177 protein-coding genes and 2 pseudogenes are annotated in these 175,968 nt (G+C 56.3%); 58 read left to right on the top strand and 121 right to left on the bottom strand.

Translation table 11 applies throughout. The features are described from left to right. The 16 genes from QSK07_RS11975 to QSK07_RS11900 all read right to left on the bottom strand — a co-directional run. Window positions 1-1,096, bottom strand: a 1,096-nt coding sequence (locus QSK07_RS11975) for a type VI secretion system Vgr family protein (protein ID WP_285720607.1), incomplete at its 3' end; no start/stop codon positions are given. A gap of 16 nt (window positions 1,097-1,112) precedes the next feature. Then, entirely contained in the window at window positions 1,113-2,615 is a 1,503-nt protein-coding gene (locus QSK07_RS11970; RefSeq protein WP_285720608.1) for a serine/threonine protein kinase, read from the bottom strand. 27 nt (window positions 2,616-2,642) lie between these two features. After that, on the bottom strand, window positions 2,643-5,252 hold the full coding sequence (gene tssH, locus QSK07_RS11965; RefSeq protein WP_285720609.1) for a type VI secretion system ATPase TssH: 2,610 nt from the start codon (window positions 5,250-5,252) through the stop codon (window positions 2,643-2,645). A 54-nt stretch (window positions 5,253-5,306) separates the two neighbouring features. Continuing rightward, a complete protein-coding gene (tssG, locus tag QSK07_RS11960; RefSeq protein ID WP_285720610.1) occupies window positions 5,307-6,353 on the bottom strand; it encodes a type VI secretion system baseplate subunit TssG in 1,047 nt (348 codons plus the stop codon). Next, entirely contained in the window at window positions 6,350-8,221 is a 1,872-nt protein-coding gene (gene tssF, locus QSK07_RS11955; protein ID WP_285720611.1) for a type VI secretion system baseplate subunit TssF, read from the bottom strand. The genes tssG and tssF overlap by 4 nt, the downstream gene beginning before the upstream one ends. Window positions 8,222-8,223: 2 nt before the next feature. Then, window positions 8,224-8,799 carry a type VI secretion system baseplate subunit TssE gene (gene tssE / locus QSK07_RS11950; protein ID WP_285720612.1) on the bottom strand — a complete coding sequence of 192 codons (576 nt, stop codon included), beginning with the start codon at window positions 8,797-8,799 and terminating at the stop codon, window positions 8,224-8,226. Further along, window positions 8,789-9,616, bottom strand: a complete 828-nt coding sequence (locus QSK07_RS11945) for a type VI secretion system accessory protein TagJ (RefSeq protein ID WP_285720613.1) — start codon at window positions 9,614-9,616, stop codon at window positions 8,789-8,791. Before QSK07_RS11945 ends, tssE begins: the two co-directional genes overlap by 11 nt. Window positions 9,617-9,632: 16 nt before the next feature. Further along, window positions 9,633-10,610: a hypothetical protein gene (locus QSK07_RS11940; protein WP_285720614.1), complete on the bottom strand. Its 978-nt coding sequence runs from the start codon at window positions 10,608-10,610 to the stop codon at window positions 9,633-9,635. Between the two features lie 10 nt (window positions 10,611-10,620). After that, a complete protein-coding gene (locus QSK07_RS11935) occupies window positions 10,621-11,412 on the bottom strand; it encodes a PP2C family protein-serine/threonine phosphatase (protein WP_013357582.1) in 792 nt (263 codons plus the stop codon). Next, window positions 11,409-13,268 (bottom strand): type VI secretion system-associated FHA domain protein TagH, encoded by a 1,860-nt coding sequence (gene tagH, locus QSK07_RS11930; protein ID WP_285720615.1) that lies wholly within the window; start codon window positions 13,266-13,268, stop codon window positions 11,409-11,411. The genes QSK07_RS11935 and tagH overlap by 4 nt, the downstream gene beginning before the upstream one ends. A 390-nt stretch (window positions 13,269-13,658) precedes the next feature. Then, complete coding sequence (locus tag QSK07_RS11925) at window positions 13,659-14,057, bottom strand: lysozyme inhibitor LprI family protein (RefSeq protein ID WP_285720616.1); 399 nt, start codon at window positions 14,055-14,057, stop codon at window positions 13,659-13,661. A 23-nt stretch (window positions 14,058-14,080) separates the two neighbouring features. Then, window positions 14,081-14,467 (bottom strand): lysozyme inhibitor LprI family protein, encoded by a 387-nt coding sequence (locus QSK07_RS11920; RefSeq protein WP_285720617.1) that lies wholly within the window; start codon window positions 14,465-14,467, stop codon window positions 14,081-14,083. Between the two features lie 115 nt (window positions 14,468-14,582). After that, window positions 14,583-14,954 (bottom strand): hypothetical protein, encoded by a 372-nt coding sequence (locus QSK07_RS11915; protein WP_285720618.1) that lies wholly within the window; start codon window positions 14,952-14,954, stop codon window positions 14,583-14,585. A gap of 146 nt (window positions 14,955-15,100) precedes the next feature. After that, window positions 15,101-15,460: a T6SS amidase immunity protein Tai4 family protein gene (locus tag QSK07_RS11910; RefSeq protein ID WP_285720619.1), complete on the bottom strand. Its 360-nt coding sequence runs from the start codon at window positions 15,458-15,460 to the stop codon at window positions 15,101-15,103. After that, entirely contained in the window at window positions 15,457-15,948 is a 492-nt protein-coding gene (locus QSK07_RS11905; protein WP_107319558.1) for a type VI secretion system amidase effector protein Tae4, read from the bottom strand. The genes QSK07_RS11910 and QSK07_RS11905 overlap by 4 nt, the downstream gene beginning before the upstream one ends. A 49-nt stretch (window positions 15,949-15,997) precedes the next feature. Continuing rightward, window positions 15,998-16,480: an Hcp family type VI secretion system effector gene (locus QSK07_RS11900; RefSeq protein WP_013357577.1), complete on the bottom strand. Its 483-nt coding sequence runs from the start codon at window positions 16,478-16,480 to the stop codon at window positions 15,998-16,000. A gap of 328 nt (window positions 16,481-16,808) precedes the next feature. On the opposite strand from QSK07_RS11900, the gene QSK07_RS11895 reads away from it, so the two are divergent. After that, window positions 16,809-17,042, top strand: a complete 234-nt coding sequence (locus QSK07_RS11895; protein WP_285720620.1) for a hypothetical protein — start codon at window positions 16,809-16,811, stop codon at window positions 17,040-17,042. 114 nt (window positions 17,043-17,156) lie between these two features. On the opposite strand, the gene tssC is transcribed toward QSK07_RS11895, so the two are convergent. From tssC to exaC, 10 genes are all read right to left on the bottom strand, one after another. Beyond that, entirely contained in the window at window positions 17,157-18,656 is a 1,500-nt protein-coding gene (tssC, locus tag QSK07_RS11890; protein ID WP_095707337.1) for a type VI secretion system contractile sheath large subunit, read from the bottom strand. Next, window positions 18,653-19,186, bottom strand: a complete 534-nt coding sequence (gene tssB / locus QSK07_RS11885) for a type VI secretion system contractile sheath small subunit (RefSeq protein ID WP_285720621.1) — start codon at window positions 19,184-19,186, stop codon at window positions 18,653-18,655. The genes tssC and tssB overlap by 4 nt, the downstream gene beginning before the upstream one ends. Window positions 19,187-19,265: 79 nt before the next feature. Further along, window positions 19,266-20,282 (bottom strand): type VI secretion system protein TssA, encoded by a 1,017-nt coding sequence (gene tssA, locus QSK07_RS11880; RefSeq protein WP_275220068.1) that lies wholly within the window; start codon window positions 20,280-20,282, stop codon window positions 19,266-19,268. A gap of 16 nt (window positions 20,283-20,298) precedes the next feature. Beyond that, on the bottom strand, window positions 20,299-21,015 hold the full coding sequence (tagF, locus tag QSK07_RS11875; RefSeq protein ID WP_013357572.1) for a type VI secretion system-associated protein TagF: 717 nt from the start codon (window positions 21,013-21,015) through the stop codon (window positions 20,299-20,301). A 14-nt stretch (window positions 21,016-21,029) separates the two neighbouring features. Beyond that, entirely contained in the window at window positions 21,030-24,659 is a 3,630-nt protein-coding gene (gene tssM / locus QSK07_RS11870) for a type VI secretion system membrane subunit TssM (RefSeq protein ID WP_285720622.1), read from the bottom strand. Between the two features lie 3 nt (window positions 24,660-24,662). Beyond that, on the bottom strand, window positions 24,663-25,901 hold the full coding sequence (locus QSK07_RS11865) for a DotU family type VI secretion system protein (RefSeq protein WP_502921710.1): 1,239 nt from the start codon (window positions 25,899-25,901) through the stop codon (window positions 24,663-24,665). 17 nt (window positions 25,902-25,918) lie between these two features. Next, complete coding sequence (gene tssK / locus QSK07_RS11860) at window positions 25,919-27,259, bottom strand: type VI secretion system baseplate subunit TssK (protein WP_285720990.1); 1,341 nt, start codon at window positions 27,257-27,259, stop codon at window positions 25,919-25,921. 5 nt (window positions 27,260-27,264) lie between these two features. Beyond that, entirely contained in the window at window positions 27,265-27,759 is a 495-nt protein-coding gene (gene tssJ, locus QSK07_RS11855; RefSeq protein WP_098050885.1) for a type VI secretion system lipoprotein TssJ, read from the bottom strand. 23 nt (window positions 27,760-27,782) lie between these two features. Then, window positions 27,783-28,382, bottom strand: coding sequence for an SH3 domain-containing protein (locus QSK07_RS11850; RefSeq protein WP_285720623.1), 600 nt, complete (start codon window positions 28,380-28,382; stop codon window positions 27,783-27,785). Between the two features lie 1,044 nt (window positions 28,383-29,426). Then, window positions 29,427-30,947 carry an acetaldehyde dehydrogenase ExaC gene (gene exaC / locus QSK07_RS11845; protein WP_285720624.1) on the bottom strand — a complete coding sequence of 507 codons (1,521 nt, stop codon included), beginning with the start codon at window positions 30,945-30,947 and terminating at the stop codon, window positions 29,427-29,429. Between the two features lie 233 nt (window positions 30,948-31,180). On the opposite strand from exaC, the gene QSK07_RS11840 reads away from it, so the two are divergent. Next, the gene (locus QSK07_RS11840) at window positions 31,181-31,744 is read left to right on the top strand and encodes a class I SAM-dependent methyltransferase (protein WP_098050888.1); all 564 of its coding nucleotides are present in this window, start codon (window positions 31,181-31,183) and stop codon (window positions 31,742-31,744) included. On the opposite strand, the gene QSK07_RS11835 is transcribed toward QSK07_RS11840, so the two are convergent. Beyond that, a complete protein-coding gene (locus QSK07_RS11835) occupies window positions 31,732-32,457 on the bottom strand; it encodes a glutamine amidotransferase (RefSeq protein ID WP_285720625.1) in 726 nt (241 codons plus the stop codon). The genes QSK07_RS11840 and QSK07_RS11835 overlap by 13 nt on opposite strands. Window positions 32,458-32,629: 172 nt before the next feature. Between QSK07_RS11835 and QSK07_RS11830 the strand changes: the two genes are divergently transcribed. Next, window positions 32,630-33,514 (top strand): DMT family transporter, encoded by an 885-nt coding sequence (locus tag QSK07_RS11830; protein WP_098050890.1) that lies wholly within the window; start codon window positions 32,630-32,632, stop codon window positions 33,512-33,514. Between the two features lie 46 nt (window positions 33,515-33,560). After that, window positions 33,561-34,940 carry a CoA transferase gene (locus tag QSK07_RS11825; protein ID WP_285720626.1) on the top strand — a complete coding sequence of 460 codons (1,380 nt, stop codon included), beginning with the start codon at window positions 33,561-33,563 and terminating at the stop codon, window positions 34,938-34,940. A gap of 1 nt (window position 34,941) precedes the next feature. Here QSK07_RS11825 and QSK07_RS11820 read toward each other — a convergent pair whose 3' ends face one another. The 3 genes and pseudogenes from QSK07_RS11820 to QSK07_RS11810 form a co-directional block, all read right to left on the bottom strand. Continuing rightward, on the bottom strand, window positions 34,942-35,508 hold the full coding sequence (locus tag QSK07_RS11820) for a TorD/DmsD family molecular chaperone (protein WP_285720627.1): 567 nt from the start codon (window positions 35,506-35,508) through the stop codon (window positions 34,942-34,944). A gap of 28 nt (window positions 35,509-35,536) precedes the next feature. After that, a pseudogene (locus QSK07_RS11815) lies at window positions 35,537-35,692 on the bottom strand (phosphatase); the annotation flags it as partial. A gap of 612 nt (window positions 35,693-36,304) precedes the next feature. Further along, a complete protein-coding gene (locus QSK07_RS11810) occupies window positions 36,305-36,877 on the bottom strand; it encodes a hypothetical protein (RefSeq protein WP_285762111.1) in 573 nt (190 codons plus the stop codon). 437 nt (window positions 36,878-37,314) lie between these two features. On the opposite strand from QSK07_RS11810, the gene QSK07_RS11805 reads away from it, so the two are divergent. After that, window positions 37,315-37,470 carry a hypothetical protein gene (locus tag QSK07_RS11805; protein WP_285720629.1) on the top strand — a complete coding sequence of 52 codons (156 nt, stop codon included), beginning with the start codon at window positions 37,315-37,317 and terminating at the stop codon, window positions 37,468-37,470. A gap of 4 nt (window positions 37,471-37,474) precedes the next feature. Here QSK07_RS11805 and QSK07_RS11800 read toward each other — a convergent pair whose 3' ends face one another. Together QSK07_RS11800 and ghrA are read right to left on the bottom strand one after the other, a co-directional pair. After that, complete coding sequence (locus QSK07_RS11800) at window positions 37,475-38,212, bottom strand: phosphatase (protein WP_285720630.1); 738 nt, start codon at window positions 38,210-38,212, stop codon at window positions 37,475-37,477. A 39-nt stretch (window positions 38,213-38,251) separates the two neighbouring features. Further along, the gene (gene ghrA / locus QSK07_RS11795; protein WP_285720631.1) at window positions 38,252-39,193 is read right to left on the bottom strand and encodes a glyoxylate/hydroxypyruvate reductase GhrA; all 942 of its coding nucleotides are present in this window, start codon (window positions 39,191-39,193) and stop codon (window positions 38,252-38,254) included. Window positions 39,194-39,403: 210 nt separating this feature from the next. On the opposite strand from ghrA, the gene treA reads away from it, so the two are divergent. After that, window positions 39,404-41,089, top strand: a complete 1,686-nt coding sequence (gene treA / locus QSK07_RS11790) for an alpha,alpha-trehalase TreA (RefSeq protein ID WP_285720632.1) — start codon at window positions 39,404-39,406, stop codon at window positions 41,087-41,089. 191 nt (window positions 41,090-41,280) lie between these two features. Next, on the top strand, window positions 41,281-43,380 hold the full coding sequence (locus QSK07_RS11785; protein ID WP_285720633.1) for a TonB-dependent siderophore receptor: 2,100 nt from the start codon (window positions 41,281-41,283) through the stop codon (window positions 43,378-43,380). Between the two features lie 66 nt (window positions 43,381-43,446). Here QSK07_RS11785 and QSK07_RS11780 read toward each other — a convergent pair whose 3' ends face one another. Continuing rightward, a complete protein-coding gene (locus tag QSK07_RS11780; RefSeq protein WP_013357556.1) occupies window positions 43,447-43,695 on the bottom strand; it encodes a GlsB/YeaQ/YmgE family stress response membrane protein in 249 nt (82 codons plus the stop codon). 208 nt (window positions 43,696-43,903) lie between these two features. Here QSK07_RS11780 and QSK07_RS11775 point away from each other — a divergent pair, with 208 nt between their 5' ends. Both QSK07_RS11775 and QSK07_RS11770 read left to right on the top strand, forming a co-directional pair. Further along, window positions 43,904-44,638 carry a flagellar brake protein gene (locus QSK07_RS11775; protein WP_285720634.1) on the top strand — a complete coding sequence of 245 codons (735 nt, stop codon included), beginning with the start codon at window positions 43,904-43,906 and terminating at the stop codon, window positions 44,636-44,638. Between the two features lie 96 nt (window positions 44,639-44,734). After that, window positions 44,735-45,865, top strand: a complete 1,131-nt coding sequence (locus QSK07_RS11770; protein ID WP_285720635.1) for a mechanosensitive ion channel family protein — start codon at window positions 44,735-44,737, stop codon at window positions 45,863-45,865. 119 nt (window positions 45,866-45,984) lie between these two features. Here QSK07_RS11770 and QSK07_RS11765 read toward each other — a convergent pair whose 3' ends face one another. From QSK07_RS11765 to QSK07_RS11730, 8 genes are all read right to left on the bottom strand, one after another. Next, complete coding sequence (locus tag QSK07_RS11765; protein ID WP_285720636.1) at window positions 45,985-47,403, bottom strand: L-fucose/L-arabinose isomerase family protein; 1,419 nt, start codon at window positions 47,401-47,403, stop codon at window positions 45,985-45,987. 20 nt (window positions 47,404-47,423) lie between these two features. Continuing rightward, the gene (locus QSK07_RS11760) at window positions 47,424-48,911 is read right to left on the bottom strand and encodes an FGGY family carbohydrate kinase (protein WP_285720637.1); all 1,488 of its coding nucleotides are present in this window, start codon (window positions 48,909-48,911) and stop codon (window positions 47,424-47,426) included. A gap of 2 nt (window positions 48,912-48,913) precedes the next feature. Further along, window positions 48,914-49,858: a transketolase family protein gene (locus tag QSK07_RS11755; RefSeq protein ID WP_098050901.1), complete on the bottom strand. Its 945-nt coding sequence runs from the start codon at window positions 49,856-49,858 to the stop codon at window positions 48,914-48,916. Then, window positions 49,851-50,681, bottom strand: coding sequence for a transketolase (locus QSK07_RS11750; RefSeq protein WP_098050902.1), 831 nt, complete (start codon window positions 50,679-50,681; stop codon window positions 49,851-49,853). The genes QSK07_RS11755 and QSK07_RS11750 overlap by 8 nt, the downstream gene beginning before the upstream one ends. A 183-nt stretch (window positions 50,682-50,864) precedes the next feature. Then, entirely contained in the window at window positions 50,865-51,971 is a 1,107-nt protein-coding gene (locus QSK07_RS11745; RefSeq protein ID WP_098050903.1) for an ABC transporter permease, read from the bottom strand. Window positions 51,972-51,973: 2 nt separating this feature from the next. After that, the gene (locus tag QSK07_RS11740; RefSeq protein ID WP_285720638.1) at window positions 51,974-53,488 is read right to left on the bottom strand and encodes a sugar ABC transporter ATP-binding protein; all 1,515 of its coding nucleotides are present in this window, start codon (window positions 53,486-53,488) and stop codon (window positions 51,974-51,976) included. Continuing rightward, window positions 53,488-54,087 (bottom strand): DUF2291 family protein, encoded by a 600-nt coding sequence (locus QSK07_RS11735; protein ID WP_285720639.1) that lies wholly within the window; start codon window positions 54,085-54,087, stop codon window positions 53,488-53,490. The genes QSK07_RS11740 and QSK07_RS11735 overlap by 1 nt, the downstream gene beginning before the upstream one ends. A gap of 2 nt (window positions 54,088-54,089) precedes the next feature. Further along, window positions 54,090-55,031, bottom strand: a complete 942-nt coding sequence (locus QSK07_RS11730) for a D-ribose ABC transporter substrate-binding protein (RefSeq protein WP_275219657.1) — start codon at window positions 55,029-55,031, stop codon at window positions 54,090-54,092. Window positions 55,032-55,214: 183 nt separating this feature from the next. On the opposite strand from QSK07_RS11730, the gene QSK07_RS11725 reads away from it, so the two are divergent. Further along, on the top strand, window positions 55,215-56,171 hold the full coding sequence (locus tag QSK07_RS11725; RefSeq protein WP_285720640.1) for a sugar-binding transcriptional regulator: 957 nt from the start codon (window positions 55,215-55,217) through the stop codon (window positions 56,169-56,171). Window positions 56,172-56,181: 10 nt separating this feature from the next. Here QSK07_RS11725 and emtA read toward each other — a convergent pair whose 3' ends face one another. After that, window positions 56,182-56,811 carry a membrane-bound lytic murein transglycosylase EmtA gene (gene emtA, locus QSK07_RS11720; RefSeq protein WP_285720641.1) on the bottom strand — a complete coding sequence of 210 codons (630 nt, stop codon included), beginning with the start codon at window positions 56,809-56,811 and terminating at the stop codon, window positions 56,182-56,184. A gap of 166 nt (window positions 56,812-56,977) precedes the next feature. On the opposite strand from emtA, the gene ldcA reads away from it, so the two are divergent. Together ldcA and QSK07_RS11710 are read left to right on the top strand one after the other, a co-directional pair. Beyond that, entirely contained in the window at window positions 56,978-57,901 is a 924-nt protein-coding gene (gene ldcA, locus QSK07_RS11715) for a muramoyltetrapeptide carboxypeptidase (protein WP_285720642.1), read from the top strand. A 22-nt stretch (window positions 57,902-57,923) separates the two neighbouring features. Next, a complete protein-coding gene (locus QSK07_RS11710) occupies window positions 57,924-58,586 on the top strand; it encodes an MBL fold metallo-hydrolase (protein WP_285720643.1) in 663 nt (220 codons plus the stop codon). On the opposite strand, the gene QSK07_RS11705 is transcribed toward QSK07_RS11710, so the two are convergent. The 3 genes from QSK07_RS11705 to QSK07_RS11695 form a co-directional block, all read right to left on the bottom strand. Next, complete coding sequence (locus QSK07_RS11705; RefSeq protein ID WP_285720644.1) at window positions 58,587-59,000, bottom strand: GNAT family N-acetyltransferase; 414 nt, start codon at window positions 58,998-59,000, stop codon at window positions 58,587-58,589. A 15-nt stretch (window positions 59,001-59,015) separates the two neighbouring features. After that, the gene (locus QSK07_RS11700; RefSeq protein WP_285720645.1) at window positions 59,016-59,399 is read right to left on the bottom strand and encodes a hypothetical protein; all 384 of its coding nucleotides are present in this window, start codon (window positions 59,397-59,399) and stop codon (window positions 59,016-59,018) included. Between the two features lie 186 nt (window positions 59,400-59,585). After that, the gene (locus QSK07_RS11695; protein WP_098050913.1) at window positions 59,586-59,765 is read right to left on the bottom strand and encodes a hypothetical protein; all 180 of its coding nucleotides are present in this window, start codon (window positions 59,763-59,765) and stop codon (window positions 59,586-59,588) included. Window positions 59,766-59,979: 214 nt separating this feature from the next. On the opposite strand from QSK07_RS11695, the gene QSK07_RS11690 reads away from it, so the two are divergent. The 3 genes from QSK07_RS11690 (at window position 59,980) to QSK07_RS11680 (ending at window position 61,962) form a co-directional block, all read left to right on the top strand. Further along, the gene (locus tag QSK07_RS11690) at window positions 59,980-60,309 is read left to right on the top strand and encodes a hypothetical protein (protein WP_098050914.1); all 330 of its coding nucleotides are present in this window, start codon (window positions 59,980-59,982) and stop codon (window positions 60,307-60,309) included. Between the two features lie 61 nt (window positions 60,310-60,370). Next, the gene (locus QSK07_RS11685) at window positions 60,371-60,928 is read left to right on the top strand and encodes a hypothetical protein (RefSeq protein WP_275219658.1); all 558 of its coding nucleotides are present in this window, start codon (window positions 60,371-60,373) and stop codon (window positions 60,926-60,928) included. Between the two features lie 23 nt (window positions 60,929-60,951). Further along, the gene (locus tag QSK07_RS11680) at window positions 60,952-61,962 is read left to right on the top strand and encodes a Ppx/GppA phosphatase family protein (protein ID WP_285720646.1); all 1,011 of its coding nucleotides are present in this window, start codon (window positions 60,952-60,954) and stop codon (window positions 61,960-61,962) included. A 22-nt stretch (window positions 61,963-61,984) separates the two neighbouring features. Here the strand turns inward: QSK07_RS11680 and QSK07_RS11675 are convergent, their stop codons facing one another. Further along, window positions 61,985-62,197: a DUF2767 family protein gene (locus QSK07_RS11675; protein ID WP_013357535.1), complete on the bottom strand. Its 213-nt coding sequence runs from the start codon at window positions 62,195-62,197 to the stop codon at window positions 61,985-61,987. Window positions 62,198-62,377: 180 nt separating this feature from the next. On the opposite strand from QSK07_RS11675, the gene QSK07_RS11670 reads away from it, so the two are divergent. The 4 genes from QSK07_RS11670 (at window position 62,378) to QSK07_RS11655 (ending at window position 64,703) form a co-directional block, all read left to right on the top strand. After that, window positions 62,378-62,626 (top strand): ElaB/YgaM/YqjD family protein, encoded by a 249-nt coding sequence (locus QSK07_RS11670; protein WP_061062227.1) that lies wholly within the window; start codon window positions 62,378-62,380, stop codon window positions 62,624-62,626. Between the two features lie 163 nt (window positions 62,627-62,789). After that, a complete protein-coding gene (locus tag QSK07_RS11665; protein WP_285720647.1) occupies window positions 62,790-62,960 on the top strand; it encodes a hypothetical protein in 171 nt (56 codons plus the stop codon). Window positions 62,961-63,312: 352 nt separating this feature from the next. Then, a complete protein-coding gene (locus QSK07_RS11660) occupies window positions 63,313-64,374 on the top strand; it encodes a glycosyltransferase family 9 protein (RefSeq protein ID WP_285720648.1) in 1,062 nt (353 codons plus the stop codon). Then, the gene (locus QSK07_RS11655; protein ID WP_098050918.1) at window positions 64,374-64,703 is read left to right on the top strand and encodes a DUF1493 family protein; all 330 of its coding nucleotides are present in this window, start codon (window positions 64,374-64,376) and stop codon (window positions 64,701-64,703) included. The genes QSK07_RS11660 and QSK07_RS11655 overlap by 1 nt, the downstream gene beginning before the upstream one ends. On the opposite strand, the gene QSK07_RS11650 is transcribed toward QSK07_RS11655, so the two are convergent. The 3 genes from QSK07_RS11650 to icd form a co-directional block, all read right to left on the bottom strand. Continuing rightward, window positions 64,697-65,707, bottom strand: a complete 1,011-nt coding sequence (locus QSK07_RS11650) for a glycosyltransferase family 9 protein (RefSeq protein ID WP_285720649.1) — start codon at window positions 65,705-65,707, stop codon at window positions 64,697-64,699. The genes QSK07_RS11655 and QSK07_RS11650 overlap by 7 nt on opposite strands. A 299-nt stretch (window positions 65,708-66,006) precedes the next feature. Further along, the gene (locus QSK07_RS11645) at window positions 66,007-66,204 is read right to left on the bottom strand and encodes a hypothetical protein (protein ID WP_275219663.1); all 198 of its coding nucleotides are present in this window, start codon (window positions 66,202-66,204) and stop codon (window positions 66,007-66,009) included. 694 nt (window positions 66,205-66,898) lie between these two features. After that, a complete protein-coding gene (icd, locus tag QSK07_RS11640; protein ID WP_013357495.1) occupies window positions 66,899-68,149 on the bottom strand; it encodes an NADP-dependent isocitrate dehydrogenase in 1,251 nt (416 codons plus the stop codon). 104 nt (window positions 68,150-68,253) lie between these two features. Between icd and rluE the strand changes: the two genes are divergently transcribed. The 8 genes from rluE to QSK07_RS11600 all read left to right on the top strand — a co-directional run bounded on the left by rluE (window position 68,254) and on the right by QSK07_RS11600 (window position 76,106). Beyond that, on the top strand, window positions 68,254-68,916 hold the full coding sequence (gene rluE / locus QSK07_RS11635) for a 23S rRNA pseudouridine(2457) synthase RluE (protein WP_098050922.1): 663 nt from the start codon (window positions 68,254-68,256) through the stop codon (window positions 68,914-68,916). Between the two features lie 44 nt (window positions 68,917-68,960). Beyond that, window positions 68,961-69,434, top strand: coding sequence for an NUDIX domain-containing protein (locus QSK07_RS11630; RefSeq protein ID WP_098050923.1), 474 nt, complete (start codon window positions 68,961-68,963; stop codon window positions 69,432-69,434). 42 nt (window positions 69,435-69,476) lie between these two features. After that, the gene (mnmA, locus tag QSK07_RS11625) at window positions 69,477-70,589 is read left to right on the top strand and encodes a tRNA 2-thiouridine(34) synthase MnmA (protein WP_285720650.1); all 1,113 of its coding nucleotides are present in this window, start codon (window positions 69,477-69,479) and stop codon (window positions 70,587-70,589) included. Between the two features lie 42 nt (window positions 70,590-70,631). Further along, window positions 70,632-71,273 carry a high frequency lysogenization protein HflD gene (gene hflD / locus QSK07_RS11620; RefSeq protein WP_098050925.1) on the top strand — a complete coding sequence of 214 codons (642 nt, stop codon included), beginning with the start codon at window positions 70,632-70,634 and terminating at the stop codon, window positions 71,271-71,273. A gap of 44 nt (window positions 71,274-71,317) precedes the next feature. Further along, window positions 71,318-72,688, top strand: a complete 1,371-nt coding sequence (gene purB, locus QSK07_RS11615) for an adenylosuccinate lyase (RefSeq protein WP_098050926.1) — start codon at window positions 71,318-71,320, stop codon at window positions 72,686-72,688. Between the two features lie 104 nt (window positions 72,689-72,792). Next, window positions 72,793-73,461, top strand: coding sequence for a two-component system response regulator PhoP (phoP, locus tag QSK07_RS11610; RefSeq protein WP_003849836.1), 669 nt, complete (start codon window positions 72,793-72,795; stop codon window positions 73,459-73,461). A gap of 2 nt (window positions 73,462-73,463) precedes the next feature. Then, complete coding sequence (gene phoQ, locus QSK07_RS11605; protein WP_098050927.1) at window positions 73,464-74,924, top strand: two-component system sensor histidine kinase PhoQ; 1,461 nt, start codon at window positions 73,464-73,466, stop codon at window positions 74,922-74,924. A 57-nt stretch (window positions 74,925-74,981) separates the two neighbouring features. Continuing rightward, a complete protein-coding gene (locus tag QSK07_RS11600; protein ID WP_275219668.1) occupies window positions 74,982-76,106 on the top strand; it encodes a ribosomal protein uL16 3-hydroxylase in 1,125 nt (374 codons plus the stop codon). Between the two features lie 73 nt (window positions 76,107-76,179). Here the strand turns inward: QSK07_RS11600 and pepT are convergent, their stop codons facing one another. Then, window positions 76,180-77,409 (bottom strand): peptidase T, encoded by a 1,230-nt coding sequence (gene pepT / locus QSK07_RS11595; protein ID WP_285720651.1) that lies wholly within the window; start codon window positions 77,407-77,409, stop codon window positions 76,180-76,182. A gap of 313 nt (window positions 77,410-77,722) precedes the next feature. On the opposite strand from pepT, the gene potA reads away from it, so the two are divergent. Genes potA through potD form a run of 4 tightly spaced genes read left to right on the top strand, consistent with a single transcriptional unit; the run spans window position 77,723 to window position 81,507 of the window. Then, entirely contained in the window at window positions 77,723-78,838 is a 1,116-nt protein-coding gene (gene potA, locus QSK07_RS11590; RefSeq protein ID WP_285720652.1) for a spermidine/putrescine ABC transporter ATP-binding protein PotA, read from the top strand. Further along, window positions 78,831-79,682 carry a spermidine/putrescine ABC transporter permease PotB gene (potB, locus tag QSK07_RS11585; RefSeq protein ID WP_275220076.1) on the top strand — a complete coding sequence of 284 codons (852 nt, stop codon included), beginning with the start codon at window positions 78,831-78,833 and terminating at the stop codon, window positions 79,680-79,682. Before potA ends, potB begins: the two co-directional genes overlap by 8 nt. Next, the gene (potC, locus tag QSK07_RS11580) at window positions 79,679-80,452 is read left to right on the top strand and encodes a spermidine/putrescine ABC transporter permease PotC (protein ID WP_285720653.1); all 774 of its coding nucleotides are present in this window, start codon (window positions 79,679-79,681) and stop codon (window positions 80,450-80,452) included. Before potB ends, potC begins: the two co-directional genes overlap by 4 nt. An 11-nt stretch (window positions 80,453-80,463) precedes the next feature. Then, the gene (gene potD, locus QSK07_RS11575) at window positions 80,464-81,507 is read left to right on the top strand and encodes a spermidine/putrescine ABC transporter substrate-binding protein PotD (protein ID WP_098050933.1); all 1,044 of its coding nucleotides are present in this window, start codon (window positions 80,464-80,466) and stop codon (window positions 81,505-81,507) included. A 33-nt stretch (window positions 81,508-81,540) separates the two neighbouring features. Here potD and cobB read toward each other — a convergent pair whose 3' ends face one another. The 4 genes from cobB to lolC form a co-directional block, all read right to left on the bottom strand. Further along, complete coding sequence (gene cobB, locus QSK07_RS11570) at window positions 81,541-82,374, bottom strand: Sir2 family NAD+-dependent deacetylase (protein ID WP_098050934.1); 834 nt, start codon at window positions 82,372-82,374, stop codon at window positions 81,541-81,543. 146 nt (window positions 82,375-82,520) lie between these two features. Next, entirely contained in the window at window positions 82,521-83,765 is a 1,245-nt protein-coding gene (gene lolE, locus QSK07_RS11565) for a lipoprotein-releasing ABC transporter permease subunit LolE (protein WP_285720654.1), read from the bottom strand. Further along, a complete protein-coding gene (gene lolD / locus QSK07_RS11560; RefSeq protein WP_285720655.1) occupies window positions 83,765-84,469 on the bottom strand; it encodes a lipoprotein-releasing ABC transporter ATP-binding protein LolD in 705 nt (234 codons plus the stop codon). The genes lolE and lolD overlap by 1 nt, the downstream gene beginning before the upstream one ends. Next, window positions 84,462-85,661, bottom strand: coding sequence for a lipoprotein-releasing ABC transporter permease subunit LolC (gene lolC, locus QSK07_RS11555; RefSeq protein ID WP_275219675.1), 1,200 nt, complete (start codon window positions 85,659-85,661; stop codon window positions 84,462-84,464). Before lolC ends, lolD begins: the two co-directional genes overlap by 8 nt. A 247-nt stretch (window positions 85,662-85,908) precedes the next feature. Between lolC and QSK07_RS11550 the strand changes: the two genes are divergently transcribed. Together QSK07_RS11550 and mfd are read left to right on the top strand one after the other, a co-directional pair. Continuing rightward, window positions 85,909-86,118, top strand: a complete 210-nt coding sequence (locus QSK07_RS11550; RefSeq protein WP_285720656.1) for a hypothetical protein — start codon at window positions 85,909-85,911, stop codon at window positions 86,116-86,118. Window positions 86,119-86,345: 227 nt separating this feature from the next. Continuing rightward, on the top strand, window positions 86,346-89,789 hold the full coding sequence (mfd, locus tag QSK07_RS11545; RefSeq protein ID WP_285720657.1) for a transcription-repair coupling factor: 3,444 nt from the start codon (window positions 86,346-86,348) through the stop codon (window positions 89,787-89,789). A gap of 130 nt (window positions 89,790-89,919) precedes the next feature. On the opposite strand, the gene QSK07_RS11540 is transcribed toward mfd, so the two are convergent. From QSK07_RS11540 to hinT, 8 genes are all read right to left on the bottom strand, one after another. Continuing rightward, window positions 89,920-90,462, bottom strand: coding sequence for a glycine zipper 2TM domain-containing protein (locus QSK07_RS11540; RefSeq protein ID WP_285720658.1), 543 nt, complete (start codon window positions 90,460-90,462; stop codon window positions 89,920-89,922). A gap of 535 nt (window positions 90,463-90,997) precedes the next feature. Further along, complete coding sequence (locus QSK07_RS11535) at window positions 90,998-92,302, bottom strand: NAD(P)/FAD-dependent oxidoreductase (protein WP_013357471.1); 1,305 nt, start codon at window positions 92,300-92,302, stop codon at window positions 90,998-91,000. A 212-nt stretch (window positions 92,303-92,514) separates the two neighbouring features. After that, on the bottom strand, window positions 92,515-93,057 hold the full coding sequence (gene ycfP / locus QSK07_RS11530) for an alpha/beta hydrolase YcfP (protein ID WP_275219679.1): 543 nt from the start codon (window positions 93,055-93,057) through the stop codon (window positions 92,515-92,517). 40 nt (window positions 93,058-93,097) lie between these two features. Then, a complete protein-coding gene (nagZ, locus tag QSK07_RS11525) occupies window positions 93,098-94,138 on the bottom strand; it encodes a beta-N-acetylhexosaminidase (protein ID WP_285720659.1) in 1,041 nt (346 codons plus the stop codon). Window positions 94,139-94,177: 39 nt separating this feature from the next. Next, window positions 94,178-94,960, bottom strand: a complete 783-nt coding sequence (thiK, locus tag QSK07_RS11520; RefSeq protein ID WP_285720991.1) for a thiamine kinase — start codon at window positions 94,958-94,960, stop codon at window positions 94,178-94,180. A 16-nt stretch (window positions 94,961-94,976) separates the two neighbouring features. After that, window positions 94,977-95,576: a penicillin-binding protein activator LpoB gene (gene lpoB, locus QSK07_RS11515; RefSeq protein ID WP_098050943.1), complete on the bottom strand. Its 600-nt coding sequence runs from the start codon at window positions 95,574-95,576 to the stop codon at window positions 94,977-94,979. Between the two features lie 11 nt (window positions 95,577-95,587). Continuing rightward, complete coding sequence (locus QSK07_RS11510) at window positions 95,588-95,956, bottom strand: YcfL family putative periplasmic lipoprotein (protein ID WP_033732268.1); 369 nt, start codon at window positions 95,954-95,956, stop codon at window positions 95,588-95,590. A 20-nt stretch (window positions 95,957-95,976) separates the two neighbouring features. Next, entirely contained in the window at window positions 95,977-96,327 is a 351-nt protein-coding gene (hinT, locus tag QSK07_RS11505; protein WP_013357465.1) for a purine nucleoside phosphoramidase, read from the bottom strand. Between the two features lie 359 nt (window positions 96,328-96,686). Between hinT and QSK07_RS11500 the strand changes: the two genes are divergently transcribed. Together QSK07_RS11500 and bglB are read left to right on the top strand one after the other, a co-directional pair. Next, entirely contained in the window at window positions 96,687-98,285 is a 1,599-nt protein-coding gene (locus QSK07_RS11500; RefSeq protein ID WP_285720660.1) for an MFS transporter, read from the top strand. Between the two features lie 3 nt (window positions 98,286-98,288). Then, window positions 98,289-99,428: a beta-galactosidase BglB gene (bglB, locus tag QSK07_RS11495; protein WP_285720661.1), complete on the top strand. Its 1,140-nt coding sequence runs from the start codon at window positions 98,289-98,291 to the stop codon at window positions 99,426-99,428. A 51-nt stretch (window positions 99,429-99,479) separates the two neighbouring features. On the opposite strand, the gene ptsG is transcribed toward bglB, so the two are convergent. The 14 genes from ptsG to yceD all read right to left on the bottom strand — a co-directional run bounded on the left by ptsG (window position 99,480) and on the right by yceD (window position 111,688). Further along, the gene (gene ptsG / locus QSK07_RS11490; protein WP_285720662.1) at window positions 99,480-100,916 is read right to left on the bottom strand and encodes a PTS glucose transporter subunit IIBC; all 1,437 of its coding nucleotides are present in this window, start codon (window positions 100,914-100,916) and stop codon (window positions 99,480-99,482) included. Between the two features lie 289 nt (window positions 100,917-101,205). After that, window positions 101,206-101,997, bottom strand: a complete 792-nt coding sequence (locus QSK07_RS11485; protein WP_285720663.1) for a metal-dependent hydrolase — start codon at window positions 101,995-101,997, stop codon at window positions 101,206-101,208. A gap of 18 nt (window positions 101,998-102,015) precedes the next feature. Continuing rightward, complete coding sequence (holB, locus tag QSK07_RS11480; protein WP_285720992.1) at window positions 102,016-103,005, bottom strand: DNA polymerase III subunit delta'; 990 nt, start codon at window positions 103,003-103,005, stop codon at window positions 102,016-102,018. After that, window positions 103,005-103,637 (bottom strand): dTMP kinase, encoded by a 633-nt coding sequence (gene tmk, locus QSK07_RS11475; RefSeq protein WP_285720664.1) that lies wholly within the window; start codon window positions 103,635-103,637, stop codon window positions 103,005-103,007. The genes holB and tmk overlap by 1 nt, the downstream gene beginning before the upstream one ends. Continuing rightward, window positions 103,627-104,646 (bottom strand): endolytic transglycosylase MltG, encoded by a 1,020-nt coding sequence (gene mltG / locus QSK07_RS11470; RefSeq protein ID WP_285720665.1) that lies wholly within the window; start codon window positions 104,644-104,646, stop codon window positions 103,627-103,629. The genes tmk and mltG overlap by 11 nt, the downstream gene beginning before the upstream one ends. After that, the gene (pabC, locus tag QSK07_RS11465) at window positions 104,643-105,458 is read right to left on the bottom strand and encodes an aminodeoxychorismate lyase (RefSeq protein WP_285720666.1); all 816 of its coding nucleotides are present in this window, start codon (window positions 105,456-105,458) and stop codon (window positions 104,643-104,645) included. The genes mltG and pabC overlap by 4 nt, the downstream gene beginning before the upstream one ends. A gap of 91 nt (window positions 105,459-105,549) precedes the next feature. Further along, window positions 105,550-106,791 carry a beta-ketoacyl-ACP synthase II gene (gene fabF / locus QSK07_RS11460; RefSeq protein WP_285720667.1) on the bottom strand — a complete coding sequence of 414 codons (1,242 nt, stop codon included), beginning with the start codon at window positions 106,789-106,791 and terminating at the stop codon, window positions 105,550-105,552. 85 nt (window positions 106,792-106,876) lie between these two features. After that, a complete protein-coding gene (gene acpP / locus QSK07_RS11455) occupies window positions 106,877-107,113 on the bottom strand; it encodes an acyl carrier protein (RefSeq protein WP_003849865.1) in 237 nt (78 codons plus the stop codon). Between the two features lie 154 nt (window positions 107,114-107,267). After that, on the bottom strand, window positions 107,268-108,002 hold the full coding sequence (fabG, locus tag QSK07_RS11450; RefSeq protein ID WP_013357455.1) for a 3-oxoacyl-ACP reductase FabG: 735 nt from the start codon (window positions 108,000-108,002) through the stop codon (window positions 107,268-107,270). A gap of 10 nt (window positions 108,003-108,012) precedes the next feature. Continuing rightward, window positions 108,013-108,945: an ACP S-malonyltransferase gene (gene fabD, locus QSK07_RS11445; protein ID WP_285720668.1), complete on the bottom strand. Its 933-nt coding sequence runs from the start codon at window positions 108,943-108,945 to the stop codon at window positions 108,013-108,015. Between the two features lie 16 nt (window positions 108,946-108,961). Then, the gene (locus QSK07_RS11440; RefSeq protein WP_098050954.1) at window positions 108,962-109,915 is read right to left on the bottom strand and encodes a beta-ketoacyl-ACP synthase III; all 954 of its coding nucleotides are present in this window, start codon (window positions 109,913-109,915) and stop codon (window positions 108,962-108,964) included. Then, window positions 109,916-110,956, bottom strand: coding sequence for a phosphate acyltransferase PlsX (gene plsX / locus QSK07_RS11435; protein ID WP_285720669.1), 1,041 nt, complete (start codon window positions 110,954-110,956; stop codon window positions 109,916-109,918). It abuts the gene before it with no gap. 25 nt (window positions 110,957-110,981) lie between these two features. After that, entirely contained in the window at window positions 110,982-111,152 is a 171-nt protein-coding gene (gene rpmF, locus QSK07_RS11430; protein WP_003849870.1) for a 50S ribosomal protein L32, read from the bottom strand. Window positions 111,153-111,166: 14 nt separating this feature from the next. Continuing rightward, entirely contained in the window at window positions 111,167-111,688 is a 522-nt protein-coding gene (gene yceD, locus QSK07_RS11425) for a 23S rRNA accumulation protein YceD (RefSeq protein ID WP_008925931.1), read from the bottom strand. Window positions 111,689-111,828: 140 nt separating this feature from the next. On the opposite strand from yceD, the gene QSK07_RS11420 reads away from it, so the two are divergent. Next, the gene (locus QSK07_RS11420; protein ID WP_098050956.1) at window positions 111,829-112,416 is read left to right on the top strand and encodes a Maf family protein; all 588 of its coding nucleotides are present in this window, start codon (window positions 111,829-111,831) and stop codon (window positions 112,414-112,416) included. 13 nt (window positions 112,417-112,429) lie between these two features. Here the strand turns inward: QSK07_RS11420 and rluC are convergent, their stop codons facing one another. Further along, window positions 112,430-113,386, bottom strand: a complete 957-nt coding sequence (gene rluC / locus QSK07_RS11415; RefSeq protein WP_285720670.1) for a 23S rRNA pseudouridine(955/2504/2580) synthase RluC — start codon at window positions 113,384-113,386, stop codon at window positions 112,430-112,432. A gap of 573 nt (window positions 113,387-113,959) precedes the next feature. On the opposite strand from rluC, the gene rne reads away from it, so the two are divergent. After that, window positions 113,960-117,388 (top strand): ribonuclease E, encoded by a 3,429-nt coding sequence (gene rne, locus QSK07_RS11410; protein WP_285720671.1) that lies wholly within the window; start codon window positions 113,960-113,962, stop codon window positions 117,386-117,388. 366 nt (window positions 117,389-117,754) lie between these two features. On the opposite strand, the gene flgL is transcribed toward rne, so the two are convergent. From flgL to flgB, 11 genes are all read right to left on the bottom strand, one after another. Next, entirely contained in the window at window positions 117,755-118,720 is a 966-nt protein-coding gene (gene flgL, locus QSK07_RS11405) for a flagellar hook-associated protein FlgL (RefSeq protein ID WP_098050958.1), read from the bottom strand. Window positions 118,721-118,734: 14 nt separating this feature from the next. Further along, window positions 118,735-120,384 (bottom strand): flagellar hook-associated protein FlgK, encoded by a 1,650-nt coding sequence (gene flgK / locus QSK07_RS11400; RefSeq protein WP_275219695.1) that lies wholly within the window; start codon window positions 120,382-120,384, stop codon window positions 118,735-118,737. Between the two features lie 123 nt (window positions 120,385-120,507). After that, window positions 120,508-121,470: a flagellar assembly peptidoglycan hydrolase FlgJ gene (flgJ, locus tag QSK07_RS11395; RefSeq protein ID WP_275219696.1), complete on the bottom strand. Its 963-nt coding sequence runs from the start codon at window positions 121,468-121,470 to the stop codon at window positions 120,508-120,510. Then, window positions 121,470-122,579, bottom strand: coding sequence for a flagellar basal body P-ring protein FlgI (locus QSK07_RS11390; RefSeq protein ID WP_033782629.1), 1,110 nt, complete (start codon window positions 122,577-122,579; stop codon window positions 121,470-121,472). The genes flgJ and QSK07_RS11390 overlap by 1 nt, the downstream gene beginning before the upstream one ends. A gap of 9 nt (window positions 122,580-122,588) precedes the next feature. Continuing rightward, window positions 122,589-123,299 (bottom strand): flagellar basal body L-ring protein FlgH, encoded by a 711-nt coding sequence (locus QSK07_RS11385; RefSeq protein WP_033732242.1) that lies wholly within the window; start codon window positions 123,297-123,299, stop codon window positions 122,589-122,591. Window positions 123,300-123,359: 60 nt separating this feature from the next. Beyond that, complete coding sequence (gene flgG, locus QSK07_RS11380; RefSeq protein ID WP_003849881.1) at window positions 123,360-124,142, bottom strand: flagellar basal-body rod protein FlgG; 783 nt, start codon at window positions 124,140-124,142, stop codon at window positions 123,360-123,362. Between the two features lie 17 nt (window positions 124,143-124,159). Beyond that, window positions 124,160-124,915: a flagellar basal body rod protein FlgF gene (locus QSK07_RS11375; protein ID WP_098050961.1), complete on the bottom strand. Its 756-nt coding sequence runs from the start codon at window positions 124,913-124,915 to the stop codon at window positions 124,160-124,162. 20 nt (window positions 124,916-124,935) lie between these two features. Beyond that, window positions 124,936-126,192 carry a flagellar hook protein FlgE gene (gene flgE / locus QSK07_RS11370; protein ID WP_098050962.1) on the bottom strand — a complete coding sequence of 419 codons (1,257 nt, stop codon included), beginning with the start codon at window positions 126,190-126,192 and terminating at the stop codon, window positions 124,936-124,938. A 26-nt stretch (window positions 126,193-126,218) separates the two neighbouring features. After that, window positions 126,219-126,893, bottom strand: coding sequence for a flagellar hook assembly protein FlgD (gene flgD, locus QSK07_RS11365; protein WP_098050963.1), 675 nt, complete (start codon window positions 126,891-126,893; stop codon window positions 126,219-126,221). Window positions 126,894-126,905: 12 nt separating this feature from the next. Beyond that, on the bottom strand, window positions 126,906-127,310 hold the full coding sequence (gene flgC, locus QSK07_RS11360) for a flagellar basal body rod protein FlgC (RefSeq protein WP_010246371.1): 405 nt from the start codon (window positions 127,308-127,310) through the stop codon (window positions 126,906-126,908). Between the two features lie 2 nt (window positions 127,311-127,312). Next, on the bottom strand, window positions 127,313-127,726 hold the full coding sequence (flgB, locus tag QSK07_RS11355) for a flagellar basal body rod protein FlgB (RefSeq protein WP_003849889.1): 414 nt from the start codon (window positions 127,724-127,726) through the stop codon (window positions 127,313-127,315). Window positions 127,727-127,880: 154 nt separating this feature from the next. Here flgB and flgA point away from each other — a divergent pair, with 154 nt between their 5' ends. From flgA to flgN, 3 genes are all read left to right on the top strand, one after another. Further along, a complete protein-coding gene (gene flgA, locus QSK07_RS11350; RefSeq protein ID WP_061062159.1) occupies window positions 127,881-128,540 on the top strand; it encodes a flagellar basal body P-ring formation chaperone FlgA in 660 nt (219 codons plus the stop codon). Between the two features lie 104 nt (window positions 128,541-128,644). Then, window positions 128,645-128,950, top strand: coding sequence for a flagellar biosynthesis anti-sigma factor FlgM (flgM, locus tag QSK07_RS11345; RefSeq protein WP_098050965.1), 306 nt, complete (start codon window positions 128,645-128,647; stop codon window positions 128,948-128,950). Between the two features lie 5 nt (window positions 128,951-128,955). Beyond that, a complete protein-coding gene (gene flgN, locus QSK07_RS11340; RefSeq protein WP_033732237.1) occupies window positions 128,956-129,387 on the top strand; it encodes a flagellar export chaperone FlgN in 432 nt (143 codons plus the stop codon). 68 nt (window positions 129,388-129,455) lie between these two features. Here flgN and murJ read toward each other — a convergent pair whose 3' ends face one another. The 4 genes from murJ to rimJ all read right to left on the bottom strand — a co-directional run bounded on the left by murJ (window position 129,456) and on the right by rimJ (window position 133,283). Next, window positions 129,456-130,994, bottom strand: a complete 1,539-nt coding sequence (gene murJ / locus QSK07_RS11335; RefSeq protein WP_285720672.1) for a murein biosynthesis integral membrane protein MurJ — start codon at window positions 130,992-130,994, stop codon at window positions 129,456-129,458. 121 nt (window positions 130,995-131,115) lie between these two features. After that, complete coding sequence (locus tag QSK07_RS11330) at window positions 131,116-132,036, bottom strand: Gfo/Idh/MocA family protein (protein ID WP_098050967.1); 921 nt, start codon at window positions 132,034-132,036, stop codon at window positions 131,116-131,118. 1 nt (window position 132,037) lies between these two features. Beyond that, complete coding sequence (locus QSK07_RS11325; RefSeq protein WP_285720673.1) at window positions 132,038-132,676, bottom strand: DUF480 domain-containing protein; 639 nt, start codon at window positions 132,674-132,676, stop codon at window positions 132,038-132,040. 13 nt (window positions 132,677-132,689) lie between these two features. Next, window positions 132,690-133,283, bottom strand: coding sequence for a ribosomal protein S5-alanine N-acetyltransferase (rimJ, locus tag QSK07_RS11320; RefSeq protein WP_098050969.1), 594 nt, complete (start codon window positions 133,281-133,283; stop codon window positions 132,690-132,692). Between the two features lie 313 nt (window positions 133,284-133,596). On the opposite strand from rimJ, the gene grxB reads away from it, so the two are divergent. From grxB to QSK07_RS11275, 9 genes and pseudogenes are all read left to right on the top strand, one after another. After that, window positions 133,597-134,244, top strand: a complete 648-nt coding sequence (grxB, locus tag QSK07_RS11315; protein WP_098050970.1) for a glutaredoxin 2 — start codon at window positions 133,597-133,599, stop codon at window positions 134,242-134,244. A 116-nt stretch (window positions 134,245-134,360) separates the two neighbouring features. Continuing rightward, window positions 134,361-134,924 (top strand): lipoprotein, encoded by a 564-nt coding sequence (locus QSK07_RS11310; RefSeq protein ID WP_098050971.1) that lies wholly within the window; start codon window positions 134,361-134,363, stop codon window positions 134,922-134,924. A gap of 133 nt (window positions 134,925-135,057) precedes the next feature. Next, window positions 135,058-136,101, top strand: a complete 1,044-nt coding sequence (gene pyrC / locus QSK07_RS11305) for a dihydroorotase (protein ID WP_013357429.1) — start codon at window positions 135,058-135,060, stop codon at window positions 136,099-136,101. A 62-nt stretch (window positions 136,102-136,163) separates the two neighbouring features. Beyond that, window positions 136,164-136,409, top strand: a complete 246-nt coding sequence (dinI, locus tag QSK07_RS11300; RefSeq protein WP_003849907.1) for a DNA damage-inducible protein I — start codon at window positions 136,164-136,166, stop codon at window positions 136,407-136,409. Window positions 136,410-136,554: 145 nt separating this feature from the next. Then, window positions 136,555-136,827 (top strand): hypothetical protein, encoded by a 273-nt coding sequence (locus tag QSK07_RS11295; RefSeq protein WP_098050972.1) that lies wholly within the window; start codon window positions 136,555-136,557, stop codon window positions 136,825-136,827. Between the two features lie 246 nt (window positions 136,828-137,073). After that, complete coding sequence (gene bssS / locus QSK07_RS11290; RefSeq protein ID WP_013357427.1) at window positions 137,074-137,328, top strand: biofilm formation regulator BssS; 255 nt, start codon at window positions 137,074-137,076, stop codon at window positions 137,326-137,328. Window positions 137,329-137,422: 94 nt separating this feature from the next. After that, a complete protein-coding gene (gene solA / locus QSK07_RS11285; protein WP_285720674.1) occupies window positions 137,423-138,535 on the top strand; it encodes an N-methyl-L-tryptophan oxidase in 1,113 nt (370 codons plus the stop codon). Window positions 138,536-138,830: 295 nt separating this feature from the next. Beyond that, a pseudogene (locus QSK07_RS11280) lies at window positions 138,831-139,406 on the top strand (cytochrome b). 1 nt (window position 139,407) lies between these two features. Beyond that, complete coding sequence (locus QSK07_RS11275; RefSeq protein ID WP_098050975.1) at window positions 139,408-139,983, top strand: YceI family protein; 576 nt, start codon at window positions 139,408-139,410, stop codon at window positions 139,981-139,983. 40 nt (window positions 139,984-140,023) lie between these two features. Here the strand turns inward: QSK07_RS11275 and trhO are convergent, their stop codons facing one another. After that, window positions 140,024-141,073 carry an oxygen-dependent tRNA uridine(34) hydroxylase TrhO gene (gene trhO, locus QSK07_RS11270; RefSeq protein WP_285720675.1) on the bottom strand — a complete coding sequence of 350 codons (1,050 nt, stop codon included), beginning with the start codon at window positions 141,071-141,073 and terminating at the stop codon, window positions 140,024-140,026. Window positions 141,074-141,326: 253 nt separating this feature from the next. Here trhO and QSK07_RS11265 point away from each other — a divergent pair, with 253 nt between their 5' ends. The 3 genes from QSK07_RS11265 (at window position 141,327) to QSK07_RS11255 (ending at window position 143,589) form a co-directional block, all read left to right on the top strand. After that, a complete protein-coding gene (locus QSK07_RS11265) occupies window positions 141,327-142,250 on the top strand; it encodes a Kdo(2)-lipid IV(A) acyltransferase (RefSeq protein WP_033732225.1) in 924 nt (307 codons plus the stop codon). Window positions 142,251-142,790: 540 nt separating this feature from the next. Further along, window positions 142,791-143,057: a hypothetical protein gene (locus QSK07_RS11260; RefSeq protein ID WP_098050977.1), complete on the top strand. Its 267-nt coding sequence runs from the start codon at window positions 142,791-142,793 to the stop codon at window positions 143,055-143,057. A 130-nt stretch (window positions 143,058-143,187) separates the two neighbouring features. Next, on the top strand, window positions 143,188-143,589 hold the full coding sequence (locus QSK07_RS11255; protein ID WP_013357421.1) for a MysB family protein: 402 nt from the start codon (window positions 143,188-143,190) through the stop codon (window positions 143,587-143,589). Here the strand turns inward: QSK07_RS11255 and QSK07_RS11250 are convergent. From QSK07_RS11250 to QSK07_RS11240, 3 genes are all read right to left on the bottom strand, one after another. Then, window positions 143,580-143,792: a YceK/YidQ family lipoprotein gene (locus QSK07_RS11250; protein ID WP_161733850.1), complete on the bottom strand. Its 213-nt coding sequence runs from the start codon at window positions 143,790-143,792 to the stop codon at window positions 143,580-143,582. The two genes, QSK07_RS11255 and QSK07_RS11250, sit on opposite strands and share 10 nt — an antisense overlap. Window positions 143,793-143,949: 157 nt before the next feature. Then, entirely contained in the window at window positions 143,950-146,502 is a 2,553-nt protein-coding gene (gene mdoH / locus QSK07_RS11245) for a glucans biosynthesis glucosyltransferase MdoH (RefSeq protein ID WP_098050978.1), read from the bottom strand. Then, complete coding sequence (locus QSK07_RS11240) at window positions 146,495-148,030, bottom strand: glucan biosynthesis protein G (RefSeq protein ID WP_192951283.1); 1,536 nt, start codon at window positions 148,028-148,030, stop codon at window positions 146,495-146,497. The genes mdoH and QSK07_RS11240 overlap by 8 nt, the downstream gene beginning before the upstream one ends. A 268-nt stretch (window positions 148,031-148,298) precedes the next feature. On the opposite strand from QSK07_RS11240, the gene mdoC reads away from it, so the two are divergent. Then, complete coding sequence (mdoC, locus tag QSK07_RS11235) at window positions 148,299-149,441, top strand: glucans biosynthesis protein MdoC (RefSeq protein WP_285720676.1); 1,143 nt, start codon at window positions 148,299-148,301, stop codon at window positions 149,439-149,441. A gap of 333 nt (window positions 149,442-149,774) precedes the next feature. Here the strand turns inward: mdoC and QSK07_RS11230 are convergent, their stop codons facing one another. Further along, entirely contained in the window at window positions 149,775-151,235 is a 1,461-nt protein-coding gene (locus tag QSK07_RS11230; protein WP_285720677.1) for a phospholipase D family protein, read from the bottom strand. A gap of 154 nt (window positions 151,236-151,389) precedes the next feature. Here QSK07_RS11230 and QSK07_RS11225 point away from each other — a divergent pair, with 154 nt between their 5' ends. Then, entirely contained in the window at window positions 151,390-152,553 is a 1,164-nt protein-coding gene (locus QSK07_RS11225) for a beta-glucosidase (protein WP_285720678.1), read from the top strand. Here the strand turns inward: QSK07_RS11225 and QSK07_RS11220 are convergent. From QSK07_RS11220 to QSK07_RS11110, 23 genes are all read right to left on the bottom strand, one after another. Further along, complete coding sequence (locus tag QSK07_RS11220) at window positions 152,541-152,714, bottom strand: hypothetical protein (protein WP_275219717.1); 174 nt, start codon at window positions 152,712-152,714, stop codon at window positions 152,541-152,543. The genes QSK07_RS11225 and QSK07_RS11220 overlap by 13 nt on opposite strands. Window positions 152,715-152,754: 40 nt before the next feature. Further along, on the bottom strand, window positions 152,755-152,898 hold the full coding sequence (locus QSK07_RS11215) for a hypothetical protein (RefSeq protein ID WP_275219718.1): 144 nt from the start codon (window positions 152,896-152,898) through the stop codon (window positions 152,755-152,757). A 132-nt stretch (window positions 152,899-153,030) separates the two neighbouring features. Then, window positions 153,031-154,266, bottom strand: coding sequence for a beta-ketoacyl-ACP synthase (locus QSK07_RS11210; protein ID WP_285720679.1), 1,236 nt, complete (start codon window positions 154,264-154,266; stop codon window positions 153,031-153,033). Continuing rightward, window positions 154,263-154,994, bottom strand: coding sequence for a 3-ketoacyl-ACP reductase FabG2 (locus tag QSK07_RS11205; RefSeq protein WP_285720680.1), 732 nt, complete (start codon window positions 154,992-154,994; stop codon window positions 154,263-154,265). The genes QSK07_RS11210 and QSK07_RS11205 overlap by 4 nt, the downstream gene beginning before the upstream one ends. Next, a complete protein-coding gene (locus QSK07_RS11200; protein ID WP_098050983.1) occupies window positions 154,991-155,467 on the bottom strand; it encodes a hotdog family protein in 477 nt (158 codons plus the stop codon). The genes QSK07_RS11205 and QSK07_RS11200 overlap by 4 nt, the downstream gene beginning before the upstream one ends. Further along, entirely contained in the window at window positions 155,457-156,617 is a 1,161-nt protein-coding gene (locus tag QSK07_RS11195; RefSeq protein ID WP_285720681.1) for a beta-ketoacyl-[acyl-carrier-protein] synthase family protein, read from the bottom strand. The genes QSK07_RS11200 and QSK07_RS11195 overlap by 11 nt, the downstream gene beginning before the upstream one ends. Next, window positions 156,614-157,186 carry a DUF3261 domain-containing protein gene (locus QSK07_RS11190; RefSeq protein ID WP_098050985.1) on the bottom strand — a complete coding sequence of 191 codons (573 nt, stop codon included), beginning with the start codon at window positions 157,184-157,186 and terminating at the stop codon, window positions 156,614-156,616. The genes QSK07_RS11195 and QSK07_RS11190 overlap by 4 nt, the downstream gene beginning before the upstream one ends. Next, entirely contained in the window at window positions 157,183-159,489 is a 2,307-nt protein-coding gene (locus QSK07_RS11185) for an MMPL family transporter (protein ID WP_285720682.1), read from the bottom strand. The genes QSK07_RS11190 and QSK07_RS11185 overlap by 4 nt, the downstream gene beginning before the upstream one ends. Next, window positions 159,473-160,084 (bottom strand): outer membrane lipoprotein carrier protein LolA, encoded by a 612-nt coding sequence (locus QSK07_RS11180; RefSeq protein ID WP_098050987.1) that lies wholly within the window; start codon window positions 160,082-160,084, stop codon window positions 159,473-159,475. Before QSK07_RS11180 ends, QSK07_RS11185 begins: the two co-directional genes overlap by 17 nt. Further along, window positions 160,078-160,491 (bottom strand): acyl-CoA thioesterase, encoded by a 414-nt coding sequence (locus QSK07_RS11175; RefSeq protein WP_098050988.1) that lies wholly within the window; start codon window positions 160,489-160,491, stop codon window positions 160,078-160,080. The genes QSK07_RS11180 and QSK07_RS11175 overlap by 7 nt, the downstream gene beginning before the upstream one ends. Further along, a complete protein-coding gene (locus QSK07_RS11170) occupies window positions 160,484-162,193 on the bottom strand; it encodes a glycosyltransferase family 2 protein (protein ID WP_285720683.1) in 1,710 nt (569 codons plus the stop codon). Before QSK07_RS11170 ends, QSK07_RS11175 begins: the two co-directional genes overlap by 8 nt. Continuing rightward, a complete protein-coding gene (locus QSK07_RS11165; RefSeq protein ID WP_285720684.1) occupies window positions 162,187-162,534 on the bottom strand; it encodes a 3-hydroxyacyl-ACP dehydratase FabZ family protein in 348 nt (115 codons plus the stop codon). The genes QSK07_RS11170 and QSK07_RS11165 overlap by 7 nt, the downstream gene beginning before the upstream one ends. Next, complete coding sequence (locus tag QSK07_RS11160) at window positions 162,521-163,834, bottom strand: AMP-binding protein (protein ID WP_285720993.1); 1,314 nt, start codon at window positions 163,832-163,834, stop codon at window positions 162,521-162,523. The genes QSK07_RS11165 and QSK07_RS11160 overlap by 14 nt, the downstream gene beginning before the upstream one ends. Then, window positions 163,831-164,394 (bottom strand): COG4648 family protein, encoded by a 564-nt coding sequence (locus tag QSK07_RS11155; RefSeq protein WP_285720685.1) that lies wholly within the window; start codon window positions 164,392-164,394, stop codon window positions 163,831-163,833. The genes QSK07_RS11160 and QSK07_RS11155 overlap by 4 nt, the downstream gene beginning before the upstream one ends. A gap of 6 nt (window positions 164,395-164,400) precedes the next feature. Continuing rightward, the gene (locus QSK07_RS11150) at window positions 164,401-164,655 is read right to left on the bottom strand and encodes an acyl carrier protein (RefSeq protein ID WP_098050993.1); all 255 of its coding nucleotides are present in this window, start codon (window positions 164,653-164,655) and stop codon (window positions 164,401-164,403) included. A 16-nt stretch (window positions 164,656-164,671) separates the two neighbouring features. Next, window positions 164,672-164,929, bottom strand: a complete 258-nt coding sequence (locus tag QSK07_RS11145) for a phosphopantetheine-binding protein (RefSeq protein WP_098050994.1) — start codon at window positions 164,927-164,929, stop codon at window positions 164,672-164,674. 13 nt (window positions 164,930-164,942) lie between these two features. Then, window positions 164,943-165,743 carry a lysophospholipid acyltransferase family protein gene (locus tag QSK07_RS11140; protein WP_285720686.1) on the bottom strand — a complete coding sequence of 267 codons (801 nt, stop codon included), beginning with the start codon at window positions 165,741-165,743 and terminating at the stop codon, window positions 164,943-164,945. Continuing rightward, window positions 165,736-166,467: a beta-ketoacyl synthase chain length factor gene (locus QSK07_RS11135; protein ID WP_285720687.1), complete on the bottom strand. Its 732-nt coding sequence runs from the start codon at window positions 166,465-166,467 to the stop codon at window positions 165,736-165,738. The genes QSK07_RS11140 and QSK07_RS11135 overlap by 8 nt, the downstream gene beginning before the upstream one ends. Before the next feature lie 225 nt (window positions 166,468-166,692). Further along, a complete protein-coding gene (locus QSK07_RS11130; protein ID WP_285720688.1) occupies window positions 166,693-167,079 on the bottom strand; it encodes a hypothetical protein in 387 nt (128 codons plus the stop codon). A gap of 269 nt (window positions 167,080-167,348) precedes the next feature. After that, window positions 167,349-168,731 carry an efflux transporter outer membrane subunit gene (locus tag QSK07_RS11125; RefSeq protein WP_285720689.1) on the bottom strand — a complete coding sequence of 461 codons (1,383 nt, stop codon included), beginning with the start codon at window positions 168,729-168,731 and terminating at the stop codon, window positions 167,349-167,351. Next, the gene (locus QSK07_RS11120; protein ID WP_285720690.1) at window positions 168,728-169,822 is read right to left on the bottom strand and encodes an HlyD family secretion protein; all 1,095 of its coding nucleotides are present in this window, start codon (window positions 169,820-169,822) and stop codon (window positions 168,728-168,730) included. Before QSK07_RS11120 ends, QSK07_RS11125 begins: the two co-directional genes overlap by 4 nt. After that, window positions 169,819-171,504, bottom strand: a complete 1,686-nt coding sequence (locus tag QSK07_RS11115) for an MFS transporter (protein WP_285720691.1) — start codon at window positions 171,502-171,504, stop codon at window positions 169,819-169,821. Before QSK07_RS11115 ends, QSK07_RS11120 begins: the two co-directional genes overlap by 4 nt. A gap of 2 nt (window positions 171,505-171,506) precedes the next feature. Then, the gene (locus QSK07_RS11110) at window positions 171,507-171,938 is read right to left on the bottom strand and encodes a MarR family winged helix-turn-helix transcriptional regulator (RefSeq protein WP_013357394.1); all 432 of its coding nucleotides are present in this window, start codon (window positions 171,936-171,938) and stop codon (window positions 171,507-171,509) included. Window positions 171,939-172,083: 145 nt separating this feature from the next. On the opposite strand from QSK07_RS11110, the gene QSK07_RS11105 reads away from it, so the two are divergent. The 4 genes from QSK07_RS11105 to QSK07_RS11090 all read left to right on the top strand — a co-directional run bounded on the left by QSK07_RS11105 (window position 172,084) and on the right by QSK07_RS11090 (window position 175,680). Continuing rightward, complete coding sequence (locus QSK07_RS11105) at window positions 172,084-172,932, top strand: AraC family transcriptional regulator (RefSeq protein ID WP_098051001.1); 849 nt, start codon at window positions 172,084-172,086, stop codon at window positions 172,930-172,932. A 41-nt stretch (window positions 172,933-172,973) separates the two neighbouring features. Beyond that, window positions 172,974-173,381 (top strand): DUF2000 domain-containing protein, encoded by a 408-nt coding sequence (locus tag QSK07_RS11100; RefSeq protein WP_098051002.1) that lies wholly within the window; start codon window positions 172,974-172,976, stop codon window positions 173,379-173,381. A gap of 394 nt (window positions 173,382-173,775) precedes the next feature. Beyond that, on the top strand, window positions 173,776-174,036 hold the full coding sequence (locus QSK07_RS11095; RefSeq protein ID WP_285720692.1) for a biofilm/acid-resistance regulator YmgB/AriR: 261 nt from the start codon (window positions 173,776-173,778) through the stop codon (window positions 174,034-174,036). 138 nt (window positions 174,037-174,174) lie between these two features. Continuing rightward, entirely contained in the window at window positions 174,175-175,680 is a 1,506-nt protein-coding gene (locus QSK07_RS11090) for a SulP family inorganic anion transporter (protein ID WP_285720693.1), read from the top strand. Between the two features lie 35 nt (window positions 175,681-175,715). Here the strand turns inward: QSK07_RS11090 and QSK07_RS11085 are convergent, their stop codons facing one another. After that, window positions 175,716-175,916 carry a DUF6404 family protein gene (locus QSK07_RS11085; RefSeq protein ID WP_098051004.1) on the bottom strand — a complete coding sequence of 67 codons (201 nt, stop codon included), beginning with the start codon at window positions 175,914-175,916 and terminating at the stop codon, window positions 175,716-175,718. Window positions 175,917-175,968: the final 52 nt, after the last annotated feature.

The raw sequence follows: 175,968 nt of genomic DNA, 5'->3' as shown, positions 1-175,968 counted from the left end.
TTTTCGGCCACGGCGTTTCCGGCGGCGTGCGGTACGTCACCGACGACGGCAGCACCGTGAAGTGGATGTTGTGGCGGCTCTCGCCGGTGTCGCCGCTGGCGTAGGAGTTCTCGGCGAAGTCATAGGTGGCCGAGGTCACCAGGTACTCGCCGTTGTCGCTGAAGTGCGGCGCGTTGATGATGGAGAAGGTAAAGCCCGGTGCGATGCCGGTGGCCGTGCCCGACCCGCTGACGCTGTGGTGCTCGGCCTGCCACACCTCCTGACGGATGCGCGCATAGGCCTCGCCGTGGCTGTGGTCAACAAAGTGCCCCGGCCAGTCGTAGACGTCCACCGAGCCCGGCACCGGCGACGCCGGATTCTGCCGCGCCTGCAGCATCCACGCGTTCGGCTTGCGGAAGTCGTAGTCGTCGGTGCTGTAGATTCCCGGCGTCACGCTCTCCGCCAGCGACCACTGGCTGATGCCCTCTTCCGTGACCACGCCGCCCGACGGGGTGACGTGATAGGCGATGGTCTCATAGCCCGGAAACGCCTGATGCTGGTCCGGCGCGTCGCACAGCACCAGCGTATGTTTGTCCGCCTCGTGGCGGAAGAAGTAGTAAATCCCCTCCAGCTCCATCAGGCGGCTGATAAAGTCCAGGCTGCTCTCCTGATACTGCACGCAGTACTCCCACACCCGGTAGTTACCCGCCAGGCGCGTCTCAACGCTGACCGCGTACTCCTTCAGCAGCGTCTGCACAATCTGCGGCACCGTCTGGCTCTGGAAGATGCGCAGGTTGCGGTCGCGCCGCATCGGCCACAGGTCCGGCTCCACCGTCAGCTGGTAGACCGCGTAGCGCGTGCCGCTCAGCTCCTGGCTGCGCAACGCTACCCGGGTGATTTTGCCGTTAAGGTAGCGCGGACTCAGCGCGCTCATCAGGCCATCGGTCGGCAGCGAAAAGGTTACCGGCTTGCCCAGCAGGGCGTGACGGTCGATGCGCGCGTCGGTGGCCAGCAGTTCGGCGGTGAGCACAAACGGACGGGACAGCGTCTCGCTGCCCGTGAGCGTGTGGAACAGCAGGCCGTCCGCCGGCAGCTGTGCAGTAATGCGTGAGAACATAAGTAATCCCTGACTATTAACTGTGTGGATCGAGCAACCAGACGCCTTCTTCGCTGATGTTCAGCGTCTGCTGACGGGTGCCGCTCTGGCCGCTGATGGCAAAGGTGTAGTTACCCGGTGCCAGCTGCAGCGTGGCAAAGCCGTTCACCGCCGGGACCAGCGCCTGAGGCTGACCGTTCACCTGAACGCGTTCACCCTGTTGCAGACGGATATAGACCTGAGCGACCGGCGCGGGCGGCGGTGCCGGTTGAGGATCGGGTTCACGTGCGGCGGTCTGCGCAGGCTCAGCAGTCTGAGCCGGCGCGCTGGTAACGGTATCCGGCGGGGTCTCTGGCTGCGTCGGTGGCGCAGCCACCGGCTGATTAACCGGTGCGACGCTGGCGGCAGGCGCACTGTTTTGCGCGGTCTCAGCCGGCGCCGTCTGGTCATCACCACGGGACATCAGCAGACCGGTGCACAGGCCGACCAGCACACCCGCGGCCACCAGGCCCGGCAGCGCAAAGCGATGTCCCAGCAGCGTTTTCAGCGGCGAGGCGGGCGGGATGACCGCCTCTTCTTCGATCGGCACCAGCATGGTGCCCGGCCCGCTCATTTTTGCACTGAGCAGCGGTTCCGGTTCGCGCTCCGGCAGCGCCATCAGCACAGCAAAATCATCAATGCTCTGCGGACGATCTTCCGGTTTCAGCGCCAGCGCGCGATCCACGGCGCTGAGCAGCGCGGTGGAGTAGCCCGCCAGACGACGCTGCACCAGCGGCTGATAGTTATCTTCGATGCTGCGCACCACGCTCACCGGCGGTGGCGCACCGGTAATCAGCGTATGCAGCACCGCGCCCAGCGCGTAAATATCGGTCCACGCGCCCTGCTCGCTCTCATCGTTGTCGCTGTACTGCTCAATCGGCGCATAGCCGGGACGCAGCATGGTCTCGCTCTCATCCGACAGGTTGCCGATGGTTTTACGCGCCGACCCGAAGTCCAGCAGGATCGGCTCGCCGCTGCTCTGGATCTGGATGTTATCCAGCGAAATATCGCGGTGCAGATATCCCGCTTCATGGATAGTTTTAATCGCGCCCAGCAGAGGCGGCAGCATGCGGCGAATCCAGGCCTCATTCACCGACTGCGGATGACGTTCGCTGAAGTTCGAGAGCGTAGTGCCGCTGTAGAACACCGTGCCCATATAGGCGGTGTCGTTCTGCACCCAGAAACGCAGCACGTGCAGCAGGTTCGGATGATTAAAGCGCGCCAGCAGCCGCGCCTCCTGAATAAAGCTGTTCAGTCCGGCGTGAAACGTTTTGCTGAACCGCTCGCTGCGCAGCACCAGATTCAGGTCATCGCTGCGCACCGCCAGCGAGGCGGGCATAAATTCTTTAATGGCGATATCGCGCTCAAGCTGGTGATCCCAGGCGCGATAGACGATGCCAAAGCCGCCACCGCCGATGACCTCTTTGATTTCAAACTCATTGAAGCGGTAACCCAGCGGCAGGGCGTTGGGGACATTCAGGGGTTGATCATGTTCCGACATATTCGAAAACTCTCTGATGACTAGGCTTTAAACAGCGAACTGGCAGACAAATTCGCCCTGCTCACAACGCACCTCAACGCGGCGATAGCGTTCATCGCGGGCGTGGGCGCTCAGCAGTATCTGGCTCATCTGCGGCAGCAGTGTGTTGGTGAGGATGGCATCGACCATGCGACCGCCCGACTCTACTTCAGTGCAGCGCTGCACGATCTGGCTGACCACCGACTCGTCGATCTGCGCTTCAATGCCATGGTTCTCGGCCAGACGACGCACAATACGCGCCAGCTGCAGCCGCACAATCTCCGCCAGCATGTCATCGCTGAGCGGGTAATAAGGCACCACCAGCAGACGACCCAGCAGCGCAGGCGGGAAAACCTCCAGCAGCGGCTTACGCAGCGCGGTACTCAGGGCATCGGAATCGGGCATCAGTTCAGGATCGGCGCACATGGCGCTGATCAACTGCGTGCCGACGTTCGAGGTCAGAATGATGATGGTGTTGCGGAAATCGATGTGGCGACCTTCGCCATCCTCCATCCAGCCTTTGTCGAACACCTGGAAGAACAGCTCATGCACATCCGGATGCGCTTTCTCAATCTCATCCAGCAGCACCACGCTATAGGGACGACGGCGAACGGCTTCGGTCAGCACGCCGCCCTCGCCATAACCGACGTAACCCGGCGGGGCACCTTTCAGCGTTGAGACGGTGTGCGCCTCCTGAAACTCGCTCATGTTAATGGTGATAATGTTCTGCTCGCCGCCATACAGCGACTCGGCCAGCGCCAGCGCCGTCTCGGTTTTACCGACACCGGATGGGCCGCACAGCATAAAGACGCCTGCGGGCTTGTTGGGGTTGTCGAGGCGCGCGCGCGTGGTGCGAACCCGCTTCGCGATCAGCTCCAGACCGTGACGCTGGCCGATGACGCGCTGGTTCAGGGTATCAGCCAGATTCAGGACGGCGTCGATCTCATTCTTCACCATCCGGCCCAGCGGAATGCCGGTCCAGTCCGACACCACGGCAGCCACTACACCCGCATCGACGGCGGCAAACAGCAACGGCGTGTCGCCCTGCAGCGCAGTGAGTTGCTGCTGTGTTGCATCACGCTGTTCACGCAGCTCCGCATCCTCTTCGGTCACACAGCGGGCGCGCAGCGCAATCAGGGTCTCGACCCGTTCGCGCTCCTGCAGCCAGCGCTGTTGCAGCGCATCGCGTTCGGCTTCCATCGCTGCACGCTCGCCGGCAATCGCCTGCTGGCGGGTGACGTCACCGAGGCCGACCTTAATTTCACGTTCAATGATCTCTGCTTCAATCTCCAGCGAGGCCAGACGGTGCAGGCAATCTTCCAGCGCCGCAGGCTGCGCGCCCTGACTGACCGCCACGCGGGCGCAGGCGGTATCCAGCAGCGCCACGGCTTTATCCGGCAACTGGCGCGCCGGAATGTAACGATGGGACAGTTTCACCGCTGCACTGACCGCATCATCCAGCAGCAGCACCCGATGGTGTTTTTCCAGCGCGCTGACGGTGCTGCGCAGCATCAGAATCGCTTTAGCTTCATCCGGCTCCTGCACCTGCACGGTCTGGAAGCGACGGGTCAGCGCCGGATCTTTCTCGATGTACTTTTTGTATTCGGCCCAGGTGGTCGCGCCGATGGTGCGCAGCTGGCCGCGCGCCAGCGCCGGTTTCAGCAGGTTGGCGGCATCGCCGGTTCCCTGCTGACCGCCCGCGCCGACCAGGGTGTGGATCTCATCCACAAACAGCACAATCGGCGTCGGACTGGACTGTACCTCATTGATCAGCGCCTGCAGTCGCGCTTCAAATTCCCCTTTCATCCCGGCACCGGCCTGCAGCAGGCCGATATCCAGCAGCCAGAGCTGCACATCGCGCAGCGGCGCAGGCACATCGCCCGCCGCGATACGCAGGGCGAGGCCTTCGACCACCGCGGTTTTGCCGACACCCGCTTCACCGGTCAGCAGCGGGTTGTTCTGACGACGACGCATCAGGATATCGACCATCTGGCGGATCTCATCGTCACGGCCGGTCACCGGATCGATGCGGCCTTCACAGGCACGTGCAGTGAGATCCTGCCCGTACTGTTCCAGCGTGCTGCCGCTGGCCGCTGGCAATGCGCCAGCGGCATCCGCCGGTGCGCTCAGCGCCTGCTGCGCTTCTTTGCTGCTGCTCAGCAGCGTGTCGAACTGCTCCAGCAGCGCATCGGCGTTGACGCGGCTGAACTGGCCGGAGATGCCTTTCAGCACGCTGGCCAGGTTGAAGGTTTTCAGCATGCCAATCAGCAGATGGCCGCCGCGAATGCGGGTCGCGCCATATTTCAGCGAGGCGTAAACCCACGCCCGCTCGACGGCGCTGTCGATATGCTCGGAGAGGTCGGAGACCGCACTGGCACCGCGCGGCAGACGATCCAGCGCAGCAACGATGTCCTGAGTCAGGGCCTTTTCATCCAGTGAAAAATGTGTGATGACCTGCTGTAAGTCGCCATCCTGCTGCTGCATCAGCTGATGCAGCCAGTGCACCAGTTCAACATAGGGATTGCCGCGCAGTTTGCAAAAGGCGGTGGCGCTTTCCAGCGAGGTAAATAACAGCGTATCCAGTTTGCCGAATAGCACGGCACGGCTGATTTCTGACATAGGGGGCTCTCTTCAATGAAAGACGCAGGCTGTGTAACAGGGAAAGCGGCTGGGCTAGCGCGAAGCTGCCTCAACCTCAAACATAAAATCTTCTCGATCCTGCAGCTGTGGCATCTGCCCCAGCCAGCTGGTGTAACCAAGCCGGGCAGCGCCACCCAGCGCCACACCCTGCACCGCGTCTGCGGCCAGGATCAGACTGAGATCCCACTGCATTTCGATGCCAAGGTAGTGACGTACCCAGTCGCGCACTTCCTGCGCGCCGGGGGCATCCGGCAGAAAACGGGCATACTGCGCGGCGCTGAGCGGGCCCAGGTGCAGGCGAAAACGGTGCTGCACGTCGCGCACCGCCACGCCGAGAAAAGCAGAGGCACCCAGCCGGGGCATGTGGCGTCCTGCGCCAAGCCGCGCCTGATCGCGGCTGTCCAGCGTCAGCCAGTGCGGCAGGTTATGCGTCAGCCGGACCGGCACGCCAAAGTAGTGGCGGAGAATGCGCACCAGCCCTTCGGCATCGTGACCGTGACGGCTGAGATGGCCCACCAGCATCAGCCGCGCATGAAGGCTCAGTGAGCTGGCCTGCTGCTGCGCCGGTAAACCGATGCCCGCCAGGCAGGCGAGATAGTTCAGGAAGCGGCTGTCGTCGGGGCGATCCAGCGACACGGTCGGCTGCGCATCCGCCCAGGCGCGATAAAACAGCAGCGTGGCGCGATGATGGAACAGGTCAGCAAACGCCGACAGGCTGTGATCCTGATGATGCACAATGCGTTCGTGCACATATTCGGTCAGATGGGTCGGCAGCGGCCCGTTGGGGCCAAACAAACCAAAGCTGTAAATCGACAGCTCATGGCGTCCCACCTCTTCACGTGGTGTGGCGCTGGCGACTGTGGCAGGCGCAAACGCCAGTGACGGCGTCTGACCGATGCGCACCGATTCGAACTTCGGCAGCGGCGCACGGCCCAGCGGATAACGCTGACCGCCCTGCGCATCCAGCCGCCGCAGCAGCTGGAACAGATCGTAGCGCCACGGCGCGGCCATCACTTTTTGCCAGAAATCATCCGGCAGTCGCGTCAGCCGCGGCAGCGTAATGACTTTTTCGCCACTCATATCAGCGCTTTCCGGCCCATGCGCGGTGGCCAGTAGCCCACTTCACCGCGCTGCTGGCTGTTCAGGGTGAACTCCGTGAAGCTGTTCAGTGCCACGAGGCGGCCACAGACCCGCTCCAGCACGCTGCCAAACAGCCACGGGCTGGCACCCGAAAACGCCTGCTCATCCACTTCCAGCGTGATGCTGACGCCGCGCGCAAACACCACCGGACCCGGCTCCGGCACGCGGCGGTTAACCGCGCTGAGCGTACAGTGACGGATGCCGTCAATCTGGCGGGAAACCGGCGCTTCCGCCAGGTTAGCGTAGAGGCTCAGCAGCTGGCGCAGCGCCGCCGCGCCTTCTCCGTCGCTGCTGTCCATCAGGCTGAGGTAGTTCATCTGCAGATGGCTGATCAGCCGCCATGCAGAAAGGCCTTCGGCCAGCGCCGGACGCGGCGGGGTCGGCCCTTTGCACAGTTTCAGCTCCGACACCGGAATCGAGTCCGGCATCACGAAGTTGCCCTGGTCCTGCTGCAGCATCAGCGGCAGATCGCGGCTGGTACACATCACCTCGGCGGAGAGATAACGCACGTCATCGCGCCACGGCGCGTGATGCTCATCCACCAGCGACAGAAAGACTTCAGAACCGATGTAACCGGTGCGCGTGCCATAGCGCTGCGCCTGCTCTGACAGGGTGCGCTGTTCGCGTCGCAGCGAGAAGTAAGCACCGTAATTACCCTGGTCACCGCTGAAGGTGCTCCAGAACGGGCGGAAAACCTGCTCTTCCCGCTGACCTTCCACGGTAGCGAACAGCCGCTGTACCGAATGCACTTCGTAATCCAGCGGCCGGATGTTATCCACCACCAGATGATATTCATGCTGGCTGTCGCTGACCTTCAGGCGCTCGGCGGTTTTCGGGAACAGATTGATAACCGGCGTGCAGTGCATCGCCAGATGGCTGTGATCGACCACGCTTTCCAGCGCGCTGTCCGCTTTGTCGAGCAGGATGATGATGTCGAACGCCGTGGCGTTGTCGCAGCGGCGCAGGAACGGGCCGAGCTGACTCAGGCTGATAAACTGGAAACGCGCCGGAAACGCAAAATACTCCTGCAACAGGCGATAACCGTCGAAGTTGCGCAGATCGTCCGGCAGCAGCGCCTGCTCTGGCGCAAATCCCTCCTGCTGCAGGGCTTCATCCGTCAGCACCTGACGCTGCGGCCGCTGCTCTGCGGACTGCAGCACGATGCCGACCCGGTGCTGCATCAGCAGCTCCAGCAGCTTCAGCGCCTGGATATCGGGGCCGCTCAGGAACAGCATCAGGTCATCCATACTGAGCTGACTCAATGAGGAGATCCCTTCGCAGCTGATGCGGATGCGCAGCGCACTGGCCGCGCCAAGGCCACCCAGTTTCAGCTCACCAGAGGGCAGATCGCCCGGCACGCCGCCGAGAGTGACTTCGCTGATCCGCAGGGGATGCAACACCACATCGTGTGCGGTGGTGTAGCTGCAGGTCACCCCGGTTTTTTTCAGGTTCTGGCTCTCCATCATGGTGCCGCGCGGCACGCGAAAGCCCTGGGTGATGTCACCCTTACGGCTGTCCGGCGTGAGCTGCGCGATTGCCATTGACGGCGTTGGCGAGAGATAGGAGGGCGCAATCATCTCCAGCAGGCGCTGCGAGAAGCGCGGAAACTCCGCATCCATCTTCAGCTGCACACGCGATGTCAGGAAGGCGAATCCCTCCATCAGCCGCTCGACATAAGGGTCCGCCACGTCGATGCCATGCATGCCAAGACGACCTGCCACTTTCGGGTAACGCGTCGCGAACTCCGCCCCCATCTCGCGCAGGTAAGCCAGTTCACGGTTGTAATAGTCGAGCAGATTGCTGTCCATGATTACCCTGCATCCTGAAGTTCGAAATGGCCGCTCTCCAGATCAACCTGAGTGCGGAACAGAAACGCCAGCGGATAAGGCACGCACCAGAGCCGCCCTTTGATCTCAATCGACAGTACGTTGTGCAGACTAAGCGAGCCGAGATCGCTGACGCAGCGCACCTGCAAACCCTGCGGCAGAATGCGCGGCTCGAAGTGCAGAATGGCGTTGGTCATTTTGCGCTGCATATCCTGCCATTCGATATCGGAGACGTTCTGCCCGGCCAGCGGCGCTACGCCGAAGTTCCAGACAGAGCGCTGCACCTGATCAAAACCGCCCAGATCCTGCTGCGCTTCGTTGTTGATGGTGTTAAACAGCCACTGCAGATCGCGCAGCACGTGGCGGCGCAGCGTACTGTGGCTGATCAGCATGCTGTTCTCCGCCTCCTGCTGCCTGTCCGGCGCGTTGTCGGTCAGGCGGTCCAGCAGGGAGGATTGCAGCTTGTCGCGGGCGGTTAGCACATCGCGCTTTTTGCGCGCACCAAAGCCGCCATGCAACTGGGCATAGCCGTCGTTATGCGCGTCTGAATCATGGCTCATTGGCGGACTCAACGTTGTCGAACGAGACCTGCTGCAGGGTCAGCAGCGAGAATTCCACGCTGTCGCTGAGCCACATTTTTTGTCCCTGGCCGATAAACTGGTCCGGATCGTTGCCCAGCGGCTGCCAGTCGGTGACGCTGGCGCGCAGAAAACGCTCTTCCGCACCCGCCAGCAGCGAATAGCGCGCCGGGATCTGACACACCTGCTCACTGCCATCTACCAGCTGCACCCGGGTATGACGCCACACCAGATCGGTGACGCTGGCGGGTGCCTGGAACTGCATCTCACGAATGGCGGCAAACGGGATCCAGTAATAACGGCCCTGATTGATCACTTCACACACCGGCCCGAAACGACTGTCGCCATCCATCAGCCAGCTGAAGGCAATGGGCTGCTCCTGCCCGGACGCGGTGCCGGGATTGGCCGCCGCGAGGTCGAGTGCTTCAGCACGCAGTGCGCTGCCGTGTGCGACATCACCCGCGGTTTCGGCCTGTAACGCGGCCAGCAGCGTGTCGCACCAGTGCCAGGCGCTGCCCGGCAGTACCGGCTGTGCCTCGCCACGCAGCACGGCGTCACGCTGCAGCTCACCGGCGATCGCCTGCTGCAACAGATTAACCGTTGGTTGCGCCTGCGGGCTTAACGCCAGCCAGGATTGCAGCTGCGTCTGCGCGCGCGTCCAGTTGCCCGCCAGACAGAGTAACTGTACAAAGGCGGCGCGCAGATCGGCGTTCGCCGGATTCGCCTGAATCTGGCGGGTAACGTCAGCCAGCGTCTCGCTGAGCGTGGCGTTCGCAAGATGATGTTGTAAGGATTCCATGCAAACTCCTTTTGCGTCAGTTAAGGGTGCGGTAGACCGCAGCGGCGGGATCTTTCAGTTCGGGGTGCAGTTTTTCCACCAGCTGTACGCTCAGCGTGGTATTGCCGCTGACCCACGGTGACCAGACTTTGCGGACTTCCTGCAGACGTGCCTGCAAAGCACTCTCATCAGCGGCTTCACTGGCGGGCATTATCACCACCACCTGACGGGCCGCCTGCCAGCCGTTAAAACGGTTGCTGAAGGGCAGAACCAGCCAGCTATCCGGGGATTTTTCGTTACTCAGCACCATGCGCTCGCTGTTAACCGTGGTGATGTGCAGTTCGGCGGTAGACGACTGACTGTTCAGCCCCATCACCGGGAAGCCCTGCAGGAAGGTCACACCGACGGCTGCCGGTGCGCCGTTACCCTGCTGCGTCAGGCGGCTGTGTCCGCTGAGCCAGCCATCGGAACCGCAGACCAGCCCCTGCTTAGCCGGCACAAAAAGCGCGCCGCCCTGCGCCGGATGCTGCCACCAGGTGCGGAAATGGCAGCCGTCGAGCAGGCTGAACTGCAGCCATGGCGAGGTGTCCGCCTGGGCGGCATTGACCAATGGGTCCGCAGGCACGGCAGCCGTGGCTGGCTGTTGTTGTGCAGGCGGTGCGGGCGGCGTCACCACAGTTTTCCACTGCTGCGCCCGGGCGGCACTGCCGGTGGCGATTTCACTGCCCTCTGTATCGGTCAGCTGCCAGTGCAGCTGCTGCAGCGGTTTACACTGCGACGCCATCAGGCCGGCCACCCGCGGCAGAAACGCTTTCAGCACCGACGCGTTTTTCTCACCCAGGGTGACGATGCGCAGGTTAATGGTGCTGTTGCACCAGCTCGACAGCTGATTGTTTTTGACGTCATCAATCCAGACATCCAGTTTCTGTGCCGGGGACTGAACGATGCGATAGTTTTCAGCATAAGCGTGCGTGCTGAGCAGCAGCGCAGCCAGACCCAGTAATCCATATTTCATGTTGGCGTTCTCAATCTCGCAGAGGGAAGAACTGCGCCGCTTCAGAGAGCGAGTGCAGCAAGGTGGTGTCCTGGGGCGATCCGATCCAGACGGCCAGTGCGCTAAAATTATCCTGCTGCCCCTGATCTGACTGATCGTTTTTGATGATTTGCTGCATCAGCGTCAGCCACTCTTCCGGCGTATTCACCATGTGCAGTGACTGCTGCATCTGCTCCAGCGTCACGCCGTGCCAGAAACCATCGGTGCAGAGCAGAAAGGCATCGCCATCCTCAATCCCGACCACGTCGCTGTAGCTGGCGTCGCGCTGCTCATCACCCATCCCCAGCGCAAAATAGAGCAGATTGCTGTTGATGCCTTCGGTGCGATGTCCGGCATCTTTCATCTGCTGCACCAGACTGTGGTCGGTGGTGACCAGATAGAGATAGCCGCGGCGAAACAGATAAAGGCGGCTGTCACCGGCATGCGCCCAGCAGGCAAGGTGGTAGTCGCGATCGATGAACAGGCTGACCAGCGTGGTGCCCATCCGGCTGTGCTCGCTGCTGGCTTTCTGCTGCTGCCGTATGGCGTGATTCGCGTGATTAACGTAGTTGCGAATCGACTGCGCATTGAGGTGCGCATCGCCATCGAACGCTTCCAGCAGGCTGCTGCGGGCGATGGCAGCCGCTCTGTCACCGCCGGGAAACCCTGCCACACCGTCGCACACCACAAAACAGGCGGAACGCTTACCGATGACATCACCGATCTGATCCTGATTACTGGCGCGATCGCCCTGGTTCGACGTCGAGGCAATAGTGATATTCATGCGTCATCCGTGTGGGTTTGTGAGTCTTTGTACTGATTAACTTCCAGGTCATAGGCGTGCAGAAACGCTTCGCCAAACAGGGTGTGGAAATCGTCTTCGATCTCGCCCGCTGTCTCGCCGTAGCGCTCAACAAAATGTTCCCACAGCGCCGCTTTACGGCTGCCCGGCAGGCCGATACGTGAAACCGACCCCGCCTGACGCGCCTCCTCTTCCAGCTGCTCAGGGTTAAAGGATTGCAGCATTGAGGCGATGATGGCGCGGATACCGGCGATCATGCCCAGCTGGTGCGCCTGCAAATCAATCAGCGCATCCCGCACCGCCTGACGCGGTGGCATAAAGCCCGGCATCCGGCTGCCGAACATCTGCATCAGGACGGTTTTGCCGGATGGCAGCAGCTTGAACGGGTTGTTGGCGTCGTCGAGGATCACCGTCATGTCGGCCTTGACGCCGCGCTTGAGGATCGAGCGCGATGACAGCAGCGCGACCGTGCCCTGCGAGAACATGCTGAGCATCTGACCAAACTGCAGCATCTGCTCGCGGTCAAACTGCGGCGTCGGCTGCAGATCGCGCAGGCCCATGCCTTCCAGCAGCGCGTCCAGCAGTTCGCCTTTCAGGGCATCACCGCTGCTCTGGCTGGATGTGGAGGGTTGCACGGCGGCGGCATGCCGGTGACCCGAGGCAACCGGATCAATGCGCAGCCGCCCTTTCGGCGTCGGTGAGGGAGCACGCTGCACCGCCTGCGGCGTCGGCAGCGTAATGCCGCCGTAGTCGTTTTGCGGATTAACGGCGTCTGTCTGACCGGATTCCGCCTCATCCGCCAGCAGCGTCTGGCGCGGGACTTCACTATGAGGCTGGTCATCAACGGGTAAGTCGACGCCGCTGAACAGCGGAGAGTGATCCATTTCGTCCAGGCTGACGGAAGCCTGCTCAGGTGAGCGTGCGGCAACCGGCTCAGGCTTTGTCTCTTGCTGAGGCGGCACCTGCAGCGTCGCCGGTTTCGCTGGCTCCGGCTGCGCCAGCGGCACCGCGTTCCCCATCATCAGTCCTAATGGATCATCATGGTTGCGCACATCCGCACTGCTCACGCCGTCGAACAGGCTCAGTGGATCCAGTTCAGCAGTGGGCGTTTCAGCCTGCTTCGGCGCACTGTTCTGCTGAGCCGCCAGCGTGCTCGGCGTGCGGTCGTCAAAAATGCTCTGCTGCGCGAACAGCGCATCACCGTCATCAAACAGGCTGCTGTTTTTAGGCTGCTGACCATAATCCAGCGGCGCATCGTTGATCAGCTGTGCCAGTGGATCTTCCGGATTCCGGTCTGGCATGGCAGGCGCGGTCAGCGGATGGGCATCCGGCATCTCCGGCGCGGCTTTGCGTTTAGAGAGATCGTCGGAGATCGAAAACTCTTTCGCCAGGCTGTCCCAGATTTCGCTGGGGATGGCAGCGGTAGTGCTCGCTTTTTCGGCTGCCGTTTCACGAGGAGCCGCTGCGGGCTGGACCGGCTCCGGACGCGGAACCGCCCTTTCAGCCTGCGGCTGCTGTGCACTGTTGAGATCGCTGACCAGCAGCTGATAATCATCGATGCCCAGAATGTCCCCATCCTGCAGCTCAACCTGACGACCGCGTTCCAGCGGAATATCGTTGAGCAACACGCGCGTCACATTGCCACGATTAGTCAGGCGACATTCGCCGTTAGCCGTGATGTGCACAATGGCCTGCAGCCGGGAGAGCGTTCGGTCGTCATCCGGCAGCACCAGATTGTTATCCACGCCGCGACCAATGGTGCCGCCGGGCGGGAAGAAATCACAATGAGTTTGCGGCGGCTGTTGGCCGGGTTTAGTCGTTATTATCGTAAAGCGCATAACGGATTCCTGCGGTTAGCGGTTCGGCATCTATACCGCGCACCTCTCGGGGAAAGGCGCGGGGTATAGGGAGCGGGAAAGTTTAATTTTGGGGTTGGGGTTTATTATTTTTTGCTGAGTTTATTTATCTATTTAAATAGAAGTGCTGCCTTATTTCCTTTAATGACGACACTTCGTCAAAACATTAATTCGCCATGAACCGAAGATGCAAATGATTCAAACAGACCCGAGGTTGATTATTATAAAAATCAATTGTGAATAACCAGCTTAGATTTAATCGACACGGAATTACTTACTGAAAATGAATTAATTTGATAACAACGTAATGCAGAGGGTTATCTTATAGAGAATATCGTGCCCAGCCTGTAAAGCCTGAGCACGACGATATAATCAGTAAGGCAGTTGCTTAAGAATAGCAGTACGCTCTTTGTCAATGCGAATAACGCAGAGGTTGGTCGCCACCGCATTCGCATTGCTACCTTCTTCGGCGGCAAAGGCTTCCAGCTTGCACTGACCGTCACGATATTTCAGCCAGCTGCGCTGCGTATCCACCAGCGTAGCGACATAGTCATCAGCCAGTTTTTTCTGCGTGCCGTACATCTGCACAATACGTTTTTTTGCCGTCTGGTACTCTTTGTTCAGGTCATCTTCCGCCAGCTTTTTCTGCTGAACAGTACACTGGAACAGCGCACCGTCTGAAGGCTGTTTTGCACAGGGACTTTCAGCGAGCGCTGAAGCACTCATGGAAAAAGCAAAAGCGATCAAAGCCACTTCATAGATTTTCTTCATTCTTTGCTCAGCAATTTTTGCTATCAATGATAGGAAATCAACTTCAATTTTTTGATTCTTTGCTCGTTAAGCTCAGAAGTGCACATACTAATATTAGCGTTACTTAAATCACTTCCTTTATCTGCAGCATACGAAGCCAGTTTACAGTCATTATCCCGGTACTTCAGCCAGGCTCGTTGAGCATCAGTCAACGTATCCATATATTGTCTTAACTCTTTACCATCACCCTTAAAGAGCGTTTCAACTCTGGTCTTAGCGAGTTTATATTCTTCATTTAAATCAAGCTCAATTTCGTTTTTGTTTTTTTGGGCACAGGAATAAACTTCCTGATCGTTGTTACCGATTGAACAATCACTCATTGCGTGGACGGGAAAAACATAAACAACTGTAATACACGAAAATAAAGACAAACAAGATCTCATTAAAATTCTCACCTGTGCTATCTTCTATCCCTGAGTACAAGCCCTGAGTACAAGCCCTGAGTACAAGCGCACGCTCAATAACATCGGATTTATATATGCTTCTCTATTTCATTACCCCAACATCCTGAGCAATAACCTTACCCTTGAATGTCACGATATAATCCCAAAGACTCTCGCCCTTCTGGTCTGGATAAAATGAATAATCATATTGACCGTTAGCGAAGCGATAGCCCCTGAAGTCGCAGACGTCAGGGCAATTGGTATTGATCGTTTCACCTTTAAGAACTATCAATGAATTATCTTTTACTCTTGTTGACTTAAGCGAAACGTTATCACAACTGACGTTACCTTCCTCACAGTCATAGGTAATATCCGCTCTGAATTTTTTTCCTTCGAAGTGTGAAACCGACTTAGCCAAAGACAATAAAGGCAGACTCATTAGCACTATGATAATAAAACCAATGAGTTTTTTCATTATGTGGAAATTTCCTTGCAGGGGTCACTGTCCTGCTTAACGTCAGGTGTAATGAGCGATTCCATTTAACTAAACATATCTCCTTTGATAATTCACTGCTAATGTTTAACGCTGTAATATCCTTCGACCTCTACCAAAAAAGAAAATTACTTTTTGTATTTATTATAGAGAACCTCAGCATCCTGGCTTTGCGAAAGTAATGTGCATTTCATCATATTGAAGCTTCCTTTGACTGAGCCGGTCAAATCCATCTTCAAATACGCATTGATTAATTTATCGCCATCACTGAAGGCTTCAACAGGGAGATGGCTTACCTCTAACCAGGCTGACGCACTTTTGAAGGCATCATCGCTGAAAGCCTTGTCAGTGGCAGCTTTACCTGCACAGCGGTTCAGAAGCCAGTTGCTGAAAATCTGCGGTTGCTTAAAGGAGTCTGGCGCCGGAGGCGTTATCGCCAGCACTGCAGGAGATAGCGTCAGAGCCAGTAACATCAGTAATTTTTTCATTTCAGTATCCACAGGGAGGCAACATCAGGAACAAAACTACCATTTTCTGCGCCACCCAGGAAGTGACAGGTATCAGAGCAGATATTGCCGTTCCAGAGTGTCACGTGCCCACGGGCATTGCTCCAGCCACTCCCCTGAAAAACAATAATCCCCTGTTTACCGTTAAATGAACCGGGTTTTGGTGACTTCACTGTCAGGTCTGGCTGACCAAACGCGCCGACTAAAAAGTCCATCATATCGTTGACGCGAAACATATAACGCTTTTTGTCTTTACCCGTTACGGTCGCATAACGACTGTTTGCGGGAACAGGAACGCCAGTGTAATTAAGAACATAGCTCATTCTGATTGGACAGGCATTCTCGAAAATTCCGGCGGCGATATTTGCTTCTACTTTTCCACCCAATATTTCTCCAACCTTCTCGACGGAAACATTAACTTCTGAGAAGCGGTTCCAGGCAGCTGAAAATTGAGGTCTTAAATGTGCCATAGCAAAACTCCTTTTAAAGCCTCCCCCAAGGGGAGGCTGCCGAACAATATTACGCTTCTTTATTGCCTTTGATGTCCCAGCCGGCGCTGCTTTCTGCGCCTTTGCCGCCGGAAGAACTCTGCTCCCAGTACTGCTGCTTCACTTTGGATGCCTGGAAGGAGTAGGTCATTCCCAGGGTATCGCCGTTGTCGGAGCCATTGTAATTCACAGCGGTCACCAGAACGTCTTCCAGGGTGATGCGCGCATACTCAACCTGTGAACCGCCCGCTTTACAGATAGAGAGTTCAACTTTAGTGAGATGCTTACCGCTTGCGCAGTTCTTCAGCAGCGCAGTGGTGGATTTGTCGATCAGTGCATTCACGTGCAGGTCGTTGAAGTTAACTTTACCCGCACCGCCGCCGCCGCCCACAGACATGTTGCCTGGCTGAGAGGCACCCCATGAGAAAGAGGTAATATCGGTCCAGCCAGTGTGATTTGAGTCTTTCGACTCGCCAGTAACACCGTCAACCTTCATAAACATATCAATAGCCATTATCTTTCACTCTTTATTGGTTGAGATTATTGCTTTCAAAAAAAGCAAGGATATGGCAAAAAGAAAAGCATGGGGCTGAATAAAACAGTCCATATTTTACCTTTGCCTTGCTTCTGAAATATCGTGCTTAACGATATTTCAGACTTCTTGCTGCCCGTTTTTAAATCGGACAAATACTTTTACTTAACGCTTATTCATAGCGGAACTTAGTATGCAAAACCGATGACCTTCGATTTGTCTGAGATTGCAGGTCATCATTCCATAGACAGCAACCTGACGAAAAGTTTATATTAGCGGAGAGTTTCAATAGCTCAAAAAAGGAATGAGCATGAAAAAAACCATCTCAATTTTTCTGGCCGTAATATTTTCACTACTTTCACTTTATGCGATCGTCGATATTATCGAGTCTATATACCTTATCTCTCGCTATGAAAATTTCACTCTCTCTTCACTCGGCTTTATTGCCGGTAAAACGCTTTTTACCTCAGTTTGCTTAGTTGTGATTTTTATTCTTGTGAAAAGAATACGCAAACACACTCAGTCTGATAAAGACCGGGTATAGCATTGCAAACCACTCTGCTCAGACACGTTCAGGTAAATAATCGGGTTAAAGCCGTTACAACAGGGAGAGGCGCGATGCAGTTTCAGACTCCGGCACCACGCCCATTTTCAGCCCTTAAGCATTATCATTCTTCAGTGACGGCAGCTTAGAGACCAGTCGCAGCGAAACGGTTAAACCTTCCAGCTGGTAGTGCGGACGCAGGAAGAATTTCGCGGCGTAATAGCCTGGGTTATCTTCCTGCTCTTCCACATTCACCTCGGCAGCGGCCAGCGGCTTACGAGACTTGGTCTCCTGCGAGGAGTTAGCCGGATCTCCATCGACGTAGTTCATCACCCAGTCGTTCAGCCAGCGTTCCATCTCATCGCGCTCGCGGAAGGAGCCGATCTTGTCACGCACGATGCACTTCAGGTAATGCGCAAAGCGGCAGCAGGCGAACAGATAAGGCAGACGCGCGGCCAGACGGGCATTGGCAGTGGCATCGGCATCGTGATATTCCGTCGGCTTCTGTAGTGACTGCGCGCCAATAAAGGCGGCGAAATCAGAGTTTTTGCGATGCACTAGCGGCATAAAGCCGTTTTTCGCCAGCTCGGCTTCACGGCGATCGCTGATGGCGATTTCGGTCGGACACTTCATGTCCACGCCGCCGTCGTCGCTCGGGAAGGTATGGCACGGCAGGTTCTCAACCGCCCCGCCCGACTCCACGCCGCGGATTGCGGTACACCAGCCATACTCCTTAAAGGAGCGGTTGATATTGGCAGCCATCGCGTACGCCGCATTGCTCCAGGTGTAGTTGCCGTGATCGGAACCGTCGGTCTGCTCTTCGAAATCAAAGCTGTCGACCGGGTTGGTACGAATGCCATATGGCAGACGCGCCAGGAAACGCGGCATCACCAGGCCCAGATAGCGTGCATCTTCCGACTCACGCAGGCTGCGCCAGGCGGCATATTCGGTGTTCTGGAAGATTTTGGTTAGGTCGCGTGGATTCGCCAGCTCCTGCCAGGACTCCATCTGCATCACTTCCGGCGCGGTGCCGGTGATAAACGGACAGTGTGCCGCCGAACCGATGCGTGCCATCTCACCCAGCAACTCAACATCCTGCGGGCTGTGGTCAAAGTAGTAGTCGCCGACGAGGCAGCCAAACGGCTCGCCGCCGAACTGACCATACTCCTGCTCATAGATCTTCTTAAACAGCGGGCTTTGATCCCAGCCGGCACCTTTATAGCGCTTCAGGGTACGACCCAGCTCCTGCTTGGAGATGCTCATAAAACGGATTTTCAGCATCTCGTCCGTTTCAGTGTTGTTCACCAGATAGCTCAGGCCGCGCCAGGCGCTTTCCAGCGACTGGAACTCCGGATGGTGAATAATCTGGTTCACCTGCTGTGACAGCTTTTCGTCGATCTCCGCGATTAATGCCTGAATGGTGCGATAGGCGTCGCTGGAAACGGTAACGGTGTTCTCCAGCGCCTGCTGAGCCAGGGTTTTTACCGCGCTTTCGACCGCGGCGCGTGCCTGGTCGCTTTTCGGCCGGAACTCTTTGTTCAGCAGCGCGCTGAACTCATCCTGGCTGAAACTGGCCGCGCCCTGCGCCTGGGGTTGTTGTGAAGTCTGCGTCATGCCTGCGGCTCCTTACCTTCAGTGGCGTCATCCTGCTTAGGCAGATGGGTCAGAGCCTGCAGCAGCGTTGGGTCCTGCAGCACTTTACCAATCAGCTCTTCCGCACCGTTTTTGCCGTCCATATAGGTCAGCAGGTTTGCCAGCTGGGTACGGGCTTCAAGCAGCTTGCTCAGCGGCTCGACGTTGCGGGCCACGGCATCCGGCGAAAAGTCATCCATGCTGTCGAAGGTGAGATCGATGTTCAGCTTGCCTTCGCCATTCAGCGTGTTGTCTACCTGGAACGCGGCGCGTGGCTTCAGCGCTTTCATGCGCTCATCGAAGTTGTCGATGTCGATCTCAAGGAATTTGCGTTCGTCGATGCCCGGCTGCGGCTCCAGCGGTTTACCCACCAGATCCGCCAGCACGCCCATCACAAACGGCAGCTGGATTTTGCGTTCAGCGCCATAAATTTCCACGTCATATTCAATCTGAACGCGAGGCGCGCGATTGCGGGCAATGAACTTCTGCCCACTGGATTTGCTTGTTGCCATGGTTTTCTCCATCAATGATGCGCGGATAATGTGTCACAGCAGGCGCGCAGGTCCCGCTATGTGAGTGAGTCACGCCTGCTTAGTCGCGACGTCCGAAAATGTTTTCCAGCTGATGTACGCCATCGGGTGCCAGCTCGCGGATGATCTCCAGGAAGTCGCGCTCGATTATGCGCTGTACCCGGTCGATCATCAGCGGAGCCGGATGGCTCGGCTCATGCTGGGTAAAGTAGAGCTTCACTTTCTCCAGCATCAGCTGGGCATCGGCGCGGGAACTGATCTGTACGGTGCGCCAGTCCGCGGCCGCGCGCGGCGCCGTTACGACAGCCGCCGGGGCCGCCGCGCCTGCAGGTTGTTCCGCCGCTACGGAGGGAATTAACTGGCTGATATCGGTTGCCTGGCAGCGTTCGGCGATTAGCGCAATCTGTCTGCGCAGCTGTGCCAGTTCCGGCACCGCCGCGTCGCCCAGCCGTTCGGCCACGGTTTCGCAGATGGTCTGCAGCCGCTCATGAATCTGCAGCACTGCCTCAATACCTGGCTGGTCGCCGCGTGCCAGTTCGTCGTTCAGACGCGGCAGGCCGCCAGGGTAGTCCGCCACCTCGATTTTGCTGCCGTCGCATAGGGCGGCAGCATCGCGCAGTGAGATACCGTCGGACGGATAGCGCAGCAGCCAGCACTGACGCACCGCGCCACTAAGTTCAGTCTTGTCACCCAGCAGCGCCAGGGCATTGATGCGGTAGAACGGGTCTTGCTCGCCATACTCTTCCAGCCGGGGCCACAGCGGCTCCCAGTAGAGCAGCAGCGCCTGTTCAATCAGCTTCAGGCCCTGCGCATAGCCCGGCAGCCCTTTCAGTTCCGTCCAGGCGTGGGTCAGCGCCAGCATCACCCGTAAATCTTTACTACGGGCCAGCAGCGCTATCGCCAGCTTCTCAACTTTGTTCCAGTCGGCGGGTTCTGCCGGAATGATGGTGTTACCGAACTGCTGTTCCGCTTTACCGGCACTGGCCTGCTCCATGGCCTGAAAATCGGCGTCGTACTCCAGGTTATCGCCACCGGGATTGTCATCACTGACCGGAGCCAGCAAAGCCTCTGTATTCATCATCATTCGTGTCGCCTCAGGATTCAAACATCGGGGGATAAAGTCCGTTTCGTCCCGGCTTTGCCCCACCGGCCGGATCAAACAGCAATGAAAAAAGCTGCGCGGTGAAGTTACCGCTATGGACCTGGGTATAAAGCGGGAACCCGTCGCTCTGATTGGTCCACCAGAAACTGGTGTAAAACTGCGGGTCGAAGTTTTCGCCCGGCAGCGTCCAGTTCAGTGTTGAAGGCGTGTCGCCGTGACCAATAACGTTGAGGATATCTGACGGCTCACCCGTCTCCTGCGGCGGTTGCGGCTGCGGAATGCTGATTAGCGCCTGATCCAGCTGCTCCGGCGATCCGCCGCCCTGCACCACCCGCAGCAGTGTATTGCCCACCTGCTGATACCACTCGCCGGAGCGTGCCAGCAGGGCCGGCGACCACTCGGCGGGAGTGAAGTGACGCAGCGCGCAGAGCGGGTAGTTACGTCCCACGCTGTCCCGAGCCGCGATCAGGCAGCCCATCTGGATTAGCTGACTGCCCAGCATCGGCGGCACCACAAAATTCCAGACCGGCGCGTTGAGAAACGGGCGTGACGGCGCGTTGTCCCCCTCCTGACTGCTCTGCCAGTGATGCAGGCCCACCTGAAACCAGCTGGACCATTGGCGATAGAGGACGTCAGGAAAGCGTCGCTTCACAAAATCACCCGCGCTGGGCAATTTGCCGTACCAGCAGGGTGCAGCGTAATGAGTCATTGTCGGGTCCTGTTTCAGGGGCAGCTAAAGCCGGGAAGCTGGAACGGATTACGAATGCTGCCAGGGGTGAACGACAGCGTGACCTGATGCCCCTCCACGCTGAACGTGGCTTCGCGGGTCAGGCCGCCAGCCGCGGTAACACGGGCGCGATCAAAGAACCGATTGAGTGCCCAGGGCCCACTGGTGACCAGTGTTGAGGTGGTGCCGTTGGTCAGGCCCAGCTGCATCCGCACCTGGCTGGTGCCGCCCGGACCGGGCCAGCTGACCATCTGTACCGCCTGCGGCCCGTGGCTGTAACGCAATTGCTGTCCATCCACATCCAGCGTCAGGTTAAGAATGTCGTTGTCCATTTTTACGGTGCGCAGCGTGACGCGGAAACCTGGCGTGGTCGCACCGTTGGCAAAGAACGCATCACGAATTGACTGCGCCTGCTGGAAAGGACGCAGCAGCGCTTCACCGCCCGGCAGCGTTTTGCCGTCGATACCCGGCGTAAAGCGCCATGAGGCGTTGGTGGTGTCGACTTTGCTGGCCAGGTTGTCGCGGAAGAAGCTATCCATCATGCCGCTGCCGGGGGCGAACATCCGCGCCAGATCGTCGGGTGTCACCTCACTGCGTGCGGAGCGCACCAGCGGATAACGACCGGCGATCGCCTGACGACAGAAACTGCCGACTTCCATAGTGATGCGTTTGCGGACGTTATCCATGTCGCGGCGCTGTGCATCGCTGCTGGCCCCGACCGCCATACTGGAGACCATATTCTGCAGAGAGCCGGGCAGACGTCCGGCGCTGGCCTGCAAACGACTGATCGCATCGCTGGCCGGTGGCGGCATCCCGCTGTTGGCGGCATCCTGCACCGCCGTGAGGTAGCGGTAGAGATCGTCAATCTGGTGCAGGAAATCATCCACCGCCAGCACCTTGCTGCCCTGCTGTAATGGCTGAGCCAGCTCAAGCACTGGCGCAAAATGCACGGCAACCGCCTGTTCCGGTGATGCCTGCACTGCCGCCTGTCCACGCGCCGCAGCCGCTTCAGGCGAGGTAAAAAGCGCTTCAAGGGTGCGGGTGGCGCTGTTATCCGACGGCTTTGCCACCTGCGCAGTTTTCTCATCAGGCTGCACCCGGTTCAGCGTCAGCAGGTTACTGAGGTTGATGACCAGCTGGCGCAGCGGCGAGTGGTTGCCCGACAGCAAGCGCGCGGTGTTGATACGCTGCGAGAGATCGGCGTTGCTGTTGAGCTGGATATCGCTCAGAAACTGCTCCCACTGCCGGATATAGTCCTGCACATAGAGCTGGCGCACCGCGAGATCGGTCTGCTCACTTTTCTGCTGTGGCGCAGCGCCGTCCAGCACCCAGAGATCGTCCTGATAAAGCGCCTGCGTCACGGGACCAATCTGCTTGTCCACATGCTGCCAGTAGCCGTCCGGCGTATAGAGACCTGCCACACCGTCATTAACCGATTTACCGCTTTTGCGGGAAAACACCAGCTCGCTCTGGGGACCGCCCAGCGCCGCCAGTGTCACCGGCTGCAGGCTGTCATCACGTTGCAGCAGGCGCTTCAGCCGTCCGTAGACACGCTGTGACAGCGGCATCTGATTAATCAGCGCCTGCTCGCGCTTTACCAGCGCGTCATCCTTCGCATACGGCGACGAGTGAATCTGCGTCTCCAGCAGCTGTTGCAGATGCCACGCCAGCTGTTTTACCTGCTGCTGTGTCACGTTCTGCGGCAGCTCGCGAGACAGATTCAGCATCAGCCATGCCTGCAGGAACTTGCCATCGTAGTGCTTTGGCTGATAGAGCATTTGATACGCCTTCAGCGCTTCATAGCTGTAGTCAGCGTCGCTGCCATTGTCATTGCGCAGCCAGCGGGTGATGTTCTGCGCCACCTGCGGCAACAGCAGCTGCTTTAGTGCTTTGTCGTAGAGCGCACGCGTCGCATCGCTGACCTCGGTGCCACGATAAAGGCCCATACGGCGCGTCAGCGGTGGCGATTCCAGCGAAAAGTCGGCACTTTCCGGCAGGTGCAACAGGGTGTTGAGATAAGGCACCAGCGCAAAGAGATCGCCGTTGACCTGCTTCTGAAGCTGGTCGCCCAGTTGCTCCACCTGTGGCGCTTTAGCGGCCATCTCCTGCAGATAGGCTTTGTTCTTGCTGTAGCTGGTGAGCCACAGACCGCCCGCGACCAGTAACAGCAACAGCAGCGCCAGATAGCCTGACCAGAGTCCGGCGCGGTTGCGCAGCTCCCACCAGCGGTTGCTGCCCGCCAGACCCGACTCCTGGAAAATCACATTTTCCAGCACCCCTTTCAGGAAGAAGCTCTGTCCTTTGTTCTGCGGAATCGGGGCGTCTTTATCGACCTGATCCCAGCTGCCCGATTCGCCCGCCTGCTGGCCCGGCAGATTCAGGGCACGGTTCAGCTCGCCCATTACCCGATCAAACGGCAGACCTTCCTGGGTGCCGCTGGCAAAGTAGATGCCGCGTGGCGCGAACTGGGTTTCAAAATCGGAGCGGGCGAACAGCGTGTCGAGCGCGTCGGCCAGCAACGGACGCAGCGCAGCGAACTCCTGCGGGAATAGATAGCTTTCGGCACGCGCCTGCGCGTCGCTCTCCATCAGCAGCCGATCGGCCAGCCCGGCATCGAGCCGCTGTTGCAGCAGGGAATACTCCTGCCGGAACTGGCTGTTCAGCTCGAAATCGGCGGCGGATGCCTTCGCCCACGGAAAGGTGAGTCCCCAGATTTGTTCGCGCTGCGCTTTATCCAGCGAGGCGAAGTAGCTGCGGAAGCCTTTGAGCAGGTCCGCTTTGGTGACCAGCACGTAGACCGGGAAACGGATGCCGAGACGATCGTGCAACTCCATCAGACGCTGACGCAGCGCCAGCGCCTGGTTGCGCAGTGCCTCAGGCGACTGACTCAGCAGATCGGAGACGCTCAGGGTGACAATGACACCATTGATCGGCTGACGTCCGCGATATTTACGCAGCAGGTCGAGGAAATGGTGCCATTCGCTGGCATCCCGCTCCTGCTGACTCTCCTGGGTGCTGTAGCGCCCGGCGGTATCGAGCAGTACGGCGTCATTAGTAAACCACCAGTCGCAGTTGCGGGTGCCGCCAATGCCGCGCAGGGCTGACTTGCCAAACTTATCCGCCAGCGGGAACTGCAGGCCCGAGTTGACCAGCGCCGTCGTTTTACCGGCACCGGGTGCGCCGATGATCATGTACCACGGCAGCTGATAGAGATACTGCCGGCCAAAACGCTGCGCCCAGAACGGCGTGCCTTTGCTGCTGTGGCGCTGGAAGTGCGCCTTTCTCAGCATCTCAGTGGCTTCGGAGAAACGCCCCGCCAGCACCTGCTCTTCACTGGTCAGGCGTTGACGATCGGCTTCCGGCGCATCGCTTTTACCTGTTTCCAGGCTCGACATCAGCTTGCGGTTAAGCCAGTAATTGTAGAGTCGCGGGATCGCCTGACCCAGGCCCCAGACCAGATAGAGCAGCGCAATACTGATCATGCGGTTCTGCTCTGGCTCAAGCGGCCGCGAATCAACGATAGAGAAGACCGGGCCAATCACCCAGATGATAAAGGAGAGCGCGGTGATGCCGACAAAGCCCCACGCAAGGCGGCTGGTCAGCACCGCAAACAGAATATTCAGCATGGATCAGTTCCCTCTCGCCAGGCCGTTGAGTTCGGCATGCGTCGCATCCGGCGCCACCAGCAGTGTGATTTCAACACGACGGTTACGCGCGCGATTTTCTGCGCTGGTGTTCGGCACCAGCGGATTGCTTTCGCCGCGCCCTTCCGCTTTCACCCGCGACGGCTGCGCCAGCTGCTGTTGCAGCAGAGTCTGCACCGAACGGGCGCGCGCCAGCGACAGCTCAAAGTTGGAGGCGAAGCGCGCGCTGCGGATCGGCACGTTATCGCTGTAGCCAATCACCTGAATCTGGCCGCTGACGTTGTTCATGGCCGCCGCGATGCGCCGGATCACGTCAATGTAGCCGCCACGCACTTCGGTCGCCGCCGAAGCAAACAGCCCATCCCCTTTCAGCGTCACCACGCTGCGGTCCGCTTCATCACGCACCGCCACCAGCCCGGCATCAATTTCCGGCTTCAGGAAAGCGCGCAGGTTGAGCGTGGCAGGCGGAGGCGGCGCCGGGTTGCCGATCTTCACTTCCGGCAGCGCCGTCTGGTAGATGCGGGCCAGCACCGGCGAGGTGTAGTCGCCCAGACGCCAGTTGAGCACGATGTAGAACAGACAGGCGGCCAGCCCGGCCACGGCCGCACAGGCCCACAGCGGGATCATCGGCCGCCACAGCTTGCGCAGCACCGGCTGATCGGTGGGATGCGGTGACAGCGCCGCGGCGTAACTACCGCGCACGCTTTTGATCATCTGCAGCAGGCGCTGTTTGATGGTCTCCAGCTGTGAGCGGCCATTGTCCAGCACCCGGTAGCGTCCTTCAAAACCCAGCAGCAGGCAGAAGTAAATCAGCTCCAGCATCAGAATATGACGTCTGGGGTTCTGCGACAGCTTCGCCAGTAGCTGGAAAAACTTCTCGCCGCCCCAGGTTTCATTGTGAAAGGTGACCAGCAGACCGTTGCTGGTCCAGACGCCGCGACTGCCCCACGGCGTCAGCGCCGCCGCCTCATCCAGTGCGGTACAGAGACAGTAGCGCGCGCCGATGATCACTTCATAGCCGAGGCCCGACTGCTGACAGCTCAGCTCAAAACGGCGGATCTGGTCGATTAGCTGCTGACGCAGTTGCGCCGGTTCTTCATGCGACACCGAATGGCGGATCTGTGGAATCGCGTTAATCAGGGGGTTGGCCGCCGCAACCAGCACATTCTGGTGGCTGGTATCCGGCGCAAGATCGCTGTGTGAATGTTGTTGTTCCTGCATCATGCTGCGTGCTCAGTTTATTATTCTGACTGACTGCGGATGGCCCAGAACTCCATGTTCAGGCCCGGAAACTCACCGGCAAGATGCAGCGCAAAAGCGCCCGAGCGCTCCATCTCTTTCCATAGCTCGCTGTTCTTATCCAGTTCGAAATAGCTGTATCCGGCATGCCACGGGATCTGCGGCGGTGCACTAGGCATCGCCCGAAGTGCCAGACCCGGAAGCTGCAGCTGCACCAGATCGCGAATTTTGCTGACCGGCGCGACTTTCATCTGGGCCGGGAAATGGGTTTTCAGGGTGTCGGCCGGCACGCTGGCTTTCACCGCCAGCACAAAGCCGAACTCATGCACCATGCTGCTCTCCGGCACGGTGGCGACGTTAAGGCCGTGCGAACGCTGAGTCAGCGGTAGCTGAATGGCGCTCTCCTCCATCACCTGCGACAGTCCCTGACGCAGCAGCAGCGACAGACGGCTGAAGCAATTATGCAGGTCATCATGATCGTAGAGCGGCAGCAAATCCGGTGCGCGCGCCGGCGTCCAGGTACTCAGCTCTGCGGCCAGTTGCAGCCAGTGGCTGTAGAGGGTTTCAGGATGCAGCAGCGGCAGATGTTGCAGATGACTGTGCAGGCCAAGCTGACGATTGAGCAGCGCCAGCAGCATAAAATCGACCATATCGGCGCTGTTGAAGCGGCCGGTGCCGGGTGCACGCTGACTCAGCTGCTGGCTGCGCTGCTGGATCAGCCCGTGCAGATCGTTAAACATGTTTTGCAGCGGACGGCTGCTGTTCAGGGTCAGCATCGGCGGGATGTAGTCACTGTCGAGCCGGATATGATTGTCGCTGCGCTTTTCTATTACCTGCGCAACGCCCATCGCGGTCCACTCGGCGGTCAGATCCTGCTCCAGCATCAGCCGCAGGCGCAGCTTGCCGAACTGTACCGTCGCGCTGCTCACGGCCTGGGCGTTGTCATCTTCCACTTCCGCTTCCCAGGCCAGATAGCGCGCCAGAGAATCCTGCGACTCCTGGAAGGCGACGGCTTCGCGGCCATTGCGCCGGGTCGGTATCGCCAGCACCACTTTGCTTCGGTCAACAGAGGCCGGCAGATCAAGCGGTGCCGGGCCATGTTGCGGCTGGCTGAAGGCGAAAAACGTGCCGTCTGGCAGACAGCCGCTGGCCGCGCTCAGCGCCAGTTTGCCCTGACGCAACAGCGCTTCATCAAACTCCAGATCGTAAAAGCCCCAGGTGTAGACGCGCTGTGACTGACCCCATTCACGCAGGGTGCTGAGAAGATAATTTTCTGACTGCTGGAAATGGTGAGGACGCAGAAACATCCCCTCGGTCCAGACGACCTTTTCGGCTCTGTTCATCGGCATCACTGTTTTTCCACGCGAAGGCCATTAGTTCCCGCCACGATGCGCGCATTCAGCTCGCTATCGTCACGTTTCCAGAATGCCCAGAATGAGGGCGACTCCCCTTCGGGAACTGGCAGCGACAGTCGCCACACCTTGCCATCCAGCGCCTGATATTCCGCCATGATGCCGATGAAGCGCGCTTCAGGCAGGCTCTTAATCCGCAGCGTTTTGCTGCGCTGCTCTGGCGTCAGGAAGAATTGCTGGGTGTTAAGCTGCGCACTGCCCAGCACCGTTGCGGACTGGTTTTGCAGGGAGAAGAAGTCTGCTGACATGAACTCCGCATCGGAGCTCAGTAACACTACACGGACTTTAAGCGGCGCACCGCCGTTAAGCTGATTCTGCCCCTGAACGTCCAGGTTGTAGTAAGCCACCGGCGGCGTACTGCTGCTGCAGGCCGTCAGCAGCCACATCAGTAGCACGATCAGCCCACCGCGCAGTTGTGTTGTTCTCATCATCAAGCCCTCCCTGCTTAGTACGATTAGTTAATGATCCAGGTTCCGTTAGTGCTGTTCTGACAGGCAGTGCTGTCACCGTTAACTGCGACGCAGGTTTTCTTCTTGCTGTTACTGCTGCGCACGCGGCGTTTCGGCTGATCGGCTTTGACGGTCTGATCGTAGAGTGCGCTTTTCACCACGGCGCGGAATGGCACATAGCCTGTCAGCTGGGCGGTTGACTGTGGCGCGGCAGACTGAGGCGCATCTTTGACACTGGCAGTAGCGTTGTCTGGTTGAGGCTCTGCTGCCTGAGCCGGTTCACCCAGCGCCAGCCAGTTGTTCTCGACCTGACCAATGACGGTGTAGCTTTCGCCGGTTTTCAGCGTTTCCACCACCTTGCCACCGTAGCCTGGCTGGCTCATTACCGAGCCGGGATAGAGCGCGCGATAGGTTTCATTGACCGGACTGAATTGCGCTGGCGGTTTGACGGCATAACGGTGACTGATCGCCACACCGTCCACCGTGCTGGTGACCAGGGTGTCATCGGTCATTTTTGGCGGGGTTTTACAACCGGCGACTGAAAAAACAAACATCAGGCCTAACGCAACGCGGAGCTTCACCATTTTTTTCATGTTGTGTTCCATTCATACCTTGGAGAGTGGCCAGAGGCCGGGTGTCAGTAATGAAAATCGGAGATGTCATCTTCACAGGAAGCCACTTAGTGCCAGCTTAAAAAATAATCCTTAAACAAAAAGCGCTTAAGCGTCTTGCTGCGAGACGTTAACCGATCAGCAAAAGTTAAGTATAAAAAAGCAACATCGGGGACGTAAACGGGAAAAGGGAGGAATCTGACCTGGCAAACAACGATCAGAAACATGATCAATTTTTTCCCGGCAAATTTAAGAAGGTAGGGTAAACCCAAGCTTTCCTTATGCCATCCCTGGTCGAAAAACCGTCAGATTGAATTAAGCCGATAACAGTGAGTTAATTATCCGGCAGTAAAAAATGACGCATTGCGCCGGGATAATTTTCATTATATTGATTTATTTTCAATACGTTATAAGTTTACCGAAATTTCATAGCTACCGCACGAGTCAGGTAGATCCTGCCCGTGGGTCTGAAATTACAATCCATGTGTAAATATTAGCTGCGAGTTTACAGAAGACTGACAAAATTTCAACGGCCCACTTTCAGAAGAATTTTCTTAAGTAAAGTTTAACTAATTAAGCTAATACAAATAGGTGTTACTTTTAAGCGCGCAGTTAGGACTAATCTTAACAACATACGAAAATATGAAGTTTTTTTGCACATAAATAAGTTTTTTCTGAGACTGGCATTAAAATCACTCATGTTTTGAATGGTTCTGATTTAAGCCAAATCAAAAGAAGTTCATGTCGTGCAGGCAGCCAGACTCAGCGCTTCACATCAGTCAGCAGCGCGATAAACCCCTGATTATCAGATGGTTAAGCAGCTATGCGCTGGCGTGGGGCAGACAGAGAAGGGATAGCGATTAAGACGCAATAAGCGAAGCGTGAACCCTGTCAGCTCCGCCTTAAGAACAGACTGATTAATTGTGCTTTACCGGCTCGCTTACTCAGCAACTCACAGCCGATACAGCATAAAAAAACCACGCCGTAGCGTGGTTTAGCGAGAGAGTGTGCCGAACTGAGCCGGCAGGGTTGAGACCATCAGAAGAAGCCCAGCGGCTCAATACTGTAGCTGACCAGCAGGTTTTTCGTCTGCTGATAGTGATCGAGCATCATTTTATGGGTTTCACGCCCGATGCCCGACTTCTTATAGCCGCCAAAGGCAGCGTGCGCCGGATAGAGGTGATAACAGTTTGTCCAGACGCGCCCCGCTTTGATCGCCCTGCCCACCCGATAGGCACGGTTGATATCACGGGTCCAGACACCGGCACCCAGCCCATAAATGGAGTCGTTGGCGATGCTGATCGCTTCCGCCTCATCTTTAAAAGTAGTGATGCCGATCACCGGGCCAAAGATCTCCTCCTGGAAAACCCGCATGCTGTTATTACCTTTCAGCAGGGTTGGCTGGATGTAGTAGCCGCTGTTGAGTGAGTCATCCAGCTTCTCTACGCCGCCGCCCACCAGCACCTCGGCCCCCTCCTGACGAGCCACCTCAAGATAAGAGAGGATTTTATCGAACTGCTGCTGCGACGCCTGCGCGCCTACCATGGTATCGGTGTCCAGCGGGTCACCGCGTTTGATGGTTTTCACCCGCTTCATCACCGCCGCCATAAACGGCTCGTAGATCGACTCCTGCACCAGCGCACGCGATGGACAGGTGCAGACTTCACCCTGATTCAGGAAGCCCAGTACCACGCCTTCGGCCGCTTTCTCAATAAAACTCTCCTCCGCCTGCATTATATCTTCAAAGAAGATGTTCGGTGACTTGCCACCCAGCTCGACCGTCGAGGGGATCAGACTTTTGGCGGCCAGCTCCAGTATATGCCCGCCGGTAGCGGTGGAGCCGGTGAAGGCGACCTTGGCGATGCCGGGATGGGACGCCAGCGCTTCACCTGCCTCTTTACCAAAGCCGTGCACCACATTCAGCACACCCGGCGGCAGCAAATCTTTAATCAGATCGACAAAGATTGTGATCGACAGCGGCGTCTGTTCAGCCGGTTTCAGCACCACGCAGTTCCCTGCGCCCAGCGCCGGAGCCAGTTTCCAGGCCGCCATCAACAGCGGGAAGTTCCACGGGATAATCTGCGCCACCACGCCCAGCGGCTCATGGAAGTGGTAGGCAGCGGTGAACTCATCAATCTCTGCCGCGCTACCCTCCTGCGCCCGGACACAACCGGCAAAGTAGCGGAAGTGATCGACCGCCAGCGGCATATCGGCCGCCAGCGTTTCGCGCACCGGTTTACCGTTATCCCAGGTTTCATAGACCGCCATGGTCTCCAGATGCTGTTCCAGCCGATCGGCAATTTTCAGTAACAGCAGCGCGCGCTGTTGCGGTGAGGTTTTGCCCCAGGCATCCGCTGCCGCTGCCGCGGCGGCCACCGCGTTATCCACATCGGCAGCGTCTGAGCGCGGGAACTCACCGGCCGCAGAGCCGTTTACTGGCGAAGTGTTAGTAAAGTAGTTACCCTTCACCGGCGCGACGAATTCACCATTAATGAAGTTGCCATAATTCTTCTGTAGCGTAATCAGAGAACCCTGTTCTCCGGGGGCAGCGTAACGCATGATCATTCTCCTGACAGGTGACTGACGTAACAATGATGAAACTTATTATTAACATGAAGGATCATTGTGAGCCTGTCAGGTCTGTTAACCGGAAACTGTGACCGCCCCGAAGGAATAGGTGTTTACGCTGCGCTTAGAGAAAATTCCGACTTTTCTCCGAAAGCGTAGTCAGCTAGAAACTTGTACGGCACAAAGGAGGTCAACCTGAGGATGAATTCATTCTGGAGATAAGCATGCTGGCTTCAGCTTTTACCCAGATGCGCGCTAAAGCCAATTTCGTGCATCAGTTTATCCGTAATCCTCGCAAGATGGGCAGTATTACCCCCTCGTCAGAGGCGTTGTGCCGGACGATGATTACGTCGGTGAAATGGCCTGAAGCGTTGCGCATAGCGGAACTTGGCGCAGGTGATGGCGTTCTGACCCGGCAGATACTGGCACAGATGACACCCGACGCAAAACTGGATGCCTTTGAAATCTGCACGACGCTGGCAGACAAGCTAACCGCACTGGAGGATCCGCGTATGACCGTGCGCACCTGTTCTGCGGAGTATCTGAACGGCAACTATGACGTGATCTTCTCCGGCCTGCCGCTGCTCTCATTACCGCCCGAACTGCGTGAAGCCATTCTGCGAGCGGTCTATAACGCCCTAGGCCCGGACGGCGTTTTTGTGCAGTTCCAGTACACCTCACTGACCCAGCCCGATCTGTCGCGTTACTTCACCTGGGAGCGTCAGCGGGTGCTGAAAAACGTGCCACCCGCCTGGGTCTATCGCTGCACGCGTCACTACGCGCCCTGAACACGCTCCACTGCCGGGCGCGTCTGTTGCCAGAACGTCACCAGCAACTCGCGCGCCCAGTCTTTGCCCTCAATCTCGTTGGCCCCATCCTCTGTGCAGCCTGGCGGCGTACAGACACTCATAATGTGCCGTGAAAACTCGGGATGAAACTGTACCGAGAGCGCCTGCGGTGTATAACGCACAATCTGACAGCCATCGCGCGCAGAAGCGGCCAGCACCTGCGCCCCGGACGGCGCGCTGACGACCGACTGACGATGCGACAACCAGACGCTGAAGTCGGCGGGCAGCTTCTGCAGCAGCGGATCGCGCTGTGTCTGATCGGAGCAGCGAATGGGTAACAGACCGCGTTCCCAGCCGTTGGGATTGTCTGCCACTTCACCGCCCAGCGCATACGCCATCAGCTGATGGCCGTAACAGACACCGAGCAGCGGCAGATCCTGATCAATCGCCGCTCTGACCCAGGCGGCGCTGCGCTCACTCCAGTCGGCGTGGTCGGTGACCATCGCCCAGGAACCGCTGAGGATCGCGCCGGAAATCTGATCAAAATCGGGTAACGCTTCGCCCAGATGAGGCCGCACAATCAGGTACTCATCGGGTTGCAGATTCAGTGCATCAATAAACCAGCGCGGCTGTTCACCAATCTCTGAAACGACGTTTGCGGGTGGGACTTCAAGCTGAATCAACGCAAGGGGTAAGGCGGACGTGTAGGTCATACCGAATCAGTTCCTTTAAGAAGTCGTTTTAAATCAGTCTGCCAGCATCATGCCCGAAAGTCTCATCGGGCTGCACCGCAATTGCAGAAAATTTCTCACTGCGATTGGCTGGAGTGCCACAGTTCGTGCCATCATTAGCGGGCTAAGCAAAAATCATCGAAAGGATATTATCGTGGCTGTGCGGCATTTTTTTCTGATTCTGATGGTGGTTTCTATCTGGGCTTTCAACAACGTGGCGGTGAAATGGGGGCTGCTGGAGCTGCCGCCGCTGTTTCTGACGTTTATGCGCTTTGTGGTCGTCGCCATCGTGCTGATGCCGTTCTGCCGTATTAACCGTCAGCAGTTGCCCTGGCTGCTATTGCTGGCTTTTACCTTCGGTTTTATGCACTTCTCGCTGCTGTTTGTCGGCCTGCGCTATACCGATGCCGGTACCGGCGCGATTGTGGTGCAGCTGGGCACGCCGATTGCGATGTTGCTGGCGATGGTGGTACTGAAAGAGAAGCTGAAGCTGGTGCAGCTTCTGGGCATTATGATTTCACTGAGCGGCGTGGTGGTGCTCTCTGGCAGTCCGACCATTCCCTCGTGGTGGGTGCTCTGTCTGCTGTTGTGCAGCGCCACCGGCTGGGCCGTCAGTAACCTGATAGTGAAAAAGTCACCGCCGATTAAACCGCTGACCATGACCGGCTGGATTGCGTTTCTGGCGATTCCCATCGTGGGCGGCTCCAGTCTGGTGATGGAATCCCATCAGCTTTATGCGCTGCAGCATGCGGGCTGGCGCGGCTGGTTTGCCATTCTTTACAGCGCCATCGCCTCGTCGATTGTGGCCTATACGCTGTGGTATATGCTGCTGAAGAAATATAACGTCAATCTGATCATGCCCTACTCGCTGCTGACGCCGGTTTTATCGGTGGTGATGGGGATTATCGTGCTGGGTGACAGCCTCAACGGCTTCAAGATTATCGGCGCCTCGCTGGTGATCCTGGGCACGGCTATCGCTGTGCTCAACCTGCGTAACCTGCGGATGCATGCGCGCTTCCCGCGCCTGCGGCGGCGTTAATCCTGCGTGCTATGCTTGAGAAATCTCCCTTCTCAGGAAGCACAATATGGACTCACAGCTTGCCGCCGCTCTCTGGCAGCAGATGCAGCAGGGATTGCGGGGTCACGACGACGCCTTGCCTCTTCCTGCCTTCCTTGATCGCGCCACCTTCGCTTCTGCTTGTGCCGTCAGTGAACTGGCGGCTACCAGCATCGGTCTGGCAACCCAGGCCACAGCCGCACTGATTGCCGCCTCACGCCCTGAATATCCCTCTCCGCCCGTCACCGTCAATGTGCGCCTGGCGTCGCGCTGGTTTCAGCAGAGCTTTATTCCGCTGAACCGTGCGGCGCCCGCAATGTGGGATGCGTTTGCCGGTGACTATCGCAGCCGTGATGGCTGGATTCGCCTGCACACCAACGCCGCGCATCACCGGCTGGCGATGGAACAGGTGCTGGGCGCGCACGCCGATCGCGCGGCGCTGGCACAGCAGGTGCAACAGTGGCAGGCCAGCGGACTGGAGCAGGCGATTATTGATGCCGGTGGCTGTGCTGCTGAAATGCGCAGTGCCGCCGCCTGGCAGCTGCATCCCCAGGGCCAGGCCGTGCAGCATGAATCACTGTTTGGCTGGAAAACGACACTCGCGGCACCCGCTCCGGCGTGGCCGCTGGCCGAAGCGCGTCCGTTGCTGGGTATTAAAGTTCTGGATCTGACGCGGATTATTGCCGGGCCGGTCGCCACCCGTTTTCTGGCCAGCCTGGGTGCCAGTGTGCTGCGCATCGATCCGCCAGGCTGGAAGGAGCCGACGCTGGATGAGGAGATGAGCTGCGGTAAGCGTCGGGCGGTGCTCGACCTGACACAACCCGCCGATCGCGAGCAGTTTATCCGCCTGCTGCGTGAAGCGGACGTGCTGGTACATGGCTATCGGGCAGATGCGCTGGAACGGCTCGGGTTTGATGCGGAAATGCTTCAGTCACTTTCGCCCGGCCTGGTTGATGCGGGTCTGAATGCCTGGGGCTGGCAGGGGCCGTGGCGCAACCGCCGCGGTTTTGACAGTCTGGTGCAGATGGGATGCGGCATTGCTGAACGCGGCATGAAGTGGCAGCAGAGCGACAAACCGGTTCCGCTGCCGGTACAGGCGCTGGACCATGCCACCGGCTATCTGCTGGCAGCGGCGGTGCTGGAGGGATTGCGGCGACGCGTGACGGAAGGACATGGCAGCCAGGTGCGGCTGTCGCTGGCACGCACCGCGTGGCTGTTGCAGCAACATCCTGCCGGGGCGTGCGCGGGTTCCGGTATTACGCCACAGGTGAAAGACAATCTGCCCTGTTATGAATTAACGCCGTGGGGTTTTGGGGTCAGGCTGCGGGCGGCCGCCTGGCTGCCCGGCACCCCGCAGATCTGCGCAACACCGGGCTGTGCGCCGGGTACGCACCCGGCGATATGGTAAATCAGGCGTCGGGATTCTGCTCGCTGCTCTCAAGCAGTTCGTTGTACATCGCCTGAATCGCTTCACGGCTCAGCATCGCCAGCGTGCGATAAAACGCGGTAGTCGCATGCGCTTCCACTTTACCCAGGAACGTCCCGCACCACGGCAGCAGGTACTCTTCAAACAGCGCCAGCTGCGCCGCGCTTTCATCTTCCGCTGACTGATCTTCCAGCCATGATGCGGCCAGCAGCAGCACGCCAAAATGGTCAGCCGGCGCATCGCTCAGCGGCATGCCGCGTGAGGTTAAGAACGCGCGTACTTCCGGCTCCGTTTTGCCTTCCGGCCACTGTGAGGCGTAAGGCGGCACATTACAGTCGCTGCCCACAAACAGCGCGTTGTAATCGGCAGCCAGCGCCTGCGGATCGCTGTTCTGTTGCAGACGGGTCAGCAGCTCATCCTGCTCCAGCGGCCACTGCGACTGCAGTTTACCTTCACGCAGCAGCGTGAACAGTGGCACCAGCAGCGGGTCCTGCGGCTGACGATTAAACAGTGAGCCAATCACACGGCACAGAATGGAAAACTCATTCATGAGTCAGATTTCCTTGAGGCAAAATAAATTAAAAGTCAGCCAGTTCAGCAATAGGTTTGCCGCTACGCATTTCCAGAAAGTCGAGCAGGCGACGCGGCGTCACATTTAACACCCGATCCTCGGGAAAATCCACCTCGCGGGCAATCCGCAGGCAGTGATCGAAATGGCCCAGCGTGAAAACCCTGCGGTAATCTAAGCCTTATACCAGCCGTCACTAGCCTCAGCGGTCTGAAGAACGACGATGACCGGGGTTCTGAGTAATCGCCCCTTACACCTGGCTATCTCTGCCAGAAAGTGAGTTGATACTTCAGAAAAAACCTTAAAGCAAATCGTTAACTTTGCCTGGAAAATTCAGAAGACATGATCCAGCAACTTCTGATTGTGTTGAGCTATTGGTCAGAGGGAATGAAACAATGCAATAACAGGCTCATCATAAATTTTCATTAAAAAAAACATCAAATAAAATAATACCTTTCACACGGAGGCTTACTTCATCTAGTAATACCGAAAATACTTTCCACAAAAATAAATGATTAAAATGATCCACAAAAAAGCGAACAGCAGACCATATGTAGGAAAGACGCTTACAAAAAAAACGGCCCCTACCAGACCGAAAATTGGTGGTATAAGTCCAAAAAAGGATTGACTTAACCAGGCATATAGCCAGCGAAGAAGCGTCTTCATTTTATTAAAATCTCGTTTAGCAGATTTGAAATCTGGTCTTCGCTGGTGGAAGCTGCATTTTTCAAATAGATTATTTCAGACATTTCAGGTTCAATCAAATAATAGAACATTTCTAAATTAGCATTATATAAGTCGAAGTATACTCCGCATCATCGAACCGTAATTTTCTTGCTGCTTTTGTGGCAACTTCAAACTTACCATAAAATTTAAAAGCGGTTACGGCATACGAACTTGTAGCATTAATTACATTAATGTTCGACTGTTTGAAATCTCGGGATTGAGTAATAACGAGAGCGATTAACTGTGCTATTGCAAGTTTAGAGAATTTACCAGAAGCATAGTCAGACGCCTTTTCAGCTAACAGTCTCTGTATATTCCGGATGCCTGTATCACCAATCCGGCTAAGTTTTTCTCTGAAGTATATTTCTACCATCTCTAAAACCACATCCTGCCGGGTAAACAGCATTCTGAGTTGCTTCAGGTATCGCAAATCTTCCTGTTTAAGTTGATTACAAACATCCTTGTAGTCATCAAAAAAGCATGAACCATAGCCGCTTGCGCGTTGAGCGCCAGACACAACACCTCTTCCTGTATCAAGCATTGTTTGATGTAACTCAGCAAGCGCCTTCTCAAAGTTAAGCGCAATGGTTCTCTCTGCCTGAAGTTTAAGCTTCAGATAAGACATGCTCATACTCATCCCTTTGTGTAGAATTCCTTATGCAACGATTGTATACTGAAGTTAAAGGTATGCAAGGAGAATGGCTTATGAAAAGGATCAAGTGGCTGGTTTTATACACCGTACTCACTCTGTTTTACCTTATAGCGATCCCGGAAATTATCTTCAGAACCCTTTCGGAAGATGCTTACATGAAGCTCGGTGAAATCGTAAATCCATTTCAGATTTTCCCTTCAACAGTGAATGCATTATTCATAGCAATAATAGTTTCCTCTTTGCTATTATCATGGTTAACCATTAAATTAATACAACGCGTTACTAAGCGCGGTAATTCTACGTTTTGATCTTACGCGATTAATAAAAAGCAGAGTAGAATGACCAGCTCCCCGTTGATTAATACACCGCGATGTTAGTAATGTCTTCACAAGCCACATGAGTACATCCTCATGAAGAAGCGATTTTCTGCTGTACAGATCACTATTATCTTCCGCAAAGCTAAAACAGGCGGTTCAACTCGGGAACTCAGCCGCAAAACAGATATATCAGACCCACCGCTTAAACCTGGTGCAGGAAGTCTGCCGGCATGGAAGCACCCGAAGTAATAAATTATAAGTCAGCCAGTTCAGCAATAGGTTTGCCGCTACGCATTTCCAGAAAGTCGAGCAGGCGACGCGGCGTGACATTTAACACCCGATCCTCAGGAAAATCCACTTCGCGGGCAATTCGCAGGCAGTGATCGAAATGGCCCAGCGTAAACGCGGTGTGGGAATCGGAGCCAAATGCCAGCCGTCCACCCGCATCGCGCACGGCGGCTGCGATAGCGCGGCAGTTGGGTTCGCTGCCCGGACGCGAATGGGTAAAGGAGGAGTTGTTCAGCTCCAGTGCCACGTCGTAGTGCGCTGCGGCCTCGGCAATCGCCGGGATATCAACCGGGAATTTCGGGTTGCCCGGATGGCTGATGATATGGACCAGCCCGCCCGCCATGGCGGCGATCATTGCGTCAGTGTGATGCTTTCTGTCGCGCGGCGCATAGACCGGCTCGTGAAAACCGGCGACGATTAAATCCAGTGCATCGAGCATCGAGCCGGAACAGTCGATCTCACCTTGCTGGTTTTTAATGTTGGCTTCGATACCGCGCAGAATCCCCACGCCATCGATCACGCGCGGCCAGACGCGCATGTTAATGAAGTGCCAGTAGTGCGGCGCGTCCGCCATGTCGGGGCCGTGGTCGGTAATGGCAAATAGCTTCATGCCGGTTTGTTTCGCCTGGGTCACGTAGTCGTGCAGCGTGCTGTAAGCATGCGTGCTGGTGATGGTGTGCATATGCAGATCTACCGTATACATCCTCTTCTCCTGCTGAGTGCCCCTGCCGGAGCCGGTTCATTAATAGCCGCGCTGACGATCTACCCTGCCCTGCGGCGGCTCGCCTGCCTGATCCTGGGTGATGGCGCGGGCGATGTAATCAATAGCTTCGTCGATCAAGGTTACCGCCGCATTATGAGGCGTAATCGTCACGCGCGGATGTGACCAGAGCGGATGTGCTTCGGGCAACGGTTCAACCTGAAACACATCCAGCGCCGCCGCTTTCAGCTGTCCGCTATTGAGCGCGGCGAGCAGATCCGCTTCCACAACCTGTGCGCCACGCGCGATGTTGAGCAAGAACGCGCCGTGCGGCAGCTGCTCTAAAAAGTGCTGGTCAATAAGATTGATAGTCTCGGGTGTGCTTGGCAGCAGGTTGATCACCACTCGCGTCTCCTGCAAAAACGCAGGTAGCGCATCGCGTCCGGCAAAGCAGGTCACGCCGTCGATGGCTTTTGGTGAACGGCTCCAGACACGTAACGGGAATCCCCAGGGTTTCAGGCTCTCCGCCACGCGCTGTCCCAGCACACCCGCACCCAGAATCCCGACGGTGAAGCTTTCACGCGGGTAAGCAGGCAGCGGCTGCCAGCACTGTTGCTGCTGCTGAAGACGGTAGTCGTCAAAACGACGGAACCAGTTCAGTACGCTATGGACGGCATATTCCTGCATCTGGCGCGCCATCCCGGTATCTTCCAGCCTGTAGAGCGGCACGCTGTCGGGCAGCATCTCAGGGTGCTGCTGCAGCTGTTTCAGAATCTCGTCAACGCCTGCACCCAGCGCAAAAACGCCGCGCAGTGTGGCACGTCCCTGCAGCATCTCTGCGGGCGGTGAACGGACCAGCGCATAATCTGCCGGTCCGTTGTCGCCGGGTTGCCAGGCACGCACACGCGCGTGTGGCAGACGCTGTTGTAAACCGTTAATCCAGGCCGCTGCAGACTGCGACGGGTGATACCAGATGATCTCCATCCTGCTCTCCTTTTTTTCTTTCAGCGTCGGGGAAAAGTGAAATGAGAGCAAGAAAAAACCCGCGTGAAAAAGCGGTTTTTTCCATAAAAATAATTCCCGTGGCTTCACATTTCCGGCTCGCTTCAGGGTGAAGCAGGCAGATAAGGTCTAAAGTTGGTCCTGTGGTCAATGCGTTAGGCGCGGCCGCATTTCGGACAAGGAGAAAAACCGATGACAAAAATTGAGGTAAACGCCGACTCACGGCGTCAGCGTTATGCGCCCTTTCTGCTCACGTTGCTGCTGAGCGTACCCGCTTTCACCACCTATGCCGACGACAACAGCCGCATGCTGAATAATCAGCCGCAGCCGCCGGATGTTCGTTTAGGGCCGCTGTTTAATACCGTGCAGCAGGCAAAGTTTTATCCCGATCAGAAGACCTTTGCCGATGCGGTGCCGAAATTCGATCCCGCTTCGATTCTTGCCGACTGGCAGATGCAGAAGAAACAGCGCAATTTCGATCTCAAACGTTTTGTTGACGCTAACTTTACGCTGCCCGCTGCGGGCGACAAATATGTGCCGCCCGCCGGACAAAACCTGCGTGAGCACATTGATGGCCTGTGGCCGGTGCTGACGCGCACCACCAGCAGCGCCGGTCAGTATGACTCGCTGCTACCGTTGCCTAAGCCCTATGTGGTGCCGGGCGGGCGTTTCCGCGAAGTCTATTACTGGGACAGCTACTTCACCATGCTGGGGCTGGCCGAGAGCGGACACTGGGATAAAGTCCAGGATATGACGGATAACTTCGCCTCGCTGCTTGACCGTTATGGCCACATCCCCAACGGCAACCGCAGCTACTACCTGAGCCGTTCACAGCCGCCGTTCTTCAGCCTGATGGTCGATCTGCTGGCGACGCACGATGACGGCAAAGCTTATACCCACTACCTGCCGCAGCTGCAGAAAGAGTATGACTACTGGATGGCCGACAGCGATAACGTCGCGGCGGGCGCAGCCAGCAAGCGGGTGATTAAGCTGGCAGATGGCACCCTGCTCAGCCGCTACTGGGATGCGCGCGATGTACCACGCACCGAATCCTGGATGGATGACATTGCTACTGCGCAGAAAGCGCCGCAGCGCAATAAAGCTGAACTTTATCGTGAGCTGCGTTCCGGTGCGGCGTCGGGCTGGGATTTCAGCTCACGCTGGTTTACCGACGCGCACAACCTGTCGACAATCCGTACCACCCAGCTGGCGCCGGTTGACCTGAACAGTCTGCTGTTCCATCTGGAGCAGACCCTGTCGAAAGGCTACCAGATGAACAAGCAGAGCGATCTGGCGAAGCAGTACGCCGATCGCGCAGAGAAGCGTCAGGCGGCGATTAACCGCTATCTGTGGGACAGTAAACAGAACTGGTATGCCGACTATGACTGGCAGAAAAAGCAGGTTCATCCGCAGCTGACGGCTGCCGCGCTGTTCCCACTCTATCTGCAGGTCGCCAGTGATAAGCAGGCTGAAAGCACCGCCAGCGCAGTTGAAAAGCAGCTGCTGAAGCCCGGCGGTCTGGTGACCACCACCGTGAACAACGGCCAGCAGTGGGATGCACCGAATGGCTGGGCACCGCTGCAGTGGGTTGCCGTGGAAGGTCTGGAACATTACAACCAGCCAAAACTGGCGAAAGAAGTAGGCTTACGCTTCCTGCAAAACGTCCAGATGACCTATGACCGTGAGCATAAGCTGGTGGAGAAATATGTCGTCGACGGCAAAAATCTCGGCGGCGGTGGCGGTGGTGAGTATCCGCTGCAGGACGGCTTTGGCTGGACCAACGGCGTCACGCTGAAACTGCTCGATAAGTATTGCCCGAAAGAGAAGACCTGTAACAGCGCCCACGATATTCCGCACGTGTCAGCCTCACAACCTTAACCCTCTCTGGATACCTCTGGCCTCACCGGAGGTATCCGCACGCCTTTTCAGCGAATTTTACTTGACCTTCTTACGTCAACAGGCAAAATTGCAGCCAATTTACAAAAGGTAATAATTCTCATTATGATAATGAGATTACCTATTAACAACTTTACTCACCTGCCTTAATCTTTGCTATGAAAGGAACTCCGATGAAACTGTCACTGTCGCTGAGAGGTTATATTCGCCTCTGCACCCTGGCGCTGACCGCGCCTGCTCTGAGTTTCGCTGCCGATATGGTGGTGACCGCACAACCGCAGGAAGACTCGACTTCACCGACCCAGGGCTATCTGGCAACGACCAGCCAGGGCGCAACCAAAAGCGACCGTCCGCTAATCACCACGCCGCAGTCGATATCCGTGGTCACCCGCCAGCAGATGCAGGATCAGGGCGCCCTGACCCTGAACCAGGCACTGGGCTACAGCTCCGGCGTCTTCACCAACTTTGGCGGTGCCGCGACCCGTTACGACACCATTGCGCTGCGCGGTTTCCACGGCGGCGATGTCGATAACACCTTCCTCGATGGCATGCGGCTGATGAGCGACGGCGGCAGTTTCAACGTATTGCAGGTGGATAACGCCTTCCTTGAGCGCATCGACGTGATCAAAGGCCCCTCTTCTGCCCTTTATGGTCAGACGGTGCCAGGCGGCCTGGTCAATATGGTGACCAAACGTCCGCAGTTCAACGAAGAGGGTCACATCCAGCTGCAGGCAGGCAGTAATGCCACCACCGGCACGATGTTTGACTATACCAATGCGATCAACGACCAGTGGGCATTTCGCCTGACCGGCGTGACCCGCAACAGCGATACGCAGTACGATCACACCCGCGAAGAGAAATATGCGCTGATGCCGCAACTGATGTGGCAGCCGGATGAAGATACCCATCTGATTCTGAGAGCCTATTTGCAGAAAGATCCTTCAGGTGGTTACCACGGTTCCGTACCGGGCGACGGCAGCCTCACCGAACACAACGGCTATAAGCTGAGCAATGGCTTTTATGAGGGCAACAGTGACCTCGATCAGTTCAAGCGTCGTGAGCAGATCTACAGCTTCGACTTCGCTCATCGCTTTAACGACGTCTGGTCATTCTCCTCAACCGGCAGCTACAGCCACTCAAATGTCGATCTCGATCAGGTCTATCAGATTGGCTGGGATAGTGTGAATCCCGATCTGCTGAACCGCTACTACTCTGGCGAGCGCTCGTCGCTCTCCGCCTGGTCCACTGATAACCGTTTACAGGCGGAGTTTGCCACGGGTGAGCTGGAGCACCGCGTCACGCTGGGTGCAGAGTATCATCGCTATAAGAATGAGATCAGTGCGGCGGGCGGTTCGGCTAGCCAGCTCAATGCTCTGACCGGCGAACAGGTAGGCGACATGCCGGATTACACCTGGGCGGATAAAACCCGTCGTTACTACCAGACCGGCCTCTATCTGCAGGATGAGATGAAGCTGGATCGCTGGCATCTGGATCTCTCCGGCCGTTACGATCGCATCGTCGCCAATAACAGCGGCAGCGATCGCCGTCAGGATGATCACATCAGCGGACGCGCGGCACTGCTCTATGCCTTCGACAACGGTATCTCGCCTTACGTGAGCTGGAGCCAGGCGATTACCCCGACCGCACTCACCGATCCTGACAATAATCTGCTGAAGCCGACCACCGCTGAGCAGTATGAAGCCGGGGTGAAATATCAGCCAAATGGCACCCGCGATCTCTATAGCGTGGCGGTCTATGACCTGACGCAGAAAGATGTGGCGAACCGCAACGTGCTGACGGCGACTTATTCGCCATCGGGCAAGGTCCATTCACAGGGTATTGAGCTGGAAGCGCGTAATCAGCTCACCCCGCGTCTGAGCACCGTGGCGAGCTATACGCTGAATCATCTGCGCTATAAAGATTCGGTGGATGGCAACAGCGGACATACGCCATACGTTACTCCCAACAGCATGGCGGCACTCTGGGGTCACTATCAATTTGATTACGGTCTGAGTGCGGGTGCAGGCGTGCGTTACATCGGCAAACAGTGGGCTGACAATGCAAACACCACACGTGTGCCGTCGGTGACGCTGTTTGATGCGTCAGTACGGGCCGATCTTGGCGTCTGGAACAGCAGCCTGAAAGGGACCTGGGTTCAGGTCAACGCCAACAACCTGACCGATCGTACCTATCTAGCCGGTTGTTACGGTACAGGTTACTGCTACTGGGGCGCGGAACGCAGCGTGATGGCGACCGTGGGTTACGATTTCTGATTAAAAGTAAAAGATAAAAAAAGGGGACGAATCGCTTCGTCCCCTTTTCTGTTGAAACCGTTACGGTTAACTGCGTACTTTGCGGTATACGAACAGCACCACGATGGCACCGATAACAGCGACCACAAAGCTTCCGAAGTTAAACCCATCGACGCGGCCGAAGCCAAACAGCGTACTGATCCAGCCACCCACTACGGCACCGATAATACCCAGAACGATAGTCAGAATGAAACCGCCACCGTCTTTACCCGGCATAATCCACTTCGCCAGAATACCTGCGATTAAGCCAAAGACGATCCAGGAAATAATACCCATCTGTTGCTCCTTCCTTTTTATGATTAAAGCGTGAACGCCTGATTTATCAAGCGGTTTACCGCGATAATTATAGCCAGCTTTTTGAAAAACGCCTCACGGGTCACACTATTTTTTAAGAATTCGCCGGCTAAAGCTTTTTTTTGCCGCGCCGATAACCGGGATGAGGCAAAAAAAAGCATAAATACAGTAACCCTTTGCGGAGCAGGACGTGAAAGAAGCCGACCAGGAACAATATTTAAAACGTGGCACGCTGGCGGTTCTGGGCGTAATGAAAGATCTGCTGGGCCAGCAGACGCCACTACTGGTGTGCTTCGCGCGCGGGCAGTTTATCAGCCGGATGCTGGCTGCCGATGAAAATCACCTGCTGTTTGACCTGGGTAGTAACAATCTGGATAACGAATATGCCCTGACCAGCGACGATCTCAGCATTACCGCTGAAACCTATGGCGCGAAGGTAGAGTTCAGCCTCGCCTCGCTGAAGAGGGTGGAGTTTGAAGGATTGCCCGCCTTCAGCGCACCGTTGCCGGCGCTGCTGTGGCAGATTCAGCGACGTGAATTCTTCCGCGTCTGCGCGCCGCTGGAGCCGCAGTTCTGGTGTCATACTTTGTGGCCGGATGGCAGTAAAACGCGCCTGCGTTTACAGGATCTGTCACTGGGCGGAATCGGCGTGCTGGTGGATGAACCGCTGCCGGAAGGGTTACAGAACGGCGACAGCTTCAATCCGTTCCGGGTCGAGCTGGGCGAGTATGGCATTTTTGACGTGCCGGTAAAGCTGCTACACATTGGCGAGCGTTGCGTGGTGACCCGCAAGAATGAAACCCGTGTTACGCCCCGACTGAGCTTTCGCTTCGCCACGCTGAACCCGGCGCAGGAGCGGCAGCTTCAGCAGATTATTTTTGCTCTTGAGCGACTGGCTCGCGATAAATCGACCCGTTTCCAGTAACGTCTTCAGGGATGCACCACACAGGTGGGCCGCATCCAGGCTATGCTTCTTGCTTGTTTTCTTTTAAACCGGAACCCAGCAAGGAGACTCTCCCCAATGGAAAACTGGCTCTCTTCACGTCGTTTTCACTCCCTCTTTTTTAATCAGGAACTCTGGCTCAACAGCGCCATCGTGGTGGTTTCCACGCTGGTAATTTACTGGGTATTACGTACCCTGATTCGCTTTATCTCCAACCGGATTGCGCTTTACAGCGAACATCGTCATGTCCGCGCGACCGCGATTCTGGTGGAGATACTGCGCAGCACCAGCCAGACCCTGCTGCTGATCTTTTCACTGCTGATTGCCCTGAAATTTGTAGACCTGCCCGAATCCTGGAGCGTGACCATCGCACACGGCTGGTTCCTGGCGCTGATTGTACAGCTCGCGCTGTGGATCGACTGCGGCATCCGGCTCTGGCTGAAAAGCCTGCTGCGCGACCCGCTGCATGTGCGTAACCCGGTGACGACGGTGATCCTCGGGATTCTGCTGCGGGTCGTGGTCTGGATCATGATGTTCCTGGCCATTCTGTCGAACATGGGCATCAATATTACCGCGCTGGTCGCCAGCCTGGGCGTCGGGGGGATTGCGATTGCGCTGGCGATTCAGACCGTGCTGAGCGATGTGTTTGCGTCGCTGGCGATAGGCTTCGATAAACCGTTCGAGCATGGCGATTTCATTGTCTTTGGTGATATTGCCGGTTCAATCGAGCATATCGGCCTGAAAACCACCCGGCTGCGCAGCCTGAGTGGCGAGCAGATCGTCTGCTCAAACACCATTCTGTTGCAGCAGACCATCCACAACTACAAGCGCATGCAACAGCGCCGCATCGTGTTTAAGTTTGGCATCAGTTACGCCACGCCTTCTGAGCAGGTGCGCAAAATCAGCCCGCTGGTGAAAGAAATTATCCAGAGCGTTGAGACTACCCGTTTTGACCGCGCACACTTCCTGGCTTTCGAGGACTCAAAGCTGACTTTTGAAGTGGTCTATTTTGTGCTGGATGCGGATTACAACAAGTACATGGATATTCAGCAGGAGATTAACCTGCAGCTCATGGCGGCTCTTGAAGAGCGCAATATCCGCTTCGCCTTCCCGATCCGTCAGGTTGAGTTCAGCGGGGGTAACCTGCCGCCAGTGGATCTGTTCGCCGTGGAAAGTGACGATGCCGAAGTGCGCAGAATGGCGCGCTAAGTCCATGCCCGCCCTCCTGTTCTGAGGATGACGGGCCATGAAACCGATGTGGCCAAAACCGTGATCGCATCGGCTGTTCCGCATTGCTCTTATCGCGTTCTGCAATTCACTCTCATCGCTTACGGATGCCGGTAACAACTCACGCCGAGATACTCACTGAACGCTTCCTGCAGCACGCTGGCCGTGGCCGAGTGGTTCATCGCCACGTGATGCTCAAAGCCATTGCGGCAGATCCACGTCAGCAGCGTCTCCAGCTGCGGCACCTGAATTACCGCGCGACAGCCGACCGTGTCCAGCGGATCGGTGACCGACATTCCTTCACCCACATAGGCTTTGATTTCGCCGCTGTAGTCGTCGGTCGAGAGGCGGAAATAGGTGAGATCGCCCTGCTTCATCCGGCCATGCACCGCACCGCAGGTGTTCTCTTTGCCCACGGTGGTACCAATAATATCCGCCGTGCCCATGGTCGGTGACTCCAGGCTGGCGCTGGCAAAATTCCCGCAGTGAAACAGCACGCATTTGTCCCGCTCGTCGCCGAAGTTGTTGTTCCAGTCCGCCAGTGAAGCAGGACTCAGCGAACAGCTGGCGAGCGCATACATTGATAGCGCGCCCATCACGTCCACTTCACAGGCGCTGGGCATCATCTGACCCGACATCACGCTCATGATTGAACAGACGTTGATACCCAGGTTTTCCTGCAACGACGTCCAGCACTGAATGGCAGTCGTGTCGATGTCGTTATCGCTGATCCACTCGCTGATCACCACAAACAGTTTGGCCATGGTCACCAGTTTGTCGCCCGGAATGCCGCGCGCATCGGCGTTGGCTTCCAGGATCTCGCGCTTCTCTGCCACGCGGATATCGTCATCACGCAGCCGGCTAGTGCGGGTAAAAATCTCCGATAGATCCAGGGTTTCTACCGCGATGCCCATCTTCTCCAGCAGCTTTTCGCTGTAGCGGACGGTGTTGAATCCGGCGGGCCGCGCACCAATCGCGCCAACGCGAACTCGCCGCATCGCATTCACTACCCGGCAGAGCTGGCTGAAGCGCTGTAAATCCTGCTGAAAAACGTCGCCGCTCAGGGCGCAGACGTGCTGACGGGTCAGGGTAAACGGAATGCCATACTGCCGCAGGTTGTTGCAGAGCGAAATTTTGCCGCAAAAGCTGTCACGCCGGGTCGCCAGCCCCATTTTATCCAGGTTGTCCTCTTCCGCCTGCACCAGCACCGGCACATTCAGCCCGGCCAGACGCAGCGCTTCGGCAATGGCCTTTTCATCACCAAAATTAGGCAGCAGCACCACAATGCCGTGAATCGCTTCGCGATGCTGACGAAACAGCGCAGCACAGGTTTTGGCCTCCTGCCGCGTCTCGACGCCGCCCAGATTGGTCTGCGTTTCATCCAGCATCACCGTATTGATGTTCATCTTTTCAAACAGCGCAACCGCCTGCTGGCGCGCCTCGCCCACCAGATAGCTGGGGAAAAACCCCCGGTTGCCAATGATGACACCGAAGGTTAACTGCTGAGGAAGTGTTGACATGGCTCTGCTCCGGTTAAGGATTAATGTGGCTGATAACGACAGCGTGCAACAGCGTCGATCCAGCCTTTATAGTTTTCCTGCATACGCTGCGCGTGCTCTTCACGCGGCATGATGACGCTGCCGCCCTGCAGCGCCTGCATATCACTGCCCTGCTGCCACCATCCCAGTACTTTCCCCGCCAGCAGCGCCGTGCCAAGTGCGGAAACTTCGGCGGTCGGTACCCGCTGCAGCGGCCGCTGTAATACATCCGCCTGTAGCTGCATCAGCCAGCTGTTTTCGGTGGCGCTGCCATCCACGCAGAGTGCCGGGAGCTGCTGGCCGCTGGCCTGCTCCATCGCAAAAAAGACGTCGGCGATTTGCCAGACGATCGACTCCAGCGCGACACGCGCCAGTACGTCGGGGGTGGCGGCGTCCGTCAGTCCGCATACCATGCCGCGCGCCTGCAGATCCCACCAGGGCGCGCCCAGGCCGGAGAGCGCCGGGACAAAATAGATGCCCTGATTGTCGTCGCAGCGCTGCGCCATGGCGGTCAGCGCACGCGGATCCTGCACGCCGAGCAGTTTGCCCAGCCAGGCGGCACCGGAACCGGTGTGGGTGATGTTGCCTTCAAACGCATAACGCAGCGTGCCGTCGTGCCAGGCCACAGTGGTGCTGAGGCCATTTTCCGTCAGCAGCGGCGTCGCCATCGACATCATCAGTGAGGAACCGGTGCCGTAGGTGGCTTTCACCACTTCTGACTCGCCGCGCCGCTGCGCCTGCAGCGCAGCATGGGAGTCACCGATGCGTGCCAGAATTGGCGTGCCGGGCGCTAAGCCGGGGATGTCACGCACCGCGACCACGCCCTGTTCACTGGCGGAGGAGGTAATACGTGGCAGTGCGGCGCGCGGTAGCTGAAACAGCGTCAGCAACTCGTCGTCCCAGTCATTAAGATGCAGGCTGTAAAGTTGAGTGCGGGCGGCGTTGGCGTGATCGGTAACGAATATCTCGCCTGCGCTGAGCTGCCAGCTGAGCCAGCTGTCGACGGTGCCGATGCAAAGCTCACCGGCTGCGGCCCGCGCCGCGCCGTCGGGAATGGCGGCCAGCATCCCGGTCAGCTTGGCGGCCGGAAACATCGGATCAACGGCCAGCCCGGTCAGGCCGGTAATACGCGGCGCTTTGCCCGCCTGATGCAGCTCGCGACAGAATGCCTCTGAGCGTCGATCCTGCCAGCTCACCAGTGGCGTCAGCGGCTGACCATCACGTCGCTGCCAGATCAGCACCGACTCGCGCTGATTGCTGATCGCCACGGCCGCGACAGGCGCGCCATCACAAACTGACAGACACTGGATGATTGCCTGCTTTACCGCCTGCCAGATTGCCATAGGGTCCTGCTCCGCCAGTCCGGGCTGCGGATGTTGCAGGGTTAAACTCTGGCTGCCGCGCGCCACGACGCGGCCACTGCGATCAACCGCAATCGCCTTGGCGTTAGTGGTGCCTTCGTCGATCGCCAGAATCAGAGGTTCCACCATGTTTATGCTCCTGCGCAGAGGCGTGCTGCACTGTTGACTACGCTGCTGGCATCAATGCCATGACGGGCGCGGGTCGAGGCGCGATCGCCGGCAATCGCATATTCGCCATCCGAAATGCCGAGCCGTAACAGCGGGATGCCGCAGCCGCCTTCCGCCAGCACTTCGGCCACCAGGCTGCCAACACCACCATTGACGTTGTGCTCTTCTACGGTAATCACCGCTGGGTAGTGATTTAACAGGTTGCGCAGCTGTTGGGTATCACAGGGACGAATCGATGGAACCGCGATCACACCGGCTGAAATGCCCTGTTCAGCCAGTTGCTCAGCGGCGTGAACCACCTCGTGAACCGTTGAGCCCATGGCCACCAGCGCGATGTCGCTGCCTTCCCGTAGCAGGTCGATTGCACCCGGGCTGAACCGGTAGCTTTCGTCGTGCAGCTGCGGCAGATCTTTGCCGTCCAGACGGATATAGACCGGGCCGACATGCTCAAGGGCGTAGTCGATGATCTGGCGGCACTCCAGCGGGCAGGAAGGCGCATAAATCTCGATATTGCCGAAACCGCGCATCACCGCGATATCATCAATGCTGTGGTGGGTGCTGGCTAACGGGCCATAGCTGGCTCCGGCATTCAGCCCGAACAGTTTGACGTTGGTGTTGTTGTAACAGACGTCCACTTTCACCTGCTCATTTGCGCGTGATACCAGAAACGGCGCGGCGTTACAGGTCACCGCAACTTTGCCGCCCAGCGCCAGCCCGGCCGCTGTGCCCACCAGCGTCTGCTCGGCGATGCCGACGTTGATCAGCCGGTCGGGAAACGCCTTGATAAAGGGGGCGATTTTGGCGGTTGAGGTGGAGTCGGCCACCACCGGCACCAGATCCACGCCGCGATTCACCGCGTCGATAAAGGCCGTCACCATGACGCTTGCTAAATGTTGTGCATTACTCATCTTTCAATTCCTCCAGTGCCAGCGCGATCTCTTCGCCTTTCGGCACCCGGTGATGCCATTCGGCTTTGCTCTGAATAAAGGAGACACCAAATCCTTTTTCGGTATGTGCCACGATCACCTGCGGCTTGCCGTTCTTCGGCAGGTTTTCAATGGTGTCAACTACCGCCGCCATCTCATTGCCGTTGCATTCGGTCACCTCCAGCCCGAAGGCACGCCATTTTTCCGGCAGCGGATCGGTGTTCATGATGTCGCGGGTCGCACCCGCCAGTTGCAGCTTGTTCTTGTCATTAATGATGATCAGGTTATCGAGGCCGTAATGCGCCGCGGCCAGTGCCGCCTCCCAGTTGCTCCCTTCGGCCAGTTCCCCGTCGCCGGTCACCACAAAGATGCGGCGCGAGCTGTTGTCTTTTTTCGCTGCGATAGCGATGCCCACCGCCACCGGCAGGCCGTGTCCCAGCGCGCCGGTATTCAGCTCAACGCCAGGCGTTTTCTGCCGCACCGGATGGCCGGGCAGATGTGAGTCGGCATGCTGATAGGTTGCCAGCCAGTCGGTTGGAAAGTAGCCCGCCTCCGCCAGTACGCAGTAATACCCGCCCACCGCGTGTCCTTTAGACTGGATGTAAATGTCACGCTGATCGTCGTCAGTGCGATCCGGGGCGCAGTTCAGAATGCGGAAGTAAAGCGCAGTGAGGATCTCCACCTGCGACAGATCGGCACCGGTATGACCACCTGCCGGGCTGCCCGCATTTAGCTGGATGATGCGACGACGGATAGCACGCGCCCGACGCTCAAGGTCTTCGACCGGGAGATTGAAAGGATTCATAGACTACCTCTGAATTTTAAATCGGTTTTGAATATATATTCACGACGGTTAAAAAAATTTCTGCCAGAAAAAGCGTGCCTTACACTGGCACTCCCCTCTGTCTGCCATTCTGCCCGTTAATCCGGGCACGCCATCTACGTGAGCAGAAACATGCAGCAGTCCCGCCTGCCTGGCTCAGCGCGTTCAGGGTTTTGCCGGTGAGCCCTCCTCGATTAATGCTTTCTGTGCCACTACCGCCGCCTTCTGCTGCATCCGGCTCTGAGTCTGATCGATAATGACCGCGATGATGATGACAATGCCCTTAATGACCATCTGCCAGAATTCGCTGACGCCCATCATGATCAGGCCATCCGCCAGAAAGCCGATGACAAACGCCCCAATCAGCGTGCCGACAATTGTGCCGCGTCCGCCCGCCAGCGAGGTGCCGCCCAGCACCACGGCGGCAATCGCGTTCATCTCAAACGCGGTGCCGTTCGCCGGATGGCTGGCGACCAGCTGCGATGAGACCACGATGCCGGCAATGGCTGCGCAGAAGCCCGACAGGGTGTAGACCAGAATTTTTACCTGCCGGGTTTTCACCCCCGACAGTTCAGCGGCACGCTCGTTGTCGCCGATGGCATAGACCTGACGGCCAAACGGCAGGCGACGGGCGATATAGGCGATGACCAGCGCCAGCAGCACCATCATCCAGATGGCATACGGCAGCCCGAGAAACGTCCCCGCACCAATCCTGTCGAAACCGGTATTGCCCAGTAGCGGATTACCCTGCAAACCGGGAAAGGTCTCGCCGCCGGAGGTGAGCATTGCCGCACCGCGCAGGATGTACAGGGTGCCGAGGGTGCAGATAAAGGGAGCCACGTTGTAGCGGGTAATGATCCAGCCGTTGCCCGCGCCAATCAGCGCGCCTACCAACAGCACCACCGGCACAATAACCCAGACGCTGGGAAAGATAGCGATGCCAAACATCGGCAGCACAATCCCTTTAGTGATCAGCCAGCCGGCGATCATGCCGCACAGCCCTAAGGTGGCCCCAATGGACAGGTCAATGCCTGCGGTGATAATGACAAAGGTGATACCCAGCGCCAGAAAGGCGTTGATGGCGATATGCTTCACCATGATCACCAGGCTGCCGGTGGCGAGAAAGTCCGGCACGGTGATAGCGAAGAAGCCGACAATCAGAATCAGCGCAAAAAAGGTGCGCAGTTTCAGAAGCAGCAGCAGAATGCTTTCGCGTGAACTGAACGCTTTAGCCGGAAGTGTGTTCAGCGCGACGCTGTTATTGCTTTTCATGCTCAGAACCCCTGCGCACTTGCTTTCACCAGCGCTGCCTCTTCCGCCTGGTCGCGGGGAAGATCAGCCGTAAGTTTGCCGCCCGACATCACCAGGATGCGATCGGCTACCGCCATAATTTCTTTCAGGTCTGAGGTGGAGAACAGCACGGCGATGCCCTGCTGCGACAGCGCTACCATGGTGCGAAACACCTCGGCTTTGGCCCCGACGTCAATACCGCGGCTCGGCTCATCCAGCAGCAGCAGACGTGGGTTGGTCAGCAGCGCACGGCCAATCACCACTTTCTGCTGATTGCCGCCGCTGAGTGCACTGATGGCGACGTCCGGCGACGAAATTTTGATCGCCAGGTTGCCCACCGTCTGGTTCACCGCCTGCTGCTCTGCCTGATGCGCAATAGCAAAACGGTGCGACAGTCGCCGCCACAGGCTGGCGATGGTGAGATTACTGGCGACCGACGAGACCGGGAAAATCCCGGCGCGTTTGCGATCTTCCGGCACCAGGCTCATGCCCATGCGGATGCGATCGGCGGTCGGCAGACGGGTTGGCAGCGGTTTGCTGTCGAGCCACAGCCTGCCGAGGTAGTGGCGCTGGCTGCCGAGCAGACACTCAAACAGTTCAGTGCGACCCGCGCCCATCAGTCCGTAGATCCCAACAATTTCGCCGGCACGCACCTGAAAACTGACGTCATCCACCAGCGTATTGCCGTTGGGGCTGACGCAGGTAATGTGCTGCGCCTCGAGCACCGGCGCACCAAACTCACGCTGATCCGGCAAAAAGGTCGTGACCGGATCACTGCCCAGCATCTCGCGCACGATCCACGGCACATTGATGGTGCTCACCGGTGCTTCCGACTGGAAACGTCCGTCGCGCAGAATGGTAATCACGTCACCAATTGTCATCAGCTCCTCCAGCCGGTGGGAGATATAGATGAGGGTCACGCCCTGCTGCGTCAGGTCGCGCATCACCCGAAACAGGATCTCCACTTCGGTTTTGCTCAATGCGGAGGTCGGCTCATCGAGGATCAGGATGTCTGCATCTTCTGCCAGCGCTTTGGCGATCTCCACCAGTTGCTGCTGACCCACTTTAAGATTGCCGACCCGCTCAGTGGGCGAAATCGGCTGGTCGAGCCGCGCCATCAGTGCGGCGGTGCGGCGTGCCTGCTCCGCCTCATTGATGGGTGACAGGCCGCGCTGGATCTCCCGGCCCAGAAACAGGTTCTCCGCCACCGTGAGGTTTTCAAACAGGTTCAGCTCCTGATGCACCATGCCGATACCGTGCCGGGCGGCGTCACGGGTGCTGCTCAGCGTCAGCGGCTCGCCATTCAGGAACAGCGAACCGGCGGTGGGCTGCTGTACTCCGGCCAGAATCTTCATCAGTGTTGATTTTCCCGCCCCGTTTTCACCGATGATGACGTTTACTTTGCCGCGCCAGACCCGGTAGTCGACGCGATCCAGTGCCAGCGTGCCGGGAAACAGCATCGATATCTGCTCGGCCCGCAGAATGATCTCATCGTTCATCAGGGCGTCCCCCGCTTCAGCTCCAGCGCCACTATCTCTTCAACGCTGTTGTGACCGATGCTCACCGCCAGCAGCGTCTGCACCGGCTGGTTGACCCAGCTGGCATCCAGCGGCGGCAGTTGCTTCACCGCGTGACGGTTCAGCGCCCGCGTCAGCTGGGCATACTGCACCTGATTCGTGAACTCCTCGAAACGGAACCCGGCGGCGTCACGAATAGCATTGCTGCGCAGCACCGGCCCGACGCTGACTGCCACCGGTTTGCGGTTGATCGTCAGCGTCAGCGTACGTTCACGCGGATTACTCTCATCAAAGGCGCTGACCGTCCCGCTGGCCCGTACAAAGACGCTTTCACGCCCGCCGGGTTTAACCGTCTGACTTTTCGCCGCCATGTCGGCCCAGCTCAGCGCGTGGCTGTTCGCGGTGGTCATGACACGCGGCTGCCAGGTCTTCTCCGCAATCTGCTGTGGCGTCTGGGCGGTATAGCTGGGCTTCGCGTGCGGATCTTTCGGCAGAATCGGGTTACCGTCCGCATCCAGATCCACCACGGTGCAGGCACTGAGCAGCGCCATACCGGTCAATACTGCCAGTATCCGTTTCATGGTTATTTCGCCAGGTTGAAGTTTTTCAGCTTAGCGGCGTTGCTGTCGTCAATCAGCACACAGTCCATCAGCTGCTTCTCCTGTTTCTGCGCTTTGCCGTTCTTCAGGTAGTAGTCCGCCTGCGTGACCGCCATCTGCGCCTGATCCCAGCCCGGTTGCAGTACCGTCGCTTTGATGCTGCCTTTGTTGAGGATCGAATCGCGGGTGTAGTCGCTGCCGTCAAAGCCCACCACGATCACCGAGGTTTTCCCGGCGGCTTTCAGCGCGGCTTCCGCGCCCAGCGCCATGGTGTCGTTACCGGAGATCACACCGACGATGTTGGGGTGCTTCTGCAGCAGGGTTTCCATGCGGCTGAAAGCTTCGGTCTGGCTCCAGTTAGCACTCTGCTGCGCCACCATTTTCAGGTCGGTGTAGTCATCCAGTACGTCGTGATAGCCCTGCGACCGCACCCCCGCGTTGGTGTCAGACTCCTTTCCCAGCAGTTCAACGTACTCGCCTTTGCCGCCCAGCAACTTTGCAAATTTCTCTGCACCCAGCTGCGCACCCTGATAGTTATTGGAGACGATCTGCGCCACGGCGATACCGGTTTTGTTGATCTCACGGTCAATCAGGAAGGTCGGAATACCGGCATCTTTGGCTTTCTGCACAGGTCCGACGGTGGCGTCCGCGCCGGCGTTATCCAGAATAATTGCTTTCGCTTTGCGCGCAATTGCGGTCTCAATCAGCTGGTTTTGCTTGTTAACGTCATCGTCGTGCGACGCCACCAGCGTGGCGTAACCCAGCTCTTTGGCTTTGGCTAATGCGCCTTCTGCCTCGGCTTTGAAAAACGGGTTGTCATGGGATGGAGTAATAATCGCCAGCAGTCCTTGCTCTGCCGCCAGCGCCGTTGCAGAAAAAGCGAACATCGAAGCCAGCAGGGTCAGTTTAATCAGAGGATGAGTCATTATTTATCTCCGCTTGAATATATATTCATATGCGATTTTATATGCATAATGACTATGCACCTGCGCTGACGCATCGTCCAATGCACGATCATTAAAAAGCGAAAACGATCACAAATTAGCCTGCGTTGTGATTTTGATCATCCTGGTTAACAATACCGGGCAGATTCAGAGAGGGAAAAACCGATGGCAAAGCAGGATGAACAGCGACTGATGGTGAAGATTGCCACGCTTTACTATGTCCAAGGGCTGAAGCAGTCAGAGATCGCGCAGTCGCTGACCCTATCGCAGTCATTTGTCTCACGCATTCTTAATCGCAGCGTAAAAGAGGGTGTGGTCAAGATCAGCGTGGTACCGCCGGCCAACGTCTATCCGGAACTGGAAAAGGCGATTGAGCAGACCTACAACCTGCCGCAGGCGATTGTGGTGGATGTGCCGGACCAGGCGTCGTCACTGCAGATTAAGCAGGCGATTGGATCGGCAGCCGCTCACTATCTGGAGACACGACTGCGTAACGATGAGCTGATCGGTATTTCGTCGTGGAGCGGCACTATCCGGGCGATGGTGGATGCGCTGCATCCGCTCAACAGCGCCTGTAAGGGCGTGATCCAGCTGCTGGGCGGCGTCGGTGCCAACGGCAACGTGCAGGCCACCATTCTGACCCAGAATCTGGCGGCGCTGCTGAACTGCCCCGCCTGGCTGCTGCCGTCGCAGTCGATTGAGCATTCGGTCAGCGATCGCCAGCGGCTGTCGGCCAATGCCGAGGTTGCCGAGGTGCTGAATAAATTTGAGCAGGTCGATCTGGCGATTGTCGGCATCGGCGATCTGGAGCCGTCGGCGCTGCTGCGCAATTCTGGCAACTACTATGATGGCAAAATGCTGCAGACGCTGGCGGCACGCGGTGCGGTCGGTGATATCTGCCTGCACTATTTTGACGCCAGCGGCCAGCCGGTATTGAAAGCGGAAGAAGATCCGGTGATCGGAATGGAGCTGGCGCAGGTGAAACAGTGCCCGCAGGTCGTCGGGCTGGCTGGTGGACGGGAGAAAGCGCAGGCGATTCGCGGTGCGCTGTTGGGCGGTTATATTAAGGTGCTGATTATTGACTATCCCACGGCGCGGCTGCTGCTCACGCCACAGGCGTAGTCAAAACCGGTCAGATGGTGCGGTAAGCAGTGGTGACTTTCCAGAGATAGCGCGGTGCCTGCGCTGCCGGATGCCTGTTCTGCACATGCTGATAGAACTCATCCGGTGACATGGCATTAATCATCGCAATGGCCCGATCGCGGTCGCGGGAAAATGTTCGCAGCAGCGCACCGGCACCGTTGGCATAAGAGACGATGGTGGCGTAGCGCAGGGTCAGTGGATCGCGGATGCCCGACAGTGCAGAGTCCTGCAGGATGCGGATATAGGCGGTGCCGATATCAATATTTTTGGCCGGATCGCGCAACTCGGCATTCGACGGCTGACCCCGGCGGCCCAGCGTGCGATAGACTTCGCGCCCTGCGGTCGACGCTTTAATCTGCATCAGCCCTACCGCATTAGAACGGCTCACTACGCCCGGATTTCCACCCGATTCGACACTGATAATGGCGCTGATTAACTTCTCATCAACGCCATAATGACTGGCGGCATCTTCGGTAAACATGGCCCAGGCTCCATTGACGCTGGAAGGCGGTGCCTGCGTTAACGGCGTGTTGCGCTGCTTAACGGCATGGTGTGGTGGCTCGCTGGCACAGCCAGTCAGGAGTAAAGCCGGGAGTATAAGGTGTCGGATTTTCAGCAATTTTTCGTCTCATCGCGGTTGTGGCGAATGCTATCATACCCAGGCAGCCTGAGAGCAAAATTACCGTTTATCCTAAATACACGATTATGCGGCGCGCACCGTGACTTCAGCGGGGCTTTTCGCCATCATCGCCGTCAATCATGAGTGCTAACAGCAGGAAAGTATGATGATTTCACGTTCAGTTCGTCTTATCTCCCCCTCCGGTTACTGTCATAATCAGCCTGCGGCGCTGCAGGGCATTGCACGACTGCGCGCGGCGGGCCATCAGGTGGAGAACGAGCAGGTGATCACCCGCCGTTTTCAGCGCTTCGCCGGAACGGACGCAGAACGCCTTGCGGATATCAACCAGCTTGCCAGCCTTACTACGCTGCCTGACGTGGTGCTGGCGGTGCGCGGCGGTTACGGGGCCAGCCGGTTACTGGCGTCCATCGACTATGTCGCCCTGCAACGCCGTCTGCTGAATCAGCCGCTGGCGTTGTGCGGCCACAGCGACTTCACCGCGGTTCAGCTGGCGTTTCTGGCACAGGTTGGCCTGATTACCTTCAGTGCACCGATGCTGGCCGGTAACTTCGGTGCCGCGACGTTATCTGAATTTACTCTGCACCACTTCTGGCAGGCACTGACATCACCTACAGTAGAGGTGAAATGGCAGAGCGAAACGCCAGACCAGGGCGACTGGCAGGGCACGCTGTGGGGCGGGAATCTGGCGATGATCTGCTCACTGATCGGCACGCCGTGGATGCCGCAGATTGAGAATGGCATTCTGGTGATAGAAGATGTCAATGAGCATCCGTTCCGTATTGAACGGATGCTGATTCAGCTGGAGCAGAGCGGCATTCTGGCGCGACAGCGTGCGATCGTCACCGGCAGCTTCACCAGCACGGCCCTGTCGGACTATGATAATGGGTTTGATTTCAGTACCGTCTGGCAGCGCGTGCGTGATACTACCGGTCTGCCGGTGATCTGTGGCTTAGATTTTGGTCATGCCGCTGACACCGTTACACTGCCGCTGGGTGCCAGCGCACAATTAGCGGTCAGTCAGGGCAACGCCCATTTACAGGCGACCGGGCATCCCGTCCTGCGGGATTAGAGAGCGTTTCAGGAGATCGACATTGAAGCCGTTGTATGACGATTTGTGGATCTCAACCCCGGAATTCCCGGTGGAAGATGCCGTTAATGACCTGATGATGCATGGCTTTATGCTGCGTCACCCGCGCGGCAATCTGCTGATTGGCCGCGTTGAAAACCCGCTCGATCATGAAGTGATTGCCGATACCGGCGGCGTGATCCGTCACTATCTGACCCACTGGCACGAATCCGCGCCTGGTGCGGCGGTGATCCAGCAGCGTTTCAGCAGCGCGCTTTACTGCCACCGCCGCTCATTAGGCCCTATCAGCCGTTTTGCGGAGCCTGATGACATCTTTTCGCAGCCGGAGACGCACTTCGGCGATTTCCATTTGCTGCCGACGCCCGGACACACGCCGGGCAGTTGCAGCTTTCTCTATACCTCGCCGCTGGGGCTAACCTATCTGTTTGTCGGCGATACCGTGACCCGTTCTCATGACAACTGGATCACGGTGCTGATGCCGGACAGTAATCCCGCTGAGCTGAGTCAGACGCTGGAATTTTACCGCTCGCTGCGCCCCGACGTGGTGATGATGAGCACCACGCGCGGGCATCTTTCCTGGAAAAAAGTGACGCTGCAAAGCTGGCTGGCTGCCATCGATGAAGCTGAACAGCATCCCCTGGATCTGCGTGAAAATCCGCTGTTCTGATTACAGTTCTTTGGTCAGATAGTGCCGCTGATGATGATCCATATAGTTCGCCAGCGTAAGCCGCAGGGTATAGCCGAGTTTTTCATAAAACGGCCGGGCCTGAAAACTGGCGGTATCCACCTGTGCATAGCGGCAGCCGCGATTCCGCGCCTCCTGCTCGGCAGCCTGCATCAGCTTACTTCCCGCACCCTGCCCGCGTAGCACTTCGCTCACCCAGAGCATGTCAATCCGCAGCCAGCTACCGGTGGTTGAGCCGGTCAGTCCGGCCAGCTTTCTGCCCTGCTCATCACGAATAAACACCCTAATGGACCTGATTGTATTCACATCATAAAATTTGCTGTTGTACACATTCAGGCCAAGACGGACCTCATCCAGATCCTGCGCGGTAACGTTGTCGGTAATCTCAGGTTGCATAGTGGCTCCAGAGGGTTAACTGTCGGAACGCTGACGATCGTCGTAACGCTCCAGGGTCAGCGCATCAACATCGCGTTTTTCGCTGCGGCTGCAGGGCAGCAGTTTATCGCTGTCGCGGTAAACAAAGAAGGTTGCCAGGCTGCGCTGGTTCACAATCAGCTGATCGCCATTGCGAAAACGGGTAATCGCCACTTGATCGCCCGCTTCTAAGCGGGTTCGCTGCTGACCGGCGGCAATCTGGAAGTGATTTTCTGGCCACATCAGGGTGGTTAAACCATATTCGGCACGCGAAACCGTCATGATAGGCCGGCCGGGACAGTTAAGCTGAAATTCGGTTTCACTCCAGGCGGGTGCGATATGACAGGCCAGCAGGCCCAGGGCAATTAACGTTGCCTTCATACTGTGTCTCCACTGATTTTATTAGGAATTTTCTTAGCTTAACATATAAAAACCAGAGGAGAGGCGTGAGGCGAGCGGGACTGAGACCATTAAAAGGTGGAATCGGTGTGCGAAAAAACCTGAAAGTTGAGAAAAGATAAAGTAATCCGGCCAGCCTTACAGCGTCCCCGCCTGGCCGGATAGTGACTATTCGGCTGCCACCTCGGCGGCCACTAACATCAGCGCCAGCCCGGCATTTTCGCTATCATAAGCCTGCATAGCTGCACGAATCTTCGCTGAGCAGGCGAGCACCTGTTGCTTCTTATCGGCTTCCAGTTCGTCAATCGCGTGGCGAATAATCATTAGACTTGCTTCTTCTTCTTTCATCATTTATCCCTGGATTTGCCTAAGTGGTGCGCAAAGGAGCCAAGAATAACGTTTATTGATAAGCAAAGTCACCCCTTTACATTCCTGGTGCTTAACGATTAAACAAATCACAAACAGGAAGCGTAGCGGAAACTGCTATAATTAAGTAATTTGTGGTGCAACAGGATAGACTCTGCGCCACAACACTCCCAGGGATTGAAGCAGGTAGAAAATCATGATGCGACTCAGCATTTTAATCCTCATCGCGATGGTGACTGGATGTTCATCTGGCCCGAAAGGGGTGGAATGTCCGGGTGAGGTCTCGACAATTTATGGCCAGTCGATGGGAGAGACTCAGGGCATGATTTTTGACCTGGTTAACAGCTTCACCGTGACACGGGACAATGTCAGCGTAAACAGTGGCCCGCTGCAGTCGCTGGATCGATTCAGATATATCCCCTCCGCCGTAACGCGTGAAGGCTACTATGCGCAGCGCCTGTCAGATAAGCAGTTCCGCCTGATTAACCCTTACCAGGACACCCAAATCACCTGGACCTGTCCATAAGGGATGAATCCTGCTGCCAGATGGTTTATTGTCAGGAAACGTCAAGCAGCAGGGCTCCCCGATGGAAAAGCGTCTGGATAACAATGGTTATATCGACTTCCCCTTCCCCGCTACGCGCAATGTGGATGGCTCTGTTAATCCCTGTGGCTTTGATCTGACGCTGGAAACCGGTCGCCTTGAAGAGATCGTTGTGCTGAATCGCTCAGCGAATCTGCGCCGACTGGTCGAGGAGGTTAACCTGCAGGAGGGGCTGTTCATGACCCTGGCCTGTGACTGGCAGCAGCAGGAAAAGGCGGTCTGTGGTTTTATCGATGTGGCTTTTCGCCCCGACCAGCCGCAACACGGCTTTGAGGAAGCCCTGCAGCTGGAAGCGAGCTTTAATCGCTACCTGAACGGACAGGAGCAGCAACATCAGCTGCCCGCCGGGACACTGGTCAACTATGCCCGTTCAGTGCTCGACTGGAGCTGGTCGCCGCTGCGTCAACGTCAGCGCGATTACGAAAAAATCACCATCCAGTTCTATTGTCCGCAGGCCGATGACGCCGAATGGTGTTTTGACCATCTGCGTCATTTCCTGGTGAGCGTCTACCCGACCTGCATCGCCACCCGTTCACTCTGATCCCCTCTGCCCCCGGAGTCGTTATGCGTCCTGCTGTGCTGTCTGTTTTTACGCTGTTCTGCTCGCTGTTTTTTGCCGCATCGGCACAGGCCGATCGCTGCCAGCAAATTCGCGCCGGTCTGGATATCGGTTCCGGTACCACCAAAATTGCGGTGGCGCGCGTCAATGTCTGCCAGCAGCGCATTGAAAAAGTGCTGTATCAGGATCAGCGCGCCGTGGCCTGGAATGACGCATTAGCCCATTCAGCGGATAACCAGCTGAGTCCGTCAGTAACTCATGACGGTGCCGCCGCACTGCAGCAGCTGGTGGCGCACGCACAGCGCTTTCATCCGCAGCGAATCAGCGGCGTGGCGACGGCGGTGTTTCGCAACGCCAGCAACGGTCAGGCCGTAATTGAACAGTTGCAGCGCCAGAGCGGTGCGCAAATCAGCATTATTTCGCAGCAGCAGGAGGCGACGCTCGGCTTTATCTCTGCCAAAGCTGCGCTTAACGATCCAATGGTCCGGGATGAGCAGTTGCTGGTCTGGGATATTGGCGGCGGGTCGATGCAGATGACTGCATGGCGACAGCAGGCGGGCAAGCCGGTAGTGGATATCTATCAGGGCAGACTGGCTTCGGTGACGCTGAAAAACTTTATCCTGACGGTGCTGAAGAACAGCCCGAAGGCTGAATCCCCTAATCCCATTGGTTCCTGGCGGCAGTCAGTACTGCGCTTTGTGCAGTTTTATGCGACTAACGAAGTGAGCCCGCAAATTAAACAGGATGTGGCCGGTCGTCGGGTAATTGGCATCGGAGGCGTACACGGTTTTTCGATTCGCAATCAGTTACCAGGCAAACCCAACCGCTATACGCTGGCGACACTGCGCCAGCTCTCGCAGCAGCAGGTCTGGAAAGGCGACAGTGAATTGTCTGGCGACTATCGCGCCACGGACGTGAGTAATCTGTTGCTGGTGGAAGGGTATATGCAGGCGCTGAAAATCAATGAGGTGGAAATTGTTGAGGCCAGCCTGATTCAGGGCGTGCTGCTGCAGTAGCGCAACGCTTCCACATTATTCGCTAAACGTCGGGCTTAACCAGCCGGATAGCGTGATCCAGCATTCGCTGCTCATCCCGTTCACTGTGGGCGCGCTGCTGCCGGGTCCGTTTAAGCAGGTCATAGATTTCGCCACGCCGGGTATCATGACCGCGCTCCATCAGCACAATGACTGCATCACCAATAACGCGGCAGACTTCATCATAGTCATCATCATTCAGTGCATCACGTTTCATCGTTTCTCCTCCGGCTGTGACTCTCTTCTCAAAAGGCTAGACAGGAAATGGCTGGCCCGCAAACGCAGCGCCATTAACAGCCAGAAATGATTTTTTAACGCCTTAACGGGCGCTGACGGAGCAGAACTCACTATCTTTGCTACGCTTTGAGAGTCTTACTCAAAACCAAGGAGCATTTAAATGTCAGGAAAAATCGAAGATAAAGTAAAAGAAGCCGCTGGCGCAGTTCAGGAACAATGGGGTGCAGCAACCGGTTCATCCGAGCATCAGGCTAAGGGCGCAGCGCGTCGTTACACCAACCAGGCAAGCTATGCTGCACGTGATGCTGCTGAGACCATTCGCGATCAGGTTCAGTCCAATCCTGTTGCCGGTCTGGCCATTGCTGCAGGCGTTGGCGTATTTATCGGCTTCCTGCTGGGTCGCAAGTAATACCGCCACACGTCCACAGAACGGGAGCCGATGGCTTCCGTTTTTTTTGGCGTTGACTGACCGCATGCTGAGAAACATCTGAAAGATAAGCTTTCACGGGCCAGCGTACGGTGAATCTTCGGTCTTAATTACATTCTCTCTCTGACAACATCAAGGTGACATCATGAAAACGATTCCTGCTTTGCTGCTGGTTGTAGCGACTTTAACCTCTCTGGCGGGCTGCTCGCATAAGAGCGACGCGATTAAAGAAGATGGCCGTCCTCATGCGCCAAGTGGCCAGTCTTCTCCGGGCGGCACCCTGGGTTCAGGCCCGGTGGGTCAGCCTCAGTCGTAATATCCTGCCCCGGCACACGTGCCGGGGTTTGTTTTTTATATTGAATAGCACCCGTAAAATAAACTCTCTAATAGTTACCCTGCTAGTAATTAAGGTCGGGATTAAAAAACGCCGGGAATGTCATTATTATAAGAAACATCCCAACTCTTTTCGAAAATTGCCTATCTCTTTTACACAATTCTGTATATATACCCTGAATAAACAACACTAAAATTGTGGAAACAGTTTAAACAAATATTCGACTAACGATAAAAAAAGATTCCCCCTACTGAACTTTAGACGTATGAATATCCTCTAATAATGCACAACGCCTTTTGTTTAATGTTATTGATACGTTCAAGAGAATTCAGACGTGAAGAAAAAAAAGATTTATCTGATAGACCGACTTTTAACGCTTTATTCTCGATTTTCAGGCAGAAAAAAACAACAAGCTCTGCAGGCGCTGACACCCGGCACAGTAGTGATTTACTCCACTACGGCACTGGGCGATTTTCTGATGAATACACCAGCTATCTGGAGTCTGAAGAATCGCTTCCCCACCAGCAAGTTTATTCTGGTTTCCAGTAAGAAAAATAAGGACCTGGTCAGCCGATATAACTGGTTTGATAAGATCTATATCTGGGATAACAAAGTGGCTAATTTCCTGCCGCTATTTATCAAACTGCGTCGCCAGAAACCTGATTTGTCAGTGATATTACATGCCCATTTTCCCTACGATATTATGAGCTCAGTACTGACCGGCAGTAAGGCAATTGTGCGCGATCATTACGGCAGCGAATCCCCGGTGCTGAATAAATATCTTGATCACTATTCAGGCTATTTCGACGATCACACCATCAAGCGCAAGCTGAAGCTGATCGAAGCGCTGGGCGCAGAGACAGAGCAGACCCGGATGCATCTGCCCGAGGTAAATAGCCGCCCTGCTGCAACGGCCAGTCATCGCCGTATCGGTTTTCAGTTAGGCGCATCTAAAGATATTCGCCGCTGGCCGCTGGCTTCATTCAGCCAGCTGGCGACCGCGTTGCTTGAACGCTGGCCTGACGCTGAAATTATTGTTACCGGTACAGCTGCTGAGCAGCCTCTTGAGAAACAATTCATCGAAAGCCTGCCGCCGCATTGCCGTAAGCGTGTGACGCCAATGGCAGGCAAAACGAATCTCAGCGGTCTGATTACCCTGATCCGCACGCTGGACCTGCTGGTCACCGGTGATACCGGTCCACTGCACATCGCCGTGGCGGCACAGACGCCAACGGTCAGCCTGTTCTCAACCGCAAATCCACGCTATACCGGCCCCTGTCAGGATAGCGATCGCCATATTGTTATTCATCGCCCGGATAAAACGGCGTCACAGCATCCGATGGCGTCGATTAAGGCCGAAGAAGTCGAGCAGGCCGTGGCGAAACTGGTGGGGTAATGAACGATCTTTCTCACGCCATTATTGCGCTGATTGAATACCACAATCAGCCAACCGCCCTGGGCAAGTTCCGGAAAGTGGATCGGGCTGATTTTCATCTGCAGCAGCTGCCGCTGAATGAGGTGGAGTTCGCGATTCTGATGAATGATTTTTTTGCCACGTTCAACGTCTGCTCTGCGCGTTATGATGATGCCCGCTATTTTCCGGCGTCGCACCCGCGGCGTATGACACCGATGAAGTGGTTTAAATCTGGCGAATATTGTCCCGTAACGGTCGCGATGCTATGTGAAGCGGCCAGCCGTGGACGCTGGCCTGAAACAGATTACTGAATAATCGTATGGACGAAGGCGTCATAGACCTCGCGGCTGCTCAGCGCGTTGACCTCACGTGACGCCGGTTGCAACACCTGATAGTTAACCTTCCACGGATGCCAGCACGCCGGATCGCTGTCACCAAACAGCGCCACCACTGGCAGGCCCAATGCGGCACCGATGTGCATTGCCCCGCCATCACTGCTCACCAGCCCCTGACACAACGACATAGCCGCAATCAGCTGCGGCAGGCTGGTCGTCGCCACTGCCTTTATCGGCAGGTGCGGGCAGAGCGCCATGATTTCACGCGCTTTTTCATCATCCCCTGGATGACGCGGATTATCGCGGCTGCCAGGGGACCAGAGCAGCATGATCTGGCAGGGATGATGCGTCGCAATTTTCTCAGCCAGCCCGGCAAACCGCGTGGCGTCCCACTGCTGACTCGGCTTGCGGGCGCTTATCTGGAGTGCATAGACCGGAAGAGTGGGATCAATCGCACAGGTGTCTCGCAGGCTGGCCGCAATAGCCGCATCCGGCCGCAACATCAGTTTGCCTGGCACGTTGGCGCTGAGATGCAAATCCCGTCCCAGGCTAAACAGGGTTTCGCTGATATGACAGGGTGGCTGGCTGGGCGGCGGGAGTAAATCGCTGATCAGCGGATGCGGCTGCTGCCCCAGCGCGATCACTCTGGCGGGACGCACGATTTTAACCCACTTCAGCCCATGCTGATCCCAGCGGCTTTTGGCCAGAATCACTATGTCGTAACGCTGCTTTTTCAGATTCAGCATCAGCTTCAGTCGCTGTAACACACAGGCCAGTCGTCCCTGTCCTGCCTCACGGTGATGCAACTTGGTGTAATAGAAGAGCTGCCGGATATCGGGATTATGCTCCAACACGGGCGCAGCGTAGTTGTTGGTCAGTACATCTACCTGATACTGGCCCGACTGCGCCAGCGCACTGATGAGCGGCGTGGTCAGCAAGGTATCGCCAATATTATCCCGACAAATAATTAAAACCCGCATGTCTGACATCCTCTGCGCACAGGCTACGCCGTTCTGGCTGAATAAAAGTGAGACTCGCCCGATTAACGTCTCTGAAGCGTTAACGTAACGGCATAAGTCAGCAAATTAGTCAGCGCAGATTGAGGTTGGTTCCATGGTCGCCGTATTGCTGAAAGCCGATGGGGCTTTTCAGGCAAGTGAAATGCTGACGCATCAGCCGGATGATCGATTCAACAAAACCCGTTTTGAGGTTGTCAGCGTAAAGAAGGAGAAAAGGCCGCGAATGGCTGCCTGACGCGGTGGTTACATTACCGGGATTATTAGCTGTCGCTATTGTTCAGCAGGGTGATGGCCAGCCTCATAACGGGTTCAGGCTCAATGCCGGTGAACATCCGCTGAATTTTTTCAGTAATGGCCTCGCGGGTTACCGGCTTATCCTCAGCCACAATTTCCATCACAGCCTGACCATACAGCAGTCGACATGCCGCAATGGCATCACTTACAGCCTCATCATCCATAATGTCCTCCTTGTGTATCGGCAGAAGAGTACACCCCTGTGGCGACGGGATCATACTGAACTTTTTATTTTGCGGCACAGATTACAAAAATGAATCCTGTGAAACGAGCAGAGGCCTGGCGCGTCACCGTCAATGCCGGGCACTTACCTGAAGCAGAGGGCTATTAGTCGTTCAACAGTTCAAGCGCGACATTGTAAATCAGCGCAGGCTGCGCATCAGGTAACATCACCTTTATTTTGCTTCCAGAGCGTGGTTAATGCCCGGCTGATTATCTGCTGATAATTCCAGCACAGACTGCCCAAACATCAGGCGACAGATATAAATTGCGTCTTTTGTAAAATTAGCGTCCATAAACCCTCCTTATGAGTGAGGTATTACAGTAACGATATTCAGCCACAGACAGATGCCAATTGTGCGTTCACGGTTTCTTTTGCAGTGGCATCAGATAATGCAATTTGCAGAAATATTAAAATACTCAGCCACAGGTAAGAATTTATCAGGATGCGGATAACGTAAAGTCATTCAGTCATACGTTGAAGGGAGATACTAAGAGCCTGTTAATCGCCAGGGGAAGCAGAGCGTTAATGCTGAACAGGTCATCGCTGAAGAGAGGATGTGGTGAGGAGGGAAAAGAGTAAAAAGCAGACACAAAAAAGCCCGCTAGCGTTTACCGCTATGCGGGCTTAAGCAGACATTACATATTTTCGATGATCGCGTCACCAAACTCTGAACATTTCAGCAGTTTAGCGCCATCCATCAGGCGTTCGAAATCGTAAGTCACGGTCTTGTTAGCGATAGCGCCTTCAACACCTTTAACAATCAGGTCAGCCGCTTCAAACCACTCCAGATGACGCAGCATCATTTCTGCGGACAGAATCACTGAACCTGGGTTCACTTTATCCTGACCGGCATACTTAGGCGCAGTACCGTGGGTTGCTTCGAACAGTGCACACTCATCACCGATGTTAGCGCCTGGTGCGATACCGATACCGCCAACCTGTGCCGCCAGGGCGTCAGAGATGTAGTCACCGTTCAGGTTCATACAGGCGATAACGTCATATTCTGCAGGACGCAGCAGGATCTGTTGCAGGAATGCATCAGCAATCACATCTTTAACGATGATCTCTTTACCGGTGTTCGGGTTTTTGAACTTCATCCACGGGCCGCCGTCGATCAGTTCACCGCCGAACTCGTCTTTCACTAACTGGTATCCCCAGTCTTTGAAAGAGCCTTCGGTGAACTTCATGATGTTGCCTTTGTGAACCAGGGTCAGTGAATCACGATCGTTGGTGATGGTGTATTCCACTGCCGCGCGCACCAGACGTTTGGTGCCCGCTTCTGAACATGGCTTAACGCCGATACCACACTGCTCAGGGAAGCGAATTTTCTTCACGCCCATCTCTTCGCGCAGGAACTTGATCACTTTGTCCGCTTCGGCAGAGCCCGCTTTCCACTCGATACCCGCATAGATATCTTCGGAGTTTTCACGGAAGATTACCATGTCGGTCTCTTCAGGGCGTTTGACCGGGCTTGGCGTGCCTTTGTAGTAACGTACCGGACGCAGGCAGACGTAGAGGTCAAGCTCCTGGCGCAGTGCTACGTTCAGTGAACGAATACCGCCGCCGACCGGGGTGGTCAGTGGGCCTTTGATGGCCACGCGATACTCTTTAATTAAGTCGAGCGTTTCCTGTGGCAGCCAGACGTCCTGACCGTAGAGTTCAACTGACTTCTCACCCGTGTAAATCTCCATCCAGGAGATCTTACGCTCGCCGTTGTAGGCTTTCTTCACCGCCGCGTCGACGACTTTCAGCATCACCGGGGAAACATCAACACCGATACCGTCACCTTCAATGTAAGGAATGACCGGATTGTTTGGTACGGTAAGCTTGCCCTGATTCAGGGTGATTTTCTGACCTTCCGCCGGAACTACTACTTTGCTTTCCATTAACCTCTCCTGGGCGTTTGTTAATGATTTGTAAGATGCGCGTCAATACTACTTGAATATTTCCGTCACGCCAATCACCGCAATTTCACGTTATAATGCGCCGAATGTTTCTGACTGCAAAGCCCATGCGAAAAACAACTCAACGAATCCACCGGGATAAACGATTCAGCCGCCCGACGCGTGCTGCGCGACGTGCGCCTGCCCGCCCTGCTGCTCCACGGCGTGTCATTCTGTTTAACAAACCGTTCGACGTTTTGCCGCAATTTACCGATGAAGCGGGCCGCCGCACCCTCAAAGATTTTGTCAGCATCGCAGACGTTTATGCCGCGGGTCGCCTTGACCGTGACAGCGAAGGCCTGATGGTACTGACCAACGACGGTGCCCTGCAGGCCGCGCTGACGCAGCCCGGCAAACGCACCGGCAAGGTCTACTATGTACAGGTGGAAGGCGAGCCCCAGGAGGCGGATCTTCAGCCTCTGCGGGATGGGGTTAATCTGAAAGATGGTATGACGCTGCCCGCTGGCGTGGAAAAAGTGGCTGAGCCGGCGTGGCTCTGGCCGCGTCAGCCGCCAATCCGCGAGCGCAAAAATATCCCGACGCAATGGCTGAAAGTCACACTGTATGAAGGCCGTAATCGTCAGGTGCGCCGCATGACAGCTCATATTGGCTTTCCCACCTTACGGTTAATTCGCTATACCATGGGGAACTATTCGCTCAATGATTTGGCTCCGGGTGTGTGGCGTGAAATCAGCGAGAGCCCCACCTGAAAACCGATTTTTTATAACCTCAGGTTAACAATTGCGGAGAAGTGATGTTTAAACCTCATGTTACTGTCGCCTGTCTGGTTCAGGCCGAAGGTGAATTGCTGGTGGTGGAAGAGACGATCAACGGTCGTGCAACCTGGAATCAGCCTGCCGGACATCTCGAAGCGGATGAAACGCTGCTGGAAGCCGCTGAACGCGAACTCTGCGAAGAGACCGGTATTGCGGCGTCGATGCACTATTTCATCGGGATAAACCAGTGGATCGCGCCCGACAGTACGCCTTTTGTGCGTTTTCTGTTTGGTGTGGATCTGGCGGAAAAAGCGCCAACCCAGCCGCAGGACAGCGACATCGATTGCTGCTGGTGGCTGCCGCCAGCGCAGATTCTCACTGCATCTAACCTGCGTTCGCCACTGGTCGCGGAAAGCGTACGCCTGTGGCAACAGGGCACGCGCTATCCGCTACATCTGGTCAGCCCGTTCCAGTGGCCGTTTCACGAGGGTGCGCGCCTGCCTTCTGCATGATAGAATGCGCCGCCTGTTTTTTTATCGTAATGCGAGCGTGTCATGTCTGACAACAGCCAGAAAAAAGTGATCGTCGGTATGTCCGGCGGCGTCGATTCTTCCGTTTCCGCCTGGTTACTGCAGCAGCAGGGCTACCAGGTTGAAGGCCTGTTCATGAAGAACTGGGAGGAGGACGATGGCGAGGAGTATTGTACCGCCGCGGACGATCTGGCGGATGCGCAAGCGGTGTGCGACAAGCTCGGTATGAAGCTGCATAAAGTTAACTTTGCCGCAGAGTACTGGGATAACGTCTTTGAGCATTTCCTCGAAGAGTATAAAGCGGGCCGCACGCCTAACCCCGATATCCTCTGCAATAAAGAGATCAAATTCAAAGCGTTTCTGGAGTTCGCAGCGGAAGACCTGGGCGCAGATTTCATCGCCACGGGTCACTATGTGCGTCGTCACGATGTGGACGGTCAGAGCCAGCTGTTACGCGGGCTGGATGGCAACAAAGATCAGAGCTACTTCCTCTATACCCTGAGCCACGAGCAGATTGCCCAAAGTCTGTTCCCGGTCGGCGAGCTGGAAAAGCCGGAAGTGCGCCGCATTGCGGAACAGCTGGACCTGATCACCGCGAAGAAAAAAGACTCGACAGGCATCTGCTTTATCGGTGAGCGCAAATTCCGCGACTTCCTTGCGCGCTATCTCCCGGCGCAGCCTGGCGAAATAGAAACCACGGAAGGCCAGATCGTCGGTGAACATCAGGGGCTGATGTACCATACTCTGGGGCAGCGTAAAGGTCTCGGTATCGGCGGCCTGAAAGAGAGCAAAGATGATCCCTGGTATGTGGTCGACAAAGATGTGGCGCGTAACCGTCTGATTGTTGCCCAGGGCGGCGATCATCCGCGTCTGATGTCCATTGGCCTGATTGCACAGCAGCTGCACTGGGTTGATCGTCAGCCGATTACCGCCCCACTGCGCTGCACGGTGAAAACCCGCTACCGTCAGACCGACATTCCCTGTGAGATTATTCCACAGGGCGACGACCGGATTGAGGTGCGCTTTAACGAGCCGGTTGCTGCGGTCACGCCAGGTCAGTCTGCGGTCTTTTACCTTGGCGATATCTGCCTCGGTGGCGGTATTATCGAACAGCGCCTGCCGTTAGTGGCGGAGTAAGCGGGCTCAGCCCGCGTTGATGACGCGTAAACAGGAGTAACCGTGGCGAAAAATTATCAGGAAATCACGCTGGCGCTGGCGGGCATCTGTCAGTCCGCCCATCTGGTGCAGCAGCTGGCTCAGCAGGGTCACTGCCAGCCCGAAGCGCTGACCGTGTCGCTGCGCAGCATACTGGACCTGAATCCTGGCTCGACGCTGGCGGTATTCGGTAACAATGAAGCTAACCTGCGCCTCGGACTTGAAACCCTGATGGCGGTGCTGAACAGCAGCAGTCGCCAGGGCGCAGGGGCTGAACTGACGCGTTACACCCTGAGTATGATGGTGCTGGAGCGCAAGCTCAGCGCCAGTAAGTCCGCCATGGCAACGCTGGCACAGCGCATTACGCAGCTGGATCGCCAGCTGGCACATTATGAACTCGAGTCAGACACCATTCTCAGCGCGATGGCTGGCATCTATGTGGATGTGATCAGCCCGCTTGGCCCGCGTATCCAGGTTACCGGTTCGCCTGCGGTGCTGCAGAATACGCAGGTTCAGAGTAAAGTGCGTGCCACCCTGTTAGCCGGTATCCGCGCTGCCGTATTGTGGCAGCAGGTCGGCGGTGGCCGACTGCAACTGATGTTCTCGCGTCAGCGTTTGCTGCGTGAAGCGAAAACCCTCTTATCCCGGCTGCCACTGACTTACTAAGTCGGTGCGGCAAAACACTGCTAAATGATTCAGGAGTTGCACTGATGGAATTATCCTCTCTGACCGCCGTCTCACCTGTCGATGGTCGTTACGGCGATAAAGTCAGCCCGCTGCGTGCGATTTTCAGCGAGTTCGGTCTGCTGAAATTCCGCGTTGAGGTTGAAGTTCGCTGGTTACAAAAACTGGCCGCGACCGCAGAGATCAAGGAAGTTCCTGCATTTGATGCCGACGCAAACGCTTTCCTTGATGCAATTGTCGCCGGTTTTTCAGAAGACGATGCCGCCCGCATTAAAACGATTGAGCGCACCACCAACCACGATGTGAAAGCGGTTGAGTATTTCCTGAAAGAGAAAGTGGCTGATATCCCTGCCCTGCATGCCGTCTCTGAATTTATCCACTTCGCCTGCACCTCTGAAGATATCAACAACCTGTCACACGCCCTGATGCTGGAAACGGCCCGCCGAGACGTGATCCTGCCTTACTGGGACCAGCTGATCAACGCCGTGAAAGGTCTTGCCAGCGAATACCGCGATATTCCGCTGCTCTCCCGCACCCACGGCCAGCCGGCGACGCCATCGACCATGGGTAAAGAGATGGCCAATGTCGCCTACCGTCTTGAGCGCCAGTTACGTCAGCTGAAGCAGATTGAAGTGCTGGGCAAAATCAATGGCGCAGTCGGTAACTACAATGCCCACATTGCCGCCTATCCCGAAGTAGACTGGCATGCGCTGAGCGAGAACTTCGTCACCTCACTGGGCATCACCTGGAACCCGTACACCACCCAGATTGAACCGCACGACTATATCGCCGAGATGTTCGACTGCATCGCCCGCTTTAACACCATCCTGATCGATTTCGATCGTGATATCTGGGGTTATGTGGCGCTGAACCATTTCAAACAGAAAACGATTGCGGGTGAAATCGGCTCATCGACCATGCCGCATAAGGTGAACCCGATTGATTTCGAAAACTCCGAAGGCAATCTGGGTCTGGCGAACGCCGTGATGCAGCATCTGGCCAGCAAATTGCCGGTCTCACGCTGGCAGCGTGACCTGACCGACTCTACCGTGCTGCGTAACCTCGGTGTGGGCGTGGGTTATGCGCTGATCGCCTATCAGGCGACGCTGAAAGGCATCTCTAAGCTGGAAGTGAACCGCGATCGCCTGCTGGACGAGCTGGATCACAACTGGGAAGTACTGGCAGAGCCGATCCAGACGGTGATGCGTCGTTACGGCATTGAGAAGCCGTATGAGAAGCTGAAAGAGCTGACGCGCGGCAAACGCGTAGACGCTGCCGGCATGCAGGCCTTTATCGACAGCCTGGCACTGCCGGAAGAGGAAAAAGTACGTCTGAAGCAGATGACGCCTGCAAACTACATTGGTCGCGCTATCCAGATGGTTGACGATCTGAAATAATGCCCGCCGCAGACCGGCTCAGTCCGGTCTGCGTTAACATCTTGTTTAATACATTTCGCGTATACTTTCTGCAGGTTGACTCAAACAGAGTGTAAGGAATTTCTATGCGAGTTCTGGTTGTTGAAGACAATGCCCTGCTGCGCCATCATCTCGCCGTCCAGTTACGTGACATGGGCCATCAGGTCGATGCCGCCGAAGACGCCAAAGAAGCTGACTATTTTCTCCGCGAACATCTGCCCGATATCGCGCTGGTGGATCTCGGCCTGCCGGATGAAGATGGCATGTCGCTGATTCGCCGCTGGCGCAGTGATGCCGTGCGTCAGCCGATTCTGGTCCTGACCGCCCGTGAAGGCTGGCAGGCCAAAGTCGAAGCACTGGAAGCCGGTGCGGATGACTATGTGACTAAACCGTTTCACATTGAAGAAGTAGCGGCACGTCTGCAGGCGCTGATGCGCCGCAACAGCGGTCATGCGTCGCAAATCATTGATATGGCACCGTTTCAGGTTGACCTCTCACGCCGTGAGCTGACGGTCAATGAAGAGCCGGTGAAGCTCACTGCCTTTGAGTACACCATTGTCGAGACGCTGATCCGCAACGCGGGCAAAGTGGTGAGTAAAGACTCGCTGATGCTGCAGCTCTATCCTGACGCTGAACTGCGCGAAAGCCACACTATCGACGTTCTGATGGGTCGTCTGCGCAAAAAGATTCTGGCGTTGCACCCCACTGATGTCATTGCCACCGTGCGTGGCCAGGGTTACCGCTTTGATCTCTGACCATGTCCTGGTTTAATCGTTACCGCCCTATTTCGCTGCGCGCCCGCTTTCTGCTGGCTTCCGCAGCGATAGTTCTGTTCCTCTCTCTTTCTTACGGCATGGTCGCAGTCATTGGCTATGTGGTGAGTTTCGATAAAAATACCTACCGGGTGATGCGCGGCGAGAGCAATCTGTTCTTTACGCTGGCGCAATGGCATGACGATAAGCTCACCATTGCGCAGCCGGAACGCATGACGCTGAATTTTCCGACGCTGGTCTTCATTTACGATGAGCATGGCAAGCTGCTGTGGCAGCAACGCGACGTGCCGGATATTCGCAAAAAGATCCGCCGCGAATGGCTGCTGAAGCCCGATTTCTACGAGATCGATACCAGCAACCGCACCAGCATGGTCGCGATGGGCAATAATCTCAATGCTAAGCAACGGCTTAATGACTGGGACACCGACAGTAACGACACCTTTACCCACTCGGTGGCCGTTAACCGTTACGATGCCACCACCAATCTGCCCGCGCTCACCATCGTGGTGGTCGACTCTATCCCGCAGGAGTTGCAGCACTCTGATGTGGTCTGGTCGTGGTTTAGCTATGTGCTGGCGGCTAACCTGATACTGATTATTCCGCTGCTGTGGCTGGCGGCGCACTGGAGTCTGCGGCCAATTGGTGCGCTGACACAGCAGGTGCGCGAACTGGAGACCAGTCAGCGTGAGAATCTGGCGGATAATCCGCCGCAGGAGTTGCGAAGTCTGGTGCGCAACCTCAATCTGCTGCTGAGCAATGAACGACAGCGCTACACCCGCTATCGCACCACCCTTTCGGATCTGACCCACAGCCTGAAAACGCCACTGGCCGTGTTGCAGAGCACCCTGCGATCCCTCCGTAATGGTAAAGAGCTGACGGTGGAACAGGCGGAGCCGGTGATGCTGGAGCAGATCAGTCGTATTTCACAGCAGGTGGGATACTACCTGCATCGCGCCAGTATGCAGGCCGATCACAATCCGCTGCAGCGCGATCTCCATTCCGTTTCCGGTCTGCTCGACAGTCTCTGCTCGGCACTGAATAAAGTTTATCAGCGCAAAGGCGTGGCGATAACGCTGGATATATCACCGGAGATGACCTTTGCAGGCGACCAGAATGACTTTATGGAAGTGCTGGGCAACGTACTCGATAACGCCTGCAAGTACTGCCTGGAATTTATCGAAGTCAGTGCTTATCAGAGCGAAAAGGCACTGCATCTCTATATCGACGACGATGGTCCCGGTATTCCTGAGAGCAAGCGCGATTTAGTGTTTGTGCGGGGACAGCGTGCCGATACGCTGCGTCCGGGCCAGGGATTAGGTCTGGCGGTGGTGCGCGATATTCTGGAACAGTATGAAGGTAATGTCATCGCCACCAGCAGTGCGCTTGGCGGAACACGTATGGAAGTGGTTTTTCAGCGCCAGGAAGTCGAACATCATCGCGAGTAGAAAACCGTCCGGGCTGTTATACTAGCTGGCATTTACAGCTCTAAGCGGAACCCCTGTATGGACTATCAGCTCGATATTAACTGGCCCGATTTTATTCAGCGCTACTGGCAGAAACGCCCGGTCGTGCTGAAGCGTGGTTTTAAAAACTTCGTTGATCCTCTTTCACCGGATGAACTGGCCGGACTGGCAATGGAAAACGAGGTGGATAGCCGCCTGGTCAGCCATCAGGACGGCAAATGGCAGGTCAGCCACGGCCCGTTTGAGAGCTATGATCATCTGGGAGAGAACAACTGGTCGCTGCTGGTCCAGGCAGTCAATCACTGGCATGAACCCTCTGCTGCGCTGATGCGTCCTTTCCGCTTCCTGCCTGACTGGCGTGTCGATGACCTGATGGTGTCGTTTGCCGTGCCTGGGGGCGGCGTTGGTCCCCATTTTGATCAGTATGATGTCTTCATTATTCAGGGTACGGGCCGCCGTCGCTGGCGCGTCGGTGAAAAAGTGGCGCTGAAGCAGCACTGCCCGCATCCGGACCTGCTGCAGGTTGAACCGTTCGATGCCATCATCGATGAAGAGCTGGAGCCGGGCGATATTCTCTACATTCCGCCAGGATTCCCGCATGAAGGCTACTCGCTGGAAAACGCTCTGAACTACTCCGTTGGTTTCCGCGCCCCCAGCGGTCGTGAGTTAATCAGCGGCTTTGCCGACTACGCCCTGGCCAATGAGCTGGGCAGCCTGCGCTTCAGCGATCCGGATGTGCCTGCACGCGATTGCCCGTCGCAGATCCTGCCGCAGGAGATTGAAGGCGTGCGCCAGTTGATGCTGGATGTGGTCAATCAGCCGGAGCAGTTTGAGCAATGGTTCGGCGAATTCATTTCGCAGTCACGCCACGAACTCGATGTCGCGCCGCCGGAACCGCCTTATCAACCTGATGAAATTTATGATGCGCTGCAACAGGGCGATGCTCTGAACCGGTTAGGTGGCCTGCGTGTCCTGACGATTGGCAGCGCGGTCTATATCAATGGTGAGCGGGTTGAGTGTTCACGCCCCGATGTCATGGCGGTACTGGCCGGTCACTATCGCATCACGCTCGACGACCTGGGTGATGCGCTGGATGATCCGGCCGTGCTGGCGCAGATCGCCGGTCTGGTGAATGCGGGTTACTGGTACTTCGGCGAAGAATAACCCGCAGCGCGGAACCGTGCGCTGCGGCTGAAACAGGCTCTCCTGCCGTCATGGCAAGAGAGCCTGTTTTAATTTAATCCTTCTTCTGTGCTGCCAGTTCTGACAGACGCACAATCACTTCCACTGACTTCGCCATGATATTCAGCGACGCGAACTCATGCTTGCCGTGATAGTTATAGCCCCCGGTAAAGATGTTCGGGCAAGGCAACCCTTTCCACGACAGTGACGACCCATCGGTGCCGCCACGAATCGGTTTCACCACCGGTTCAATGCCGCAGTCATGCATCGCCTGCAAAGCCAGGTCAATGATATGCGGGAACGGCTCGACTTTTTCACGCATGTTGCGATAGCTGTTAGTGATCTCAACCGTGACCGAGCAGTCAGGATGCAGGGTTTTGTTGATCTCCGCGGCGATCTGCAGCAGCGTCTGTTTACGCTGTTCGAAACTCTCCGTTTCAAAGTCACGAATGATGTAGAGCATCTCGGCGTGCTCGACGCTGCCTTTGATCTGGTGCAGATGGTAGAAGCCCTGATAGCCGTCGGTGTACTGCGGTTTTTCGCCGGCCGGTACGGCCGCATGAAACTGGTTAGCCAGCTCCAGCGCATTGACCATCACGCCTTTAGCGGAGCCTGGATGCACGTTGTTACCGACGATTTTGACCGTAGCCGAGGCAGCATTGAAGTTCTCATACTCGAACTCGCCCAGATCGCTGCCATCAATGGTGTAAGCCCAGTCGGCGGCAAACGCCTCCACATCAAAGTGAGAAGTGCCGCGACCGATCTCTTCATCGGGCGTGAAGGCGACGCGGATCGCGCCGTGTGGCGTATCGCTGTCAGCCAGCTGCGCCATCGCCGTCATGATCTCGGCGATACCCGCTTTATCATCCGCGCCCAGCAGGGTTTTGCCATCGGTAGTAATCAGCGTATGCCCAATCAGCTTGTGCAGCACCGGGAACATGACCGGTGACAGAACCTCGTTGCCATTACCCAGCGCAATGTCGCCACCGCGATAATCTTCGATGATCTGCGGATTAACATGTTTCGCTGTGAAATCAGGCGACGTATCCATGTGGGAGATGAAACCGATAACTGGCGTCGGCCAGTCAACATTGGCGGGCAGCGTGCCCATGACGCAACAGTGATCGCTCAGGGTGACATCAACAAAACCCAGGGCCAGCAGCTCCTCCTGCAGCTGACGCGCCAGCGTCCACTGCCCTTCACTGCTGGGCACCTGGCGCGCCTGCGGCTTAGCCTGTGTCTCAACGGCCACATAACTTAAAAAGCGCTCAAGTAACTGTTCCATATCCCATCCTTTAAAAGTGCCATGCGGTATTATTCACAGACCCGCCGGTCACAACGTTGCGTAAAATCATTCGCAGACAGGTTAGCGCTGTCGGTGACTTTTGGGAAAGTAATAAGCCCGAAAAAAACATCTGATTACGTGATTGTTGCGGCAAACCACGCAATGTTGTCAACAGCCGGTCGAATTGCCTCTGCCAGGCGGGCAAAACATGGCAATGCCTTATTTTTCAGGTATCATCCGCCCCTCTTTGCTGGCTGGCTGCACTGAGCAGCTATGCTATAACCTGTTCGACTTTAGACAGACTGAGACTAAAATGACGCAAACACGCGCACAGCAGGCGCTGGTTACGCTTTCTGGCATCAGTAAAGCTTTTGATGGTAAGACCATCATCGATAATTTTAACCTGACCATCCATCACGGTGAGTTCATCACTCTGCTTGGCCCGTCGGGCTGCGGCAAAACCACCATTCTGCGCCTGATTGCCGGACTGGAAGCGGCAGATGGTGGCCGTATCTCACTCGATGACCAGGACATTACTGATACGCCGGCCGAGCACCGTCACGTCAATACCGTGTTTCAGAGCTATGCGCTGTTCCCTCATATGACGGTATTTGAAAACGTCGCCTTTGGCCTGCGGATGCAGAAAACCCCGGAGGCGGAGATAACGTCCAGAGTCAATGACGCGCTGGCAATGGTGCAGCTGGAAAGTTTTGCCGATCGCCGCCCGCATCAGCTCTCTGGCGGCCAGCAACAGCGTGTGGCGATTGCCCGCGCGGTAGTCAATCGTCCTGAAGTGCTGCTGCTTGATGAGTCCCTCTCGGCGCTGGACTATAAGCTGCGCCGTCAGATGCAGAACGAGCTGAAAGCCCTGCAGCGTAAGCTCGACATTACTTTTGTCTTTGTTACCCACGATCAGGAAGAGGCATTGACTATGTCCGATCGCATCGTTGTCATGCGCGACGGCAAGGTAGTGCAGGACGGTACGCCACGCGAAATCTACGAAGAGCCCAAAAACCTGTTTGTTGCGCGCTTTATCGGTGAAATTAATGTCTTTGATGCTGAAGTGCTTGCCAGCGATCGCGCGCCATACGTGCGGGCCCGGGTCGAGGGACGCGAGTACGAGATCCACTGTACTTTCCCGGTCAGTGTGGGTGACCGGCTTCATGTACTGCTGCGTCCGGAAGATCTGCGGGTGCAGGAGATCCATGGTGACAGCGCATCAGATGGTCTGACTGGCTATGTGCGCGAACGTAACTATAAAGGCATGACGCTGGAGTCTGCGGTAGAGCTGGAGAACGGTAAGCTGGTTACGGTCAGTGAGTTCTTTAATGAGGATGACCCGGACGTTGATCACTCGCTTAATCAGAAGATGGCCGTGAGCTGGGTGCCAGGATGGGAGGTGGTACTGCCCTATGAAGCGGATGCGTAATGGTTTTCAGAAGGGGGTCATCGCACTGATTGTCGGCTGGCTGACGCTGTTCGTCTTTGTGCCCAACCTGATGATTTTTGTCACCAGTTTTCTGACGCGCGATGATGCACATTTCGTCAGCGCAGTGTTGACCTTCAGTAATTATACCCGGCTGCTCGACCCGCTCTATGCGCAGGTGCTGCTGCACTCGCTGAACATGGCGCTGATTGCCACGATTGGCTGTCTGCTGCTGGGCTATCCCTTTGCATGGTGTCTGACAAAACTCACACCGCGCCTGCGTCCGCTGATGCTGTTTCTGTTGATTGTGCCTTTCTGGACCAACTCACTAATCCGTATTTACGGCCTGAAAATTTTCCTCAGCACCCGTGGCTGGCTGAATGATTTCCTGCTGTCGCTGGGGCTGATCGATAAGCCGTTTCGCATCATGTATACCCCGGAAGCGGTGATCCTCGGGCTGATTTATATTCTGCTGCCGTTTATGGTGCTGCCGCTCTACTCCAGCCTGGAGAAGCTGGATAAACCGTTGCTGGAAGCGGCGCGCGACCTCGGTGCCAGTAAGCTGCAGACCTTTTTCCGTATTATTTTGCCGCTGACCATGCCGGGCATCATTGCGGGCTGTCTGCTGGTGTTGATCCCGGCGATGGGGCTGTTCTACGTCGCCGACCTGATGGGCGGCGCAAAGAATCTGCTGATTGGCAACGTTATCAAAAGTCAGTTCCTTAACATTCGCGACTGGCCATTTGGCGCGGCCACCAGCATTGTGATGACGCTGTTGATGGGATTGCTGTTGCTGATTTACTGGCGCGCAGCGCGACTGCTGAATAACCGGGTGGATTTAGGATGATGGCACGCCTGTTACGCGGCAGTTTTATGGCGATTATTTACGCCTGGTTCTACATACCGATTGTTATTCTGATCGTGAATTCGTTTAACGCCTCCCGCTTTGGCATTAACTGGCAGGGTTTCACGACCCGTTGGTACAGCCTGCTGCTGAACAATGACAGTCTGATTCAGGCGGCGCAGCACTCGCTGATCATGGGCGTGCTCTCAGCCAGCTGTGCCACACTGATCGGCGCACTCACCGCTGTCGCACTTTTTCGCTACCGTTTTCGCGGCAAGCCCTTTGTCAGTGGCATGCTGTTCGTGGTGATGATGTCGCCCGACATTGTGATGGCTATCTCCCTGCTGGTGCTGTTTATGCTGCTGGGCATCTCGCTGGGCTTCTGGTCATTGCTCTTTTCCCACATTACATTTTGCCTGCCGTTTGTGGTGATTACCGTCTACTCACGTCTGAAAGGCTTTGATGTGCGCATGCTGGAGGCAGCTAAAGATTTGGGGGCCAGCGAAACCACCATTCTGCGCAAAATCATTCTGCCGCTGGCGATGCCAGCCGTCGCCGCAGGATGGTTACTGAGTTTTACCCTGTCGATGGATGATGTGGTGGTCTCTTCCTTTGTCACCGGTCCGACGTTTGAGATTTTACCGCTGAAGATTTACTCGATGGTAAAAGTTGGCGTTTCACCGGAAGTGAATGCGCTGGCCACTATTTTGATGATGCTGTCATTGCTGCTGGTCGCGGCCAGTCAGTGGCTGCTGCGTGACAGAAATAAATAAGAGGATTGAGGATGAAAAAGAGATTTCACTGGCTGGCGGCAGGTGCACTGTTGCTGGGTATGAACGTGGCGCAGGCAGATAACAGTAATACCCTCTATTTCTACAACTGGACCGAATATGTGCCGCCGGGGCTGCTGGAGCAGTTCACGAAAGAGACCGGCATCAAAGTGATCTATTCGACCTATGAATCCAATGAGAGCATGTACGCCAAGCTGAAAACCTGGAAAGATGGCGCTTACGATCTGGTCGTACCGTCAACCTACTTCGTGGCAAAAATGCGTAACGAAGGGATGCTGCAGAAGATCGACAAAAGCCAGCTCAGCAACTTCAGCAACCTCGACCCCGACCTGCTGAATAAACCCTTCGATCCTGACAATAACTACTCGATTCCCTATATCTGGGGTGCGACGGCAATCGGTGTCAACACCGATGAGATCGACGTCAAAAGCGTGACCCGCTGGGCCGATCTGTGGAAGCCGGAATATAAGCAAAGCCTGCTGCTGACCGACGACGCGCGCGAAGTGTTCCAGATAGCGCTGCGCAAGCTGGGATACTCCGGCAATACCCGCGATCCTGAGCAGATCAAAGCCGCTTATTCTGAGCTGAAAAAGCTGATGCCCAATGTGCTGGCCTTCAACTCTGATAATCCGGGTAATCCCTTTATGGAAGGCGAAGTGAATCTGGGTATGCTCTGGAATGGCTCAGCATATATCGCGCGTCAGGCGGGCACGCCGTTAGCGATCGTCTGGCCTGAAGAGGGCGGTATTTTCTGGATGGATAACCTCGCGATCCCCGCTAACGCGAAAAACAAGGCAGGCGCAATGAAGCTGATTAACTTCCTGCTGCGTCCTGACGTCGCGGCGAAAGTGGCGGAAACTATCGGCTATCCTACACCGAACCTCGCGGCAAAGGCGTTGCTGCCACCCGCCGTGGCGAACGATCCGTCACTCTATCCGCCTGCTGACGTAATTAAGCACGGTGAATGGCAGGATGATGTGGGCGACGCCAGCCTTCTGTACGAAACCCTGTTCCAGCAGCTTAAAGCGGGCCGTTAACAGCATTAAAGAGGCGGCTATCAGCCGCCTCACCTACTTATACAGCCCGCGCAGCAGGGTATGAACAAACTCTGGCACCACTTCGCTCGCCAGTCCGTAATGCCGTTCGGCAAACTCGTTACCCACCTGGCTCGGCTCAAGATTCAGCTCAACGGTGTGCGCGCCCTGCAGTTTGGCCTCATGCACAAAGCCCGCGGCCGGATAAACATGGCCCGAGGTACCGATAGCGATAAAGTAATCGGCCTGTTCCAGCGCCTGGTAAATCTGCTCCATACCCAGCGGCATCTCGCCAAACCAGACCACGTGCGGCCGCAGCACAGAGGGGAACTGGCAGCAGGTACAGCGATCGTCCGGGGTGATATCGCCGGTCCACTCAATCACCTGACCGCTGTTGACACAGCGCACTTTTAACAGTTCACCGTGCATATGCAGCACCCGGCTGTTTCCGGCACGTTCATGCAGGTTGTCGATGTTTTGCGTAACCAGCAGGAAATTATCGCCTGACACCTGCTCCAGCTCCGCCAGCGCCAGATGAGCGGCATTAGGCTGGATGTCGGCTTCCTGCAGCTGCTGACGACGCGCATTGTAGAAACGCTGCACCAGCGCGGGATCGCGCTGAAAGCCTTCGGGCGTGGCAACGTCTTCAACGTGATGCTCTTCCCACAGGCCATCAGCCGCGCGGAAGGTCCGGATGCCGGACTCCGCTGAGATGCCTGCACCGGTCAGCACCACAATATGCGGCTGGGGATGGGCGGCCAGTTCGGCCTGACGATCGCGCTCAAAAATGCGCTGGCGAAAGCGCTGATGCACTTTTCTCCGGGTTTTCTTCAGGCGGGCAAGTCGTATGCGGCGACGTGGTGTACGCATAAAATCTCCTGGCGTAGCAGCTGCGGCGAGCCGCTCTAAACAGATTCCGGGTGAACATCACCCGATAGTAACGGTTGCTGAGGGCAAGACCCAACAGCAAAGGTCTTAAACAGATGCGGCGCGAAATCACTCGCGCCGCATTTTTATCACTGACCGCTTAATACCCGAGCCGGGTCAATGCGGCTGGCTCGTCTGGCGGGATACCAGCTCGCCAGCAGGCTCAGCAGCATGGCGGTAATCAGTACTGAAAACACGTCAATCCAGTGCAGTTCCGAGGGCAGGAAATCAATAAAGTAGATATCTCCTGCCAGCAGATGATGACCGGTGATTGACTCCAGCCCACGCACCAGTGAGGTCAGGTTCAGCGCCACCAGCACGCCAGCCACCACACCGCTGACGCTGCCCAGCAGGCCCGCCAGCAAACCGTACCAGATAAAGATGGCGCGAATCAGGCGGTCTTTCGCGCCGAGGGTACGCAGCACCGCGATATCGCTGCTCTTGTCCTTCACCGCCATCACCAGCGTAGAGACGATATTAAAGCAGGCGACACCAATCACCAGCACCATCGCCAGATACATGATGGCGCGGATCATCTGAATGTCGCGATACATATAGCCGTAGGTGCCAATCCAGCTCTTGATGTAGACATTGGAGCGGGTCGCTTCACCGGCATCGCGCACCCGTTTCACAGCCTGGAACGGGTCGGTCATTTTCAGCGCGATACCGGACACGCTGTCACCCATATCCAGATAGTGCTGCGCATCGACCAGCGGCACTAGTGCCAGACTGTGATCAAGCATGCCGCTGAGTTGCAGGATACCGCTGACCTGCAGGCGGATGCGTTTTGGCTGCAGCAGTTTGTTATCACCATCGTTGTTCGGGATCATGATGATGATCCAGTCGCCCTGCTTCACCTTCAGCGATTCAGCAATGCCGCCGCCCAGAATGATCTGCTGCTTACCGGCGGCAAAAGAGGACCAGGCGTTATCGGCGACAAACTGTGGCAGTGCGCTGAGGCGCGGCTCCTGGGCCGGATCAACACCCTTCACCTGCAGCGCTTCCAGCCGGGCACCGCTCTCAATCAGGCCGGTGAAGTTGACATAGGGGGCTGCCGCCGCAATGCCGGGCACCTTTTCAATCGGGGCAATCATCGACTGCCAGTGCTGGAACGGCTGATTAACTGCCTCGATTTCACCGTGCGGCACCACCGCCAGAATGCGGTTATTCAGCTCACGCTCAAAACCGTTCATGGCGCTGAGGCCGATAATCAGCACCGCCACGCCCAGCGCAATCCCGATGGTGGAGATCACCGAAATCAGCGAGACCATGCCGCCACGACGGCGACCACGGCTGAAGCGCAGGCCCAGCAACAGGGATAACGACGAACCCATTACAGCGCTCCTGCCAGAGTAAGCTGATCGCTTAACTGACCATCACGCATCTCCATCTGACGCGTCATGCGTTTTGCCAGCATCAGATCGTGCGTCACCACCAGAAAGGCGGTGCCCTGACGGACGTTCAGCTCGCCCAGCAGTTCAAAGATAGCATCGGCGTTGCGCGCATCAAGGTTGCCGGTGGGTTCATCTGCCATCACCAGCCGCGGACGGTTGACCAGCGCACGGGCGATCGCCACGCGCTGACGCTCGCCGCCGGACAGTTCAGACGGCCGGTGCGCGGCACGATGGTCCAGCCCGACCGCCGCCAGCATCTCACGGGCGCGTTCCTGCGCTTCCGTTTTCGCGATTTTGCCAATCAGCAGCGGCATCGCCACGTTCTCCAGCGCGCTGAAGTCCGGCAGCAGATGGTGGAACTGATAAATAAAGCCCAGCTCGCGGTTACGCAGCTCGGCTTTGGCCGACGAGGACATGGCGTTCAGCGACTGACCATCAAACACCACATCGCCCGACGTCGGCGCATCCAGACCACCGAGCAGATGCAGCAGCGTACTTTTACCGGAACCGGAGCTGCCGACAATCGCCGTCAGTTCACCGGGCTGGAGGCTGAAAGCCACATTGTGCAGCACATCGGTCTGCACGCTGCCTTCCTGATAGCGTTTGCACAGGTCGCGGCACTGCAACAAAGGAGTGTTACTCATAACGTAAAGCCTCAGCAGGTTGAACGGCGGCAGCGCGCCACGAAGGATAGAGCGTAGACAGCAGCGCCACAATCATCGCGCTGAGGGCGATGGTGACCACCTGCCACACATTGATATCAACCGGCAACGCGGCACCATCGAGGAACAGGCCGATCACCGGCATTAAATTGTTGAGCTGGCTGGCAAGCAGCACACCGAGCAGCGTGCCGAGCAGCGTGCCGATAATCCCGGCGCTGGCACCCTGCACCATAAACACCGCCACGATTTGCCGGCGGGTCAGGCCCTGGGTCTGGAGAATCGCCACTTCGCCCTGCTTCTCCATGATCAGCAGGCCTAATGAGGTGATGATGTTAAAGGCGGCCACGGCGATAATCAGGCTCAGCAGCAGACCCATCATGTTTTTCTCCATGCGCACCGCCTGGAAAAGATCGCCTTTGCGCTCACGCCAGTCTTTCCAGACCAGACCGGCGGGCAGCGTCTGCTGACTCAGGCTGTCAACCGATAGCGGTTTATCCAGCCACAGCCGCCAGCCGGTAATGTTGCCGGCCGGATAGCGCATCACGCGCGACGCATCCTGAAGATTGACCAGAATCTGATAACCGTCGACTTCGCTGTTGGCGGCATAGGTGCCTGCCACCGTAAACAGACGCTGGCTCGGCACACGTCCCATTGGTGTGAACTGGCTGACCGACGGCACCATCAGACGCAGCTGATCGCCACGTTTCACGCCCAGCTGCGACGCCAGCTGTTCGCCGAGGATCACATTGTACTGTCCGGCCTGCAGCACACTCTGTGGGGTATTCACCAGGAAAGGTGTCAGCGGATCTTTTTCACCCGGCTCTACGCCCAGCATCACACCAACCGAGACGCTGTGCGGGCTTTGCAGCACCACACTGGCGGTAGTCAGCGGCGCGATGCGGCTGACACCCTGCAGATTCAGCGAGTCAGCGGGTTGCTGTTGGGGATTAAGACTGCCTTTGTCGCTGGTGATCAGCGCCTGAGGCATCAGGCCAAGAATATTGCCTTCGAGTTCACGCTCAAAACCATTCATCACCGATAACACGGTGACCATCGCCAGCACGCCGAGCGTAATGCCAATCGTTGAGAGCCAGGAGACAAAGCGACCGAAGCGATCCGATGCTCGTCCGCGCATGTAACGCAGACCGATAAATAGCGCGACAGGTTGATACATGGAATTCAGTAAGCCGTTGCCTGAAAATAGGTAGTGGGATGATAAAGGAGCGGCTCGCTTTATGAAACCTCTAACCCTCTGAGTCGGCAGCAAAGTTGCGTCAGGATACGTCACACTCACGACCAAAACCGCAGAATAGACGATAAAGCCATCGCTTATTGGCTGATTATCCAGCGCCCTGGCGCGTAGACTACAATCTGTAACAGGATAAGAGGTCATTTATCGCACAGCGATAGAGGTAGCGACCATGTCGAAATTTCCCAAAGGCAGCATCGTTAAACATCAATCCGGGGAAATCAGAGGCGAAATCATTAACGTCTTTGAGCAGGGAAGTGCACCAGCTGGCTACTACGTAAAGTGGGACGACGGCAACCTCAGCTATCATCCTGAGCAGGAGTTATCTTGGGCAAATATCGACCGCCCACGCATGTATTACACACAGCAATCCATAAAATAGAATGTCCGTTTAACCCCGTCGCTGCACAGCGACGGCGGTTTTTTCTGATCCCGCGCCAGACTCGTCTATCCTCTCTCTGTCCGCTGTATTACCGCCGACACCCGGTAATGGCTGACCGATCCCCGGCTTCAGCGCGGCGCGGCAGGAAAATTGTGCCGCAAAGGTGATCCCCCTGACATAATATGGAATGATTACGTCCTGGAAAAATGGAGCAACCCCGAGATCCCATGCCCGAACAGACTCGTTATACCCTGCCCGTTAAATCCGGCGACCACCGCCAGCTCGGCCAGCTCATCGGCGCTGCGCATGCGGTAGAGTGTGCCAGCATTACCGAACGTCATGCTGGCCCGGTATTGATGATTACCCCCGATACCCAAACCGCCCTGCGTCTGCTGGATGAAATCCGTCAGTTTACCGATCTGCCGGTGGTGCACCTCGCCGACTGGGAGACGCTGCCGTATGATAGCTTCTCGCCACATCAGGATATTATCTCCGCGCGCCTGTCGACCCTCTACCAGCTGCCGGTGATGCAGAGCGGTATGCTGATCATGCCAGTCAACACCCTGATGCAGCGCGTCTGTCCGCACAGTTTCCTGCACGGTCATGCGCTGGTGATGAAGCAGGGACAAAAGCTGTCACGCGACCGACTGCGCGACCAGCTTGAGCAGGCGGGTTATCGTCATGTTGATCAGGTCATGGAGCACGGCGAATACGCTACGCGCGGTGCCCTGCTCGACCTGTTCCCGATGGGCAGCGACCAGCCCTATCGCATTGACTTTTTCGATGATGAGATCGACAGCCTGCGCCTGTTCGACGTCGATAATCAGCGCACGCTGGAAGCGGTAGCAGAAATTAACCTGCTGCCTGCGCATGAATTTCCCAGCGACAAAGCCGCCATTGAGCTGTTCCGCAGCCGCTGGCGCGAAATTTTTGATGTGCGCCGCGAGTCGGAGCACATCTATCAGCAGGTCAGCAAAGGCACGCTGCCCGCGGGCATCGAATACTGGCAGCCGCTGTTCTTTGAGCAGCCGTTACCCAGCCTGTTCAGCTATCTGCCTGACAACACCCTGATTGTAAACTGCGGCGACCTCGAAGGCAGCGCCACCCGCTTCTGGCAGGATGCTGAGGCGCGCTATGAGAACCGCCGGGTGGACCCGATGCGTCCGCTGCTGGAGCCGGTCACCCTGTGGCTGCGACCCGATGCGTTAATGGGTGAACTCAAAGCCTGGCCGCGCATTCAGATGACCAATGAGGTGCTGCCTGCCAAAGCCGCTAACACTAATCTCGGTTACACCCCACTGCCAGACCTCGCCGTTCAGGCGCAGGCGAAAGCGCCGCTCGATCATCTGCGGCAGTTTATTGAGACCTTCAGCGGCACCGTGGTCTTCTCGGTAGAAAGTGAAGGCCGCCGCGAGAGCCTGCAGGAGCTGCTGGCACGGATTAAACTGCGTCCTCAGCCAGTGCACCGTTTTGATGAAACCGTCGACGATCGTTTCACGCTGATGATCGGTGCCAGCGAGCGCGGTTTTATCGATACCCAGGGCAACCGGGCACTGATTTGCGAAAGCGATCTGCTGGGCGAACGCGTCAGTCGTCGCCGTCAGGATACCCGTCGCACCATTAACCCGGACATTCTGATCCGTAACCTGGCGGAGCTGCATCCTGGTCAGCCGGTAGTGCATCTGGAGCACGGCGTGGGCCGCTATATCGGCCTGACCACGCTGGAGGCGGGCGGCATTGAGGCGGAATACCTGATGCTCTCCTACGCCAACGACGCCAAACTCTATGTACCGGTTTCATCACTGCACCTGATCAGCCGCTATGCGGGCGGGGCTGACGATAACGCGCCACTGCATAAACTGGGCAGCGATGCCTGGTCACGCGCGCGGCAGAAAGCGGCGGAAAAAGTTCGCGATGTGGCGGCTGAGTTGCTGGATATCTATGCCCAGCGTGCCGCCAAAACCGGTTTTGCCTTTAAGCATGACCGTGAGCAGTATCAGTTGTTCTGCGAAAGTTTCCCGTTTGAAACTACGCCCGATCAGGCACAGGCGATCAACGCCGTGCTGAGCGATATGTGTCAGCCGCTGGCGATGGATCGACTGGTGTGCGGCGACGTAGGCTTCGGTAAAACAGAAGTGGCGATGCGCGCCGCATTTCTGGCCATCGAGAACCACAAACAGGTGGCCGTGCTGGTGCCAACCACCCTGCTGGCACAGCAGCATTACGATAACTTCCGCGATCGCTTCGCCAACTGGCCAGTCCGCATTGAGATGCTTTCCCGCTTCCGTACCGCCAAAGAGCAGGCACAGGTACTGGAACAGGCCAGCGAGGGCAAGATCGATATTTTGATCGGCACCCACAAACTACTGATGAGTGACCTCAAGTGGCACGATCTCGGCCTGCTGATTGTTGATGAAGAGCACCGGTTCGGCGTGCGTCACAAAGAGCGCATTAAGGCGATGCGTGCCGATGTGGACATCCTGACCCTGACCGCCACGCCGATCCCGCGCACCCTGAATATGGCCATGAGCGGCATGCGGGATCTCTCGATTATTGCCACCCCGCCTGCCCGCCGTTTAGCGGTAAAAACCTTTGTCCGTGAATACGACGATCTGGTGATCCGTGAAGCGATTCTGCGTGAAGTTCTGCGTGGCGGACAGGTCTACTACCTCTATAACGACGTTGAAAATATTGAAAAAGCGGCGCAGCGTCTCAGCGATCTGGTGCCGGAAGCGCGGGTCGCGATAGGTCATGGACAGATGCGCGAGCGTGAGCTGGAGCGGGTGATGAACGATTTCCATCATCAGCGTTTCAACGTGCTGGTCTGTACCACCATCATCGAAACCGGGATCGACATTCCGACCGCGAACACCATTATCATTGAGCGGGCCGATCACTTTGGTCTGGCGCAGCTGCATCAGCTGCGTGGTCGCGTTGGTCGTTCGCATCATCAGGCTTACGCCTGGCTGTTGACGCCGCATCCGAAGTCGATGACCGCGGACGCGCATAAGCGCCTGGAAGCGATCGCCTCACTCGAAGATCTGGGCGCCGGCTTTGCGCTGGCAACCCATGACCTGGAGATTCGCGGGGCTGGCGAGCTGCTGGGTGATGAACAGAGCGGACAGATGGAGACACTGGGCTTCACGCTCTACATGGAGCTGCTGGAGAATGCCGTCGATGCGCTGAAAGCGGGCCGCGAGCCGTCACTGGAAGATCTCACCAGCAACCAGACCGAGGTGGAACTGCGGATGCCGGCGCTACTGCCCGAGACCTTTATCCCGGATGTCAGCACCCGTCTTTCACTTTATAAGCGCATCGCCAGCGCGGAAGTTGAAGAGGAGTTGCAGGAGTTGAAGGTTGAGATGATCGACCGCTTCGGCCTGCTGCCTGACCCCGCGCGTAACCTGCTGGACGTGGCGATTATCCGCCTGAAAGCCCGTGCGGTCGGTCTGCGTAAGATCGAAGCCAGCGACAATGGCGGTTATTTCGATTTTGCGCCGCAGAACAAGGTCGATCCGGCATGGCTGATTAGTCTGCTGCAGAACGAGCCTCAGCAGTGGAGACTGGATGGGCCAACACGCCTGCGGTTTACCCGCGAGCTGTCAGAAAGAAAAATCCGTATGGATTGGGTGCAGGGCTTCGTTTCACAACTGGCTGAGCATCAGGCGTAACCCCCTGCCCGCGCCTTACTGAGCGGGTCGGTAAGCGCAGGAACATGTGATAAAAAAGGCGCATCCTTAAGATGCGCCTTTTTCATTGCGTCGTGCTGTGTGGCCGCGAGTGCGGCAAAGCTTTGCCCAATTACGCCTGGTCACTGTTAAGAATTAGCTGACCATTGCGATCCAGTGGAATACGCGTGCCGGGGTCATTTTCCATACGGATTTTGCCCTGCTGGTCGCCTATTTTATAGGTCACGTCATATCCCAGTTTTTTCTCTTGTTTGTCGTACACTGTTTTGCAGCGCTGTTCGGTTGTGGTGTAGGTATCGCGATCCTGCAGTCCGCCCTGGACCTGATTACCCGCATAACCTCCCGCCAATGCTCCTGCTACTGTCGCGACATCCTTACCGCGACCGCCACCAAACTGGTGACCCAGCACTCCACCTGCCACTGCACCTAATACAGAGCCAGCAAGACGGTTTTCATCCTGTACGGCCCGACGGTGCGTCAGTGTGACATTACGGCACTCCTGACGTGGCTGTTTGATGCTCTCTTTGATTGGCGTTGCAGCCAGTACCTGCGCGTATTGAGGACCGCGATCAAACACGTTCATGCCTGCTACGGCGGCAACACCCAGCGCTGCTGCCACACCAATACCGATACCCGCTAACATTGATTTATTCACAGGAAGTTCCTCCTGAAAAGTGTTACCGCGCAATCCTGCTGTTAAAGCATCCTCGTTAACTGAGGTATAACCGGCGTGCGCGACGCGCCGTGTTTGTTGAGATGAAGTTTTACAGATGGACCGAAAATGCAACATCAGATAAATGGAGGAAATTGGTCACTTTGCTATCAGGGCCAGTTTTTAGGAGAGTTCTGAGCGGAAGAAACACGACAATTTCAGGCTTTATTTTTGCCTGTAATATGTTCCACTTCAGCAGGTTAGCGAAAAGAAGTGTCCAGCTTTAAGCGCCCGCTTTTATTGATGTGTTCACGGTGACAGGGCTGACGAAATGACCAGAGCTGCGTGCGTAACTGGCCATAACAAACAGGCGTATGATCGGACAGCCCGTAAGGCTTAACCTGACATCTGAAAAACTGAATGTAAACTGATCCGACGCGAAACCTGCACCCGGAAGCGGTTATCTGTTTGCTCCGGGCATAAAAAAGCCCCCTCAGAATTGAGGAGGCTCAGCCTTTACCAGATTGAGTGCGGTGACTTAGTGCAGCTTAAGCCGCGGGCGGATAACCCGGTTGATGCTGCCGACCAGCATCATCAGGCCGGTTTTGAAATAGCCGTGCAGTGCGATCTGGTGCATACGATAAAGAGAGATGTAGACAAAGCGCGCAATGCGCCCTTCCACCATCATTGAACCGCGCATCAGGTTGCCCATCAGGCTGCCGACCGTACTGAAGCGGGAGAGCGACACCAGCGAACCATGATCTTTGTAGACATAAGCCTTCAGCGGTTTGCCGTGGCGCTGCGCCAGGATGTTGTCCATCGCGCGTGAGGCCATCTGGTGCGCTGACTGGGCACGCGGCGGCACAAAGCCGCCGCCTGGCAATGCGCAGGAGGCGCAGTCGCCAATGGCGTAGATGTCATCATCCAGCGTAGTCTGCAGCGTCTCTTTTACCACCAGCTGATTGATGCGGTTGGTTTCCAGTCCGCCAATCTCTTTCAGGAAGTCCGGCGCTTTGATGCCCGCCGCCCAGACCATCAGGTCAGCTTCAATAAACTCACCGCCTTTGGTATTCAGGCCATTCTGCTCAGCGCTGGTAACCATGGTCTGCGTCAGAACGCGCACGCCCAGTTTCGTCAGCTCCTGATGCGCCGCAGCTGAGATGCGCGGTGGCAGTGCAGGCAGAATACGTTCGCCCGCTTCGACCAGCGTCACATTGAGCGCTTCGCGCCCCAGACCTTTGAAACCGTAACTGTGCAGCTGTTTGACCGCATTGTGCAGCTCCGCTGAAAGCTCAACGCCCGTTGCGCCGCCGCCCACGATGGCGATGTTAACTTTCTCGACCTTGCCTTCGCTGGCAGAGAATTTCAGGAACAGGTTGAGCATTTCGTTGTGGAAACGGCGCGCCTGATGCGGATTGTCCAGGAAGATGCAGTGATCTTTAACGCCCGGCGTGCCGAAATCATTTGAGGTGCTGCCCAGCGCCATCACCAGCTGGTCGTAGGCCACTTCACGCTGTGGCACCAGAACTTCGCCCTGTGCGTTCAGCACTTCGGCCAGACGGATCACTTTGCGGCTGCGATCGATGTCGGTAAGCGAACCCAGCTGGAACTCGAAACCGTGATTGCGGGCATGGGCAAGATAGCTCAGCGCATCAATGCCTTCATCCATCGAGCCGGTAGCAACTTCGTGCAGAAGCGGCTTCCACAGATGGCTGTGGTTACGGTCCACCAGGATAATCTCGGCCTTCTTTTTACGACCCAGTTTATGGCCCAGCTGCGTCGCCATTTCCAGGCCACCCGCTCCCCCTCCAACAATAACAATTCTCTTAACAGACGTAGTCAACAAAGACCCCCTCAAATTGTGAACCAAAAGTTAATCAAAGGTTAAATTAAACCTTAATAAACATAGGGTTGGCGAAGTTAAAATCGCTATCTGCTCGCAGAATAGCATGGCGGGAAGAGGAGAACATAAGAATATTGATATACATCAAAGCGGGGAAATAAAACTCGGATAATTACGTAATGAAAACAGGCACCTTGCGGTGCCTTCCCTGCTTAACCTAATGTTTTAAAAGCTTTTATCCGCTGAAGATGTGGGGATATGTTTTTAAATTTATGCCCCTCGGTCTCGTCCCAGACAATTTCATAGAAGGAATGCAACTGATCGGCGGTGCGCTGGCTGTCCAGCGCCTCGTCCTGACGGGAGAGAAAGGTCAGACAGCGGTCACGATTGCGTTCGCGAAAATCGCTGACGCATTTGGTGACGATGTCCTGATACTCTTCTGGCCGGTCGATCTTCCCTTCCATGTTCTCCTGCGGAAAGAGGTTGGGATTGAAGATTGCCTGCCGGATACCACACAGAAAACCGATACGCTCTGACCAGAAGCCGCCCAGTCCGACGCCACAAATCAGCGGACGGTCGTCGTCGGACAGCGTCAGCATTTTATCGGTCTCTTTCAGCAGAAACTGCATGTCATGTTTAGGGTGGCGGGTGCTGTAACTGAGCAACCTGACGTCAGGATCGATGAATTGCAGTTGCAGCACCTTTTCGTGATTGCCCGGACTACTGGAATCAAAACCGTGCAGATAGATGATCATGATAATCCTCAGGGTAGTGATAGCGCCGGGCAGTCATTAATTACCTCGACGCTTTGTGAGCCAGCCAGCGTTCCTGAAGTGCACTCAGTTGCTGGGCATTGTTTTTCCAGCGATGCGTTGCCTGCAGCTCATCGCGGGTGAACCTGCCCTGATGATACAACTGCGTAACCCGCTCTGACCCGACCGGGATCAGGTTATCCAGCACGCTAATGGCACCCTGGCGCTGATTGCAGACCAGAATCATGTCACAACCGGCAGAAAGGGATTGCTGCGCGCGCTCAGGATAGGTGCCCATCACGGCGGCACCCTCCATTGAGAGATCGTCGGAGAAAATCACACCCTCAAAGCCCAGCTGCTCGCGCAGCACGGTTTTGAGCCAGTAGGGCGAACCACTGGCGGGCAGCGGATCAGCGTCGGTGTAGATGACATGTGCAGGCATAATCGCATCCAGTGCCTGCTCGGTAATCAGCTTGCTGAAGATCGCCATGTCGTGCTCACGCAGCGTCTTTTCGTCGCGCGGATCGTGTGGCGTCTCTTTATGCGAATCAGCGCTGACCGCGCCATGTCCCGGGAAATGTTTGCCGGTCGTCTTCATACCCGCCTCGTGCATCCCCGCAATAAAGCGGCGGGCAACGGCAAGCGCAATGGCCGGATCGGCATGAAAAGAACGATCGCCAATCGCAGCACTGAGATGACCAATGTCGAGCACCGGCGCAAAGCTGATATCGATATCCATGGCAATCATCTCGGCCGCCATCTGCCAGCCCGCCTGCTGCGCCATTTCACCAGCGGTTTCTGCATCGTGAAGCGCCGCAAAAGATTGCATGGCGGGCAGCTGGGTAAAGCCGTCACGGAAACGCTGCACGCGACCGCCCTCCTGGTCCACCGCAATCACCAGCCGGGCATGAGAGGCCGCGCGGATCTGCCGCACCAGCTCTGCCAGCTGGGCCGGGTCGTGATAGTTTCGGGCAAATAAAATTAAGCCGCCCACCAGCGGATGCTTAAGGATCTCGCGCTCTTCGCCATCCAGTTCATAGCCCTCAACGTCGAGCATCAGCGGGCCGGGTAAATGTGATCTCATAACCTGAATCCTGTAGCGTTACGCACCTGCATAACGCGATTAAATCTGTTTCCAGCTCTGTCGGGCCAGCTGGTGTAATGTTTCGTCGTCACCCTGACCGGCACGCAACTGATACCAGCTGGCCATCAGCAGACGCAGCCAGGGTTGCCAGCGTCTGACCTGCTGCACCAGCACGGGAAGCGGAAGCTGCATCACTGCAGCGTACTCTGCCAGCCAGTCGGTCTGATGCTGCGGATCGCCTGCACAGACGGTCGCCAGCTCCAGCGCCACATCGCCATCGGCGGCATATTCCCAGTCGATCAGACGCAGGCCCTCTGGGCCCTGTATGACATTTCCGGCATGCAGATCCATGTGCAGTGGTGCCAGCCTTAACGGCTGGGGTTCACCCTGCTGCGTCAGACGTCTGAGCGCCCGCAGCCAGCGATGATGCCGCTGTGGCGAGAGCTGCCAGTAGCGCCATAACAGTGGCAACAACTGCAGGCGATAGCCGATTAACGGCTGCTGATGCAGCTGCCGCAAGAGTGCCACAATCTGCGGACGCTGCTGGCGGAAGCGTTGTTCATCCAGCGCGTCGCCTGCGCACCAGGTCAGCACAATGCCCTGACGACGACCCGCGACGGGCTGCGGTGCCAGTCCGCTGGCTCGCATTTTTCGTAACAGCCGGAATTCGCGCTGCCGATCCACAAACGGAATAGCCGGCTGTGGCGCCGCCCGTGCAATGAAGGTACCGCGCGAGCTGACAATCTTCTGACTGTGTCCGGTCAGACCGGCCAGCGGAATAGTTGATACTTTTTCTGGCTCGCCGGTCGCCTGCTGAATTATCCGCTGAAAGACGGGATTAATTCTGTGCAATGCCGTTGCCGGACCAGACGATCTCGCCGGTCTGAACCAGCATCAGCTGCATCTGCAGGGCTGGCGCTTTAACATCGCCGCGTGCGTTACTGTAGAGCACATACTGGGCGTTCACGTTGCGTGCCAGACCAATCGCTTTGCTGCGCGAGTTCAGGCTGTCATCCGGCGATAATCCCAGCGTCTGCTTAGCCTGCGCCAGTTGATCGGCAGAAACCAGCGTGAATTTGCCATTGTTGTTCAGCGCATTCTGGATAGCCGCTGTTGCTTTCTCGCTTTGCAGCGCACCATTGGTGCTGTTTTTGATACGGTCGACCAGCAACACGCTACCCGGCTCGGCGCTGGCGGCCTGCAACATTTGCGCCACTAACGGCTGTACGCTGGCATCCCAGTTGATAGTGACCAGCTTTGGCGGCTGTGGCACAGGCTGAGGCTGCGGTTGCGGCACCGGCTCAGGTTGCGGAACAGGCTGCACCGGCTCGGCTGGCTGGGTCGGTTCAACCGTGGCGGGCTGCTGCTGTTTCACTACACAGCCGGTCAGAATGAGCGCCATCAGGAGCGCTCCGGTACGATTAACACTGCGTATCACGTAGAAAATCCTTAAAGATAGAGATAAAGACGAACCTTGCTTGCAGTCAGGTTACCCAGCTGCGAGGTGGCGACAATACTGCCCTGCGCCGGAACGGTAACGGTCTGCGCCGGTTCCTGCGGGGTGATTTCCAGACCTTTGTCGTCATACCAGTAATAACGATAGTGCACAACGACCGGTGTTTCGCGCTGATTATAAAGCACGCTGGTGGCACGTTTCAGTCCATCGTTCTCATCCAGCGTCGGTTCATCGGTAATGATCCCTGCTGACAGCACAGAAGACTCCATCACCAGCGACTGTGAAGTATTGATCATCGGTTTTTCACTGCTGCAGGCCGTCAGGCAGAGCAGGATCGGCAGGCCAGTCAGCCAGGATCGCATAGCATTTTTCCGTTATCAGGTCAGTCTGAGAGCATCGGGCCCAGCGGTTCGCCGCCCAGCAGATGCATATGGATGTGATAGACCTCCTGACCACCATGTTGATTGCAATTCACAATCAGCCGATAACCATTCTGATCGATCCCTTCCTGACGGGCGATTTTCGCTGCGGTGGTAAACATACGTCCCAGCGCATGCTCGTGGGCCGCTTCCGCCTCGTTGACCGTTGGGATCAGCACATTTGGCACGATTAAAATATGGGTCGGTGCTTTAGGCGAGATGTCGCGGAAAGCCGTAACCAGTTCATCCTGATAAACCACATCAGCGGGGATTTCGCGGCGGATAATTTTACTAAAAATGGTTTCTTCAGCCATGGTGCAATTCCTTGAGCCTGAGTCGTAATCAATCAGTATGCGGGAGAAATTTGTTTTCTTTCAAGCTCAGTACCACTTTTCTTGCATTGTTCGCCTGCCTTTGTAGCCGCTCCACTCCTCTTTCACCTGAACAGCATTCCTGATGCTCACAGGCGCCTGCCTTTTCATTAAAATGAAACACTGTTTTATAAATTAGAATTTCGCCACCCTTTTCTTTATATGGCTGCCACTTCAGCCCAGGCGTTAGCCAAATTGCGAAGGTTTAGCCGCCCGGTCAGCTCTACTTTGCTAACCAGTCCGGGTGAGAAGTCCGGTGTCACCATGGGTATACCGCCATATAACATCAGGGAGCATTAGCCATGCGCTCACGTAAAATTGGTCCTGGCCACTATCTGGCCTATGGTTCCGGAGATTTTCTCGGAGCAGGCACCACGGCGCTCACCTCCGCCTGGTTACTCTATTTTTATACCACCTTCTGTGGATTAACCCCGATTCAGGCCACCTTAATCTTTGCTACTGCTCGCGTGCTGGATGCCATAGTCAGCCCGCTCATGGGCTTTATTACCGACAACTTTGGCTCAACCTGGCTGGGCAAACGCTTTGGCCGCCGCAAATTCTTTATCCTGTCAGGCATACCCTGTGTATTCAGTTATAGCCTGATGTGGGTCAGCGACATGAGCTTCTGGTGGTATCTCTGCACTTACCTGCTGTTTGATATCGTCTACACCATGATCCTGGTGCCTTATGAAACGCTGGTCCCTGAAATGACTGACGATTTCAAACAGAAAACCCGTTTCTCCGGCGCGCGTATTGGTCTGGCGCAGCTCTCAGCCATTCTGGCCGCATTTTTACCCGGCATTTTACTGGGTATGCTGGGCAAAGATAATCCTGACTCCTTTTTCTACGCCAGCCTGGTATTCTCGGTAATCTGCGCACTGGTGCTGACGCTGGTGTGGTGCTTTACCTGGGAACGTCACCCGGATGATTTTTCTGCCGAGTCGCGGCGTGCCGAACAGGAAAAACAGCAGCTGACGCTGATGCAGAATCTTAAACGGCTCTATGTTGAGCTGGCCTCAACTTTACGTATTCGTATCTTCCGCCAGCACCTTGGCATGTACCTCGGCGGCTATATCGCCCAGGATGTTTTTAATGCCGTCTTTACCTGGTATGTGATGTTTGTGCTGATGCAGAGTGCTCAGGTTGCCTCCAGCCTGATGGGCACTATGGCAGTGCTGCAGTTTATTGCTGTGATGGCGATGATCCCGCTCTGTATCCGCATGGGGCCTGCACCTGCCTACCGTCTGGTGGCCATCCTTTTTGGCCTGGCGTCGCTCTCCTATGCCGGATTGTGGTATGCCGGCATGAACGACAACATATCACTGCTGTTAGTGACCTCTGCCCTGGCAGGTCTGGGACGTGGTGGCATTAACTATGTGCCATGGAATACCTACACTTATATCGCGGATGTCGATGAAGCCATCACTGGTCAGCGCCGCGAAGGCATTTTTGCGGGCATAATGACCCTGACGCGTAAAGCGTCGCAGGCGGGTGCCGTCATGCTGGTCGGTATCGTGCTGCAACTCTCTGGTTTTGTCTCTGGTCAGGCAACGCAGGTACCCGGCGTCAGCCACACTATCCTGGCGATCCTGAGTATCGGTACCGTGGCCGTTCTGGCCTGCGGCTTTATCGTGTCACTGCGCTTCAAACTTAATCTGCAGACCCACACTGTCCTGCGCCAGGAAACGCTGAAAATGCGCCAGGCGGACCGCATCGTGCCGGAAAGCATTACCCCGGAAGCACGCGGGATAGTTGAAACACTGACTGGCATGCCTTACGAAAATCTGTGGGGCAACAATAACATTGGCTTCCTTAACCGGAATAAGCCCGCGCCGGAAAAATTGTCCGCCCATCCCGCTTTACACCCTTCTATAAACCCGACCTTAAAACGACAGGAATAAACCATGACTGTATTTCCCGTTAAACACAGCAAATTATTGTGCCAGCCTGAGCATCTGCTGCCACGCAGCGAACTGGTACAGCTGATTCAAAAGCTGACACAAAATCTGGTTAACATCACTGATGAGACAGGCGAATTTTTATTGCGGCTGGACGATGGCCGGGTGATTGATACCAAAGGCTGGGCGGGTTGGGAATGGACACATGGCATCGGTCTGTATGGCATGTTGCACTACTATCAGCAAACCGGCGACCAGCAGACGCTGGCGATGATTGATGAATGGTTCACTGTGCGTCTGGCGGAAGGAACGCCGACCAAAAATGTGAATACCGTTTGTCCTTTTCTGACGCTGGCTTACCGTTATGAAGAGACCAGGAACCCGGCCTGGATGCCGGTGCTTGAGCGCTGGGCTGAGTGGGTCATGTATGAGATGCCGCGCACAGAACAGGGCGGACTGCAGCACATCGTCTATAACCATGAAAACACACAGCAACTCTGGGACGATACGCTGATGATGAGTGTAATGGCACTGGCCAAAATCGGCCAATTGCTGAAACGCGATGAGTGGGTGGAAGAAGCGAGCTATCAGTTCCTGCTGCACACCCAGTATCTGATGGATCGCGAAACCGGCTTATGGTTCCACGGCTGGAACTTCGACGGTCGTCATAACTTTGCTGAGGCTCGCTGGGCGCGTGGCAACAGCTGGGTGACGATTGTGATTCCTGACTTCCTGGAGATGATGAACTGGCCTGAGTATCACGCCACCCGCCGCTTCCTGCAGCAGATTCTGGAGACCCAGGTCAAAGCGCTCAAGACCTGTCAGCACAGCAGCGGATTATGGCACACCCTGCTTGCTGACCCGAACAGTTACCCGGAAGCCTCTGCCACCGCAGGATTTGCCTATGGCATTCTGAAAGGGGTTCGCAAACGCTATCTCCCCGCGGAGTATCTGGAGGTAGCAGAAAAAGCGCTGCGCGGCGTGATTGCGAATATCGATGACGATGGCGAGCTGAAACAGGTTTCCTTTGGGACCGCGATGGGCAGTGACCTGGCCTACTACCGCACTGTCCCTCTCACCTCAATGCCCTACGGTCAGGCAATGGGCCTGCTCTGCCTGACTGAGTATCTGCGCGTTTACCTGTAACGCGTGCCAAAAAAGCCCCGCTTAGCGGGGCTTTTTCATTTCGCTGAATCATTACATACTACGAATGTAATCATCCATATCAGTTTTCAGGTTATCGGATTTAGTCCCGAAAATTGCCTGAACGCCGGAACCGGCAACCACCACGCCACGGGCGCCGAGGTTTTTCAGTTCAGTCTGATCTACTTTCGCCACATCGGCAACGCTGACACGTAAACGGGTGATGCAGGCATCCAGGTTAGTGATGTTCTCTTTACCACCAAACGCCGCCACCAGTTTGCTCGCCATCTCTGTACCGGTCGCGCTCGATTGCTCGCTGCTGCTGCTCTCTTCACGGCCAGGCGTTTTCAGATCCAGTTTGGCGATCAGCACGCGGAACACGGTGTAGTAAATCAGGCCGTAGATGATACCGATAATCGGGAACAGCCAGATTTTGCTGCTGTTGCCGCTCAGCACGATAAAGTCGATAAGACCGTGTGAGAAGCTGGTGCCATCACGCATACCAAGCAGGATACAGATTGGGAATGCCAGACCTGCCAGCAGCGCATGGATCACATACAGGATCGGCGCGACGAACATGAATGAGAATTCAATCGGTTCGGTGATACCGGTCAGGAATGCGGTCAGCGCGGCGGAGATCATAATACCGCCCACTTTAGCGCGATTTTCAGGCTTCGCTGAATGCCAGATAGCAATCGCTGCCGCTGGCAGACCGTACATTTTGAACAGGAAGCCGCCAGAGAGTTTCCCTGCGGTCGGGTCACCCGCCATATAGCGTGGGATATCACCGTGGAACACCTGACCTGCCGCATTGGTGTATTCGCCAATCTGCATCTGGAAAGGAACGTTCCAGATGTGATGCAGACCAAACGGCACCAGTGCGCGTTCGATTACGCCATAAATACCAAAGGCGACAACCGGGTTCTGATAGGCTGCCCACTGCGAGAATTCCTGAATCGCGGAACCAATTGGTGGCCAGATAAAGGAGAGCAGTACGCCGAGAATAATAGCCGCCAGACCAGAAATAATCGGCACAAAACGTTTACCGGCAAAGAAGCCCAGATATTCCGGCAGTTTAATGCGATAGAAGCGGTTGAACATGTAGGCGGCGATGGAGCCCGCGATAATACCGCCCAGCACCCCGGTGTCGGCGAGGTGTTTAGCCTCGATCTCTGCCGCGGGCATATGCAGCACCAGCGGCGCAACCACCGCCATGGTTTTCACCATGATGCCATAAGCAACAACTGCTGCCAGCGCCGAAACGCCATCGTTATTGGTGAAGCCCAGCGCCACACCGATAGCAAAAATCAGCGGCATGTTGGCGAACACCGATCCACCCGCTTCTGCCATTACATGCGAAACCACTGCAGGTAACCAGCTGAAATTGGCTGAACCGACCCCTAACAAAATACCGGCAATCGGCAGAACCGATACCGGCAGCATCAGCGATTTACCGACCTTTTGAAGGTTGGCAAAAGCATTTTTGAACATAGCGTGAAGCTCCTGAGTATGAGTGCATAGTTGCGCAGTGCGCGTGGCAAAGAGGGAGGATTCTTTACCGGGCTGGCGGTGACCGCCTTTTGATTTATTACGAAGGGTAAAATAAATCCCGTTTTGTTACTTTGATGGCTATCACGTTTCGACAATCACAGGCGCGCACTTTACGAAATTTCTCACTGACGTGCATCGGTATTTGACGATAAAAAGCTGACCCTGTTTTAAAAAACAGGGTCATATAGGCAGGTTAATGATTAATTACAGAGGCTGAAATAAAGGCCGGTCAGGTGCCGAGCTGGCTCATCGGGATATGGAACAGCGTTGAGAAGTTTTGCGTGGTGGCGGCAGCCAGCGTTTCCACATCGACACCTTTCAGTACCGCCAGGTAATCGGCAACATCGCGCGTATAAGCAGGCTGATTCTCTTTGCCACGATACGGCACGGGTGCCAGATAAGGTGAATCCGTTTCCACCAGCATCCGGTCCAGCGGCACATAACGCGCAGCTTCGCGTAGCTGTTCAGCATTACGGAAGGTGACGATCCCGGAAAAGGAGATATAAAAGCCCATATCGAGCAGCTTAGCGGCGGTAGGCTGATCCTCAGTGAAACAGTGCAGCACGCCGCCGCAGCGCTCAACCTGCTCTTCACGCAGAATCGCCAGCGTATCTTCGCGCGCGTCACGGGTGTGGACGATGATCGGCTTATTCAGCGCGATCCCGGTACGGATATGTTCCCGGAACGAGCGCTGCTGCTGATCTCTGGTTTCTGGCTGATAGTGATAATCCAGCCCGGTCTCACCGAGCGCTACCACCTGAGGATCGGCAGAGAGCCGGCGAAACGCCTCAACGTCATAGGCCTCTTCCTGATTCAGCGGATGCACGCCACAGGAGAGCGCAATATTTTTCCGATCGCCGACCAGGCTCTTCAGTGTATGGAAACCCGGCAGCGTAGTGGCGATTGCCAGCATAAATTTCACATCACGTGCTGCCGCTTTAGCGATCACATCATCAAGGTCACGATGGTTCTTTTCATAATCCAGGCCATCGAGATGGCAATGGGAATCCACAATAAACATAATTACTCTCAGATAGGTTTAGCCGGCCACCGCAGGCTTCTGTTTGTCAGCCCAGCTCAGAAGCTGATCGGTCAGCAATAATTCGCGATTCACTGACGCCACATGCAGTAACTGCTCGCGACAGCGCATCCATGCCTGGGTACTGCTGTTAAGTGCGCTGGCTGAAAAGTATCCGGCCAGCAGCTCCACCACATCCTGGCGGTCAATATTACTCAGCCACTGACCTGCATTTTGCTGCCATTTCATCGCATCCAGCAGCAAAGAGAGCAGCCAGCCGATACGTGCGGCCGCATCATCAGCATTCAGCGCAGGCAGAAGTTGCAGGATGTCCTGCTGTAATGCCGCGGGCAGCGCATCGCAAAGCTTTTGTCGCGCCTGCCACGGCCCGTTTTCCAGCAGGCTCAGCGCCGCGCCCGGCACGCCTGCGCTCAGGCGTAGTGCCGCCAGCAGCATCTGTTCATCGTGCGAGGACTGCTTCTTCAGCCAGAGCAGGCTTTGTTCTTCATCGGGCGGCGTCAGATGCAGCGTCATACAGCGACTGCGCAGTGTGGCCAGCAGACGTGACGGATCGCGGCTGCTGAGGAAGAACCAGCTGTTGGCTGGTGGCTCTTCCAGCGTTTTAAGCAGGGCGTTAGCGGCCGCTTCTGAAAGCTGTGCAGCATCCGGCAGCCAGACCACTTTCGCGCCGCCCTGCTGGCCAAAGTGATACATTTTTTCTGTCACCTGCCGCACCGCATCGATGCCCAGAGTACTTTTGCCCTTCTCCGCCTCTAACCGATACCAGTCAGGGTGAGTATTAGCCTGCATCAGCTGGCAACCGTGGCACGCTCCGCAACTTTTGAGTCCATCCGGCTGCTGGCACATCAGCCAGCGGCTCATCCCCCAGACCAGGGCGTCATCGCCCATGCCAGCCATCGCCTGGATCAACAGCGCATGATGCGCGCGATTCTCCTGATGCTGGCCAATCACCTGGCGATAAGGCTGATTCAGCCACGGATACCAGTTCATCACGCCTGCTCCGCCAGCCAGCTCTCCAGCGCCACCTGAAGTGACGCTGTCACCTTGGGCAGCGACTGAGTGGCATCGATGGTCAGGATAGTGGGATCTTCTGCAGCAAGGGCCAGATAGCGTGTACGTGTGCGTTCAAAGAAGCGCAGCGACTCCTGCTCAATACGATCCAGCTCACCACGCGCACGGGCGCGCTGCAGACCGACCTCAGGCGTGACATCAAGATAGAGCGTCAGATCGGGACGGAAATCACCTAAGACCGCATCGCGCAGCGTCTGCATCAGTCTGCTGTCAAGACCCCGGCCGCCACCCTGATAAGCCTGAGAGGAGAGATCGTGACGATCGCCGATTACCCAGGCACCGCGAGCCAGCGCCGGTTTGATTACGGTCTCTACCAGCTGAACCCGCGCGGCATAGAGCATCAGCAGTTCGGCTTTATCCGTCACCTGCTCACCTTCAATGCCCTGCTTGACCAGGACCCGGAGCTGTTCTGCCAGCGGCGTACCGCCAGGCTCGCGGGTAAAGACCAGATCACGGATACCACGGTTATGCAGCGTAGCGACAATGGCGTCGCGCGCGGTGGTTTTTCCAGCGCCTTCCAGGCCTTCAATGACGATAAACTTACTGTTCATTTTTTTCCTTCAGCGTCTGCCGGTAGACCTGCACCGCCTTGTTATGGCTGGCGAGGTTGGTGGTAAACGTATGTCCGCCCTTGCCGTCTGCAACAAAGTAGAGATAGTTAGTTTTCTCGGGATGGGCCGCTGCCTGCAGCGAGGCTTTGCCCGGCATCGCGATCGGTCCAGGCGGCAGACCATTAATGATATAGGTATTGTACGCGCTGGCCGTCTCAAGATCTTTGCGGGTCAGCGTACCGTTGTAGCTGTCACCCATGCCATAGATCACCGTAGGATCGGTCTGCAAGCGCATCCCCGTGCGCAGACGATTGATAAACACCGAGGCCACGCGTGCGCGCTCTTCACTGACGCCGGTTTCTTTCTCAATGATCGAGGCCATGGTCACCAGATCCTGTGGCGTTTTGTACGGCAGATTATCCGCCCGTCCCTGCCACACCTCATCGATGGTTTTCTTCATCCGATTATGCGCACGTTGCAGCAGCGCCATATCAGTCGTGTTGGCGGTGTAGAGATACGTGTCCGGAAAGAAGTTGCCCTCCAGTTGCTCAGGCTCCACGTTAAGTGCGCTGGCAAGGGTGGCGAACTGATCATCTTTCAGAGTGTGGCGGATATAGGGCGCTTTACGCAGCTCGCTGAGCCACTCTTTCAGTCTCTGCCCCTCCACAAACCGCACCGGGAACTGCGCCTCTTTACCACTGGCCAGCAGCCGTAACAGCGCGCGCACGGTCATGGTCGGTTCAAGGCGATAGGTGCCCGCCTTAAAGGTCGCCAGCTCTGGCTCCAGACGCAGCAGCGCGCCAAACCAGATACTGTGCGGAATAATGATTTTCTCTTCCAGCTGCGCCTGGAGTGCGACCCGGCCTGTACCGGCTGGCAATGTATAGACCGTTTCCTGCTTAATGGTCAACGGGGTGGCCGCAAACTGCTTAACCTGCCAGTAACTCAGCACAGCCGCGAGACCCACAATCGCCAGCAGGCTGACGAGAATTTTTTTGCTACGAATCATGATGCATCCATTATCTTTTTACAGCCTGCGTGCAACTGATTAAACAGCGAGCGCTCAGTAAACTGTACGGCTTCTATCTGTCGGACCGGCAGAACCGGCATCAGCGCGTTACATATCACCACTTCATCAGCGTTCAGCAGCTGTGCCGGTTCGCTTTTTATCACCTGACAAGCCTGACCTGCTGCTGCAAGTTGCGCTATCAGGCTTCGCCGCATAATGCCGTCCACGCCTGCCGCTGATACATCGGGCGTAAAAATTTGTCTGCCCTGCCGCCAGAATAAATTGGCCGCACAGCATTCCACCACCCAACCTTCAGTGTCAAGCACCAGCGCCTCGTCGGCGTCTGTCTGGTCAAGATGAGCCCGAATCATCACCTGCTCCAGACGGTTAAGGTGCTTGATACCCGCAAACTGCGGGTTTCGCGCCAGACGAACCGGACTCAGCCGGAGTGAAGCACCATGCTGCTGCAACCCGGCGTAGTGTTGCGGCCAGGGCGCTAATGAGACGATGCGCGTGGGTTCACCACAGCCCAGGCGGCTATAACCCCGTCCGCCGCTGCCCGCACTGATAATAACTTTCAGCACCGCCTGCGTCTGCTCATGCGCGGCCTGTCTCATCTCAGCCTCCAGCTGATCCCAGTCGACGCCGCCGATCCATAACCGCTCGCAGCCCGCTTTGAGGCGCTGCATGTGGCTATCCAGCAGCAGGATTATACCCTGACGGACGGCGGCGGTAGTAAAGCAGCCATCGCCGAACTGCATGCCGCGGTCGCTGGCAGCCAGCGTCGAATGTTTGATTCCGTTAATCCACATCGTTCTCTCCTGAGCGTGAGACGTGATTTCAGCGCATTTTGCAGGATAAAAAAAGGCCCGCATCGCGGGCCTTTTTAGCAATCTGCAACGATTACACTTTACGGAAGATCAACGAACCGTTGGTTCCGCCGAAACCGAAGGAGTTACACAGGGTATACTCCAGTCCAGGAACCTGACGCGCGGTGTGCGGCACGAAGTCGAGATCGCAGCCTTCATCCGGATTGTCCAGGTTAATGGTCGGTGGAACGGCCTGGTCACGCAGTGCCAGAATCGAGTAAATCGATTCAACAGCACCTGCGGCACCCAGTAAGTGCCCGGTCATTGATTTGGTTGAGCTGACCATGACGCTGCTGGCTGCTGCCCCAAAGACCGATTTCACCGCCTGCGCTTCAGCTTTATCACCGGCTGGCGTGGAGGTACCGTGCGCGTTGACATAGCCGATCTGCTCTGGCGTAAGCTGAGCATCACGCAGCGCATTGATCATTGCCGCCGCTGCACCCGAACCATCTTCTGGTGGTGACGTCATGTGGTAGGCATCACTGCTCATACCAAAACCTACAATTTCTGCGTAGATTTTCGCACCACGTTTCTTCGCATGTTCGTACTCTTCGAGCACCACAATGCCAGCGCCATCACCCAGCACAAAACCGTCACGATCTCTATCCCACGGGCGGCTGGCCGCTTGCGGGTTGTCGTTACGGGTTGAGAGGGCGCGTGCTGCACCAAAACCACCGACGCCTAATGGCGTGCTGGCTTTCTCTGTGCCACCCGCCAGCATCACGTCAGCATCGTTATAGGCGATGATACGTGCGGCATGACCGATGTTATGCACACCAGAGGTACAGGCTGTCGCGATAGAGATGCTTGGACCTTTCAGGCCATACATGATGCTGAGATGACCCGCCACCATGTTAACGATGGTTGAAGGCACAAAGAATGGGCTGATTTTACGCGGGCCGCCGTTGACCAGTGAAGTATGATTCTCTTCAATCAGACCTAAGCCACCGATGCCGGAGCCAATTGCTGCGCCCATACGGCTTGCATTTTCTTCGGTAATAACCAGACCGCTGTCCTGCATGGCCTGCATACCGGCCACAATGCCGTACTGAATGAAGGCATCCATCTTGCGCTGATCTTTGCGCGAGATGTAGTCATCACAATTAAAATCTCTTACCAGACCTGCAAAACGGGTTGCATAAGCACTGGTATCAAAATGGTCGATCAGGGTAATGCCGCTCTGACCGGCAAGGAGAGCACTCCAGGTAGACTCTACGGTATTGCCGACAGGAGACAACATGCCAAGACCAGTCACAACTACACGACGCTTAGACACGTTCGTCCTCCAGGGAGGGGAAATAGGGAACTATGTGGGACAAACAAAAAAATCAGGCGGTCGAGCGACCGCCTGAATATATTCATTAGCCTTTATGGCTATTGATGTAGTCGATCGCTGCCTGAACGGTAGTGATTTTCTCAGCTTCTTCGTCTGGAATCTCAGTATCAAACTCTTCTTCCAGAGCCATCACCAGCTCAACGGTATCAAGAGAATCGGCACCCAGGTCTTCTACGAAAGATGCAGAGTTGGTGACTTCTTCCTCTTTCACACCCAGCTGCTCACTGATGATTTTCTTAACGCGTTGTTCGATATCGCTCATACTATTTAATTTCCTATCAAAACTCGCTTACGCGATGGTTTTCGTAGTGTATAAAATGGTGAAAAAGATGCAACAAAATCCCGGCTGGTCGAACCACGATTTTGCGTTATTTTGCGGTTTTAACCGCAAATAAAGCAAATGATTTCGTGATTTATCAGACCATGTACATTCCGCCATTGACGTGCAGCGTTTCACCTGTGATGTAGGCTGCTTCGTCAGAGGCTAAGAATGCCACAGCATTGGCGATTTCCTGCGCGTCACCTAAGCGACCCGCAGGGACTTCCGCCAAAATACCGGAACGTTGGTCTTCGTTCAGTGCCCGCGTCATATCAGTCTCAATAAAGCCTGGAGCCACGACGTTGACGGTAATGCCACGTGACGCGATTTCGCGCGCCAGTGATTTGCTAAAGCCAATTAAACCCGCTTTTGCTGCTGCGTAGTTTGCCTGGCCCGCGTTACCCATGGTGCCAACAACGGAACCAATGGTGATGATACGGCCCACGCGCTTTTTCATCATGGCACGCAGGACCGCCTTAGAAAGGCGGAATACCGATGTGAGGTTAGTATCCAGGATATCCTGCCACTCATCGTCCTTCATGCGCATGAGAAGATTATCACGCGTAATGCCTGCATTATTGACTAAAATATCTACTTCGCCAAATTCAGCGCGAATATTCTCTAAAACGCTGTTAATTGAATCAGCGTCAGTCACGTTCAGTAACAGGCCTTTACCCTTGTCGCCAAGGTAAGCACTGATGGCATCGGCGCCACTCTGGCTGGTTGCAGTTCCTACCACTTTGGCACCACGTGCCGCCAGTGTTTCTGCAATCGCACGACCAATGCCGCGACTCGCGCCGGTAACCAGCGCAACTTTACCTTCAAAGCTCATGATTTTCCTCTTATTCCTTACCGAGTGCAGCCGTCAGGGTTGCTGTATCGTTAACGGCAGCCGCTGTCAGGGTATCGACAATACGTTTGGTCAGACCGGTCAGGACTTTACCTGGCCCCATCTCCAGCAGCTGTGTCACGCCCTGTGCCGCCATCGCTTCCACGCTCTCGGTCCAGCGAACCGGGCTGTAGAGCTGACGAACCAGCGCATGACGGATGGCCGCAGCGTCAGTTTCCGCTTTCACATCGACGTTATTGATCACCGGAACCGCTGGTGCATTAAACGTAATACTCTCCAGCGCAACCGCCAGTTTATCGGCCGCAGGCTTCATCAGTGCACAGTGAGAAGGCACGCTGACCGGCAGTGGCAGGGCACGCTTAGCGCCCGCAGCTTTACAGGCAGCCCCTGCACGCTCAACAGCTTCTTTGTTACCCGCAATAACCACCTGGCCTGGCGAGTTGAAGTTAACCGGTGAGACAACCTGGCCCTGCGCGCTCTCTTCACAGGCTTTGCGAATAGCCGCGTCATCCAGGCCAATAATTGCCTGCATTGCGCCAGTCCCTTCCGGGACGGCTTCCTGCATCAGTTTGCCGCGCAGTTCAACCAGCTTCACGGCATCCGCGAAGTTAAGTACACCCGCACAGACCAGCGCCGAATATTCGCCCAGGCTGTGACCGGCCATCAGGACAGGCTGTTCACCGCCCTGCTGCTGCCAGACACGGTAGATGGCCACAGAGGCAGCTAACAGCGCAGGCTGAGTCTGCCAGGTTTTGTTCAGCTCTTCAGCCGGCCCCTGACTCACTAACTGCCACAGGTCATAACCCAGCGCGTCAGAGGCTTCACGGAAGGTCTCTTCCACCAGCGGATACGTCGTCGCTAATTCAGTCAGCATGCCCACGGTCTGTGAACCCTGACCTGGAAAAACAAATGCAAATTGCGTCATCTTCTGTTCCTGTCAATCAAAAGCGAACCAGCGCAGAACCCCAGGTGAATCCACCACCAAAAGCTTCCAGCAGAATAAGGTGTCCGGGTTTGATGCGGCCATCACGAACCGCTTCATCCAGTGCGCTTGGCACCGATGCAGCAGAGGTATTGCCATGGCGATCCAGTGTGACGACCACTTTGTCCATGGTCATACCGAGTTTTTTCGCGGTAGCGCTGATAATGCGCAGGTTCGCCTGATGCGGCACCAGCCAGTCCAGCATTTCACGATCAAGATTATTGGCCTGCAGCGTTTCATCAACGATGTGGGCCAGTTCGGTGACGGCAACCTTGAAGACTTCGTTACCTGCCATGGTGACATAGGCCGGCTGATCCTGATGGGCACGATCCTGATAAGGCAGCGTCAGAAGCTGCGCATAGCGACCATCAGCATGAAGGTGAGTAGAGATAATCCCCTGTTCTTCGCTCTGGCCCAGCACGACCGCACCCGCGCCATCACCAAACAGGATGATGGTGCCGCGATCTTCCGGATCCAGCGCGCGCGCCAGGACATCAGCGCCGATGACCAGAGCATGCTTAACCGCGCCATTTTTGATGTATTGATCGGCTACGCTCAGTGCATAGGTGAAACCCGCACAGGCGGCAGCAAGGTCAAATGCCGCGCAATCTTTGATTTCCAGCATTTGCTGGATCATGCAGGCGGAACTGGGGAAAGCATGGCTGGATGAGGTTGTGGCGACAATAATCAGCCCAACATCGTTCGCGTCAATGCCTGCCATTTCAAGCGCGCGTTGCGCCGCGCTGAATCCCATGGTGGCGACGGTTTCGTCAGGCGCAGCAATGCGACGCTCACGGATGCCGGTACGGGTAACAATCCACTCGTCCGACGTCTCCACCATTTTTTCCAGATCGGCATTGGTGCGAACCTGGCTGGGCAGATAACTGCCCGTACCGATAATTTTGGTATACATCTAGGCTTTGTCACTCCTGGCTAATACAGCATCAAGGCGCGCAGCAATTCGCTCGGGAATTTGCTGCCTCACCGCCTGCTCTGCCTGTTCTATCGCCACGGCGAAGGCGTGTTGATTTGCTGCGCCGTGACTCTTGATCACTGTTCCGCGCAATCCTAACAGACAAGCGCCATTGTACTGGTCAGGGTTAAGTTGCCCGAAGCGTTTCGCCAGACGTTTCTGGATTAAGCGCCCCAGCAACTGAAGCCACCATGACCGTTTTTTACCTTCCCCTGATGACTTCAGCAGAGAAAGAAACATTCTTACCACGCCTTCCATCGTCTTCAGCGTGACGTTTCCGACAAAACCATCACAGACCATCACATCCGTTTTGCCGGTGAGCAGCTCGTTACCTTCGAGGTAACCAATATAGTTGATTTGCGGTGATTCTCGCAGCACTACTGCGGCATCGCGGATGGTTTCCAGCCCTTTGGTCTCTTCATGACCAATGTTGAGCAACGCGACACGGGGCCGTGGAATACCAAGCACATGCTCAGCCATCACCGACCCCATCACAGCAAACTGCACCAGCATCGCACTGTCTGAGCCCACATTCGCACCCAGATCCAGCACCACGGTTTTACCCTGTTGCTGATGCGGTAAAACGGACATCAGCGCCGGACGCTTAATTCCATCCAGCGGTTTTAATAAGAGTGTCGACAGCCCCATCAGCGCACCGGTATTGCCGGCGCTGATGCAGGCCTGTGCACGTCCCTCTTTCACCATCTCCAGTGCCACGCGCATTGAACTGCCGCGACTGTTCCGGATGGCCTGAGCGGGCCGCGCATCACTTGCAATAACCGATTCGGCAGGGATCACCTGCAAACGCCCCGTCAGGGAGGAATCCGCTTTGGCAAGCAATGTCGTGAGAATGTCGGGATGTCCGACCAGAAGAAGGAATAGTTCCGAATGAGAGGCCAGTGCCTGCAATGCTGCAGGCACTGTCACGCAGGGACCGAAGTCCCCGCCCATGGCATCAATCGCCAGGGTCAAACGTGTCAAGGTATCGCCTTGCTAAGCAAGAAACTTACTTAACGATAACCTTGCGACCGCGGTAGTAACCATCCGCAGTGATGTGGTGACGCAGATGCGTTTCGCCAGAAACTTTATCTACTGACAGAGCAGCAGTGGTCAGCGCATCGTGTGAACGACGCATACCACGCTTAGAACGGGTGGGTTTATTCTGTTGTACGGCCATGGACCTTACTCCTATTACTTACGCTTTAAACTGGCTAATACGGCAAATGGATTTGGTTTCTCTGCCTCTGCAGGCAGTTTGCCAAAGACCATGTCCGCCTCGGACACTTCACAGTGTTCAGAATCGTGCACCGGAACGACCGGCAGCGCGAGAATCAGTTCATCCTCGACAACCGCCAGCAAATCGATCTCACCAAACTCGTTGACATCGACCGGCTCGTACGCTTCCGGTAATGCCTCGGCCTGCTCTTCAGAAGAGACAGGACTGAAGCAATAACTCACTTTTACGTGATGGGGAAAGGTCTGGTTGCAGCGCTGACAACGTAACGTCACCTGAACTTCAGCAGTACCCGTCAGTACCGCCAGACGTTGGTTATCAACCGCAAACGACATGGCACAATCCACATCACTGTCCACGCTAACGACCGACTCGGCCACACGCTCCACCTGAACAGATGTGTAGACACCCTGATAATCAAGGCGCTTCTGAGCAGTGCGGACAGGGTCCAGCGTTAGGGGTAATTTTACCTTTTGCATAGGGCGCGCATATTAACTTTGTAATGTCATAGAGTCAAAGAAAAAGGCCGTTAAACAGCATCTTTCAACCACTATTCGCATCCAGTGCGGCGCACAGTTTAAAATGACTGTCACCAATTCGCTATCACTATTGAAAAAAAATGACGCCATCGATTCTTTTAGCTTCAACCTCGCCCTTTCGGCAGGCATTACTGCGCAAGCTGGGCCTGACTTTTATTACCGCTGCGCCTGAGGTAGATGAGTCACCGCAGCCCGGTGAAACTGCCGAAGCGCTGGTGATTCGTCTTGCCGTGGCGAAAGCGCTGGCGCTGGCTGGAACCTATCCCCGCCACTGGATAATCGGCTCAGATCAGGTCTGCGTGCTGGATGGCGCGATCGCCGGTAAACCTCACACGGCTGAGAATGCGCGGGCGCAACTGCGTGCCGCCAGCGGTAAGGCGATTACCTTTTACACCGGACTGGCGCTGTTTCATCCCGCCAGTGGCAGGCTGCTGCAGTGTTGCGAACCCTTCGTGGTGCATTTCCGCACCTTAGCCGACGCTGAAATCGCCGGATATGTGGAAAAGGAGCAGCCGCTACAGTGCGCAGGCAGTTTTAAAAGCGAAGGTCTGGGAATTTGTCTGTTTGACAGGCTGGAGGGGCGCGATCCCAATACACTGGTCGGGCTGCCACTGATTGCGCTCAACGGAATGTTGCAGCAGGCCGGCATCAATCCTTTAACGGAGTGATGCCGGGTAATCGTTACGCCTTCAGCTGACGCAGCTTATTCAGGCACTGCTTCAGGCCCTCATCCAGCGGCGCTTCGACACGCATGACTTCGCCAGTGCCGGGATGGGTAAAGGTCAGTGCCGCCGCATGCAGGAACAGACGTTTCAGACCGGTTGATGCCAGCTGACTGTCAAAGTCACGTTCGCCATAGCGATCGTCGAAGGCGATGGGATGACCAGCATGCAGTGTATGTACACGAATCTGGTGGGTGCGGCCGGTGACCGGACTGGCTTTTACCAGCGTGGCAAACTCAAACCGCTCTTCCACTTTAAAACGGGTTTCAGAGGCTTTACCTTCGCTGCTGACGCGCACGACACGCTCACCACTCTGGAGAATATTTTTCAGCAAAGGAGCCTGAACGACCTTCAGATGCGAGGGCCAGTTGCCGCGCACCAAAGCCAGATAATCTTTCTGCATCCCCTTTTCACGCAGTTGCTCGTGCAGGGAACGCAGCGCTGAGCGTTTTTTTGCGACCAGCAGAATGCCCGAGGTATCACGATCCAGGCGATGCACCAGTTCCAGGAAGCGCGCTTCCGGTCGCAGCGCACGCAGCCCTTCAATCACCCCGAAACTGAGCCCGCTGCCGCCATGCACGGCCGTGCCTGAGGGCTTGTTCATCACCAGCAGCGACTCATCCTCAAAGAGGATAGCGTCCGCCAGCGAAGCGACCTTCACCAGCTTAGGTGATACGGCGTCTTCATCACGTTCCGCGACCCGGACCGGCGGAATGCGCACCTCATCTCCCTCCTCCAGCTTGTACTCTGGCTTGACGCGCTTTTTATTCACCCGCACCTCGCCTTTGCGTACGATGCGATAAATCATGCTCTTTGGCACACCCTTGAGCTGGGTGCGCAAAAAGTTATCAATACGTTGTCCGGCATTTTCAGCCGTGATGGCGACAAAATGTACGCCGGGATTCTCTGTTTTCATGGCGGCGATTCTAAATAGTGTCCCCTGATAGCGCCACCTCTTTTTCTGTGCTTAACTCTGGGGTTGATGTGATGGCAGGTCGCTTCTCTGCTGGCTTTTTCAGCAAACCGCTGCTTTGTCCGACACATTAGCAGGTTAGATGTAAAGAAACTTCACAAGCTGGCTAAAGTCGCCTTGCTATATGAAGGTTAGCAATGAAATAATGCCTGAGTTTCTTAACTGAAGCATTTCAGAGCAGAAACCGAGCGAAATTGTCATTTTGCCGGATTGAGCAGACACGCAGCAATGGCGTAAGACGTAATGCGAAATCAGGCACTTAGCGGGCTGCGGGTTGCGGCCTGGACAACAGTATGGGATGCACGGGTTTTCATAATCCTCTCAGGCATTTCCACTATCTGGTGCTGTTTTTCCTTATGAAAAACAGGCCACCGACGTTATTTGCGCCCCTCGCGCGGTCGACAGCCGTGAGGCTGACGACATTGCACTAAGTCACGGGGCCATCGGTTGATACTCGTCCAGGGTAACTATGCCCGCAGCTGTAATCACTCATGAAAGAATAACGAGTAAGTCACGATGAAAAGAATGTTAATAAACGCAACTCAGCAGGAGGAGTTGCGCGTTGCCCTGGTTGACGGTCAGCGTCTGTACGATCTGGATATCGAAAGTCCCGGACACGAACAGAAAAAAGCCAACATCTACAAAGGTAAAATCACTCGCATTGAACCCAGCCTTGAAGCTGCGTTTGTCGATTATGGCGCAGAGCGTCACGGTTTCCTCCCGTTAAAAGAAATTTCCCGCGAATATTTCCCCTCCAGCTACAACGCACATGGCCGTCCGAATATTAAAGACGTGCTGCGTGAAGGCCAGGAAGTCATTGTTCAGATCGATAAAGAGGAACGCGGCAATAAAGGCGCTGCGCTGACAACCTTTATCTCTCTGGCGGGCAGCTACCTGGTACTGATGCCGAATAACCCACGTGCAGGCGGTATCTCTCGCCGCATTGAAGGTGACGATCGTACCGAACTGAAAGAAGCCCTGTCAGCGCTGGATCTGCCGGAAGGCATGGGCCTGATTGTGCGCACTGCAGGCGTCGGTAAATCTGCCGAGTCGCTGCAGTGGGACTTAAGCTTCCGTCTTAAGCACTGGGAAGCGATTAAGAAAGCCGCTGAAAATCGCCCTGCTCCGTTCCTGATCCATCAGGAGAGCAACGTAATTGTGCGTGCTTTCCGCGACTATCTGCGTCAGGACATCGGTGAAATCCTTATCGATAACCCGAAAGTGCTGGAACTCGCACGTCAGCATATCGCGGCGCTGGGTCGTCCGGACTTCAGCAGCAAAATTAAGCTCTACACCGGTGAAATCCCGCTGTTCAGCCACTATCAGATTGAATCGCAAATCGAATCCGCCTTCCAGCGTGAAGTCCGCCTGCCTTCCGGTGGATCGATTGTGATCGACAGTACCGAAGCGCTGACCGCTATCGATATCAACTCAGCTCGCGCCACGCGTGGGGGTGATATTGAAGAGACGGCCTTCAACACCAACCTTGAAGCGGCCGATGAGATTGCCCGTCAGCTGCGCCTGCGTGACCTGGGCGGCCTGATCGTTATCGATTACATCGATATGACGCCGGTACGCCATCAGCGCGCAGTTGAGAACCGTCTGCGTGAAGCTGTTCGTCAGGACCGCGCCCGTATTCAGATCAGCCATATTTCACGTTTCGGCCTGCTGGAGATGTCCCGTCAGCGTCTGAGCCCGTCATTAGGTGAATCCAGTCATCACGTCTGCCCACGCTGTAGTGGCACCGGCACCATCCGTGATAACGAGTCACTGGCGCTGTCCATTCTGCGTCTGATTGAAGAAGAAGCGCTGAAAGACAACACCAAAGAAGTTCACGCCATTGTTCCGGTTCAGGTTGCTTCTTACCTGCTGAATGAAAAACGTGAAGCGGTTAACGCGATCGAAAAACGCCAGGGTGGCGTGCGGGCAATCATCGTTCCTGATGATAAGATGCAGACCCCACACTACTCCGTGCTGCGCGTACGTAAAGGCGAAGAGACGCAGACCCTGAGTTATCATCTGCCGAAGCTGCATGAAGCCGAAATGGCGATGCCGTCAGAAGAGGAACATGCTGAGCGCCGTCGTCCTGAGCAGCCTGCTCTGGCCGCCTTTGTGATGCCTGATGCGCCTCCTGCGCCGGTAGAAGTTGAGCCTGAAGTGAAGCGCGCTGAAGCTCAGCCAGCAGCAAAATCAGCCCCGACTGTTGCTGCACCAGCGACCGTCAGCACCGGTTTCTTCGGGCGTCTGCTTGGCGGCCTGAAAAAAATGTTCGCTGGCGAAGAAGCGCCAGCTGCTGCGCCAGTGGCCACTGAGGTTGCTGAACCGCAGAAAGCGACTGAAGAGCAGCAAAGCAACAGTGGCCGTGGCGAGCGCCGCAGCAACAATAACAACCGTCGTAACAACAATCGCCGTGAGCGTACGCCGCGTAACGGTGACAATGCACAGTCTCGTGAAGGCCGTGAACCACGCGAAAGTCGCGAGCCGCGTGAAAGCCGTGAACCGCGCGAAAGTCGTGAGCCACGTGAAAGCCGCGAGCCGCGCGATGGCAACGACAACCGTCGCAACAAGCGTCAGTCTCAGACGGGTGAAGTGCGCGAAGAGCGTCCGGCACTGAGCGAAGAAGCGCGTCAGCAGCGTGATGAGCAGCAGCAACAGCGCCGCGAACAGCGTGCTGAACGTCAGCGTCGTCGTCAGGAAGAGAAACGTGCCGGTGAAGAAGCGGCCAAAGCGGCTGAGCAGCCAGCAGTCGTTGCTGAAGCCCTGGACGTCACTGAGGCGCAGGATGATGAACGCGTTCAGGTTATGCCGCGTCGTAAGCCGCGCCAGCTGAACCAGAAGGTGCGTGTTGATGATAACCGTCAGCCTCTGCCAGCCGAAACCAGCGACATCCCCCAGCCTGCTGAAGTGCGTCAGTCACAGCCAGCTGACGTTGCTCAGACACAGCCTGAGTTGCAGGCTTCGCAGAGCGACGAGCAGGATGATAACGACAGCCGTGATAACGCCAATATGCCGCGTCGTTCACGTCGTTCGCCACGTCATCTGCGCGTCAGCGGACAGCGTCGTCGTCGTTACCGTGATGAGCGTTACCCGACGCAGTCAGCTATGCCTCTGGCCGCTGCCGCTGCTTCACCTGAAATGGCATCCGGTAAAGTCTGGATTCGCTATCCGGTGAGCCAGGCCAGCGAAGAGCAGGTTCAGAATGTAACGCATGAGACGCCAGCGTATAACAGCGAAGAGACCGCAGACGCGACCCCTGCGCTGCCGGTTGCTGCCGCCGTTGAATCGGTTGCTCAGGACGTGCCAGTGCAACAAGCCGGGTCGCAGGCAGAAACGCCAGTGACGATCGTCAACACTGACGATACCCGTGCTATCGACGCCCCGGTTGACGAGCAGCCTTCTGTTGTTCCGGCTGCTGATGAAGCCAAAGCGGAAGCTGTAGCGGCTGAAGCCGTGCCTGCTGATCCCGTCGCTGAAACGCCCGTGTCTCAGCCTGCTGAGCCTGTCACCGAAACAGCGGTGGCAACGCCAGCTGCTGAGGTTTCACAGCCTGCCGACGTTGCTGAGCAGTCAGCTACTGATGTCAGCGCAGAGATCGCAGCTGAGGTGGAAGAAGTGCTGAACGCGCCGGTTGCTGCTAACGCTGAAATCGCGCCCGTCAGTGAACCTCATGCCCCGGTTGCCGCTCGCGATATCGCGCCTGCAGAACCGGTAACGGCGGTCGAGCCTGTTTCATCAGCGCCCGCTGCTGAAACGGTGCCGAATGACGGTACGCGCTGGAAGCACTATGCCTCTGCGCCGATGACCAAAGCGCCTGCGCCGGTCTGGCAGTCAGAACCAGCTCCACACAGTGACTGGGTCCGTGCGCCGTATGAGTTCGACGGTCGCGGTTCTGCGGGTGGTCATAGCGCCACCCATCAGGCTACCGCGCCAGCCACAAAGCCGTAACGCTTAAGCTGTTGTGAACTGAACCCCGGTCTGAAAGCCGGGGTTTTTTTATGACGTCGATTCCCTCCTCAGGCAAATAAAAAATTAATACCACCCCGTTTAAGTCATGAGCCATCAGTAAAGACGGCGTCATGCACATCGGCCATTGTGACGTGTGGGAAAGTATCAAGCGTATGTGAGTGCGAAGTAGCGTGACGTACGGAATGGGAAAGCAAGAAAGCTATGCGAGCAGCCTCTCGCTATCAGGAAGCCTGGCTTTATGAAAAACGGCTGAATCACCGGCAAAAAAATCCCACCCTCTTTTAGCAGGAGGATGGGAAAACGTAAGCGCATCCGGTTAAAATACGCTCAAAATTTCAGGTCATACTACGAATTTAACTGGAACAGTGACATTTTCGACATATCAGTAAAAGTCTTATAAGAAGCCTGCAGAGCCGTCTGCTGCATGGTGTAGCTGGAAACTGTTTTCGTATAATCCGCGTCAACCAGGTCACTCATCTGTGAACTGTAGATGACTGAGCGATCGTCGCCCTGCGCATTTAGCGTATCAATCTCTGCCAGCTGGGTACCAATCTCAGAACGCACGGTCAAAACATTATTCAGGGCATTACCCAGGCCGCGGTTCGTTTTATCCATCGCTGCCTGAAAAGTGGCTTTGGTGGCAGCGTCAGCATCATCCTGCGGGACTTTCAGCGCCGCAATCGCGCTGTCCAGCATTGTAAACAGATTGGTTTCACTGGCGCTGCCATCCGGTTCTTTAGTGGCGTTGCTGGTGATCGCCATAAAAACATCATCACCGGTATGCGCGACGGTCATGGTGCGGCTGGTGTCGACCTTCTGAGTAATCGCTTCGGTGCCGCCAGCATAACTGACGCCAGTGCCTGCCGTATCGACAAACGGCGCGCTGTCGGTTTTATATCCGGCAAAGATGTAGCGTCCATTGGCATCCTGGCTGTTTGCCTGGTTCAGCAGTTGGGCGCGAATGCCTTCCAGCTGAGTGGCAATTGAACCCCGATCGTCGTCACTCAGCGTGCCGGTTGAACCGTTAACGATCAGCGTTTGTGCATCCTGAATCGCACTGGTGACGTTGTTCAGCGTATTTTCTTCCAGTGACAATCCCTGTTCGGCAAAAGTACGTGCCAGCGCATACTGACTTCCCTGCTGCTGGGTTTGAGAGAGCACCACAGCCCGGGACGCGGCAATCGGGTCGTCCGACGGGTTGGTCACGCGTCGCCCGCTGGAGAGCTGTTCGCCCACTTTGAGCCAGGAGGCCTGCGAGTCGGTAATACCGCGCACCTGCTGGTCAAAAATCATATTTGTACTGATTCGCATGTTATCTCCTGCCCTTAGCGAATATTGATTAATGCGTTAAACACGGTGCTGGCTGTCTGCAGCACCTGCGCATTAGCCATGTAATATTGCTGGTATTTCGTCAGGTTGGCGTACTCCTCATCAAGGTTGACGCCCGAAACTGACTGCTGGCGGTCGGTCAGCTGACTGACGACGCTTTTCTGGGTAGTGCTGGTCGTCTCAAGCGAACTGGTTTTATTGCCCACGGTACTGACGATAGTGGCATAGGCCTGCGACAACGTGGCGTTGCCGCCAACCAGTTTACTATCCTGCAAATCCAGCAATTTTTGCGCGTTACGGTTATCACTTTCACCCCCGGCTGCAGCGGCAGCTGCCACCTGTGATTCGCTGGTAATCGCTACGGACATATCGTTAATGACATTCTGTACCGGTTTTACAAGGAAGCTGTCTTTCGCGGCTGGTGCGGGCGTCGCGGCGACAGTAAGCTTCAGGCCATCAAAGCTTAACGTAGTATTACCACTGGCATCGGTTGCCTTGGTCATGGTGACAGCCGTGCCGTCTGAAGAGCGTGTCGCACTCCAGTTTGTACCGTCATAGCTGACGGTGTAGTTAGAGGCCTTCAGCGCGCTGGTATCGGTCCACTCTGCTGTTACAGAGGCAGCTGTGCTGTTTTTACTGTTGCTCACCACCAGCGGTGTGCCGATATTAAAAAAATCGACACCCTGATTACCGTCACTGTCATATCCCTGCTTATGGACGTCATTAAAGCTGGTGGTAAACGCCGCGGCTAACTGACCTAACTGGTTCTGTGCCAGATCGAGATCCTGAGAACGAAATGCCAGCAGACCGCCCAGCGATCCGGTAGTGATCAGTTTTTCCGGGATCTCGACGTTACCCGCCTGCTTATCGACATAGCCAATCGTGGTACGCGTTGGATCGCTGCTTGAAGCCATTGCGACCATATCGTTAGATTTATAGCCGTTCACCAGCGTCAGGCCGTTAGCCATAGATACTGTGTAATTGCCATCCTGCTGCGACACCGTTACGCCAACGACATTATTCAGGTCATTGACCAGCTGATCGCGCTTGTCGAGCAAATCATTTGGTGTAGCACCGCTGGCAGAACTCAGTTTGCCAATCTGCTGGTTAAGATCGGCAATCTGGCTGGTGAGGGTATTGATCTGCTTAACGCTGGAACTGATATCAGAATTGACGCTGTTCTGCATATTGTTCAGATATTGTGCGGAGGTCTGGAACTGACTGACCAACCCCTGCGCATTGCTGAGCATCGACTGACGTGCTGACGGGTCGTTGGCGTTGCTGACAACGTTCTGCAGGTTGGTAAAGAAGCCCTGCAGCGAGGTCGACAGGCTGGTCGTCGCGGTCGACAGCAGATCGTCAATGTTAGAAATCTGCGTATGCTGAGTGTCGACTGCACTGTAGCTCGCGCTGGCACCCCGCAACTGTGTGGCAATGAATGAATCATATTCACGTTGTACACCGGTGATGTTCACGCCGTTACCATAATAGCTATTACCCTGAAGGGTACTATTCGACTGCGCCAGTACTGTTGTCTGACGTGAATAGCCCGTCACAGTGTAGTTAGAAATGTTGTTACTGGTGGTGCTCAGAGCGGCCTGCGCGGCACTCAATCCGCTCATCGCGGAGTTAATTATGCTGGACATCTCGGTTCCTTACGTTCCCCGTCAACCGGGCTGGCAGACATCAAAGTGGGCGCCAGCAGGCGAAAACGCTTCTGGCTATAGGGATGTTATCGGCTTGCTTAAGTGAAACTTGAGGCGAAATAATCAGAACAGGTCGCCAATATCCTGGCTGTAAGCTTTGACGACTTTGTCGCCCATGCTTTTGAATTGCTGAATCATTCCCACCAGCTTTTGCGCATATTTCGGGTCAGTAGCATAGCCTGCCGCCTGTAACGCCTGCGCGCCCTGCTCTGCGCTTGAGGCATTCGTCACCGCCGCATAACGAGGGTTTTTGGTCAGCAGTCTGACGTAGTCAGTCAGCGCCTCGAAATAGGAGTTGTACACCCTGAAGCTGGCCCGGACTTTCTTCGCTGCGCCCTGCTCATATTCGGTGGTCATGATATCGGTAGTCTCACCTTTCCAGTCACCGCTGGCTTTAATCCCGAACACGTTATAGCTCGGCTTGCCGTCGCGGGTCAGGATCTGTCGCTGGCCCCAGCCCGATTCCAGCGCAGCCTGGGCCAGAATCAGGTGATGTGGAATACCACTCTGCTGACTGGCCGCCTGCGCCGGTTGCGTCAGCTGCGCGATAAACTCGCGGCTGTCGCTCGGCAGCCCCGTCGGTGATGCGACCGGCGGCAGACGTGGCATCGCCTTGCGTACCATCTGCTCCAGCTCCTGTGCCGGCAGCACGGTCGCCCCACTGGTGCTGAGAATAAAGCTGTTATCCAGCTTCATCGGCACCGTGCCCGCTTTTTCATCCGGCGCGGTGGCGGGCTGCATCTGTTTAACGATGGTTTCCGCCAGGCCGAGGCCGCGCTTGCCCATTTCCTGTGCAATCTGCTGGTCATACATAGAGGTAAAGAGTTTGGTCTGCTCGTTGCCCATAATGCCGTCCTGCGGCAACGCATCGCGCATACTCTTCAGCATCATCTGTACAAACATCCCTTCGACCTGACGTGCAACCTGCAACGCATGTCCTTTCGGATCGTTGCTCGCCTGGCGTTTAAGATCATTCAGGGAGCGGCTGTCGAAAGCCGGGCTCGTGACAGATTGCATGTCAGCCATCAGATAATTTCCAGTTTGGCACGCAGACAGCCAGCGCTCTGCATTGACTGCAGAATCGACATCAGTTCGATGGGTGACGCACCCAGCGCATTCAGCGCACGCACCACGTTGTTCAGATTGGCGCTGGCATTGACACGCTGCAGTGCTCCGCCGCTCTGACGCAGATCGATCTGGGTCTGCGTCGTCGCCACGGTCTGACCACCGGCCAGCGGTGTATCAGGCTGACTGACGTTCTGCTGCTGGTTAACCGTTACTGACAGGTTGCCCTGCGCCACGGCACACTGATTCAGTGTCACTTCACGGTTCATGACGACTGACCCGGTTCGGGAGTTGATGATCACTTTGGCATCTTCAACCGGAATCGAGACGTCAATATTCTGGATCTCAGCCAGCAGACGCACCTGCGCACCATTATTGGGTGACACGCGAATCTGGACGGTACGGGCATCCAGCGGCTGCGCTGCGCCATAACCGCCACGGGCGTTGATCGCATCAGCAATACGCTGCGCCATCGAGAAATCTTCATTGTTAAGCTGCAGGTTAAGGGTGTTCTGCGAGCCAAAGTTGCTCTGCAGTTCACGTTCAACCGTTGCACCGCCGGTGATACGGCCACCGTTCAGCTGGTTGACCTGAACGCTGCTGCCGCCCGCAGAGGCACCTGCACCACCGACCAGGATGTTGCCCTGAGCCAGCGCATAGACCTGGTTATCAACCCCTTTCATCGGCGTCATTAACAACGTGCCGCCGCGCAGGCTTTTGGCGTTACCCAGCGATGAGACCACCACATCCAGGTTCTGTCCCTGACGGGCAAACGACGGCAGCTTAGCGGTCACCATAACGGCTGCCACGTTTTTCAGCTGCATGTTAGTACCCGCAGGCACGGTGATGCCAAGCTGTGACAGCATGTTGCTTACTGTCTGGGTAGTAAACGGCGTCTGCGTAGTCTGGTCACCGGTGCCATCCAGACCCACCACCAGGCCGTAGCCCAGTAGCTGGTTATCACGTACGCCCTGTACCGTGGTTAAATCACGAATCAAGTCGGCTTTGGCCAGCAGGCTGACGCCCAGCAGCAGCGCCAGCCCGGCGCGTAACAGCGTTAACTTTTTCATTGAAACCTCTTACATCGGCGAGATGTTCAGGAAGAAACGCTGGAACCAGCCCATGGTCTGCGCCTCATTGATGTAACCATTTCCGACATACTCAATACGTGCATCGGCGACAGCGGTAGATAACACGGCGTTACTGGCGCTGATGGTGCGTGGGTTGACCACGCCCGAGAAGCGAATGAACTCCGTGCCCTGATTAATGGCGATCTGTTTTTCACCGACCACGTGCAGGTTGCCGTTTGACAACACCTGATCCACGGTGACGGTAATGGTGCCGGTAAAGGTGTTATTGGCGGATGCACCGCCTTTACCTGCGAAGTCGTTTTTGCCTTCGGCGCTGAGATTGGCTTTTTCACCACCTGCACCCACCAGGCCTGCCAGACCCGTCGGCACACCGCTCACACCAAAGCTGTTGCTGCCATCGCGACTGGCACTGGCTGAGGAGCTTTTGCTGGCGCTGACGTTTTCCTGCAGCGTGATGGTCAGGGTATCGCCGATGTTGCGTGGACGGCGATCTTCAAACAGCGGCTGATAGCCGTAGTTAAGTGGCGCGACGCCCTGGAAAATAGAGCCGTTTACCACCGGTGGCGCGGACGGCATCGGCTGCGCCGTGGTTGCCCCTTCGACCAGCGGAGTACGCGGGACCAGGGCACATCCGTTAAGAGTTAGCAGCAACGAGGCGACTAACCAATGTCCAGGCTTGAGAATCTGTTGCTTCGCCACGGTGTCACGACCTTATTAATGTCTGTATCTCAGGCCAGCACGGGCTGGCCCTGTTCGGGATTAAAGCTGGGTTAATTTCGCCAGCATCTGATCAGATGTGCTGATCGCTTTGCTGTTGATTTCGTAAGCGCGCTGCGTCTGGATCATGGTAACCAGCTCTTCCGCTACGTTAACGTTCGAGGTTTCGGTATAGCCCTGATAGAGCAGACCTGCGCCGTTCTGGCCCGGCGTGCTGTCCGTCGGTGCGCCCGATGCCTGGGTCTCTTTGTAAAGGTTTTCACCCACGCTATCGAGACCGGCGTCGTTCATAAAGGTGCTCAGCGTTAACTGACCGACCTGCGCGGCCTGAGCCTGACCCTGCTGCGTTACGCTGACCACACCGTCACGCGACACCGTAATGCTGGTGGCGTTGGCCGGAATAGTAATGCCTGGCTGCACCGGGAAACCGGAGTTGGTAACCAGCTGACCGTTTTGATCAACCTGAAACGCGCCATCACGGGTATACGCAGAGGTGCCGTCCGGCATCTGAATCTGAAAATAACCCTGACCGTTAATAGCGATATCTTTTGAGTTGCTGGTCTGCGACAGGTTGCCCTGGGTGTGCAGACGCTCAGTGGTCACCGGACGCACACCGGTACCGATCTGCAGGCCCGATGGCAGCGTTGTCTGTTCTGATGACTGCGTGCCCGGCTGGCGCATAGTCTGGTACATCAGATCTTCGAACACGGCACGTGAACGTTTAAAGCCGTTGGTGCTGACGTTTGCCAGGTTGTTGGCAATGACGTCCATGTTCATCTGCTGCGCATCAAGACCAGTCTTAGCGATCCATAAAGAACGAATCATGTTGTTATCCTCGCGCCTTAGCTCATGTTCAGGAGCTGATTGGCTTTTTGTTCATTTTCGTCGACGTTGGTGATGACTTTCATCTGCATCTCAAAACGTCGGGCGTTGGCGATCATATCGACCATGGTTTCCACTGGTTTGACGTTGCTGCCTTCCAGCACGCCAGGCATCACCTGCATTGTGGCGTCAGCCTGCAGTGCAGCACCGCGGGTCGCCTGCGTCGACGCAGTAGGACGGAACATGCCGTCATCACTGCGCTGCAGCTCCTGCCCGGTTGCCCTGACCAGCTTCAGCTTGCCCAGCTGAACCGTGGCGTTCGGCGAATCACCGGCGTTCAGCCCGGTGATGGAGCCGTCCGCAGCAATGGTGATTTCCGTACCCTGCGGGATCACAATCGGACCGCCATCGCCCATCACAGGATTGCCCTGAACCGTCAGCGTACCGTTCGGACTGATTTGCATATTGCCGTTGCGGGTATAGGCTTCGCTGCCGTCAGCGGTACGCACCGCCAGCCAGCCATCCTGCTGCACCGCCACATCAAGTGGACGCTCGGTGTAATCCATCGCGCCCTGACTCATGTCGGCGCCGGGTGTAGAGGCGGCGACCAGCGTACGGGTCGGCAGCGACCAGCCACTCACCGGCACCGCGCGCAGCGCATTCAGCTGTGCACGAAAACCCGGTGTTGAGGCGTTGGCGAGGTTGCTGGCGGTAACCGCCTGCTGATCCAGCGTCTGGCTGGCCGCGCCCATCGCGGTATATATCGCGTGATCCATATGGCAATCCTGTTAGCGAATTAACGTAAGTTAACCAGCGTGTTGAGAATCTGGTCCTGCGTTTTGATGGTCTGCGCATTCGCCTGATAGTTACGCTGCGCGACGATCATGTTCACCAGCTCTTTACTCATGTCGACGTTGGACGATTCCAGTGCGCCCGCCGTCAGTGAGCCGAAGGTGCCGGTGTTAGCCAGACCAATTGCTGCCTGACCGGATGCACTCGAAGCCTGCCAGACGTTGTCGCCTTTCGATTCCAGACCTTCCGGGTTTGAGAAGCTCGACAGGACAATCTGACCCAGCAGCTGGGTTTTCTGGTTTGAGTAGCTACCGGTAATGGTGCCGTCATCATTAATCGCGTAGCTGGTCAGATCGCCTGGCGCATAGCCATCCTGCGTCGGGCTGCCAAAGGTGGTAGTGCCGGTGTTCTGCTGCAGGCTGCCCAGCATGCTCAGGGTGATTGGCTGATTCGCGACTGCACCATTGGCGCCGCCCACGTTCAGCGTCAGGCCGACGGTGCCATCCGTGGTAGTACTGACGACTGCGCCGCTGGTATCCAGTTTAGACACGCTGGTCAGCTTACCGCTGGTGTCAAACGTCATGGTGAAGTCGCCCGCTGAGCTACCGGTGGTGCCATCAATGGTATGAACTGTCCAGCTGTTGCTGGTGGTGTCTTTCACGAAATACATGTCGAGCGCATGGTCATTACCCTGCGAATCGTACACGGTTGCCGTGGTTTTTTTGTTGTAGCTGTCCGTGTTAGCCGTCGAGAAGGTCGTCACGGAGGGGGTTGTATCCGTTGAATTCAGGTTAGCAACCAGACTGGCGGTAGTGGTAGCACGGGCTGACATCTGAGTAGTCGGAATCGTGATCGCCACCGGGTTAGCACCCGTCTGAATGGTGGCCGGTGAACCGCTTGCCGGATAACCGGTCACGTTCAGTCCCTGAGTGTTGACCAGATTACGATTGGCATCCAGCGTGAACTGACCATTACGGGAATAGAAGACGCCACCGCTGCTGTCGGTCATACGAAAGAAACCATTACCGCTCAGCGCCACGTCCAGACCACGGCTGGTCGTGGTGGTTGCACCGTCGTTAAAGTTCTGGATAACCGCGGCCACTTTAGTGCCGAGACCGACGTTTGAACCGGCGAACATATCTGCGAATGCGATAGTGCTGGATTTGAAGCCCGCAGTGGCGGAGTTGGCGATGTTGTTACCAATGACATCAAGGTTACTTGAAGCAGCACCAAGGCCGCTGACCGCTTGAGAAAATGACATGTGTGTGTTTCCTGTTTACTGGTTAATCAGAGAATCTGACGTACGTCGTCAAGGGTGGCGGAGCCCATCGTGCCGAGATCCAGTTTTGTGGTGTCGTCCGCCGTGCTCACCCCATTCACGTAGGCGTAGTTAAGCGGTTGTGCCACCAGTTGTGTGCTGCCATTACTTGCAGCAATCGCAACACTGTATTTGCCATCCGGGGCAGTTGAGCCATCACTCAGCTTGCCATCCCACGAGAAGGTGTGGACGCCAGCGCTCAGCGCGCCCAGATCAACGGTGTCGACCACCGAGCCATTGGCATCTTTAATTGTGGCAGTGGAGGCGGTAGAGGCGGAAGTCAGCTCTACGCCAAATGGCGTTGTCGTGCCGCTGCCTACCAGAATCTGCCCGCCATTAATCATTACACCATGCCCAATCAGCGTGGAGCTTTGCAGCGACTGGCTGGTGCTAATCTGGCCGGAGATCGATCCCAGCGTGGTATTCAGTTTTTCAATGCCGCTCAGGGTATTGATTTGTGCCAACTGTGTGGTGAGCTGGCTGTTATCCATTGGATTGGTTGGGTCCTGGTTTTGTAACTGCGTCACCAGCATAGTCAGGAACTGATTCTGCAGATCCTGCGCACTGTTACCGGTGCCGCTGGTGCTGGATGAGCTGAGGACGGTGGGGTCCAGCTTTTCATTAACGCCTACTGCGATAGCCATATTTTTTCTCCGTTATTGCCCGAGCGTCAGGGTTTTCATCATCATCGACTTCACGGTGTTGAGCACTTCGACGTTGGCCTGGTAGCTGCGTGACGCCGACATCGTGTTGACGCTCTCAGAAACCACATCCACGTTCGGCATCTTCACGTAACCTTTGGCATCAGCCATCGGGTTGCCTGGGTCATAGACCAGCTTCGCTGGGGTAGGATCGTCTACGACGCGTGCCACTTTCACACCGCCGGTCGCAGAACCGGGTGCCGCATCGGTCTGGAAGACCACCTGCTTTGCCACGTAAGGCTTGCCATCGGGGCCGGTGACGCTGTCGGCGTTTGCCAGGTTACTGGCACTGACGTTTAATCGCTGTGATTGCGCGGTCATCGCTGAGCCGGCAATGTCAAAAATATTCAGCAAGGCCATAATTATTGCCCTTGTAACACGCTCATCATGCCTTTGATCTGGCTACTGATGAGGGTGAGGTCGGTTTGATATTTCAGGCTGTTATCCGCGAACTGCGTACGCTCACGGTCCATATCTACGGTGTTGCCGTCGGCAGAAGGCTGGTCAGGAATGCGGTAAAGCATATCCATTGATGGCGCCCCGTTTGTCTGTGCTTCAATGTGGCGAGCTGACGTGACTTTTAACGCCATGCTGCTGCCTTCCGCACGACCATTGGACATCACCCGACTCAGCTCGCTGGCAAAGTCGATATCCCGGGCCTGATAACCAGGGGTATCGGCGTTGGCAATATTTGACGCCAGGATCTCCTGGCGTTGAGCACGCAGGTTGAGGGCCTCCGTTCCAAATTTCAGCGCCGCATCCAGTTTGTCGAGCATGTTTCCTCCGCGTATGAGAATTTCGAGCTCGCAGCTTAATTTGAAAAATCAAGTCGTCATCGTCTGAATAACGCCTTAAATGACCGCTATTTTGACAATTGAGGATTTTTCTTAAGGGGTACACTCCTCGCCATCATCAGTGAGGAACTGCACAATGCGTCGATATCTGACTCTGCTGACCAGCCTGCTGGTCGTGATCGCCCTGCCGGCTTCTGCCGGGGATCTCAATGCACAACTGAATCAATTTTTTAAAGCGCGTGACGCTCAGCATGCTGAAGGCATGGTGGTAGTGGTCCGCACGCCGAAAGAGCAATGGCCAGCCTGTGAGACGCCTAAATTCACCCTGCCAGGCAATAGCCGGTTATGGGGCAACATGAGCGTGGCGGCAAACTGCGATGAGAATCGCCGTTATATTCAGGTACAGGTTCAGGTCACCGGTTCCTATCTGGTGGCGACCCGGCTGCTGAGCCAGGGCAGCAGCGTCAGCGAAAGTGATTTCACGCTGCAGACCGGCCGCCTTGATACCCTTCCTGCCCGCGCCCTGCTGAATGCGGACGCAGTTGCAGACGCCGTAGTGCTGCGTGATATCCAGCCAGGACAACCGATTAATCCCTCCACGCTGCGTCAGCCATGGCGTGTTAAAGCAGGTCAGAATGTGATGGTGATTGCCAGTGGGGACGGTTTTGACGCCAGCGGTGAAGGCAAGGCGCTGAACAACGCCGCCCGCTCGCAGTCGGTTCGTGTGAGGATGGGAAATGGCCAGATTGTCAGCGGTAAGGTGCGAGAGGATGGGAATATTCTTATAACGCTGTAAAGTGTTAAAGAAGCCCGCAGTGCTGCCGATAGAAGAGTCAACAAAGCGATAACGCTATTATGATTCAGGTGGCAGACTTCCCCTGACCGTACAGGAACCCGAATATGAGCATTGACAGAACGCAACCTCTGAAACCCGCCAGCACCGTACAGAGCCGCGACAGCAGTGAGTCTGGCAGCAGCAAAGTGCGTCAGAGTGCCAGCCCGGTAGCAGCCACGCCCCCAGCGGCAGCCCAGGTCAGCCTGAGCAGCGCGCAGTCGCAGCTGATGCAGCCGAGCAGCAAAGATATTAACGTCGAGCGCGTTGAACAACTGAAAACCGCTATTCGTAATGGCGAACTGAAGATGGATACCGGCAAAATCGCCGATGCGCTGATTGCCGACACTAAGGCGTATTTAGAGGGTAATTAATTCCCATGAGTAATTTGCAGACCACATTAGATAAGATGCAGGACGTGCTGGCGTCGCTTTCAGCGGTGCTGGAAGAAGAACAGCAGCAACTGGCAGCGGGCAGCATTAACAGCAACCTGTTGCAGCGCATCACTGAAGATAAAAGTGCGCTGCTCAGTACGCTGAACTATCTGGATGAGATGCGCCGCACCGCTGAACAGAGTCAGGCGACATCGGCACCTTATCGTGGTCAGAACGACATGGCGCGCCGCTGGGACAGTATTCAGCAGCATACCCGTCGTCTGCAGGATGCCAATGTTCATAATGGCATGCTGCTGCAGCATCAGATTCGCTACACCGAAAATGCACTTGAAGTGCTGAAGCCGCATCAGACCCAGGCCTTTTATGGTCCGGATGGGATGGGCAAAGGTCAGGCAACGTTAAGTCGTAAAGCCTGAGCCGGCAAGTGAGTAGCGAAAAAAATCCCGCCTGGTGCGGGATTTTTTTGTCTGCTTTACGCTCAGTCTTACACAGCGGTGCGTCGTGCATAGTCACGCAGCCGGAAGCCCAGTACTCCCAGCGCCAGGAAATAAGCGCCGCCGCCGACAGCACAAACCGCCGCCAGACGCAGCAGTCGCCACAGCATGGAGCCCTGTTCCCAGGCCGGCATCCACTGCAGCATGGCAAACAGCGCGCCGGCCATCACCACTACGGCGATCAGCAGGCGGAGCAGGAAGCTACTCCAGCCTGGCTGCGGCATAAAGATATTCTTCTTACGCAGCTGCCAGTAGAGCAGCACCGCATTCAGACAGGCTGCCAGACCAATCGACAGTGACAGACCGGCATGTTTCAGCGGGCCAATGAACGCCAGGTTCATTAGCTGCGTCATGATCAGCGTGACAATCGCAATTTTAACCGGCGTTTTGATGTCCTGACGGGAATAGAAGCCGGGCGCCAGCACCTTAACCACAATCAGGCCCATCAGTCCGACTGAGTAAGCAATCAGCGCACGCTGCGTCATCAATGCATCAAAGGCGGTAAACTTACCGTACTGGAACAGCGCCACGGTCAGCGGACCGGAGAGCATGCCCAGCGCCACGGCACTCGGCAGCGCCAGCAGGAAGCAGAGGCGCAGGCCCCAGTCCATCAGTCGGGAATATTCATCATGGTTGCCGCTGGCAAAACTTTTAGCCAGCGATGGCAGCAGAATAGTGCCCAGCGCCACGCCCAGCACACCCGAAGGAAACTCCATCAGTCGATCCGCGTAGTACATCCAGGAGACCGAACCCGAAACCAGAAACGAGGCGAAGATGGTGTTGATGATCAGTGAGATCTGACTGACGGAAACGCCCAGAATAGCCGGTCCCATCTGACGCATCACTCGCCACACGCCCGCGTCGCGCAGATTAAGACGCGGCAGCACCAGCATTCCCAGCTTTTTCAGGTGAGGAAGCTGATAGCCGAGCTGCAGCACGCCGCCCGCGACGACTGCCCAGGCCAGCGCCATTACCGGTGGATGAAAGTGCGGCGCAGCAAACAGCGCAAAACCAATCATGCTGACATTCAGCAGGGTTGGCGCAAACGCCGGCACCGAGAAGCGGTTCCAGGTGTTCAGCACCGCCCCCGCCAGCGAGGCCAGCGAGATCAGCATAATGTAGGGGAACGTCACCCGCAGCAGCGAGCTGGTCAGGGCAAATTTATCGGCACTGTCGGCAAAGCCAGGCGCCGTGACCATGATGACCCAGGGCGCAGCGATCATCCCCGCCACCGTGACCAGTGCCAGTGCCAGCGTTAGCAGGCCTGAGACGTACGCCAGGAACAGTTTCGTCGCCTCTTCACCCTGCTTGCTTTTATATTCAGCCAGAATTGGCACGAACGCCTGAGAAAATGCGCCTTCAGCAAAAATACGGCGCAGCAGATTGGGCAGTTTAAACGCAACAAAGAAGGCATCGGTCGCCATTCCGGCACCAAACACCCGCGCCACGATAGCATCACGGGCAAAGCCCAGTACGCGGGAAAACAGGGTCATAGAACTGACCGCTGCCAGCGATTTCAACAAATTCATAATTGACGGCGCATCCTGAAAAGAATCGGCAAAAAAGGAGAATTAGCGCGGGCACCCGAGGATGCCCGGCGACAGTCTACTGCCACGGAGGGAAATGACCAGCACGGAGTGTTACAAGGCGTTATTCCTGCGTCGCCTCACGCCACAGTTTTTCCACCACACGCTGCGCCATCAGCGCCTGCTCACCGCTGGTTTCAGGCTTCGTCTGATTCTGTACGCAGTCAATAAAATGGCGTGCTGCGCCGCTGAAGCCGCGCTGCGTCAGATGGCTCTGCCAGGCGGGCGGCGGGGTGATTAGCAGGCCATCACTGCGTTCTTCCTGCCAGTCGCGCATCTCGCTGATGTCGATGCACTTACCGTCACACACTGCGCTGACCCGCTCGCGCTGACTGCCTGCGCGCCGGTGCATACTGGTGGTGATCGCCAGGCCTTCAACAGCGAAATGGTGCTCGGCATAGAGCATCTGCCCCTGCTCGTTAGTATCAATGCGTCCGTGAACCTGGCGAAACGGCTTGCCGCCCAGCCAGAGCGCGGTATCCACCACATGCAGGTAGTCGTCAAGCAGGGTAAAGCGAAGATCCCGTGGTCCGACGCTGTCGCTGCGGTGCTTTTCAATCCTCAGAGAAGTCGGGCCAGCCATCTCTGCCCGCAGCTGCTGATAGCGCGGGGCGAACCGGCGGTTAAACGCCACCATCAATTTACGGTGGCGTTTTTCCGCCAGTGCAACCAGCGCTTCAGCCTGCTCCAGGGTTTCAGCCAGCGGCTTGTCGACGCAGACATCTTTTCCTGCCAGCAGTAGCGCCCTGACCACCTCATAGTGGGTGGCGGTGCTGCTGTGAACAAACACCGCGTCGCAGGCTGCGGCTAATGCATTCAGTGAGCCAAAGCACTGCATGCGATAGCTGTCACAGATTGGGCGGGCTTTGGCCTGATTCGGGGAAAACGCGCCCACCAGCGTCCAGTCTGTCGCGGCCGACAGCACCGGCAGCCAGGCTTTCTGTGCGATACCGCCCAATCCCACCACGCCAATTCGTAATGTCATCTCAGCTCTCCGGTTGCAGCAATTGGACGAGTTGTGCCTGAAGTGCTGCGACCTGCTGTTCCAGCATCGTGACGCGCGCTGCCAGGTCGCCCTGCTCTTCCGGCGTGCTGGCAGCCCGATGCGCGTCATCTTCATCGCCCAGCAGATGCATAAAGCGGCTTTCACGCTTGCCTGGCTCACGCGCCAGGCGAATGACCTGTGCACTGTCTTCGCGCTGCAGCAAGCCTTCCAGCGTCTGTTCCACTTCGCCGACATCACTGAACTCGTGCAGACGACCGCTGCGGGTACGCAGTTCGCCTGGCGTCTGCGGCCCGCGCAACAGCAGCAGGGTGAGAAGAGCGACTTCTGCACTATTGAGTTTCAGTGCCCCAAAAGCGGAATTACAGAAACGCTGCTCATATTTCACCACCCGCTGTCCGGCGGCGCTGCTGCCGGTGACCAGATGACGCTTTTCGAGCTGATCGAGCTGATTCTGTACCTCGCTTTCACTCAGCTCCATCACCGGCTCGCGATTCGATTTCTGATTACAGGCCACCACTACGCCATTCAGTGACAGCGGATACTGCTCTGGCGTGGTAACCTGCTTCTCCAGCAGGCAGCCCAGCACGCGCAATGCCTGCGCTGATAAAGCCATCTTCATGCTCGCGTCCTCATTATTGTCCACGCCGGTCAGGCGTCCATTCCCGCAGTGTCAAGGCCGTCAGCACGTGATCCTGCCAGCGTCCGTCGATCAGCAGATAATCTTTCGCATAACCCTCTTTTTCAAAACCGAGTCGCGCCAGCAGATCACCGCTGCGCTGGTTATGCGGCATGTAATTCGCCATGATGCGGTGAATATGCTGCTGGCGCTGCATATAGCGGATAGCTGACTGCAAGGCTTCAAACATCAGCCCCTGCCCCTGCCACTTTTCACCCAGCGAATAGCCGAGATAACAGGCGTGAAAGGAACCGCGCAGTACGTTGCTGAAGTTCGCCACGCCCCGCACTTCGATTTCATCGCTGTCCATTAAAATGAAATAGAAGGCCGAACCCTGCTTATGCATGTCGGAAATCAGCCCGAGGCGCGCCTGCCAGCCCGACGGGTAGCAGTGGCTGTCATCGCGCACCGGCTCCCACGGTTTTAAAAACAGGCGGTTTTCCGAATAGTAATCTGCCATTCGCCAGGCATCACGTTCGTGAACCAGACGGACCACCAGACGATCGGTGGTTAATCGCACCCTGGGCGCGGCAGAACGATAGCCAAACATCCTGACTCCTGAAATCAATGGCTGTGAGTGATAGCCGTCATTACCCGGCTTTCACTATAACCGCCGCCTGGGCTGCGGTAAAACGTTACAGCGGTTTAGCTTTAAAGAGGTTGATTTTGCTCTGTTATCACAGCGATGACCCGTCTGTTCGCCCAGCTACAGCCACCTGGCCTGGCCTGGCCTGGCCTGGCCTGGCCTGGCAGGCAGGTTTGCCCTGCAGGGTAATCTCTTCCATACTTTTTACGCGCCCGAAAACAGGATGAATTGATTCACTCTGTTAAACACTAAACCTGTAAAAATCCGGGAGATCAGGATGAAACTCTATATCTATGACCACTGTCCTTTCTGCGTTAAGGCGCGAATGATTTTTGGTCTGAAGAATAAGCCGGTTGAGCTGGTGGTGATGCTCAACGACGATGAAGAGACGCCAAAACAATTGATCGGGCAGAAAATGGCACCGATTCTGCAAAAGCAGGATGGCAGCGCAATGCCTGAGAGCATGGAGATCGTGCATTACGTCGATCAGCAGGATGGCGCGACGTTAATCACCGGCGCGCTGAACCCGGCGATTGGCGACTGGCTGCGTCACATGAATAGCTATGTCAATAAATTGCTGCTGCCGCGCATTGCCGAAGCGGCCTTTGCCGAGTTTGCGACACCTGAAGCGCGTAACTATTTCCGTAGCAAAAAACAGGCGAGCCTCGGTGATTTTGAAACGCTGAAGAGTCACTCGGCCGGGCTGATTAAGAATGTGAGTGAGGATCTGCGCAAACTGGACAAACTAATTGTTCAGCCTAATGCGGTAAACGGCGAGCTGTCGGAAGATGATTTTAATCTCTTCCCGCTACTGCGCTCCCTGACGCTGGTCGCCGGTATCGACTGGCCGAGCCGGGTCGCGGACTACCGCGATAACATGGCCAAACAGACCCAGGTTAATCTGCTCTCTTCGATAGCGCATTAGTCCCGCCTCCGATGAGAGACGCTGCGGCGTTTCTCATCCCTTTCCTGATGACACCCGACACGCATTCAGGCAGGCTATGGCCTGTTTACTGGCTCTGATATTCAGGATAAAGATCGATGAAAAAGGCTTTTTTCGGGCTGACTGCCCTGTTGATGGCGCTGCTGGTCAGCGGCTGTAATCAACTGACGCAATACACCATCAGCGAACAGGAAGTAAACCAGGCGCTGCAGAAGCATAACAACTACGAGAAGGATATTGGCGTTTCCGGGCTGGTTAACGCACACATCGTGCTGAACAACCTGACCAGTCAGATTGGCCGCGACGAGCCGGGTAAAGTTACACTCTCCGGTAACGCAAAAATCAACGTTACCTCACTGTTTGGCCCGCAGCAGGCCGATATGCAACTGAAGATGCGTGCTCAGCCAGTCTATGAGCAGCAGCAGGGTGCCATTTATCTGCGCGATCTGGAGATTGTTGATGCCCAGGTTGCCCCGGAAAAGATGGCCTCGATCATGAAAACGCTGACGCCTTATCTGAATCAATCGCTGAAAAGCTATTTCGATCAGAATCCGGCTTACGTGCTAAGCGCTGACCGCAGCAAAGGCGAGTCGCTGGCGAAGAAGTTCGCCAAAGGACTCGAAGTGAAGCCTGGCGAACTGGTCATTCCCTTTACGCAGTAATCCCGATTTCCGCGCCCCTGGCGCGGATTTTCTCTGGCGGCATAAAAAGCAGGTGCAAACGGTTGCCTGAATCCTTATGCTTAGACCCCGGCCAAAACACGCCTTTTGTTTACTTTCTGCCGGAGCTTCACTGATGACAGCACAACCTCAGCAACTTACCCTGCGTCGCCCTGACGACTGGCATATTCATCTGCGTGATGACGAGATGCTTAAAACGGTCCTGCCCTATACCAGCGCGGTGAATGGTCGTGCCATTGTGATGCCAAACCTGGTGCCCCCGGTAACCAGCGTGGCGGCCGGTGAAGCGTACCGCGATCGCATTCTGGCGGCACTGCCCGCCGATCACGCCTTTACGCCGCTGATGACCTGCTACCTGACCGACTCACTGGATCCTGATGAGCTTGAGCGCGGTTTCACCGCCGGTCTGTTCACCGCGGCGAAGCTCTATCCGGCGCACGCTACCACCAACTCCAGTCATGGCGTGACCAATATCGCGTCGATTGCCCGCGTGCTGGATCGGATGCAGACGCTCGGTATGCCACTGCTGATCCACGGTGAAGTCACTGATGCACATATCGACATTTTTGACCGCGAAGCCCGCTTTATCGAAACCGTGATGGTGCCGCTACGTAGCCAGTTTCCGGCACTAAAAGTGGTGATGGAGCACATTACGACGCAGGACGCCGCAGAATATGTTGCTGATGCCGGTGAGACCCTGGGCGCAACCATTACCCCGCAGCATCTGATGTTTAACCGCAACCACATGCTGGTGGGCGGTATTCGCCCGCACCTCTACTGCCTGCCAATCCTTAAGCGTAACGTGCATCAGGAAGCGCTGCGTAAAGTGGTAGCGAGCGGGAATCCACGCTTTTTCCTTGGCACCGATACCGCGCCGCATCTGCGTCATCTTAAAGAGGCCAGCTGCGGCTGTGCGGGCGTTTTTAATGCACCGACATCGTTGCCCGCCTACGCCACCGTTTTTGAAGAGCTGAACGCGCTGGAACATTTTGAAGCGTTCTGTTCTGAAAATGGCCCGCGTTTTTACGGGCTGCCGCTGAATGAGGGGACGATCACGCTGGTGCGTGAGCCGTGGCAGGTGCCGGAGTCAATTGCGCTCGGCAGCCACTCACTGGTGCCATTCCTGGCCGGTGAAACGCTGAACTGGCGCATCGCATAATTTTACTTGCCTCCAGCTTATCAATACTGTAAATATATACAGTATCTTAACCGGAGGCTATTATGCGCGTTGAAATTACCGTATCCAATACCCGACCTCTTCCTGCTGGCGCGATTGAAGCGTTAAGCGATGAATTATCGCGCCGCATCGACGAACAGTTCCCTGACTCAACCAATCACGTCAAGGTACGTTACGCCAGTGCCAACAATCTTAGCGTGCTGGGCGGTGGAAAAGAGACGCGCGACCAGATCAGCGAAATCCTGCAGCAGACGTGGGAAAGCGCTGACGACTGGTTCATTACTGATTAACCGCCACTGTGCTTTTTTTCCGGGTGTCGCCACCCGGTTTTTTTATCTTTTCTCCCCTCTCGCACTTCCCCCTCTCTGCATCTAGACTCTTAATGATCAATGCCCTATCCTTGCGCTCGTCATGCATAACAGGAGGTGCGACACCATGACTACTGATAAACCGGAAGAGGCGATGACCTTTGGTGAGTTGTTAGCACTGATTGGTGATCAGCAGCGTCGTTTAACGGTGCTGGAAAATGCCTTTTCCAGTCTGATTTTCTGTCTTGACGATCGTGCCAGTCAGTTGCTGGTGCACAATCTGTCGCTGGAAGCCCAAAATCAAAACTATGATGAGCAGCTTCAGCAGCACTTTGCCCGTCTGGCAGAAGCACTGCAAAAACGTGGCGGCGGCATCGTGCCGGAAACTCCGGCACTTTAAGCCCGCTCACGTAGCTTAACCCGCTTTTTGCATGCCCATTGAACAGTGATAAAAATGCCTGCCAGTCAGGCATTTTATTTTTCAACGCCCTCCTTTCAAACGCAAATATTCTGTGAGAAGCTGGCTCACGGCATTTTTTAAACAGTGATACCCAGGTTTACTGTTATAATTGTTTCGCTATCGGAATAAAAAAGCCGCATTGAACCTCATCATGCACTTCGTTTAACGAGTAATAAGGAGGTTATAATGGACAGAAGAAAAGACGTTATCCAGACCCATCCTTTGGTGGGCTGGGACATCAGTACCGTTGATAGCTATGACGCCATGATGATCCGCCTGCATTCGCTGTCGTCGCAGGATCAAAAAGAAGAAGAAGCGGATGTTGGCCCGACCTACTGGCTGACAACGGATGTGGCAAGGCAGTTTATCTCGATCCTCGAAGCAGGCATCGCCAAGATAGAATCAGCCGAGCAACCAGAACGACTCCTCAATAAGCATTAATTTCTGCCGCATCAAAGAGGCGCCCTCAGGGGTGCCTTTTTTGTTTCTGTTTCTGATATGCTTTTGATTATGTGACTCTTAGAGTGTCGTTATCATGATTTATGATCTTATCGTCGTCGGCAGCGGCTCAGTGGGCGCGGCGGCTGGCTACTATGCCACCCAGGCGGGTTTATCGGTATTAATGATCGACAGCGCCCATCCTCCCCACAATCAGGGAACGCATCATGGCGAGAGCCGGCTGATTCGTCACGCCTATGGTGAAGGCGAACGTTATGTTCCGCTGGTTCTGCGGGCGCAGACGCTGTGGGATGAGCTGGAACAGCGCGCCGGTGAGCGCATCATGCACCGCAGCGGCGTACTTAACCTTGCACCCACTCATTCCCCCTTTATCCGGAACGTTATCGACAGCGCGAGCCGCTGGCAGCTCAATATCGAGGTGATGCAGCCCGATCAAGTGCGTAAGCGCTGGCCGCAAATCAACGTGCCAGAAGGTTATCTGGGCGTATTTGAGCCGCAGTCAGGCTTTCTGAAATGTGAACAGGCGGTTCGCAGCTGGATCCAGCTGGCGGAACAGGCGGGCTGTGCGCAGCTGTTTAACTGCCCGGTCTCAGAGATTGGTCGTGATGGCGATCTGCAGCAGGTCACCACCTTGGATGGCATCTACCGGGGCCGCAAAATGCTGATAAGTGCTGGCACCTGGGTCGGCAAATTAATTCCTGGCCTGCCGGTCGCCCCCACCCGCAAGGTATTTGCCTGGTATCAGGCAGATGGCCGCTACAGCGAGAATAATAAGTTCCCCGGCTTTACGGTTGAGATGGCAGATGGCAGCCAGTTTTACGGCTTCCCGGCGGATAACAACGCACTGAAGGTAGGTCGCCATGATGGCGGCCAGCTGATGCAGCAGCCTGAAGATCGCAAACCTTTTGGCGCAGTAGCGGCGGACGGCAGTGAGACCTTTAGTTTTCTCCGTCAGTTTTTACCTGGCGTCGGTGTCTGTCTGCATGGAGAAGCCTGCAGCTACGATTTCAGCCCCGACGAAGACTTTATTATTGATACCCTGCCGGGGGAACCTGACCGCCTGTTAATCACCGGACTCAGTGGACATGGTTTTAAATTTGCCAGCGTGTTAGGCGAGCTTGCTGCGGAATTCGCACAGCAAAAACCGTTCTCCTTTGATTTGTCCCCCTTCCGCCTCTCACGTTTCTGATTCTGATAACGGGTGGCATCAGTCTGAGGCTGCCCTGCTGACATAATCTGACGAAATTTGAATTTTATTGACATAACGGTGACTTAGATTTCGCCCATATGGTTAATTTATGTCATTTAACGTTGACGACTATTCCGTCAGAAATATCTCATTCAGTTATACTGGTCATCTCGCCGCTGTTTTATTCAACCTTTTCACACCGGAAATTAAAATTTATAGAAGCGTAAGGACGATTGCTTTTATATTTCATAATGTGGATGCTTATTTCAGATTATTTCTTCATGAAACCGACATTATGTTATTACGTAATACACCTCATCAGTTTGGACTGGTTGCTGTGCTACTGCACTGGTCAATGGCGCTGGCGATTTATGCGATGTTTGCGCTGGGACTCTGGATGGTTGGTCTCGGATATTACGACAGCTGGTATCACGACGCGCCGGAAATCCATAAAAGTATTGGCGTCATCCTGTTGCTGACGCTGATCATTCGCCTGCTGTGGCGCGTTATTTCCCCGCCGCCCAAACCGCTGAGCAGCTATTCGCCGCTGGTGCGCATCAGTTCAGTAGTGGCGCACCTGCTCCTTTATACCCTGCTGCTGGCCATTCTGATCAGTGGCTATCTGATCTCCACCGCCGATGGCAAACCGATCGCCGTATTTAACTGGTTTACGCTGCCCGCGCTGTTCAGCGGCGCAGGCGAACAGGCAGACCTGGCAGGCGACATTCATCTCTGACTGGCCTGGACAGTTGTGGTCCTGTCGGTACTGCATGGTCTGGCTGCGCTAAAGCATCACGTTATCGATCGCGATATCACCCTAAAACGGATGTCAGGTTTACGTCTCCCCTTACCCTCTGAAAAGGAAAAATAATATGTTTAAGAAGACCCTGCTGGCGATGACGGGTGCCAGCCTGCTGCTCGGCTCAATGACTGCCGGTGCCGCGGACTATAAGATTGATAAAGAGGGCCAGCACGCCTTTATTCAGTTCCGTATTCAGCATCTGGGTTACAGCTGGCTCTACGGCACCTTCAAAGATTTTGACGGCAGCTTTACCTTCGATGAGAAGAACCCGGCCGCAGATAAAGTTGACGTGACCATCAACACCAGCAGCGTTGACACCAATCATGCGGAGCGTGACAAGCACCTGCGTAGCGCTGACTTCCTGAACAGCAGCAAAAACCCGCAGGCAACATTCAAATCTACAGCAGTGAAGAAAGAGGGTGACGAGCTGAAGATTACCGGCGATCTCACGCTGAATGGCGTGACTAAACCGGTGACGCTGGAGGCAAAAATGCTGGGTGAAGGCAAAGACCCGTGGGGCGGCTACCGCGCTGGCTTTGAAGCCGAAGGCGAAATTACACTGAAAGATTTTAATATTACCAAAGATCTGGGGCCAGCTTCTCAGAAAGTGGAGCTGATGATCTCGGTTGAAGGTGTGCGCCAGTAAAACAGCAAGCCGCCTGAAGCTCACTTCAGGCGGCCCACGCTTATTTCTTTACTGGCGACGGAATGGTCATGTTTAACAGGCCACGCGACTTGTTAAAGATCTTGTTGCCATTCTCACGTCCCGCCCGACGAGCGCGCTGCTCCTCCGGTGAGAGTTTCGCTTCTTCCTGACAGATCGGGCTACAGCAGTTCTCAAATTTCTCTGCGCAGCTTTTGCACTGGATAAACAGCAGATGACAGCCGTCATTCACGCAATTGACATGAGTATCACAGGGTTCGCCGCACTGATGACAGTTCGACAGCACGTCGTCAGAGATCCGCTCACCCATCCGCTCATCAAACACAAAGTTTTTGCCTTTGAAGCGAACCGGTAATCCCTGTTCACGGGCGCGTCGGGCATACTCGATGATACCGCCTTCAATATGGTAGACATCCTCAAAGCCGTTATGCCGCATCCAGGCGCTCGCCTTTTCACAACGGATCCCGCCAGTGCAGTACATGACGATCTTTTTGTCTTTCTGATCCTGCAGCATATCAACCGCCATCGGCAGCTGATCGCGGAAGGTATCAGCAGGCACTTCCAGCGCATTATCGAAGCGGCCGACTTCATATTCATAATGGTTACGCATATCGACGAACAGGGCATCGGGATCATCCAGCATGGCGTTAACCTCGGCTGCTTTCAGATACTGACCTACGTCGCTGGCATCAAAACTGGCGTCATCGATACCATCCGCGACAATGCGATCGCGCACTTTAAGGCGCAGTACCCAGAATGATTTTCCATCATCATCCAGCGCAATGTTCATTCGCAGGTTGTTCAGCGCCGGGTCAAAGTCATACAGCCACGCTTTCATCTTTACATACTGGCTGGCGGGCACGCTGATCTGTGCATTAATACCTTCGTGCGCGACATAGACGCGGCCAAACACCTTGAGTGACGTCAGGCCGAGGTAGAGCGCATCGCGGAATGCTTTAGGGTCGGCAATCTGGAAATATTTATAAAAAGAGACTGTGGTGCGCGGCTCAGTTTCAGCCAGCATGCGCGCCTTCAGCTCTTTATTGGAAACGAGGTTATGTAACACTGGCATGGTGTTCTTTCCTGTTATCAATAGGAGAAATTTAGCGGGCACATGATACCTGATTTCACCGGGATGCAAAGGCCAGTCTCGGAATTGAGCGCGGGTTGCTGTTTTTTCCGGCACTATCTGGCTATTTAACAGCAGCGTGCAGTAGCCTGTTCTGTCAGCGATATTTATACGCACGCTAAAAACTGGCACAATGGCGTAAATCAATGAGATATCAGCACTGAATGGTGCGCGACGCAGGAAAATTAATCTTCACATGACTCAGTTGCCTCAGTTTTCACGAGAACTGCTTCACCCGCGCTATTGGCTGACCTGGCTGGGTGTCGCTTCTCTTTATCTTTTGGTGCTACTTCCTTATCCCCTGCTTTATGTTCTCGGCTGTAATATTGGTCGTATTGGGATGCGTTTTATGAAGCGACGCGTCAGTATCGCCCGACGTAATCTGGAATTAACATTTCCGGATATGCCGGTTAATGAACGCGAAGCGATGGTTAAGCACAATTTCGAATCAGTCGGCATGGGGTTGATTGAGACCGGTATGGCGTGGTTCTGGCCGGACTGGCGCATCAACAAATGGCATAAGCCTTCGGGTCTGGAGCATATCCAGCAGGCGCGCGATAGTCAGCGTGGCGTGCTGCTCATTGGTATGCACTTTCTGACGCTGGAGATTGGTGCACGCATGTTTGGCATCCATAATCCTGGCATCGGCGTCTATCGTCCTAATGACAATAAACTGATCGACTGGCTGCAGGTAAAAGGCCGGATGCGGTCGAATAAAAGCATGATCGATCGGAAAGATCTCAAAGGTATGATCCGTGCACTGAAGCACGGTGACATCATCTGGTACGCACCCGATCACGATTATGGCCCGCGTAGCAGCGTCTTTGTGCCCTTTTTTGCCGTGGAAAAGGCAGCTACGACGGTGGGCACTCATCTGCTGATCCGCACCGGTAAACCAGCGGTTATCCCCTTTGTGCCGCGTCGTCTGCCCGGCGGACGTGGTTATGAACTGATGATACTGCCTGACATCAGCGCCGAATTTACGCTGGAAAGCGATGAAGTGACCGCAGCCAGAATGAATAAAGTCGTCGAAGAGGGCGTCCTGCTGGCCCCCGAACAGTATATGTGGCTGCACCGCCGCTTTAAAACGCGCCCGGAAGGCGAACCTTCACGTTATTAATCAGTTCGCGCTAAATGTCCGCCAGGCATTTAGCGCGTTTCTGACCCGACATCCTGCTAAATAAATCAGTCATTCATCACAAAAGAATCCTTTCAGCCATAGTTCAGGGCCAGTGATGAGTATGGCACTATAATCGGAATATAATTTCTTTCCCTTTACCGTTAAACTCGCTAACCAATTTATTCATCGGAAAGCGCTGTACGCGCACTTTAGCTCTTTATTAATTAATATTGCAGCGAAGTCTGTTTAATTTTATCTGGCGCTATTTATTCTGTATTCCAGGCCTAATCCTATTTAGCCAGCCTTAATGGTATCTCCACGCTTATGAATCGATAAAAATTAACTTGTTTTACAATCGATTACCTGGATAATTTGGCTTATATTCCATTTTGTAATTTTTTGACATGCTGATAGATCGTTATGGAATTTGAAGTCGTTTATCCTTATCGGTAATTTCATTTGTAACAGTCAGACTTTTAATAGACCTGGCCGAAATTATAAATATGACAATACACAGCAACCTCTAATGGGACAGATTATATGAACAAAGGTCTCTACTATTACGTTACTATCAACACTGATCAGGACAATTATCATTTTCTGCATCGGAAGGGGTGCAAACGCCTGCCAGATAAAGAAGAGCTGATATTTATCGGCACATTATATAATCTGAGTCAGGCACTTTCGATCGCCAGAATTAATTTTAAGAAAGTGAAGCCCTGTATAAAATGTTGTATCCGCTACGCCGCACCGGTGATTCATGAGTCTGTTCAACCCGTCCTGCACTTTCCGCAAAAGATGATCTGACCCTGGCTGGCGGGAAGTGGCATATTTCCCGCCAGTTGCACCGCCCTGCCCTTTCCCTCCCTCAGATTTCGTCTATCCTTCACTGAAATCAAAACAATCCGTAGTTAATGAACCCGTAAGGAGAAGAGCGATGAGCATGTACAGTACGTTAGAGGAAGCAATTGATGCTGCACGTGAGGAGTTTCTCGCTAACAATCCTGAAGTGGATGAAGAAGAAGCCTCAATCGGTCAGTTTGGTCTGCAGAAATATGTGATGCAGGACGGCGATATCATGTGGCAGGCGGAGTTCCTGGCAGATGAAGGTGATGCGGGCGAATGCCTGCCTTTCCGCAGCGGTGAAGGCGCACAGGCTATTTTTGATGCTGACTTCGATGAAGTGGAACTGCGCCAGGAATGGTTAGCGGAAAATACGCTGCACGAGTGGGATGATGGCGAATTTCAGCTGGAGCCCCCGCTTGACACCGAAGAGGGTGAAGCGGCGGCACAAGAATGGGAGGATGATAACAGCGATTCCGATCGCAGTTATTCGTAAGGACCGTGACTGGCATCCACCGGTAACAACAGGGTGTCCATCACCAGGGACAGCGGCAGATCAAGGATGGTCAGTACCCGCCACCCGCTGTCACGCACATCCCACTGCACACCGGGATAATATTGATTACCGTGCCCCTGTCCGGGCACGGTACGGCTGATAATACTGCCGCATCCGCTTAAACAGAGCACAGCCGCAACGATAACGCCTGTCTTTAATAACCCTTTCACCACTGATATCCGCCCTGAATAACCCTTAAAATCGTCACGCGCTGCCTGCGGTGACGGCCAGCACTCAATTTACCATCCTGACGCTGTTTTAATCCGATAAAAAAAGCGGCATCGCTGCCGCTTTTTCAGATTACGCGTTTTCTGCCAGCGCGTGAGGGTTAAGCGTGAGTTTATGATAACTCTCTACCCATTGATGATACTTGTCCGCATTTTCCCACAGTCGGGTATGAACACGGGCCAGCACCACCGGATCGCTGATCAACTGCAGACGCTGTTCACGACCCAGTTTATCCGGAGCATCGCTCAGCGCCTGATCCACACGACGGTCACGAGCATAGTCCAGTAACTGACTCTGCCTGTGGCGCGATGTCGCCAGTGCCGTTGCCAGCGCGTTGAAGGCGGGATGGAACAGGGCATGCATAAAGCCATTTTCCAGCGCGCGCTCACGATTCAGCAACACATAGCGATCGGTATCGACCAGCTCCTGCGGCGGCGAGTACTCTTCCGGAATCAGGAACAATTTGGCTCGCTTGCTCTTGAGGCCTAATGTTGCGCGGCTCGACATCACCGAAACAAACGGCGACAGGATCAGTGAGAAGACAATCGGAGCCAGCCACCACAGGAAGTTTAGATCCAGCAGTCCCATACCAATTGCCCACACCAGCCCCAATGCCATCTGCGAACCGTGACGTTTAAACGCTTCGCTCCATGGCGTGGCATCGTCATCACGCTGCGGTGAGTTCCAGACCACTTCCCAGCCCAGAAAAGCACTGACGACAAACACCGTATGGAACAGCATGCGCACCGGTGCCAGCAGCACCGAGAACAGCGTTTCCAGCACCAGTGATGCCAGCAGGCGCAGCGGTCCACCGTAGGCCTTTGATCCTTTAAACCAGATCAACACCACACTCAGCATCTTCGGCAGGAACAGCAGCACCATCGTGGTTGAGAACAGCGCTATCGCCAGCTCAGGACGCCACTGCGGCCAGACCGGGAACAGCTGCCTGGGTTGCAGGAAGTAGGTCGGTTCCATCAGCGTATGCACCACCTGTAAGGCAGTGGAGAGCGCCAGGAACATGAACCACAGCGGAGCCGACAGGTAGGACATAACACCGGTCAGGAACACCGCACGGTGAACCGGGTGCATCCCTTTCACCAGGAACAGGCGGAAGTTCATCAGGTTACCGTGACACCAGCGGCGGTCACGCTTCAGCTCATCCAGCAGGTTTGGTGGCAGCTCTTCATATGAGCCCGGCAGGTCATAGGCAATCCAGACGCCCCAGCCTGCACGACGCATCAGCGCGGCTTCAACGAAGTCATGCGACATGATCGAACCGGCAAAAGAGCCTTCACCCGGTAACGGGGCCAGCGCACAGTGCTCAATAAAGGGTTTCACGCGGATAATGGCGTTATGGCCCCAGTAGTGAGACTCGCCCAGCTGCCAGAAGTGCAGGCCGGCAGTAAACAACGGACCGTAGACGCGGGTTGCGAACTGCTGACAGCGCGCATAGAGCGTATCCATACCCGAGGCTTTCGGCGACGACTGGATGATACCGGCATTGGGATTCGCATCCATCATGCGCACCAGACCGGTCAGACACTCACCGCTCATGACGCTATCGGCATCCAGTACGACCATGTAGCTGTAGTTGCTACCCCAGCGACGGCAGAAGTCATCGATGTTACCGCTTTTACGCTTCACGCGACGACGACGGCGGCGATAGAAGATCTTGCCCGCCCCGCCAACATCCCGTACCAGTTCCATCCAGGCTTTCTGCTCGGCAATGGCGATATCCGCATCGTAACTGTCGCTGAGAATGTAGACGTCGAAATGTTCAGCGTTCCCGGTGCGAACCACGGACTCCCAGGTCGCACGCAGACCCGCATAGACACGCTCAACGTCTTCATTACAGATTGGCATAATCAGCGCGGTGCGATGCGCCGGATTCAGCGGCTCATCTCCGACCGTTGAGTATGAGATACTGTATTTGTCACGACCAATCAACAGCTGCAGGAAGCCCATCAGGGCGGTCCAGAAACCGGCTGAAACCCAGCAGAACAGGATAGCGAACAGGAACAGGATGCCGGTCTGCAACACATAGGGCAGAATCTGCATCACCGACTGCTGCCAGTTCTGATTGAGCATCTCCATCGGGTCCAGCAGCGTCCAGCCCTGATAGGGCAGAATGCTTTTCATGTACCAGGTGGCGACCACGGTCTGGAAAATGGTCAGGATCAGCAGGATATAGCGGCGAATCGAACCGACATGACGCCACTTCTCTTCAGCACGCTGCTCTTCCGCATTGGCATAACGCGGCACCGATTTATGTCCACGCAGTGAGTCCCAGGCACGGGCAACCGGGTTGGTACGCCAGGCTTCCGGGAACATCAGTGAGCGTTTAACCTTCGGCATCGCTTTCAGCGTGGTGCGGTCGAGATAATCTTTACCTAACTGCTGACCGTCGGCCAGCGAATCGGGCCAGGCCATTTCGACCCGCGATGAGACCGATTTTAACGGCGCATCGTCGGGACGATCACTGGCTGCGACATCCCTGCCCAGCGCATCATGGATGAAGTGGAACTCGCCGGCATTCTGCAATGAGTCGCTCAGGCGGGCCTTCCCTGCCGCATCCAGCGGCAGAGATTCCACATAACGTTGAGGTGTAAAAGTGGATTTATTCATTGGCAGGTAACTGATAGCTCCAGGTTTCCGTCAATGTCTTGTCGCCGCTTACCAGGGCCGCACGCATTTCGGTGGACTGTTTGGCATCTTTCACACGCAGACGCAACACCAGACGCCAGCCTTTGGTGACCGGGTTATAACGTACGCTCTGCTCAACCACATCGGCATTTTTGCCAACGCTGACCTGTGGTGCCACCTGGCTGTTTTCCGCCATCTTGCTCATGTCTTTACCCACGAAGTCGATGGTGAAAGCCACGGTGCCATCCGGCTGACGCACGAGATTAGACTGCTTCACGTCACCCGCTGAACGGAGGGTATTTTTGACCCAGGCCGTATCATCGGAGTGTAGCTGGTTTTCGTCGCGCGAGAAGTGCAGACGATATTTGAAGTTCATCTCTTTGCCAGGCTCTGGCAGCGTCTCCGGCGTCCAGAACGCAACGATGTTGTCGTTGGTTTCGTCTGCCGTTGGGATTTCAACCAGTTCAACCCGGCCTTTACCCCAGTCGCCGATTGGCTCAACCCAGCCGCTTGGACGCAGGTCGTAGCGGTCATCAAGATCCTGATAGTTGTTAAAGTCACGCCCGCGCTGCAGCAGACCAAAACCTTTTGGATTTTCGATGGTGTAAGTGCTCACCGCCAGATGACGCGGGTTATTCAGCGGACGCCAAATCCACTCCCCGTTGCCATTGTGGATAGAGAGACCGTCAGAGTCGTGCAGTGCCGGACGGAAGTTGTTCACCGTGGATGGCTGATTCTGACCAAACAGGAACATACTGGTCAGCGGCGCAATACCCAGTTTGCCGACGTTATCACGCAGGTAAACTTTTGACTGCACATCAACGGTTGACGCCTCACCCGGATGCAGCACAAAGCGATACGCACCCGCCGCGCGCGGCGAATCGAGCAGTGCATAGATCACCAGCTGTTTGTCCTGTGGTTTAGGACGCTGAATCCAGAACGCTTTGAAACGCGGGAACTCTTCACCGGACGGCAGCGCCGTATCGATGGCAAGTCCACGCGCCGACAGGCCATAAACCTGACCGGCACCGATCACCCGGAAGTAGCTGGCACCCAGGAAGCTGGCGATCTCATCGTTTTTACCCTTGTTGTTCAGTGGATAAAGTACTTTGAAACCGGCAAAACCGAGGTTTTTCACCGCATCCGCGTCATGTTTTACATTACCGAAATTAAAATAATCGGGGTTGTATTTAATCTCGCGCACCGCGCTGGCGGTCACTTCGTTAATCTGCACCGGGGTATCAAAGTACATGCCCTGATGATAGAACTCCAGCTTGAATGGCGTGCGCAGTTTGCCCCAATACGCTTTATCGTGGTTAAACTGGATCTGCTGATAATCAGCAAATTTCATTTCACGAAATTGAGAGGGTAAATTGCTTTTAGGCGCTTCGAAGCTTTTCCCTGCCAACGCTTTGGCTTGTTTTGCAACATCATCGATGTTAAACGCCCAACTGTTATTAGCGTACAACGCCAGCAGAACTGCAGTACCAATCCAGCGTACCTTCATCAGTCCGGCTTTATTTTTTTCTTTAGTCAGCACATCCCCCCCTTTCGTGTGCTTAAATCAAACCCGTTTATCTTAAAGGATTATTCGGTTTTCCGACAGCTTATGCGCAACATTGTTCCCGCATTTCGTCAGGCTTAACGCTACTTTTAGGACAATTAGACACTACGGATTCCACTGATAGTATACCCGGTTTATCCCAGGTAGAATTTTGCCCGAGCATAATCCGGTTTCAGGGTGAAACTGGCCAAACGTACTAACGAACTGGAACTTTATGAGTACTGAAAAACCTGAACGTGAATACTTCCTCGACTCCATCCGCGCGTATCTGATGTTACTGGGGGTGCCGTTTCATGTTTCCCTCATCTATTCAGCACAGAAATGGGCAGTAAATAGCCAGGAGGCCTCGTTATGGCTGACGCTGCTGAATGATTTTATTCATGCGTTTCGTATGCAGGTCTTTTTTGTCATCTCGGGCTATTTCTCCTACATGCTGTATCTGCGCTATCAGCCACGCCGTTTCCTGAAGGTGCGTCTGGAACGCGTAGGGATACCGCTTCTCACCGCCGTTCCACTGCTCACGCTGCCGCAATTTTTCATGCTGAAAGCGTGGACAGATAAACTGACTGACTGGTCTCGTTTCACGCCGTATCAGAAGTTTAATAACCTGATGTGGGAGCTGATTTCACACTTGTGGTTCCTGGTGGTGCTGGTGATGCTGACTACGCTGGGCATGGTGACGTTCCGCTGGTTGCGCGATCAACATCGCACCATTGATTACTCGCGGGTTGGCTGGGGTGCACTGACCGCTGGCATGCTGGTGTGGGCGCTGGTCTGGTGCGTGTTTCGCCGTCTGGTGTTTCTGTTCCAGCCCGACTGGCTGATGGATGGTCTGTTCAGTATCATCGTGATGCAGACACTTTTCTATCTGCCTTTCTTCATGCTCGGGGCGCTGGCATGGAAGCATCCACCGCTGAAGCAGCTGTTTGTGCGGTTTAATCCGGTGATGTGGATTGGCGCGGTGTTGATGTTTGTCGCTTACTGTACCAATCAGCGTCTGAGCAGCGGCGATGGCTGGTTATATGAGCTGGATGCGATCATTACGACCCTGATGGGACTTTGCATGCTGAACGTCTGCTTCTGCTTTGGTCACAAACTGCTGAACGCGCATTCACCGCGCATCATGTATCTGGTCAATGCATCGCTGTTTATCTACCTGGTGCACCATCCGCTGACGCTGCTGTATGGTATTTATGTCACGCCGCGCATCGAAAACAACACGCTGGGCTTCTTCATTGGCCTGTTGATGGTGTTTGGTATTGCGTTTCTGCTGTATGAGATTCATCTGCGCATCCCGTTACTGCGGTTCCTGTTTTCCGGGAAGTTTGAGCGCAAACCGGCCGGACAAGGGAATTGATGGTAATGCCTGAGTACAGTTAACAACTCAAAGCGATGGGACTACGCCCTCATCGCCTTGAGTCCAGCGAGCAGGCTCAGGGAGCCAGTGCCCTCTTCAAAGACGCAAAAGATGCCATCCATGGCAAGCTCAGCGCGGGCGATTACCCACTTCATCCCTGAGGTGCGCCCGTAACCGGGCCGACGCGTTGCGTTGTTCAAAAACGCTCCCGGCGTTTTTATCCGGGCGGCGTGATGCTTTGCTAGGGGCACTGGCTCCCATCGCTTTACGTCGGGGAGTCATCTGTAGTGAGAAATCTGTGGGTTGGGAGCCGACTGTGGTGAAGAGTCCAGCTTACAGCAACCACTCAATCGGCAGTCGCCACACTAACCGCACCTGCAGCCGTTGCCACCAGGAGCAGCCCGGCTCGTGCTTATGCACAATCTGCTGCGGCTCATCCGGATACTCCAGCCAGTTTACCCGTCCCCATTTATCCAGCCGCAGTGTCCATGCCCGATCGCGCATCGACTGGCTAAAACGCTGATGCGTTTCTCCGGCCAGCGCCGTACTCTCTATAACCAGTCCCATCTCGGTATTCAGCACCGCTGAACGGGGATCGAAGTTAAACGAGCCGATGAACAACGTTTTTTGGTCTACCGAAAAGGTTTTGGCATGCAGGCTGGAGCCAGAGTTACCGGTTAATCCCCGGTCGTGCGGGGCTTCAGGGACGCCCGCCTGCGGTTTTAGCTCATAAAGCGCAATGCCGTGGCGCAGCAGCTTTTTGCGCCATTTAGCGTAACCGGCATGAACAATCGACACATCGTTGGCCGCCAGCGAGTTGGTCAGAATGGCAATTTTTACCCCTTTGCGCTTCAGCGCCAGCAGCTGGGCGATGCCTGCGCGGGTTGGCACAAAGTAGGCCGATATGATGTCGAACTGTTGTTGTGGCGTGCCAATCACCTCCAGCATCCGCTGCGGCAGCAGGCTTCTGGCGCGCGCTTTACCCAGCCCTTTACGCGGATCGTCACTCAGCAGGCGCGCTTTTGCCCAGGTCAGCGCCAGCCTCCCCTCTTCCAGCTCCTGCAGCAGCGATGAATTTTCCAGCCGCTGCAGGTAGCGCTGTACCGGTTCACTGTGACGCCATTCTGCTGGCAGACTCACACTGTCCTCTTCCGGCGCCTCGTCATCCAGCACCTTCTGCAGCGGGGACACCGGCTTGCTGTGCCAGTAGCGCTCAAAATCCTCTGCAACCTCTTTCACCACCGGGCCAATCGCCATCACATCAAGATCAGCAAACAGCGGTTCATTACCGGTGCCGAAATATTCGTCGCCGATATTACGCCCGCCGACCACCGTCGTCACGCCATCCACTGTAAAGCTTTTGTTGTGCATGCGGCGGTTCAGGCGGGCAAAATCGGTGAGATAGCCAAGCGCTCGCAGGGTACGAAACGAGAATGGGTTAAACAGCCGGACCTCAATATTAGAATGGCGATTAAGCTGGGCCAGTGTATCGTCCAGGCCCGGCGTATTATTGTCATCCAGCAACAGCCGTACCTTCACGCCGCGCCGCGCTGCCTCAAGTACAGCGCTGAATAGCAGCCGACCCGATAGATCGTTTTGCCAGATGTAATACTGAATATCGAGTGAACGCTCCGCTTTCTGCATCAGCAGATAGCGGGCAGCAAAGGCATCCAGCCCGTCGCTCAGCTGATGGACACCGCTCAGCCCTGGATGGCGCTGACACTGAGGCTCCAGCCGTGTTTCCAGCCAGCTGGTCTGTTCTGATGGCTGCGAGAGCTCAAACGCTTCGGTCATGAAAATTCCCTGTAAAATGCAGTTATTTTTATTATTCCCCGGCCTGGCGTCTGACGCCATACCTCTGCTCCGATTGAGTGAGTGGTCACGGGCGTTTTTAGTCTAGACTTAACCGGACGATCTGTGACCGGCATTTGTCCGGCAGGAGAGGAATATGTCTCATCAATCCCTTACAGATGCCCGCCAGCGCTACCATCCCAGCCTGTTTCGCAGCTTTTTCCAGGGCAGCTTCCCCTGCTCCACCGCCTGCCGTACGCCAGGGAAACGTCTGGATATGGTGATCAGCAGCGGACACGATATGCTGCTGGAAAAAGATTATGCCGCGCTGGCTGTGCAGCATCTGCTCACCGCCCGCGACGGTGCGCGCTGGCATCTGATTGAAAAGATTCCCGGTCAGTATGACTGGCAGAGCTTTCTGCCCATGGTTGACGCCGCACGACGCCAGCAGATGGAACTCATCTGGGAGCTGGCGCACTTTGGTTATCCCGATCATCTTAATATCTGGAAAGCCGAATTTGTTGATCATTTTAGCCGGTTCGCCCGCGCGATGGCGCAACTGATGCGCGACCAGGGCATTGAGCGCCCCTTCTTTACGCCGGTGAATCAAATCTCATTCTGGTCGTGGGCTGGTGCGGATGTCGCCTGGTTTAATCCCCATGCCGCACAGCGTGGTAAAGAGCTGAAGCGCCAGCTGGTCCGTGCCTCGCTGGCGGCGATTCATGCGATTCGCGACGTCTATCCGGAGGCACGCTTTGTGCTGACCGACCCGCTGGTTCAGATTGCCCATCATCCTGATAACCCGGACAGCAAGCCTTATGCCGATGCGCATCACCAGGCGCAGTTTGAAGCCTGGGATATGCTGGCCGGTCGCGTTGATAAGGAGTTAGGCGGCAGTGAAGATTGCCTGGATATCCTCGGTCTGAACTACTATCCCGACAACCACTGGTTTTTCCCCAATCAGCCGATGTCACAGGAGGATCCGGTGCGCGAGCCGCTGCATATTCTGCTGGAGCAGTGCTGGCAGCGCTTCCGGCGTCCGATGCTGATTGCCGAAACCGGCGCAGAAGGTGATGCACGTGCGCCCTGGCTACAGGAGATCAGTGAAAATGTGGCGGTGGCGCTGGATCAGGGCATTGCGGTGGAGGGAATATCGCTCTATCCGGTGGTGGAATATCCCGCCTGGGCCGATGACCGGCGTTCGCCAGGTCCGCTGCTGGGATTGGCCGATCCCAATGGCAACCGAAACCTGCATGAGGCGTTAGCGCTGGTGTTGCGCAGTCAGCAGATTAAGTTTGCGACGCGGAATCAGACAGGCTGAGGCGGTGACTTTTTGGGGTGACAGGACTGAACGTCGAGCGTGGGGTCGGCAGGGTGACGAACGTCAGTGAGCCAGACCATGGTAAACAGGAAGGTCACCCCGATAAGGCAGGCAGCCAGTAAACCGATAATTGCGATTAATTTATCATCTCCGGAGTCCATCGCCTTCTCCTTATGCAGTCCGTTGGATCCCCTGTCTGCGTCAGCTCATCCAGAGCGTAATCATCAGCACAAAGATTATAAGCGTTACCGAGGTCACCACAAGCACCACTATCGCAAAGTGCGCATCGTCAAGTGACTGGCGAATCGGCTCATCGTGATCGTCGGGCGGCAAGGGCAAAGACATAACTATCCTGTGAAAAATAGGGGTAGCCAGCAGTGATGCGGTGGGTGACAGTGTAAATCAAAGGCTGATTATCGTCTGGTTTTTTCGTCTGAAAAATAAACCGGCCCGTGCCAGTACAGCACGGGCCTGAAATCAGACGCCGCGCCAGCGTCTGAAGATTAATGAGGTATTAATTCCGCCAAAGGCAAAATTGTTGCTCTGGATATAGTCGGTCTCCAGCTCTCGCGGCTCACCCATAATGTAATCCAGCTGACCACCTTCGGCGGCGGGTTGTGTCAGGTTAAGGGTTGGCGCAAACCACCCTTCGCGCATCATCTCAATACTCATCCAGGCTTCCAGCGCCCCACAGGCACCCAGCGTATGACCAAAATAGGATTTCAGTGAGGAGATCGGCGTCATTTCGCCAAACACCGCCGCCGTCGCCAGGCTTTCGGCCATATCACCCCGCTCAGTGGCCGTGCCGTGCGCATTCACGTAGCCCACTTCTGACGCCGTAATACCTGCGATCTGTAATGCCCGCTCGATGCAAATCTGCATGGTTTCCCGCTGCGGCTGCGTGATATGAGCCGCGTCGCAGTTGGTATGGAAACCGGTGAGCTCCGCATAAATGGTAGCACCGCGCGCCAGGGCATGGTCCAGCGACTCCAGGATCAACGTGCCGGCGCCTTCACCAATCACCAGACCGTCGCGCTGCTGATCAAAAGGCGCGGGCGTGGTGTGGGGCGCGTCGTTACGCTGGCTGGTGGCAAACAGCGTATCGAACACTGCGGCTTCCGACGGACAAAGCTCTTCGGCTCCCCCCGCCACCATCACCGTCTGATAGCCGTGACGAATCGCTTCCCAGGCATAGCCAATTGCCTGGCTGCCAGAGGTACAGGCGCTGGAGGTCGGGATCACCCGGCCGCGCAGACCGAAAAACAGCCCGGCATTAACTGCAGCGGTGTGCGGCATCATCTGCACATAGGTGGTGCCGGTAATATTGTTGGTGTGCTTTTCGGTCAGCATGGTGGCGAACTCACTGACCGGCCCGGTGCTGCCGGTCGACGAACCATAGGCGATACCCGTTTCTCCGCTGGTCAGCACCGGATGATCAATCAGGTCCGCCTGAGTCAGTGCCAGCTCGGTCGCGCGCGTTGCCAGCAGCGAAACACGGCCCATGGAGCGTATGCGCTTGCGGGTGTAGTGTGCAGGCAGTTCAAAGTTATCCACTGGCGCGCCCAGCAGAGTATGCAGCCCGTCATAAACCTGCCACTCCGGCATAAAACGCACCGCATTACGGCCAGCCCGGATGCGTGCCGAGATCTCAGCCCAGGACTCGCCAAAAGCGGTTACACCGCCCATGCCGGTTACAACGACCCGCTGGATCACAACATGCCTCCATTAATCGAAATCACCTGACGGGTTACGTAACCAGCGATATCGGACATCAGATAGCTCGCCAGCCCGGCAACCTCTTCAGCTGCGCCCATACGCTTCATCGGTACGATCTTCATCGCTTCCTCAATCACCTGCGGCTCCAGCCCTTCCATGCCGGTATCGATTAAGCCTGGCGCAATGCAGTTAACAGTGATTTTGCGCTTAGCGAGTTCAATCGCCAGCGCCTTAGTGGCACCGATAATGCCGGCCTTTGCTGCGCTGTAGTTCACCTGGCCGCGATTGCCCATCATCCCGGATACCGAAGAGAGCGTGATAATGCGGCCACCGCGTCGCAGACCGATCATCGGCATCACGCAGGGCTGAATCACGTTATAAAAGCTGTCGAGATTCGTATGGATAACGCTGTCCCACTCCTGATCCGTCAGCGCGGGAAAGGCTGCATCACGGCTGATACCGGCATTGCTCACCACACCATAATAGGCACCGTATTGCTCAATATCCGCCTCCAGCGCCGCGCGGGTTGCCGCCCGGTCAGCCACATCAAATCCCAGCACCCGGCCGCTGCCGCCTGCGGTTTCAATCTGCTGCAGGCACTGCTCAGCGCCTGCGCGATCGCGGTTAAAATGCACGATAACCTGATAGCCATCCTGGGCAAGACGCAGCGCAATCGCGCGGCCGATACCTTTACTGGCGCCCGTCACTAATACCGAATCTGTCATGGCTGATTTCCTTGTGACATTAATTGCTGTAACTCTTTTTCATTGGGTTGATAGGTGTTCAGACGACCGCTGGCGAGCCGTTGCGTGCCATAACGAATGTCGCCCTCAAAGCTGCCCATGCGGTCGTCGCGCATTAGCAGCGTCATCCGTATATCCAGCATCACATTGGCGGGAAAGCGCGGCTGCTCTGCCCGCCAGCCGCGTCCGCCCAGCAGCATACCGGGCGGGATCAGGGTTGCGCCGCCCTGCTTTGCATGCCAGCCCGACCAGACCCCCACGGTCTGCGCCATCATCTCGACGCCAAACCAGGCAGGCAGTTCCCCCTGTGGCGTCAGAAACGGAGCAAGTACACCACCGGTGCAGGTCGATACCTGGCAGTGAACGTGGTCTTCATCAACAGCTATCAGCTGATCAAGCAGCAGCATCGGCGCAGCATGCGGCAGCCAGAGTGCCGCGGGAGAATTAATATCCATCAAGGTGTCCCAGAATCAGACAGGTGTTGTTACCGCCAAAAGCGAATGAATTAGAGGCGATGACCGGCCGTTGCAGCGCCTGCGGCTGTAACAGTAATCCGCAATCCGGCAGCGTCTCATCCTGCAGCGCCTCACTGAAATCCTGGGCGGGCAGCGGCAAATTGTTTTGCAGAATCAGCACGCTGAGTGCGGCTTCGCACACGCCGGCTGCGCCGAGCGTATGGCCGGTCAGATGTTTGGTCGAACTGCACGGCACCGCATTGCCAGACAGACGCGCAATGACAGCCGCTTCCATCTGGTCGTTCAGCGGCGTCGCTGTGCCGTGCAGATTGATATAGCCTACCTGCTGCGGCAACAGATTCGCCTGTTGAAGTGCCATCCGCATTGCGCGTTCAGCGCCCTCACCCTGCGGATGGGGCGCGGACATATGCCAGGCGTCAGAAGATTCGCCCGAACCTAGCAGCGCCAGCGGCTGCGGCTCGCGCGTCAGCAGCATCAGCGCAGCCCCTTCGCCAATCGAGATGCCGTCACGATCGCGGCTGAACGGCGCGCAGCGACGCTGAGAGAGCGACTCCAGACTGTCGAAGCCGTTAATCGGCATTCGGCTTAGCGAGTCCGCCCCGCCCACCAGCGCAACATCCGCCAGCCCCGCCGCAATCAGCCGCTCACCACTGATGATGGCGCGGGCGCTGGAGGAGCAGGCGGTGGAGATGGTATAGGCCGGACCCTCCAGCTGCAGGTAGTGAGCCAGAAAACGTGAGGGATCGCCCAGCTCCTGCATCTGATAGTGATAATCGGGCTGGCTGCCGCAAACCTGCTGATCGCCCTCATCCACGCCCGAGGTGCTGGTGCCCAGTACAATCGCCACTCGGCCGGCACCATAGCAGGTAATCGCCGCGTCGAGGGCCGGACGAATCTGCGCCAGCGCAGCCAGCAGCAGCTGGTTATTGCGGGTGTTGTGCGCGCTCAGGGCTGCAGGAATGGGTGGCAGCTCGCCTTCGACCCTGCCGAGCCAGCAGGCGCGGTCACCGCTCAGCCAGCCGTGATGCCGCTGCATACCGGGTGCCTCACCTTTTTTCAGGTTCGCCGCGATCTGCTGCTTGTCATTACCCAGGGCATTCAGCATGCCGGTGTCAGAGATGTAAATCATGAGGCGTCCAGATGTTGAATGCGGATCTGATAGCCAAAGGCATGCTGCTGAATGCTGATCGGCTGGCGCTGATTACCGCGTTGCAGATAATCAATTTCGGTCACCACCTTGTTATCGGCATCGATGAGGCGTCGCGTTAACCCCTCATCCTGCAGCATCCAGCCTGGCGGCAGCTGTTTTTGCCACACCGCCAGCGGCCAGTAGCTGAGCATGATGTCGGCCAGCACCTGACTGGCGGGCGGCATCTGCGGCAACGGCATCAGCTGTTGAGTGTGAATGCCGCTGGCATCATAGCGCAGGCTGAACAGGCGGATGCCCACCGAGGAGAGCCCGGCCAGATCGATTTGCTGTTCATCGGCGCTGAGCAGCACCAGCAGTGACTGACTCTGGCCTTTTACCTGTCCGGTCAGCAACTGCTGTTGCTGGAAAGCGGGACGGATACCCGGCGGTGGCAGCGTCACCTTCACGCCCGGTTTCAGCCAGGCGGTGGGACGGCTGCTATCGGGTGCAGACCCGGCACAGGCGCTGAGCAGCAGAGCCGACAGCAGAATAAAGGCGGCGCGGATCATCGTTTACTCCTTGATCGGGTAGGTCGCATTGCCAGCGGCGACAGCAGGAAAGCGCTGAAGATACCGCTGCATAATACGGTGCCAAAACTGGCAATCGCGCTGGTGCTGCTGAAAACCAGCATTCCCAGCGTCAGTAACGTGGTGATCATCGCCAGCGACACCGCCAGCAACGAGGTCAGCGGCGTACCCTGCGGGTTGCTGAAAAATAGCGTGTAGTTAATGCCGATGCCCAGCACCAGAATCAGCGCCAGCAGCGCAAACAGGTTGAGCGATGCACCGATCCAGCCCAGTGTTGCCAGCGCTATCGCCAGCGACAGCAGCGACGGCAGCGCGCTGCGTAAGCCCGCCTTTAATCCCAGCCGCGCGACAAAACTCAGGGTAATCAGCAGCAGCGCCAGCGCCAGTAAGCCGCTAAGGAGGGTGCGCCAGAAGCTGAACAGCGAATCATAACTCGCTTTGCGGTCGATCCAGCTGACGCCCGCATGCTGCGTTGCCAGCGCCGCGAGTGCGGCACTGTTTTTTACGCCGCTGGTGGGGATCAATACGCCGCTCTGCCCGTCTGGCAGCGTCAGCCAGAGCAGACGCCAGCCTTCACTCAGTGGACTCGCCAGCCAGGCCTCTGGCGTCACCGGCATCGGCGTCAGAGCGGGCGCAGCGAGCGTAATTCCCGCCTGCTGCAGGCGGGTTGTAATCGTCGGGGCAGCCTGCTTCAACCGCTGCAGATCCTGCTGTTGCTGTGCCAGCGACGAGAGCGGAAGCAGACGATAATGTTGCAGCCAGCCCTGCTGCTGCGCCTTTTGCAGATCCGGTGCCAGTTTTTCCAGCCGCTGCAGCGTCTGCTGCGCGTTATCGCCCCAGACCACAAACCAGGTCTGATCGGCGCGCTGGCCTGTCAGCCCTGCCAGCTGGCGATCCTGCTCCAGCAGCTGTGCAGGGGCACTCTGCAGATGCGCGATGTCATCATCTACCCTGAGCTGGGCAATACCCGCCAGCGCGAAGATTGCCATCGCTACCGGTAATCCGACGCGCAGCGCACGCTGGCGACGCCAGGCAGCCAGCCAGCGCATCAGCGGCACCATCAGCGGCACCGGGCGCACAGGTAATCCCCGAACCAGATACGGATAAATCAGAATGACCGTCAGGCAGGAGGCGGTTAAGCCGCTGGCGGCAAACACGGCCAGCTGACGCAGCCCCGGAAACGGCGCCAGCAGCATCAGCAGCCAGGCGATGGCGGTGGTCGCGAGCGCCAGCAGCAGCGTGCCGCGGACTTTACGCAGGCTCTGCCAGGGCGTCTGCTGATCGCCATGCACCATGCGCTCGGTAAGATAATAGAGTGTGTAATCCGCCGAGATGCCCACGATGCTCAGGCTCATCACCAGCGTCATAAGATGCAGTTCACCGAAGCAAAGCAGCGTCATCACCGTGCCCGCCATTGCGCCGATCGCCACAGAAGTCACCGTCAGCAGCAGCGGACGCAGCGAGCGGAAGACCAGCAGCACCAGTAGTACGACCCCACCCAGCGTCACACTGCCCAGCGTTTTAACATCATGCTGCGCCCGCTGGCTGGCGTTGTCGCTGAACAGCACCGTGCCCCGCGTCAGCAGCTTCGCCTGCGGCCAGCGGCTTTTAAGCTGCTGCTCCAGTGCGCTGAGCCGGGTCACCAGCGCATGACTTTGCTGCATGCTAAAGGCGTTATTCGCCAGTTCGCCATGCAGAAAATACCAGGTGCGATCCTGTTCATCTTTTACGGTCAGCCAGCCATCATGCAGCGTCATGCGCCCGGCGTTTTGCGCCAGCGCCAGCTGTGAACCGCGCACCAGCATCAAAGGATCGCCCTGCAACTCTTTGCTGCTGACGCCTGAGAAGGCCGAAAACAGCTGTGCCAGTAACCAGTCCGCCTGCGCCCCGCCGCCGTTCTGCAACCGGCTGCGCGTCGCCTCATCAATCAGGCCGTTACGGTGTTGCCAGGCAAAACGGCCCCACTGCTGCTGCTGCTGCGCATCGAGACCGCCCTGCACCTGTTTCAGGTCAGGCAGCGCGCGCAGCTGAGCCAGCCACCAGGCGGCGACCTGGGGATCGTCCCGCTCACCGGGTGAAACCAGCCACACCATCTGGCGATCCAGCCGCTGCATAAAGCCCTGCTGCAGCGCAGGCGGTGCCGCGCCCAGATTCTGTTGCGGCAGCAGCGCCAGCACGCTGCTATTGAGCTGGCTGCGCGGCAGCAAGAAGGCGAGCGCGGCGGCCAGCAGCAGGCAGAGCGCCAGCCACACCAGAGCCAGCAGACGGTCATTCCGGCCCGGCAAAACGCGCCTGCTCCTCGTCGCTTAACTGCGGCGGTTCAATACGGGTGTTGCTGAGCTGAATCTGCGTCTTATCGCCCTGCTTATCGTCCAGATTAATGCTGTCGAGTAAAGCATTTCCCGCCAGCGAGATACGGTTAAATATTTTGTTGAGCGGCGCGACTTTAGGCGTCAGATCCAGCGTCCAGGCGCCATTGCCGCGATCGCTAAAGGCCACGCTGAAGTTCTCATTCAGCACCTTCTGATCGGCCTGGAATAGCGCCCGCAGCAGATGGTTGAACTGGAACATCTGCGGATTACTGTCAGCGGTGATCACCTGAGGCTTCTGGCCGCTGAGGCTCTGCACCATTCGTTTATCATCCAGCAGCAGGGTCATCACAAACGGCGTCTGCTGGTGCCACCACAATCCCTGTTCGCGAGCGATCAGTATCTGGCCATGCGACACAAGCGGTTGATGCATGCCTGAAATGGTGCGCGTCTGGGTGAAGTCTGCCCGGATCACTGGCTGACTGGCAAAACGGTGCTGCAGCTGGTCCAGCGTAACCGCGCTGGCGGCACTGGCCCACAGCAGCAGGCTGGTAAGCACAATTTTCAGCATCCTTTCACTCCTAAGCGTTCCAGTAAAATGTCGGGCGACACAAAGCATAACGCCTGACTCTCCTGCTCCACCGCTACCTGCAGGGTATGCGCTTTGGTGGTGATCTGATCGGCAGCGTTACGCACTTCATAGTCAATGCGCAGGCGGTTCTCATATTCCGTAATCCGCGCGCTGACCCGAATTGTCTCTTCGCAGCGCAGCGGCTGACGATATTTCACCCGGGTATCGACCACGGGCCAGACGTAGCCGCTGGCGGCCATTTCAGCATAGCTGTAATTAATGCTGCGCAGCAGGGCTTCGCGCGCCACTTCGAAAAACCGGAAATAGTTCCCGTGCCAGACCACGCCCATCGGGTCGCAGTCGTGGAATGAAACGGTCAGCACGACTTCGGCATGATGTTCAGTCATGGTCAGACTCCTTGTGGTGCGCCAGTTGATCAGGCAGCGTCCAGAAATCGAAAAAGTTGAACCAGTCGAGCGGTGCCAGCAGCGCATAATGGGCCAGCCGTTCCGCGTAGCGATCGACTGCCTGTTGCAGCGCCTGCTGACGTTGCGCTCGTGGCAGCAGCAGCGGATCGGCAAATGGCTCACAGTGGATACGCAGTTTACCCTGTTGCTGCAGCGCGAACATCAACAGCACCGGACAGCGCAATGCGGCCGCCAGCACAAAGGGGCCCTGAGGAAACGGCGCAGGGCGGCCCAGAAAGTCGCTCCAGATTACCCGACGCTCGCCGCCGCGCTGTGGATTCACTGCAGTACGATCGCCGACAATCGCTACCCATTCGCCCGCATCCAGCTTCTGTTGCAGCAGGATAGCCGTCTCCGGCCCGATATCGCTGACCGGCATCAGATTGACACCCGCCTGTGGAGCGATGGTTTCCAGTACTGCCCGAAAACGCCGGGCGTTGTCGGTAAATACCAGCGCGTTAATCACCAGTCCGCTGACCTGCTGCGCCATGGCGCGACAGGCTTCAATGTCGCCAAGATGAGACGCGAGAATCAGTTTGCCCTGCGGTGCAGGCGCACGGATCACCGCTTCCGCACCTGGCGCAAAATCGATATCCCGCCCCCAGCGCAGATCGCCGCGCCAGCTGGCAACTTTATCCAGCATTGCCCCGGCGAAGCGCAGGAAATGGCGGTAGCTGTTCAGCCGGGGGGGTAATGCAATCTGGCGCTGCTGCGCGGCGGTTTTCACCTGCGCCAGCCACTGTCGGGAGGCAGTGCGTGCGCGCTGACCGCTCAGCCAGTAAACCGCCACGACCGGCCAGAGCAGCAGCGTGAAAGGCAACCGACCGCCATAGCGATAGACCGCCAGCATAAAGCGTAATCCCCACTGCCCGCGCCGCTCCGTTTCCACAGACCAGTGCGCTGGCGGTTTGCGCATCGCCAGCAGACGGGGAATGCGCGGCAGCATGCCGAAAAAGAGCCGGGTGTGCATCCAGGAGATACGCAGGTTGTCATAGAGCGCATCGAAGTGCGACAGTCCGCTGGCGGGATAGGTGACGCAGGTCGGGATAAAGCGACTGCGGGTGCCCTGCCAGTAGAGCCGCACCATGATCTCGGTGTCGAAATCCATGCGCTGCCCGATAGCCCGGCGGTCGCACAGCGCTAACGTTGCGGTCAGCGGATAGACCCGGAAACCGCACATGCTGTCGCGGATGGACAGCGACAGCGTTTCAATCCAGACCCAGAAATGCGTGATGTAGCGGCCGTAAAGACGGGATTTGGGGACCGAATCGTCATAGCGCGGCTGACCGGAGATCAGCGCCTCGGGATAGTGCGCCGCTTCCGCCAGCATCAGCAGCAGATCTTCCACCTGATGCTGGCCGTCCGCATCGAGTTGCACCGCATGGGTGAAACCTCGTGCCGCCGCGGCCCGCAGGCCGTAGATCACTGCCGCGCCTTTGCCCTGATTACTGTCGAGCCGTAGCAGGCTGAGCTGCGGAGCGCGCAGCGTCGCCAGCTGAAGCTGGGTGGCTGCATCACTGCCGTCATCCACCACGATCACCGGCAGATTAAAGGGGGCCAGTCGCGCCATCACTGACGCCATCATTGCGCCGTGGTTGTAACAGGGGATCACCACGCAGGGCGAGAACGTGGCGCTTAACACAGCGCGATCTTCCCGTTGCTGGCACTCTGCTCGTCGTCGCCATTAAACAGGCTGTAACGGAAACTCAGACGCGATTTCTCAGCATCCCATTCAATACGCAGTTGTAACAGCGAGTCGGGTGGCACCGGCTGCTGAAATTTGATGTTTTCAATAGCGGCAAACTGTTTACCGGTCGCAAGTAGTGATACCCCGTAGTGCATCACCCAGTCGAGTTGAGCCACTCCGGGCAAAATCGGTAGCTCCGGAAAGTGGCCCTGGAACCAGAACAGTCCGGCTTCAATCTTCAGGGTCAGCGTCACGCTGTCCGCCTGCAGCTCCCGGCTGCGTTCAATCGGCAACATGGAAAAGTTCCTCTATTTGCGGCCAGGCGCGTTTACTTTGTGTGGTGGTCGGAATGGTGGCGACAACACGCCAGTAGCGCGGCATCGCCAGCGGTTCCAGCCAGCGCTGCAGCTGGCGCTTCCATTGCTGTCTGCGCTGATGCAGTGCTGCTTCGTCCAGCGTGCTGTTTAGCGACAACACGACGCCAATCGCCTGACGCTCATGACGCGTGATCACCAGCGCCGCAGCATCGTCTATCTCCGGCAGGTCGGTCAGACGGCGCTCCACTTCACTTAACGAGATGCGCTTATCACCGATTTTTACGATACGATCGTGACGTCCTGCCAGCTGAAATCCGCCGTCCGGCTGCATATTCAACCGATCGTCAAGCGGAAGGCCGCACTCACACGCAATGAGTGGCGACCAGACCTGCCAGCGTTCGGGCGTCACCTGCTCCAGCCTGATTGCCGGGAAGCAACGCCACGGCGCGTTGGTTCGATCACACTGACGCCAGGCCAGAGTACCGGTTTCGGTGCTGCCATAGATCTCACTGACAGCACAGCCAAAGCGCTGCCACACCCGTTCCGCATCGACACCGCGCAGTGCGCCACCGGCAGAGACAATCAGTTCACAGGCGGGCGCGACAAGCGCGCTGTCCAGCCGCGATAAAAAGGCCGGGCTGCTGATAAAGGCATAGCGGCAGTCGTGCGGAAGCTGAGCCAGCTGTTCACCATAAAACAGCGGCTGGGCGGAAAACGGCAGCCTGAGCATCATCGGCAAAAAAATCCGGAACGATAAACCGTAGAGATGCTGATGGCTGACCGAAGCGATGAACCGGCACCCTCGCAACTGCTCGCCCCACAGGTTGCGCAACCACTGGCTCTCCTGCTCCATCACCATCAGCGACTTCACCACCTGACGCGGTGAACCAGTGGATCCCGAGGTGAAGAGCACCAGCGCTGAAGACACGGGCAATGGCGGCAGCGGCCCCCGGACTTCTGCGTCGTCGCCTATCAGCAGCGGAAGGCTGACCGCCAGCGGCATGTCACCGAGTACACCATCCAGTTGCATTTCATCCAGCAGCGCGACACGGCTGTGTCCCGGCATCACCGGCGTTTTACCGGCGTACCAGCATGCCAGTAGCGCCACACAAAACCGGTAACTGTCATCAAAACAGAGCGCCCAGTATCTTCCTGGCTGTGCTGTTAAGCGCTGGCTAAGTGCCAGTACCTGACGACGCATCGTACTGAGCATCAGCGGTTGATCGCCGCGCCAGGCGACCTCGCGCTCGTCTCCTGTCAGCCAGTCAGCCACCCTCATGCTTTCCGCCTCACGCGCTGACGAATCAGCCATTCAGTCCCCATCAGCGCGGCAATGAGCAGATAGCTAATGCCGCCGTTCCACAGCGTCCAGAGCCGCAGATCGCCATTCAGACAGGTAAACAGCGCCATGCTGCCGTTGCCGATGAAAAACAGGCACCAGACCTGGGTGACGCGGCGGGTATAAGACACGGCAGCAGCAGGCAGCTCAGGCTCGCGCAACCGGGCGATGCGTTCTGCGAGCGGCATTGCGCTCCGGAGCGATGCGCCAAACACCAGCAGCATCGTCAGATTAACCGCCACCGGATACCACAGCAGCAGATGCTGAGCGCGTAACAGCTGGCTGCTGACACAAAGCAGCGCGCCGAGTAGCGCCAGCCAGCCCATGACCGCGCCCATAGCATTCTGCTGACGACGCAGCTGCAGCCAGCGCAGACTAAACAGCAGCGCCAGCAGCCAGAACAGTCCCTGCCAGTGAGGCTGAGTCAGTGCCAGCCAGACCAGCAGTGGCCAGGCCAGCAGCGTAAGCAGATTGAACAGACGAAGAGTGGCAGCAGGCACAGGGGATCACGCGTCTTCGCGCATCAGTTGTTCTACGGCATCCACTACATCCTGCACGGTACGCACCGCGCGGAAGGTTTCCGGCTTAATTTTACGGCCGGTACGTTTTTGCAGGTGGACCACCATATCGACGGCATCAATGCTGTCGAGTTCCAGATCTTCATACAGCCGTGCCTCAGGATGGATATCCTCAGGGGCAATTTCGAACAAGCTGGTAAGCAGCGAAGCCACTTCCTGATAAATCTCTTGTTTGTTCATCATAAGGTTGTCTCCGCTTTCAGCCGCGCTGTTGGTTGACGAACGCTGCCAGCGTCGCAACAGAGAAGAAGTGGGCACGCAGGGTTTCACTCTCCGCAGAAAGTGCCACGCTATAGCGATTTTTCACTGCCAGGCCAAGTTCCAGTGCATCAATGGAGTCCAGTCCCAGTCCGTCGCCAAACAGCGCCGCATCGGTCTCTATCTCATCGGGACTAAGGTCTTCAAGGTTCAGCGTGTCGATAATCATCTGTTTGATATCGTTAATTAATGAATCCATACCGGTTTTTGTCTTACCTGTTCTGGGGGACCAGCGCCTTCTCTAAATGGCGGGTCAGGCGACGCGCCGCCAACGGCTGCGCGTCGGGATTGCTTTCACAAAACGACTCACTGTCGATTCGCGCCTGTACGCGTACGATAAACAGCGGTTTGACCGGCGGAATCTGATACCAGCGGCTCTGCTTATCGAGCATACGCTGGCTGCAGGTGATGTGAATCACTCGCAGATCGCATCCGGCGCGTACCGCGATATTGGCGGCCCCGCGCTGCAGGGTCAGCGGCTGACCATAGCGGGTGCGGGTGCCTTCCGGAAAAATCAGGATATTGTCGCCGCGCGCCAGTCGCTGCTGACTGTCCGGCAGCAGCGACTCCGCTTCACTGTTAATCAGATAGTCGGCGGCACGGATCACCCCCCGCATAAAGGGGTTCTTTTGCAGATCGGCCTTAACCAGACAATCCATTTCCGGCAGCACCGAGGCGATCATCACGTAGTCGATCAGTGACGGATGATTGGCGACAATCAGGCATCCGCGATCCTGCAGCAGCTGCTCTGCCCCTTCAATGCGGTAGTCATAGACGCCTGTCATCCGGCAGAACCGCAGAAAACAGCGAAAGCTGAAGGCGATAGCGCGTCGGGCCAGTTGACGGCGGCGCAGCGAATCATGCTGAACCAGCAGCAGCAGATTGAAGCCAATCAGTGACAGCAGCAGCCCGCCAAGGCCAAACAGCGTAAAACTTAACGCCGTCATCACCAGCCGCCAGCAGTAGTTAAAACGACTGCCCGTTAACAGCGCCGGTTGTGAACAATCAGCCATGATTTCTCTCCCAGTACCATGTCAGGCGTTCGCCTGCCAGGCTGAAGGTGGTCGATTCCGCCAGCCAATGCTGAAGAAAATGCAGGCTCTGCGGCAACCGCGGTTCTGCGTTCTCCTCTTTTCCGGCGCGGCCTGTACAATGCAGCTCTTTGCCCGTGCGCAGCAGCAGCGCCACTGCATAGGGGACATTTACGCGCTGTTCCGACAGCCACGGCAGATAATAATCTGGCACGATGCCGTCGAAATCGACCAGCAGTACCTGCTGATAACCCGCCTGATGCAAAGCGCTGACTTCAATCAATCCCTGCTGAAAAGAGTCGGTGCCAGCCGCAATAGAGGTGGAGACCAGCGGCGCTTTTGCCGCAATGGTCAGGCTGCCAACCGCCGAATTGTGAACCGACATGGCAAAATCCGTGGGAGACATTGCCTGCTGATCCGCCAGGGTGGTGAGGATACGCAGATTACGCTCCAGTTCACCGTGACGACTGGTAAACACAATCGCGTCAACCTGCTGACGTGCCAGCAGCGCCAGCCCGCACTCAACTGCCGCACGACTGCCGCCGCTCAGACGACGTGCTGTCATCATCGGTAAAAATTGCGGCTTCGCCATCACCTCTGTCGGGTCGATAGCCATGCCCTTTTGTGCCCAGTCTAGCCAGTTCTCGCGCTCATGTAATCCCGGAGCCAGAGCCTGCCAGTCGACCAGTGAGTAAGCGAGTTTCATCTCTACACTCTTTTTGTCATCGGTGTGGAGTCGGCGTTCATCGGGTCGTCCCCGCTTGTGTAAAAGCGTGGCTGACTGAAAGCCTCTGCCGACCCCGCATCAGGCCTTCACGGTAGAGGTTTATTCTGCGGTTCAGCAATAGCGGGTCATCTGATTTGTCGGCAGGTTGCCGGGAATCTTTATGCTCAGAACCTCTGCCAACAGATCATTGCAGCCTCGTGCACATTACTGAGCGGCCAGGGCTGACAGTCGTAACTGGATATCCTGATCGAGATTAGCAATCCAGCGATTGTAGTTATTGTGGATCTCGCCCTGTCCCGCTTTCAGGTTTTCACTGCTGACATAATCGATGCGGTAGTTCTGGCTGGAGTAAGAGATGCGAATGTTTGCTACGAAATCACGCTGGGCCAGCCGGCCATTGATAACGCCAGGGGAAACCGGTGTCATCACCCATTTCCGGCCAATGCCCGCCTCGATAATGGCCATTTTCATCTGGTTGTCGCTGTAGCGTTGCGAGAGGCTCTGATTCACATTATGAATCGGCGCAGTACGTGCACAGCCGGTTAATAACGCAGCAACGATTACCAGTGTGAAAATAGTTTTTTTATTCATGATGAATCCCTTCTTTTATTATACATATCAGTGATTTAAACGGATGTTTTGCCTGGCACTGTTTTAACTTTATGTGCTTTTTTCCGGCTAGCTGGTTTAAAACCCGCGCATGATACCATCGAATGTAAAGACAGGTAAGCAGAAGTATGCACAGGTTTTTAGTGCATATTTGGAGGATTAAAACGGCGCAAAGTGCGCAGTCGTCGCGACAGTGAGCAGGCCCGACCCCGCCTGTAAAACCCTGACTGCGGCTGGATCGGCCAGGGCAACTACGGTGTAGAATCGGCAGTCCAGCCACCACCCAGCGCGCGGTAGAGGCCGATCTGCGCCAGCAGCAGATTATTTTTAACCGTCACCCGATTGAGCTGGGTTGAAAACAGGGTTCGCTGGGCATCCAGTTCATCCAGATAAGAAGCGTATCCGTTCTGATAGCGATTGCGGGCAATGCGCAGCGCCTCCGTTACATAGGCTTCCTGCTTTTGCAACTCCTGGAGTTGTTCCTCACCCCGTCTGATGGCATCAATGGCATCGCTGACCTCCGAGAAGGCGTTGCGCACCACTTTTTCATAGCCATAAAGTGCCTGATTGCGCGTCGCCATGGAGACATCCACCTGCGTCGTCAGTGCTTCGCGGTTCAGCAGCGGTGCGAGGATGCTGCCACCTACGCTCCACAGCCGGAACGGGTCATCCGCCAGTTGATGCAGCACCGAACTCTGCAGGGTGCCGGTGGCGGTGAGGTTCAGGCCCGGCAATAGTTTCGCCCGCGACGATGCCAGGCTCGCATCTGCGGCCAGTAACTGACGCTGTGCCTGCACAATGTCCGGACGGCGATTGAGCAGCTCTGAGGGCAGCAGTGACGGCATATGCTGCGGTAAAATCTGGTCGAACTGCTGACGACGGGCAATGCTGCGCGGATTCATGCCCACCAGAATACTCAGCGCATTCTCCTGCTGGGTGATCTGATGTTGCAGCTGCGGCATTTGTGCTCTGGCTGACTGATATTCCGAGGCGGCCTGCATCCACTCCAGTCTGGAGGTGTAGCCGGTTTCAAACTGACGCTGTGCCAGCTTCAGGGAATTGTTGCGGGTCACCAGTGTCGCCTCCGTCACCCGCAGCTGTTCATCCAGTGCGCAGAGGTTAAGATATCCTGACGCCACCGAACTGGCGATGGTCAGCTCGGCCGCAGACGCGGCGGCCTGCTGCGCCGCTAATGTCGCCTGTGCGGCCGAAATGCTACTGCTGCGTGCCCCCCAGAGATCGACCTCATAGTTCGCCTGTAATAAGCCCTGGAAAACATCGGTTTCATACGGCTGTCCCGTCACTGACGAGAGCGTGCGCTCGCGGGTCGCAGCCACCCCGGCGTTCAGCGTTGGAAAGTTATCGCCCTGCGTGGCGCGCAGCTGAGCGCGATACTGATCAACCCGGGATCGTGCCGTGAGAATATCGGGATTATTGCGCAGCGCCTGCGTCACCAGCCGGTTGAGATATTCATCATGAAACGCGCGCCACCACGCTGCCTCCGGTGCGGCAGAAGGACCGACATTATTACGCCACCCGTCGGGGATCGGCAGAGAGGCCGGTGCCTTTTCAACCTGGGTGGCACAACCTGTCAGCAGCAGGGCCATCACACCGATCAGTAAGCGAACCCTCATGGTGCGCCCTCAGCAGCGGGCTGGGCGGCGGTATCGATATTCACTTCGACCGACATACCCGGACGCAGCTGCTGCATATCCTGATCGTTGATGCGGATGCGAACCGGAATACGCTGTGCGATTTTAACGAAGTTGCCGGTAGCGTTATCAGGCGAAATGGCGCTGAACTCTGAGCCTGCGGCCGGCGAGATAAATTCCACCTGCCCGTTAAAGCGTCTGCCATCCAGCGCATCGACCCGAATGGTCACCGGCAGGCCGGGACGAATATTGGCCAGCTGGGTCTCTTTCAGGTTCGCGATGATCCATTTGTGATTGGGGACCACCGAGGTCAGGCGCGTGCCGGCCGTGACATAGGCACCGGTGCGCACCGATAGCTGACCAAGCTGGCCATCGTCGGGCGCGGTAATGCGGGTATTCGCCAGATCGATCTCTGCCAGTTCCAGCGCAGCGCGGGCGCTCCCGACATCGCCTTCCAGCGCATCACGGTTAACGATGACGGTTTGCAGATTCTGCCCGGCGACAGCGATCTGCGCCGCCGCCTGACGCACCTGTGCCTGGGCCTGTGCATTGGCGGCACGCGCCGCGTCACGCTCGCGCACCGACAGCGATCCATCCGCCGTAAGATTTTCAACGCGCTTCAGATCAAAGCCGCTTTTCAGCGCCTGAGCTTTGGCATTCTCCAGCGCCGCTTTATTGCTCTGAATCGTCGCTTCTGCGCTGCGCCGCTGCTGCAGATTATTGTTGAGTGCAGCCTGCTTCATCGCCAGCTGCGCCTGCGCCTGATGCACCCGCTGGCGATAGATACGGTCGTCAATCGTCATCAGCAGCTGCCCTTTTTTCACCGGCTGCAGGTCAATCACCTCTACCGAAGTGAGATAGCCATTAACCTGCGGACTGATAAAGGTTACCTGACCGCGCACATAGGCGTTTTCGGTACTTTGTATGGCGCTGGTGAAGGGCCAGAGTTGCCAGGCGTAGAGAATAACCAGTACGCCAATCACCACAATGCCGCTGCCTGCGGCAATAGAAAGAATACGGCGGCGATTGGCGCGCTCGCGTTCCGCCGCCTGAAGCTCATCCTGCTGACTCATTGTTTCTCCGTTGATTCCTGTAACGCGGCCAGCTGTTGCTGCTCGCGCAGGTTAAATTGCGCCTGACGCCAGTCAAGATAGCGACGTCGGGTTAAACGCCAGATCACCCACATCAGCGTGACCAGGGCCAGCGCGGCAGTTAACAGGTAGGTGTCGTTATAAGCGAGCACGTTGGCCTGCAGCGTGGCAACCGTCTGTAACTGGCTGGTGCTCTGCGCGCCGCGCAGAACGTCGTCACCCACCAGAGAATTAAACAGCGCATTGTACTGGCTGAGCCGCTCGGTAACGTTGGGATCGAGTAGTGAGAGCTGATCGCCCAACAGGCTGGAGTGATATTTTTCCCGCCAGACCTGAAACGTGCCCAGAATCGCCGAGCCGATCAGCCCGCCCAGGTTCTGACTCATGCCAAACAGCACCACAAAGCTCACCAGATTTTTCGGCTGCGTGACCACGCTGCCAATGCCCATCAGCATGGCAGGTGCCATGAAAAATGCGCTGCTGAAACCCAGCAGAAACTGGCTGAAATACATCTCGGGTCCACGAGTCAGTGGACTGGATTGCGCATCCATCAGCGAGGCGATAATCATCACCACCAGCGACGCGACAATCGGCCAGTTAAGATGCGCAGGCTTGATGGTCAGCGCACTGGCAGCGATGCCCACGATAACCCCGGCCATGATCGCCAATGCCAGACCGCGCATCTGATCGTTCTGCAGGCCGATTTGCTGCAGAAAGCCAACCGCACCGGTGTTCTGTTCCGCCAGCACAATACGGATCATGATCATCACAATGCCCAGCCGCACCATCATGCCGCTACTGAGCCAGCGGGTATTAATCAGCGGGTTGCGCCGGTTATGTTCAATGACGATGGCCGCGACAATCAGCGTCAGGGCAATCGCGGTACAGATACCGAGCCAGGGCGTGGTAAACCACCACTCAATACGGCCCAGCGTCAGTACACCGCACAACAGCGCCATGCCAGGCGCCAGCAGGATAAAGGTGACGAAGTCCATCTTCTCAAACGTTTTGATGCGATCGCCCGGAGGCAGTTTCACCAGCAGGACTCCACCGAGCGCAATCAGCGCCAGACCGAGTTCAAACAGATAAAGACCGCGCCACTCATTGAGCTGCAGTAATTCCGACGAGAATAAGCGGGCCAGCGGGATAGCCAGTTGCGAGGCCGTCAGCCCTATCACCAGCGCTTTCAGCCTGTGTTTCGCAGGCCAGGCCTGTACCTGATAGTAGATACCCAGCGAGCTGAGCGCCGCAGCCACCATGCCGTGGGCCGTGCGCACAACAATCGCCGAGCTTAAATCGTTGGCGAACAGATGAAAGAACGCCACCAGCACATAGAGCACCAGAAACGCTTCGGTAAAGACACGCAGACCAAACTGCTGACGGAACTTCACCAGCAGCAGGTTAATGGAGATATTGCCCATCACGTAGACCGCAGGCAGCCAGGCAATTTCATTCGACCAGGCCCCAAAGGTGCCCTGCAGATTAACCAGGTTCGCCGTAACCAGCGCATTACTCAGCGCGCCAGTCAGCGAGATCAGTAAGCCGATCAGGCCAAACGCCAGGCGTTTTGGCATCGGATGCAGCGGGGTCGAGGGTGAACCCGGCAGCATTGGTTTTTCATGCGGCAACCACTCGCGTGCAGCGTAGGGATTTCGCTTTGCCACTGCTACATACTTCCCATGCGGCTCAGCAGTTGTTGCAGTACACGCTCGGTGACGGCCAGATCCTGCGGATCGATATCGGCCAGCATTTCAGTACGGAGTGCATCAGCTTCGGTTTTCACTTTAGCGAACGCTTCGTTGCCCTTTTCGGTCAGCACCAGGTGACGTTTACGGCGATCTTCCGGCGGCTGTACCCGCGTCAGCAGTGACTGTTTGACCAGCCGATCCACCAGCGGCACCATGCTGGCATCTTCCAGTCCCAGCAGCTGCGCCAGTTCGGTCTGAGTCATGCGTTGCGGTTCACTGGCAATCAGCCCGATGGCCATCCAGCTGCTCATGCTTAAGCCGCTATCTTTGAGGTGACGATCCACCGCCAGCCGCCAGGCGTGGGCGGTCAGATGCAGTAAATGGGTAAAGGTACGGGTATGCTGAGACAAATGTTAGCAGCCTAATAGTAAGATATCTAATTGAGTGGAAGCGTTATTATACGCAAAGCGAAACACGATTGAAAAGCGTCCGGTCTGTTAAAAATTAGTGGATCACGTCAGAATGTCCAGAGGCCGTAACCGGGAGCCGGATAACATGAAACAGGCATCAGCAAACTGGGTCGATCTGCGTCGCGACGCCGTCAGTGGTATTGAGGCCCTGCGCGCCCATTTTACCGGCCACGCCTATGACCCACACTGGCACGACAGTTATCTGATTGGCGTGACCGAGCAAGGTGTACAGCAGTTTCATTCGCGACGCAAACAGCATCAGAGTCGTCCCGGAACGGTATTTATGCTTGAGCCGGAGGAGCTGCATGATGGTGATGCCATCAACGACAGCGGTTTTACCTATCGGATGCTCTATCTTTCGCCACAGCAGATTGCCCGCCACCGCGCCTCTGAGCAGGCTGATGGACCCTCACCGCGTGAGCTGCGGTTTGCCGCCACGTTGCGCGATGACCGCCCGCTGGCGTATGCCGTCTGGCACGCATTTGATGCACTGTGGCACAACCATCCCGCCATCATCAAAGAGGCAGCGATGGATCGGATGCTGAGTCAGCTTAGCCCGCACCAGCAGTGGTCTCTGCCCGCGCAGCCCACAGACGGAGATGCCCGGCTGGCGCTGCAGGCACGTGACTGGCTGATTGCCCATCATGCGGATAATCCCGGCCTGGCGCAGATGGCGCAGCATCTGCAGACAGATCGCTTCCGTCTGTCGCGCCTGTTTCAGATTCACTGGGGTTTGCCGCCCCACGCCTGGCTGGTGCAATGGCGACTGAGCCAGGCACGACGCCAGCTGGCGCAGGGCCAGCCTGTCGCCGATGTGGCCGCTGCGCTGGGTTTCGCCGATCAGAGTCATCTGGGCCGCTGGTTTAAGCGCGCCTGCCAGCTCTCTCCCGCCCGTTATCAGCACGCCTGCACAAATCTTCCAGACCCGGGCTGAGCCACTTGCCACAATGCGTTTTTTTCGTCAGGAGAAGCGCAATGCAGGACAAACGATGTGTGATGATACTCAATGCCGCTCTGCCGCCAGGCAAAGCTACCAACGCCGCCGCCGTGATCGCCTTAACCCTGGGACAGCGCCATCCGATGCTGGTGGGTGACACACTTGAGGATGCAGAGAAATACCCCTCACCCGGTTTGATTACTACCGGCATTCCGGTGCTGGCTGCCTCCGACGAAGAGCTCAGTGTTTTGCGGGAACTGGGCGAACAGGCTGATTACGATCTGGTGCTGTTTCCCGAAGCGGGTCAAAGCACCACCGATTATCAGGCGCTGGGTGACGTACTGCGGCAACAACCACGTCAGCAGTGGCGTCTGCTGGGGCTGGCTATCGTCGGCGATAAGAAAGCGCTGCGTAAGCTGACGGCAAAACTGGCGCTTTTCAGTTAGTTTTTCAGCCGGAAGCAGGCGGCAGTTTCCTTTTCCTCATCTATTTCGCCAGCCGAACCCGGCGTTTGTATAGGTTATTTGTACAGATTTGAGTTCGGATTAATCCTTATAAGCTGCTGATAAGTTATTAATAGCACGTTTTGTCAAAGGATCCTATTGTACGGATTGCTTTTCATTGTATAAGTTTACTGCCATGAGTTGTCATGCGACTCTGTAACGAATGATGCATTTGCGTCGCCTCTGAAGGTGTCAGTGGATTTCCACCTTCAGAGGTTATTTTTTGTCTGCTCAGTTTTGCAGCTGGCTGCCATCGCATCTGTCCATGTGATGGCTTTTTTGATCGATTTTGTCCTGACATCCGAACCGGAATCGGGCTGTTCTGAAGGGCTTACACATGCAACATATTCTTCCCCGGACCAATCAGGAAATTGCTGATTATTTTAATCCTGCCGCCAATAAGCCAGCCAGCGAGATGGAAATGCTGGGTATCCTTGTTGCAGAAATTCTGCAATCAGGCATACCAGTGAATAATAAAGCCATTATCTCAAAGCTTATTCATCGGCTGGAACTGGAAAGCGACAGGGAGATGCTGGACATCTACCGGCAGCTGCTTGACCTGGTGGTCCATAAAACCCCGGACGATTTTTCACTGTAATCGCGACTCCACGGAGGGAGTCACCCGCCTTTTTCTGGCATCTTTGCCAGTCGCCCGGTACTATCTGCCCCTCACCATTATCCCAATTTTCCCGCCCCTCGCGCGGGAGCAAAACAATTAAAGAGCCTGTAAAACTTTATGACTCAGACTAATGATGTTGCCGCAACCGACGTTGTGGCGGACGATATCAGTGTGGGGCGCGTTCTGCGTTCGCCTGCGCTACTGACCCGTGAATGCCTGGCCGGTGTGATTACCGCGCTGGCGCTGATCCCTGAAGTGATCTCCTTTTCCGTAATTGCCGGTGTCGATCCAAAAGTCAGTCTGGTCGCCTCGGTGGTACTCTGCCTGACGCTGTCGATACTGGGTGGTCGTCCGGCAATGGTCACGGCAGCGGCAGGTTCCGTGGCGCTGGTGATCGGGCCGATGGTCCATCTGTACGGTGTTGAATATATTCTGCCGGCAGTGGTGATGGGCGGTGTGATTCAGATTCTGTTTGGTGCGGCGGGTCTGGCGCGCATGATGCGCTATATCCCCCGCTCGGTCATGCTGGGATTTGTGAATGCACTTGGCGTACTGATTTTCTTTGCTCAGGTGCCGCACGTCTGGGGTCAGTCATCCCTGGTCTGGATCTTCTTTGCCGTCACCCTGGTTATCGTGCTGTTGTTGCCGCGTCTGTTAAAGAGTGTTCCTTCTCCGCTGGTCGCCATTGTGGTGGTGACTGCGGTCGCACTGTTAATGGGTTATCGCATGCCGAACGTGGGCGATGAAGGGCCAATGAGTCCCGGCCTGCCCGGTTTTAACAATCTGCTGGTGCCGCTTAACCTGCAGACCCTGCAGATTATCTGGCCCACTGCACTGAGCATCGCCTTTGTCGGACTGATGGAGTCATTGCTGACCGCCAAACTGGTTGATGACCTGACCGATACTCCCTCCAGTAAGCGACGTGAAGCCTGGGGACTTGGGGTTGCAAATATTTTTGCCGGTTTTTATGGCGGCATCGCCGGGTGCGCAATGATAGGTCAGACGATTGTTAACGTTGAGCTGGGCCGGGCGCGCAGCCGTGTCTCCACCCTGGCCGCCGGTCTGGTGCTGCTGTTACTGGTGACCGGACTCAGCCAGATTATGGCGCAAATCCCGATGGTGGTGCTGGCCGGGATCATGATGGTGGTGGCGGTGAAAACCGTTAACTGGCATAGCCTGCAGCCCGCTACCCTGAAACGTATGCCGTGGTCAGAGACGCTGATTATGGTGCTGACGGTGGCAGTCACGGTCTGGACAGGTAATCTGGCGCTGGGCGTGCTGGCTGGGGTGATCCTCGCGATGCTGCTGTTTGCCCGTCGTATTGCGCACGTTATCCATGCGGAACGCCAGCTGAGCGACGATGGCAGGTCAGTACGCTATGTGGTGCGTGGTCCGCTATTCTTTGCCAGCAGCAACGATCTGTTTGAGCATTTCGATTATGCCCATGACCCGAAAAAAGTGACGATCGATTTAACGCACGCACAAATCTGGGATGCATCCAGCGTCGCGGCACTGGATGGCATTGAGTATCGCTATCAGCGTTATGGTGCAGAGGTGACCATTGAGGGGCTGGATCCTCGCAGTACTGATTTCCATCAGCGCCTGACCGGTAATTTTGGCTAAGAGGGTGCGTTCTGCTGCCTCTCCGGCAGCAGAGTTTACTCAGCCTGTTGTCGGCGCGCCCGGTAACGGCCCACCATCGTCATCAGCGCCTGATAGATTAAACCGGCGTAGAGACTTGTCAGAACCGCCAGACCAGGCTCCCTGCCCTGCTGCTGCCATGACATAAACCACATGAATACGCCCCACAGAACAGAGAACACCAGCCAGCCGCGGACGAACTTCATCATGCCATTCATAACGACTCCTCTTAAATGAAGCGCTACCTTAGCGTGCTCCTGCCCGCAACGC

Origin of the sequence: Pantoea sp. QMID4 (assembly GCF_030270445.1) — a bacterium.
Lineage (GTDB): Bacteria > Pseudomonadota > Gammaproteobacteria > Enterobacterales > Enterobacteriaceae > Pantoea > Pantoea vagans.
This window is presented reverse-complemented; position numbering and strand designations above follow the sequence as displayed.

Bases quoted from the DNA above. Each gene is read 5' to 3' on its own strand.
- flgJ (WP_275219696.1), bottom strand. From the start codon at position 121,470: ATGGCTGACATGCAATCTGTCACGAGCCCGGCTTTCGACAGCCGCTCC.
- QSK07_RS11150 (WP_098050993.1), bottom strand. From the start codon at position 164,655: ATGATGAACAAACAAGAGATTTATCAGGAAGTGGCTTCGCTGCTTACC.
- tssC (WP_095707337.1), bottom strand. From the start codon at position 18,656: ATGACGCAGACTTCACAACAACCCCAGGCGCAGGGCGCGGCCAGTTTC.
- QSK07_RS11670 (WP_061062227.1), top strand. From the start codon at position 62,378: ATGTCAGGAAAAATCGAAGATAAAGTAAAAGAAGCCGCTGGCGCAGTT.
- QSK07_RS11820 (WP_285720627.1), bottom strand. From the start codon at position 35,508: ATGAATGAGTTTTCCATTCTGTGCCGTGTGATTGGCTCACTGTTTAAT.
- QSK07_RS11970 (WP_285720608.1), bottom strand. From the start codon at position 2,615: ATGTCGGAACATGATCAACCCCTGAATGTCCCCAACGCCCTGCCGCTG.
- QSK07_RS11940 (WP_285720614.1), bottom strand. From the start codon at position 10,610: ATGAAATATGGATTACTGGGTCTGGCTGCGCTGCTGCTCAGCACGCAC.
- phoQ (WP_098050927.1), top strand. From the start codon at position 73,464: ATGTCCTGGTTTAATCGTTACCGCCCTATTTCGCTGCGCGCCCGCTTT.
- QSK07_RS11665 (WP_285720647.1), top strand. From the start codon at position 62,790: ATGAAAACGATTCCTGCTTTGCTGCTGGTTGTAGCGACTTTAACCTCT.
- QSK07_RS11220 (WP_275219717.1), bottom strand. From the start codon at position 152,714: ATGGACTCCGGAGATGATAAATTAATCGCAATTATCGGTTTACTGGCT.
- nagZ (WP_285720659.1), bottom strand. From the start codon at position 94,138: ATGAGATCACATTTACCCGGCCCGCTGATGCTCGACGTTGAGGGCTAT.
- QSK07_RS11680 (WP_285720646.1), top strand. From the start codon at position 60,952: ATGCGTCCTGCTGTGCTGTCTGTTTTTACGCTGTTCTGCTCGCTGTTT.
- QSK07_RS11760 (WP_285720637.1), bottom strand. From the start codon at position 48,911: ATGGTGGAACCTCTGATTCTGGCGATCGACGAAGGCACCACTAACGCC.
- QSK07_RS11175 (WP_098050988.1), bottom strand. From the start codon at position 160,491: ATGACTGAACATCATGCCGAAGTCGTGCTGACCGTTTCATTCCACGAC.
- exaC (WP_285720624.1), bottom strand. From the start codon at position 30,947: ATGCGTTACGCTGCCCCCGGAGAACAGGGTTCTCTGATTACGCTACAG.
- QSK07_RS11085 (WP_098051004.1), bottom strand. From the start codon at position 175,916: ATGAATGGCATGATGAAGTTCGTCCGCGGCTGGCTGGTGTTCTCTGTT.
- QSK07_RS11935 (WP_013357582.1), bottom strand. From the start codon at position 11,412: ATGAATATCACTATTGCCTCGACGTCGAACCAGGGCGATCGCGCCAGT.
- QSK07_RS11510 (WP_033732268.1), bottom strand. From the start codon at position 95,956: ATGCGATCCTGGCTGACTGGCCTGCCGATCCTGCTCTGCCTGACGGCC.
- holB (WP_285720992.1), bottom strand. From the start codon at position 103,005: ATGAACTGGTATCCGTGGCTGAATCAGCCTTATCGCCAGGTGATTGGC.
- ptsG (WP_285720662.1), bottom strand. From the start codon at position 100,916: ATGTTCAAAAATGCTTTTGCCAACCTTCAAAAGGTCGGTAAATCGCTG.
- flgC (WP_010246371.1), bottom strand. From the start codon at position 127,310: ATGGCCTTGCTGAATATTTTTGACATTGCCGGCTCAGCGATGACCGCG.
- QSK07_RS11215 (WP_275219718.1), bottom strand. From the start codon at position 152,898: ATGTCTTTGCCCTTGCCGCCCGACGATCACGATGAGCCGATTCGCCAG.
- QSK07_RS11740 (WP_285720638.1), bottom strand. From the start codon at position 53,488: ATGAACGATGAGATCATTCTGCGGGCCGAGCAGATATCGATGCTGTTT.
- QSK07_RS11550 (WP_285720656.1), top strand. From the start codon at position 85,909: ATGTCGAAATTTCCCAAAGGCAGCATCGTTAAACATCAATCCGGGGAA.
- flgB (WP_003849889.1), bottom strand. From the start codon at position 127,726: ATGCTCGACAAACTGGATGCGGCGCTGAAATTTGGAACGGAGGCCCTC.
- tssG (WP_285720610.1), bottom strand. From the start codon at position 6,353: ATGAGTGGCGAAAAAGTCATTACGCTGCCGCGGCTGACGCGACTGCCG.
- QSK07_RS11840 (WP_098050888.1), top strand. From the start codon at position 31,181: ATGCTGGCTTCAGCTTTTACCCAGATGCGCGCTAAAGCCAATTTCGTG.
- QSK07_RS11310 (WP_098050971.1), top strand. From the start codon at position 134,361: ATGAAAAAGGCTTTTTTCGGGCTGACTGCCCTGTTGATGGCGCTGCTG.
- lolD (WP_285720655.1), bottom strand. From the start codon at position 84,469: ATGAGTAACACTCCTTTGTTGCAGTGCCGCGACCTGTGCAAACGCTAT.
- potC (WP_285720653.1), top strand. From the start codon at position 79,679: ATGATGGCACGCCTGTTACGCGGCAGTTTTATGGCGATTATTTACGCC.
- tssH (WP_285720609.1), bottom strand. From the start codon at position 5,252: ATGTCAGAAATCAGCCGTGCCGTGCTATTCGGCAAACTGGATACGCTG.
- QSK07_RS11800 (WP_285720630.1), bottom strand. From the start codon at position 38,212: ATGTATACGGTAGATCTGCATATGCACACCATCACCAGCACGCATGCT.
- potB (WP_275220076.1), top strand. From the start codon at position 78,831: ATGCGTAATGGTTTTCAGAAGGGGGTCATCGCACTGATTGTCGGCTGG.
- QSK07_RS11255 (WP_013357421.1), top strand. From the start codon at position 143,188: ATGAGCATGTACAGTACGTTAGAGGAAGCAATTGATGCTGCACGTGAG.
- QSK07_RS11685 (WP_275219658.1), top strand. From the start codon at position 60,371: ATGGAAAAGCGTCTGGATAACAATGGTTATATCGACTTCCCCTTCCCC.
- QSK07_RS11745 (WP_098050903.1), bottom strand. From the start codon at position 51,971: ATGAAAAGCAATAACAGCGTCGCGCTGAACACACTTCCGGCTAAAGCG.
- QSK07_RS11105 (WP_098051001.1), top strand. From the start codon at position 172,084: ATGAAACAGGCATCAGCAAACTGGGTCGATCTGCGTCGCGACGCCGTC.
- QSK07_RS11200 (WP_098050983.1), bottom strand. From the start codon at position 155,467: ATGGATATTAATTCTCCCGCGGCACTCTGGCTGCCGCATGCTGCGCCG.
- QSK07_RS11780 (WP_013357556.1), bottom strand. From the start codon at position 43,695: ATGGGTATTATTTCCTGGATCGTCTTTGGCTTAATCGCAGGTATTCTG.
- QSK07_RS11925 (WP_285720616.1), bottom strand. From the start codon at position 14,057: ATGAAGAAAATCTATGAAGTGGCTTTGATCGCTTTTGCTTTTTCCATG.
- tmk (WP_285720664.1), bottom strand. From the start codon at position 103,637: ATGAACAGTAAGTTTATCGTCATTGAAGGCCTGGAAGGCGCTGGAAAA.
- pepT (WP_285720651.1), bottom strand. From the start codon at position 77,409: ATGGAACAGTTACTTGAGCGCTTTTTAAGTTATGTGGCCGTTGAGACA.
- acpP (WP_003849865.1), bottom strand. From the start codon at position 107,113: ATGAGCGATATCGAACAACGCGTTAAGAAAATCATCAGTGAGCAGCTG.
- QSK07_RS11945 (WP_285720613.1), bottom strand. From the start codon at position 9,616: ATGGAATCCTTACAACATCATCTTGCGAACGCCACGCTCAGCGAGACG.
- QSK07_RS11675 (WP_013357535.1), bottom strand. From the start codon at position 62,197: ATGAAACGTGATGCACTGAATGATGATGACTATGATGAAGTCTGCCGC.
- fabG (WP_013357455.1), bottom strand. From the start codon at position 108,002: ATGAGCTTTGAAGGTAAAGTTGCGCTGGTTACCGGCGCGAGTCGCGGC.
- flgD (WP_098050963.1), bottom strand. From the start codon at position 126,893: ATGGCTATCGCAGTAGGCGTTAATGAAAAGCTGGACCCCACCGTCCTC.
- QSK07_RS11325 (WP_285720673.1), bottom strand. From the start codon at position 132,676: ATGAAGATGGCTTTATCAGCGCAGGCATTGCGCGTGCTGGGCTGCCTG.
- mnmA (WP_285720650.1), top strand. From the start codon at position 69,477: ATGTCTGACAACAGCCAGAAAAAAGTGATCGTCGGTATGTCCGGCGGC.
- QSK07_RS11705 (WP_285720644.1), bottom strand. From the start codon at position 59,000: ATGCAACCTGAGATTACCGACAACGTTACCGCGCAGGATCTGGATGAG.
- QSK07_RS11420 (WP_098050956.1), top strand. From the start codon at position 111,829: ATGACGCCATCGATTCTTTTAGCTTCAACCTCGCCCTTTCGGCAGGCA.
- QSK07_RS11135 (WP_285720687.1), bottom strand. From the start codon at position 166,467: ATGAAACTCGCTTACTCACTGGTCGACTGGCAGGCTCTGGCTCCGGGA.
- tssA (WP_275220068.1), bottom strand. From the start codon at position 20,282: ATGAATACAGAGGCTTTGCTGGCTCCGGTCAGTGATGACAATCCCGGT.
- tssM (WP_285720622.1), bottom strand. From the start codon at position 24,659: ATGCTGAATATTCTGTTTGCGGTGCTGACCAGCCGCCTTGCGTGGGGC.
- QSK07_RS11910 (WP_285720619.1), bottom strand. From the start codon at position 15,460: ATGAAAAAATTACTGATGTTACTGGCTCTGACGCTATCTCCTGCAGTG.
- ldcA (WP_285720642.1), top strand. From the start codon at position 56,978: ATGATTTCACGTTCAGTTCGTCTTATCTCCCCCTCCGGTTACTGTCAT.
- QSK07_RS11650 (WP_285720649.1), bottom strand. From the start codon at position 65,707: ATGCGGGTTTTAATTATTTGTCGGGATAATATTGGCGATACCTTGCTG.
- QSK07_RS11090 (WP_285720693.1), top strand. From the start codon at position 174,175: ATGACTCAGACTAATGATGTTGCCGCAACCGACGTTGTGGCGGACGAT.
- QSK07_RS11500 (WP_285720660.1), top strand. From the start codon at position 96,687: ATGCGCTCACGTAAAATTGGTCCTGGCCACTATCTGGCCTATGGTTCC.
- QSK07_RS11130 (WP_285720688.1), bottom strand. From the start codon at position 167,079: ATGAATAAAAAAACTATTTTCACACTGGTAATCGTTGCTGCGTTATTA.
- flgL (WP_098050958.1), bottom strand. From the start codon at position 118,720: ATGCGAATCAGTACAAATATGATTTTTGACCAGCAGGTGCGCGGTATT.
- QSK07_RS11765 (WP_285720636.1), bottom strand. From the start codon at position 47,403: ATGTCAACACTTCCTCAGCAGTTAACCTTCGGTGTCATCATTGGCAAC.
- QSK07_RS11160 (WP_285720993.1), bottom strand. From the start codon at position 163,834: ATGAGGGTGGCTGACTGGCTGACAGGAGACGAGCGCGAGGTCGCCTGG.
- QSK07_RS11770 (WP_285720635.1), top strand. From the start codon at position 44,735: ATGGAAAACTGGCTCTCTTCACGTCGTTTTCACTCCCTCTTTTTTAAT.
- pabC (WP_285720666.1), bottom strand. From the start codon at position 105,458: ATGTGGATTAACGGAATCAAACATTCGACGCTGGCTGCCAGCGACCGC.
- QSK07_RS11725 (WP_285720640.1), top strand. From the start codon at position 55,215: ATGGCAAAGCAGGATGAACAGCGACTGATGGTGAAGATTGCCACGCTT.
- QSK07_RS11275 (WP_098050975.1), top strand. From the start codon at position 139,408: ATGTTTAAGAAGACCCTGCTGGCGATGACGGGTGCCAGCCTGCTGCTC.
- QSK07_RS11120 (WP_285720690.1), bottom strand. From the start codon at position 169,822: ATGAGTCAGCAGGATGAGCTTCAGGCGGCGGAACGCGAGCGCGCCAAT.
- cobB (WP_098050934.1), bottom strand. From the start codon at position 82,374: ATGCGTACACCACGTCGCCGCATACGACTTGCCCGCCTGAAGAAAACC.
- QSK07_RS11165 (WP_285720684.1), bottom strand. From the start codon at position 162,534: ATGTTGCCGATTGAACGCAGCCGGGAGCTGCAGGCGGACAGCGTGACG.
- QSK07_RS11265 (WP_033732225.1), top strand. From the start codon at position 141,327: ATGACTCAGTTGCCTCAGTTTTCACGAGAACTGCTTCACCCGCGCTAT.
- QSK07_RS11100 (WP_098051002.1), top strand. From the start codon at position 172,974: ATGCAGGACAAACGATGTGTGATGATACTCAATGCCGCTCTGCCGCCA.
- ghrA (WP_285720631.1), bottom strand. From the start codon at position 39,193: ATGGAGATCATCTGGTATCACCCGTCGCAGTCTGCAGCGGCCTGGATT.
- flgG (WP_003849881.1), bottom strand. From the start codon at position 124,142: ATGATTCGTTCTTTATGGATCGCTAAGACTGGTCTTGATGCGCAGCAG.
- QSK07_RS11195 (WP_285720681.1), bottom strand. From the start codon at position 156,617: ATGATTTACATCTCTGACACCGGCATGCTGAATGCCCTGGGTAATGAC.
- QSK07_RS11655 (WP_098050918.1), top strand. From the start codon at position 64,374: ATGAACGATCTTTCTCACGCCATTATTGCGCTGATTGAATACCACAAT.
- QSK07_RS11755 (WP_098050901.1), bottom strand. From the start codon at position 49,858: ATGAGTAATGCACAACATTTAGCAAGCGTCATGGTGACGGCCTTTATC.
- QSK07_RS11900 (WP_013357577.1), bottom strand. From the start codon at position 16,480: ATGGCTATTGATATGTTTATGAAGGTTGACGGTGTTACTGGCGAGTCG.
- QSK07_RS11915 (WP_285720618.1), bottom strand. From the start codon at position 14,954: ATGAAAAAACTCATTGGTTTTATTATCATAGTGCTAATGAGTCTGCCT.
- solA (WP_285720674.1), top strand. From the start codon at position 137,423: ATGATTTATGATCTTATCGTCGTCGGCAGCGGCTCAGTGGGCGCGGCG.
- pyrC (WP_013357429.1), top strand. From the start codon at position 135,058: ATGACAGCACAACCTCAGCAACTTACCCTGCGTCGCCCTGACGACTGG.
- tagH (WP_285720615.1), bottom strand. From the start codon at position 13,268: ATGCGCTTTACGATAATAACGACTAAACCCGGCCAACAGCCGCCGCAA.
- potD (WP_098050933.1), top strand. From the start codon at position 80,464: ATGAAAAAGAGATTTCACTGGCTGGCGGCAGGTGCACTGTTGCTGGGT.
- QSK07_RS11260 (WP_098050977.1), top strand. From the start codon at position 142,791: ATGAACAAAGGTCTCTACTATTACGTTACTATCAACACTGATCAGGAC.
- lolC (WP_275219675.1), bottom strand. From the start codon at position 85,661: ATGTATCAACCTGTCGCGCTATTTATCGGTCTGCGTTACATGCGCGGA.
- QSK07_RS11895 (WP_285720620.1), top strand. From the start codon at position 16,809: ATGAAAAAAACCATCTCAATTTTTCTGGCCGTAATATTTTCACTACTT.
- mltG (WP_285720665.1), bottom strand. From the start codon at position 104,646: ATGATTCGTAGCAAAAAAATTCTCGTCAGCCTGCTGGCGATTGTGGGT.
- QSK07_RS11295 (WP_098050972.1), top strand. From the start codon at position 136,555: ATGACTACTGATAAACCGGAAGAGGCGATGACCTTTGGTGAGTTGTTA.
- mdoC (WP_285720676.1), top strand. From the start codon at position 148,299: ATGAGTACTGAAAAACCTGAACGTGAATACTTCCTCGACTCCATCCGC.
- potA (WP_285720652.1), top strand. From the start codon at position 77,723: ATGACGCAAACACGCGCACAGCAGGCGCTGGTTACGCTTTCTGGCATC.
- QSK07_RS11375 (WP_098050961.1), bottom strand. From the start codon at position 124,915: ATGGATCACGCGATATATACCGCGATGGGCGCGGCCAGCCAGACGCTG.
- QSK07_RS11695 (WP_098050913.1), bottom strand. From the start codon at position 59,765: ATGAAAGAAGAAGAAGCAAGTCTAATGATTATTCGCCACGCGATTGAC.
- rimJ (WP_098050969.1), bottom strand. From the start codon at position 133,283: ATGTTTGGCTATCGTTCTGCCGCGCCCAGGGTGCGATTAACCACCGAT.
- QSK07_RS11700 (WP_285720645.1), bottom strand. From the start codon at position 59,399: ATGAAGGCAACGTTAATTGCCCTGGGCCTGCTGGCCTGTCATATCGCA.
- tagF (WP_013357572.1), bottom strand. From the start codon at position 21,015: ATGACTCATTACGCTGCACCCTGCTGGTACGGCAAATTGCCCAGCGCG.
- QSK07_RS11810 (WP_285762111.1), bottom strand. From the start codon at position 36,877: ATGTCTTATCTGAAGCTTAAACTTCAGGCAGAGAGAACCATTGCGCTT.
- rne (WP_285720671.1), top strand. From the start codon at position 113,960: ATGAAAAGAATGTTAATAAACGCAACTCAGCAGGAGGAGTTGCGCGTT.
- rluE (WP_098050922.1), top strand. From the start codon at position 68,254: ATGTTTCTGACTGCAAAGCCCATGCGAAAAACAACTCAACGAATCCAC.
- QSK07_RS11630 (WP_098050923.1), top strand. From the start codon at position 68,961: ATGTTTAAACCTCATGTTACTGTCGCCTGTCTGGTTCAGGCCGAAGGT.
- tssF (WP_285720611.1), bottom strand. From the start codon at position 8,221: ATGGACAGCAATCTGCTCGACTATTACAACCGTGAACTGGCTTACCTG.
- mdoH (WP_098050978.1), bottom strand. From the start codon at position 146,502: ATGAATAAATCCACTTTTACACCTCAACGTTATGTGGAATCTCTGCCG.
- bssS (WP_013357427.1), top strand. From the start codon at position 137,074: ATGGACAGAAGAAAAGACGTTATCCAGACCCATCCTTTGGTGGGCTGG.
- hinT (WP_013357465.1), bottom strand. From the start codon at position 96,327: ATGGCTGAAGAAACCATTTTTAGTAAAATTATCCGCCGCGAAATCCCC.
- QSK07_RS11225 (WP_285720678.1), top strand. From the start codon at position 151,390: ATGTCTCATCAATCCCTTACAGATGCCCGCCAGCGCTACCATCCCAGC.
- QSK07_RS11145 (WP_098050994.1), bottom strand. From the start codon at position 164,929: ATGGATTCATTAATTAACGATATCAAACAGATGATTATCGACACGCTG.
- flgK (WP_275219695.1), bottom strand. From the start codon at position 120,384: ATGTCCAGCATAATTAACTCCGCGATGAGCGGATTGAGTGCCGCGCAG.
- tssK (WP_285720990.1), bottom strand. From the start codon at position 27,259: ATGAACAGAGCCGAAAAGGTCGTCTGGACCGAGGGGATGTTTCTGCGT.
- rluC (WP_285720670.1), bottom strand. From the start codon at position 113,386: ATGAAAACAGAGAATCCCGGCGTACATTTTGTCGCCATCACGGCTGAA.
- QSK07_RS11390 (WP_033782629.1), bottom strand. From the start codon at position 122,579: ATGAAAAAGTTAACGCTGTTACGCGCCGGGCTGGCGCTGCTGCTGGGC.
- QSK07_RS11645 (WP_275219663.1), bottom strand. From the start codon at position 66,204: ATGGATGATGAGGCTGTAAGTGATGCCATTGCGGCATGTCGACTGCTG.
- fabD (WP_285720668.1), bottom strand. From the start codon at position 108,945: ATGACGCAATTTGCATTTGTTTTTCCAGGTCAGGGTTCACAGACCGTG.
- tssJ (WP_098050885.1), bottom strand. From the start codon at position 27,759: ATGATGAGAACAACACAACTGCGCGGTGGGCTGATCGTGCTACTGATG.
- QSK07_RS11735 (WP_285720639.1), bottom strand. From the start codon at position 54,087: ATGAAACGGATACTGGCAGTATTGACCGGTATGGCGCTGCTCAGTGCC.
- grxB (WP_098050970.1), top strand. From the start codon at position 133,597: ATGAAACTCTATATCTATGACCACTGTCCTTTCTGCGTTAAGGCGCGA.
- trhO (WP_285720675.1), bottom strand. From the start codon at position 141,073: ATGCCAGTGTTACATAACCTCGTTTCCAATAAAGAGCTGAAGGCGCGC.
- phoP (WP_003849836.1), top strand. From the start codon at position 72,793: ATGCGAGTTCTGGTTGTTGAAGACAATGCCCTGCTGCGCCATCATCTC.
- QSK07_RS11730 (WP_275219657.1), bottom strand. From the start codon at position 55,031: ATGACTCATCCTCTGATTAAACTGACCCTGCTGGCTTCGATGTTCGCT.
- flgM (WP_098050965.1), top strand. From the start codon at position 128,645: ATGAGCATTGACAGAACGCAACCTCTGAAACCCGCCAGCACCGTACAG.
- QSK07_RS11805 (WP_285720629.1), top strand. From the start codon at position 37,315: ATGAAGAAGCGATTTTCTGCTGTACAGATCACTATTATCTTCCGCAAA.
- dinI (WP_003849907.1), top strand. From the start codon at position 136,164: ATGCGCGTTGAAATTACCGTATCCAATACCCGACCTCTTCCTGCTGGC.
- QSK07_RS11905 (WP_107319558.1), bottom strand. From the start codon at position 15,948: ATGGCACATTTAAGACCTCAATTTTCAGCTGCCTGGAACCGCTTCTCA.
- QSK07_RS11850 (WP_285720623.1), bottom strand. From the start codon at position 28,382: ATGGAACACAACATGAAAAAAATGGTGAAGCTCCGCGTTGCGTTAGGC.
- bglB (WP_285720661.1), top strand. From the start codon at position 98,289: ATGACTGTATTTCCCGTTAAACACAGCAAATTATTGTGCCAGCCTGAG.
- QSK07_RS11835 (WP_285720625.1), bottom strand. From the start codon at position 32,457: ATGACCTACACGTCCGCCTTACCCCTTGCGTTGATTCAGCTTGAAGTC.
- tssB (WP_285720621.1), bottom strand. From the start codon at position 19,186: ATGGCAACAAGCAAATCCAGTGGGCAGAAGTTCATTGCCCGCAATCGC.
- QSK07_RS11125 (WP_285720689.1), bottom strand. From the start codon at position 168,731: ATGAGGGTTCGCTTACTGATCGGTGTGATGGCCCTGCTGCTGACAGGT.
- QSK07_RS11690 (WP_098050914.1), top strand. From the start codon at position 59,980: ATGATGCGACTCAGCATTTTAATCCTCATCGCGATGGTGACTGGATGT.
- QSK07_RS11230 (WP_285720677.1), bottom strand. From the start codon at position 151,235: ATGACCGAAGCGTTTGAGCTCTCGCAGCCATCAGAACAGACCAGCTGG.
- tssE (WP_285720612.1), bottom strand. From the start codon at position 8,799: ATGAGCCATGATTCAGACGCGCATAACGACGGCTATGCCCAGTTGCAT.
- mfd (WP_285720657.1), top strand. From the start codon at position 86,346: ATGCCCGAACAGACTCGTTATACCCTGCCCGTTAAATCCGGCGACCAC.
- flgE (WP_098050962.1), bottom strand. From the start codon at position 126,192: ATGTCATTTTCTCAAGCGGTCAGCGGCCTTGGTGCTGCTTCAAGTAAC.
- QSK07_RS11750 (WP_098050902.1), bottom strand. From the start codon at position 50,681: ATGAATCCTTTCAATCTCCCGGTCGAAGACCTTGAGCGTCGGGCGCGT.
- QSK07_RS11440 (WP_098050954.1), bottom strand. From the start codon at position 109,915: ATGTATACCAAAATTATCGGTACGGGCAGTTATCTGCCCAGCCAGGTT.
- QSK07_RS11330 (WP_098050967.1), bottom strand. From the start codon at position 132,036: ATGACATTACGAATTGGCGTGGTGGGATTGGGCGGTATCGCACAGAAA.
- flgA (WP_061062159.1), top strand. From the start codon at position 127,881: ATGCGTCGATATCTGACTCTGCTGACCAGCCTGCTGGTCGTGATCGCC.
- QSK07_RS11865 (WP_502921710.1), bottom strand. From the start codon at position 25,901: ATGATGCAGGAACAACAACATTCACACAGCGATCTTGCGCCGGATACC.
- QSK07_RS11785 (WP_285720633.1), top strand. From the start codon at position 41,281: ATGAAACTGTCACTGTCGCTGAGAGGTTATATTCGCCTCTGCACCCTG.
- rpmF (WP_003849870.1), bottom strand. From the start codon at position 111,152: ATGGCCGTACAACAGAATAAACCCACCCGTTCTAAGCGTGGTATGCGT.
- QSK07_RS11485 (WP_285720663.1), bottom strand. From the start codon at position 101,997: ATGTTTATTGTGGATTCCCATTGCCATCTCGATGGCCTGGATTATGAA.
- QSK07_RS11825 (WP_285720626.1), top strand. From the start codon at position 33,561: ATGGACTCACAGCTTGCCGCCGCTCTCTGGCAGCAGATGCAGCAGGGA.
- lolE (WP_285720654.1), bottom strand. From the start codon at position 83,765: ATGGGTTCGTCGTTATCCCTGTTGCTGGGCCTGCGCTTCAGCCGTGGT.
- QSK07_RS11205 (WP_285720680.1), bottom strand. From the start codon at position 154,994: ATGACAGATTCGGTATTAGTGACGGGCGCCAGTAAAGGTATCGGCCGC.
- QSK07_RS11140 (WP_285720686.1), bottom strand. From the start codon at position 165,743: ATGGCTGATTGTTCACAACCGGCGCTGTTAACGGGCAGTCGTTTTAAC.
- QSK07_RS11600 (WP_275219668.1), top strand. From the start codon at position 74,982: ATGGACTATCAGCTCGATATTAACTGGCCCGATTTTATTCAGCGCTAC.
- flgN (WP_033732237.1), top strand. From the start codon at position 128,956: ATGAGTAATTTGCAGACCACATTAGATAAGATGCAGGACGTGCTGGCG.
- QSK07_RS11095 (WP_285720692.1), top strand. From the start codon at position 173,776: ATGCAACATATTCTTCCCCGGACCAATCAGGAAATTGCTGATTATTTT.
- murJ (WP_285720672.1), bottom strand. From the start codon at position 130,994: ATGAATTTGTTGAAATCGCTGGCAGCGGTCAGTTCTATGACCCTGTTT.
- ycfP (WP_275219679.1), bottom strand. From the start codon at position 93,057: ATGATCATCTATCTGCACGGTTTTGATTCCAGTAGTCCGGGCAATCAC.
- yceD (WP_008925931.1), bottom strand. From the start codon at position 111,688: ATGCAAAAGGTAAAATTACCCCTAACGCTGGACCCTGTCCGCACTGCT.
- icd (WP_013357495.1), bottom strand. From the start codon at position 68,149: ATGGAAAGCAAAGTAGTAGTTCCGGCGGAAGGTCAGAAAATCACCCTG.
- QSK07_RS11190 (WP_098050985.1), bottom strand. From the start codon at position 157,186: ATGATCCGCGCCGCCTTTATTCTGCTGTCGGCTCTGCTGCTCAGCGCC.
- QSK07_RS11180 (WP_098050987.1), bottom strand. From the start codon at position 160,084: ATGCTGAAAATTGTGCTTACCAGCCTGCTGCTGTGGGCCAGTGCCGCC.
- treA (WP_285720632.1), top strand. From the start codon at position 39,404: ATGACAAAAATTGAGGTAAACGCCGACTCACGGCGTCAGCGTTATGCG.
- purB (WP_098050926.1), top strand. From the start codon at position 71,318: ATGGAATTATCCTCTCTGACCGCCGTCTCACCTGTCGATGGTCGTTAC.